Genomic DNA, 230686 nt, shown 5'->3' on the forward strand with positions numbered 1-230686 from the left:
TAACCGGTCTTTTGGTAAGGACGCAATGTTCCTTCGAAATGTAATGGTGGCTCAACTGCCTCAATTTGATTGAAATCCCGCAGATTTTCAAGTTTCCGGCTGATCGTGGCAGTGGCAAGGTTCTCTTCTTTTAACTCCTGTACCAATGCCAGATGGTGCATACGCAGCCGCAAAGGATCGTCATCGCCATCATGCTCGGTGAAAGAGAAAAATTCAGAATATTTGGTAAACCACCATTCGGGGATAACCGCTATTTCACCATTAGGAAGCAAAAATTCCTTCTTACGGTTGAGTATATAGCTTCTTAGCTGAATAAAAGGAATTTCAAACTCACCGAATTTCACTTTTGCATTGATATCAAACCAATCCCGGCCTTCCTGAATGGAAATATCAATGGAGGAATAGCCCAGAAAATAGCGCTTAGCGTCACTCGTATTCTGACGGACGGAAATGCCATTTTCAGCCAGTGTATTTGCATTGCTTTGCAGCCAGCCAAAAGCCTGTGACTTTGGCATCTGGATATTGCCATTCCGAATATTAAGGCCCCAGTCTTTCAGCAGGGCCACATGCTGGCTTTCTGCTTCAATGCTGCGTTTAACCTTATTAAAAACATAATCATTATCCTTCTTCTCCATATGCACGCTCGACGCATGCGCAAAACTGTCGTAGTGAAAGGAGAAATTCGCATATTGAAACGACAGATCGAATGCAACATCATTGTCCTCTTCTTCTTCCATCACATCCACACCCCCGTCCTGGAAAATGGCCGGAGCCTTCTTATTCGAGCTATATTCCGAGATTGTCAGCACAGTTTTAGGCGTTGATGAGACATTTCTGATCTCGAAACCTCTGGCCACCACATCATAGGACGCTATCAGCGGAGCCACAAACCTGCCATAATATTGTTCTTCCACCTGTCCGGGAATGGCGATGAATTTTTTGGCGAGGAATGGTTTGATCTTTTTGCCATCCACGTGTCCTTCAAAATGCAGCAAATGCCCGGCTACAACGAGCCAGGCGGGTTCTTCGCAAATCAGGAAGGCATTTTTATATTGAAAATCAACCTTTTGATATTTGTGACGGATTGTAGGGAAATAATGTGTGTTATCCTCGTTTCGGATAAAGTGAAAGCGGATCGTAGCTTTTTCCGGTTCCCAGAAAACCGGTTTCCACAACGGGTTTCCATCGCTACCCATAATAAAAATCTCTTTGCCGCTAAGCCTTTCGAGGATCTTGGCTTTACAATTTTCAAGATAAGCCGCAATGGTTTCCTGAGTCGCCTTATCACCTTTTTGCGCGTCATAAACTTTCAGGAAAAAGTCTACGGCATTTAATTTTTTGGGGTTAAATTTCCGAAGAATAGCATCTTGCTGAATGTCGTCGATCAGCCCTACAAGTTCCACATCACGCTGGTCAATACCGGTGCGGAACTCTTTGATATTCTTGGATGAAATATTCTGGATCTGGAATGAAAAATCGCCCTGATTGTTCAGTTGGACCACAAAGGATTCAAAAATGTATCCCAAAAATTCATGATTGAGAATGGAATAAACAATTTTAAACGGCTCGGTGGGAGAAACTTTCATTCTGTTATGGTTGGGTAGGCGTGAAGTGCTGGTAAAGAGCCGCTAATTCGATTTAACAGGCTTTTAACAATTTGGAAAACTTCAAATATAAGCGAAAAGGGATCAATAAAAAAGACTTCCAGGCGGAAGTCTTTTTTAAAGTCATAGAACAAGTTCCTAGTTAATTATCAAATAATTTAAGGCAAAAATAGAGGGCTTCCTTAATGATTAAAGGACATAAAAATGCGATGGCTGGTGAACTGCTACCGGCATTTGCTTATCACGCATCATTTGTTTCAGATCGCGCTCAATGTTCCTTGAAATAGTCAGCATTGGCGTATCTGTCGGCTTGTTTTCGAACGGATCTTGTAAATGAATGGCCATTTTTTCAATCAGGAAAAAGCAGCCTGTAATGACGATCAGCACAGGAACCATCAGGAAACCAAAGAGTTCAACAAGTCCGAACGGGAGCAACAGTATGAAGAAGTGCAATGCCAGATGAATGTACAAACTATATGTAGATGGAAAAACGGTGTTTTTGATACGTTCACATTTTCCCATTGAATCTACAAGTCGCGTCAATGTAGCGTCCATCTCAATTTGCTGGTAAGGATTCACCCAGCCTTGCTTCAATGCATTGTTATAATCACGGGCATGCAACTGGATAAGGCCAACGTGCTTATTATCATAATCTTGCAGGGATTCGCTTTCTTCCGGCGACACATATTTTTCAATGTCCGGCATAGGATCCTCTTTCCGCAAGCCATGCGCTAATGCATAACACCAGGCTATTTGTCGTTTGATAATGCGGTTTTTAAAACCTTCTATCTGATCCGGATCGTAAGGATCGTCTATCAAAAACATGACCTGACGTGCTAATGTCCTCGAATCGTTAACGATCGCGCCCCAGATCTGGCGCGCTTCCCACCAGCGGTCATAAGCCTGGTTGGACCGGAATGCAAGCAGCAGTGAGATGATTGTTCCGAGTACCGTTGGGACGGTCATTGGAATTGAAATGTCTGTAATGTTGAAGTTTTTGTAAATCACTTCAATTGCAAATCCATAAATGGCCACAAACAGTATTTCGTATTTGATCTTGCCAAAGATGTATCTGATGGGGATGTTTTTTTTCAGAAGCATATTTCCTGTGTGTTAGCTGGTTCCTCAATCTTGTCCACATTAATCAATTCTACACCTGCTTTTTTGATGATCGGCAATGCGTCCAGGCTGCTCCTGGATAGCCTTGGAATGCCATTGCTTTCCGAAAATGCAATGAAGTCCGCGTTATTGGCGTCCAGGAAGTTCTTGAATGCAGCAAGCTTGTTGCCGTAAAAGAATTCCACTTTGATACTGTGCACCTTGTTGCTGTATACATCTTTAATAGCATGACATTCGTTCCAGAAATCCTCTGAAACGAAGTCGTATTCTTTCTTTCTATAAGTTGAAAAAAGAAGGTCCTGAATGTCGTCTGCAACGTGGAAAAGATGTGTAAATACGATGGAGAACTTCTGTTGGGCGTTTCGCGCCAGAATGTGTGCAACTTGCAGGCTGTCAGCAGTAAAGTCGGCCGGGATAATTACAGTCTTCATATTTTCTCGCTTGTTTTGTTGATTGATCCATTGAATTAAATTGATAATGCAATGTTACGGCGAGGTTGTTAGCACCACTTAAAAGCGGTGTTATAATACAATGTGAGACTTATTAAAAGGGGATTAGATTATTAAAATGAAATTAGAAGGGTGCTTTTGAGCAGGGCAAGTGAATTTTGAAGCTCGTTCCCGCACCAACCTGACTATCAACGGCAATGGTTCCATTATGCTTCTTGATAATGTTATTAGCCAAAGGAAGCCCGATCCCGAAGCCTTTGTAACGCTCCGTATTAGAGGCCCGGAAGAATGGGACATAGATCTGAGCAATCTCCCGATCAGGAATGCCGATCCCGATATCCTGAATTTCTACAATGGAATGGGTTCCATCGGAAGAAATGATAATGGTAACCGGTTTATTATCAGAATACTTGCAACTATTTAGGACAATGTTCGACAATGCTGCCGTAAGGAGCGTCTGATTCCCGTTAATAGTCAGCTTGGCTTCGTCCTCTGGTAGATGATTAAAGTCGATGTCCACCTGATTATCGGGAATAATCTTGTCTACCGCTTCTTTGACAGACAAAACTAACTCGTCCACCCTTATGGGCGACCATTGCTCCTTTGTGCCATCGAAACCGGTTTGCGCCAGCTTTAACATGCTGTTGGCCAGATGCTCCAGCTTTCCAGCCTCCTCATAAATCACCTCAAACGAGGATTTAGCAGCAGGAGGAATTTCTTGTAGGGAGAGGCCCAGTTGCGCTTCGCCGCTGATCACGGTAAGGGGCGTTCTGAACTCGTGGGAGGCATTGCTGACAAAGTTGTTTTGTATTTCAAATGTAATTTCGAGGCGATTCAGCATATCATTGAAAGTATGCGTGAGATCATCGATCTCGTCCTTACTGCCGGCAACTTCGAGGCGCTGGTGCAGGTTATGCGCACTAATCCCTTTTACATTGCGAATAATGCGTCGGATGGGATTGAAAATTTGTGTAGAAAATAGTTTTCCAAATGTAAAAACAAAGATCATGGAGATGAAAAAGCCTACAATCAGTAGTTTTTTGAGGTTTTCAATTTCTTCCAGACCGTAAAGATCCACCGCGGATGACAATATGATTATGGTTTTACCGGACTGGTTAATGTTCAATCCAACGTAGGAAGTATCATTCTTGAAAAAGCGGGCAGGTTCTTTTCTAACAATATTGTCGTAAAAAGCAGAAGGCATCGGCAGCCGTTCTTTCAGTTTTCTTGCCTTTTCAATTTCACCGTTCTTGATAATATGGTGTTGCTCAAAAGGCAGGTCGCCCAGGTGCCGCTCCTTAATGTCGTAGTAAATAGAAGTGGTCGATTTACTTTCCTGCAATGCTGCGTGCCCAACAATGTCTGCCCGGACTTCCAGCCGGTGGTAAAAGCTGTTTGAAACGCTTTCCGACCCGAATGTGTAAATAAATACGCTCAACGCCACGATAATACCCGACGTCAGAATCGTGAAGAGAAGGGCAATTTTAGTTTGTATCTTCATAAGACTGTCGCATCACGTATCCCATGCCGAAAACAGTGTGTATCAGCTTATTTTTTTGATTTTTATCGACTTTTTTGCGGAGATAATTAATGTAAACGTCCACGACATTGGTGCCGAGGTTAAAGTTGATGTCCCATACATTTTCGAGGATCTCCATTCGGTTGAGCACTTTGTTCCGATTATGGATCAGAAATTCCAGCAGGCGGAATTCCGTAGCGGTGAGGTCAATGGTGTGGCCGTTTCTTTGCACGATCTTCGTTTCTGTATTCAGCACCAGATCTGCAATTTCAAGTTTCGTCCCGTTTTTCTCTTTTTCAACTTCCTTTCCTCTCCGGGTGAGCGTGCGAATACGGGCTTCGAGCTCTGCCAGTTTAAAAGGCTTGGTCATATAATCGTCCGCTCCGGCATCTAATCCGGAAACGATATTTTCAGTTGTGCCCAATGCTGTCAGCATGAGAATAGGCGTTGCATGGCCAGCGCTGCGGATTTTCCTGCATACTTCCATGCCATTGATGACCGGAAGCATCAGGTCCAGGATGATCATATCAAAGGTGTGGTTTGTAGCCATTTCCAAGCCCGATTTGCCGTCCATAGCCACCGTTATTTCGTGCCCGGAAGCGGAAAGGCTTCTTTGAATGAGGGAAATTACGCTGGGTTCGTCTTCGATAAGCAAAAGCTTCATGCGGGCAGATATTGAAAAATCGTCAGGAAGATAAATGTAGAAAAGTATTGCTTAAATAAAGCATGCCTGAAAAGAAAAAAGCCTCTGGTGGGGTTCCAGAGGCTTTGTACCGGGGACGGGAATCGAACCCGTACGAGCGTTTCGGCTCACAGGATTTTAAGTCCTGCGTGTCTACCAGTTCCACCACCCCGGCATCATCCATGTGATTAGGATGGCATATAGAGAAAAAAAGCACCGTTTCCGGTGCTTTAACCTCTGAGCGAAAGACGGGGTTCGAACCCGCGACCTCGACCTTGGCAAGGTCGCGCTCTACCAGCTGAGCTACTTTCGCATAACCGTTTTTGATTATGGTGGTGCAAATGTAGGCACGGGGAGTATGTGACGCAAGTTTTTGTAAAAAATATTTAGGAAAAAAATCTCAACATTTTATTAACAAATTGTTACTCAATTGATACTGGACGCATTTTTTTTCAAAAAATATTAAAATGAACATGGGTTGCTTGTATAATGTGCAGTTTCTGCTTCTTGCTTGGGCTAGCCTCGCATAATTTTAATACCGTCCGTCCTATTTAATTTTAGCACTTTATATTTTAATTACCTTTGCCTCCTTTGACAGGATTGCATAGATTGATGTTTTATTGCATTATCCTGTCTGTGGGTCGATTTTAAATATTAAATATATTTATTCATGTTTTCCAACGAAGTTCTGTTTTTTGGCGGGTTTATATTGGTAATCAGCGTCATGCTGCTTTTAGACCTCGGCGTTTTTAATAAAAAAGACCATGTTGTAAAATTCGGTGAAGCCGCTGCGTGGACTGTTGCCTGGATCTTTCTTGCGCTCATTTTCTACGTCATCATTAACACGCATGGCGATCTGGTGCATGGCATGGAGAACTATGCTGATTTGGCAGCAGTCAAAGACAAGTATGCCCCGCATTTGAAGCTCATTCCCGGAAATTTTGAGGGTAGCCTCGAAATTTACCGGAAGAATATGTCCCTTGAGTTTATCACGGGCTATCTGCTTGAGTATGCGCTCTCGGTTGACAATATTTTCGTTATTATCCTGATATTTTCCTCATTCGGCGTTCGTCCGCAGTATTACAAAAAGGTGCTTTTCTGGGGCGTTTTGGGCGCAATTATCATGCGTTTCATCTTTATCTTCCTGGGTTCGGCATTGATGCAGCGTTTCGAATGGATCATTTATATCTTCGGTTTGCTACTGGTTTACCAAGGCGGTAAGATCTTCTTTGAAGCGGGCGAAGATGAAAAAATTGATCCGGCCAAGCATCCGGTTGTGAAATTTGCATCCAAGTATTTACCCGTTTTTCCTAGATATGTCCGTGAGCATTTCTTTGTCTTGAAAAAAGGAAAATGGCTGGTAACACCGCTTTTTGTGGTTGTTTTGATCGTCGAATTCACCGATTTGATTTTCGCCGTTGACTCGGTGCCGGCGGTATTCTCTGTTACGAAAGATCCATATGTTGTCTTCTTTTCTAATATTTTCGCCATCATGGGGCTCCGTTCCATGTTCTTTTTCCTGAGCAACATTATGGGCCTGTTCCGTTTCCTGAAATATGGGCTAGGGGTTCTGCTTGTATTTATTGGTGGAAAAATGCTGTTCCATTCAAAACTGGAAGAACTTGGGTTTGAGACGGTTTATTCACTTTACGTAATCCTCGGCATTTTGGCGATAAGCGTGCTCGCCTCTGTTGTTTTCCCGGAGAAAAAGGTGGAAACACGCCAAATCCAATAGTTAAGCAATCAGGATCGTTTGAGTATCTATGGATCGCATTCTTAAAGCTTACTTAAAACGACTTACCAACCTTAGTACGCGTAATAAATCGTTATTGTTGCCAGGGCTGCCTTCGGAGCAGTTCCTGGATCTTCATGAAACTGATTTTTTGCTGGAAAAGCCTGCAATAGAACTTATCAGGCAGCTCGTTTCCGGGAAATCACGCATTGCGCTTTGTGATGTTGCAGATTCTCGTTTTGAAAAGGTTAACGAAGTCAGCAAAAAGCTCCGTAAGATTGCTCGTACAGAACGATTTATAGAAGAAGAGAGAGGCTCACGGGATTTGTATGTAGGGTATCCGTTTGTAAAAGGAAAGCTTTCCGATGGGACGCCTATTCATGCGCCGCTTTTGTTTTTTCCGGTCACTTTAAAAATGGACCGGGAGCAATGGTGCCTGTTCGAAGTTCCTGAAAGCAATGTGATCCTTAATTCCAGTTTTGCGCTGGCTTATGCACATTTCAATGAGTCGGTTATAACGGACGACATTCTTGAAAAGTCGTTTGAAGATTTTCCAAAGGATTTCCTGCAATTCCGGACGCATTTATATGAATGGTTAAAGACCACGCCGCTCAAAATTAATTTCAATCAGGATCTTTTTGAAGACAAGCTCATTGCATTTAATGCGCTGAAAAGTTCAGAACTGGCTGCTAGTGAGCGAAACGGAGCGCTGAAACTTTTCGCTGAGGCCGTTCTCGGCATTTTTCCTCAAGCCGGTTCTTATCTTGTTCCGGACTATAATTTGCTGCTCGAAAACGCCCGGGATGCATATTTTTCCATTCCATTGCTCGAAGGAGAACCTTCGGAATCAGAAGCGCCAAAAGATATCCCCGATGCAATTATTAAGGCTAAAACAGTCAGAGAAGAGGAGATTTTGACGCCGTTTCCAGTGGATCAGTCACAGGAGGAGATCATTTTGGCTGTAAAATCCGGGAAATCGGTGGTGGTGCAGGGCCCGCCGGGGAGCGGGAAATCCCAGCTTATTTGTAATCTGATGGCCGATTTTGCATCCAGAGGAAAGCGCGTTTTGCTGGTATGCCAGAAACGTGTGGCACTGGATGTTGTGTATCAAAGGCTGCAAACCATTGGAATGGCCGATTTTGTGGGTCTGATCCATGATTTCAAGAACGATCGCTCCGCATTATACAGACAAGTCGCATCCCAGATTGACAAGGTTGAATCGTACAAACAGCAAAATTACAGCCTGGATGCAGTATTTCTGGAAAGGCAGTTTACCCAGCAAAGTCGGGCCATCGACCGTACAGTCCAAGATTTAAATGCGTTTCGGGAAGCATTGTTTGATGAAACGGAATGTGGAGTGAGTATCAAAGAGCTTTACCTGAAAAGCGACCAAACGGCTCCGAAAGTGGAGATGAAAGATTATTACAGGTCTTTTCGTATGGACAATCTGGATCATTTAAGGAGGAAGTTGAAAACGTATAGCGCATATGTTGTGCATTTTCCTGCCGATTATGCCTGGGCAAAGCGCAAAAGCTTCGCAAAGTTTGGTATGAGCGAATTGAGAAACATGGAAGAACTGCTCGCAGAATGGCCGAAAGTGTTTTCCAGGCAAAAACAAGAATTTGAGCATCTAACCAGCCAACCCTTTTCGGTTGACTATCTGGAAAAGAAAGCTGAGATCATTGAACGGCTCACCGACATTACCGAGCTGATAACGGAAACCACAACATTTACGCTATTTAAAAAATATATCGCTACTGCAAGCGGCCATGAACGGCTTGCATTCATCAGGCAAACTACCGATGTGCTGGAAGGTTTTCTGACCGAGGATGGCATTGAATTTTCCTTACCGACGTCAAAAGTGCCTTCCTTCCTTCAATCACTGAGAAAAGCCATTGAAGCAAATAGCTCAACGGTTTCGGGTCTTTGGTGGAACATGTTTGGGAAGGAAAAGAAGGAGGTGGAAGAGGTTGCGAAGGCAAATGGGCTTTCAACTGCACTGGACAATCTTTCAAAGCTTGAAATTAAACTCAAAAACAGGATCGAGCTGGAAGGCTGGCTTACGAGTAAGCATTTGAATTTCGACGTTTCCTACATTGATCCGAATGAGTTAAATGCAGGTGCGGAATATATTTCTTTTTTCCAAAAATCAGAATCAGCCGCCGATGCGGCGGTTAGGGCAGCATTGGATCCCTGGTTGTTGACTTTGAGGCACATTGCTTCCGAAAGTGGTAACTATGAGACATTCAATCAGCGTATCCATGAGCTGAAAGCCTGGATCATAGTTTGGAGCAAATTGGAGGCTGCTATGTTACCTTATTTGCTCCCTCAGCAAATCCGGAAATTGCTTGAAGATCCGGACCTTTTCAGCCAGCAGTTGTCAGCAGCATTAGCCAGGGATTTTGATTCAATGGTTGATATGGACAACCTCACGGAAAGCATGACTGTGCCGGAACAAGCGGTTACCAAAATCATCGTTGAAAAAAGCAAAAATCTTGGACATACCAGTTCGGAAGAGTTTGTGAATCTTTTTGAGAATAGCATCCGGCTAGCCTGGATTGAGCATATAGAGAGCAAATTTCCGGATTTGAGAGCGGTTACCTCATTGAAGATGAAACAATGGGAGACCAATTTACAGGAAAGTATTACGGAAAAACAGCAGTTAAGCACGGACATTACCGGGATCAAACTCAGGGAGGCGACTTATAAGGATATTGAGAAAAACCGCCTTGGTAACCGCGTCACTTATCGCGAGCTCGGGCACCAGGTGACTAAGAAAAGAATGATCTGGCCGATCAGGAAATTGCTTGAAAATTACACAGATGAGGTTTTCTCTTTAATTCCGTGCTGGATGGCTTCACCAGAAGCCGTTTCTGCGGTGTTTCCTATGCAACGTGCATTGTTTGACCTGGTGATCTTTGATGAAGCTTCGCAATGTTATGCTGAATATGGCTTGCCCGCGGCATTTCGGGGAGCGCAGGTTGTAGTAACAGGGGATAGCAAGCAGCTGTCTCCGAGTGATTTATATAAAATACGATATGAAGAAAAGGCAGACGAGGAAGAATATACAGCTGCCATAGAAATCGAATCATTACTGGACTTGGCAGCACAATCTCTTGATCAATACCAGCTTACTGGACATTATCGCAGCCTATCGCTTGATTTGATTGATTTTTCCAACAGGAACTTTTATAAAGACACATTAAGATTGCTTCCTGATTTCTTGCGAATCAATAGTGATGAGCCTGGCATTCAATATATTAAGACGGATGGGGTTTGGAAGAACAACATTAACCTCGTTGAAATTGAGCAGGTTGTTTCATTGATCAAAGAGCTTGGAGAAACCGGCAGGAGCATTGGTGTAGTGACATTTAACTTTTACCAGCAAAATGCGATTCAGGACGCGCTTGAAAGGGAAAATGTGTTCTTCAAGGACCTATTCGTTAAAAACATTGAGAACGTGCAGGGCGACGAGCGAGACATTATTATCTTTTCAATGGGATATGCGCCGGATGAGAAGGGGAGAGTTTCCATGCAATTTGGCAGCTTGAATATGCAGGGTGGCGAAAACAGGCTTAATGTAGCCGTGACACGCGCAAGAGAGCGGGTTTATTTCGTAACAAGCTTATGGCCTTCGCAACTTCAAACGGATCAGACAGCAAATGCAGGTCCGAAAATCTTAAAAGCTTATCTTGAATATGCCCTGAATGTGTCGGAAGGGAAATTTGTGCCGGTACCGATGGCAACCGGCAAATTCAGGTCAGATTGGTTGCTGAAAGACCAGTTAGTGAAGCACCATCCGGATTTTGAGAAAGAGTTGCCGTTTGGCGACATTACCATAAAAAAAGAAGGGGTTTACAAGGGTTTGATCCTCACCGACGATGATCTGTATCATTACAGCAAATCGTCAAAAGAACCGCACGCTTATTTACCCCTTCTTTTGCAGCAGAAAAATTGGCCTTACAGGCGTATTTACAGCCGCGAATACTGGACTAAGACTGTGGATTACCAGCAGTTACTATAACTCTTTAATTCGGATATTTCTGAAAGAGACCTTATTTCCATGATCTTGCAAAGCAATTTTGCCTTTGGAAGAGGCACCAAAGCCTTCCCAGGTTTTGAATTTGCTGTCGGAAACCAATTTATCCCATTCGCCGCCTTGTGCAGGGAAGTCAACTACTTTTTTGCCGTTCAACCAGCTTTCGCCGCGACCGCCTTTGATCACAACTTTTGCCTTATTCCACTGGCCGGCTGGTTTCACAGCAGCAAAGTCAGTTGGGGGAAGCATGTCATAAAGTGATCCTGATTTGTGGTTTCCAGCCTTTCCCGCTTTTGCATCCGGGTGCTTTTCATCATCCAGGATCTGGATTTCAGGGCCGGTCGAGTAGGGGCAGCAGTATTTTTTGTCTTCAATGACGTGGTAAATGATACCGCTATTTCCTGCTTCAGAAATTTTCCATTCTAATTCTAATTCGAAATCGCCGTACTCTTTGTCGGTAACAAGGTCCTTGCCGCCTTTTTCCGCAAGAACAATAGCGCCATCTTCCACTTTCCATTGTGGTAACACATTATCCGACTGCCAGCTGTGCCAGCCGTTCAAACTTTTGCCGTCGAATAGTTTCACCCATTTCCCTTTTTCCTGCGCTTCTGCGGTGTTTGAAATAAGAGCGAGTGAAAATAATGCAACCACGCCTGCCTTAGTGAAAGCACGCCAATTCGTAAAATTCATATTCTTAATGTTAAAGTTTTGGAACACAATATTAAGTACTTTTCAGTTTTTAATTACTTATTTGGGTAAAGATATGGCGCGATTGGTCGCGCTGATCTTCAACTAAACGATATTTAATTGATAATTTGATGGCGTCTATATTTTCAAAAATTGTAAGGGGTGAAATTCCTAGTCATAAAATCGCAGAAACAGATCATTTCCTTGCCTTCCTGGACGCTTTTCCGATCGCCGCGGGGCATACATTAGTGATCCCGAAAAGAGAAGTGGATTATTTGTTTGATCTGGATGATCAGGAATATTCTGAGCTGTTTCTTTTTGCAAAAAGCATTGTTCCTGCGCTCCAAAAAGCAGTTCCTTGCCTTCGTATAGGCTTGACAGTCATCGGTTTGGAGGTGCCGCATACACACATTCACCTGCTTCCCTTAAATAGCATGGCGGACGCGGACTTCGCGAAAAAAATACAGACTACGCAAGAAGAATTGGCAGCGCTGGCAGCGAAGATTCGTGCAGAAATCGGATAGGTTTTTAGAAAATGGATTGTCCTCAGTTAAAAGAAAAATCTTTTCTGATTCCCAACATAAATCCGTGTGTCTTGCGATATAGATCGCCAATATCGCTGGCATAAGAACCTTTAATGGTCATTCCACCAAGCACATTCACATTTGTTTGCGCGCCGATCAGGCCGGAGAATTGTTTGGGAGAGCCTTCAAATCGTGAATTGTAAGCTCCTGAATTACTTGAGAAAGATAATTTCGTATGCCACTGCACCTGTCTGAAAAGTGTTCCTCTTAACCCTACATGCCATACTAACACGCGATTGTTGCTGGTAAAGTTATCTGCGTAGCCGGGCCATTTCCAATTTGTCTGGGACGTCGGCGGAATAAAAGGTGTTCCGATGCCACGCCCGTAATAGGACCATCCGTCGCGGATCTGCTGGTTGTTGAAATAATTATCAATGCCCCGTTTTTTACCGGTGCTGATATCAAACTGGTTTCCGCCCTGGTCTTTTGTAAAGAGCATTTCTACTACACCTTCCGTTATTTCGAAATTCGCGCCGTAGGAATTCTTGCGTTTGATCCGTAAGCCGGTCAGTCCGTCTTTGATGCCTTCCATATAAAACAAGGAACCATCCTCGTAAATAAATTGACGATATAGGTAAATAGTGCTCCCATATGTCTCAACCTCAATAGCCAGATCCAATGATCCTAAATGGTTTCCTACCCGGTTGGTGCTGTCAAAGTGAGTAACATCGTCACCGCTTCCACCGATTGTTCCAAAAACAGCATAGACGTAGTTTGAAAAACCATCTGGTAACCTCTTAGTTTCATTTTCTTGATATTTTGAAGTGCCGCCCCACTGCACCTGATGATTGAATCCACCGTATAATTTTAACCTCGACTGCGCTTTTCCCAGACGTGCGTAAAATGCTTTCTGGTGAAATTTGAGACCACTCGTAGCCGGTCTGCCCTTTTCGAAAAGCCCGTCGGAATAGAATGCATTAAATGATATCCAGCCTTTTGTAAATGGCACAGCCACAAAGCCACTGGTTCCGATGTATATTTTTGGAATCGGGAGCGCATTTCCGGACCAGGCGTAGGAACCAGTTCCGAGCGTTGAGTCGGCAAGGCCCACATTTTGCTTCTTTCTTCCTACAAAGAGCTCCCAATTTTTAAACTTCAATGTTGCATGTAACTGGGGCAGAAGCATTTTTTTGTTTTCATTCAAAATCCCAACGGCCTCCACGCCAAATCCGGCACGCCAGGACGAAGTAAGCGCCCAGTAATTTTCAAGGGAAATACGCGCACTTCCGGCGGGAACGTCCAAAGGAACGGTGCCGAATTGATTAGCCTGAATCCAAAACGGTGTATGCGTATTGTTGCTGCCAAAACCGGCAATCTCAATAAAATTATTTGTAGAATCCCGGAATTCAGTAGTCTCGGCAGGCTCGGATTGGGAAAAGCCCGCTATGGAAATGCATAACAGTAATGTCAGTATGGGAAAGATTTTCATAGGCGTGCCCTCAAGCTTTTTCTTCAATGTGTATAATGTGACATTTTGACAAAAATAAGTATAACTTTTTGCTATTCATATTGGACATATCAGGCAACGTCAAAAAGCAACGTTAATCCAGGAATCCACTTTTCCTAAGTCCTATGATCAGGCCATGGGAAGTAGGATAAAGTTGTCCGAAATCAGTTGTAAGGTTGGAAAAGACACTGCAACCGTTTAATAACTTTATATTCTTTTCAGCTGTAAGCGACAAGGATACCTGCTCTTTCAGTGATTCGAAAGGGCTTAATAAAGACCCTGAATTTCTTGAATATGTGCCTCTCAGCCCAAAATAGGTCTTTTGCCAAGTGGCAGTAACACCTGTATGAAACGCCCAGAACCGGTTATTATTAGTAAACTCTGATCCAGTAACCGGTAAAGACGGCCTGGTCATGCCCGAAGATGGTGCCAGTGGCGTGCCTATGCCCCGGTTGAAATAAGACCAGCCACGTTGATAAATGTAACTGTTGTAATAATTTCCTTTTTCATAAATAGCTAGACCGGACAAGGGAGATTTATTTGTCTGATTATTTGTCCCAACTGCTTCGAGCAGGAAGCTTTGAAACGCAAAAGCGGTTGATCCGGATGGTAAAGGCTTGATCCGCTTCATTCTTATTCCATTCAGCCCATCTTGAAAATTGATAATGTGAAACAGGGAGCCAGTCTCGTAGATATTTTGTCTGTACGCAAAGTAGGACCACGTTCTACCTCGCCATTCCGCACCGATATCAACGGTTCCAAAGTGGTAACCAACTTTGTTATAATTTAATGTCTTACCAGAGATTGTATGCCAGTAAGCATTCAATGGTTCCAATTCGTACAGCGGCGTGATCTTATCCTCGCCGCCCCACATAGCCTGATGGTTAGCACCAACATGGATTTTTAATCGGCCACGCTCGGGTCCAAACCTGAAATACAGCGATTTCTGGTGAAAATAGGTGTATGAAATGTTCCGCTCCACGCCGTAATTCAGCCTGCTGCTTCCCAGATAACCTTCGGAATAGGAAAATTTGAGAGCCACAAAATTTTTTGTGAAATACAGTGGCAGATATTCAGGAAGCGAAATCTGCAGCCGGGGAAAGGGTCTCGAATTGCCGGAAACGGACAAGGAGCCCGACGTCATAGTCGTGTCCATTAACCCGACTACATTGTTTTTTTGTCCGGCCAGGATTTCCAGCTTTCCTATCCTTGCAGCAATGTACGCATCTGAAAGAAATGCATTACCCGATTTGCCATAGCTGGCAATTCCTTGAAGACCAGCGCTCCACTGGAATGTTCTGGGGTTGTGTGGATTATAAACTTTGTAAACGCCGACATTGGCCAGACCAAAATTTCCATCCATCGGCACATTGCCGTTCTGGTTCGCGTGGGCCCAAAAAGGAGTATTATCAGTAGCACCAGACAACATTAGGCTGGCTCGGTAATAAATCGTTGAGTCTTGGGCGTTAGAATGTATCGCGAGACATGTCAAGACGGCAAAAAGGCAGACTCGTATCTGAGAGATTGGGACCGGCATTTAAATGTAAAAATTACTCATTAAGGGGTTGAGTTGACTTCCCAAAGTTATCTGATAAAACCGGATTTTCTCCATCCAATTAAAATAGCAGTGTTGTCTGGGTAAAATTGTCCAAAATCCGTGCCAAGAGAAGCGCTCAAATGGCTTTCTTTCATAAGTTTCAGGGGCATTTCCACGCGCGCTAGGAGCGAGGTCTGGTTAACGGGAGATTTGAAAGCCTTATTATATGTTCCTGAGTTGATTGAATAACTCGCTTTCAACAATAGCCGCATATGATTGATGGAAGCTTCCAAACCGCCATGAAAGGCAACAAGCCGGTTGTTTGCAGTGAAAAGCCTTGGCGAGGTTCGCAATTCTTCGCGCATTAAATGCTGGGGAGCGATCACTGGGGTTCCGAGCGTCCGGCCTTTGTAAGACCAACCCTGGCTATAAACGTAGTGATTAAAATAATTATCACGTCCAAATGTGCCATTCGCAAAGTCGAAAACGTCTCCGCCCTGTTTCTTCGTGTAAAGATATTCAAGCAAGATCGTGTTGAGCTGAAATCCTTTGTTTTCAAGTTTGTTCCTTTTGATTCTGAGGCCATTAAGTCCGTCGGAAGCATTCGCAGTGTTGGCAATTGAGCCATCTTCGTAAATGCTCTGGCGGTACAAAAGCGTTGTCCATCTCTTTCCGTTTATTTCCAGTCCAGCATCAATCGTACCAAAATGATTCCCAACCCGGCTGGCCGCCCATGGCTTGCCCAAAACAACGTAGCGATAGGCTTCCGGGAATTTGAGTCCGCGTGAGAATATTTTATCTTCCCCGCCCCACATAGCCTGATGGTTAAACCCTGCATATAAATTCAGCAAATGCTTTCTCTTGCCAAGCTTGATGTATACGGACTTGTGGTGAAAATAGATTTCTGGCACGGCTCTCACATTGCCATAAATCGATTGTGCAGGGCCTAAAAGACCATCTGAATACGAGAACTTAAATGAAAAGATGTCATTGCGCGGAATCAGATTGACGAAGTGAGGGGTGGAAATTTGGATTTTTGGGAACGGCCTTGCATTGGAAGATATGGCTACCGAGCCACTCGTTAATAGGCTATCACCCAAGCCGTACAATTCTTTCCGCTGCCCAATGCTAACTTCGACCGGGCCAACTTTGCCTGCTACAAATAAGTCGGTAAGGAATGCAGCCGACGAATGGTTTGTGCTTGCCACAACCTCAAATCCGCCTGACCATTGAAAAAACCGTGGGTTATTCTGGTTATAAATTTTATGAAGACCAGCTTGGGCCAGCAAAAACGATCCGTTTGTAGGAGTGACACCATACGTATTTGCATAAATTAAATATGGTGTTTGACTCGACGACAGTGCGCCTTTGATTTCCGCAGAATAGTGCCATGTTGAATCCTGAGAAAAACTGCCTGTTTGCGATGCTATCATTAATAGCAGCATTAAGAATGAATTTCTCATGCATGATAAGTTGACCGCGAAAGAATGTTCCAGAAGTTGTTACCGCCCTCTTTTGCCAAAAATGACAACAGCCGTAAGAAGAATAATCTTCAATTCAAGAAACAATGACCAGTTTTTGATGTAGTAGAGATCGTACATCAGCTTGTGCCGCGCATCGAAGACCCCTGCGCCGTAGGAATACATTACCTGAGCATATCCAGTGATTCCGGGCTTGATGCTATGCCTGGAATTGTAGTAGGGAATAAGCTCATCAAAGGTTTCTGTAAAAACCTGTCTTTCCGGCCGTGGACCGATCAGTGACAAATCTCTTCTAAAAATATTGATGATTTGTGGCAATTCATCAATCCGGCTTAACCGCATGAAAGATCCGTATGAAAAAGTCCTCGAATCGTTCTTTTTGGAGAAAGTCGCCCCATTAGATTCTGCATCTAATGACATGGAGCGGAACTTAATACACTTGAAAGCGATGTTGTCCATCCCAACCCTTTCCTGATAATAAAATACGGGACCGGGAGACTCAAGCTTAATGCGGAAATAGCTTAAAATCCAGAGCGGAAAAGTCAGCAGGAATAAAACAATGGAAACGGCAACGTCGATAATCTTCTTTGGATATCTTACCCTTTTACCGAATGCGGGCATATCAGATAAATTAGGATTGATTTCCGATATGTCTTCGGGTATATAAACTTTCTTTAAGCTCTTCTCGCAGAAGTCATAAACGGTAGTGATGCGAATGGATTTGTTTTTACGAATAACCAATTCGTAAATGACCTTGTTACGCTTGTCGTAGTGAGGATTAGTGACAAGGTGGACTTTCTCAAATTTGTCCAGTAAAGGTCTTACCGTGTAGTTAATCAGGTAATCATCGTCTTCTGTATGAGGGACCAGAATAATTTCCCTGTACGTCTGACGCAGATGTTTTAAATCGTATTTCTGTAAAAAATAGTCATAACTCGTGATAATCAAGATTTCATCGGTAGAAGCATTTTTGCTCAACAATCGATGTACGTACTTTCGATTAGAAACAGAAGTTTGATCCATATGTGTGCGGCAATAGTAAAAGTTAAAGCGTGTGCAAAAAGAATGCAATTATAATGTAAAAATTCCTATTTTGAAACAGCTAGCCAGGCATACTGAACCATCGGCGGCTTTCAGTTAATTAAAGGTTTATAGGTTTGAACAAACGTTAGATACGATTGTCTGTTCATATATCGAGGAGAGGGCATTGAGCAAGTATTTCACAAAGATAAGTATGGTATATTTATACTCCGCTTTTTAGAGAGAATATTTTGAACATATTATTTTCTTGCCGCCAGGTTTGAGCTATAAAATGCATGAATGGCTCGCCAAAGTTGCTGCTGTTCGAAATTCCTGAGGACAAATTGTTGCGCCAGTTTGCCCATTTTTCTACTGTCCTGCGGATTGTTTATCAGCTTCTCACAGGCATTTACTATGGCGTTGATACTTTTTGGCTGGATCAATATTCCCGTATTTCCATCATCGATCATTTCATTGCAGCCGTTAATGTTGGTTGCAATGCATGGAATGCCCATGGCGCTGGCCTGCAACAGCGCTTGCGGAAAGCCCTCCCGGTAACTAGGAAACACAAATATGTCAGAAGCAGCCAAGAACTTTCGCACGTCATGCTGATGCCCCACCGCAATAATGGACTTATTATTTGTGATTTCCGCATAGGTGTGTTGTTCCAGCGGATTCAGGTCTTCTGGCGCTCCTATCAGTACAAGTTTGAGGTTTTCGTGGCGTTTCTGGAGCACTAAAAATGCGGCTACCAATTCATTAACACCCTTATAATTAGCAAGCCGGCCCATGAAGGATAGTACAATATCGCTGTGGCCAATGTTATGTGCTTTTCTGAATTCATTGCTTTCTGCCAGCAATTTCGGCGTAACTGAAAAATATTCCAGATCGATTCCGTTGCTGCTACCGTTGCCGATAACCTGCACTTTCGATTTGTCAGGACTGAGGTCGTTATCTAAAATAAATTTTTTGAGCTCCTGTGAGTTCGGTAAAACCCAGTGCGCACACTTATAGGTCAACGTTTCGACGAAGTCAAGAAGCTTTCTTTTCGGGCCGGTGACTTCCATGAGCGGCAGCCCGGCTACTGTGTGCATTCTAAGTGGAACCCTGCAAATGTAAGCCGCAAGCATTCCGATGATTCCAGCCTTAGGCGAATGGGTATGAACAACTTGTGGTTTGATTTTCCTGATGAGCCGGATGGTTGCAAAAAGAGCAAAAAGGTCTTTGAAAGGTGTTAATTCCCGCGAAAGATTAAGAGGGTAAAACGGGGCTCTCTGATTAAGCACCAAGTCACCAACATGTTTATCCGGAGAGCTGGCCATCGATACTTCCACACCCTGTTCAGACATGAATTTCAGTTGGCCCTTTAATAATATACGTAGCGAATAAGTTTCGGTTGTTATCCTAAGTAATTTGATTTTCTCCATTCAAGTGTGCTGTATTTTGTTTTAATCGGTGGAAGTTTGATTGATCCGAACATGCCGGGCCAATCAGGAAGCGCTTGTCAATTCCTGGAAATAAAGAATAGTTTCTTTAAGTCCGTTTTTGAAAAGTACTTCCGGTTGATATTGTAATTGTGCTTTTGCTTTTGAAATATCCGCGAGGCTATGCTTCACGTCACCCCTTCTTTCTGGTACATAAGTTGGTTCGAGTGGGCTGCCTAATTCCTCAGTAATAGCCGAAACGAGTTCGGTAAGGGAAGTCTGCTCATTGCAGGCAACATTGAAAACCTCGTGCTTCGTCAGATTGTCGGCAAGTAACGCCTTAATATTCGCCTGAACAACATTGGATACGAAAGTGAAATCGCGAGAGGTTAAGCCATCGCCGTTAATCACCGGTGCCTGACCATTCAAAACCTGGGTTATAAACAGTGGAATTACAGCAGCATAAGGACCATTGACATTCTGTTTTGGCCCGAATACATTAAAATACCGTAATCCAACGCTGTGAAACTGATAGGTCCTTGAAAACACATCCGCATAAAGCTCATTGACATATTTTGTAACTGCGTATGGTGAAAGCGGGTTTCCAATGATCGCTTCCTGTTTTGGCAGCGATGGACTGTCCCCATACGTTGACGACGATGCTGCATAGACCATACGCTTCACGCCAGCCTCCTTGGCGGCCTGGAGAATATTCAAAAAGCCGCTGATATTTACTTCATTAGTTGTAATTGGGTCATTAATGCTTCGTGGGACCGAACCAAGCGCAGCCTCATGCAGCACGTAGTCAACATCCTGCATCGCCTTTACGCAGGTTTGATAATCCCTGATGTCGCCTTCGATAAACTCGACTTGTCCTTTATCAATGTACGCTGCAATGTTTTCCAGGTAACCCGTTGATAAGTTATCAAGTACTACGATCTTAGCAGCTTGATATTGAACAAGATATGCTACCAAGTTGGAACCGATGAATCCGGCTCCCCCGGTGATGAGGAACTTTGAGGAAGTAATATCCTGCTGATGATATTGGTTAAAAGTCATTGAGTTATGCGACTAAGATATAATTTGAATAGCTAAATTTCGGGAGCGTGATGCAACCCTTATAGCCTGGTGTAGCCTTTATCTTTTGGAAAAATTCCCTTCACGTCGTAGACAATCGGGGCACTTTCTCCTGATGGAATTTCCAGATCAAGTAATTGAGCGTGACCCACGGCCGCAATGATGCCCTGGTATCCGTTGAGTCCGTCCAGGTTGTCGATCAGGCGAATGCCGTATTCGTGCTCAACTTCATTTTTATCTGCCCAAGGGTCATATACATGCACATTCATGTCATATGATTCCAGCTCCCTGATAATGTCAATAACCCGGCTATTGCGAATATCCGGGCAGTTTTCTTTGAAAGTTATTCCTAAAATCAGCACATCCTGCCCCTTTATTTTGCGCTCGCTTTGGATTAGTAATTTCACAAATTGGGTAGCCACGTAAGGACCCATAGAGTCATTCAGTCTTCGGCCAGCGAGGATGATTTCGGGATGGTAACCTACTTCCTTTGCCTTTTGTGCCAGGTAAAAAGGATCAACGCCGATGCAATGTCCTCCTACCAATCCAGGCTTAAATGGAAGGAAATTCCATTTCGTTCCGGCTGCTTCGAGCACTTCACTGGTGTCAATTTTTAGCAGATTGAAGATTTTCGCCAGCTCATTGACAAATGCAATGTTAATGTCGCGTTGAGCATTCTCAATTACTTTCGCAGACTCCGCAACTTTGATGCTTGATGCTTTAAAAGTGCCTGCTGTAATAATAGACGCATATAAATTATTGACTTCTTCTGCAATTTCGGGTGTAGAACCGGACGTGACCTTCCTTATTTTGGTCAGTGTATGGTGTTTGTCGCCCGGATTGATCCGTTCGGGAGAATATCCGCAGAAAAAATCCTGATTAAACATTAAACCGGAAATTTTCTCCAAAATAGGAACGCAATAATCTTCCGTCACTCCGGGATAAACCGTTGATTCATAGATGACAATGTCACCGGCTTTCAGATTACGGGCAACAGTTTCAGTTGCTTTTCGGACGGGTGTAAGATCAGGATTATTGAATTGGTCGACGGGCGTCGGAACGGTAATAATGAAGATGGAGGCTTGTTTAATATTTGCCGGATCGAAAGTGAAGCTTAATTTGGAAGCTTTTTTCAAACCTTCCTCATCGACTTCTAATGTTCGATCGAAATGGTTTTTTAACTCTGTAATCCGTTGCTGGTCAATGTCAAGACCGATTGTATCAAAAATTTTCCCAAACTCAACTGCGAGTGGCAGTCCCACGTAACCCAAGCCGATTACACAAATTGTTTTGTTTTCTAGGTGCATATAGTCTGTTAGTATTGCCAATAAATGACAAAAATAGTCGATGTGCTGAAAAAATGATTGCCATTAAAGGAAAATGTTATCAAAATTGTTTCATAGGAATCAATTTTGATAACATTTTATAATATACAATCACCGTGCTGCACTATGACAAATGCATCTGTGATGATTTGGTGTGCAATTACGGCTGGACAGTCCAGGTTCCGATCATATCCTTAACTTGCCATGTATTCGTACTGGTTTTGCGAAGTGTGATTTTGCTGCCAACCGTTCCGCTTTGGATATATTTGCCTTTTGTAGGAGCCAAGGGGACTATGTTATCGTTGACAGTTGGTATAAGCCTTAGGATTTGCGCATTCCTCACTTCAAATGTTATTTCTGGATAATTCGCAGGCAAACCATTTAGTGAGATTGTTCTCAATCCGGTAGACGTTGTATTGTGAAACACCTTTTTGAAGAAGCCATAGGTGAGCGTTCTGTTTGTTTGTGCTACATCAAAAGTCAACTTTTCGTGTTCATCTGACAATGCGAGGTTTTCAAGCACTGCAAAATGTACATATTTAAGGGGATCAAGACCATCGAGTACAACAGGATTGATCAGACTGCAATTTTTGACACTTCCTTTTTTTGATACATCTTCAAACGCAAAGGCTGAAATGATCTTTTTTACACTTCTCGTATCATACACTTTGGGACGGCTGATATGCACATTTCCAACGTTTGCATCGCCAATAGCGCTAGCCTCTCTGTACACCAACATTGCAGATCCGAAAAGTGCGTGAGTCATGCCGTTTCCATTGCAATCGATAACGGTTGGGTCGTTGACCTGAACCGTACAAGCATTAGCACTGTAGTTACTGGCACAAAAGCCGTTTGCCTTGTTATTCTTCCAAACGGGGTTTTGAAATACGATGGAACCCGCAATTGCTCCGGTTGCCCGGGATACGTATGCTCCATACATGCTCCCGTCATCATTGTGATTGGTAATAGTAATATCAACTACACGGTTGGTTCCTTTGAAATCGTCGATAAGTATTACAATGCCAGACCCAACGTTGTTTCTAGTGGTAGGATTCGAGATGCGTATGCCTTCAAGGAATTCATCGGCAGTGTTAGGTTCAATGTCAATGCCTGCGCTAGGGGCTGTACCATTAGAATTCGTTAAAACCGGACTAATCACTTCAATATTTTTGCCGGAGACAATGGAGAGGCCCTGTCTTCTGTTATTATCTGCACTTATATTTATCAGTTTAACGTTCTGAGAAAATTTCTGCGTAGTGCTTGATCCGATATAGTAACCGTCGCCACCGCTGTTGTTGGCAGCAATCCCTTCAATTGTTACATTCGTTACGCCTAGCATCGCGAAAATATGCCGCTGTTCTCCGCTGGTATATTGCGCTTTCTGATCTTTAAATACAACATTATAACCCTTTATTGAAATATTCTGAACGCCATTCATCATTACCATCCTTTCCTCGGCACCAAGCGTACCAAGTCCTTCCACCACTGTGCCGTCCTGAAAAACAATATTTTTATTGGAACGCAGAGACATTTTCTTCAAACGATAAGAAATCGCAGGTTTAGGAAAGTAAATGTTTCCCAGATCCTGCCTGTCCAAAATTAATTGGATCATAGCGGTGTTATCAGTGGCTCCATCGCCGTTAACCCCAAACCACTCCACATTTACAGCACCTTCGTAAACGCGCTCAAATCGTTTCCCGGATGAAACAACCGTCAATGCTCCGTCATCTGCACGGGTTGAAGTAGGGTTGTACTTGAATATGCCAGCCCGTCCCGGATCTGTGATAAATACTGTGGAAGCTGTGTCAGGTAGCTGACGAAGGCTTGCCATCGTAAGGTAAGGGACATAGGATACTGTGCCTACAAGTGCGATCCTGGCATTGGATGGGTTCTCTGATGCGGTTTCGGCCATGCCAAAAGGCAGTCTGCCTACCTCGATGAAGTCACTGCTATTATTCGCATTTTCATGACTTCTGAGTAACTGAAATACGCCTGCCTGTTCCGAACTTACGAATTTTCCTTTCAGATGAAATACGGCGGATGGTCTGCTCGCAGTCAGTTCCAAGCCGATGAAATCATGAAATGAACCGCCGGTTTGCTGGAAACCCTGTGGCAAGATCACTTTTAATTTAAATGAACGCGAACTCTTGAATACGTAGACCGTATTCATTGGAATGTCAATTAGATCCGCTTTAATTTCAATATCAAACTCCTCATTCACCGAAACTTCCGTCGTTCGGGTGCTTATTGAAAAACGAATCGGATCAATAAATGCTACTGCTTGTGTCAGATTGTGGACTGCGGCGTTCATCACAAAAAAGCAGAATAGCGCTACAGTACGAATAACCATTGGTTTGTAAGTTTTCATGTATAAATTTTACTATGTTAATAGAACTCCGTCTACAAATTTATAGAGTAAATTTACACTATGATTTTTAATATCTACAATCATATAGAATATTTTTCTTTTGTTGCTGTATTGATTTTTCTCAAATTAACTCTCTGATTTGCAGTTATCTGTCTTTAAACCGCCTTTTGGGGGGCATACAAATTAAAAAGGCACAGGCATATAATGCCTGTGCCTTTTTAATTTGTCGTAGAAGTTCTATTTCTGTTGCAGCTCGTAGTATAGTTTGATATACTTATCAACCATCAAATCCATGTTGAAGTTTTTGACAAAGTGCATACCTTCCGCTGCTCTATCCGATGCCAGGCTGTTGTCATCTACAATCATTCTCACTTTTTGTGCCAGTTCCTGATGATCCGCAGGAGCAAACAGAAAGTCGTCATTGGGTACGATTTCGCGTATACCAGCTACATTAGATCCTAAAAAAGGAACGTCCGCTGCCAGGGATTCCAGTGTAACGCCCGACATTCCTTCATAAGCGGAGGAAAGGACATTCAAATCAACGGATTTCATTAGAGAGGATATATCCGTCCGAAATCCCAGGTAGTGAATTCTATTTGATACGCCACATTCAGCAGCTATTTTCATAGTGTCTTCTTTTGCCTCACCTTCGCCTGCTAAAAGAACATGATAACTTTCGCCTAGCAGTGCACAGGCTCGGATAAGTGTCGCCTGATCCTTTGGATATCTGAAACTGGCGGCCATGAGCATTAGTCTTGAATCTTTGGGAATATTGAGTTCTGAACAAAGACGTTGTCTCTCTATCCTGGTGGCTTTTGCAATGTTTGTGAGGTCAACGCCATTGTTAATCACCCGTATTTTGTCGCCCTGACCAATCCACTCGGACAATTTATCCTTTACGCTATCGGTGATTGCTATTATGGCCGAGTAGGGGCGATAAACTGCCCTTTCCAGCGGCCGCAGATATTTCTTATCCCGTCTCTTATTGTGATTACTGTGCTCGGTGAATATGAGGACAGGTTTGATCCGTAACAGGGAAATGGCCAGGCTAGACCAGTATGAAGCTGGAAACAAATGAACATGGACGACATCAAACGGGTTAGCTTTCAAAAATTTCCATATCGCAATCGCGCACATGGGATTATAGAAGGTTGACATTCGAAGGTCATGAATGGCAATTCCCGCACTTTCAATGTTTTTTAAAAAGGCTGGAACCGACTTTTCCGCATTGAGCAGCAAGAGACTAATGTCGATATTTTTCCCTTTAAATATGGGCAGAGAAGATGCCAGAAGTTTCTCCCCGCCGCCCTGCGAAATGTCATTGGTAATTACGAGTACTTTCATTAAACTGCTTTATGCCTGTTGCTGCTCATTTATTCTCCGTTTACTCTACCAAAACATTGTTTTGAAAGATATTGGCTGAACCTGATGTTCTTGAAGACGCTGTACTCTTTGCACTGATGGTTTTTTTCGCCTGGGCCTCATCCCTGATGTCTACTTTTTGGTCTTCCAGAAGTACGACTTTCGTGCCGCTGATCCTGTTATTAACAAATCTGTAACCCGTATTTTTCCTTCCAAGATTAATCGCGCGACTGGAACTTCTAATGTTGCATCCGTCAAAAGTAATGTTAGACGAGCCAAGCCCGAATTTTGCCAATATTTCACCAGAGCTGTTATTGCTGAATTTGCATTTCAGAAATTTAACATTCGTCACCAGCTTTTCCTGCCTTTTCGCATCTATCTGGGCCTCAATGTCTACACCGGTTCCTGTCGCTGCATACAGGCAACGTCCTGTATTGGTTAATGAAGTATTAATGATGTCGATTTTATCGCCGCCGGTTAATGCTAATCCAGTTCTGGCATTAAAATCCAGGTCACAATCGATGACTTTTATATTCTTTTGGGTCGCTGCTGTATGAGAATTGGCTATCTGCATGCCATCAAGGCCAAAACGTTTTGCAGTCACCTTTTCAACCACAATATTACCGGAATGCGAAATGAATACGCCATAATGTGCCAGCTGAATGCCACAGTCGCCGTATCCGCCACCAATGTTAATTTTTGTCGGATCAAAGGACGTGCTCTGTTTATCAGTGCACTTCACTTTGAAGGTGTTCATATTGTTAAGATTTTCCGAGTAGAAATTCCCGTCCAGGATTAAGTTTTCAATTCTGACATTGCTGCTGCTGGCTATTACAACGCACCTTCCAAGATCAGCCCTTTTATCCGAAGTTGTCTTAGTTTTGGGTGTACAGTCTAATGTAATGTCTGAACTGGAACCATCTTCGGGATTAAAAGAGCCAAATCGAAAGCCTGTATCATATATCAGTTTGCTGCCGGGTTGCCCTTTTACTACAACATTTTTGGAATTGATTATTTGAATAACATCAGCTCCGCGATAATAATAATCGCGGTTTTTGAGCTTCACCTGCTTGCCTACAATGTAAGTGCCAGTGGGTATAAGCAGTTCGCAGTTACCTTTCCGACTGTTAATAAACTGAGACGCAGCTTCAAATGCAGCCTGGTCATTTATGGTGTCATTGGGAACCGCACCAAAGTCTTTTTGAATGTTAAGCTTGATGACGGATTTATTAGCCCTGCTTGAATGCTTTGTTGAATCGTAGGATAATACTTTTCGTTGTGAATAGGCTTGGGAACAAAAGAAATGGAGGCAGATAACAGTTGCCCAAAGTGCTATTAGTTTCATAAGCGGAGTATTTGTTTGCAGCTGAAAGGATAACAATCATGCCTGATTGATCCGATTTTCCAAAAAGCCGGGTCAATTTGACATCATTCTTAGCTTATACAATTCATGGTATTTCCTTGCGGTTGAGCGGATATGGTAGTTCTGAGCAAATGTCTTAATGCCGTTTTCTGCTATATCCGCCTTGTTTTCGGACAAGTGAAAAGCCATAATAGCATCCAGATAAGCTTTTTCAGTAACCTCGTTGCTAAGGAATCCATTTACCCCATCGGTAATCATTTCAGGAATTCCGCCAACAGCAGTGCATATCGGGATACAACCAAGGGACAATGCTTCAATCAGTGAAATCGGCATACCTTCGTAATGACTTGACAGGCAGAAAGTGTCAGCAATGGAGAGATAATCTACAATGTTGTCCCTGGCTCCGATCAATTCTATGTAAGGATCATTTTGGACAAGCTCCCGCAGATTTCCTGCAACTTGCTCTTCTCTCACATCACCAATGATCAGCAATCGGCACTTCTTTTCAGTAACCTGCGTGTTAAATGCCTGAACAGATCTTATTAACATGGCCTGGTTCTTCGCTTCTACCACACGGCCGACATTCAGAAACAGATACTCGTCTCCCTTAGGCGCAAATCTCTCTTTGAGCGCAGGCAATTCCGGAGTCGGATGCAATTCAGGGCGGCCATTTACAATTGTTACATCGTTGTCCAGGTTATAATATGTTTTGAATGTCGCTTTCCCGTCCTGTGAAATCGTAATGGGAACTACACGGTTATTTTGATAATAATGTTTACGAATGCTTTTTAACACCGGGTTAGGACATTCCCGAGCGGCCTGATTATGAACAGTTTGGAAATACTTTGTATTGGAAGGAAGTCTCAGAGATAAATTTAAATTGACATATTCGAATGAGCTGGTATGTGTGTTTACAATATCTGGTTTAATCTTATTGATCCAGCCAGCGACTTTTAACAAGAGTTTCGGGTCAAATCCTGCCTTTTTCCCGAATGAGATGTAATTAACCTGCTTATCCAATTCTGAAACAAAGGACTCTGAATCTTGATTATCCCTCAATGAAACCAGGTATACATCGGTTTCTTCAATTTTGGCAAGCGCATTGCATAAATCAACAACAAACCTTTCTGCACCGCCTCTACTCAGCGATGGAATAATGTGTACTATCCTCATTGTTGGTTTCAATTTGTTCAGATTTGTGTGGTATTTGCATTCTAAATAATGTGAGTCCGCTATAAACGAGCAGGAAGTAGTTCAGGGAATACAACGTGGGTCTTTGAAAGAAAACCATAGCCAGGATCGCCATTGAAATACAGCTGAATATCAGATACTTGCGCCACGGATGGAAATATGCAAACAGGAAAACAAGGTATATTAGGATCAATATTCCTCGTTCAAGTACAAAAACCCGGTAAGACAGCGTAGATCCCCCATACGCTTTCAACATATAGTCCTTTCCCTTACCAGTGTAGAAATCTGCGTCACTCTCTTGCACAAAGCCCTGATACATAGATTCAAAACCTCTGATCCGGGTGTCCCTGTTATTAACGACACCGACGATCCAGTCACCCTCCCATTCAAACCGGTGATAGACTCTCAACGATAAAATGGGATCATCCTTCGTACTTCTAGCGATGAAGACAAATGCGACATACGAAATGCAAATGAAAACGGCGGAAAATGCCAATCGAAAAAGCAGTTCTTTTGTTTTGAGCAGCCTTGTGTTTGAAAAGTAAAGTACGGGCAAAAAAACAATCAGGAAGAACAACGAGAAAGACAGAACGCCGGAAATAATCAATACCCAAAACTCAAATCGCGTTAACATACGCCGGTAATAGAAGAGGATAAGTGGAATGATGGTGCCTACAACACCCGGCTCATCAAATACTGAGCTAAAACGATTTTCCACCCCGGCACGCGACCAATAGAACAACAAGTAATTATCGTAAATTCTTCCTTTGCCTACTTCACCACGCTGGATAGAAAACAAAGGTGGAATATCAAAAATGTTAATCAGCAGATAAATAGGAAGCCCAATCACCATCAGCCACAAAAACAGCTTAATGTACCAACGGGCGACTTTGTATTTTTCCTCATCATTAAGCAATATGAAGGTAAGCACAGGGAATATTCCGGAGTACAACAATTGAAACGAGATCAGGAGCGAATCTTCATTATAATAAGCCCACCATACCGGAAAAAAAAGTGCAAGCAATATGTAGTTCTTGTACGAGTTTTTGAATATCAAAAACAACAGCGCGTACATATTCAGGAATTTCAGTCCGTATACACCTACACGGATCGGAAGGATTGTACTATATACCGGGTACGAATCAAAGAATGCTATCAACATTACATTGATACATATCAAGCTGCGGACATCAATTTTGAGGTCCTTTTTGATAGCGATACTCGGTGTCAGGATTTTCATAGGTTATACATCAGCACGGAATTTATGCTAAAAGTACGGCTTTCATTTCTTCCGGAGTTTTAACACAATCGAACCCCCAAATGTAATTAGTCAATTCATATTGGGCATCAGTTATCCGTTCCTCAAAAGTGTTAAAGGCATCGTATAGCATTTGGTTATCCCTGTTTTTTGTGGTGGTCACGCCTGGTTCGTAATGATTTTTCAGAAGTGTGTCTCCACTTTTTGATTTTGATACCATGGACACGTCTTGCTTATACAGATAATTGGGTTTGCCCAGGAATAGACTGTAACCAACGTGTGTGCCGGTGCTGTTGGATATCACCATGTCGGCAAGCATAATGATCGATTTTAACCTGTTTAAGAAATAAAGATCGTCCCGGTGTCCTGCGGTGGTGAGTTTATAGCCCATATTTTCATACGCAGCATGGTCACCGTTTTGGGCGTCTTTCCAATACATGCACACCAGCACGGTGTCAAATCCCGCTTTTCTACGTTCAATTTCGTTGCAAAATTCCTGTTGATCGTATTCAGACGAAACTGCCGCGATGGAATGGGTAGGAAAAACCAACAACACACGCCCCAGTTCCTTTTTTATATTGTTAAGAGCGCTTTCACTAAGAAGGCTTTCCGCATAATGAATATACGGTCCAATCGTAACGGAAGTTTTTTTAGCTTTCTCAGCGATATATTGCGCTCGGTAATTGCTGTATGTAAGGGTCTTTTTTGCCAGTGTCACCGAATCCGTCCTCACGAGGTTTCCGATTACGATTCCATGCTCAATGTATATTTGATGCAGGGGAAGTTTTGCATTGGCGATATTTACCTGACAATAAGTGAGCAGGCAATTTAGAATGCCATAATAATTACAATCATCAAAATAGAATACCGGATAATATGGCAAAGGGGCACTCAATGTTTCCAGGTCGAAAATACTTGTGGAACGCCGGGATTCTACCATTGCCGGGAAATCCAAAGACTTAGACCGCTTCATCCGGCAATAAATCTTACGAAATAATTTGCTCCCCTCAGCCAGCTTTACAACTTCTCTTTTTAAAGTACCAATCATAGTATGTTTTATTTGACTTGCTGTGCCTACCTCGCGAAAACCAAGCGAAAGTTGAGCCAAGGCATAGGATAAACCTTTGCGCTTAGTACCATTACGATTAAGCTATTGAGTACACTAATGGCAAAGTTTGAGTAAGCTGCGCCGATGGGTCCCAGGTTTTTAACGAAAAAGTAAGATAATGCAACCTGTAATGATGAACACAAAAATGTTACTATCGCAAGGGATGCCGACCTTTTTACAAAAAAGATAAAACTGGCATACATTAGATAAACGCCTTGAAATGCCTGTGAAAAAAGTGCCCAGCCTACATATATTTTCGCATCAGCATATTTGGCCGATAAAAAATGGTCTATTACATAATCGGATGCAAGGGAAGCAAGAAATGTCAAGCCAAGCAATGCCACAATATACATATAGGTAAATTTGACCAGCTTTTGCTTCTTGGATTCCAAGATGTGCTCGTCCTGGATAGACAAACTTTTATAGACAAACGGAGCATAGGCATTGTTAAAGGCAAGCGTCAGAAATGATATTAGCAGCCCAAACTGGAATCCCGCAGCGTAAATACCACTTGCAGATACACCTGCCAAATTCGACACGATAAGGCGGTCGGATCCCGCCCTTGCCCAGATACTTAATGCGTGAGGCACTAGCGGAAGGCAAAAGCCAAAAACTTCTTTTATATAATTTTTATTAAAAAACGCATTTAGATAGCCGCGCTTCCATAATAAAAAAATACTGATGAACCCGTATATAATTGAACTCGTACCAATACCAATGAGTCGCCCGCGCCACCCCATGTCAAAAACAGTAATAAGAACCAGTGATAAACCAACATCACAAACTGTCTGGGAGATCTGGTAGCTTCCAAAAAGCAGCGGGCGTTCCTCTAATCTCCATATTATGAGGTTTATAGAGCTCAATACCTGAGAAAGTCCTATCGCCAGTCCACTCACAACGAAGATGGTGCCTACGGAAAGGAAATCTTCTATTTGCTTATTAAATAAAAATATAACTAACCCGCAGGTGCTGAGTGTTATCGCTATGACAAAAAATATGTTAAAAATATATTTCCCAATTTCTGACTTATCAAGTTTATAGAAATTGACCGAAATGATACTCTGAACGCTAATGCCGATGAATATGACCAGAAAATTGACATAAACATTATAATTGGCAACTATTCCGTAATCGGCAGGAAGTAAATAATAGGTCAGTAATGGAAGAATTAAAAATGGAACTGCTTTATTGATAGCATCGGTAATTACATAAAGCAGGCTATTCCTGAAAAGCGGATGATCCTTTAATGCACCAATCCTTTTCTTAAAGCCAATAGTGCTCGTCCGGTGATTCAGCATGACCGTTATTTAGGCAATTATATTTTTACTTAAAATTTCAGAACATTAATCTATATGTTCCATTTCGAGCCTGCTGCCACGCTTCAATTCTTTGTTGACAGTCTTCCCCAAGATTTCGTGGTAATGTTTGGGATGTAAACCAAATCCGGGACGAATGGAACGTACATTTTTTTCTGAAATTTGTTCACCGGCGGCGATGTCTTCCACTACATATAGAGACCGTGAAAAATCCTTTCCTTTTGCCTGCTTCTCAGTCAATTGATAATCTACTTTGCCAATGGCCTGTTCGGCTTCACGGACAGATTTTACCATTTCCGAAAATTCAGATTCATTCATCGAAAAGGAAGCATCGGGGCCACCGACGGATCTATCCAGAATGAAATGCTTTTCAATGATTTTGGCACCCAGAACTGTTGCAACAACAGGAACTGTGCTGCCGATGGTGTGGTCAGAAAGTCCGCTAATGACATTGAAACGTTCGCGGAAGTCCTTGACCATTGTCATATTTGCTTCCGCAATTGGCGCGGGATAACTGGATGTGCATTTCAATAAGGCGATCTGATCATTACCTTGTCTTTTGCAAGCATCCAGTGCAAGCTCGATATCCTCCTCCGTAGCAATCCCTGTAGAAATAATCACAGGCTTGCCCTTGGAAGCAACCAACTCAATAAGTGGAATATCTGTGATTTCGAATGAAGCGATTTTGTAAGCCGGAACATTGAGATTTTCCAGAAATTCGACAGCCGTTGGATCGAAAGGGGAGGAAAAACAAATCAGACCTTCTTCTTCCGCAACCCGGAATAATTCTGCGTGCCATTCCCAGGGCGTGTAAGCTTCCTGGTATAAATCATAAAGATACTGTCCGTCCCAGATCGTTCCGCCAATCCGGAAGTCGTCCATGCGCGAATCGATCGTAATGGTATCCGCCGTGTAAGTTTGAAGCTTGATGCAATCCGCTCCCGCGCGTTTCGCAGCCCGGATCGTTGCTATGGCTGTTTCCAAGCTGCCGTTATGGTTTGCCGAAAGTTCAGCAATAATAAATACGGGGCTGTCCTGATTTATTTCAAATGTTCCTATTTTCATCACCGATATACATAGTGTATTTATAATTTTCGCCGTCTGTTTGTTTTACAAATCCGAAGCGTTCAAATGTTTTGCAAGATGAGATGTTTTCTCTCATAACTATCCCCGAGATCAAGTTCACCGAATGCGGGGCATTAATGAAAGACAAAATTCCTTGCTTAAGTAACGTTGCGCCAAGCCCTTTTCCATGATATGCCGGATCCAACAAGTAACTGATGACAGCTTCTTGCCCATCTATATCAAACCTGATGGATCCAACAGGTGCTCCTGATAATGACGCAATGTAAAATTCACACTTCTGATCATCCAGTTTGCGCGTCAGCCAGGCGATATGTTCTTCAAATTTAATTTTACCCTTACTCAGGGAATATCTTCGGACGCTTTCATCAATTGCCCATTTGTAAGTCAATTCAGCATCATTGCTGGTCAGTTCCCTGAGCGAAAAGTTTTTCTCGTCCAATAATTGCCTGAAAAGGTTTTGAATCCGGTTTCCCGACAACCCATCAACTAGCTGCGGGTTCATGTCAGGAGGCTGTCTAAAATATGTTTCAACCGCCTTAGTCAGATTCTCTTTGGAAAAATCCGCTGCGCTGATGAAAGCATTTGCGTCCTTATAGTTTTCAAAAACAAAGCGTTGATTTGAAACATACATTCCGGATATGATACTGGCTCCCGAGGTAAGCGCCTCCGTTAGAATCCCACTCGAGGGAACAATGCAGAGGTCAACTTCTGACATGAGTTGTGCCATGTCCTCTGCACTGATATTCGAATAATGCAGCACACTTTCCTGCTCGCTCAGAATCTCATCGATTGTATTGTGATGAGCGTAAGCCGCACCGGTAACTACAATTATTTCTTTGAAGCGCCTTGTGTCAAGCACTACTTCAGTTGCAAGTTTTGTTAAATTTCTGCTGTCCGATCCTCCGAAGCATATCAAAACAGAATCGCTCTTACCAGGCTGCCTGCCTTTTTTTGCCAGATTCAAAAACGCCGGTCTGATCAGGGCATATTTAGGGCCCAGTGCATATTGCGTATAAGGCTGTGCCGGATATTCATTCGGAGAAACGCAGGGCGTATGATTTAGCACAAGGTCCGCATAAGTCGTTTTCTCATGCAGATCATCAATGCAGATCAAGCCGCAGCCGATCAGTTTAATAGATTTCTGATAGTCACTTTCCAATTCATAACTATCCAGCACAACCAGGTTGTTTGGTGACAAAATGGATATCAGATTGTCATCATTTTCCAACCGAAGCAGCTGAAAACCGTCTGTTTCTATTTCTTCAATAATGCTTTCGGGAACTTGCTTGCAGGCGAAAATAACGTCGAAGTCGTCGCCGAGCATCTTTGCCAAAGCTATACATCTAACGAGATGACCTAGGCCAATGCTGGGGCTTCCATCCGTTCTGATGTATAGTTTACTTTTCATATAGCAATCGAAATTTCATCTCTGCCATCAACCAATCCGAATGTGTATCAATGTCTTGCACTTCTTCTTCGGAAAGAATTACAGGAGCGCTGTTTGAAGTAAAAAGCGAGTCGGTAATGTGCAATGGATTGTACCAATACCATTGACCGGCATCATGATAAACCGTTTTTAAATCCTGAGACCGGACATTTTTATTTTCCGGCCACACCATTTCTATCTTCCCATCATTCAATTGCAATCCACGCCAAACGGGATATGAGAATGGTACAACCGGGAATACAGAATCGTAACTAAATGTATTGAGTAATGTTAGCCCTTCTGCCAGATGTTCTTTTCTGATCAGCGGTGCAGTAGGGTATATACAGCAAATGCTATCGAATGCCTTGGATAACCGAGATAAATATTCTCGCTCAACTTCTTTGATCACGTCAACAGTGGAGGCGAAATCGTCCGAGTTCTTTTCAGTCCTTAAAAATGGAACCGCAGCGCCGAATTGTTTTGCAATCGCGGCAATCTCCTGGTCATCCGTAGACACCATCACCTCATCGAACAGGCCGGAAGCCAGCGCAGTCTCGATGGCATAAGCGATAATTGGTTTACCGAGAAAATCCTTGATATTTTTCTTCGGAATGCGCTTACTGCCGCCCCTTGCCGGAATGATTGCCAGGGATTTACTCATTGTAAAATTCATTAACAGACTGTATCACAAATAATTGCTCTTCATCCGTCAGCGTAGGATACATTGGCAAGCTGATACATTTCCGATAATAGCTTTCAGCTTTTGGCATGTCACCAACTTTCCAGCCTAAGCCCTGATAATAAGGCATCAAATGGCATGGGATGTAATGGATCTGTGCGAAAATTTTCTGCTCCCGCAAATGGTTGTAAAGACCTAGACGATCGTCTGCTTCTATAATGTAAAGGTGATAAGCATGACCGGCATCCACGCCACTTTGTCCTGAAATGAAGGATTTTCCTGAAAATGCATCGTTGTATTTTTGAGCAATCAGCCTGCGTCTCGCAATTCCTTCGCCTGCCCTTTTCAATTGGCTTGTTCCAAGGGCAGCCTGGAAATCGGTCAGGCGGTAATTGTAACCCAACGTCTGCATTTCCATATACCAGCCTGGGTAACTTTCATCTCCACCAGCTAGTTCTATGCTGTTCACATACAAGTCATTGGATTTTACGATGCCGTGGGTACGGAGTGCAAGAAGCTTTTGGTACAGCTCTATACTATTTGTTGTGACCATTCCGCCTTCCCCGCAAGCGATATGCTTAACAGGGTGGAAGCTGAATATAGCAAGATCTGCAAATTTGCTGTTTCCACAAAGCTGCTCGTTGCCCTCAGAGTCTGTAAAAAAGCCTCCCGGCGCGTGGCATGCATCTTCAATAATCCACAAACCGTATTCATCGGCAAGATTTTTTATTTCCTCCAGATTAACGGCTCTGCCAGCGAAGTCGACAGGAACTATGCCCTTGTAAGTCCCTTTTGGCGATGCTTCCAAAAGGCTTCTTACAGCACTGACATCAATTAAATAACTGAAAGGATCAATGTCTGCGAACACAATTTCACCTCCGCAATAGCGGATACAGTTTGCAGAAGCTGCGAATGTAATCGGCGTTGTTATCACCTTGTCCCCCGGACTTACATTCAGTGCGAGAGCGCATAAATGCAGTGCAGCAGTTCCATTTGCAACCGCAACAGCATATTTTGCTCCTACATACTTTGCAAATGCTGTCTCAAACTCCTGGATATTCGGACCCTGGGTCAGGTAATCGGATTTCAAAACATCCGTAACAGCCCTTAGATCTTCCTCAGTGATGTTTTGCCTTCCGTATGGTATCATACCCGAAAAAATTAAACTGTAAAATCTGAATCTACGTGCTCCTTAATCAACGCGCGCAGACTGTCAACTGTTTCCCACTCCGTGTTATTTCCGGAATTATATGAAAACCCGTCGGGCACTTTCTTCGCATTGAAATGTGCGATGAAATCTGCTAAATTCCAATGGGGAGTCTGAGGGACAATGGCATAGTACTTACCTAAATCGTAAGTAAAGAACGAGTCTGAGGTTGTAATCATTTCCTCATGGATCTTCTCGCCAGGGCGTATCCCAATAACGCGATGCTCGCATTCAGGGCCAATGGCCTGTGCAATGTCCAGAATATTATAAGATGGGATTTTAGGAACAAAAAGTTCGCCTCCCCATGCAGTTTCCAATGCATGCAAAACCATGTCAACTCCGCCTTGCAGGGAAATGTTGAAGCGGGTCATCGTTTCAACTGTTATCGGCAATACACCGGTTTTCTTCTTATTAATGAAAAAAGGAATAACGGAACCGTTAGAGCCCATTACGTTCCCGTAACGCACCACCGAGAATTTGATAGGATTGCGTCCGCGAATGTTATTGGCAGCGATAAAGAGCTTGTCAGACGTCAGTTTTGTGGCGCCATAAAGATTGATCGGAGCGGCAGCTTTATCTGTTGACAGCGCAACAACGTGGCTTACCTCGGTGTCTAAGGCTGCATTAATTACATTTTGCGCTCCGTTAATGTTAGTCTTAACACATTCCGAAGGATTGTATTCTGCAATAGGCACATGCTTCATAGCAGCAGCATGTATAACGAAGTCGATCCCTTTGAAAGCTCTTCTTAACCGTTCTTCATCTCTTACATCACCAATGAAAAAACGGATTTGTGGGTATTTTTCTGGTGTGTATTCCTGCGCCATCTGGAATTGCTTCTGCTCATCCCTTGAAAAGATTACTAACCTTTTCACATCCGGCCATCTTTTGAAAATCGTTTCGGTCAATGCTTTACCTAAAGAACCAGTTCCTCCTGTTATTAGTATTGATTTACCGGTCAAATCTAGCATGTTAGTTGTGTTTAGTTTGAAACTTTATTCTTATTGATTATATGTTAAACAAATTGCCTGTGCAGCTTTTCCTTGAAGAATATGATGTACGAGAGCGTAACGAATATGCCAAGAACAGAGAAAATAATGCCTATGAACAAACGTTTCGGACTGCTTTTCGACAAAGGGACCCGCACAGGTTCGAGCACTTTAAATACTGGTTTTTCTTCCTTTTCGCGAATCTTGAACTGTTCCAGCTTATTAGATAAGTCGGAATAAATGGCTTGTGACAGCACATATTCCGCTTGCAGCCTTTGCTCTTCAATTCTGGCCACGTTCAGGAAAGTATTTCTGTGTGAATCTCTGTAAGCTTGCAGTGCATACTCGGCGCCTTGCTGACGTTTCTTAGCCTCTTCTACGCGTTTTTGTAAAAATTCAACTTGCTGCGTTGTCTTGGAAACAGTATAGTTCGTCACATACTCGATGAGATATTTCTCGCTTGCTGAAACTAACATCGCGGCGACTACCGGGTCCGTCATCTCACTTTCAATGGTGATGATTCCGTCGGTTGCGCCAACCGTAGCTTGAACCAAGCCTTTGGCAGCATTAACAAGCCGTTCTTGTTCCATTGTGAATGACAGAATTCCGGTGTCTGTTTTCGGCTTTAGTGCGGGTTTTTCTGATTTTTTACTTCCAAACGATAGCAGGCGGGACAGGAAGCTTTGAGAACTATCCCTTTTCATGAAGCTCTCAAGCGAGGCATATGAAACATTATCCTGATCAACAACCGGAACTTTCAACAAATACTGTCCGAAAGGGACGGTTGATAAAATGTTTGGATATAGCTCGGGAACAAGTTTTCCACTCGGATCAGCTCCTGCGCCAAGCGCCATACTAAAAAAGGAGCTGTTCCTGCTAGAACCCAATTCCGGTAATAATATGGTTTGAGCTGTATACCTTTTTTTAAGTAAGAAGCTTATTGCCACCCCAAGGATCCCAAAGGCAATGGCAGCAACGACCAAAACTAAGAAATACCGCTTGAAGAATCCAAGTACCTCGAGAAAGCTGATTTCGACTGTATCGGTTGTCTTTACTGACTGAATATCGGGCATACTATCTTAAAGAATACGGATTAAAGCAATCGCCAGAGTGGTAAATAAGGATATAATTGCGAGTCTTTCTCCTCTCGACATAGGCTGTTCCAACTTCGGTTCCTTCAACGGAACTGTCACAGTAGATCCTGGCTGAAGTTTCGGGTAGGACCGGAAAAATAAGAACTTACTTGTGCGATGCGTCCTACCATTGGGGTAGGATACGTAAACCCTGTTTTTGCGCGCTCTTTCAGCAAATCCACCAGCCTGGGAAATATATTCGTGGAAGTTAAATCCTGGATCATAGTTTACCAGTGAAGGATTATAAACTCCTCCCTGGATCCTCACCATTTCCGATTTTTTAGGAATATAAATGGTATCTCCATCCGCCAACAGCAGGTTAGCAGGAATAGAAGGCTTCTCAATGATCGCTTTCAGGTCGAGCGCGACTAACTCCTGGTTTCGGTAAAATCTGGCTCCTTCTATGTAAGCTTCTTTCCGCATGCCGCCCGCCTTAGGAAACAAGTCTGATATTTTCTCGAAGTTGTTCAGAATGGTGTAAGTTCCGGGATAATTGACCTGACCAAAAATCGTGACCGTTTTCTGTGACTCATATCGCGGGGACTTACGCACCAGGACAATGTCGTAAGGATTAAGTGTAAACTTCTGGTCCTGCTCATTCAATGTCAGGTTATCCGCAACGTCCAGTGTGAAAATGCGAACATTCTGGTCAGAAGGAAGCCCGGTCGTATCATTTTTAACCCTACGGGAAACTTCGATGCGGTAGGGGATACCGCCTTCCGTATAGCCACCTGCCTGGAATATCAAATCCGCGATGGTGATATCTTTGTAATAATAATATTCACCAGGATTAATAACCGATCCTTTTACGGACAAGTAGGTGAATTCCTTTAAATCATCAACTGCCTTAATGGTCAGAATGTCGCCTGGCAGCAATGTAATGTCAGGGATCTCATTGTTAAGTAGTTTTCTCAGATCAATCGCAACAAGTCCCGTTTGTGAATCACCGCTTGATCTTTCCAGCAGTGCGCGGTTAAGAAATGCTCTTGGACTGATCCCTTGCGAAATCGTAATCAGGTCTTTCACCGTTTTGGTGCGTTCGTCCAGTGGATATATGCCTGGCCTGGTCACTGCCCCGCGGATTTCAATCTGGTTAGCAACAACTTCCAGGATTCTTTTAACATTATATATATCCCCGTTTTTTGGGATGAATGTGTTCACCTGAGCAGAGTCAATGCTTCCGATTACGAAGTTATTACCTGTATTTCTTTGATATTGAATCAGCTGCGTGAATGCGTCCGGTGTAAAACCGCCTGCATATTTCAAAATGTCTTTTAAAGTTTCGCCTGCTTTGGCCTCGAAAATTCCGCTCTTCTTAACCTCACCGGTCAGTTCCAGCCGTGTTTCATAAGGACGGATCAAAATAATGTCCTGATCCTGCAACGCAATGTTGTCCCTTAGATCAGCGTCTATCAGGAACCGGTATAAGTCTATCTGACGGATTATTTTATTATTTCTGATGATGTCAATATTCCGGTAAGAACCGTTTCTGCCTGGTCCTCCTGACACATAAAGTGCATTGAAAGCGGTAGATAGGGAAGAGACCGTGTAGGTGCCGGGACGTACAACCTCACCTGCAATCATTACCCTGATACTGCGAACATTACCAAGCGTAATGGTGGAATAGGTGCCGGATCCGGGGCGGTTTAATGTTGAATAAGCCTGTCGCAGTCTGTTGACAATTCTTTCGCTAGCCTGTTCAATGGTTAGTCCATTCACGTAAACGGGCGCCAGATTAAGCATTTTAACCGTTCCTTCCGGGCTGATCTTCATTCGGAAATTATCAACTGAATTTCCGTAAATATCTACAATCAATTCATCGTCAGGACCTAAAATGTAATTTCGTGGGGTTGGAATGCGCAGGTTCGGCTCGAACGTCGTTGAACTTCTTCTGAAAAATGCAGAGCCGAACGTTCTGTTCAATCTTCTTGCCCGCGCTCTGCCAGCAGCAGTCGTATCTCTTTCGTTGTTTGTTTCTTCTTCCAACTCGTCCAGATCATCCTGCTCCCGGGTTTCGTCCAGCTGGTCTCTGTTAGGGTCGTTTTTTGTGTTGTCTTTGGAAGTCTGTTCCAGGCGTTTCCGCATTGCAGAGATATCGTCCAGCGTGTAACCTCTTTGTAATGCTGCCTTTTCAATGTCCATATCAGACATGCCCGACTGCTTGGCCTGGTTATAGAATTCAACAGCCTGGGAGTTGGAAACGGGCGCTCCGGTTGATGGTGTCGGCGTGGTTTGCCCCGGTACAGTGGTCGGGGTCTGTGGTACAGGATTCTGGGCTTGAGTGACTGTGCTTATCAGTAGGATAAAAAACGCTATCCGGATGGCGTTAACTGTTTTAGATAAATAATGCATGCAGTGTTAATTATATTAAATCGCGTCGGTACGCATGTCCTAATTTGATCCGGGGTGCTTGACCAAGCAAGCAGTAAAACTACGAAATCTTACAATATCTAAATTCCCCGGTAAAATATATTAATCCGATAAATATTTTCACTATTCTACTTTAATCGCTAATTCCTTCAATTGTGCGTCGGATATAACAGAGGGAGAATCAATCATCACATCACGCCCTGAATTATTCTTTGGAAACGCGATGAAGTCCCTGATAGAGTCCGCTCCGCCAAAGATGGAACACAGACGGTCGAATCCAAACGCAATCCCTGCGTGGGGAGGAGCCCCGAATTCGAAGGCGTTCATCAAAAATCCAAACTGCTCCTGAGCCTCTTCCTCGGTAAAGCCAAGGATTCCGAACATTTGCTTTTGAAGATCTTTTTCAAAAATCCTTACAGAACCTCCGCCAACTTCAACGCCATTGATAACCATATCGTATGCATTGGCCCGAACTGCTCCTAAATTACCGTCCAGTAACGCAATATCCTCGGGCTTCGGACTGGTAAAGGGATGGTGCATGGCAAACCAGCGATTTTCAGCTTCTCCATATTCCAAAAGAGGGAAATCCAGCACCCATAATGCTCTGTATTCATCCGGTTTTCTCAATCCCAGCCTCGTTCCCATTTCAAGGCGAAGCTCATTCAATTGCTTACGTGCTTTGTCTGCTGCGCCTGAAAGGATCAAAATTAAGTCTCCTGGCTTAGCATTAAACGCCTCAGCCCATTTCTTAATATCCTCTTCGGCGTAGAATTTGTCAACGGACGATTTCAGTGAACCATCGGTATTATAACGGACATAAATCAAGCCTTTGGCTCCGATTTGCGGACGCTTCAACCAGTCCGTTAGTTCGTCCATCTGCTTGCGGGTATATACGGCACTATCGGGTGCGCAGATGCCCACCACCAGTTCGGCATCATCAAATACACTGAAACCTTTGCCCGAAGTAAGATCCTGCGAAGCTCCTTTTAATTCAACAAACTGCATATCAAACCGGATATCCGGCTTGTCTGAACCGTAAAGACGCATTGCATCCGCATAAGTCATGCGCGGAACCTCCGGCAAGTCCATTCCTTTTACTTTTGCAAACAGGTTACGGATAAGTCCTTCAAATGTATTCAAAATGTCTTCCTGCGTCACAAACGACATTTCACAGTCGATCTGCGTAAATTCTGGCTGACGATCAGCGCGTAAATCCTCATCCCGGAAACATTTAACGATCTGATAGTAACGGTCGAAACCTGCTACCATGAGCAATTGCTTGAATGTTTGCGGAGATTGTGGCAGTGCGTAAAATTCACCCGGGTTCATGCGGCTCGGCACAACGAAATCACGCGCGCCTTCCGGTGTGGATTTTATTAATACGGGTGTTTCAACTTCTATAAAGTCCAGGTCATCCAGATATGCACGTGTATGACGCGCTACCTGATGCCTTAATTGTAGATTTTTACGAACGTTATTTCTTCTCAAATCCAGATATCGGTATTTCATCCGGATGTCGTCGCCGCCATCCGTTTCATCTTCAATAAGGAAAGGAGGCAACTTGGCAGGATTCAGAATATTAAGCTCAGAAACGCGGATTTCAATAGCGCCTGTGGCAATTTTATCGTTTTTAGAAAGCCTTTCTATTACCTGGCCTTTTGCTGAAATAACGAATTCGCGGCCTAATGAGCGCGCGATTTCAAGCACATCAGCCTGTGTTTTTCCCTCTTCAAAAAGAAGCTGAGTTAGCCCGTAGCGGTCACGCAAATCAAGCCAGATCATGCCGCCCTTATCGCGGACACGCTGAACCCAGCCACACAATACAACTTCTTGATTTACATGTTCTAAGCTTAACTCTCCACAGGTATGGGTACGTAACATATAACTTTTTTAATACTGATATAGTAAAACTGCCTGATAATAAATGCCGCAAAAGTACGTATTTTTAGCAAATCTAACATGAAGTGTTTTTTATGAAATTATATAAAAGGCTGAGCAGACAAGCAGGAGTGGTTTTGTCATCCATTATTTTTTGTGTGAACTGTTCCTGCGATACAGACCCCACTACAAATCCTACGACCGCTGCCGATTTCGATATGACGCCTCAGAAAGTGGCAATTACCCCCGGCATTATTGACGAAGCATCGGGCATTGTCCCGAGTTACAGCATGCCAGGAAATTTTTGGATCAACCAGGATTCAGGCCAGCCAAGCTCGTTGTATCTGTTAAGTGCAGACGGGAAAAATATAAAGGAAATGAAGGTTCCCGGTGCTGCTAACCGGGATTGGGAGGATGTCGAGATAGGCCCCGGTCCGAATGCAGGTGTTAATTATCTTTACATCGGTGATATTGGAAACAATAATGAGCCCAAAAGCCAGGTCGGTGTGATTTACAGGGTTCCGGAAGTAAGTGATGCAAATGCAAATTTTGACGAAACAAAATTGGAAAAGATCACATTCAGTTATCCTGATGGAACCAGAGATGCAGAGGCATTAATGCTGGACCCGACCACCAAAGATCTTTTTGTTATATCAAAAGAAGGGCAGAACACCGGAATTTATAAGCTTGCTTTTCCCCAGTCTACAACGCAAACCATTGTTGCCGAAAAAGTGGGAACGGTGCCTGGCGTAGGGTTAGCTACGGCTGGAAATATTTCCAAAGATGGCAGCGAAATCCTCATCAGAACTTATCTTGCTGTATATTATTGGAAAATAAAGGCAGGCGAATCTGTGGGGCAAACATTGACTCAATCTGCTACAAGGCAATTATTAGTCGCGCTGGAACCGCAAGGAGAGGCCGTTTGTCTGGATGCCGATGGAAAAGGATTTTATACGATCAGTGAAAAATCCAATGCTGCCAGCGTCACTTTGAATTTTTACAAAAGAAAATAAACCAAAGCCATGTTTAAAACTTTACTAAGCGTCGTTCTGATGCTCGTTATTACTGTTGCAAATGCGCAGAATGGGGATGAGAAATTCATCCGGGACAACTACACCAAAGCCGAATATGACATCGCGGTTCGGGATGGTGTGAAATTGCACACGATCGTTTACAGCCCGAAGGACGCCTCTGCTGAAAAGAAATATCCGTTCTTAATGCAGCGGACCTGTTATAGCGTTGCGCCTTACGGGCCGGACAATTATCCGCCGAGGATTGGGCCGAGTCCTGCATTAATGCGCGATAAATTTATTTTTGTATACCAGGATGTGCGCGGCCGCTACATGAGTGAAGGCGAGTGGACCAACATGACGCCACACATTGCACAGAAGAAAGGAAAAACAGATGTGGACGAAGCCTCAGACACTTATGACACGATCGAATGGCTGCTCAAAAATATTCCTAATAACAACGGCAAGGTAGGCCAGTGGGGAATTTCCTATCCCGGATTTTACACCACGGCGAGTGCACTTTCTGAGCACCCGGCATTGAAGGCATCCTCGCCGCAAGCACCCATCGCCGACTTCTTTTTTGATGATTTTCACCATAATGGTGCATTCACACAAGGTTATTACCTCACATTTCCTGTTTTTGGAATTAAACCGCCCAAGCCAACGACATCTTCCTGGTTTGCGGGAGACATGTTCGAAGCCAAGCCTGATGGTTACACATTCAACCTGAATATGGGCCCTCTCAAAAATTTTGATAAATATTATTCAAAAAATTTCTATTGGCAGGAAACAGTTAATCACCCTAACAAGGATGAGTTCTGGCAAAAAAGAGACATTCTGCCGCATCTGAAAAACATCAAGCATGCTTTCATGACGGTTGGCGGCTGGTTTGATGCAGAAGATCTTTATGGTCCTTTGAACACTTACAAAACCATTGAGAAAAACAATCCTTCTACCTATAATACGATCGTTGTCGGACCATTCGGACATGGAAGATGGAGCAGGGAAACCGGCCATACATTGCACAATGACATTTATTTCGGAGATAGCATTGCCACTTTTTATCAAAACAACATTGAGGCGAAATTTTTCAAACATTTCCTGAAAGAATCGGGCGATGGGAAAACGGGCTTGCCGGAGGCTTATATGTTCAATACAGGTAAAAAAGCCTGGCAAACATTCGACAAGTGGCCCGTGGCTGCTGTCGAAAAACGCAAACTATATTTCCATGAAAGTGGAAAACTGGATTTTAAGGAGCCCGCACAAGCCAAGTCGGTGAGTGAATATGTGAGCGATCCGGCCAAACCGGTTCCTTATACGGCCAATTACAAGCAAATGTCGGGTTTCACGCCATTTGAATATATGTCGGAAGATCAGCGTTTCGCTTCCACACGACCGGATGTGCTTGTTTTTCAAACAGATGTGCTGGAAAATGACATTACATTAGGAGGTGAGATTACAGCATTATTGAAGATCAGCACCACCGGTACCGACGCAGATTTTTTTGTAAAACTCATCGACGTCTATCCTGGTGACGAGAAAAATCATGCATATATGCCCAATCCTACAACCGTTCTTGCAGGTTACCAGCAAATGGTGCGCAGCGAAATCATGAGATCGAGATTCCGGAACAGTTTTGAAAAACCGGAAGCACTGGTGGCCGGTAAAATGACGGACATTAAATTCCGCTTGCAGGATGTTTTGCATACATTCAAAAAAGGCCACCGCATTATGGTCCAGGTTCAAAGCACAGCATTCCCGCTTTTCGACCGCAATCCTCAGAAATACGTTGAGAACATTTACAAGGCTGAGGCATCCGATTTTATCAGCGCAAAACAAACGGTTTATCATCAGGCCGGCGCAGCCAGTTCACTTGAAGTAGACGTTATCAAGTAATGCGACATTTTTTTAATCTTAAAAACATTGCAATGAGTACGATTGCCGCTTCCATGCTGACCAATGGTTTGGCTCAAAAGCTAGATTATCCATCTACAAACCGCGTTGATCACATTGATGAATATCACGGAATCAAAGTTTCTGATCCTTATCGCTGGCTGGAAAATGACCGGTCAAAGGAAACCGGCGAGTGGGTTAAGGCACAGAATGATGTCACGTTCAAGTATTTAGATAAAATCCCTTTCAAGAATAAGATCTTTCTTGATCTGGAAAAGGCTTATAATTATCCCAAATATTCTGCTCCGAGAAAAAAGGGAGACTATTATTATTTCTATAAAAATGATGGTCTGCAAAATCAGGCAGTGCTGTATCGCCAAAAAGGAGAAAACGGAACGCCGGAAACGGTAATCGATCCCAACAAGCTTTCGGCGGACGGAACCACCCGACTTACGGTTTTCAGCCTTTCGAAAGACGGGAACCATGCTGTTCTGGGCTTTTCGCAGGGCGGCTCCGACTGGCAGGAATATCAGGTGATGGATATGAAAAGCCTTTCCATGCTTGCCGATAAGGTAGAATGGGTGAAGATCTCCGGCGCGGCGTGGCAAGGCGATGGCTTTTATTACAGCCGCTATCCGAAGCCCGAAGGCAGTGCATTAGCAGCCAAAAATGAGAACCACCAGGTTTATTTCCACAAAATTGGCACCACACAAAGCGAAGACAAGCTCATATTCGAAGATGCGGCAAACCCGCAACGTTTTCACACCATCGGAACCACTGAGGATGAGCAATTTGCCGTGCTAAGTGTAAGTGATCGTGGAAAAGGAAAGGATGGAAATGGTTTGTGGATTTTGAAAAAGGGAGAAACGAAATTTACTCCTATCAAAGAAGAGATCACCGATTTTCAATATGGTGTGATTGAGAACATTGGCGACGACTTTTTAATTGAAACCAATGAAAACGCGCCAAACAGCAAGGTTATGCGCTACGTTGCGGCATCCAAATCCTGGAAAACGGTTCTTCCCGAAAAGCCCGAGCCTCTGTTAGGCGCAGGACTTGCCGGTAATAAGCTATTTGCATCTTATTCCAAAGATGTAAGCAGCCGGGCATATGTTTACAGCGTTGACGGCACATTGGAAAATGAGGTGAAGCTGCCTGGCTTGGGAACAGCCAGCGGATTTGGCGGTGAACGTGGGGACAGCTTTGTTTTTTACACCTATACATCATTCAATTACCCGCCCACAATCTTCAAATACAACATTGCCAGCAAGAAGAGCGCTGTTTTTCGTGAGCCCGAAGTGTCATTCAAGCCGGAAGATTATGAGACTGAACAGGTTTTCTATCCTAGCAAAGACGGCACAAAGATCCCCGCATTCATCACCTATAAAAAAGGAATGAAACGCGACGGCTCCAATCCGACGATCTTGTACGGATATGGCGGTTTTAACATTAGCCTAACCCCGGCTTTTAGTCCAACGCGCATTCCTTTTCTGGATCAGGGCGGCATTTATGTGCAGGCCAATTTGCGTGGAGGGAGTGAATATGGCGAGAAATGGCATGAGCAGGGAATGAAACTCAAAAAGCAGAATGTGTTTGATGATTTCATTGCCGCAGCTGAGTTTTTAATCAAAGAAAAATATACGTCTGCTTCAAAATTAGCCATTCAGGGCGGTTCTAATGGCGGATTGCTGGTAGGGGCCGTGATGAACCAGCGGCCAGAGCTGTTCAAAGTTGCGTTTCCGGCAGTAGGAGTGATGGACATGCTCCGTTTCCACAAATTCACCATTGGCTGGAATTGGATCGCCGACTACGGCAGCAGCGATAACGCCGAGGAATTCAAAGTCCTTTACGCTTATTCTCCGTTGCACAACATTAAGGAAGGCGGCAAATATCCGGCAACAATGATCACAACAGCTGATCACGACGACCGCGTGGTGCCCGCACATTCGTTCAAATACGCGGCTGAACTCCAAGCCAAAGCCGGTAAATCATCCGATAACCCGTTACTGATCCGCATCGACACCAACTCCGGCCACGGCGCCAGCAACACAAAAAAAGCACTAGAAACGCAGGCAGATATTTACGCTTTTATGTTTGCGAATATGGGATTGGTTTGGAAGTGATGCATTAGCGTGATTCAATGCATCTATACTAATTCACATATTAAGTAAGGTAAAAAGCTCTTAAAATGGTCTGAACTATGAAAGCATGGTTCAGACCATTCTTGTTTTTGGTTAACTTCTTAATTTCCCATTATTTCTCAATTTATTTCTACGTGCAGGATACAACAGGACGGTGGGAATTGGTAAGTTTTCTAATCTTGTGACAGTTACAGAGTAGTATTCATGAAGTGATGCCCTTTCAGAAATTGGAATCACTTACCTCAAAAATGATAATTAATCAACTAAGAATATATGAGCAGTTCTAATGTAAGCCAGTACAGGTATGTTAGCTATTTATGGGATGAAAGCAAAGCGGCCTCGCTTGGTGATGATCAGGTAGCACTTCTTTTATACCGTTCCAATTTGTTGGGTGCGGACCTCCGTCTTACTAACTACGCGGGTGGTAACACAAGTTGTAAAACCATTGAAAAAGATCCACTAACCGGCAATCCGGTGGAGGTAATGTGGATCAAAGGTTCTGGTGGCGACATTGGCACTTTAACAAGAAGCGGCCTGGCTGGACTTTATCAGGACCGCCTGCACAATCTGAAAAACATTTACCGCGGACTGGAATTTGAGGATGAAATGGTGGAGCTTTTCAACCATTGCATTTACGATCTTAAATCCAAAGCACCGTCCATAGATACGCCTTTGCACGGCTTATTGCCCTTTAAGCACATTGATCACTTGCACCCGGATGCATTAATTGCCATTGCAGCGTCCAAAGAAGGAGAGGCCATTACCAAAGAACTTTTTAGCGGAGAACTGGCGTGGGTGCCCTGGCAACGTCCCGGTTTTGATCTTGGATTAAAACTGGAACAAGCACTGGCAGAAAATCCGGGCATACGCGGAATCGTATTGGGCGGTCACGGCCTGTTTACCTGGGGCGACACGGCTTACGAATCTTACATTAATACGCTGGATACAATTGAAAAAGCTTCGGAATATCTGAATGAGCATTATGGCAAAAGCCGTCCGGTTTTCGGAGGTCAGCGCCTGGAAAGTGAGCCGGAAGCACGCCGTTCGGAAATTGCCGGCAAGCTGGCCCCTTACCTGCGCGGATTAGCTTCTGAGCAGCAAGCCATGATCGGTCATTTTACGGATGATGCACGCGTGCTTGAATTCATCGGCAGCCATGATCTGGATAAACTGGCACCATTGGGCACCAGCTGCCCCGACCACTTCCTTCGCACGAAAATACGTCCGTTGGTTCTGGATTTTCCATTTGAAAAGCTCGGTGCGACAGATCAGGAAATCCTGGATCAAATCCGTCCGCAGTTTGAAGCTTACCGTGTTGATTACCAGGCATACTACGATCGTTGTAAGCATGACAACAGCCCTGCTGTCCGCGATCCAAACCCAGTCATTATCTTGTTGCCGGGCGTCGGTATGTTCTCTTTTGCGAAGGACAAACAAACTGCACGTGTTGCGGCTGAGTTCTATATCAATGCAATCAATGTAATGAAAGGTGCGGAAGCGATCTCATCGTATGTTTCATTGCCGGAACAAGAAGCATTTGACATTGAATACTGGCTTCTGGAAGAGGCTAAATTGCAGCGTATGCCGAAAGAAAAGTCCGTATCACGCAAGATTGCGGTTGTTACAGGCGGTTCGGGCGGGATTGGAAAAGCTATTGCATTAAAATTACTGCAAGAAGGTGCCTGCGTTGTGATTTCAGATATTGATGAAAAAGCATTGGCAGAAACCAAAGCGGAATTTGACGCGAAATTTGGCAAAGACTTTTCTGCAACTACCCTAGCCAATGTGCTTGAAGTGGATCAGATCAAAGCTGCGCTCCATACTACGAAGTTGAAATACGGCGGCGTGGATATTATTGTAAACTGTGCTGGTTTATCTATTTCGAAACCTCTGGCAGAAACGACCATTAAAGATTGGGATATTTTGCAGGATGTTTTGGTAAAAGGCCAGTTTCTGGTTTCTCAGGAAGCGGTTGCTATCATGCGTCAGCAGGGATTAGGCGGTGATATCATTAACATTGCCAGCAAAAACGGAATTGTTTCTGGGCCTAACAATGTGGCTTATGGAACGGCAAAAGCGGCTCAGCAGCATATGTCACGCCTTTTGGCAGCGGAATTAGGACCTGATAAAATCCGTGTTAACGTTGTGAATCCCGATGCTGTAATTGCTGGAAGCAAAATATGGGAAAGCGGCTGGGCAGCAGGACGTGCGAAAGCTTATGGCATCAGCGTAGCCGAATTGCCTGCCTATTACGCAAAAAGAACAGTTTTGAACGCTGAAATTCACACAGAAGACATCGCTAACGGCGTTTACATTTTCGTGAGCGGCTTATTAAACAAAAGCACCGGAAACGTAATCAACGTGGACGGCGGTGTCCCCGCAGCATTCCTAAGATAGCAAAGGACAAACTATTCCCGCGACTTTAAAGTCGCGGAAATGTTTACAATAATCTTACATTTCAAGAATTTTAAATCAGACTTTCTAAGTTGTTACAACTTGGAAAGTCTTTTAAATTTTGACAAAAATGAAAATCGACCAATATCAGATAGACCAGCATAACGACAGCATATTGTCGCGCCATAACAACCAGTTTAACTTCCTGAATGAGCAGCTGGGCGAGCAGGACATTAATTCAAACGAGATTATCAACGCTCTGAAAGCATTTCAGGTTGCTATTCCAAGCTGGGCGTTAGGCACTGGCGGGACGCGTTTTGGTCGTTTTTCGGGTGGCGGAGAGCCGCGTTCTCTGGAAGAAAAAGTGGAGGACGTAGGTCTGTTACATGCATTGAACCGTTCGAGCGGATCCATTTCGCTGCACATTCCCTGGGACATTCCCCAGCAGGCAGAGTCCATCATCAGCCTTGCAAATTCACTCGATCTGAAATTCGACGCTGTTAATTCCAATACATTCCAGGATCAGAAGGATCAGGCGCATTCCTACAAGTTTGGGTCACTTTCTCATGTGGATCCTGCGGTTAGGAAACAGGCTGTTGAGCACAACATTGAAGTGATCAGATATGGCAAAGACCTGGGATCAAAAGCGCTATCAATCTGGCTTTCAGACGGATCATGTTTTCCGGGACAATCCAATTTTGTAAAAGCATTTCAAAACACGCTGAAATCTTTACAGGAAATTTACGCAGAATTGCCCGCCGACTGGAAAGTTTACGTGGAATATAAAGCTTACGAGCCAAATTTCTATTCGACCGTAATCCAGGATTGGGGCAGTTCATTGTTATTCTGCCAAAAATTAGGGCCAAAAGCCGATGTCCTGGTTGACTTAGGACACCATTTGCCTAATGCAAACATTGAGCAGATTGTGGCCACACTAATGATGGAAGGCCGTCTGGCAGGTTTCCATTTCAACGATTCCAAATATGGCGACGACGACCTGACCGTAGGCAGCATTCGTCCATATATGCTGTTCCTGATTTTTGTAGAACTGGTAGAAGGCATGAAACGCGCCAACCGCGCAGCAGACACATACGCCTGGATGATCGATGCAAGCCATAATATAAAGGATCCGTTGGAAGATCTGCTGCAATCGGTTGAAGCCATTTTGATATCCTACGCACAGGCATTGCTCGTGGACCGCAACAAACTGGAACAAGCCCGAATGCAAAACGACGTCGTCCTCGCCCAGCAAATCCTGCAAAACGCTTTCCGAACAGACGTCCGTCCATTGGTCCGCGAATCTATGCGAATGAACTGCGGCTCACTGGATCCGATTGGGTTGTTCAGGAATCTGAAAGTTAGGAATGAGCTGATGAATGAGCGGGGGAGAGTGACGGTGGCGACTGGGCTTTAGGAAAGCTTGGTGCGCTTCACTTCGGCCGCCCGGCGGCCCGGTCCGCTTAGTGTGACAGAGCTGGGTTTATGCCGTGTCACACTGAGCGTACCGAGCGCCGGGCGGGCGAAGTGAGGACCGCAACGCCCTGTCAGCCTGAGCGGAGTCGAAGGCACGTCCACAACGCCTCCCACAATCCAACCGTTTTCAAAGCGACTTCCTCCTAATCAACGTAAACGGGTTCTTCACAACTGCCCTTCTATTCTCCGTAATCAGCTCTGCCGCGGTCTTTCCCATTTGTTCATGGTCCGTGGAGATGGTTGTAATCCCGTCCAGGAGGATTTCTTTTAATGGGGTTTCGTTGTAGGAAATGATGCCGATGTCTTTGCCGATTGTTAGTTGCTGTTCACGGCATTTTTTGATCAGATTAACGAGGTCATTTTCTTCAATGACCACGTAGGCCGTATCTTTTACTGCCGTGCTGTTTTCATGGAAATCGTACATGATCTCGTGTTCAAACTCGTGTTGGATGCAGAAGATCCGGAAACCTTTGATGATTTCTTTGGGATAACGGATAATGGTGGGAAAGATGAGAATCAATTTTTTGTAGACTTTCAGCAGGTCAACGGCCTCATTTAAAGCAGAAACGATATCTTTTTCGAAGTTTTGGAAGACAGAAGAATGCTTTTTACTGTTCAGTTCAATGTCTTTATCCAATAAAATCAGCTTCTCTGGCGGAATCATTTTCAAGACTTCAATAGCCTCCTCCGCTCTTTCGTAGAAGTGCGGCATGATCACATAGTAATCGTATTCGCCGAGGCTGTTCTTAATCAGATTTTTAAAAATGTTGGCATTAGAGTGATGGATATGCAGGTCAACATTCACATTGCGACCGACATTCTCCACAAAAGCATTGTAAATCTGCTTCTTATAGTTGCTTATTTTATTGAAAACCAGCAGAATCCGCACCGATGTCTCGATGTCGACGCGGTTGATAAAGTAACCTTTGCCCCGAACGGAAATCAGTACACCGTCTTTGATCAAATGTTTGTAAGCCTTTTCAACAGTGTCCCGGGAAAGCAAATACTCTTCACTTAACTGATTGATCGAAGGAATTTTATCGCCGCGTTTTAATTTGCCCTTACTAATCGCCTGCAACAGCGACTTGATGATCTGCATGTATTTTGGCGCGCTTTCCTTAAACTCAATGTCAAACTGTATTTCCATTAAAACGGTATTTAAATGCCCGGTGACTATAAATTAAAAACAGCCGGGCAAGAAAACTACTTTCTTACCCGGCTGTTTTATTGGGCTTTTAAAATTTATCTCGGCCCTCTGCTGCTTCTTTCGGAAGCGCCGCCGCCACCGCTGCGTGAGCCTCTTTCAGAACTTCCTTGTGAAGAACGCGCATCAGGCGCGCTGCCTCTGGACTCGTAAGAACCTCTATCCGCTGAACTACGCTCCGAACGGCTTTCACGTTGGACAGGCGCTTCATAAGAACCCCGGTTGGAACGGCTCTCGCGCTGTGCAGGCGCTTCATAGGAACCTCTATTGGAACGGCTTTCACGTTGAACAGGAGCCTCATAGGAGCCTCTTTCCTGGCGACTTTCTCGTTGAGCCGGTGCTTCATACGATCCTCTTTCCGAACGGCTTGGTCTTGTTGCAGGCACTTCATAAGATTCTCTGTTTCCGCCGGAATTCACCGGCTCATTACCACGTTCCGACCGACTGCTTCTTTCCGAGCCGTAGTCCGGCACGTCACGGTTGGGAGCTCGCTGCGCACGGGTTGGCGCTTCGTACTCGCGATTGCTGCGGCTATTGTTATCACTGCGGTTGGCCTCATATCCGGGGTTTCTGCCATTGCCTCTGCTGCTTCGGTCCGATGAACCTGCGTCGATGGTTGATCCGCGGCGATTCGCATCGTTATATCTGCTGCTGCGGTCGTCATAACCGCGGCTGTTGTCGTATCTGTCATTGCCACGGCTATTGCCCGCAACAACTACCCGTCCCCTATTCCGCATATCAATTTCACGAACGGAAACACTTCTTCTTGTTACACGCTCAATTTCATCGCGTCTCGGGCCGTAAGCGTAGGTTCTGTTGTTATTGTAATAGTAGTTGTTGATAATGGTCGTTCTGCCATAATAATGCGAAACGCGATTGCGCGGAGCGCAGTAGGAATGCCAGCGCGGGCTGGTAATGTAACGTTGCGGCACGAAAACCCACCAGAAAGAAGGCAGATTTACCGAAATGTTCACTTGCATACCAGGACCCAACGGTGCCCAGCCATAATATCCGCCACCCGAACGCCAGTTAACCCATGCCGGGCCCCATTCATAACCCGGAATCCAGAACCAGCCATTGTAATCATCAAAAGACCAGCGGCCGTAGTGAAATGGCGCCCAGCCCCAGTCGTATTCCGAAACCCAGGTGTTACCATATTCGGTCACTTCCCAGTATCCCGCAGTGGAGTAGGGCTGGAAGCCGGATGGCGCATCTGGCACCCAAACGGAGCCATATTGCGGCGTCCGGACCCATCGTCCGTAAGGAGATAGCTCTTCATAGAATGTTTGAAAAGAAATGTTAACTCCGGGCTGGGCCTGTGTCTTATTAGATATGGAAACACCGCCGAGCAAAAGCAAGATCAGGCCCATTATCCGAAGTTTTCGCATGATTTTCATGGCTATATGGATTAGTTGTTTTTCTTTATTTAAATCGTAGGTAAGACACACTTTTTTGGTTTTGGTTTAAACGCTGTGAAACGCTGCAATTGGTATAAACAATCCACGTTTCAACAGAGTAACATTCGGATTCCCGCTTTGTTGTTAAATGATGACATTAAGTAATTGATTATTAATGCTTTATTTATCTATTGTAAAAGATATCAATCGCTGCTTGCTGACTGTAAGACAATTGTAAACTAATTTAGCCCTATCCGCCATCATCAACATTAACAACACATTAACAATATTTTCAGTCAGCCAATGGTCAACCCTGAAATTTTACACAACGAACTGGTCTTTCAAACTGCGCGCAGCGGCGGAAAAGGAGGGCAGAATGTGAATAAAGTCGAAACAAAAGTGGAGCTGAGATTTGATATCAAAAATTCACAGCAACTTACCGAAGAGCAAAAACAGACATTGATCGAAAAGCTCGCCAACAAGCTTACCAACGAGCAGGTTCTCATCCTGTATCATCAGACCGAGCGTTCGCAGCTGGCCAATAAGGATAAAATTATAGCCAAGTTTAATGATCTGATCAAAAAAGCATTCACCGTACAAAAAAGCCGCCGTGCTACACGGCCTACGCTTGCTTCGAAACTGGACAGGCTCCAAACGAAGCAGCGGAATTCCAGCATTAAATCATTACGTAAAAAGTCATTCGAAGAATAGATCCCCGGCGTTGCCATTTCCTCATTTATCCAAATGAATGCCATCACTCCTGCTCAGCCTAAATTAAGTGCCGTTCTGACCATTCCCGTTATCGTTGCCTCGCTGGGTTACTTTGTGGATGTGTATGACCTGCTGTTGTTTAACATTGTCCGTGTGCCCAGCCTGAAAGATCTTGGGTTGTCCGAAGAGGAGATTTCCCACATCGGTGCCAATATTTACAACTGGCAGCAGGCGGGCTTGCTCATTGGCGGCTTTATGTGGGGCATATTGGGCGATAAGCTGGGCCGGAGGTCGGTTTTGTTTGGATCTATTTTTACTTATTCGCTGGCGAACATTGCCTGTGGTTTTGCCAATAATGTTGAGTTGTATTCATTTTTGAGATTTATTGCAGGATTAGGACTGGCCGGAGAGCTCGGCGCAGGCATTACGCTCATTGCCGAAATCTTACCAAAAGAGCTGCGTGGCTACGGCGCATCTGTGGTTGCCAGCGTAGGCCTGGCCGGTGCTATCGCGGCATTTTTTGCGGTAAAACTGACAGATTGGCGCATCGCTTATTTCATAGGAGGAGGAATGGGGCTGATACTCCTGGGTTTACGGATTAATGTGCTGGAATCAGTCATTTTTAATAAAAGCATAGAAAACCGGGGGAGCAAGTCCGTTCCCTGGTGGACGATTTTTACGAGCTGGTCGCGGTTTGTGCGCTATATCCGCTGCATGGGCATCGGGTTACCTACTTATATGGTCATTGGAATTTACTCCACTTTTGGAAACGAATTTGCGAAAGCGCTGGGCATTACCGCCGACGTACAAGCAGCATCGTGCGTGCTTTACACCTACATTGGCGTTGTAACTGGTGATTTTTTTAGTGGGATTTTAAGTCAATGGCTGCAATCCAGGAGAAAGGCAATCCTTTTAATGATGTCAATGACGCTAGCCGGGGTAGTGTGGCTGCTTTACGGCGGGATTGAGTCGACTACAATGCTTTATGCTTGTTATGTATGGCTCGGATTCTCAATCGGCTACATTGCCATGTTCCTGACCACAACTGCAGAACAGTTCGGGACCAATCTTCGGGCGACCGTAACAACCTCTGTTGCTAATAATGTAAGGGCAACTGTCCTGATCACATTGCCTGTTTTCCAGCTTTTGAAGCCGGGTTGGGGCGTTTTGAGTTCGGGTGCAATCGTTGGTGCCGTTTGCTTCGGGCTGGCATTGCTTTCGCTCTGGAAGATGGAAGAGACGTACGGAAAGGAACTGGATTATGAAGAAGCCTGAAAGCGAAAGTTCTTATTCTGCTTTTTGTGAAAATATCAGCTGATCCGGCCGCGGGTAGTCGATGAGTTTTGAAAAATCTACTTTCCAGAAGTCGAGGTCTAGGAGGTGATTTTGAGTGTCTTTCGTAAGTGTGATAACAACCGGTGTGCCATCGCTGTCGACATATTCCGCCTGAATTAAGTCGCCCTCATACGCGTCAACATTGCCTCCCAAACTAATGCTGCCCATTTTTCCGCCCTCATATTCATCCACGTCGTTGTTGATAGGATAGTCGCCAGGATTGAGATTTAATGTTTGGAGCAGAAAATGAATGAGGTCAATTTCGTTTTGTTTGATGGGCCTTATGCTGCTCATGAATCGGCTTTTGATATGCTGTTCTTGTTTCTCAACTGCTCGGCTTTTTTTCCTACAAACCAGAATGACAGCGCGAGAACGGCAAAGAAAATTCCTTTATTGGTCCTGTCCCAGAAATATTCAAAATATCTCGTATAAATATTAACCAGGAAAAACACCAGTCCCAGGTCCCGCAATGTTTCCAACTTGTTCTGAAACGCGTAAACAAGCAATAGGGCAAGCATAATACTGAAACCCAGTGCCCAATACCAGAAGTAACTCTGCTTAATCGCCGTCCAGCCACTCAGGTCATCGTAATTTCCAAAAATGGATAATGTCCATGCAGCGAGGAGAAACAGGAAAAGGCCGATGGAGTACGTTGTTTCCTGGAAAAACGGCAGGAGTTTAAGCCTTTGCAAAGCAATAGAAAATAGCCAGATAGCCAGCCCGAAAATGGTCATCCGCAACGGATAATTCATTCCCAGGAACCGATAACTGCCACCGGACCAAAAATGCGTCTGAGCGCCCCACCAGCCTGCCAGCGAAATGATCATTACCGTCCATAGCAATGTAGAACGGAGGAAAACCGCCACGCCACCGTAAACAACGGTCGCTATGAGCAGTGGAATGGCATAATTTCCTTCGAAATTGGTAAAACTGCGTGTCCAGTAAGTGATCGCGACGCCAATAGTGAGGATAATGGTAATGTTGTAGGTTTCATTGCTGGCTTTTGAAGCAGGATATTTGGTTTGTCTTCTTTTGGCCAGAAAAATAAATAGGGCAGCCAATGCAGTGAAGCCGATCCCAAAAATGGTTTCCGAAAAGCCCCATTTGTTACGCAATTGTTCCAGCCACTTTTCATCCAGAACCAATGCGCCAAATGCAAGCAATCCACAGGAAACAGCCGAAATCAGCGCGTAAATAGCAATCGCATCCACATTAGCATTCCGCAACTGATAACTGTTCCGCAATTCCTCCGCCAATTCCCCGGAAATTTTATTGCTCTCCCGCCAATGCTGAATAGCCTTACTAACCGCCTCCGCCTCCTTCTTATCTAATTCCATTAATGTTCATTGTTGATGAATTGAAATTGCGCAATACATCATCCATAAAAAGTCCGGGCCAATTTCATAACCCGGACCTTCTTAACACTATCTCGCACTTTTCAATCCCGACAGAAACTCGACCATATCCCTGATTTCTCTTTTGGACATGATTGTGCCCATGGGGGGCATGCTGGATGGGACGTTGTCGCGTTTGGCGATCCTGGCGGTTGCGATTTTTAATGGTTCGGCTTCTGATGTTTTCAGGACCAGTTCGTGGTCACTTTCCTGGGTAAGGATTCCTGCGGCGGATGTGCCGTCTTTCAATGTTAGCATAACCATTCCGAACCCAGGCGAAAGCCGTGCGCTTGGCTCGATCAGCGCCTGTAATATTTGCTCTCTTGAAAGCACATTGCCAATGTTGGAAAGGTTAGGCCCAACTTCACCACCCTGACCGCCGATTGAATGGCAGCGCACGCATTCCGCAGCAGAATTGGTCATAAAATATCTTCTGCCCAACTGTGCATTTCCGCCAAAAAGCGCATCCTGGTAATCAGCAACGGTCATACCGGTCGCGCGCAGCGGAGCCAGTTTCGCAATCAGCGCGTCGGACTTGGTAGAGTCAACTGCCTCCGAAAGATCCAATGCAAGGCTCTGTGGCAATTTCTTATCTGACATCTTACCGATCAGATCTTCAAAAATACCTTGTGTTTTTGTCACAGGGATCGTGCCTAAAACACGCAGCATTTGCTGTTGTTCTTTTACACTTCCTTTTTCAAAAATGCTTTTTGAGATGTCGGTCAATGCTTCTTTTGACATGTTTACGCTTCCAGCCATTCCCAATGCTGCTGTGCGGACATCCGCATCTGTATCGGTCATGCCGAGCTTCATTGCCGTTTCCATGTCTGAATATTTCAGTTCGTTCAGCGCGACAAGCATGGCAGTTCTTACTTTCGGATCCTTATGCGTGCTCAGGATTTTTGCCAAAGCAGCATTGTTTTCAGACATCCCAAGGTTGGTCACCATTTGCGCAGCTGCGATCAATGTGCCCGCGTCGTTGTCATTCAGTAACCCTGCAATAACCGGCTGAACTTTCGATTTCACAAGCGCTGGATCACGTTCCACAACGCCTCTGTAACGACCATCCACGCGGTCCATAACGGATGGGCTGGCCCAGGTTCCCAATGCTGCCAATGCCTCTGTCCGAACATCTTTGTCTACATCTGTTCTTTGTGCAAATGCAATCAGATTATCCAGCTGGTCGTTCGTGCCTACACGTAGGGAAGCATTGATAGCCCTTCTCAGCAACGGCTCGGAAGTGAATCTTTTCTCTTTCAAAAGTGCCGCTAATGCAGGTAGAGAAGCAGGAATTGACAGATCATCATTAATCGCACGAGCTGCTTCTGTAACAATGTATTCGTCTTTATCCTGCAAAAACACGCTAACCTTCTCACTGCGCAATCTTCTCAAAACAAGCACCGCAGCAGTCCTGAGCGACTTTTCAGGGCTGGATGATAATGCAACGATCGGTTCAACTTCGCCAATCCGTGATAAGGCAAGCACAGCGGCATGTCTTAAATAAACATCCTGATCGTTATTTGTTTTAATCATGGCCAAAAGTGGCGCAACGGCTTGTTTGTCAGCAATGCGTCCAAGCGCCTGCGCTCCGAAGAACTGCATTCTTGGGTTCTTGGAAGAAAGCATAGGGATCAGCATTGGGCCAGCTTCGGCAATTTTCGCGTCGCCGAGCACTTTCGCAGCTTGAACCGAAATTTCTTCATCCGAATCTTTCAGCAATGTCATCAGCACATTCGCATAGGATTTGTCCTGACGCGCCAATTGGCCCATTCCCCAAATGCCATGAATTCTTTCCAGCTGATTGCCTGTTTGCGCAATGGCTTTGTTCAAAATAGCGGCACCTTTTGCGCCGCGCGTGGCCAGTTCAAATTGCGCTTTCTGACGGATACGCATATCCTGGTTGCCCAATAAGGTCAACAGCATATCATCCGTTTGCTTGGTATAGTCCAGCTGCATCAGACGTTTCGTAACTGTGCGCAGCTCTTTCAGGTCATTTTTGTCATCCGAGACATCCAGTTTCCAAACCCTTCCGTAATTTTTTGTATCCCAACCATTGATCCAGTCAGCCACATACAATGCACCATCCGGCCCGAATCGAATGCCCGTTGGCAGGATTCCGTTCAGAATATTTTTCTCTCCATCCAGCACGAATGACGCACCTTTTGGCTTCAAGCCAAATGCCCAAATCGGTGAACGGGCAGGGTTACCCACGAACTCAACGAGGAAGAATTTGTTTTTCCAAGCCGATCCCAATGCCGTTCCCGGGTTGTACTGCATACCCGTCGGACCGTTGTGGAAATTTTGAATGGGCGGGATAATGTATGCTGCCTGGCCATCCCAACGCGGTTTATACAATTGTTCATCCATCCAAACTTTATAACTATTGTTTTTAGGATCCGTATATTTTCCGTATTGCCAGTTGGATCTCCAACCTGCGTCAGAGCCTTCCACAACATGGACTAACCGCTCACTTTCGCCGGGATGGTCACCATCGTTATCCGAGCTGATCAGGTTTCCGTATTCGTCAAAAACAAATTCATGCGTGTTTCTCAAACCATGTGCAAAAACTTCAAAATCACTTCCATCAGGGTTGGAACGGGCGATAATTCCTGAGTTGGGGTGCTCATGTTTTATGCCTTCTGCTGTGGTAATGTTGGCACCGATATCCCCGATGTTCCAGTAAATCTTACCATCCGGTCCTTCGGTCGGGTTCGACATTCCGTGGCCGCCAAAGCCGATGTGGACGCCGTAACCATGGCTAATGGAGGTTTTTTGATCCAAAACCCCGTCACCATTTGTATCTGTCAGTCTCCAAAGATCCGGAGCAATTGCAACGAATGCATCTTTCGCGCGGATGAGCACACCGCCTGCAACGTCAGAAATTTCTTCAAAGAAATCGTCCAGAATCCGCATGGAAACATCTGCAATGCCATCATTATCAGTGTCTTCTATGCGCCAAACTTCATCTTTTTCTACGGCTAGATCTTTCCAGTCATGGCTTCCGTCGCCATTCAGGTCTTTCAGCCAGCTGTTTTCCTTGCTTTTCTCAGGCGCAAAGGTGCTGCGAAGGAAAGCGCGGCGCTCTTCCACGGTCTGCAAGGCGATAGAGGCGGTCATCCAGTTGCGATGTCCGCGAATGTCGAATTCTGAATTTTTCTGACGGTTCGTTCTGTTCAAGTAAACCCTTCCCTGATCGTCAACAGATATAGCAACCGGGTCCGGTGCCAGGGAATCTGATGCCCAAAGGTCGAGTTTGAGGCCGTCAGCAAGCTTAGCGACCGTTTTGTCACGGATTTCTTTGGCGCGTGCTTTGCCCGTCGCTGCATCCTCTTTAATGACAACCGCCGTGCTGTTCGTCTTAGACGTAGCGCCCGTTTTACCACCAGTCGGCGACATTTTCATACAAGAGACCACCACAACACCTGTGGCAGCAAGAAGAAATAATGGTTTTCGTAAATGTTTCTTGGAAATCATTGAGTTAAGGCTTAATCATTTAATTGTAGCTAGCTGCATCTCTACGCAGATTGCAGTCCCTGTTTGCGACTAGGCAGAAAGTGCCTGATATCAGATCTGTTTATTTTCTTTTCGGCATGCCAAAGCTCGTAATCACGTTGGAGTTTTAGCCAAAATTCAGGACTTGATCCGAATGCTTCCGACAATCGGACGGCTATCTCTGATGTGATACCCTGATGCTCGTTCAAGATATTTGAAAGTGTCTTCGGTGCGATACCCATGCCCTCGGCTACCTGCCGAATGGTCAAATCTTGTCCTGTTTCATTTTTTATCCCCTCAATAACATCACGGATCATTGAACCCGGATGCGGAGGCATCATTCCCCTCTTTGCCATAATATTACTTAATGATAGTCTACATAATCAACGTCTAACCGAAATGTGATCCTGTAGTTTCCATTGACTTTAATCGACCAATGGTTTTTCCGATCGCCTTTCAATTGGTGAAGACCCCAACCTATAATATTTACTTCCTCTACGGAACTAGCTTCGTCCAATCGATAAAGAATTCTTCTGATTTTTTCAATGTGGTGTGGTTGCAACCTGGACGAATCATTGCTTTCGAAAAACAACTTTAATCCTTTATGCTTAAAGTTAATAATCATCGTATTTCAAATGTAATACATATCGGTCTATGCGTTTCTGTTATTATTTGGAATAATTTTTTCATAACATGCGTTTCATTACCCTTTTTTTTAAAATACATCTTGAATGGCTATCCAGGTTTTAATAACATTAGTACTCGTCTTGTTGAATGGTTTTTTTGTGGCTGCGGAGTTTGCGATTGTGAAAATCCGAGCCTCGCAGTTGGAGCAAAAAGCGCAGGAGGGGAATCCAATGGCCGTTTTATCAAAAAAAATCGTTGCTAATCTGGATGGATATCTGGCTGCTACTCAATTTGGGATAACACTTGCAAGCCTTGGCTTGGGTTGGATAGGGGAGCCGGTCGTTTCCAAAATACTGATCGGGGGAATGGAGCTGGTGGGTATTTCACTGGAACCTGAGCTGGCGCATCAGATCGCTTTGCCGGCCGCTTTCGCCATTATAACGGTACTGCACATTGTTTTTGGTGAGCTGGCGCCTAAATCCATTGCGATACAACGCCCCGAAGCGACGACTTTATTCCTTTCGTATCCGCTGCATGGCTTCTATCTCGTTTGCAGGCCGGTTGTATGGATGCTGAATGGCATTGCTAACTTTATTCTTAAAGGAGTAGGCATCACGCCTTCGCACGGGAGCGAAGTGCATAGCAGCGATGAGTTGCGATATCTAGTTCAGCAGCAGAAAGATAGCGGCATGATTGAAGCGGCAGACTATGATCTGATCAAAAATGCATTCAATTTTTCCGAACGGATCGCCAAGCAGATCATGATTCCAAGGCCGCAGGTTTTCGGCATTGATATCAACGATTTTGATGAGGCAAAGCTTGAAAAAGTCATTGAGGAAGGCTATTCCAGAATTCCGGTTTATGAAGATACACTAGACCAGATTGTGGGCGTGCTGCACTTGAAAGATCTGCTTTTAAGAATGAGGCAGGGAAAAGAAATCGTGCTTACTGAGCTTGTCAGGCCCATCTCTACGGTTCACGAATCCAAACCGATCGGTGCATTGTTGCGGGATTTTCAGCTTAGCAGGCAACAAATGGCTGTTATTATCGACGAATACGGCGGTGTTGATGGCATTGTGACGATGGAAGATATCCTGGAAGAGCTGGTTGGGGAAATTCAGGATGAGTACGACAACGAGATTCCCATAGTGAAGAACGAAAGCGACAATACATATACAGTCTTAGGTTCAGCATCGATCACGGATATTAATGACAAACTGCCACACGATATTTCGAAAGAAAGTGACTACGAAACGCTGGCCGGTTATCTGATCTATAAATTCGGCAGAATTCCGGCTATCGGTGAAAAGCTCAAAACGAAACATTTCGAATTCACCATTCTCAAAAAGCAGCGCGCAACTATATCGCAGGTAAAAATCACTGTGTTTGATGATTGATGTTTGTTGATTAAATTCAATTGTATTTTAATCTTAGAAGTTATGAGACAAGCCCGTATTTGTTTGATTGTATCCTTCTTTGCAGCGCTTACTTCTGTTTCCGCTCAGACAAAAAAGAAAGATCCTTTCCCTACCTACGAACAAATCCGGGGCAATAAATCAGAAATATACGACTTCGTAGCGCCTCAAAGCGTTCGCATAAACCCCGTGTCCGCTGTTCCCGAAACCGGAAAATACAATTACATTAAGCGCAGCATTCTCACCGAGCACGGGTTTGACGTTTTCGGTTATCACAAAGACAGCGTTACCTATATCCTGAACGGTAAGAAGGTAAAAGACGCCAAACGCGCAGAAACGGAGATCAGGACAAACAGCAGAAACATTACCGACATTTCAATCGGCGCAGTGGATGGGAGAGGAAAGCGGGTGGTTAGGATTAATTACGAGGTGGAGTAGTTACTGGCTTGTCAGCCTGAGCGGACCGGGCCGCGGTCGGTCGAAGGCCCTGTCAGCCTGAGCGGAGTCGAAGGCGCGCTACTCCTTGGTAACGCGCCTTCGGCTCCGCTCAGGCTGACAGGCTAGTAAATAACTCCCTACTTATTCAAGATATCAATCAAAAACTGCCTGAACGGTTCGGCGAACTCTTTCCTTTTCAATGCAAACTCAACCGTTGTTTTCAGGTAATCCAGTTTATCACCTATGTCGTGGCGTTTGCCTTCTATGCGGTGTGCGTAGATGTTTTCGCGTTTGAGAAGGAGTAACAATGAATCTGTTAGCTGGATTTCGTTGTTTTTGCCCTTTGGTGTTTGCTCGATTGTATTGAAAATTTCCGGCGTCAGAATGTAGCGGCCTGCTATGGCGAGGTTGGATGGTGCGACTTCGATGGCCGGCTTTTCAACCAGGGCGCTCAATTCCATGATGGTGTCGCTTAATGATGTTCCGCCTACGATTCCGTAACGGTTCACTTTCTTGGGATCTACTTCTTCTACTGCAATTACGGAACCGCCAAACTGCTCGTAAGTGTCCATTAACTGCTGGGTCACCGGGATTACAGAATCCATGATCGTATCACCCAAAAGCACGGCAAATGGCTCATTACCAACGTGGTGTCTTGCATAATAAATCGCATCGCCAAGTCCGTTGGCTTCTTTCTGGCGGACAAAATGCACATTGGCCATGTCCGCAAGGCGGCGCATTTCATTGAACCACATCAAATCTTCCTTCTCTTCCAGACGGCTTTCAAGTTCCACATTGCGGTCGAAATGGTCTTCTATGGCCCGTTTTCCCTTTCCTGAAATAATCAGAATGTCCTCAATGCCTGAATCAACTGCCTCCTGAACCACATACTGGATCGTAGGAATGTCAATAATAGGAAGCATTTCTTTGGGCATCGATTTGGTTGCAGGTAGAAAACGGGTTCCAAGTCCGGCAGCAGGAATTACAGCTTTACGAATCATATGATGTTGGCTTTCGGCCGTTAGCATTCAGCCTTCGGCATCGTTGGTGTTAATTGGTAAATATATCTTTTTAACTAAGTCTTTTGAAGGTAACGGCGGATTACCGATGGCCTAAACCACGAACGGCTTAATCACCCGAGCGTTATGTTTTTTAAGCTCTACAAAAAGCTGGTTCAGCATATCGTCATCATGATAAATGCCGATGATCGTTCCGCCGGACCCCGCGAATTTCGCAGATGCGCCGCAGGAACGGGCCGCATTGATCAGCCTTTTGTTGGACTCGGGCACATTGTAAATTTTGCAGCGCAAATCGAAATTCTCATTCATTAACTGATGCAAATCATGCGCACGGCCTTCGATGAGTGCTTCGCGACCGTCCGCTGCTTTTTTCGCAATCTGTCCCAGGACGTCAATTACGTCGGTCTCACCCCGGTCAAAACGTGTCCTGACATCGCTATGCACCTTGCCTGAAACTTTGCTGAGGTTGGTGTTATACGCTACATATAATTTGGGAAGCAAAGCCGGATCTATCCGCTCATAATGTCCATAACCCTGCCGGTCAATGAGCTCTTTGTCAAAATCCATATAAACACAGCCTTCATAACATTGGATCACGCGGTCCTGTAACCCGGCTGTAATGCCAAGTTCTTCGGTTTCGGTCACCATGATGAGCTGCGGAAGGATTTCCTTGGGGATTTCAACTTTGTAAAACTGCATCAGCGCGCGGAACAACGCAACCACGATCGCGCTTGAACCTGACATGCCAACCTGACGCGGAATGGAAGACCGGTAACGAACAGTGAAATTCCGGTTAGGAAGCCGGATGCCGTTATCTTCGCAATAGTCACCAAATTTTTTGATGCCGGCCTTGATCAGCGGGATCCCACCATTGTAACCCAGCATGCTAACCGTGTCGCGCAAGTGAAAAATGCTGCGAAACGTGCTCTCATCCTGCGGCTCCGATTCAATATGGAGTTCGGGGGATTCATACAGTGAAATGGAAGCGCCAAAATTTCTGACAGAAATGGATATCGTTTTTCCAAAAAAACCATCAGAAGGATTGCCTAGCAGCCCGGCGCGGGCATAAGCACGAGTTTCAATTATCAAGGTAGAATTCTTTTTTTAGCCAAAAGTAATAACTTAATGACGATACAATGCGATTTTGCCCTTATTATGCCTGCAATTATTCAGAAATAGGAAGGCATAAAAAAAACGGGACGATTGCTCGCCCACGCTTTAACAGGAATGGTTTACTATAATATCTTATTGCTTTACAACCTGGATGTTAGCGATCAGTTTCACATCGTCACCTACGACCACGCCACCTGCTTCTGTCACTGCGCTCCATTCAAGACCGAATTCTTTACGGTTGATTTTACCAGTGATTTCAAATCCTGATTTATTGTTTCCGTAAAAGTCGGTCATGTTACCACCGTATTCAACAGCAAATTCAACTGGCTTAGTTACGTCTTTCACGGTCAGATCGCCTTTCAAAGTATAGCTTTCATCACCTTTTTTAACCAATGTTCCTTTGATAGTCAGTTTAGGGTGGTTCGCTGCATCAAAGAAATCTGCTGATTTCAAATGCTCATCACGTTGCGCCTGATTTGTATCAATGCTGTTGATATCTGCCGAAAACAGAATGGTTGCACCTTCAAAATCCTCTGTTTCTGTTTCTACCGAACCTTCGAATGTTTTAAATGCGCCGGTTACAGTTGAGATAACCAAGTGTTTAACTTTAAACTGAACTTCTGAATGCGTTGGATCAATTACCCATGTTGTAGTAGCCATATCTATATCGTATTTAATGTTTTTACATTTAATGTATATACACGTATATTTAAAGATTAGTTCATGAGCACAAAAAAAATCCCGAACAATTTTTATCCGGGATTTGATTAAAGGTGAAAACAGGCCTATTGCTTGGGCATTTCGAAAATCGCAGGATCTATTTTAGGATTCACTTCCAGAGAACTGATCTTCAAAACCATCGCCGTTCCTGGCATAGCCGAAGTTTTGACTTCGGAAGTGAAAGGATACGTGACGCCGTCAATTTGTCGGAAATCAGATTGTGTGTTTTCCGAGGTAACTTCCTGTCCGTTGATCGTTGTGGCAACGATCATTTTAAGAATGTAGAAGGTGTCTTTGGAGATAAAGTTTGTACGCTTGGTTCCATTTTTCAGCGCCATGGAAACTTTGTAAACTTTTGCCCCTGCCAGATCTTCCTCCCCATCGAGCGTAAGCGTGTAACCTTTTTGCTTGTAATTATATAAGCCGGTCAGGTCCGTTTCGGTTGACATCGCTTTCACCGATTCTTCCGGCAATGCAGTTGCAGTCGTTTGTCCGGCCATCGGGTTTATTGTCCAGCCCGTGTTACCGTTGACTGCCTGCACAACGGTCATTCCCTGCACAGTTGTTTCACTCCGGAAGCCTTTATCCTGGACAATGATGGTGCTGATCGGCACTTTCATATTCATAACGTCCATCTCCGCTGTAATTTTTACACTTTGCAGTTTAGCAAGTTTGTCTGCGCCACCCATTGCTTTTATATGTTTGTCGATCACCTCATCAACGGTCTGGGCAAAGGTTATATGCGTTGCTCCCAGCAGCAGGATGGCAATTAGCGATTTGGAAAATGTTGATCTTAACATGAAATGTTCGTTTGTTTTAATTGGAACTCCTAATAAGCCGCTATATTGTAAGTTTGGCGAGATTTGAAAAAGAAAACGGACGGATTTCCAAAATCCGTCCGTTTGTATAATTATATTTCTAAGTCCTCTTAGTTCTTCAAAGCTTCTGCTCCGCCGACAATTTCAAGGATCTCAGTTGTAATCGCCGCCTGACGCGTACGGTTATAAACCAATTTCAGTTCTTTCAAAAGCTCCTGAGCATTCTCAGTCGCCTTATCCATTGCTGTCATACGAGCGCCTTGTTCCGACGCATTTGATTCCAGAACAGAACGGTAAAGTTGGATTTTCAAAGACTTCGGGATCAATTCTGCAAGAATCTCTTCCTCAGTTGGTTCAAAAATGTAGTTAACCTCGGCTGTTTTCGTTCTTGTTGTTTTATCTTCTGTTGCGATCGGCAGGTAACGGTCTGTGTGGATGATTTGGGTTGCAACGTTTTTAAATTCGTTATAAACCAGATCCACCGCATCGTATTGACCGTCAGAAAACGCTTTCATGATTTCTTCTGCGGCTTGTTTAACAGCCACAAAGTTCAATCTGCCGAAAAGGTCCATGTAAGTTTTATTCACTACAAAACCTCTTTTAGCAAGGGATTCGGCGCCTTTTTTACCAATGGCAAAAATTTCAACGTTTCCTCTTGCCGCCTGCGCAGCATATTTTGTCTCGATCAACAGCAATGTTGCTTTCACAATATTCGTATTGAAAGCACCACACAATCCACGGTCAGAAGTAACAACCACGATAAGCACCTTTTCAACCGGACGAACCGTTTTCAAAGGACTATCCACCGCACTTTCTGCACCGGAAGACACTGTTGTAAGCATATCACCCAGCTTCTGAGCATAAGGACGCATCTGCATGATGTTGTCCTGAGCCCTGCGCAACTTTGCAGCTGCAACCATTTTCATGGCCTTAGTGATTTGCTGCGTTGAATTAACGGATACGATCCGGTTACGGACTTCTTTTAAGCTCGCCATATTTTATTAACGATATTTTACAGCAACTTCACGCGCAACTTTGTCAACTACGTCTGTTACGCTGTTGTCCAGTTTACCAGCACGCAATGCCGATAAAGTGTCTTTATGCTGAGTAGTCAGAACGGTAAGGAAATCTTTTTCAAACTCCTTCACACGGTTCACGTCGACCAAGTCAAGCAGACCTTTTGTAGAAGCATAAACGGTTGCTACTTGCTGCTCAACAGGAACCGGAGAATATTGAGGTTGTTTCAAAACTTCCTGATTCCGGCGACCTCTGTCAATAGCCAGTTTTGTAGCCGCATCAAGATCCGAACCGAATTTTGCAAACGCTTCCAATTCACGGAATTGCGCCTGATCCAGTTTCAATGTTCCTGAAACCTTCTTCATCGACTTGATCTGCGCATTACCACCCACACGTGATACCGAAATACCTACGTTGATAGCAGGACGGATACCTGAGTTAAATAAGTTGGATTCAAGGAAGATCTGTCCGTCCGTAATCGAAATTACGTTCGTTGGAATATATGCAGAAACGTCACCCGCTTGTGTTTCGATAATCGGAAGAGCGGTTAATGAACCACCACCTTTAACGATTCCCTTCAATGAAGGAGGAAGGTCGTTCATGTTTCTTGCGATTGTATCATCCGCGATGATCTTAGCGGCACGTTCCAAAAGGCGGCTGTGCAGATAAAATACGTCACCAGGATAAGCCTCACGTCCCGGAGGGCGGCGAAGCAGCAGGGAAACTTCACGATATGAAACCGCTTGCTTCGAAAGGTCATCATAGATAACCAAAGCAGGACGGCCTGTATCCCGGAAGAATTCTCCAATCGCTGCACCTGTAAATGGCGCGTAGAATTGCATTGGAGAAGGATCTGATGCACCGGCAGCAACGATTACCGTATAATCCATAGCTCCGTAGCGGCGAAGTGTGGCCTCAATCCCTTTGATGGTTGAAGCTTTTTGTCCGCAGGCAACGTAGATACAGAATACAGGTTCGCCTTTGTCGAAATATTCTTTTTGATTGATGATTGTATCGATGGCAACAGCTGTCTTACCAGTCTGGCGGTCACCGATGATTAATTCCCGCTGGCCACGGCCGATGGGGATCATTGCGTCGATTGCCTTGATACCAGTCTGAAGAGGTTCAGTTACAGGTTGACGGAAAATAACCCCAGGAGCTTTACGCTCAAGTGGCATTTCATAAAGGTCACCTGTCAACGGACCATTTCCGTCGATTGGTTCAGCGAGTGTATTTACAACGCGGCCTATAATTCCGTCTCCAACCTTTACAGAAGCGATTTCTTTGGTTCGCTTCACGGTGGCTCCTTCCTTGATGTCGCTAAAATCACCCAGCAACACGGCTCCGACGTTGTCTTCCTCGAGGTTAAGCGCGAGGGCTTTAAGGCCGTTCTCGAAAACAAGCAGCTCACCTGCCTGCACCTGGGAAAGGCCATAAATGCGGGCAACACCGTCGCCAACCTGAAGGACTGTTCCTACTTCTTCGAGTTCTGCTTCTGATCTAGCTCCTGCAAGTTGTTCGCGCAGGATGGCCGAAACTTCATCCGGTCTAACAGATACCATAGTATAATTGACTTATTAAAAGTATAGTAGTAAGTTTTTGAAAACTGCCGCAAAGGTAGCGTTTTATTTTAGTATAAAAAGAATGTTTCGGGTAAAACCTATCACTAAAAATTAGATTTTTCCAAGGCTCGCGACGCAACAGCCCAGCCGATCCTGATTTCGCCGTTTATCCTTCATAATGAACATTTTTAAAACTTTTTTAGGTACTATTTGTGTTTTTGTTGTAATTGAGTTCGTTAATAGCACTTACAAATCCATTTATATAACTAATCGACCATCCTTACAGCGTAATGTACAAATTAGAAAAAACCATTTTAGCGGCCTTAGTTGCAGGAGTTTTGGTAACAACAGGAAGCGAAGCACAGACTATCAAAAAGACAACAAAACCGGCAGCAACAGTGAAGAAGGCTCCGGGCACACCAGTAAAAGCAGCAGCGACGCCTGCCGTACTCAAAAATAAGATGGATTCTTTGTCAGCTGCCATTGGCGTAAGCTTCTCAAATTCATTAAATTCTCAGGGAATTTCGGACATTAATACGGAGGTTTTAACAAAAACCATCAATGCTTCGCTCAAAGGCGGTAAAACAGCATTCACGCCAGAAGATGCCAATAAGTTTATCGGTGAATATTTTCAAAAATTAACTGAGGAAAAAGGAGCTGTGTTCAGAGTAGAAGGAGAGAAATTCCTGGAAGAAAATAAGAAGAAAGAAGGGGTTGTTACAACAGAAAGTGGTCTTCAATATCAGATCATCAAGGCGGGCGAAGGCCCTAAGCCTGCGGCAACTGATAAAGTGAAAACCCATTATCATGGCACGTTAACCAATGGAACGGTTTTTGACAGTTCGGTGGAAAGAGGCGAGCCCGTGGAGTTTCCGGTTAATGGTGTGATCAAAGGGTGGACAGAAGCGTTACAGCTTATGCCGGTTGGTTCAAAATGGAAGTTATTTATTCCTTATCAACTTGCTTATGGTGAACGTGCAGCAGGCCCTCAGATCCCGGCTTATTCAGCGCTGGTGTTTGAGGTTGAATTATTAGAGATTGTTAAATAGCAAACGTTCAACAATGAAAAAGTACTTAATCACGCTTATTCCGGTAGTATTACTGGGCTGGCAGAAGGGGCCTGTTCAGGAAAAAGCGGCACTTATACCAGCCGCAGAGGTGTCAATGGACGAGGATATCAAGCCTATTCCTGCTCAGTTTAAAGCTGAGGAGCTGACAACCAGGATTCTTTCCAGTTATCATTACAGAAAGACCAGGCTCAGCGATTCGCTTTCACAAGCGATTTTTGATAAGTACATTGATGGCATTGATCATGGCAAGCTATATTATCTGGCCAGCGATTTAGCCGATTTTGACAAATACAAAAATTCGTTTGACGATTATCTTCAAAAGAGGGAGTTGGATGTGCCATTTGCGATGTATAATGTTTTCAGAAAACGTTATAAAGAAAGAAGTGACTACATTCAGGGACTTTTGAAAGAGGAGAAACCATTTGATTTTACGGCAGACGAGTCTATGAACACCGACCGTGAAAAAGCGACGTGGGCTAAGAGTACGGACGAACTAAACGACACATGGCGCAAGTATCTGAAAAGTGAAGCGCTGGATTTGAAGTTGTCGGGCAAGGCGGATACGGCCGTTATTTCAACATTGAAGGACCGTTATAAAAACCGTGACCGTGCATTGGGACGCATTCGTACTGAGCAGGTTTTTCAAATGTTCATGAATGCTTATGCTGAGTCTATGGACCCGCATACGAGCTATATGGCACCAACTTCGGCGGACCGTTTCAAACAGGAAATGAGCCAGTCGCTGGAAGGAATCGGCGCATTGCTTCGTGAGGAAGATAATTATATCAAAATCGTAGAAGTAATCCCTGGCGGTCCTGCATTCAAAGGAAAGCAGCTTAAAAAGGAAGATAAGATCATTGCAGTTGCCCAGGGAGACGAAGGTAAAATGGTGGATATTGTCGGCTGGTTTGTAGATGACGCAGTGAAACTGATCAAAGGGCCGAAATCAACTGTGGTAAGGCTTCAGGTAATCTCCGCGGATGCGATTTCAGGAACACCTCCAAAAGAATACAGATTGGTACGTGAGAAGATCAAATTGGAAGAGCAGCGTGCAAAAAGTGAGATCGTTTCAGTTAATAATGCCAACAAAGAATACAAAATCGGCGTAATCGACATTCCGCTTTTCTACCGTGACTTTGAAGGCGCGCAACATAAAGAGAAGGAGTTTTCAAGCACAACACGCGATGTACAAAAGCTGATTACTGAGCTGCAAGCGTCTAATGTTGACGGAATTGTAATTGACCTGAGAAACAACGGTGGTGGTTCATTGACAGAGGCGGTTTCACTGACAGGTTTGTTTATCAACAGAGGTCCGGTGGTTCAGGTTAAAGAAGGACAGGGAGAAGTTGAAGTTCAGTCTGACAATGATCCTACCATTGCTTATGAGGGCCCTATGGCCGTGATGGTGAACCGTTTTAGTGCTTCTGCATCAGAAATTTTCGCGGCAGCCATTCAGGATTACAAACGCGGAATCATTGTTGGAGAGCAAACTTACGGTAAAGGAACCGTTCAAACATTGATCGACCTGAACCAGTGGGTTCCGAAAGAAACAGACCAGTTGGGACAGGTGAAGCTTACAGTTGCTAAATTTTACAGAATCAACGGAAGCAGCACGCAGCTTAAAGGTGTAATGCCTGATCTGGAATTGCCAACCGCATTTAAAGTAAATGAATTCGGTGAAGGTTCTCAGCCAAGCGCATTGCCTTGGGATCAAATTGCATCTTCGCGCTACGAGCCAACCAACAACATTAATGCCAAAGTGGTTGACCAGCTCAAAGGCAAATACAATCAGCGTTTGAAAACGGACGAAGAGTTAAAAACTTTGGTTAAAACGCTTAACGATTTTAAAGAAGCACGCGAAAACAAGATCGTTTCCTTGCAAGAATCAAAACGTAAAGTAGAACGTGCCGAAGCGGAGAAAAAAAGGCTTGCTATGAAGCAACTTGGCGAGGACAATGCTGATGGCGAAGAGGAGGAAGAAGACGGCAAAGCCGTTGAAGCTCCAAAAGAGGTTAAGAAAAAGAAAGACATTTATCTAACCGAAACCAGCCGGATGCTAGCTGATTTGATCGTGATATCGAAAGAGCCGAGTTTGGCGGGGACTAAGAAGAAGTAATTGTTTTAATAGAATATGAGAGCCTGAACCAGTAATGGTTCGGGCTCTTTTAGTTTATCAAGTTCGACCAATTCTGAATCTAAAATTTGATGTCATTCATATATACCATGATTTGCCTCTGCATTCTTCTGACGGTGTTTGAGAATGTGCTTTTCGTAGAAGAGCTCCATTTCTTCCTTACTGCGAAAGCCTAAATAGTTCGCAACCTTTTCAGCTAGCTCGCCACTGATGTTGGTTTTATCGTTTTCCAATTTGCTGATAGATTGCTGTCGGACATTCAAAAAAGAAGCAAGCTCCGATTGTTTAATCCCTTTCATCATTCTGACAGCACGAATTTTCTCACTGAAGGCGGGCATATTATTAAATTTTAGTGTGTTAAGGTGAGCGCAAAATATGATTAATTCTCCCGACTGCCAAGTTGTAAAATACAACCAACTGAGGCGTACTATACAACCAGATATTTTTGCTCGATGGGAATTAGATGTCTCTCTTTGTAGAGTTATTTAAAACTAAACGTCGCGGCCTATGCTATCAAACATTTTCAGAAATTGGGTATTCCTATTTTCCTTTCTGTTCACCCTTTTGCTCTTGCAAGCATGTCAAGACGAAATTACTCCTAACTCCGACCTTGAAGCCACAAATGCCTCGGGAACGGATGAAGCCTCCATCACGAGGGTCATAGAAAAGATAGAAACAGCTTATACTGAGGGAGAGCTAAAAATAGAAACTGGCGGGCCGAAAGAACTAGAAACTCAGGCTTCGCCATTAATTATGGCATCTGTTAAATCAAGACTTCTGGCTTATCAAAAACAGTTTGAATCCAGGTACAACGAGTCTAGTGATTTTTCAGAAGCCTACCCCGTGGGAGTGATACCAATGAATGAAGCATGCCCTGCAGGTACAACGAAAATCAAGTTCATGATGGACAATCAAGACAACGGCAATTCAGCAAAGTCTGGCTGGACCGGATCCTGGTATGTGAATGGGAATGGCAACGGCATACATACTTTATGTTCCGTTTGGGGTGGTGCTTTCACCTTCATGACTTTAAATAAGTCAACACAGTATTTGCTGGTACGATTAGGCAATAGCAAGACGATGTTTATGGAACCTCGAGTTTGGAATGTGTATTTTGACAATGAGGACAATAATAATGCAAACACACTGTACGATGGTAACCTGGGGCCTGGCACGATAAATAGTCAGGGAATTAACCTACAATTCTGGGCCATTGCAGGAAAAGATACGCCTGGTGTAAATCAATCTGCAGAATTTCCTGATCTGGGTTTTTCTTATGGAGTGTTCGGCACATTTACTTCCCCAGTTGTAGGAGGAGCCGCGGGTATGGGAACATTCAAAACAGACGATGAGAATAAGAACAATGCTAACCAGCTTTATTCAGTTGACTGGACCACCAATGTCATTACCCACGGTTCATATGTGCATGGGTATGGCGTAGACCGCACCAACGATCCTGGAAATACTTTGTTTAATATTCGTCGAGTAAGGTGATCATGCAGATGACAAGCTTGCTGAAGATTCTTGGCTTGTTCTGCATCGGTTTAGTAGCCATCTGTTCGTGCGAGAAACGGGCTGAAAAAAGGATAGTAGCAGTAGTGGAGGGTGAGGCAATAAGCTTGGAGGAAGTGGATAACTTGATTAAAAACTCGCTCTATGAGTATCTCTTCGCCATTTATGATGTTCGGAGAATTGCACTGAATGAGCTAATTAATAGCAGGATGATTTCCAAAGAGGCAAAGGCACTGCATGTTAGTGTTGATTCAGTCACCTCTCTGAGAATTGCGGAAATGAAGCAAAAATTGACAAAGGATGAATATGTCTCGGATAATGCTTTGCAGCATGGGGTCGTGGATGAAGAGAATCCATTTAAATTGATCCCACTTCATACTGACGAAGGGCAAAGAATACTGGAAAAGAGCTATGTTAAATTTTTGAATCATATGCTCAACAAAGAACTGAGTGCTAAATACAAAGTCAAGATTTCGCTTGAACCGCCGGAAACGCCTAAATTGGACTTACGGGGAACCGTTACCTACGCCCGACGAAACATGCAATCATTGAACGTTGTCACCATCGTCTCTGACTTTGATTGCCCGGTTTGTCAGAGTAAAGTGCCTGTTTTTAAGCAGTTGTTCAAGAAATATGGCGATAGGGTTCGCTTTGAATATGTTCATCTTTCCCCGTCGATTAGTAAGTCAATCTTATTTTCTGCGTGTGCCGCGAAACAGGGTAAATTTTGGGAAGCCCATGATTTGCTGTTTCGAATGGGTCAGAATGGATCTCAGGAAATAGAAAGTTTAATGACGAGCTTAAATCTGGACCCCAAGGCTTGTAAAACCTGTATGGAATCTGACAAAGTTGCTGATGAAATTAATGCAAGTATGGAGCAGTTGAGGGCGTTAGGCATTAAGGTTACGCCTACCATAATCATTAATAACAGAATTTATTATGGTGAGATTTCCGAAGAAGTTATGGGTCAGTTTATCGAGAAGTCCCTTAAATGATTTGTGGTTAGCATTCATTAGTGCATTCCTCCTGATGCTGATTCCTCTTTCATGTGTACAGAATGTCGAGTTGGACTTAATCAAGGGCAATGACAAAGTTCTGGTGGTCGAGAGTGAATTCAATAACGTGAACACTGGGAACTTCGTAAGGTTGACTTGGATGCGAAACGTTCAGGAAAAGGAAGTGCTGCCGGTTGTTAATGCTTTGATTGTAGTCAGTTCTGACAGCGGAGAAACTGATACTTTGAAGAAGGAAAACGATGATAATAATAATTTTGATGGATATTATTTTTCAGATAGATTAAAATGTGAGCCAAACAGAACGTACACCCTGAAAATTGACGTTGATGGCATCATGTACGAGGCAACTGCAACAATGCCCCGTCGTCCTAAAATTGATTCTTTACGCTTGGGTTTTGTCAAGTATGAAATTGGAAAATCTGATGGAGTTATGCCCTTTATTTATTTTAAAGAGCCACCAGCGGAAAAAAATTACTACATGGGAAAATTGTGCCCGGATGGGTACGGTCCCCGTCGCAATCCTTGTCCAGTAATGACTTGGTATGCCAACCGGGCGGTACTGCTTTTGGACGATAAATATCTAGCTGGATATGTCAATGGTATTAACATTAATTTACCCGATGACCCTAAAAGAAATTACATCCCAAGTCTTTCCGGCGACTACCTCGCAATTCTTTATTCTATAACCCCAGAAAGCTTTGCCTATTTTCAATCATTAATGGAAGCCCTTAAAAGCGATGGAGGAGTGTATTCGCCATCCCCGGCAAATCATCCAACCAATATTAAAAGCAAGCATAAAGTCGTCGGATTCTTTCATGTAGCAAGTCTTGATTCATACCCATTTTTAGCACCACGCCGCTAACCAAACGCATTTAAATTCATGACTAAAATGCTCTTAATATCGGCGTTTTTCATCTCAATTAACACTTACGCTCAAAGGCATAACCTAAGCGGTATAGTGACGGATGCTGTTTCCGGAGAAAGCTTGCCCAATGCGAGTGTTAAGGTTGCCGGAATGGATGCGGGAATACAGAGTAATGCATACGGTTATTATTCGCTGAGCCTTAAAAAGGGGATTTGTCTGATAGAAATTTCCTATCTGGGTTATCTGAAAAAATCGGTTCGCGTTAATTTGCAGCGGAATTTGAAACTGGACATTCAGCTGACACCTGCCAATCAACAGCTGAAAGAAGTGCAGGTTAAGGAGCGAGATCAGGTGGATTTAGGTAACACTATTCCGGGCAAGTCCACCATTCAGATGAGTCGGGTAAAAAACATGGGTACAATGGCAGGTGAAGCGGATATATTTCAGGCGTTGCAATATCTTCCCGGCATTAAGGCGGCAGTTGAGGGAAATACGGGTCTCTCTGTTCGCGGAGGATCATTTGATCAAACATTGATTCTGCTGGATGATGCTCCTGTTTATAATCCTTCACATGCATTAGGCTTTTTTTCTGCGTTTAACAGCGATGCCATCAAGTCAGTGGACATTTATAAGGGAACCGTTCCAGCCCAGTTTGGCGGAAGACTTTCCTCGGTGGTCGACTTGAAAATGAAAGAAGGTAATGTTAACCACTTGAATGTCTCTGGTGGATTAGGGGCGATTGCAAGTCGGTTGACCGTGGAGGGGCCGATCAAGAAGGAACGATCGTCGTTTATTGTCTCCGGAAGATATAGTTATGCAGGCAGCACGGCAAATCTGGTAGGAAAGTTGGCGCAGGGAATGAATGTTTATCCATTCCGGAATTTCACTGGCGGAAATGATATTCGCTTTTATGACCTGAATGCGAAGATCAATTGGAAGTCGAGCGATAGCCAGGACCAGTTTTTCATCTCCGCCTATGCGGGAAAGGATTGGTTCAAATATTACCTTTTTCAACAAGGCTCTTTCATGAAATGGCAAAATAACACAGTGTCGTTCAGATGGAACCGCATTGAGCGTAGCAACTTGTTTTCCAACACAACGGCTTATTACAGCAACTATGGTTATAATTACAGTCTGCTGATGGACCGGCGTGATTTTGAGTGGAAAGCCGGTTTACAGGAAGTGGGCCTGAAAAACGAGTGGGACTATTTCATCGATCCTACTGCCTCCCTCAAAGCGGGTGCAATGCTAACGTATACACATTATAGTCCGGGAGCAATCAAGCCAAAATCTGATAGTTCAATCACAGTTCCTTTTACATTAAGGGAACAAAGTACTTTGCAAAACGTCGTTTTTGCCGGTTATACAAAACAGCTGTCCAGAAGATTTTCTATGTATCTCGGGCTCCGCATATCCACCTATTCGTTGGTAGGGCCGGGTACGGCGTATGAATATTCGCAAAACCTCGACAGTGTGCAGGATTCAACCCATTATAAAGTTGGAGGACTCATGAATTTCAGAGCGGGGGCTGAGCCGCGATGGTCTTTAAATTACATGCCAGACAGCATTTCCTTGCTTTCAATCGCAGCGAATCGTTCCAAGCAATATTCCCATTTGCTGAATTCCTCAGCTGTTGGTTTGCCCACGGATGTATGGCTTCCTTCCAACAGCAATGTCGCGCCGCAATCTGCAACCCTGGTCTCTTTCGGCTACAAGCGGATTATTAAAAATGTTACGCTTTCCGTTGAAGCTTATCAGAAGTGGATGAAAGGAGTTATTGACCTTGTCGACAATGCCGAACTGTTTGTAAATCAATATGCTGATTCGCAGGTTCGCTCGGGAAAAGGGAATGCTTGGGGACTTGAAACAATGCTGGAAAAGAAAACAGGCAGATTGACCGGATGGATCACCTACACATTATCGAAGACAGATAGGACCATTCCGGGCGTTAACAATGATTTGGCTTATCCAACCCGGTATGACCGCCGACATAGCATTTCGTTTGTAACGACTTTTCATGCGACAAAAAGAACGGCGCTTTCAATGGATTTTCAGTTTAACTCGGGCGGGGCGGCGTCATTTCCTGTGGGCGCATATGAATACATGGGAGCGTCTTTCAATTATTACACCAGCCGAAACGGATACAGGTTACCGGCCTATCACCGGCTCGACGTGCAAGCTATGTTTACCAGGAAGCGAAAAAAATGGGAACGGCAATTTGTTGTAGGCATTTTTAATGTATATGATCAGCGTAACCTTTTTTCTGTGCAAGTTGAGCCGGATACATTCAGCCAGCCTTTTACGCTTTCACGTATATCAGCCATTTCTTTATATGGTGTTATGCCATTATTCAGCTACGGATTCAAAATCTGATCCCATACCAGGCATGTTGAAAAAGGGAAAAATAGAAAAAAACGGGCCATCATGATATAGATGACCCGTAATAACAAGAATAGGAATGGTTTGCTTGTAATCCTTTTATTCCCAACCACCCCCCAGCGAGCGATACAATTCAATCAATGCTAAATACTGATTCTTTTGAACCTCGGTTAATGACAATTCAGCTTCCAGAACGGTTCTTTGCGCGGTGATCACTTCCAGGTAGGAAGCGTACCCTGTCAGGAAAAGGTCTTTTGACGTGACAACGGCTTGTTGCAGCACGTCCACTTCCTGGGTTTTGAATTCGTTTATTTTTCGGTTGTTTTCAAGTTTTTTCAGGCTTGTGCTTACTTCCTGGAAACCGGTCAAAACAGCTTTGTTGTAAGTGAACAATGCTTCCAGGCTTGCTGCTTCGGCTCTTTTTTGTCCTGCTTTCAGCGCTTTTCTGTTAATAAGCGGCCCGGCCAGACCACCGATTGCATTATAAGCGATGGAACCGGGATTGAAGAGTAAATTGCTTTTAAATGAATTAAAACCCAGAAAAGCAGTAATGTTCAGCGATGGCAAAAATGCAAGTTGCGCGGCTTGCTGTTCCGAATAATTGGCTAACAGGTCGAATTGCGCTTGCGCAATATCTGGTCTTCGTCTCAGCATGTTGGCAGGAATTCCGGTTGCGGTGGTTTGAGGCAATGTCTGTTCCAACCTGTCACTGCGCGTTATGTGCTGAGGAAAGCGGCCTAGTAGCAGATTGAGTTTGTTTTCGGCTTCAATGATCTGCTGTTGTTTTTCAACTTCAAGGCTTTGTGTATTAAACAATTGCGCGCTGAATTGCTGCACGCCCAATTCATTTGCACGGCCGCCTTCTTTCTGAATCTTGATAGTTTCTACAGCAGACTGCTGCAAAGCAATGTTCTTTTGAATGATCGCCATCTCCGTATCCAACGCTATAAGCTCGTAGTAAGCACTTGCAATTTCAGCGATCAGGCCGGTAATGATGGCGTGACGAGCCTTTTCGGTGGCCAGAAGACGGTTATATGCTGCTTTTTTCTGGGTTTTTAATTTCCCCCAAATATCGATTTCCCAGGCACTCCTGAGTCCGACAAAGTAATCGGGTAAAAAAGGAGCAGGAAGTCTTCTGTCCGCATCAATGTTTTCGGAAAAATTTGTGTCGTAATTTCCAACGCCATCCATGGTATAATCCCCGAATTTCCGGCCGCCGCCAGTCACTTCGGCCGAAATGGATGGAAGCAATGCCCCCTGTGCAGCCAGAATGTTGGATCGCACCATTTCAATTCTTTGCGCTGCGATTTTCAGGTCCAGGTTGTTCTGAAGCGCTGTATCGATCAATGCCGTTAAATAGGCGTCTTTGAAAAACGTTTTCCACTCCATAGCCGCAATTCCTGTAGAATCGGTTTGGCCGGCGAATGTTTGCGGCGTGCTGATGCGCGACTTCTGCGCAATGGGCTGGGTGAGCTTGCAACCTGCCAGGGTTACTAATGTGCTCATCAGCAGTATGCTATATAAATTTTTATATGTTTTCATGAATGCAGGATCTTAGAGGAAGCAGCCGGACGAACGCCCGGCTGCCGAAAGTGTCATTCGAGAATGAGCTCTTCTTTCTGGTTTACAATTTTAGATTTTTTGGGCCTTACCATGCTGGCGAACAGCACGTATAATCCCGGGATAATAATCACCCCGAAAACGGTTCCGATCAGCATCCCGCCAGCAGCCGCGGTCCCGATAGACCGGTTTCCGATCGCACCTGCACCTGAGGCCATCACCAACGGGATAAGTCCGGCTATAAATGCCAGCGATGTCATCAGGATCGGTCGAAGCCTTTCTGTGGCGCCTTCCAGTGCTGCCTCAATGACGGATCGTCCTTCTTTTTGCCTGATAATCGCGTATTCTACAATCAGAATTGCATTTTTACCTAACAGACCTATGAGCATGACGAGCGAAACTTGCGCGTAAATGTTATTTTCGAGCCCCATTAATTTCAATGCGACGAATGCGCCGAAAATACCGGTCGGTAAGGAAAGTATAACAGGTAATGGAAGCAGGAAACTCTCATATTGAGCGGCTAGGAGCAGATAAACGAAGATCAGACAGACGCCAAAAATGTAAATGGCCTGATCGCCCGACAGGATTTCCTCCCGCGTCATTCCGGACCATTCATAGGTAAAACCACGGGGCAGACTGGCGGCAGCAACACGTTCTACGGCCTTGATAGCGTCGCCGCTACTGTAACCCGGCGCTGCATCCCCATTGATCATCGCCGAGGTGTACATGTTATACCGCGTCAGCAATTCAGGTCCGTAAACTCTTTCCAGTCGGATGAATGTGGAGAACGGGACCATTTCACCACGGTTGTTTTTTACATATAGTTTTAAAATGTCCTCAGGATTCTTCCGGAAATCCGGATCAGCCTGGACCATTACCTTATACATCTGGCCAAAACGAATGAAATTGGAAGCATAAAAACTCCCTACCAATGTCTGTAATGTGCTCATCGCTACGTCTACCGAAACGCCTTTTTTGGCGGCGATATCTGCGTCAACATGAATCATATACTGCGGAAAACTTGCGTCAAAGCTGCTGAATGCGGTTGCTATCTCCGGCGAATCCATCAGATCCTTCACAAATTTGTTTGTAATCTCGGCAGTCTTCTGCAAGTCATCGCTTCCGGTCCGGTCTTGCACGCGGAGCTCAAAACCACTCGAGTTACCAAATCCTGGAACAGTAGGAGGTGGGAAAAACTGAATTTCAGCATCTGTAATGTGCTTTGTTTTGGCTTCCATCTCGGAAATAATATCCTGCACGGAAACCGTCCGTTCATCCCAAGGTTTAAGGTTGATCATGGCCATACCATAGGAAGATCCCGCGGATTCGGTGATCAAGCTGTAACCTGACAGCGACGAAACGGATTCTACTGCTTCCAGTCCTTTTGCCACTTTTTGAATTTCATCCAAAACAGCCTCGGTCCTTTCCACGGTGGCTGCTACGGGAGTTGTCACATTTACATTAATAACACCCTGATCTTCTGTGGGAATGAAACCCGTAGGCAGAACCGTGTTGACTCCATAAGTCGCTACGCAGAACGCAATGAGAAGTCCGATTGTGACTACCCTCCGGTTGATGATCAAGCCCAGCAATTTTCTGTATTTTGCCGAAATGCCATCATAACCTTTGTTGAAACCTGCAAAAAATCTATCAAGAAGCGTATTTTTCGAAGGCTGACCGTGGGTATTTTTCAACATTAAAGCACAGAGCGCAGGTGTTAATGTCAATGCATTAATCCCGGAAATGACAATGGAAATAGCGAGGGTGATGGAGAACTGGCGATAGAAAATCCCGACTGGACCAGACATAAATGCCACCGGAACGAAAACCGCCGACATTACCAGCGTAATAGCGATAATGGCACCGCTCATTTCTTTCATAGATTCAATGGTCGCTTCGCGCGCATCCAAATGTTTTTCGGCCATCTTCGCGTGGACGGCCTCGACGACGACAATGGCATTATCCACCACAATCCCGATGGCCAGAACCAATGCAAACAATGTTAAAAGGTTAATTGAGAAACCGAATAACTGCATGAAAGCGAATGTTCCGATCAAGGCGACGGGAACGGCCAGGGCAGGGATAAGCGTCGAACGGAAATCTTGCAAAAACAGGTAAACAATAATGATTACCAATATAAATGCTTCAATCAATGTGCGTACAACCTCGTGTATGGACGCATCCAGGAAGCGGGAAACGTCATACGAAACCATGTAATCCATGCCGGGAGGGAATGTAGTCTCCTTCAATTCGGCTACTTTCTTTTTCACATTAGCAATCACCTCCTGCGCATTGGAGCCGGGGCGCTGTTTCAGCATGATCGATGCCGAGGGCTTGCCATTGGACTTGGAAGCCATATCATATTCCAGCGTACCAAACTCAATATCAGCCACATCCTTTAATTTCAACATGGAGCCGTCGGGGTTTGAGCGCAGGACGATATTTTCATATTGAGCCGGCTCAAACAATTTTCCCGTGTATTTCAGCACATATTGCAGGGCTTGCACTTCGCGTCCTGAGCTAACCCCGGTTTTACCCGGCGCAGCCACGACGTTCTGTTCGCGGATCGCTTTTACAACATCATCTGCGGAAATGTTGTAACCATTCATCCGGTCGGGTTTTAGCCAGACACGCATCGAATAGTCACGGCTTCCCATGATCACGGCCCGGCCTACGCCGTCAATCCGTTTGAGTTCTTTAAGCAGGTTAATGTCAGCAAAATTGTATACAAAGTCCTCAGCAACAGACGTATCCGAACTCATGATGTCCAGATACATAAGCATACTGTTTACTTCTTTTTCGGTGGTTACACCGGCTTTAATTACTTCTTCCGGAAGTTCATCAATGACAGTTTGAACGCGGTTCTGCACGTTCACCGCCGCCAGGTCGGGGTCAATTCCTACGTTGAAGGAAATTGTAATGGTCGTTACGCCATCATTACCCGATACGCTGGTCATGTAAGTCATTCCGGGAACACCATTAATGGCGCGTTCGAGCGGAACGGCAACGGCGTCCACGCCAACCTCGGAATTAGCTCCGGTATAGGTTGCCGTTACGACAACAGAAGGCGGCACAATGTCCGGAAACTGTGAAACTGGTAGGTCTGAGAGGGCGAAAAGCCCAAGTAAGGTTATGAAGATTGAGATGACCAGTGATAGCACCGGCCTCTCTATAAATTTTTGAAACATGATTTAAAATTCAGGTGAAAGGATCTTACCGTGCGGTCAGTTCTATTTTGGTGGCTTTTACATTCAGACTGTCAAGCGGGATATTTTTAGGCGTAATGGTTGCGCCGTCCTTCAATCCCTGAAGTCCTTCGTACACAATAGTTTCTCCTGATTTTAAACCTGATTTTACGACGTAATATCCTGCTAACCTCGATTTTGGTACAAAGCTGCGGGTCTTGATCTTGTTGTCTTTCCCAAGCACATATACAAAATTCTTATCCTGTATTTCAAAGGCAGCTTTTTGTGGAACCAGAATGGCATTTTCGACTGTGTTAGTAAGTCTGATAGTTCCTGTGGAGCCATGTTTCAATAGTTTCTCCGGATTCTGAAAACGCGCTCTGAATGCAATAGAGCCGGTTCCTTCGTCAAATGCGCCCTCCATTGTTTCCACAGTTCCTTTTTGTTTGAAATAAGAACCGTCGGCAAGTTCAAGCTCAACGACTGTCGCACTTTGTCCCTGGCCGCGCGCTTTCACGTATTCCAGATACTCATTTTCGGAAACATTGAAATAAGCAAAAACACTTTTGGTGTCTGAAAGCGTCGTAAGCAATGTTCCTTCGTCGATGAGGCTTCCCATTTTATGTGGGATCCGGTCTATAATGCCGTCGAAAGGTGCTTTAATTTCGGTTTGGGCCAGATGGATAGACGCCTTCGATTTCTGCGAACGGGCTTCTTCGATCCGCGCATTTACAGCAGCCAGTTTCGCTTCCGCAACCTCGACTTCCGTTTTGGAAATTACATTTTTCTCCACCAGCAGCTTTACTCTTTTCAGTTCAAGTTCGGCTCCCTTCGCCTCCGCAATGGCACTATGCAAATTGGCTTTCGCCGATGCCAGCTGCGCCTCATATTCTTCGTTGTTGATCCGGAACAATGTTTGGCCTTTTCTTACTTCTTTACCTTCGTCTACGTAAACTTCTTCCAGGTAACCTTTTACGCGGGCATATATTTCAACATTGCGGACTGCGTGAATGTCGCCCACATATTCCCGGTGCACTTCGGTTTTTTGAGGGACTAATTCCGTCACCGGAATGGTAGGAATGGCCGTTTCTTTCTTAGATTCGCTTGCACCTTCGCTTGTGCAGCCGTAAGCAAACAGACTTGGAATGGCAAGTAAAAGCCATTTGAAATTCTTCATAATAAGTTGATTGTTAATGTAATATTGAGTTTTTCGGGAATAAGAATAGTCGCAATGCTGACTGATTAGCCAGCAAAAACATATGTACCGATCCGGGGCAGATGAACGGTGCTTTTTAAAGCACAGCAATCTGTCCGTCAGTTAGCATAACGGGGCATTTAAATTGAAAAACTCAGAATGGACAAAGCCGGTGCAGGAAGCCGTAATAGCCGGGAAGCGCAATATTTTGTTGGCTGACATTAACCGTAAGTAATTTTTCACGGATTAATTTAGGCGTGCGCAGGAAGTAATAATTTGAAAAAACAACGGTTTCGAAGGATACGAACCGGTAAGTAGAGTGGCGGTGGCGAAGCAGCTTGGATAAATTCTCACGCCATTTGCAGCCGTCTGCTTTTACGATGGTGCGGTTGGGATCGATTGTATCATCCACAATAACCACATCCTTCGACTCAACGCTTGTTTCAATTGAAAAAGGGGAGAACCCCGTTCCGTAATCAAGCTTGCATAACTGTCCCGGCTGCTTTGCGGACAGTGATAAAGCCAGGAAGTGAACAAGGCAGAAAAACAATACAAAAGTTCTTTTTGTCATGATGCTGATCTGATCAGTACATTAAAAAATCCATACTTTTATAATGAATTCAAGAATGATTGGGAATATTGGAAAGGAATCTCAATAAAAACATGCAATTGTTCAAATATAATAATTCAAATGTATACAACAAATTTTAAGGGTTGTTAATGACTGTTAATTAGGAATAAAATCAAGAATCTCATTCAAATTGACGTGTTTTAATCCTACCTGTTTGAAATTCACTAAGGCTATAATGTGACTTATTTGAGAAACAGCGTATATTTAAGTGTAACACTTATGCTCGATGCAGGTTAAATCGATAAAGACGGAACACTTTGTGCTGACCAAGATGAGCGCGGCCGATGGGGACAAATATTTCAGGTTGAGTAATAATGACAATGTGATGAAATATGTGACGGGACACGCGCTGGACCGTCAGGAGTCGGACAAAATGCTGGCTACTTTTCTGGCAGAATACGGAACCGATACTTTTCTGGGGCGATATTTGATCGAGGGCATTTCCGGCGATCTGATAGGCGTTGCCAAACTGGATATGGATGGAAGTGACGTGGAAATCGGTTACCGGATCATGGAAGAACATTGGGGAAAAGGGATTGCAACAGAGATCGCAACGGGCTTAATCCGCTTTGCAAAACGGGAGCTGAACGCCAGGCAGGTTATCGCTTATGTTAACGTAAGTAATGCGGCATCGATCCGGGTGCTTGAAAAAGCCGGCATGGTGAACATGGAGCGGATTGAAGATCCGGATGAAGTCAAGTATAAATTTGTTTACTCACCTCAAAATCCTATGCCCATTAAGAAAGTGTTTAGCCGAATTCTCAGATTAATTGGAAAATGACATGCAAACATTGAAATACGCTGCGAAATAAAATAGGCCTGGAAAATTTCACTTTCCAGGCCCAGCACATTGATCAACTAATTAAAACTTCCCGTTTTCATCTGCTAAAACATAGCGGAATGTAAAGTAACTGGATTCTTCGGTTGGCAATTCTTCCGGCGCACCTTTGTAATAACTGATGATCTGCACCTTGGCATACTTCCCGTCGGCGGTTTTTACCAGCAACGTTCTTCCCGGAATGGTCCTGATCGCGTGCACGCTCATATCATATTTATACCAGGAATTTCCGCTGCCGCCCGGAATCGCGAATGTATCGTCGTGATCCGACCTATATCCGTCTTTCGGCGCTTCGGGAATTGCTTCGAATGGCTGTTCGAGCACTAATGCGCCTGCTTGCCCCGGCCCGCTGCTGCCGCTGTTTACGGCAATAGTCGTTTTACTGAATGCAATGTCCCAATTTGCGGTTTGCGCTTCGTCCGTAGAAACGGCTTTGCCAGTTGCGAGGCTGAAATAAGCGTACGGCTTGGCATTTGCGTCCAGATCTTTGATGACAATTATTTCAGATTTCATGTTATCAGGTTCCTTATGGTCTTTTGTGTTGAAAAATAGATAAGTCGGCTTGACTTTTACTTGATAATGGCCTTCAAATCAACGGTAACGAAATCTTTGAGCTTCCAATCTTTCGTTCCGATCTTGTAGTCCAGCCGGTTGATTTCAAATTTGCTGGCAAGGGCATAGGTGCCATCCGCATTCTTTTTTGCTTCAAAAGGAAGCGTTACGCTCTTGGTTACGTCGCGTATGGTAAGTTTGCCTGCTGCCTCATATTGACCATTCTTTTTCTCCACTTTTGAAGATTTGAAGTGAATGTTCGGGTATTTTTCAACGGCAAAATATTTGTCGCTTTTCATGTCCTTATCCCGTGAATCGTTCCCGGTTTCAAATGTGCTGGCAGCAATCTTAATATCGAAAGAAGCATTCTCCGGCGATTTTTCATTGAAAACAGCTTCCCCTTTCGGAGCTGCGAAAGTCCCTTCACAGGTTCCTAAGATATATTTTACCTTAAAATCAGTAGAACCGGAAACGATTTTTGAGGTTTGCCCAAAAGCAATGGTTGATCCTAAGAATGCAAGAAAGAAGCCGATAACTTGAAAGCGGTTACGCATATAAACAGGGTGACGTGATAAAATCTATATTTCTTCCAGCAGCGACTCGCCCCGGGACTGGTCCCCGGAAGTCCATTGCCATTGCTCATGCATACGGATTTTTCCGTTCGGGAGTTGCTCAGGTGTCGATTTACAAATGCCTGTCGTGATCTCGCCCTTGTCATTCACCTGGTGGTAACGCATGTCCAGATTCCCATTTTCATCCACCAGCGCAATCAAATGCCCCAGCTGAATGCGGCCGCCTGAATAAGTGGAAGTTACAATGTTACCATTTTGATGATAAACAAATTGCATCGAAAGGTCAACCTCGCCATTTTCAGAATTAGAAAGCGGGACAAAAATCTTGTTGTTGTAATTAATCATTTTAAAGAACAGAAGTGATCCACCAAACATTACCGCAAGGGTCTTCAACGCCGCAACTGCGCCCATAATCCTGGTCCGCCGGCTCCATAATGGAGTTGCCGCCTTCTGCCAATGCTTTTTGATAAGTGTCGTCGGCATTTTCAACATATACAAACATACTTGCAGGCTTCGCTGGCCACTCCGCACGTCTATCGCAAAACATGATCGTGCTCTCGTTAATGCTTACTTCGCTGTGCTTGATCAGGTTAGGATCGTCTTCCTGAAAATGCGTTTGCGTGACAACGCCGTTGAAGACTTTGGTCGTAAAATCTAGGAATTTCGACGCCCCGTTTAACATTAAATAAGGCATAACTGCCTGGTGGCCATTTGGAATTTTTACAGTGCTCATAGTATTTGTTTTTTTGTTTACGCAAATGTAGCCGCAGCGCCATCGCTCAAAATTGGAAAAACACGACATTATACATCCCGGTAGGCTTGCCCTTCGGACCTGCCGGAAAAATAAAAGCGCGGATGCTGGCCAGAGAATGTCTTAAAGTCATGAATAAAATGCGACTGATCATAATAGCCGCATTCATAAGCAATCTCCGTCAGCGACTTGTCTTTGTCGCCATAGGCATCTAATGCAGCATGGAAGCGAGCAATCCGTAAATACAATTTTGGACTGAAACCGGAGAACTCCTTGAATTTCCTTTCAAACTGGCGGGTCGACAGGAAATTTTGGGCTGCAAGGTCCTGCACATTGGTCAGTCCGTTATGTTTGATAATCTGGTTAATGACCGAAAAGATGGCCGGTTCGTATTCTTTTGTTTTGGAAAGAAGCGATTCCAGAAAGGTCGAGATAATGGCAACTCGCTCGTTGTGATCAGCCGCCAGCATCATACTTTCTTCCAGGCCATTTGCTTTTTGACCTAAAAATGTATGTAAATCGGGCATTTGCCCCGTCAGTTCCGTAGAAGGCATTCCAAACAAAACCGGAATGGCAAAAGGATAAAGGTAAACCCCGAAAATCCCGAAATCTTCATGAATCACAAACCGCCGAAATGTTTGCGACTGCCCGTGAATTCCTGAATAAAAAGAAGGCTCCGTTTTATCAGCAGTCACAAATTCATCAAAACGCCCCTTATAATGAAATATCATTTCCGCGCAGCCATCGGCCATAGTCCGGTGAATGTAAGGCTGTCCTGATCCGATCTCATGTTCGAGGACCCAAAAAAACCGCACATATTTTGCTAGCGCAGGAGAGGGTGGAATGGTAAAATATTTCATTACAACGGGTTAAATGAACATTCTACTAATGGTTTACAGCGGATCACACATTCAAGGAATAATTCAGAAATTTATATTTTTGAAATCTCTTTAATACATTTGATCTAACTAAGATTCGAATAAATTCAGAATTATTCACTTTCAAAGGTTGTTAGAAAATAATTCTGTCATTAGTTTTTTCAATAGTCGCTTACCATTTACTCAGTTTCTGTCATGAAATTAGTGCCCATAGAGAAACGCAGCGGACTTACCCGCGAAGAATTCATTGAAAATTATCTGAAACCAAGTCGCCCGGTCGTGTTCACAGACCTGGCAAAAGATTGGCCGGCAGTGCAAAAGTGGACGTTTGAGTGGCTTCGTGAAACGCACGGAAATATAGATGTTCCCCTGGTTGACAACCACATGCACGACGCAGACAAATACTTTCAGATCGCAAAGACGATGAAATTCGGCGATTACCTGAAACTTATTGAAGCCGGCCCTACTGATCTCCGGATTTTCCTTTTTGATATTTTTAAGAAAGCGCCGGAACTGGCTAATGATATCCGTTTTCCAACCATTATGGACGGGTTCTTGAAGTCATACAAATTTGTATTTTTCGGTGGACAGGGTTCTATTACCAGCCTGCATTATGACATGGACTGCTCCAATGTGTTTTTAACGCAGTTCCAGACGCGTAAGCAAGTCATTTTGTTCTCGCCGGAAGAAAGCAGAAGGTTGTATCACCACCCATTTACAGTAATGAGCAAAGTGGACCCGATCAACCCGGATTACGAAAGATTTCCTGCATTAAAAGGCGCTGTGGGCCATGAAACAACATTGCTTCACGGCGAAACGATCTTTATCCCTTCACTTTGGTGGCATTACATCCGCTATGTGGATGGCGGTTTCAGTCTGGCGCTCAGGGCTAATAACTCTATTTTTACGGCAGTACGCGGCGGTATGAACCTTGTAAGACATACATTCGTCGATAAAAGCATGACCAAGTTGCTTGGCTTGGGCTGGCAGCATTGGAAAGAGAAAAAAGCGGTCGAAAATGCACAGGAAGTGCTGACAGAACACGCGTAGAAGTATCCGGGACGCATTTCAAAGAAACTAATCTATCTTTGAAATGCGTTATCTCTGGAATGCTTACAATACGCTATGGACTTCGAAATAACCTCAGAATACCAGCCAACGGGTGACCAGCCGGCGGCCATTGAACAACTTGTGCAAGGCATTCAGGCCGGCGAGCCTGCCCAGACGCTTTTGGGTGTAACGGGTTCAGGTAAGACATTCACCATCGCCAACGTGGTGAAGCAGGTCAATAAGCCTACACTCGTTTTAAGTCATAACAAAACACTTGCTGCACAGCTTTACGGGGAATTCAAGCAATTCTTCCCGAATAATGCAGTGGAGTATTTCATCAGCTACTACGACTATTACCAGCCGGAAGCGTTCATTTCCAGCACCAATACTTACATTGAAAAAGACCTGCAAATCAACCAGGAGATTGAAAAGTTGCGGCTTCATACTGTATCGTCGCTCATGAGCGGCCGTCGGGACGTGATCGTTGTGGCTTCCGTATCCTGCATTTACGGTGCCGGTAATCCTAATGAATACAAGAAAAGCATTGTCAGCGCCAAGCTAGGCGACATTGTGAGCCGCAACCAGTTTCTGTTCCGTTTGGTTGAAATCCTTTACAGCCGCACAGAGCTTGAATTCAACCGCGGCACATTCCGCGTGAAAGGCGACACGGTCGACGTTTTTCCAGGTTATGCGGATTTTGCTTACAGGATCATTTTCTTCGGAGACGAAATAGAAGAAATCCAGCGTATAGAGCCGGAAACAGGCAAAAAAATATCCTCGGAACGTGCCATTGCAATCTTCCCGGCAAACCTTTTTGTGACGGGAAGAGATGTTCTGGTGCAATCGATCAAGGAAATTCAGGATGATCTTATTCAGCAAATTAATTTCTTTACCAAAGAAGGCAGGTTGGCAGAAGCCGAGCGCGTTAAGGAGCGCACCGAATTCGATATGGAAATGATGCGGGAGCTGGGTTACTGCTCTGGGATTGAGAACTATTCGCGTTATTTTGACCGCCGCTTACCAGGTCAGCGACCATTCTGTTTGCTCGACTACTTTCCCGATGATTTCTTAATGGTGGTGGACGAAAGTCACGTTACTATGCCGCAGATCCGCGCCATGTGGGGAGGTGACCGTTCGCGTAAGGAGCAGCTCGTGGAATATGGTTTCCGGCTACCATCTGCTATGGATAACAGGCCGTTAACATTCCAGGAATTTGAAGATATGACGCCGCAAACCATCTTCGTAAGCGCAACACCTGCGGATTACGAGTTACGTAAATCCGAAGGCGTTGTGGTAGAACAAATTATCCGACCAACCGGCTTGCTGGACCCTGAAATTGAAGTAAGGCCAAGCCTGAACCAGATAGACGATCTGCTGGAAGAAGTCCATAAGCGCATCAACATGGGCGACCGCGTGCTGATCACGACCCTGACAAAAAGAATGGCAGAGGAGCTCAGCAAATATCTGGATAGGGTAGGGGTCAAATGCCGCTATATTCACTCGGAAGTGAAGACGCTCGACCGCGTGGAGATTTTGCGCGAATTAAGGTTAGGTATTTTTGATGTGCTGGTAGGGGTTAACCTGCTGCGCGAAGGATTGGATTTACCAGAAGTTTCCCTGGTAGCGATTATGGATGCGGATAAGGAAGGGTTTCTGCGCGATACACGCTCCATGATCCAGACTATCGGCCGCGCCGCGCGTAATGACCGTGGAAAAGTGATTATGTATGCGGATGTCATGACTGGGTCCATGCAACTCGCTATTGATGAAACCAATAGGAGAAGGAGCATTCAGCTTGAATACAATGCTGAAAATGGGATCACGCCAAAAACCATTCTCAAATCGAAAGAAGCGATCATGGAACAAACATCCGTGGCCGATTCGAAAGTCCGCAAAGTTTACGTGGAGCCAACCGAAGTCCGCGTCGCTGCCGATCCGATTGTTCAGTACATGGGCAAAAACGACCTGCAAAAGCTAATTTCTGAAACCCAACGCAAAATGGAAACAGCCGCCAAGGATCTGGACTTTCTGGAAGCTGCGAGGTTACGGGATGAGTTGTTGCAATTGAAAGAACGGGCGAAGCAGGCGGCTTGATCTAATAATTTTCTATATTTAATGCGTTTAAAATATACATGCTATGGTTAGAACATTGTTAGTTCCGGATAATCAAGACGTTTCAATTCAGCTGCCTAAATCTTTCGTTGGCAAGCAGGTGGAAGTGATTGCATTTACCATTAATGAAGCAATTGACGGTTCTCTGGCTCAGGATAAGCCGTTAACACATTATGCCAGCCAGAATACTTTGGCAAAAGAGTGGCTTACCGCTGATGAAGACGAGGCATGGAAAAATATTTGAAATGAGAGGTTGTAGTCATTCCATTTCCTTTCTCAGACCTGTCTGGCTCCAAGCGGAGACCAGCAGTTGTGATTGCTGATTTGGACGGTGACGACATTATATTATGCCAGATAACATCCCACATTCAAGAGATAATCATGCTATCCCACTGAATTTGACAGATTTTACAAACGGCTCGCTGCCGATTGACAGCTACATCAGGCCAGCCCGCATTTTCACTGCTGACAAAAACATCATTGTGCGCAAAGCGGGAATGATAAATTCCGTCCTTATCAACAAGCTCACTCAAAGCATTATAGATATTATTAAGTGAGTTGCTTTGTCCTCAATGTAATCCCAGCAATTTCAGCGCTTCATTCCAGTTGTTGACACGCTTGTGCTTCGTCACATTTATATTATGGCTTGCGGTGAAGAGGATTGGGGTTCCTTTGCAGAAATCCAGGTTTTTTAGGTGGTCGTCGATGAGATAATCGGTGTCGATGATTCGTTTGTCGCCGCAGAAAACGATGTTTTTCCAGGAGATGAAGGGGAAGTGTTCGTTTAGCCAATCATATTTTTCGGGGAGGGAATTCGGGAATTCCATGGCGGCTGATACGATGAAAATGTCGTAATGTTCCTGCAATTTGAGAAGCGCTTCCTGTGCTCCCTCAATGATCGGTGCATTTCGAAAAAAGCCGGTTTTATAGATTAAGCTTAGCGCAGCAGCTGGGTCCGGAAAAGCTTCGTCTTCGGGCTTTCCAAGCAATTCCTTCCTTTCGATTTTTACACCAAATTCCTTTTCGTACCAATTGATCCAGTTTGTTTCAATATCAACGATGACATTATCCATGTCAATGGCAATCGACTTTCTCATAATAAGCAGTGCTTTATAGTTGCAATTTTGTGCAACAAATGTAAATTTTATCTGCAATATCTTGCAATTTAATTTCTTTAAATTTTATATTTTTGCATAAAACAGAAACAATAATGTTAAAAGAGGAACGGTTTCATGTGATATTAAATCAGCTTAACAGCGAGCAGAAAGTATATTTGCCAGGGCTGAGTGCGCTGCTGAATGTTTCGGAAGATACGGTTCGGAGAGATATCAAAGAACTTGCAGATCAAGGGCTTCTGAAATCGGTAAGAGGCGGGGCTGTGCCGCATTCACCCGGGCCTCATCATTTTAAAGACAGGGTTTTGTATGACAACGAGCAAAAGCAGATCATCGCGAAAAAGGCTTTGAATTTTCTGAAAGATGGTCAGCTTGTCATTTTCGATGGCGGGACGTCGGCGCTGCTGATCGCCAAGTCGTTGCCCAAAGACCTTCGTTTAACGGTTGTTACCAACAGCTTCCCGATTGCTTCCATTCTCGAAGAACACGAGCATGTTGAAGTGCTGTTTGCCGGTGGGCGGCTGTTGAAAAATTCCTTTGTGACCATTGGCAGCGACACCATTCAGTTTATAAAAAAGTTTCGCGCGGACATTTGCCTGCTGGGGATATGCAGCATTCACTCCCATCTGGGCGTTACCGGGCCGGATTATGAGGAAAGTGAAGTAAAAAGGGCAATGATTGAATGTTCAAAAGAAGTAATTGCGCTCGCATCCGTGGAGAAACTCGCCACCGCTGAAGCACATTATGTCTGTCCGGCTGAACAATTATCCATGATCGTAACCGATCAGCCGGCAGACAAAGAGGAATTTAAAATTTACACTGATATCGGGATTCGGATGGTTTAAGTTAGTGCTTATCCTTTCTTGTCCTTCTGAACTTCTTCGGTTTTAAAGAAAGTGTCGTCCACAGTTTTGACTTCTTGATTTATTGCATTGGCAAAGCCAAGCATATAGGCCATAGCAAGCCTCTTGAGCCACTTTTTGATGGCTTGTAATACATTTTCCATTCCATTGTCTGATTAAATGAAAAGCAGCTCAGTCCTTTGAGGAAAGAGCACATTTGCTACTGATGAAAAATCAGTTGTGTTTCAGGAATGGAAAGGGAATGGTTCTTCGGAAGATTGGGATTTGCGATTAAGCTGCTGACCGGTCGCATTCATCAGGATTGGCAGCAAGTCGGGCGCATTGAAAACTGCTAATGCTGTATGTATTTGTAGTGATTGGGAAAGAAAGCGAAGGCGTCCGAATTGTAATGAAAGGCTTTTTGGAGAACACTTCCGCTTGTCAGTGCTTTTAAAAGCATACGAGAATGTTCCGGTTTTGCGAAGATGGCTTTCTTTGGATCCATTGGAAATGACTTCCTCAATCCTGTAAATGGATTTCGGCTCAGCGAAATGATGTGAGACAATGCTGGTCAGCAGCAGTGCCAAAAGCAACCAGCGCCACATTGATTTTCCTTCAAGAAATGTCAGTTTCTCTCTCATTTCGGGCTCATCCTAATTGCCCCATCCAAGCGGATTACTTCTCCGTTCAGCATCGGGTTTTCAACAATAGATTTTGCAAGCAATGCGTATTCAGATGGTCGTCCTAAGCGGGAAGGAAATGGGATTTGTTGCCCTAGTGAAACGCGCGCCTCTTCGGGCAGGCCTAGCATTAATGGCGTTTCAAAAAGCCCCGGCGCAATGGCCATAACCCGGATGCCTGACTTTGCAAGATCGCGGGCAACAGGCAAAGTCATACTCACAATGCCGCCTTTGCTGGCAGCGTAGGCGACCTGCCCCATTTGCCCGTCATAGGCAGCAACAGATGCTGTGTTAATGATCACGCCGCGCTCACCTTCGTCATTAGGCGCATTCTTTTCCATCGCAAACGCTGCCAATCGCATTACATTGAATGTGCCGATCAGATTTGTTTTGATGGTTTTCTCAAAAAGGTCAAACGAATGCGGCCCATAAATGCCATCGGTCTTCCCTACAATCTTTCGGGCAGGAGCAACACCAGCACAATTAATGACAATGCTTATAAAACGAAACGTTTCCAGCGCAAGATCAACGGCTTTTTGCACATCGTTCTCACTGGAAACGTCAGTTTTTACAAATTTTATTTTTTCCGGAAATTCGGATTGAAGTTTTTCTCCGGCAGTAACATTCAGATCAAGAATAACAACATTAGCACCCGATGCAACAAACAAACGCGCCGTTGCTTCCCCAAGTCCGGAAGCGCCGCCTGTTATTAGTGCTGTTGCGATGGCTAGCTGCATAACGATATTTATTTCCCCAGCAAATGTTTAGGAAAGGGATTTTTCTCCAATGTCTTGCGAGCTTGCTCTGTTTTGTCCAATACAATTTGGGGTATTGGAAGATTATCCAATGCAGGATTATAACGGACGTTGTCAATTTTGCCTGCCTTTTTATCTAGAACTCTCATATTCAGGAAGACTGTTTTTATAAAGTTAAAACTTTTTTTCTGCTAAAAAACTTTCAAAATTAATATTCGGTTCAAATGAAAACCATTGTCCGTCTCGAAGGCCGCTGATGCATAGGTCCGACTGTTCAGGGTAATAAATTTTAGAAATAGCAATTTGATAGAGTCGTGTTCTAGCAGGTGTGCTGCCTTTGAAAAAGATTCTCTTGCTAGGGTTGTACTCCATGAATTTATGAATAGTTGAAATTACAGTTACAAGAATTTCTTTCATATCTCCATTGTCGGTAACAGATAAGTCATTGTAATTTCCTGTTTCTGTATCGTAATCGACAAGCGACAGGTTAAAAGTGTCACATGTCAATGGCGTAAAAAATACAACTTTCTCAAATACACCCCGCTTCCCTACACTTTGAAACTGGAAGCGGGTGTTTTCTTCATTGCCTTCGGTCAAATATGCTTGATATTGCTGCATCTATACCACCTCAATCTTCACTTTCAACAAAAACTCATCCATTTCAATCTCATTGGCCTCACCATTAAGGTCGCCGATTAGGTTCAGCTCCAGGGCTTGCACTTCCTGGCAGATATAATCTTTGTTGGCGGTTACGGCGCTGGCCAGCAGGCGGTCGTTGTCTTGTAATGTGATTTTTATTTTGTCTGTTACATCGAAACCACTGTCTTTACGCAGGTTTTGAACGCGGTTGACGAAGTCACGTGCTATGCCTTCGAGACGCAGTTCGTCTGTGATCGTGACGTCCAGCGCCACTGTCAGGCCGCCTTCGCTGGCTACTAACCAGCCTGGGACGTCCTCAGCGTGGATTTCCACGTCGGTAAGGGCAATTTCGATGGGTGATGATGCGCCATTTAAGGTTATCGAGCCATTTTTCTCGATTTCCTTGATAGCTGCTTCGTCCATTGCGGAGATCACTGCTGCTACTTCTTTCATTTTCGGGCCGAATTTCGGTCCTAATGTCTTGAAGTTTGGTTTGATTTTCTTGATCAATATCCCGCTGTCATCATGCACGAATTCAATGTTCTTGACATTAACCTCCGACAAAATAATGGCCTTAACCTGCTCAATCTGACGTTTTGTAGTATCATTCAGCACAGGGATCAAAATCTTGGAAAGCGGCTGGCGTACTTTGATCTTATGCCCTTTACGGATGGAGTGGACCAGTGAACTGATCGTTTGTGCTTGTTCCATGGCCGCTTCCAGGTCCAGATCAACATATTCTGCTTCGATTTTAGGCCAGTAAGTCAAGTGCACCGATTCATATTGATGGCCGGTGTTATTAGCAATCGAAGCGGCGCGGTCGCCGTCTGTCAGATTTTTATATAACCATTCTCCAAAAAACGGAGCAATCGGCGACATGAGCTGCGAAACGATAACCAGGCAATGCTGCAAAGTCTCGTAGGCGGCTTGTTTATCTTCCGTAAGACCTTCACCGGAATCCTGCGACGGGTTCCAGAAACGGCGGCGGTTGAGGCGGATATACCAGTTTGAAAGCTGGTCAGTTACAAAATCCTGAACAAGTCTTCCGGCCTTGGTCGGGTTGTAATCATCAAATTGCTCGCCAACTTCCTTCACCAATGTATTCAGCTTTGATAAGATCCAGCGATCCAGTTCCGTGCGTTTTTCAATGGGCACAGAAACAGTCTCATGGAATTCATAACCGTCCAGATTGGCATATAATGCGAAGAAATTGTAAGTGTTTACAAGCGTTCCGAAAAACTTCCGCTGCACTTCGCCGATGCCTTCAATGTTGAATTTAAGGTTATCCCAAGGTTCCGCGTTGGTGATCATATACCAGCGCGTAGCATCAGGGCCGAATTTGGACAGGGTAGCAAATGGGTCAACCGCATTGCCAAGGCGCTTGGACATTTTGTTGCCATTTTTATCCAAAACCAAACCGGTAGAAACCACATTCTTGAATGCAACAGAATCAAACAACATGCAGGCGATGGCGTGCAAAGTGAAGAACCAGCCGCGCGTTTGATCCACGCCTTCGGAGATGAAATCTGCCGGATAACTTTGTTCAAAAATCTCTTTATTTTCAAATGGATAATGCCATTGCGCGTAAGGCATTGCGCCCGAATCGAACCAGACGTCGATCAAATCCGGCTCGCGGTGCATGATATGGCCCTTTTTCGACACCAAAACAATGTTATCTACATACGGCCTGTGCAGGTCGTATTCACCATTTTCCAGCTTTAATAAGTATTCCGAATTTTTAGCAGCCTGCTCTCTTGTCAGGTTTTCCGAAAGCAATGCTTCTTCCAGCTGATCTTTCAGTTCTTCAATCGAGCCGATGCAGATTTCTTCACCATGCTCGTTGCGCCAGATCGGCAGGGGCGTTCCCCAGTAACGGGAGCGGGACAGGTTCCAGTCGACCAGGTTTTCCAGCCAATTGCCAAAACGGCCCGTTCCGGTGCTTTCCGGCTTCCAGTTGATGGTTTTGTTTAGCTCCACCAGCCGGTCTTTCATCGCTGTGGTTTTGATAAACCAGCTGTCCAGCGGATAATATAAAACCGGCTTATCCGTACGCCAGCAATGCGGGTAGGGGTGTTCGTATTTTTCTACTTTAAATGCCTTGCCTTCCTCTTTCAGCTTGATCGCGATCAGGACATCCGTTGCCCTGAATTCCGGATCATTTTGTTCTTCTTCGGAATAATATTCAGGCTTGACGAAACGGCCTGCGTAATCTGTGATTTCTTTTACAAAACGCCCCTGACGATCCACAATGGGCACATCTTTGCCTGTTTCGTCTTTCACCATAATGGCCGGAATGCCATTGGCTTGCGACACCCGGAAGTCATCTGCACCGAATGTCGGAGATGTATGCACTACCCCGGTTCCGTCCTCGGTCGTAACGAAGTCGCCAAGAATGACGCGGAATGCGGGTTTCGCAGACGGCTCAATCTTAGGCTGCACATAGGGCATTAGTTGCTCGTATTCAATGCCTTCCAGATCTTTTCCTTTTAATTCTGTCAGGATAGTCCAGGGTAGAAGCTTTTTGTCACTGGCTTCATAACCAGCAAAGTCGCCGTCACGGCCTTTATCAGAAAAATATTTTGAGATCAGGTCCTTTGCCAAAACCACTGCGACGGGCGCATGCGTATAAGGGTTAAAGGTTTTTACCAACACATAATTAATGTTGGCACCCACCGTCAGCGCTGAGTTCGCAGGAAGCGTCCAGGGCGTCGTGGTCCAGGCTAAGATGCGGATATCGGACTCAGGAAAGTCTGCAAAGACTTCCTCGGCTTTTGCGCCCTTTGTCTTAAACATGGCCACAATGGTCGTGTCCTTCACATCTTTGTAAGTCCCGGGCATGTTGAGCTCGTGGGATGAAAGTCCGGTTCCTGCGGCTGGTGAATAAGGTTGGATCGTGTAACCTTTGTATAGCAAACCTTTGTCGTACAGCTTTTTAAGCAGGTTCCAAAGGCTTTCGATGTATTCGCTTTTGTAAGTAATATAAGGATCTTCCAGATCAACCCAGTAACCCATTTTTTCGGTCAGGTCATTCCATTGATCCGTAAATTTCATGACCGTCTGGCGGCATTTTTCATTATAATCTTCAACGGAAATAGTTTTTCCAATGTCATCTTTGATAATGCCCAGCTCTTTCTCAACCTGCAATTCCACAGGCAGTCCGTGAGTATCCCAGCCTCCTTTTCTTTTGACCTGGAAGCCTTGCAATGTCTTATAACGGCAAAAAATATCCTTGATCGAACGCGCCATAACGTGGTGAATACCAGGCGTTCCATTAGCGGAAGGCGGGCCTTCGAAGAATGTAAATGAAGGTGCACCTTCACGGGTTTCAACCGACGCTTCAAATATGTTTTTTTCTTTCCAGAATTTCAGGACTTCGTCTCCAATCTGCGGATAACTCAGGTTTTTATACTCGTTGTATTTCATATGTGCTGTTAGCTGTTAGCGCTCGACTATTAGCTTTCTAGTTTAAAAACAATGTATTAATAACACCAATCGGGATTTTAAGAGCGCAAAATTACAATTTTTTTTCTGCTAAAAGGATGCTTGGATTTCAATGAATGTGAAAGCATATTCTTATTTTGCAGCGCTTTCACAAGCTGTAACACTACTCAAAATATATATGGAACAATATCAAAGGCTGCTGGACTTCAATAAGACCTGGGCTGCCGAGCAATTAGGCGTGGATGAATCGTATTTCGAGATTCTTGCCAAAGATCAAAAACCCGATTTCTTATGGATCGGGTGTGCCGACAGCCGCGTTCCGGCGGAAGACCTTACGGGCTCGCGGCCCGGTGAAATGTTTGTGCACCGCAATGTGGCCAACCTGGTCGTGCATACGGATATGAATATGCTGAGCGTGCTGCAATATGCGGTGGAAGTTCTGCATGTCAAGCACATTCTGGTCGTTGGACATTACCAATGTGGCGGCGTGAGAGCTGCTATGACAAACAATGATTTTGGGTTGATCAATAAATGGTTGTGCAACATTAAAGATGTGTACGACAAACATGAAACTGAATTGGAAGCCATCGACGACCAAGGCAAGCGTTTTGACAGGCTCGTTGAGCTGAATGTGATCCAGCAGGTGAAAAATCTTGCCAAAACCGACATTGTACAACGGGCGTGGAAGAAAAACCAGTCTTTGCATTTACATGGTTGGGTTTACGGAATGCACGACGGCATCTTAAAGCCAATCATCGACATGCCGCCAGGCACAGAGGTTACCGGCATTTACAAGTATCAATTTGACTGAAAACAAGAAATCCTGGTCCTGATCGACCGGGATTTCTTGTTTTTTAAAATGTTCGCACTACATTAGTAATTTGATTGAGTCTAAATAGTGATTAGGAACATTGCGTCAATGAAGAAACTGACCGGGAAATTACATCTTTACCTTGGCCTGACGTCCGGCATTATCGTGTTTGTAGTGGCCATAACGGGTTGTATCCTGGCTTTTGAGCACGAAATAAAAAGCTTTACACAACCTTACATGTTTGTAGAGCCGCCAGTAAATGCCAAAGTGCTGCCTCCATCGGTTTTACAAGCAAGCGCTGAAAAAATGCTTCCCGGCAAAAAAGCGAATGGCGTGCTATATGGTGTCCCGACGCGCAGTGCAGAAGTGGGCTTTTACAATGCGAATCCTGAATATTATTATGTCGTCTACGTGAATCCTTACACGGCCGAAGTGCAGCACGTTTGGAATGAAGAGGGCGATTTTTTCCACTTTATCTTACACGGACATTATTATTTGTGGCTGCCGCCGACCATCGGCCAGCCCGTTGTGGCGTCGGCAACATTGGTTTTCCTTGTGATGTTGATCAGCGGACTTGTGCTTTGGTGGCCCAAAAATAAATCGGCTGCAAAACAGCGCTTCTCGATCAAATGGAATGCGGCGTGGAGGCGGAAAAATTACGATCTGCACAACGTTTTCGGTTTTTATGTTTTGTCAATCGGCTTCCTATTGGGTTTTACGGGCCTGGTATGGGGTTTCAAATGGTTTTCCCAGGGGCTTTATACGGTGACCGGTGGCAAAGGCTCGGACGAATATTACCTTCCAGCTTCGGATTCAACATTGCTAACCGGTGCGTTTACGCCTATTACAGCCGTCGACAAAGCCTGGCTTGCATTGAAAAAGGAATATCCGGTTAATGAGGGGATCAATGTTTCGATTCCGCATACCAAATCAGAATCGATCTTCTCTTTCGTGAATTTCAGGGCTGGGACTTACTATAATGTTGATTACAATTATTTTGATCAATATTCCCTCAAAAAAATCAAAATTACCGGCCCATATTCAGGGCGTTTTAAAGATGCTGACTTTGCGAATACATTGCGGAGAATGAATTACGACATTCATGTTGGGGCAATTTTAGGGCTCCCGGGCAAGATCATCGTTTTCCTGGCCAGCCTTATCTGTGCCAGCCTGCCCGTAACCGGCACGATTATCTGGTGGGGCAGACGGAAAAAGCAGTCCAGGAAACCTAAGAAAAACCTGCGCGCATTACAGCCGGACCTCGTCGCCAGATAACCTGCTTCGTCTAATCTGGCCGCCTTCGATCTGCTTTTAAGGTAAAATATTTCGTCCTGAAAGGAATTTTAGATTAAACTTTTCGCCTTCTATAGGAAACGACCTATATTGGGAACCGATGAGTAAAATATTTGATACAGCCAAAAAAGCAGGTTTGGACGGCTTTATGCTTGCCTTGCTAAGCATGATCCTGCTGGCCTGGCTCTGGCCATATCCCGGCATGAAGGACAGTCCACTGCCGCTTTCAGAGATATCTACCATTGCCGTTTCAATCATTTTCTTCTTTTACGGGTTAAGGTTAAGCCCTGAAAAACTGCGTGCGGGCCTGGTCAACTGGAAGTTGCATGTGATGGTGCATTTATCCACGTTCGTCCTTTTTCCATTGCTCGCCCTGGCTTTCCGGCCCCTTTTCCAATCAGATGCCAGCCAGACATTATGGCTGGCAATATTCTTCCTGACTGCGCTTCCCTCCACGGTGTCATCGTCCGTTGTCATGGTTTCCATCGCAAAAGGCAACATTCCCGCAGCCATCTTCAACGCAAGCATTTCAAGCCTGATCGGCGTTTTTCTGACACCATTATGGATGGGGTTGGTGATGGATGCGGGCACAGGGCACGCCGGCCCCGGCCATTTTGATCTGCTTTCAGTAGTCGGAAAGCTGTCCTTACAAGTATTATTACCAGTTTGTGCAGGCATTGCATTGAACAAAAAGTGGGGACATCTGGCCGAGCGGCACAAAAAATACATTCGCTATTTCGATCAGTCTTCGATTCTTCTTATCGTTTACACGTCTTTCTGCGAATCATTCGGAGAGCATTTGTTTAGTTCGCTGGGATTAAAAGAAATTGTATTTTTAGGGATAGGAATGCTGTCGCTGTTTTTCGGGATTTATTTCCTGCTCACATTCATCAGCAACCTGTTACATTTCAACCATGAGGATAGGATCACGGCTGTATTCTGCGGTTCCAAAAAATCCCTGGTGCAGGGCGCAGTAATGTCAAAAGTGCTTTTTCCAGGCGCTCAGGCAGGGTTAATGCTGCTTCCAATCATGATTTATCATGCTTTACAACTGATTGCGGCGAGTATCATTGCACAGCGGATGGCGCGTTTGAACGAGGAAGAGCGGATTATTAATTAAAACAGAATGATATGCGTTGGATAGTGCGTTTGCTTGTGTTGATCCTTTTGCTGGCCGGGCTTCAATCGATATGGAGCAATTTCAGGGCGGGTAACTGGGTGCCGGATTGGCTGAGCAGCCAGGACAAATCCGAGACGACGCACGCGCTGGTTTTGCAGGAAATAACGGCAATGGGTAAATTGGAATTGGTAAAATATAACTTCAAAGATGTTGTAGAACAGCAGATTACAAAAATGTGGCTGCCGAATGCAAAGGCCATACTGATCGTCCAGGGCGAGGCGATCGGCTGTATTGATCTGACCAAAGTTGAAATTGCCGACATTACATCCGAAGCGGAAACACTGGTTGTGAATATGCCTGAGCCGGAACTTTGTGTTTTTAAGATAGATCATAGTAAATCAAGGGTTTACAATACGGAATATGCTTTCAATGAAGAAGCCAAGCTCGTTCAGGAAGCATACAAACAGGCGGAAAAGCAAATCCAGCGATCGGCTCTTGATATGGGAATTTTGGAACAGACCCAGGTCAATGCCCGCAAAATACTGACCCCGGTTTTGGAAAAAGCATCGGGAAAAAAAGTGGTTTTGAAGTTTCCGCTTAATACCAAAATAGACAAGTTGCGTTGATATCAATTTCAAAAATTAACCCTTTCCAATGAGTATAAGAGGATTCCTTACGCAAGAAGAACTTACAGCTAAGATCGGGGAAGGGTTGATAGAAACCATCGTTGTTGCTTTCACAGACCATTATGGCCGCCTTATGGGTAAGCGTGTGGACGCTGATTATTTCCTCGATTCGGTGATTAAATCAGGCACCCACGGATGCAATTATCTGCTCACAACAGACATGGCTATGGACCCCGTTCCGGGTTATAAATATGCCAATTGGGAGCTTGGTTATGGTGATTTTCACCTCGTGCCCGATCTCGCAACATTGCGGATCGCGGATTGGCTGGACAAGACGGCATTGGTCATTTGTGACCTGCATAATGAGAAATTGCATGCATTGGAGTCAATCGGTCCAAGATCGATTTTGAAAAAACAGCTGGAAATATTGCAAGCAGATGGTTTACAATGCTTTGCAGCCTCTGAACTTGAATATTATCTGTTGGAAAACAGCTATAAACAAGCATTCCAGCAAAATTATCAAAACCTGACACCGGCAGGCTATTATCTTGAAGACTACCACATTATGCAAGGAACGCGTAATGAAAAATATACTTCTGCGGTGAGGCGGCATTTGAAAAATTCGGGCATTGAAATTGAAACTTCAAAAGGGGAATGGGGGCTGGGGCAGCATGAATTGAATGTAAAGTTCGCAGAAGTGCTTCCTATGGCCGATAACCATGTGGTTTTCAAGCAATGTCTAAAAGAAGTGGCGGATGCAATGGGCCTGTCTGTCACATTCATGGCCAAGTTTCAAGCCGACCAGGCCGGTTCCAGCAGCCACATTCACATGAGTTTATGGAAAGATGGCCAAAATGCTTTCGTAGGCGATCAGGAATTCGGGCCGGTGAAAGGTTCGGATGTATTTCGATGGTTTTTGGGGGGCTGGATTCAGCATGTGCCGGATGTGATGCCGTTTTATGCGCCTACGGTCAATTCATACAAGCGTTTTGTAGATGGTTCCTGGGCACCCACGCGCCTTGCATGGAGTTACGACAACCGCACGGCAGGCTTCCGTGTAGTAGGAAGCGGCGCAAGCTTGCGGATTGAATGTCGCATCCCGGGAGCGGATTGCAATCCGTATCTGGCGTTTGCAGCGTCATTAGCCTCGGGCCTGGATGGGATCAAAAACAAAATAGAGCCACCGGAATGTTTCATTGGGGACATTTATGCCGCCGCCCATTTGCCGCGCGTTCCTTACACGCTCGCAGAAGCCACAACATTATTTGAAAACAGTGAATTTGCTAAAAATGCATTTGGCAAAGAAGTCGTCGAACATTACAGCCATTTTTTCAGATCCGAGCAAAGGGCGTACGACACATCCGTGACGGACTGGGAAAGAAAGCGGTATTTTGAACAGATATAACTCAATTACTATCCATATTAACCCCCATAAAATCCATGCGTTTAGAAAATAAAGTTGCGCTGATAACCGGCGGAAGTGGCGGAATCGGACGTGAAACTGCACTTTTGTTTGCCAAAGAAGGAGCAAAAGTTGTTGTTACCGATGTCAATGATGCGGCCGGACAGGAAACTGCCGGTGAGATCGTTGCTAACGGAGGCGAGGCGTTCTTCCTGCATTCTGACGTTTCCAAAGCTGCTGATAATGAAGCGGCTGTTGCATTCGCGGAAGAAAAATTTGGCAAGCTCAACATCATTTTCAACAACGCCGGCATTATGCACAGCGACGATGACAATGCAATGACAACCGACGAATCCATCTGGGACCTGACGATGAATATCAATGCAAAAGGTGTATTCCTGGGCTGTAAATATGGCATCCCCGCATTACAGCGTGCAGGTGGCGGCTCCATAATTAACACTGCTTCTTTCGTCGCGATATTAGGTGCTGCTACACCGCAGGTTGCTTATACGGCTAGTAAAGGAGCTGTTTTGGCGTTGACGCGCGAGCTGGCCATTATTCATGCGCGCGAAAATATCCGCGTCAATGCATTGTGCCCGGGCCCGTTGCGTACAGAGTTACTGATGAAATTTTTAAATACAGAAGAGAAAAAACAACGCAGACTGGTCCACATTCCCATGGGCCGTTTCGGCGAGGCGAAAGAAATGGCTTATGCCGCCTTGTTCCTCGCTTCCGATGAATCTTCATTTGTGACAGGAACTGATTTTCTGGTTGACGGCGGGATCACTTCTGCCTATGTAACGCCACTCTGATTATGGCAACTCAAAAAACGATAAGCCCGATTGACGGCTCCGTATATGTGGAACGCACCCTAGCAGAGCCGCAGCAAGTGGAAACAGCATTGGCCAAGGCCGTTGCTGCACAAAAAGAATGGCGAAAAACTTCGCTGGATGAACGGGAAGCGATCTGCCGGAAAGCAGTTGACTATTTTCTCAACAATGCAGACGAGATCGGCCTGGAACTGACCTGGCAAATGGGCCGGCCCATCCGGTATACGGCCAATGAGATCAGAAAAGGATTTCAGGAACGCGCCAAATATATGATTTCGATCGCACCAAAAGCCTTGGCCGATGTGGAAGTGGAGGAGATTTCCGGGTTTAAAAGGTTTATCCGGAGGGATCCGTTGGGAGTTGTTTTTGTGGTTGCGCCGTGGAATTATCCTTATCTGACTTCCGTAAATTCCGTAATTCCGGCTATTATGGCAGGTAATGCGGTGATTTTGAAGCATGCGCAGCAAACACCACTGTGTGCCGAGCGCTATGCCGCCGCATTTGAATATGCCGGTTTGCCTGAGGGTGTTTTTCAATATCTGCATTTAAATCACGAGCAGGTTGCCCAGGTGATTATGGACAAACGGATTGATTACGTGGCATTTACTGGCTCCGTAGAAGGAGGACATGCCGTGCAGAAGGCTATTAATGAGCGATTTATTATTGGCGGACTGGAACTGGGCGGTAAAGATCCTGCTTATGTCCGTGCAGATGCTGATCTGGCGGACGCAGTTGAAAATCTTGTAGACGGTTCCTTCTTCAATTCCGGGCAGTCTTGCTGCGGAATCGAGCGGATTTATGTGCATAAGGACGTTTACGATCAGTTTGTTACGGACTTTGCAGCATTGACCAAAACTTACACTTTGGGAGATCCTACAAACACCGAAACAACGCTCGGCCCGATGGTCCGCACCTCGGCAGCTGAATTTGCGCAAAAGCAGATAAATGAAGCCATTTCGCAAGGTGCTACGGCATTGATCGATCCGGAACTCTTCCCTGCACACCAGTCCGGGACGCCTTATTTTGCACCGCAAGTGCTTGTAAATGTGAGCCATAACATGAATGTGATGACCGAAGAAACATTCGCGCCGGTGGTGGGCATTATGCCTGTAGAAAGTGATGAGGAGGCTATTAAGTTGATGAACGACAGCCAATACGGGCTTACTGCTTCTATCTGGACATCGGATATGGACGCTGCGCTGGCAATAGGCGAGCAAGTGGAAACCGGAACCTGGTTCATGAACCGCTGCGATTATTTGGATCCTGCCCTCGCATGGACAGGTGTAAAGAACTCTGGCAGAGGCTGCACGCTTTCGACGGTCGGTTATGAAGCATTGACCCGCCCCAAATCATTTCATTTGAAAATTAACGGATAATGGCGGTGAAAGTTGGCTTACTCGAATGCGACCACGTGCGGGACGAGCTGCGGCATATAGCGGGCGATTACCGGGACATGTTTCCGGCCCTGTTTTCAAATGTGGCGCCGGAGTGGGATTTTCATTTCTATGATGTCTGCAATGGTCACTTTCCCGTGTCCGTTGAGGAATGTGACATTTACATTTGCACCGGTTCCAAAAGTTCGGTTTATGATCAGGAAGATTGGATTATCCGGTTAAAAGACTTTGTGGTGGACATTTATCAGTCTCAAAAAACATTTATCGGCGTCTGTTTCGGGCACCAGATGTTGGGAGAAGCATTAGGCGGCAAAGTGGAAAAATCGTCGGTTGGCTGGTGTGTGGGTGTGCATCGTTTCCAGCTGACCGCCCGCGAAAGCTGGATGCAGCCATTTACAGATGCATTTAATTTGCTGATGATGTGCCAGGATCAGGTGGTGCAATTACCACCTGACGCCACATTACTGGCCGAAACGCCCGACTGCCCACATGCCATGTTCCGTGTGGGCGAGCGCATGTTGGGAATACAGGCGCATCCCGAGTTTTCTAAAAAATATGATCAGGCATTAATGGAGCTCCGGGTGGAGCGCATTGGCCAAAAAAAGGTTGAACTGGGCATCGCCAGTCTGGAATTGCCGACGCAGGAAATCATGTTTGCGCATTGGATAAAGAACTTCTCTTCTTAATTTTATCCCAACAAGCATTAAGCTCACCCAATGACCGACAGTACAATTTCAAAGAAACGCCAGATATTAAGTCCGCTTCAAACGAGCCAGAAGATCCGCAGGATCGCGTTTGAAATATATGAGCATAATTTTGAAGAAACGAGCATTATCATCGCCGGAATAGCCGGGGAAGGTTATGCTTTTGCAAAAAGGCTCGTTGCCGAGCTCACGGACATTTCCCCGCTGCATGTCGAGCTGGTTGAGCTGCGTTTTGACAAACACATTCATTTTCAGAGCCCTGTGATTTTTGACAAGGATGTTCAGATCGAAAATCAGGTCATTGTTATTGCGGACGACGTGCTGAACACCGGACGCACATTGGCTTTTGCTTTGGAACCCTTTTTGAAAGTGAGTATGAAAAAAGTGCAGGTGGCCGTTGTCGTGGACAGGAGCCATCACAAATTCCCTATCCACGCGGATTACGTGGGTTATGCGCTGAGTACCACGCTTACTGAGCACGTGGAAGTGGTTTTAAGCCGTGCGGATGAAGAAGGTGTTTATTTGAAATAATCAGTTAAAAACGCGCCGCAGCTTCACATTTTCAACCGGCCTGATGATTAAAGGCACTTTCTCGATTTTCACCGAACTGCTGTCCAGCCCAAACCACTTGTCCTCAGACGTAGTGAAGTCTTTAACAAAGAAATAAGTCTTCATCACGAGCTGTTCAAACAGCGGCAGGTCATTCTCAAATGACAGGAACCTTTCCAGTACAACAAAGCGGAAATCGCCCGTAATGTTCTGTCTGCTAAGGGATTCGTATCGGCTGGTGATGTCCACTTCTTTGTTCATCACCATATCCTCCACCACTTTCCGAAAGAACATATTGATCCGCTGATCCACCCGGAACCCAAGCCGGAAATTGATCTTGATCACATTATCATTATTGTCGTCATCCGACAGCACTTTGTACTCCATTGTGTACGGATCATCCGTAATGTCAACGTGGATAAACCAGTAAACGTCAGCGCGTTTCGGCCGTTTTTGGAATATGGAATAAATCACTTTAGTCTCGATCTCGGTAGCGCGTGAAGCATTGGTCATGAATACCAGGTGCGTCGTATATTTTGGGATACTAATGTCGCGGCTGAGCTCGTGCAGGGCCGGTAAATATTTTTCCAGTTTCGTGTATTCCGTCAAGCGCAGCTTAATGTAGAACGCTTTGAGCCAAATCGTCATCAAACCAGCAACGACTGTTCCCACCAGAATCGTAAACCAGCCTCCGTGCGTGAATTTCAGGAGGTTAGCGCCCAAGAACATGCCTTCAATAAATAAGTAGAAAAGCATGAAGGCGATCACGATCCAGAGATTTACCCGTTTGATATACAGATAGTAAGAGAAAAGAATGGTCGTCATGATCATCGTCAGTGTAATGGCCAGACCGTAAGCGGCCTCCATATTGGACGATTTTCCAAAATATAAAACCACACCGCAGCAACCCAGCCAAAGCAGCCAGTTGATACTTGGTACGTAGAGTTGTCCTTTTTGATCGCTTGGATAAATCAAGCGCACTTTCGGCCAGAAATTAAGGCGTATGGCTTCGGAGATTAATGTAAATGAGCCAGTTATAACAGCCTGGCTGGCGATAATCGCTGCCAATGTTGCTATTACAACGCCGGGCAGCAACCACCATTCGGGCATGATTTCATAGAATGGCTTGCGTGCTTCCAAAAGGTTGCCCATTTCGGTAAGAAGCCACGCTCCCTGTCCAAAATAATTGAGTAACAAGCATATTTTTACAAAAATCCAGCTCACCCGAATGTTCTCCCGGCCGCAATGTCCAAGATCTGAATACAATGCTTCCGCTCCTGTTGTACAAAGAAAAACAGCCCCCAGGATCCAGAAACCGCCTGGATGTTTGGTTATCAGGTCGTAGCCGTAGGCAGGATTTAGCGCTTTTAATATTTCCGGATGCTCCATGATCTGATGGAGACCCAGCACGCCCAGCATCACAAACCAGGTAACCATGATTGGGCCAAAAGCACGCCCCACAACCTTTGTTCCAAATGCCTGAATGACAAAAATCAGCGTCAGGATACTGATTACAATGGGTATCGTCTGAATGTTTGGATAAATAAGCTGCAAACCTTCAATGGCAGACGATACGGAAATGGGTGGGGTAATGATCCCGTCTGCAAGCAGCGTACTGCCGCCGATGACGGCCGGGACGGTGAGCCATTTGGCATGCTTTCGGACAAGTGCATAGAGGGCGAAAATCCCCCCTTCACCCTTATTATCGGCCCGAAGGATGAGGATTACATATTTGACGGTTGTCTGTAAAGTAAGTGTCCAGAAAATACAGGAAATGGCGCCATAAATGATCTCTTCGGTGATGACCTCATTCAGGATGATCGCCTGCATTACATACAGGGGCGAAGTGCCTATATCGCCATAAATAATCCCGAATGCAACCAGTACACCGGCCGCCGTAATCTTGTTCAATTTATGCTTTGATTCCATTCACTTTAGGTCGAAAAAACGGCGAAAGTTAGGAAACCGCATGCAAAAAGGTTCTTACATGGATAAAATTAATTTTCAATCAGACACTTCTTTCCGAACGTATGCGAGAAGAAATGTGTTTTGAGCGGCAAGTTGTGGCGGGGAGCAGGCAAGACTTTGTTAAACTAAGTTAAAGTTTGTTGTTCAAAAGAAGGTTTTCCAAAGCAAAAAGAGGTTCAAACTTATAATAATCAGGGTGATTACACAGGCCAAAACGGTCAGAAATCGCGAATTGGCGAAGCGTCCCATGATGTTGCTGTTGGACGTGAAGAACACCAGCGGCACCACTGCAAAGCTCAGTTGCAACGACAAAATTACCTGACTGAAAACCAGCAGGTCTGCCGTTCCTTTCTCGCCATATAATGATGAAACGATCAGTGCCGGAATGATGGCAATGCCCCGGGTTATGAGCCTGCGCAGCCATGGTTTGAGACGAATATTTAAGAATCCCTCCATAACGATCTGCCCGGCCAAGGTGCCTGTTAATGTAGAACTTTGCCCGGAAGCAAGTAAAGCCAGCGCGAAAAATATCCCGGCCAGACCTACGCCCAAAACCGGATCCAGCAGGTGATATGCGTCCGTAATGTCTGCAATTTTAAAGTGTCCGTTTGCGTGAAAAGCGGTTGCGGCGAGGATCAGGATGGAGGCATTAATGAAGAATGCAAGCGCCAGAGAAACCGTAGAATCGATGGTTGCGAAGCGTATGGCTGATTTTTTGCCTTCGTCATTCCTGTTATACGCCCTGGTCTGGACAATGCTGGAATGCAGGTAAAGGTTATGCGGCATCACGGTAGCGCCTAAAATCCCGATCGCAATGTACAGCATTCCCGAGTCGGTCACGATTTGTGTTTTTGGGATCAAACCGTCGACAATGCCGGCTACAGAAGGCTGGGAAACAATCATTTCATAGATAAAGCTCAGCAGAATGATGCCCATTAAACCGGCAACAATGCTTTCAATAATCCGGAAACCTTTTTGTTGAAAATAAAGAACCAGCAGCACATCAAGCGCCGTAAAAACCACGCCCACAGGCAATGGAAGCCCAAAAAGCAGGTTTAGTGCAATGGCTGAACCGATGACTTCGGCAAGGTCAGTGGCGGCAATGGCGATTTCAGAAAGTATCCAGAGCACAAATGAAACCGGCCTGGAATAGTAATCGCGGCAGGCTTGTGCGAGGTCACGCCCCGACGCAATGCCCAATTTGAGTGAAAGATGCTGCAAAAGCATCGCGAAAAGGTTGGAAATAAGGATCACAGATAGCAATGTGTAGCCAAACCGCGAGCCGCCTTCAATATCCGTTGCCCAGTTTCCCGGATCAATATATCCCACGGCGACCATCAGTCCGGGCCCCGTAAAGGCCATTAGTTTCCTCCAGAATCCTGCGCCTTCCGGAACTGTTATGGACGAATGCACCTCCGATAAAGAAGCAAGCCTTCCACCTTCCCCGGGTGTTACATTATGCGAGGGTTCTTTGATTTTCAAGCTATCAATCATTTTTTAAAGCCGTTGTAATAAACAATTTAGTTTACTAAAAACAAAGATAAATGTTTTTACAAATATATTTTTAGGGTAGTCTAAATTTTTTACTTTCCGATTAGTAAGTTGTACTTTTGTTCATATCAAGATTAATGCCTTGGTGATGACTTCAATGCAAAACTCCTTCACAGAAGAAAATTATTTAAAGATCATTCACTCACTTTCCGGCCGGGAGGGCGTGGAGGTGAGTACGAATGCGCTGGCAGAAAGCACATCCACCCGCGCCGCTTCCGTGACAGATATGTTACGTAAACTGGCGGAAAAAGGATTAATCCACTACAAAAAATACCAGGGTGTAAGGCTTACGGACAGCGGCGAAAAGGTTGCGATCAAGGTGATCCGTAAGCATCGGCTATGGGAAGTTTTTTTGGTTGAGAAATTAGGTTTTGGCTGGGATGAGGTGCACGACATTGCGGAAGAATTGGAACATATCCCATCTGAGATCCTGGTCGAGAAACTGGACACATTCCTCGGTCATCCCAGATTTGATCCTCATGGCGACCCTATTCCCGACGCCAAAGGCAACCTGACCGAACCTGATTATACCATATTGACGGACATTCAGGTGGGTGAAAAAGTGTTGATGATGGGAGTGCTGGACCACGCGCCGTCTTTTTTACAGCATCTCGACCGGTCGGGCATTACTTTGGGTGCCGTAATCGAAGTGAAGGAAATTAATGAATATGATAAATCAGCTTCTGTACAAATAAACGGCGGTCAGACGTTGTTTATCAGTCTCGAGGTGTCCAAAAATTTACTGGTTCAGCGCCGATGAGACTTCCCTTGCCATGAGATTGAAAATACTGGATCGTTACCTGATCAAAAATTTTCTGATTACCTATGTTTTCGTTGCATTCGTGATCGTGCTTATCATTTGCATGATCGATTACACGGAAAAGGTGGATGACTTTCTGGAAAAAAAGGCGCCCCTCGACGAGATCATCGTTGATTATTACTTCAACCTCATTCCTTATTGGATCAATTACATCAGTCCGCTGATGGTTTTTATTGCTACGGTTTTCTTCACGTCCCGCATTGCGGCCCGCACAGAGATCATTGCCATGCTCAGCAGCGGGATCAGCTTTGGGCGGATGCTTTTGCCTTACATGATCGGCGCAACGGTTTTAGGATGTCTCACATTTGTTCAGGTAGGCTGGATTTTGCCCAAAGCGAATAAGGTCCGTAACAGTTTTGAGAAGACTTATGTAAAGCAGGAATTCTATTTCAGCGGTCATAATGTGCACATTACCATCGCCCCGGACGTGTATGCGTATCTGGAAAGCTATAATACGATGACCAAGACCGGGAATAAATTCACGATGGAAACGATCAAAGGCAATAAGCTTTTGCAGAAATTCTACGCGGATAAAATCGTTTGGCAGCCCAAAAAAGGCAAATGGACCTTGCAAAATTACCAGGTCCGGACATTGGACAGCCTGGGTGAAAAGCTTCGTGCGGGTGCAGAAATCGACACCACGATCAATTTATCCCCCAAGGATTTTGAAAGTGATTACAACCTTTTTGAAACATTCACCTTACCCGAGCTGAATGCTTACATTGACCTGCTCAAAAGCCGCGGCGCAGATGGTCTGGAAGTTTATTTAATTGAAAAATACATTCGTTTTACCCAGCCTTTCGCGATCCTGATTCTCACTGCGATCGGTGTCATTGTTTCCGCCAGGAAAAGCCGCCGCGGTGTAGGCTGGCAGATTGCGCTCGGGTTCATGCTGGCGTTTATTTACATTTTATTTTTCCTTTTGTCAAAAGGCGTGGCCGAGGCAGGCACGATCAACACATTGTTTGCGGTTTGGCTGCCCAACATTGTTTTTTCATGCATAGGGCTGATTTTGTATAAAACATTGCCCCGTTAACCATGTTTTCACCCACGGCGCTGCGTTCGTATCTGCATCTTCATTTTCTGGTCCTGATCTGGGGTTTCACGGCCATCGTGGGCCTTATGGTCACCATTTCACCCGTTTCCCTGGTTTTCTACCGGACCTTATTTGCGGCGGTTGGGCTGGGGATTATCATTTTCTTTAAGCAGAAGCAATTCAAAGCCGACAGCAGGGACGTAATCCGGATGTTGTTGGTTGGTTTCATTTTATCCGCGCATTGGATGCTGTTTTTCGCCTCGGCGCGTGTTTCCACGGCTTCGGTTTGTCTGGCAGGAATGGCCACCACATCATTATGGACGAGCTTAATTGAGCCTCTGGTTAATAGAAGAAGCGTTCGGCCGCTCGAAGTTGGGCTGGGGATTCTGGCGTTTGCGGGTTTATATGTCGTTTTCAAATTTGAGTTTGACCATGCGCTGGGCTTAATGCTCGCGCTGGCTTCCGCATTACTGGCAGCAATGTTCACGGTGGCCAACAGCAGACTGGTGCAACGCATTGATGCTTATATCATTACATTTTACGAGATGATCGGCGCGACGGTTTTCTCCCTGCTTTTTGTAGGAATCTTCGAATGGCAGGGCTGGTCCAATGGTGAACCTTACATTCCGGTTGCGAAAGATTGGATCTGGATCTTGTTCCTTGCATTCATATGCACGGTTTACGCGAGCACGATGGCTACGCAGCTGATGAAACAATTTTCAGCTTATCTGATCAATCTGACCATTAATCTTGAACCGGTTTACGGCATTGCACTGGCTTTTTTCTTTTTTGGAGAGAAAGAGCGGATGACTTCCGAATTTTACATGGGCACATTGCTCATATTACTCGCCGTGTTGCTTTACCCGCTGCTGATTAATACGGTTTTAGGTAAAAAAGGGGGAAGTCAGGAAATAATCTGAGCAGCCGAATGCGAAGACTCAACCGATAAAAAGAGCATATTAACTTATTACTGCTATTTTTGTCGACTTAATTAAAAGGTGTTCTATGAATCCAGCGCGTTTACTTCTGGTAATTCCATGCTACAACGAAGAGGCGATATTGCATCTGACCTATTCCAAACTGAGCGTTTACTACAACTCGCTCAAACAGCAAGGCCTTATCACAGAAGACAGCCGCATTTGTTTTGTCAATGACGGAAGCCGCGACAAAACCTGGAACATTATAGAAACCCTTTGCCAGCAGGATCCCAACATTATCGGCGTAGGACTATCCCGGAATTTCGGCCACCAGAGCGCGATTATGGCCGGGTTGGAAAAAAACATCGATAATTTCGATTGCTTTATCACCATCGATGCCGACTTGCAGGATGATATGAATGCCATTGCAGCTATGGTCGAAAAGCACCGCGACGGCGCCATGGTGGTTTACGGGGTAAGAGGGGACAGGAGTTCAGACAGCTGGTTCAAGCGTGTTACTGCGGAAAGTTTTTATGTGTTAATGCAAAAAATGGGTGTTCCGGTTGTGTTTAACCACGCCGATTTCCGGTTAATGGACCGCCGGGTTTTGCAGGAGTTGGGCAATTTCAAAGAGATCAATATGTTTCTGCGCGGCATTGTGCCGCTGGTGGGTTTCCGGAATGATAAGGTTTACTATAACCGACTGGAACGTGAAGCCGGAGAAACGAAATACCCGCTGAGCAAAATGTTGCTTTTTGCGTGGAACGGTATTACGTCCTTTTCTACATTCCCGATGCGCCTGGTTTTGTATTTTGGCGTTTTCAATTTTATGGTCGCAATGATTATTGTGGCTTATATCCTTTTCTCTTATCTGGTCGGCTACACCGTTCCCGGCTGGACTTCCACCATGTTGCCGCTTACGTTTTTCAGTGGTTCCAACATGATGGCGCTGGGGTTGATCGGAGAATACATTGGCAAGATTTACGAAGAAGTAAAAGGCCGTCCTCGTTACATCATTGAAAAAACTTTAAATGAATAGATTTTATCGAAAATATCGGATCGTAGGCAACTGGATCAACATTTTATTGATGGTCACAGTCCTGGCTCCTTTATTCGCGCTCTCTTATTTTAATCACCCTTCCCCGGCGGACGATTATTGTTACATTGATACGGTGTTCAAGTTCGGCTGGTTCGAAGCCATGAATTATTACTATTCGGGCTGGACGGGCCGTTATTTCGGGATTTTTCTTAACCATTCCAATCCGCTTCTTTTTCACTGGATCAATGGTTTCAAGATTTTGCCGGTTATCCTGCTTTCGGGAGTTGTTTTCGCCCTTTACAGTCTTTTCAGGCATCTTACACCCACATTATCGCGTATGGCGCATTTGGGATTTGCCGGGGTTGTTTTCTTCCTTTATATCCTTAAAATCGCCAGCATGTCCGAGGCATTCTACTGGATGGCGGCGTTTGTGACTTATACAATTCCAAACATTTTTACACTGCTATGGATCGTGCTCGTGCTGCGCTGGTATCGCCAGGACACGCAAACGGCAAAGGTTATTTTAAGCAGTCTGGCCGGATTTCTGGTTTTTGCCATCATTGGAAGCAGCGAAACCAACCTGCTCATCATTGTGCTGCTCATTGGCGCGTGGTGGGTATACCGTATTCTTTTCCACAGGAAAGTGGATGGTTTTATGATCGCAATGCTGGCTGTCTGTGCGGTTTCCTGTTACTTGTATTTTAGTTCACCGGGCAACCAGGCGCGTATCGGCGGCAATCCATTGGGCGGGAATATTCCGTTTTCGGTTATTTCATCATTCAAAAAGCTTGCGGTGCTGAGCTTCGACTGGATTTTCCGTACACCGCTCATTTTCTTCTCATTGGCCTGGCTGGTTGTGCTTTCCAGGCTTTCGGCCGGAGCCAGGAATTATTTTTCAATTCCAGTCTGGTATGCAGTGCTTTTGTTCATTGGAGTCCTTTCAGCCCAACTTTTCCCTTCTTATTATGGGGTAGGAATTGAGCCGACGCCGCGTGTCATTAATTGCGTTTATTTCTTTTTCCTGATCGGCTGGTTTTATGTGATCGGGGTGGTCTTTCATTATTTCAAAAAAAGCACTACCAGTCCCTTTCAGTTCTCAATGGTTCGATACGGCATACTTTACGCAGTTTTGACGCTTTCTATAAGCTTGTCATTTTATCGCAGCGCCAATGTTCGCTTAATGTATTCAGATCTGATTCACGGGAAAGCAGCAGCATTTGATAAAGAAATGTATGCGCGCTATGATATGTTGCGCAGCTCCAAGGAAAGCACCGTTTATCTGCCGCCGATCCATTCCAAGCCATTCTCGATATTTGTAGACGACGACATCAAGGACAATCCCGACCATTGGTGGAACAAATGCATGGCCGGATATTTCGGCAGGAAAGTTATTATCATGAAAGATTCGCAAGGTGAACAGCAGTAAAAAGTTAGCCATAAATGCCGCCATGACACTGCCCGTGCTGCTTTGGGTGTTTGTCATTTTATATTTTTCCGTCAACCTGCCCTGGTACGACGATTTTGACCCGTTTCCGGATTTCCTGCGAAAGTGGATCACCGATCCTTCCGTTTCCGACCGGTTAACATTGCTTTTTCAACCCAATAACGAACACCGTATGGTGATCGGGAAGCTCGTAACGCTTGCTTACTATTGGGTTACCGGGCACTTGAATTTCACTTTCCTGCACATTGCAGGTGCTTGTTTTACGCTGGGCACATTAAGGATTTTCTGGCTTTCTTTTGCCAAGACGAAGATCAACTGGTGGTATTTTTTGCCGGTTCCTTTTTTGCTGTTCCAATTACAATATCACCTTGTTTTCCTCTGGGCGATATGCAGCTTGCAACATCAGCCGGTGGTGTTTTTTATAAGCCTTTCCATGTTTCTTTTGTCCAGGAAAAGGTTTGGCTGGGCCGTTTTGGCTGCTGTATGCGCCACGTATGCCATGAGCAACGGGATTTTCGTTTGGCCGGCGGGTGTGATGATACTCCTTTTAAGATCCAATTACAGACAGCTTACCGTCTGGCTCATAGCGGGCGCGGTTGCCGTAGGGCTTTATTTTTACGGAATGTCGGCCCAGGGTAACGAATCCAGCATGGAGTTCTTTGCAAAATATCCACATCTATCCGTTTTGGGCTTCTTTGCATTTTTGGGAGGTCTGTTTGATTTTTTTCCGGAGAAAACCATTGTCGTCCGCTCCGCATTGCCCGTTTTGATGGGCTTTTTGGTGACGATCTGGGTTGCTATTTGGTTGTATAAACAACTCCTTCCCTGGCTTACACGCACATTCAACCGGCCTAAAAACACCCCTTACACAGGTCAGGAAAGTTCAATCGACAAGAAGAACCAGGATATGTTCTTGCTGGGTATTCTGACATTTTTGGTAGTCAATGCATTGATTATCGGTTTGTTAAGACCACGTTTCGGCTTCTTTGTAATGATCGTCAGCAATTACAAAATGTATCCTGCGCTGTTTCTAACCGTGGCTTATCTTACATTCATTAATACTGTAAAAGGAAAGCAAGTCCAGGAATGGATATTCCAGTTTGCTTTAACCACGAGTGTGATCATTTGGGGATTTTCTATTTACGGTTACCTGCCGGTTATTGCGGAAAGGAATAAATATTTGACAGTCAATGGTTATAACCAGGAACACAACGGATTTGGACTAGGGCACGTGCCGTTTTCCGCAAGCGCAGCTTATGTGGACACCATGATGAAGCAGATGGTAAGCTGGGATGTTTATAAATATCCGGATGCGCCCGAAAAGCTTGCAACGGAAATTAGCAAGATACAAAATCCACTGCCGGCAGAAGAAGGCATTTTGATCTCCACACACGGCAACATTTTACATATTCATGATCCGCAAAGCAGCATGTGGCTCAATCGTAACAATGGTCATTATGCCTTTGTCAGAGACGCCAGGCAGCTATATTTCTACAAAATGACTCCTCAGGCATACTCAGGCAGGAACATTTTCAAGCAATATGACAAAGGGGCCGACACCGAAATCCCACTCACTGCTCTCAAACCCGGATCATATGATTTAGGCATCATTCACGTGGAAAACGGAAAGTCCCAAGGCGGTATTCTTAGAAAAATTACAATCCCATAAATCATTCGGGCACTTGATAATGCGCTGAAAGGTGTATTTTTGCCGCCATAGGTCAAATAGCCAAACAGAAGAATGTCTCAAATCCCTCAGATATCCATTGTCGCGCCGCTTTATAATGAGTCAGAGTCATTTCCCATGCTCATTCAGCGAATCAATGCATTGATGGATTCCAGTCCGTTGTCTATTGAAGTTGTGCTGATCGATGATGGAAGTAAAGACGATACAGCATTAAAAATCAGGCAGCTGGCACTTACGGACGAACGTTATCACGGTGTATTTTTATCGCGAAACCATGGTCACCAGCTCGCATTAACCGCGGGAATTGCAGCCGCGCGAGGAAGTGAGGCGCTTTTCGTGATCGATGGCGATTTACAGGATCCACCCGAATTGCTTCCTGATTTTTATAAACTATTAAAAGAGGGAAATGATGTAGTTTACGCGGTTAGGAAGAAGCGTAAGGAGGGTTTTGTGAAGAAAATGGGCTATCATTTGTTCTACCGCATTCTCCGTTCCATTTCTTATGTGGAAATCCCGCTGGACAGTGGCGATTTTGCATTGATCAGCCGCCGGGTTGTCGATGTTCTGAATAAAATGCCCGAAGAAAGCCGTTATTTGAGGGGAATGCGCTCCTGGATCGGTTTCAAACAGGTTGGTTTTGAGTATGAAAGAGATGCAAGGGCTGCGGGAGAATCCAAATATTCGTTCAAGCAATTATTCCAGCTTGCTTACAACGGGATTTTCAATTTTAGTGAATTCCCGATCAAATTTATGAGTCGGGTAGGGTTGATTGCCATCCTGATTTCTTTGTTTTATTTCATTGTTGTTGTGGTTAAAAAGATGTTTTTTGCCCAGGTTATCGAGGGTTTTACGTCTTTGTTGTTTGTGATTATCCTGTTCAGCGGCGTGCAGTTACTGGCCCTGGGCATCATTGGGGAATACGTTCTCCGCATATTTTTTCAGTCCAAAAATCGCCCTTTGTTTATTATTAAAGAGGAGATAGTCAACCGAGAGTACATTTGAGCTGATGCTGTTTACCGATATACAATTTATCATTTTCTTTATTGTTGTTACGCTGGCTTATTTCAGCTTGTCGTGGCGTGGGCGGTGGATGCTTTTGCTGGCAGCCAGTTGCTACTTTTACATGGTTTTCAAGCCGATCTTTATCCTGATCCTGTTTGGAACCATCGTCATCGACTATTACGCAGGTATTTGGATTGAACAATCGAATGACCAGAAACGAAAAAAGCTGCTGTTGATCATTAGCTTGATTTCCAACATCGGCATTCTCGCATTCTTCAAATACTACGATTTTTTACAGGATTCCATCAACAGCGTGCTCGCAAGTTTTGATCTGCGACCCGCCGTTCCGGCATTAACGAGGCTCGTTCCCAGCCGCATAGCCGAATGGATGACCACTGGCGACGGCAAAATTCTGCTGCCGATCGGCTTGTCGTTTCACACTTTCCAGGCCATGAGTTATACCATTGAAGTCTACCGGGGCCATCAGACCGCCGAGCGACATTTTGGTATTTATGCATTGTATGTCATGTTTTACCCGCAGCTGGTCGCCGGTCCTATCGAGCGTCCGCAAAACATGCTTTTCCAATTTCATTCGTATTTCAAATATGATTTTGAGCTCGTCAAGTCAGGATTGATGCAAATGGCCTTCGGGTTTTTCAAGAAAATGGTGATCGCAGACCGGCTTTCCGTCTTCGTGGATTACGCTTATGATCCGGCCTCAGACCATAATGGACTCACACTACTTACTGCCACCGCATTTTATTCATTTCAGATTTACTGCGATTTTTCCGGTTATTCCGACATTGCCATTGGTGCTGCAAGGGTAATGGGTTTCACATTGATGGACAATTTCCGGTCTCCATATGAGTCTAAGTCCATCCCCGAATTTTGGGGAAGATGGCACATTTCGCTTTCCACGTGGTTCAGGGATTATTTATACATTCCATTAGGAGGCAACCGGCGCGGGGAGTTTATCAAATTCCGCAACCTGATGATTGTGTTTATGGTCAGCGGATTATGGCACGGAACAAGTTGGAGCTTTGTCATATGGGGCGCTTTGCACGGGCTTTACCAGATTACGGCACTGCTGCGCGACAAATATTTGAAGCGGGCGAATATTCAGATACCCGATAACTTCTTTGTACGGACCGTTAATGTGCTGCTAACCTTTGCTTTGGTAACATTGGCCTGGATATTTTTCAGGAACTCACTCAGCCGTTCGATGGTGATCTTTGAAAAAATTGGAAACCTTTCCTTATCAGATCAGATTTTAAGCCCATTCAATCACGTAGAAATGTGGTTCTGCATTTTCCTGATCGGATTTTTACTTTGGAAAGAACATTACTTCGAGAAAATTCCAACCCGCAGCACGGCCGTATTTTTCATATTATTTCCCATCATTGCCTTCCTGACTTACTTTTTAGGTGTTATTACTGAAAATCAGTTCATTTATTTTCAGTTTTAGGAAGAGAAAAGGAAAAACATTTGCGTTGGAATTTTTGTTACCAGATGTGGGATGGATGATTAATGTCTTTTAGATTAACGTTTTAAAAAATGTACGAAGTAACAGCCGATAATAAATTAAGAAGCCTTATAGTTGTGGGTGATCGCGTTTTGATCCGCCCGAAAAGCCCGAGTGACCGCACAAACAGTGGCCTTTATCTGCCACCAACCGTAACGGAAAGGGAACAGGTGCAAAGTGGTTATGTGATCAAAGTTGGGCCGGGTTATCCGATTCCGGTTGCTGCCGAAGACGAGCCCTGGAAAGAGACCGAGGAAAAAGTTAAATACATGCCTTTGCAATCCAAGGAAGGCGACTTAGCCATATATCTGCAACGGAACGCCATTGATCTGGAATACGACGGCCAAAAATACGTCATCGTTCCGCAGGCCTCAATTCTGATGTTGGAACGCTCCGAAGATTTGTACGACTAAACAACCACTCGCCCCGGATTTAATCCGGGGCTAAATTTTATCTTTGACTATGACAAATCCGGAAAATACGACATTAAATCTTGCTGGCCTGGGCATTACAGCGCTGAACGAAATGCAGCAACAGGCCAATGAGGCGATTCAGCAAAGCAGCGAAGTGGTGCTGCTGGCGCCCACAGGCTCAGGTAAGACGCTCGCATTTTTATTTCCGGTTGCGTCCCTGTTAAAGCCAGAATCGGATCATGTGCAATGCATGGTCATCGTTCCCACACGGGAACTCGCCCTCCAGATCGAGCAGGTCTGGAAGAAAATGTCGACCGGATTTAAAGTTACATGCTGCTATGGCGGTCATGATATGCAGACTGAAATCAGAAGTCTGGTGGAAGCGCCCGCATTGATTGTAGGAACGCCAGGCCGCATTCTGGATCATATTCGCAGGAATTCCTTTACCGGCAGACACATTGCCACGCTTATTTTGGATGAATTCGATAAATCTCTTGAATTAGGGTTTCAGGAAGAAATGTCAGAGATCGTCCGGAATTTGAGGAATGTTAAAAAGAAGGTTTTAGTCTCTGCTACAACTACTAAAATCCCCTCGTTTACAAGCATTAAGGCACCTGTTACCGTTGACTTTGTAACAAATAAAAACAATAACGCAGGACTTACAGTGGTTCAGGTTTTGGCTGAAAAAGACAAAATGACCACACTGGTAAAGTTACTGAGCTATTTAGGAGCCGAATCAACATTGATCTTCTGCAATCAACGGGATTCGGTAGAACGGATCAGCGCAGTTTTGAAAGAAGAAGGCATAGACTGCGCATTTTTCCATGGCAAATTGGAGCAGGAAGAGCGCGAACGGACATTAATCCGCTTCCGCAATGGTTCCGTGCTTTTCCTGGCTGCAACGGATCTGGCAGCCCGCGGGCTCGACATTCCGGATATGAAGCACGTGATCCACTTCGAATTGCCGATGAAAGGCGACGAATTCACGCATAGGAACGGCCGCACTGCACGAATGCTAGCAGAGGGGACGGCTTATATTTTAATGGATAGGGAAGACAAGTTGCCCGATTACATCATTAGCAAGCCCAAGGTTTTGGATTTTCCTGCAAAACTAGCCGTGCCACCGGTTTCGGATTGGGTAACGATTTACATTAGCGGCGGCAAGAAAAGCAAGCTCAATAAAATGGATATCGTAGGTTTTCTTTTGCAAAAGGGCAAACTGGAAAAGCAGGATCTCGGCCTGATCGAAGTAAAGGATAACATTTCGTTTGCGGCCGTGAAGCGCGGAAAAGCCAAAGCTATGCTGCAATTGATTTCGGCAGAAAAGATGAAAGGGAAGAAATATAAAATAGAAATCGCGAGATAACTATCTGTTGATATGAAAAAATATATGCTCCTGGCCGCATTCACTTTGATTTGCGGCCTTTCTCGTGCCCAGCAGCGCAGCGTGTCCATCACAATTGACGATGTTCCTAATGTACATCTTGCCAAAGCGAATGGCACATCCAGCCTGCTTCAAAAGCTGGATTCGCTGAAATTACCCATTGCCATTTTTATCAATGAAGCCAATCTGAAACAAACTCCGGCGGCTGAAAAAAACAAGGCATTGCTTAAATCCTGGGTTTTGCGGGACTATGTCACGGTTGGTAACCACAGCTATTCGCATCCAAATTATGCAGAAGTCGGCTATGAGGCATTCAAGCAGGAAGTCATCAAAGGGGAGGTTTTAACCAGGCAACTTCTCAAAGGCTCAGGTAAATCACTCAATTACTTCCGGTTTCCGTTCAACAGCATGGGCAAGGACAGCGTTGCTTTTGATCGCATGCAAGCGTTTTTGAAAGAAAGAAAATACATCAACACGCCTTACACAGTCGAAAGCGAAGATTGGCTTTATGCACAATTGTATGATAAGGCCTTGAAGGAAGGGGACGTGCAGGTAGCGAAATCAATTGGCAGCCAGTATGTCGAAACCAGTGTAGAGATCTTTGTTTTTTTTGACAGCCTGTCCGTCGCAACGTATGGAAGGCCCATTAAGCAGATTTACCTGTGCCACGATAGTCAGTTAAACACCGATTATCTCCCGCAGCTGGTCCAGAAACTGAAAGATCAGCAATACAATTTTATCAGCCTGGGAGACGCAATGACTGATCCTGTGTATCAATCAAAAGAATACTACAAAGGGCCTTTCGGCTTTTCATGGGTTTACCGATGGATCGAAGATCCGGCGAGAAGGCGCACAATGATGCGGTTGGAGCCGCAAAATGTTGAGATCCACAAAGCGTACGAAGCAATGAATGCAAAGAAGTGAGCGGAAAGGGCATAAAAAAAGCATGCAGTACAGCATGCTTTCGAAATGTCTTATTATGACTAAACTTAGATAACGCGAACGTTAACAGCGTTTAGACCTTTTTTTCCATTTTCTACGTCGTAAGACACTTTGTCATTCTCACGGATGTCGTCTTGAAGACCTGAAACGTGAACGAAAATGTCCTTCTCACCAGTTGATGGTTGGATGAATCCAAATCCTTTGGAGTCATTGAAAAACTTTACTGTACCTTCTGCCATTAGTATTGATCTTATATTTTTAAAAACCAAATGTATACAGAAAAAGTATAAATGCAATATTAAAATTAAAAAACGCTTAGAATTATTCTAGTTTATTCAATAATCTTTGTCGCATGCCATTGATTGAGACAAAAAGCACTATATCGCCATACTGGCTCCCAAACGGACATTTTCAGAGCATTTACCCTGCGATTTTTCGTAAGGTGAAAGGCGTTAATTATCATCGGGAAAGAATTGTAACCCCGGACGAAGATTTCCTGGATCTGGACTGGTCTTACGCAAAAATTCAAAAATCAGGCAAGCTGGTGATCCTTTCCCATGGCCTGGAAGGCAACAGTACAAGGCAGTATATTCTGGGCATGGTGAGGTTGCTGAACCAGCATGGCTTTGATTGCCTTGCCTGGAATTTTCGGGGGTGCGGCGGTGAAATGAATAAGACGGTCCGTTTCTATCATAGTGGCGCAACAGATGACCTTGATCTTGTGATTCAAAATGCATTAAGCAAGGATTACGAGCAGATCCACTTACTCGGATTTAGTTTAGGAGGAAATCTTACGCTTAAATATCTTGGGGAATCAGGTGTTCATTTAAATCCGAAAATAAAAAACGCATTGGTTTTCAGCGTTCCTATGGACCTTCGCGCGTGCAGCCTGTCCATCATACAGCCTGAAAACAGTGTTTACATGCACCGCTTTTTGAATACACTAAAACCAAAAGTGAATGCGAAGGCGGCAATCTTTCCGGATAGCATTAATATCAGTAATCAAAAGCACGTGCGGACACTCTACGATTTCGATCACATTTTCACTGCTCCCTTACACGGATTCGACGGCGCCGACCATTATTATGAACAATGCAGTTCTAAGTTCTTTATCAAGGATATAGCCATTCCGACAATGGTTATCAATGCAAAAAACGATCCGATCGTGCCTTTTGAAAGCCTGCCGATAGAAAAACTGAGAGCTCATGCAAATGTTTGCCTTGTTGCGACACAGGACGGCGGGCATTGCGGATTCAGGCCTGCCCGGGTGAAAAACGGCGTCTACTGGTCGGAGGAGCGTGCATTGGAGTTTCTTTCACGATAAAACTGATTCAGATATTATTTTGTTAGTGTGATATGTTTGAGATTCGTAATTTTGCGGCTGGTAACGCCAATTCTATTTAACCGATTAATATTCAGTTATTTTCCCTTTTCATGTCCACATTAACACTCAATCCATCACCGTACATTATCATTGATTTTGACAGCACTTTTACAAAAGTGGAAGGGCTAGACGAATTGGCAGCGATCGCCTTAAATGGCCATCCAGAGCGTGATCAGGTTGTTCAGAAAATAGCTGACCTTACGAATAAGGGCATGAATGGCGAAATGTCGTTTGCTGACGGGCTTCGTCAGCGGATCGGGCTTTTGAAGGCAAACCGTTCCCATATTCAGGAACTGGTAGCTTTTTTAAGGACAAAGGTTTCGGATTCGTTTCAGCGTAACAGGCAGTTTTTGACTGAGCATGCAGATCAGATATTTATCGTTTCGAGCGGTTTTAAGGAGTTTATTGTGCCCGTAGCGACAGAATTGGGCATCCATGCAGATCATGTGTACGCCAATGAGTTCCTGTTTGATGAAGACGGCAACATAACCGGAGTGGATGAAGAAAATGTCCTTTCAAAAGACGGTGGAAAAATAAAATTGCTTTCTTCTCTTAATCTGACGGGTGACGTTTACGCCATCGGGGACGGTTATACAGACTATGAATTAAAAGCATCAGGATTAGCGAGTCGTTTTTACGCTTTTACAGAAAACGTTGAACGTCCGCGCGTTGTGGCTGTTGCGGATCACATTGCAACGTCATTCGATGATTTTTTATATGATAACAAAATGAGCAGAAGCCAGTCTTATCCGAAAAGCCGGATCAAAGTGCTTTTGCTTGAAAATGTGCACCCTGCGGCGCTTCGCGCTTTCGAAGAGCAAGGATTTAATGTTGAATTCGTCAAAGGTGCATTAGACGAAGATGAGCTTTGCGAGCGTATAAAAGATGTTTCGATCATCGGGATCCGCTCTAAAACCAACATTACCAAGCGTGTTTTGGACAATGCGAACCGTTTGATGGCGATTGGTGCATTTTGTATTGGAACCAACCAAATTGATCTGGAAGAAGCTGCGAAAAAAGGAATAGCCGTTTTCAATGCTCCGTATAGCAATACGCGTTCTGTTGTTGAACTTGCTGTGGGTGAAATGATTATGCTCATCCGTAACATCGTTGGCAAAAGCAATCAGCTGCACCAGGGAATCTGGGATAAGTCAGCAAACGGAAGTTTCGAAGTTCGTGGCAAGAAACTGGGAATGGTGGGTTACGGAAGCATTGGGACCCAGCTTTCTGTTGTTGCGGAAGCGCTTGGTATGGAAGTCTATTTTTATGATTCGGTAGAGAAATTATCTCTGGGTAACGCACGGAAGGTGAGCACATTGGAGGAGCTTTTAGCGATTTCTGACGTGATCAGCATGCACGTGGATGGCCGCAAAGAAAATACGAATTTGATTGGAAAGCGTGAATTTGCCTTGATGAAAAACGGCGTCATATTCCTGAATCTGTCACGCGGTCACGTGGTGGACATTGAGGCGCTGGCGGATGCGGTGAAGAGTGGAAAAGTGGCAGGAGCCGGTGTAGACGTGTTTCCAAAGGAGCCGAAAACCAATGACGAGATATTTGAAAGTGAACTGAGAGGATTGCCTAATGTAATTCTGACGCCGCACATTGGTGGAAGCACCGAGGAAGCGCAGGAAAACATCGGCCATTTCGTTCCTTCCAAATTACTGGAATTCATGAACAACGGGAGTTCTTATGGAAGTGTAAATTTCCCCGAAGTCCAGTTGCCGAAGCTGAAAGATTCCCACAGGTTATTGCACATTCACGCAAACGTTCCTGGGATTTTGGCGAAGCTGAACCATATTTTTGGTAAAAATAATATCAACATTACGGGCCAATATCTCAAAACCAACGAGCACATTGGTTACGTGATTGTTGACATTGCGAAAGACTATACCGAAGAATTCATTCAGGAAGTAAAAGATATAGAAGGGACGATCAGGTTCCGGATGCTGTATTGAGATTGAACAAACAAGATTCAACGGTGCCGGCCAGTTGATCGGCACGGCCAACTCATTCAGCCTTCCTTCCATCAAAACTCAGTCATTAATCGATGTCTTTAACCTATTTTACCCCAGGCCCGGCTCAGTTGTATCCTACATTTGAGCAGCATTTACAAAGCTTTGTCAGCGGTCAGCTGGGATCTGTTTCGCACCGCAGTCAGCAATATCGTGACTTGCATAAGTTTACCGTAGACCAGCTCCGTATTCTCTTGAATGTGCCTGATACACATGCTATCATGTTCCTGGGCTCTGCGTCGGAAGCGTGGGAGCGTATTTTGTTCAGCTGTGTGGAGCTGGAAAGTTTCCACCTGGTTAACGGATCCTTCTCGAAGAAGTTTTGTGAATATTCGAGTGCATTGAATAAGTATGCACACAAATTCGAAAAGCCGATGGGCGAAGGTTTCACAGCTGACGAAATCGAAGTGCCTGAATATGCCGAATTGATCTGTGTAACGCATAACGAAACGAGCTCGGGCGTGCAAATGCCTGTAAGCGAAATCCATAAGCTTAAACAAAAGAACCCGGACAAGTTCATTGCCGTAGACATCGTGTCTTCCGCTCCATATCCTGATCTCGACTACAATTTGATCGATACTGCCTTTTTTTCTGTCCAAAAAGCATTCGGACTTCCGGCTGGTCTGGGGGTTTGGATTGTGAGCGAGAAATGTTTGGAAAAGGCAAAGCAAATCAAAAACCAATATTCTATCGGCGCCCATAACGATCTGCCGACGCTTTGGAAAAACGCCTTGAACAATGAAACACCAGCTACACCTAATGTGATGGGGATTTATTTGTTGGGTAAAATCGCAGAGGACTTTAATAAGATCGGCGTTGGCGAACTCAGGAAAGCAACAGAGCAAAAGGCAGCACTCATTTATGATTTCATTGAGAAGACCAATGGCTTTTCTTCCTTCGTAAAAGAAGTACAAAACCGCTCTCAGACAGTGGTTGTCGCCAATGTAGAAACTCCTTCCGCGGACATTATCAAGAAGATAAAAGAAAAAGGAATGGTGATCGGAAGCGGTTATGGAGAATTCAAAAGTTCCCAGCTCCGAATTGCCAATTTCCCTGCAACTTCCTATGATGCCGTTGAAAAGCTGGTGTATGAATTAGGGGACATCTAAAAATAAAATCAAGAATAAAAGTGACCATAGGGATGACGGGACGTATCAATGTCCTAATCATCCCTATTTCTGTGAAAAGGAACGACATTCTCTGGAAATCCATTCTCGAAGACACCTTCGAAGACTTTTTACGGTTCTTCTTCCCAGAAGCCGACGACATATTTGATTTCTCCAAAGATTTTGAATATCTGGACAAAGAGCTCGAACAGCTCTTCCCGCCCGATAATAATCATTATTCCAGCAAATTTGTAGATAAGCTTGTTAAAGTCTTCACCAGAGAGGGTCAGGACGAATGGAGATAGGTTCACATTGAAGTGCAAGGCTACACCGACCCACACTTTTTGGATCAATGCGACAGGAAGTTGGCTGAGAGCAACAATGTGTTTGCGCACATTATTATGACGGTCAAAATTGCACTCAAAAGTAAAAAGTTAGATGACAAAGATTTGTTTGACTTAAAAATGCAGTTAGCCAGAAGGCCTCTTAAAGAGAAAATATCAAAGGCTAAAATTGCAAAGCTGATGAAATTTTTGAAATTTTATGTTGTACTTAATGACCCCTTTCTTACGGCATCATTCAGCGAGCAGGTTTTCAATTTAACACATAAAACATACACGACTATGGGCATTGATGAAGCAGTAATTTACATTACCAGAGAAGAAGCAAAAGAGGAAGCTTTCTTGGAAAAGGATATTACATTCACTAAAAGCTTGCTGAATGCAAATCGGTTCAGCCTGGAAGAAGTCGCGGAACTAGTAGGCGTTCCTGTGGCTTTCGTTCAGGAAGTGAAAGCAGAGATGTCATTATAAATCGAAACAGCACAGATATGAAGCGCAGGCCAACCCGGTCCTGCGCTTTTTTATTCTCTCCGGTTGTACACAACCCAAGCCCGAAAAATCTTTCAAATAGTATTTTAGAGATAATTATTTAGCTTTATGCCTTGTTAGTAAAAACGGACTTGGCGGTGATCAATTTTGATACCTTAATAGGGGAAAAAACGGACCAGCAATTGTGGCAACGGATTCGCGAAGGAGACGAGCAGGCGTTTACAATCATTTTTGAGAAATACCACCGCACGCTCTATAATTACGGAAGCAAGCTCTCACAAAACTCAGCCATTGTCGAAGATGCAGTTCAGGATGTTTTTATCGACATCTGGCGACTGCGGAATAACCTTACAGACAACGTAACTTCCGTTAAGTTTTACCTTTACCGGTCGCTTCGCAGGCGCATTCACCTGGCCAAGGACAAGTTTCCTGTTACGGAGGAAATTACACTGCTGAATGACACAGAAACGCCAGCGAATGGCGGAAACTCCGAAACATTGCTGATCGACATTGAGTCTGCCTCCTTACGCGCGAAACAAGTGCAAAATCTGATGTCCCAGCTTCCGGAGCGACAAGTTGAAGCGCTGACATTGCGCTATTTTGATGATTTCAGCATTGAAGAAATAGCCGGGATTATGGGCGTCAGTGAAAAGTCAGTTCGCAATTTTATTTACAAAGCACTTACTTCCCTCCGCCATAACCGGGAGATTTTGCTGATATCCAGCCTGATCTTCTGCCTGTTAGGTATTTTTTAGAATTTTTCTTCAAAAAAGTTTGATTTTCGAGGGGTCATTTCGTGAATTCTCTGCTCTTTCCTTATGAAAGACGAATTTCCCCCGATATGACGCATGACCCTTACTCCTTAACGGAACTGATCCGAAGCGATGAATTTATCGCGTGGGTGATGCGCCCGGACGCACATAGCAATGAAAAATGGCGACTTTTCCTGGAAAATCACCCGGAAAAGCAACGCACAATAGAAGCCGCCCGCGAATATGTGATCCTGCTTGCCAAAGACACTGGCAGAGACCAGCCTACCGAGAAGCAAAGCGTAAGAATGTGGAGCGCGGTGGAAAGTCAGATGCATAATCAGGAAACGGGACCTTCAAAAGTGGAAGAGGCTGCCGAGCCTAAACGGATCCTATCAGGATGGCGCTGGATAAGGGTCGCTGCATCTGCAGCTTTGATCCTGAGCATAGGTTCGGTGAGTTACTGGTTTTATTATAAGCAGGGCAACGGACGGGTGAGTGGAAATTTGGGTACTGAGCAAGTTGCTGCTGACAAAGTCGTGCAAAAGTATAATGATACGCAAAAGCCGCTGACGATCCTGCTAGCAGATGGCAGTTCGGTGGTTTTGCAGCCTGGCGGACATCTGAGCTATTCTGAAGTTGCCAATGCAAAGCGTCGTGAAGTGACTTTAACAGGAAAAGCTTTTTTTGAAATCGTCAAAAACAAGGAAAAGCCTTTCCTTGTTTACAGTTACGGTTTGGCAACGAAAGTGTTGGGAACCAGTTTCATGATTGATGCTTCGGAAGCAAATAAGGAAATCCGGGTGGAAGTGAAAACAGGGACGGTGTCGGTTTTTTCAATCAATAATTTAGACAAAAAAGAAATCGACGAAGAATCAGACAAACCGGAGCTGACGGGAATCACGCTCAGTCAGGATCAGAGAATTGCATTTTCAAAAGAAAGCGGCAGGATCGTCAAGCTGGATAGCCAGGAAAAGGGACCGGTTTCGGATATGGATATTTCGAAACAAGGGTTTGTCTTCGACGAGACGCCTGTTCATGAAGTGTTTGAAACTTTGGAGAATGTATATAATGTGCAGATCAGCTATGATAGGGTAAAAATGGGCAATTGCACATTAAATGCCACGCTGATAGGGCAGCCGTTCAGAGAAAAACTGGATGCGATTTGCAATGCATTGGATGCCCAGTATGAGATCAATGATAACCAGGTTTCCATTGTCGGAAATTGGTGCAAGTAAAAAGAATCGAATCTTAACCAAAATGCCGCCGCGTATGACATAACCTATCCGCTTTGACACAAAAAAAGACCAGCCATGTTCCAGCATGACTGATCTCAAGATTCCCCGAAGTAACTGACATTACTTTACATCCGCTTTTGCAGGGGATGCAAGGGAAGATTTCGTTGAATAAATCTCCTTAACCAACAAATTCATTCAAAAATATGAAAAAAGTTCGACGACTTGAAGACTTTCTCATTACACTCATGCGAATAACAGTCATTCAATGTATCCTGGCGGGTATATTCGTAGGGATTTCATGGGCACATGATGGAAGAGCTCAATCTGCATTGAGCCAGAAGGTTACGGTTGACATCCAGAATGAGGACATTAAAAAGATCCTTGGACAACTGGAGAAGCAAACCAATGTAAAGTTCGTGTTCAGTTCCAAACTGATCCAGTCAGAAAGAAGGGCATCTATAAGGGTGCAAAACGGGGCACTAGCTGATGTTTTGGACGCGCTTTTGAAACCTATGGAATTGCATTACAAAGCAAAGAATAACCTGATTGTCATCAGGCCGGATAGTCAACCAGACAAGGCGGGCGAGGTTGCGGCTGAGCCAGCCGCTGCGCAATCAGCCGAAGCTGCCATTGAGAAAACGATAACAGGAACGGTTAAGGAAGACGGGGGAGCCGGCTTACCAGGCGTAAGCGTGGTCCTTAAAGGCACACAAACCGGAACATTGACCGACGAAAAAGGAAAATACTCGATTACCGTTCCCGATGGAGAAACAACATTGATTTTCTCATTTGTGGGTTTTATATCGCAAGAGGTGCTGGTTACTGGTGCTCAGAGCACATTTGACGTTGCGCTTAAAGTGGATGACAAATCGCTGGAAGAAGTGGTGGTTGTTGGTTACGGAACGCAAAAGAAAGAGTCGCTTACAGGCGCAATCGCTACGGTTACCAGCAAAGATCTTGATCGCGTGCATGGCGGCTCAACTGTAAGTTCCGGACTGGCCGGAAAAATACCGGGCGTAACATTCAGGATGCCGGACGGACGCCCGGGAGCAGCTGCAACGGTGCAGATCAGGAACATGGGCAATCCGCTTTTTGTCATCGACGGGATTCAGCAGGACGACAAGCAGTTCAACAACATTTCCCCGAACGATGTTGAAAGCATTACCGTGCTAAAAGACGCTTCTGCCGCTATTTACGGGGTTCGGGCGGCGAATGGTGTTGTGGTGGTTACAACCAAAAGAGGAAAAAACGGAACAAAGAATACAATCAACTTAGATGCTTACACCGGCTGGCAAAACTGGTCGAGATTTCCTAATGTAGTCAATGATTCGTATCAATGGATGCACGGAAAAGCGGAGGCGGAAATGAACCAGTATGGCAAGACTTCCATCACCCAGGCTGAACTTGATAAGTATAAAGCAGGCACTGAAATGGGCTATAAGAGCTTCAACTGGAAAGATTTTATCGTTAAGAAAAATTCGCCGCTAACCTCGGTTAACCTGAACATGACGGGCGGTTCAGACAAAATCTCCTACTACATATCCGCAACGCGGTTAAGCCAGAATTCGGTCCTCGGACGTGAGTTTACATTTACAAGGAATAACCTGCAAAGCAATGTTGACGCCAAGATCACGGACAATTTGAAAGTGGGCATTCAGATCAACGGCAGGATCGAAACCCGCGATCAGCCAGGTATTCCGGGCGGTGATGATTACTGGCTGCCTCGTTTTGCAATTCTGCGGAACCGTCCGTTTGAACGCCCTTATGCCAATGATAACCCATTGTATCTCAATGATATCAAACACAATGAAACCAACTGGGCCTATAACAACAAGCGTCTGGGTGGTTACCAGACAGACATTTGGCGCGTATTGCAGACGAACATGACAGCAGAATACAAAATCCCGGGGATCAAAGGCTTGGTTGCCAAGGGAATGTATTCCTATTACATTGGAGACCGGGTTTTGAATGGCCACGAATACACTTATGAAGCCTATACCTACAACCCGACTGACGACACTTACAAGGTAACCGGCGGAAGCACGAACCCCTGGCGCGAAAGACGCACGCAAAAGATCATGCGCAATGTGTATCAGGGCCAGCTGAACTACAACAACACATTTGGCAAAAATACAATCGGCGCCACATTTGTTGCAGAACGCCAGGAAGAGCGTGATCAGGAACAATGGGTACACTCGGTTCCCAAAACCAATGTGCTTCCCCTGGTCTATTTTGCAACGATGGACACTTACGACGATAAGGACAATCAGCTTGCGCGTATAGGGTATATCGGTAGGGTTAATTATGACTATGCAGGCAAATATTATGTAGAAGTTTCGGCTCGACGCGATGCTTCCTGGAAGTTCGCTCCGGATCGCCGGGTGGGTTATTTCCCATCAGCTTCTGCGGGATGGAGGATTACAGAAGAGCAATTCTTCAAAAATATCATTGGCACGAGAAGCATTCTGGACGATCTTAAACTGCGGGCTTCCTATGGGATTTTGGGAGATGATAACATTCTTTTCAATAATGATGTCAACCGTCCTTTGGATCCTTATGCATACTTGCCAGGCTATAATTACAACCAGGGCAACGCGATTTTAAGTGGAACAGCAGTGGTAACTTCCCGCGATAAAGGCCAGATTATTAATAATATATCCTGGTTTAAAAGTAAAATCACGGACGTAGGTGCAGACTTTTCCTTGCTAGGAACCAAACTGACTGGTTCGGTTGACTATTTCTACCGTTTGAGAACAGGACTTCTGGGGCGCAAATACGACCTGCTTGTGCCAAGTGAGTTGGGTTACAGCCTGCCGGATGAGAATGTTAACAGCGATTCACAAGCCGGATGGGAACTTGCCCTGGCTTATAATGGAAAAGCTGGCGACATTGGCTATTCGGTTGGTGGTAACGTGTCCTTCTCACGCACCAAGTTTGTCTCTTCTTATAAGCCCGTTTTCAACAATTCCTGGGACCAGTACAGGAATTCTGAGGAAGGCCGTTACAGGAATGTTTACTGGGGATATGAGACAATCGGACAGTTTCAGTCGCAGCAGGAGATCAATGAATATCCTGTTAACATCGATGAACAGGGCAACCGCACATTGTTGCCGGGCGACCTGATTTACAAGGATATCAATGGCGATAATGTGATCAATAACCTGGACGAGAGGCCAATCGGTTACACAACAAATGGGCAGCCCAACATTAACTTCGGTTTGAACTTCGCGGTTACCTGGAAAGGCATTTCATTTAACGCAGACTTCTCAGGCGGGGCAATGTATTCCTGGAACCAAAACTGGGAACAGCGCTGGGCTTATCAGAACGACGGCGCTTTGAACAAAATATTCCTCGACAGATGGCACCGCGCAGATCCCTTTGACCTGAACAGCGAGTGGATCCCGGGCAAATATCCGGCATTGCGCTACAATGACGGCGGACACAGCAACTACAAGCGAAACTCCACTTTCTGGATCCATAATGTGAAGTATATCCGTGCAAGGACCATTGAACTGGGTTATTCTCTGCCAAAAACATTGCTGGAAAAAGTGAAGCTGCAACGCGCCAGGATTTACATCAATGGTTACAATTTGTTCTCGATTGACAATCTGAAAGAATTTGGCATTGATCCTGAGATCTCGGAAGAAAACGGTCTGCAATATCCGCAGAACAAGTTTGTCAACGTAGGGATCAATCTTTCAATTTAATAAAACCGTATTTCGCGATGAAAAAGATATTTTATATACCAGTATTTGTATTGCTTTTGCTTAGCTGGGGCTGTAATGATGATGAATTCCTGAATCGGCCGCCAACAAACATCCTGACAGAAGAACAGGTCTGGGGCGATGAAGGCCAGGTTCTTTCGTTACTGGGAAATTTATACAACCGCTACGTCGATCTGGGCAACTTCCGTGATTTTGAGCGCCAATGGGACCTGGATCCCCTTACCGGCTGGACGCGGTTAGCGGATTTCAATGAAGCATTCTGGTCGGAATCAGGCCGTTATAAGGAATTTCAAAACAGTGGCTGGGATCTAAACACCTGGTCGATCTGGGATTACGGTTACATTCGGGAGATGAATTTATTCATCCAAAAGTGCGAAGCGGCCGAAAAGCTTTCACCAGCTGTCAAAGATCGCTTTCTGGCAGAAGCACGATTTCTGCGTGCTTCCTACTATTTCGAGCTGGTAAAACGCATGGGCGGCGTTCCATTGATTCTGGAACCGATGACTTATGATTTTAGCGGAGATCCTACTTACCTGCAACATGCGAGGGCCAAGGAGTCAGAGATTTATGATTTTGTAATTAAAGAGGCGGAGGAAATTAAAGCCAAGCTTCCTGCTAATGCCGGGGAAAAATCAAGGGCCACACAGGCAGCCGCACTGGCAATGCAGGCCCGTGCAGCATTGTACGCCGGTTCGCTGGCAAGATATGGTGTGAATACGCCTTCGGTTTCTTTGCCTGGCGGTGAAGTGGGAATTCCTGCAAATCTGGCCACAGGTTATTATACCAAAGCATTGGCAGCGGCGAAAGAGATCATCAGCGGCAGCGTGGGCGCTTATGCACTCTACAACAAAAAGCCCGATCTCTCGGAAAACTTTTCAAGTATATTTTATGATAAAGCAAACAATTCGGAAGCCATTTTTGTAGACGATTACAAACTGCAAAGTGGCAAGGTGCATTACTTCACCGGCTCTAACCAGCCTCGCTATGGTGCTGAGGAAGAGGAGGGTGGAAGAATTAACCCATCATTGAATTTTGTGGAGTCATTTGAAAAGCTGGACAACACATTTGCCCGCATTCCAACCACCAATGCAGCCGGCGCGCCTATTTATTATGCCAATCAAACCGACATTTTCGAGGGCCGTGACGCAAGGCTTGCCGGAACGGTTATGCTGCCCGGAACCACATTCAAAGGTCGCACCGTAGACATTTGGGCTGGCTTCCAGCTAGGAAACGGCTCCATCGTCAGCGGCGACGACCGCGGTGCACAAAAGACATTGCCAGGCAAATCGGTCCCTGAACAAGTTGTAGGTTTCGATGGTCCGATCGATGGTTTTGAATTCACTGCGCAAACAGGATTTTATCTGCGTAAATATCTGGATCCGGTTGTAGGATCAGGGCAGCGCGGGGTTAACAGTGAAGTTTGGTTTATCCGTTACAGATATGCCGAAGTGCTTTTAAACGCAGCTGAGGCCGCATTTGAACTAAAACAACCCGCCGTAGCAGCCGGTTATATGAACCAGGTGCGTGCCCGTGCCGGATTGTTGAAACCACTCGTGGCCGAAGACATTACATTCGACCGCATCGCGCATGAACGCCGCGTGGAGCTGGCTTTTGAAGGACATTATCATTTCGATATCCAGCGCTGGAGGATTGCCCACATTGTTATGGATGGCAACGCGATCAGCGCGGCAGACCTTTCCAAAGACCTGGGAAAAGCGACAAAAAGAAACACGCAGCCCTGGGCATTGTGGCCTTACAAAGTGTATGAGCCAGGATCGCCTAATAATGGTAAATGGATTTATAAGCCTGTGAAATTGAGCCGTGTAACCGGTGCTGACCGCTTCCAGTTAGGGAATTATTATTCGCTGATTACAGACGAGGTTGTCAACAACAATCCGAAGATCATACGGAATCCAAATCACTAGGCCATCATATTCAAAAAGATCAGCTATTATGAAAATCAGATCTCAATTTATACCATACCTGGCATTGCTTTTCCTTATTTCAGCATGCGCAAAGGACAATTTTACCGAACCGAAATCAACATTATCCGGCCGGATCGTCTACAATGGCGAGCCCATTGGCGTAGAGTATAACCAGGTAAGGCTGCAACTCTGGCAGCCGGGCTTCGGTAAGCTTGCGGCGATCGATACGCAGGTCGATCAGAACGGTTCCTTCTCTGCTCTGCTTTTTAATGGTCAATATAAATTGGTTGTACCAAAGGGGAGAGGGCCTTTCAAGACGCTGGAAAAAGATGCTGCCGCAAAAGACACATTGTTTGTGACACTGGAAGGCAATCAGCAGCTGGACCTGGAAGTGATGCCTTACTATATGATCCGTACGCCTCAGTTTGCAGGGGCTGAAAACAAGGTCACAGCCACATTAAAGCTGGAAAAGATCATTAATGGCGCCGACGCTAAGGCCATTGAACAGGTTTCGCTCTTTATTAATAAAACAGAATTCGTGTCGCGGTCAACCAATGTGGGCGTAACGGATATAGCAGGGGCAGAAATCAAAAATTTGAATGCGATTACCATAGCCACAGAAATTCCTGCCCTTGTGCCGACGCAGAAATATGTTTTTGCAAGAGTCGGTGTGAAGATCAAGGATGTAGAAGACATGATTTTTTCACCGGTTCAAAAGGTGGAATTTTAATAACAGACTCCAAGTGAATTTAAATAGCGTATTAATGAGGAAGTACAGTTTAGTGTTGCTGATCGGGTTATTTGTGTTAGGGTGCGCCAAGAGCAAAATGGGTTCTTCCGGTACAAAAACGAGTGTTTTGCAAGGCCGCAGGGCAGAAGTGCTGTTTCTTGGTCATAATAGCAAGCACCACGATTCGGGAAAATATGCGCCCTGGCTCTCCGTGAAATTGTTCAAAAGCGGGATCAATATGACGTACACCGCGGACTTGAACGACATCAACGCCGACAACCTGAAAAAATACGATGGACTGATCATTTACGCCAACCACGATTCACTGTCATCGTCACAGGAAAGCGCAATGAAGGCCTTTGTCGAAGGCGGCAAGGGCCTGATTCCGCTGCATTCGGCTTCCGGCTGTTTCAAGAATTCGAGCTGGTATATCAAAACGATCGGCGGCCAGTTTGCTTCTCATAAGGTAGGCAGTTTTAAAAATACGATTTTAAAACCCGACCATCCAGTGATGCAGGGCATTACGGATTTTGAGACCTGGGATGAAACTTACGTGCACAAAAACCTGAATTCAGACAAAACCGTCCTGGGCGAGCGCGTCGAAGGCGATGTGCATGAGCCTTATACATGGGTGCGCAACGAAGGGAAAGGCCGCGTTTTTTACACCGCTTATGGCCATGAAGATAGCACCTGGACAAACCGAGGATTTTTGGATTTAGTAAGAAATGGCGTCATGTGGGCAGTTGGCGATAAAGTGAAGGCGGAAATTGCTGCCTTGAAATTGCCGGATGTAGACATTTACCAGTCGGATACGATTTCTCATTATACCAAGAGGCATGTCGTTCCGAAAATGCAGGAATCACTGTCGCCATCGGAATCAAATAAACTGACACAGATCCCGGCTGATTTTGAAATACAACTTTTCGCGGCCGAACCCGATATTACCAACCCCATTGCCATGGCCTGGGATGAGCGAGGCAGGTTGTGGGTCGTAGAATCGGTGGATTATCCCAATACATTCAAAGAAACAGACGGCGCGGCCAATGACCGCATCAAGATCTGTGAAGACACCAACGGCGATGGCAAAGCCGATAAATTCACCGTCTTCGCAGACAAGCTGAACATTCCGACCAGCATGGTTTTCTCCAATGGCGGGATCATTGTTTCTATGGCACCGGATTTTGTTTTCATGAAAGACACCAATGGCGATGACGTTGCTGACGTGCGGGACGTGATCATGACAGGCTGGGGCAAAAATGATACGCACGCAGGACCTTCCAATCTGCAATATGGGTTTGACAACAAAATCTGGGGGGTGCTGGGTTATTCGGGTTTCAAAGGCACCATCGATGGCAAGAAAATGAATTTTTCACAAGGCGTTTACCATTTCAAACCGGATGGAAAAGAGTTTGCCTACCTCGGAAGCAGCAGCAACAACACCTGGGGCCTCGGCATGACGGAAGATAACAATGTATTTCTTTCGACAGCCAACAACACGCATAGCGCCTATTATTCCATTCCCGGCCAGTATATGCAGCGCACCATTGGCGACGATCAGCCTGCTCTCTTGTCCGTGCAAAAAATCGACGGACATTATGACGCGCATTCGCTAACGCCGAATTTACGTCAGGTGGATGTGGTAGGAGGGTTTACTTCCGCTGCCGGTCACCGCTTTTACACGGCCAGAAATTTCCCCAAAGAATACTGGAACCGCATTGCATTTGTATCCGAACCTACCATTCGCATCGTGCACAACGCCATTGTGGAACCGGATGGAGCGGGTTTTAAGGAAAAAGACGGATGGAATTTTATGGCGAGTTCGGACGAATGGTTTGGTCCCGTGCAGGCAGAAACCGGTCCGGATGGAGCGGTTTGGATTGCCGACTGGTACAACTTCATTATTCAGCACAATGTGTTCGTGCCTGCGCAGTCACCCGCGGAATTTATTATGCCCTCCAAGGAACAGCCCCCAGGCCCCGGAAATGCATTCAGCAGCCCTATGCGCGACTTGAATCACGGTCGGATTTACCGGGTTGTTTATAAAAACGGAAAGAAAACGCCTCCTATGAAGTTGTCAAAGGATGACCTGCCTGGCCTTGTAGCAGCGTTGGAAAACGACAACATGTTCTGGCGCATGACGGCTCAGCGGCTTTTGGTAGAATCGAAAAAACTGTCTGTCGTTCCCGATTTGTATAAAATCATTAACAACCCGAAAGTAGACGAGATTGGACTATACAGCCCGGCCGTCCATGCATTATGGACATTACATGGCCTGGGTGTCTTGGACGGTTCCAATGTGGAAGCATTGCAGGTTGTAAATAGAGCATTGACGCACCCGGCTGCGGGCGTTCGCAAGGCAGCGGCGAGTGTTTTACCAAAAAATGATCAGAGTTTTGAAATGCTTCAAAAAGGCATGAAAGATGCCAATCTGAATACGCGTTTAAGTGTTTTTGTTGCTTTGATAACATTGCCGGCTTCGGAAAAAGTAGGGGAAGCAATTTATCAGGCGGCATTGGACGAACAAAACGCAAAAGACCCATGGCTGTCCAAAGCATTATTGGCAGCCGCTATTAGCCATGAAAAAGGATTTTTAGCTGCTTCGGAAAAACAATCCGGGAAATCGGCTTTTGCCGAGCAGGTTACAAAAGCGCTTGCAAAGGAAGTATATCCGTTGGGCCGTCGCAATACGTTGCAATATCCGCCTGATGTATCCGGAAAGGAAATCACCATTAAAGCCAGTGTAACCAAGGCAAAAGACAAAGCATTGCAAGGTTTTATCGCCGGACAAGGTGGAAAAGATGGTGGTTATGCATTGTACATTCAGCGTGGGAACTTGATTATGGCGGTCAAACAGCATGGTATGGTGAGTCAGGCAGCAACCACAGAGCCGCTTCCTGAAAAATTCGATGTCGTAGCCAGTTTGACCAAAACGGGAGACATTATCATTGCTATCGACGGAAAAGAAGCTGCAAAAGGGAAAGCGCATATGCTTTTTGCTACGCCGCTCAGCAACTCCGTCCGCACCGGCGAGGATATGGAAGGCGAAGACAAGATCGGTTCGTATGAAGGTAAATTTGGCTTTGTGGGCAATTTCCAAAAGGCATCTCTGGAACTGAATCGTCCGTCGGAAGAAAATGCAGCAGCCATGGAGCGTCAAAAAACGACAACTAACAGCAATGCAAAATCGTCGAATGCGACAGTCATCGAGCTGAAAGTTGAAAAGGAAATCATGCAGTTCGACAAAAAGCAGCTTACGGTGAAAGCAGGGCAAAAGGTAGTGATCAATCTGGAAAATCCGGATGGAATGCAGCATAATCTGGTCATTATTAAGCCTGGGACATTGCAAAAAGTCGGTCAGGCCGCAGATGAAATGCTTCGCGACCCGAAAGCTGCTGAGAAGCAGTATGTTCCGAAAGTTCCGGAGGTTTTATATGCAACCAGACTCGTCAACTCAGGCGAAACGGTCACATTGGAATTTACAGTCCCTAATGAGCCCGGCGACTACACTTACGTATGCACATTCCCGGGTCACTGGCGCGGAATGAACGGAATTTTGCAGGTAGTTAAATAATTTAAAATGCCTTTTAAGTCCAGAAGCTAAACTTTTAATTTTCTTCAAATGACAAATTCAATTTTCAAAACTGCATTAACATGGATCCTGCTGCTGGCTTTTTCAGTGGCATATGCAGGCAATAGCATTGATAAAACCGCTAAAAAGGCCATCCGCGTTTTAATGGTCGGCGGCGGCTCGTCTCACGATTTTGATAAATGGTATAAGGGCACAGATGTAGAAACGCTGCAAAAGGATGGGTTGGCAACTGTCGAATATACCAGTGACCCGAGCACAATTTTACCAAAACTAAAAGACATTGACGTGCTTCTTTTGGCCAATAACCAGCCCATCGCTGATGAGGCAACGAGGAAAGCCATTTTTGCATTTGTAGATGCGGGCAAAGGCTTGGTCCTTGCGCATCCTGCGCTCTGGTACAACTGGAAAGACTGGCCTGAATACAATCAAAAGCTGGTAGGCGGTGGTTCGAAGGGGCATGATAAATATGGCCCGTTTGATGTGACAATAACTAAAAAGCACCCGGTGACGAAGAATGTGCCCGAAACATTTCATCTGGACGACGAGCTATATTATCAAATTCCGGATGAATCAGGATCGCCGATCGAAGTTCTGGCAACTGCGAAAGCAGCCGGTTCGGAGAAAGTTTTTCCAAGCATATTCATTGTAAAATATCCAAAGGGCAAGATTGTCGGCATTGCATTGGGCCATGATGCCGCGTCGCACACCATTGGTCCTTACCAGACTATTTTGCGGAATGCTGTTCAGTGGGCATCCGGCCAATAATCCTGTTGATTTGGATCCCCGGGTTGAAACCCGGGGCCATGATATGGATCGTCCCGATGGGACTTGCTAACTAGTTTTCTCAGGGTTGAAGCCCGGAGCAAAAATATAGATAGTACCGGTGGGACTGCTTATTTCTCCTCAAATGCAAATCCAAAGGCACTTATTTAACAGTCCCATCGGGACTACTGAAATATTGCCCCAGGTTTCAACCTGGGGATAGAGAGATAGGGACAGAGAGAGGCATAGTAAAATACAGACAACTAAACAAAACAAAAATGAGTCAGAAGCAAATCACAGTCGTTATCGTTGGAATGGGTTTTGGAAAAGAATTTATACCCATTTACCAAAGTCACCCGGACATTAAAGCCGTAGGAATTTGTACGCGCAGCAAAGAAACCCGTGACGAACTGACTGCCAAATTCAATCTCGACCCAAATCTGGTTTTCGAACATTTTGAAGATGTTCCTAAGCGAGAAGATGTAGATGCCATCCACGTCGTAACACCTGTTCCCGAGCATGCGAAAATGACATTGGCATCGCTAAATGCAGGAAAACACACCGCTTGCACCATCCCTATGGCTATGACCGTGGAAGATTGCACAGCGATTGTAGAAGCCAAACGCCGCTCCGGAAAAGTATATATGATGATGGAAACCGCGCTTTACACGCGTGAATTTCTATATGGTTTGAAGCTGGCTGAAATGGGTGAATTAGGCCGCATTCAGTTTGTCCGCGGATCCCACATTCAGGATATGAGCATGGAAGGCTGGGGCGAATACTGGAAGGGTTACCCACCGATGCTGAACGGCACCCACGCCATTTCCCCACTCTTAAAAATCAACAACACCATTGCCGAAACCGTTGTATGCCACGGATCAGGCCGGTTAAGCGAAGATCTGGCAAGTCGTTACGGGTCGCCGTTTGCAGTGGAAACAGCAACATTTACATTAAAAAATTCCGACGTGGTTGCCGAGGCAACACGCTCATTATTTGACGTTGTACGTCAGTATCGCGAGAGCTATGACGTTTACGGGACCAAAATGTCCTTCGAATGGGAACAGTTGCAAGATGAAAGCCACATCATTTTTGATGGTGGCGAAAATGCAAAACGCATTGATGTGCCCGATACAGACGAACTTTTGATCGAACCAATCAAACATTTCACAAAACGAGAAAAAATAGACGATCCAAACCACGTTTCCTTCCTCCAAGGCGCAGGCCACGGCGGATCACACCCGCATTTGGTGCAGGAATTCGTAGCCGCCATCGTCGAAGGGCGCGATTCAGCGGTTGACGCAGCATTGGCAGCAAATTACACCTGCGCAGGCATATGCGCCCACGAGTCAGCCATGAACGGCGGCGTGCGGGTGAATGTGCCGAGCTTCGAGGCTTAATGCATGGCCCTGTCAGCCTGAGCGTAGTCGAAGGCGCGCTACTCCTGGGTAACGCGCCTTCGACTACGCTCAGGCTGACGCAGCGGCTAAACGACTCACATCTAATACTCACCACTAACACTCCTCCAATGCTATTCGGAGCAAGCACATTCATATGGGTTTCCCCATTCTCCACGCAGAACATTGACCTCCTTGCTAAGGTTAAAAACATGGGCTATGACATTATTGAAATAGCCGTGGAAGCAACAGACATTATCGATTGGGAATTAATAAAAACCGTCGCCCGCGACCTGGATTTGAAGATCACCATTAGCGGCGCGTTCGGGCCGGAGCGGGACATTTCAAGCACCGAACCATTGCATCGACAGCTCGGGAAACAATACATTATCGACTGCATTAAAATTGCAAAAAATGTAGGCAGCCCCATCTTCGGTGGGCCGGTTTATTCGGCCGTTGGAAAGACGAGGATCGTTTCGGATGAGCAGAAAAAGCAAGAACGTGCCTGGTGCATTGAAACACTCATGGAAACTGGACAAATTGCTGCTGATCATGGTGTTGTCGTTGGTTTAGAGCCGCTTAACCGTTTTGAGACAGATATGGTTAACACTGTTGATCAGGCACTTTCAATCGTTCAAGAAGTTTCAAGCCCAAGTCTGAAAATAGTCCTTGATACATTCCATTCCAACATTGAGGAAAAAGACATTCCTGCTTCTGTAAGGAAGATTGGGAAGGACTTGCTATGCCATGTCCAGGGTAATGAAAGTGACCGTGGGACTCCCGGAACGGGACATTTGGAATGGGAGGGGATCCGGGATGCATTGGTCGAGATTGGCTATGACGGTGCGGTTGTGATCGAAACGTTTGGTCAGCCTTCCAAGGAGCTTGCGCGTGCCGCTTGCATCTGGCGTCCGCTTGCTAATAGTGCCGATGAACTGGCCGAGGAAGGTTTGGCCTTTTATAAAAAAATGTTCTCTTAAAATTCTGTCTTATGCGTAAAGTCCTGTTGTTCCTTTTTGTCTTTTCCAGCCTATGTGCTCATGCTCAAATCCCTGTTGATTTGGCTGGTTTTGATAAAAAGAAAGGAGTTAAAGTAACGAATGAGGGCAATTTGCTGCACATAGAATGGCCCGCAGGCAATGCAGAATCCGGGAAAATTATCATCGATCTGAGCAAAGGACAGCCGATCATCAATGGTCTGCTGATGGGCAAAAACAATGCTTACAAAACCATTGTTAAAAACCTGGATCCGGCTATCATCCTGACGGTCGGGAAACGTGATCTTGTTTCGCAGAATGGCTGGAATATTTTCTTTGACAAAACGGCTTATCTGCCTTACAAAACTTATCCCGTTAAGCTGGATAAAACGGGTGTTAAGGTTGTGAGCTCCGGTTCTCAGACCGAAATAATTGTCTCCGGCGCCACGGGTGGGCCGTTTTCGGGCTCGTATAATTTTACGCTCTATAATGGCAGCCCGTTAATGAATGTTGCTGCTGTAATGTCCACAGAAGTTGATTCGCTCGCGGTGGTTTACGATGCGGGATTAGTGAGCCAGCAGACGCCCTGGGAAAAGTTGTTCTGGTCTGATACTGAGAATAATGTTCGGAGCAAAGAGCTCATCAAAATGGACACGGTTAATATGATGGCCGTGAAATATCGCACCATTATTGGGGAAGGAAAAGAAGGCAGTCTGGCCGTTTTTCCAGCGCCTCACCAGTTTTTTTATCCGCTGGACAATGCTTATAACCTCGAACACATTTGGTATGGAAATAATTATCGGAACCAGTTTCCTGGTTTTGGCATAGGCCTGCGGCATGACTTGCTGGGCGACCGCCGCTGGGTTCCATGGTTCAATGCACCGCCGAAAACGCAGCAGCGATATAATTTCTTCTGCTTACTAAGTGCTGAAAAGGATGGAAAAGTGCTCGAAAAGGTCAAAGCTTTCACGCATAATGATACTTACGAACCATTGCCTGGCTATTACACGATGTCCAGCCACTTCCATCAGGAGCATGTGGATGAGGTGCTTACGCGGAGGCCCATGCCGGAAATGCCCGGTTTCGTAAAAGCTTTCCGCAACACAGGCGTTAACATTGTCCATCTAGGAGAATTTCACGGGCCGGGAAGTCCACGCGGACCCGAAGCGAAGCGCTGGCCGGAATTGAAAATGATGTTTGAAGAATGCAAGCGGCTTTCGGATGGTAATTTCCTGCTTTTGCCCGGTGAGGAGCCGAACAATTTCTTTGGCGGACATTGGATGAATATTTTCCCAAAACCTGTTTACTGGCTCATGTCGCGGGAAAAGAACCAGCCGTTTGTTGAAGAAAATGCGGAGTATGGAAAGCTTTACCGCATTGGCAGTAAGGAAGAAATGTTAAAGCTGCTGGAACTGGAAAAAGGCCTCGCCTGGACAGCCCATGCAAGGACAAAAGGCTCAACCGGTTTTCCTGACAAATATAAAGATGAAGCATTCTATAAGTCAGACCGCTTTTTGGGTGCCGCCTGGAAGGCAATGCCGGCGGATTTATCCCAGCCCAAACTGGGGAAGCGCGTCCTGGACCTGATGGACGATATGGCCAATTGGGGACAGAAAAAATATGTAATAGCAGAGGCAGATTTGTTCCGAATTGAGCCAAATTATGAATTGTATGGCCATTTGAATGTGAATTACATGCAGCTGGATCACATGCCGCAATTTGAAGATGGCTGGCAATCTTTACTGGACGCGATGGAAAAAGGCAAGTTCTTTGTCTCGACAGGAGAAGTGCTTTTGCCGGCATTTACAGTGAACAATGTTACATCCGGAGAAACCACAAAAGTCGATGCGAAAGGGAATGTTGAGATTAAGTTAAATGCCAAATGGACATTTCCATTGAACCGGGCGGAAGTGATTTCAGGGGATGGAAAAGAGGTTTTTCACGATGTGATCAATTTGAATGATACGGAAGCATTTGGAGAGAAGTCATTTACATTTACCAAAAATTTGAAAAACAGGAAATGGGTGCGCGTGGAAGTTTGGGATGTGGCTGCTAATGGCGCATTTACCCAAATAGTATGGCTTGAATAGCATACGTTTTCGTTAAACAGTAAAAGTAGAAAAGATAGCAGGTCCGAAATTCTTCATGCGCAGCGAAGTGTAGAAAAGGCTGCTGCGCGTCTTTTAAATAATTATAAACAAAATCCTTAACTGAATGAAATTTTTAAAAACGACAGTCTGGGCGATCATCATTTGCCTTTCATTTCAAAACTGTGCGAAAAAAGAGCAGAAAGATGAAGGCGCCGCAACGGAGCAAAAGGATACACGAGAGATTTGGACCAAGGAGCAGGCAAATGAATGGTATGCTAAACAAGGCTGGCTGGTCGGCGCCGATTTCCTGCCAAGTACTGCCATTAACCAGCTCGAAATGTTCCAGGCGGCCGATTTCGACACAGCCACCATCAATAAGGAACTTGGCTGGGCAGCTAATATCGGGATGAATACGATGCGGGTTTATCTGCACGATTTGTTGTTCCAGGAAGATTCTGCTGGTTTTGTACAGCGGTTGGACGTGTTTTTGGATATCGCCGAAAAGCACAAGATCAAACCTTTGTTCGTATTATTTGATTCCTGCTGGGACCCGTTTCCTAAGTTGGGAAAACAACGTGCACCAAAACCTGGCGTCCATAATTCTGGCTGGGTGCAGAGCCCGGGGCTCAACGCATTGAAAGACAGTACGCAATATCCGCGTTTGGAAAGATATGTAAAAGGAACAGTCGCTGCTTTTGCCAACGATAGCAGGGTGCTTGCCTGGGACATCTGGAACGAGCCGGATAACCCAAATACAAGCTCTTACGGCAAAGTTGAATTGCCTAACAAAGTAGATTATGTGATCCCATTGCTGTCAAAAGCATTCGTTTGGGCACGATCCGTGAATCCTTCGCAACCATTAACAGCGGGAGTCTGGAATGGTGACTGGACTTCTCATGAAACTTTAAAGCCAATTGAAAAAGTAATGATCGACCAATCGGACATTGTTACTTTCCATAATTACGAAGACGCAGCCGATTTTGAGAAGCGCATTAAGCAGTTACAGCAATACGGCCGCCCGATGATCTGCACAGAATATATGTCTCGTGGAAATGGCAGTTTCTTCAAAGGTTCACTGCCTATCGCCAAGAAATACAATGTTGGCGCCATCAACTGGGGACTTGTAGACGGCAAATCGCAAACGATCTACCCATGGGACAGCTGGAAAAAAACCTACACGAAAGAACCCGACCTCTGGTTCCACGACATCTTCCGCAAAGACGGAACGCCTTATAAAAAAGATGAAGTTGAGTTGATAAAGAGTTTGACTGCGGCGAAGTAAGGGATTAAATAAAAAGTCCTGTTAATGTCATGACATTAACAGGACTTTTTGCATTTCGATACATTCTTACTTTTTCAACTTGGCCCAAAAAGCGTCATCCACTTTACCCAGACTCTTCATCAGCAAATCCGTTTTATACTTGCTTGCCTCTTCGATAGTCGCGAACCTGCCTGCTTTCAATTGCTTGCGTGTCGGCTGCTCAAATTTTATTGTAAATTCCATTTTTAAAAAGGATCATTCATTGACTTATCATAGTATGTGTATTGCCAATATTACAAAAAAGCATTTGTTCCGGACCCCAAGTATTCTTACCATTTTTCTAACGGTAACCCTGCTTAGCCAAGGGCTTGTGTCCGCTCAGAAAAAACAACAAAGACCCAACGTTATCTTCATCTATGCGGATGACGTCGGCTATGGTGATTTGAGCAGTTATGGTGCAACAAAAATCGCAACGCCTAACATTGACCGGATCGGGAAAGAGGGAGTCCGTTTTACGAATGCGCATACGACTTCTGCGACTTGTACACCTTCCAGGTTTGGATTATTGACAGGTAAATATCCCTGGCGGCAGAAAGGAACCGGCGTCTTGCCGGGCGATGCGTCTCTGATCATTCCTACTGACCGGCTCACTTTGGCGAAGGTTTTTCAAAATGCAGGATATAAAACGGCATCGGTCGGCAAGTGGCATTTGGGACTAGGTGAAAAAAACAAGCAGATCAATTGGAATGAACCCATTACCAAAGGCCCCAATGAAACCGGCTTTGACTACGCTTACTTTTTCCCCGCAACCTCCGACCGAGTCCCCACCGTTTTTATCGAAAATCATGATGTGCAGGGACTTGATAAATCGGATCCCATAACAGTGGATTATTCCAAAAAAATAGGCAGTGAGCCCACGGGATTGGAGAATCCTGAACTTTTAAAGTTACCCGCCTCGCCGAATCACGGGCATAATAACACCATTGTGAATGGAATTGGTCGCATTGGATGGATGACGGGCGGGAAGCAGACTCGCTGGGCGGATGAGGAAATTGCGCATGTGTTTTTGAGCAAAGCGGAGCAGTTTATGGAGGAAAATCAAAAGAACCCGTTTTTCCTTTATTTCTCATTGAATGACATCCACGTTCCGAGAATGCCGAGCAGCCAGTTCAAAGGAAAAAGCCAGATGGGCTTGCGCGGCGATGTAATCCTGCAAATGGACTGGACCGTTGGCGAAATCCTCAAAAAGCTCGAAGAATTGAAGTTGACTGAAAATACGCTGATTATCTTTTCAAGTGACAATGGTCCCGTTCTGGACGATGGTTATGCAGATAAAGCGGTTGAACTGGCCCGGGGGCACAAGCCTGCGGGCGTATTAAGAGGTGGGAAGTATAGCGCTTTTGAAGGTGGAAGCCGCGTGCCATGGCTCGCGCGCTGGCCGCAGGCGATCAAACCAGGCACCGTTTCGGACGCATTGATCTGCCAGATCGATCTGCTCGCATCATTCGCTCATTATTTCCAGCAAAAAATGGAGGTAGATGATGCACCGGACAGCTTCTACACCATGGATGCCATCCTGGGAAAATCAAAAATCGGCAGGCCGTATCTCATCAAACAAGGCGGAGCATTGTCCATCACCAAGGAAAACTGGAAATACATCGAGCCAAGAGAAGGCAAAGCGATCCAGGAACTGACAAACACAGAAACCGGAAATAACCCATCCCCTCAACTTTACGATTTAAGCAAAGATCTGGGAGAAAAAACAAATCTGGGCACCAAATATCCCGCGAAAGTGAAGGCTATGGCAGCGGAACTGGCAAAGATTAAAGAGACTGAAAGGAGCCGATAAAAAATTTCCCAAAAATACTTTGTGACCATTACTAAGACCTGACGTCTAAACACATAAAACCCATGTTTTATGACGTCACATTTTAATTCTTTTTTGAGCGTTTTGGCAGCTGTTTTGTGGTCGGTACTGTTTCAATGTGCTTTGGCGCAGACTATTTATTTTCACCAGGATTTTTCGAAATCGGGGCCTTATGTGCGTGCTGATCCGGATTCCGGGCAGTTTAGCCATATTGTTGAGACAGTTCCTGAGCTTTCTTTTTCTAAGTTTTCCAAAAACTACATGGATCTCGTGCGGACGCAGGAGGATTCTGCGACAGGTGGGATCATAAGGGTTTTGCGGGCAACTCCATTTAAGCCGAACCCCGAAACATTATTTATCCAGATCACCCTCAGCGCTGAATCTGTGCAGTCGGCGGCGCTGAATGCGATGTATTTTTATGTGGGTGAAAATTTTAATCCGGATAACCATTCCTTTCCGGGCAATGCATTGATGTTCGGCAAGTTTTCGCTCAATTTTCAGGATAGCGGTTTTAGTATCAAGGACTTCGCTACGCAAAATACCAGCAAGATAATCCCTAAAAAGAAGCTGGTTACATTGACCTGGGTCCTGAATAATTCGAAAAAATTACTGGGTTACAAACTGTCATCGACTCATGCCGTCACCTACAACGCCCTGCCCGGGAGTTACGATTTATGGGTTGATAATGAGCCAGTAAGCCTCAATAGTCCCGCATATCCAGGTAATTCGCTCTATTCTGCTACCAAACTTTCCAACTTCGAAATGCGGTTCCGGAACGGGCAGGGCAAGGTGCGCATTCACGAAATAATGGCCCGTGATGGTGTATCTGAACTGAAAACGGGGGAGGTTTTAGTCGCGCCCAATCCGGCAACTCGGAAATTGATCACATTACGTGCTGAAAACGTGGATAAGTCGTCGCTCCGGCTATTCAATATGTGGGGACGAGATGTGAACATTTCGGCGGAGATAGTGGCTTCGGATAAAATTGTCCTCCATCCTGCCGAGGAGCTGGCATCGGGAATGTATATCGTGCATTTCCAAAATAAGGAGCGTAAGAAGAAATCTGTCAGGGTGATGGTGGAGTAATGTTCAGGGTGCAAGATTTTTTGGTATAGGATGAAAATTGGATTAAGTTTGACTAATCGTTGTAATCAAGCAGGCTTGCATTTATAACCTTGTGACAACTTTTACAATGTTATGAAACCACATTCTCAGCCTCCTCAATCTTCTGATGATAATGCGCTCTGGCAACAGTTTTTGTCGGGGAATGTGTCTGCGTTTGAGCAATTGATGTCGTCTCATTTCCGCGTGCTTTTCCGTTATGGCTGTAAATTTTCGAAGGACCAGGAGTTTGTCAAGGACTCGGTGCAGGATCTGTTTTTGCATTTGTGGGAAAAGCGGGAGAACCTGAGTACGGAAGTTGCTGTCAAACCTTATCTGATGGCTTCACTGCGCCGGCTTATGCACAGAAACGTGTCGTCCAGGTCGTGGGTGGGAGAGGGGAATGCTGAGCAGGCGGATGAAGCATTTGATCTTGAATTTTCTGTTGAGCAGCAATACATTATCAACGAATCGACGCTCGTGCGCACGCGCCAGCTCGAAAAACTGTTGAGGGAACTTCCTAAGCGGCAAAAGGAAGTAATCTATCTGAAATTTTTCCAGGAGCTGAGCCGCGAGCAGATTTCCGAGATCATGTCCGTTTCGCCGCAAACCGTTTCCAACCTCCTCCAAATCGCCATCAAGCAACTCAAAAAACATTGGAAAGCCGAATTCCTCACCTTCTTTTTGATTCATTTATTTATATAAAAAAGAGTCATAATGCCACTGAAAATGCGGTTTTGTTGATTTTTCTAGAAATAATTTAAAATTTATTGGTATCCCGATCCGCTGTGTGTCTATCGTATGTTAGAAGCAAGCCTCATATGGATCACTACATAGATTTTACCGTTGAAGATTTTGTCTGGGATAACTTTTTTCGGCAATGGGTCCTGTCACCTACGCGCGAAACAGACGAGCTTTGGGAAGCGTGGATTGAAAAAAATGCAGATGCCCATGACAAAATTCAGCAGGCTAAAAGCATAGTGCTGTCATTGCGATTGCACGAACCCGAAATAAGCGATCCCGAGATTACAGAAATCGTAAAGAACACCATTGGCCGCATAGACAGTTTTGAAAAATATCCCACGTTTGCCGAGCCTGTAAAACAGCTTAAAACTTACCGTTTTCCCTGGTTTCGCATGGCAGCATCGGTTGCCTTGCTGCTTGTTTCAGGTTGGATCATTTACTCACTTTCTACCAAAAAAGAGTCTCGGCAGATCACATTCGAAAAGCCCATTCAGGAGCATAAGGATAGCATTACCGAGAAGTGGAACGCTTCAACGAAGCCTATGACGGTGGTTTTGGACGATGGGAGTAAGGTGACATTGTCTGCCAAGGCCCGCATCCGTTACGCCAACAGGTTCGTGGCTGCCAAGCGTGAAGTTTACCTGGAAGGTGAGGCTTTTTTTGATATTACAAAAGATGCGGACCGCCCGTTTTTTGTGTATTCCAATGGCTTGGTCACCAAGGTTTTGGGTACGAGTTTTACCGTTAAGGCATACGGGAATTCGAATGAAGTTACGGTGGAGGTGAAAACCGGACGCGTTTCCGTTTTTGCGCAGTCGGATTCCGATTTTGAGCAAAAAACCTCGGGTAGGGAATTGCAAGGCATTGTGCTGAGCCCGAATCAGAAGATCATTTATTCGAGGGAAGAAGTGAGAATGGTGAAGACGCTGGTCGAGAAACCCGAAATAGTAGTTCCTAAGGCTGAAATTCCACAATTTGAATTTGAGGACACGCCTGCGAGCGATGTTTTTGCAACCGTCGGCAAGGCCTATGGCATTGAAATCCTGTACGATGCAGAAATTCTTAAAGACTGCCCGCTAACGGCAACACTGGATAACCAGACACTTCACGAAAAGCTTTTTATTATCTGTCAGGCTGTTGAAGCCAGTTATGAAATCATCGACGGGCAGGTTGTGATCCACAGCAGAGGTTGTAAAAATTGATATTAATATGTTGTAAATCAATGTTCTACTTTAACCCAACACCTTAACGATCCGATAAAAAACAGAAAGAATAATCCATAAAAAAGAGCCGGCAATGTTCCCGCATCACCGGCTCCGAATAATCCCTTTTGGTTGTCGCCATTTTTTCCTCCTATGCGGAGGCAGGGACCGTTTTGCCAGCTTTTGAATCATAACAAAACAATCAAATCTATGAAAAAACCCTTTAAATACCGCCAGGTATTACTTTGGACGATGCGAATAACAGCTACACAATTGATATTTGCCATATGGTTCATTGGAACCGGCCAAGCCCACGACAGCAACGCGCAGTCGCTTCTATCTCAGAAAATTACGATTAAGGCCAGCGGCAGTGAAGTCAAGAAAGTGCTGGGCCAGGTGGAAAAGCAGGCTGATGTCCGGTTTGTGTTCAGCTCCAAACTGATCAAATCGGCCAGAAAAGTGACAGTTAATGCGACCGAAAAACCTTTATACGAAGTCCTTGACCAGATACTGACGCCCTTGGAGCTTGAATACGAAGTTTCAGGGAAAATAATAATCCTTAAAAGACAGGACGCTCTTCCGCCGACTGAAATCCCTTCCAAAAGCATTTCGCCCAAGCGTAACCTTACGGGCAAAGTGGTGGATGAAATGAACGCGCCACTTCCAGGAGTGAGCATTGTGGTGAAGGGAACGCAAACCGGCACAGCAACCGACGCCGATGGCGGTTTTACGCTGGATGTGCCTGATAATGGAGTCCTTGTGCTCAGTTTTGTAGGTTATATAACCAAGGAAATTCCGGTCGAAAATCAGAGCACGATCAACATTACGCTTGAAGCCGATGTGAAATCACTGAGCGAACTAGTGGTGGTGGGTTATGGAGTTGTTAAAAAGTCTGATTTGACCGGATCGGTTGCTTCAATCAAATCCACAGAATTGAATGCTTACCCGGCAACAAACCTCATGCAATCACTGGCCGGACGCGCGACAGGTGTGCAGATTTCGCAAAACACAGGCGCGCCGGGAAGTCCTATCAGCGTACGGATCCGGGGAACAAACTCGGTTCAGGGTGGTAACGAGCCGCTTTACGTGGTGGATGGCTTTCCTTATTCCACCAGCCCGACATTGCTGAACAATGCCGATGTTGAATCCATTGAAATCCTGAAAGACGCTTCTGCAACAGCTATTTATGGTTCAAGAGGGGCGAATGGCGTGGTCTTGATCACAACCAAAAAGGGAAAATCAGGCAGGATCAGCGTGGACCTGGACAGTTACGTGGGTTTTCAAAAGCCGAGGAAGAAAATTGAAATGATGAATGCCAATGAATATGCACAATTCTACAACGAACAAGCTGCTAATGACGGACTTGCGCCGCATTTTACACAAGATGAAATCAATGGTTTCGGCACAGGAACCGACTGGCAGGATCTGACACTTCGAACAGCTGCCATTCAAAACCACTCGGTTTCAGTAAACGGTGGAAATGAGAAAACACGCTTTTCGGTTTCAGGAAGCAACTTCAATCAGGGTGGTATCATTGTTGGAAGCGATTATGTGCGTAACTCCATCCGCGCTAATCTGAGCACCGATTTTACCAAAAAGATTAAGTTCGATATCAATACGATTTTAACCCGCATCGACACGGAGCGCAAAAATTCAAGCGGTGGAAACAGGGGTAACTCATTGATTTCGGCTATGCTTTCGGGCTATCCGACTGTTAGTGCACGTTTGCCCGAAGGTGGTTATTCCAATTTGGCCACGGTTTATTCCTGGGGTTCCAATGTGATCACCAATCCGCTGAACTTCATCGAGCAGCAAACGGATCATCTTCGTTCTAATAAAGTGCTTGCCAACGGAGCGCTTACTTACACGCCGCTGGAAGGGCTTTCTATCAAAATTTCGGGTGGGATCGAAAATACAGATGACCGCGGAGACTTTTATACAACTAAAAAATTCGTGAATTCCCTGGGGTCTGCGGCAATCAATACCATGCAGACAACCAGCTTGCTGAATGAGAATACGGTGAGTTATGTGAAGGAAATCGGCAAACATAATATTTCCGCCGTTGGTGGTTTCACTTACCAGGAGCTAACACAAACAGAGCTTAACACAACTGCAAGCGGTTTCGTGAGCGATATCCAGGAATCATTTGACGTAGGAGCCGGCGCAACGCAGGGTGTGCCAAGATCGAGTTATTTTAAATGGTCTCTTTTGTCTTATCTGGGCCGGTTAAATTATTCTTTTAACGATAAATTCCTGGCAACGGTCAGTTTCCGTGCGGATGGTTCCTCACGTTATACCGAAGGCCAGAAATGGGGTTACTTTCCTTCGGGATCCATTGCGTATCGTTTGTCGGAGGAGAAATTTATCCAAAATATACCCTTCATTTCGGACCTGAAAATCCGTGTGGGTTATGGCGAAACGGGAAGCACGGCCATTGATCCGTACTACACATTAAACCAGCTGTCGTCCAACAAAGTGGTTTTTGGAGACGCCTTAACAACTTCCTATGCACCGGGCTTACGCCTTGCCGGACCTTTGAAATGGGAAACCACATCGCAGTCCGACATTGGATTGGATATTGGTTTTTTCCAAAACCGCTTCTCGCTGACATTGGATTATTATATCAAAAATACGCGTGACCTGCTCAACAACGTGCCTCTGCCTTCATCACTGGGCTATGCTTACACCATTGATAATGTAGGAAAAGTGCAGAATAAAGGTTTTGAGGTCTCGGCCAATGCCAACGTGCTTACCGGCGCTTTCAAGTGGAATGTGTCTGCCAATGCATCTATCAATAAGAACAAAGTCTTGAAATTATATGGCGGCAATGATGTTCTGGGCCAGGCAATAGACATTTCGGTGATTAATGACAATGTGAATGTGCTGCGCGAAGGCGAATCCATCGGGACTTTTTACGGATACATTGAAAAAGGCTATGATGAAACCGGCAAGATCGTTTACGAAGATTTTAACGGAAACGGCGCGCGTGACATTGGCGATAAGCGCATCATCGGAAACCCGAACCCGAAACTGATTTACGGTTTCAATTCGAGCATGAATTACAAAAATTTCGAGTTGAATGTGTTTATTCAAGGCACGCAGGGGAATGATATCTTCAACCTGAGCTCTGTAAATCAAACCATGGATTACGGTCAGGCGCTGAATATGCCGCGTGAAGTTTTTGAAAATCACTGGACGCCTACCAATACCAATGCCAAATATCCTTTGATAACAGGCAAAGTGTCGCAAGCGCAGGTTTCGAACCGGTTCGTAGAAGACGGCTCTTACCTGCGTTTCAAGAACATTCAACTGAGCTACAATGTGCCGGTGAAAAACATCAAATGGCTTACCAGTGCGCAGGTTTATGTAAGCGCACAAAACCTGATCACATTCACCAAATATTCCTGGTTTGATCCTGAAATCAGTTCCTATGGCAGCTCCAACTCGATCCGCATGGGTATTGACCATTACAGCTATCCTACTGCAAAAACAACGACCATCGGCTTGCGCGTAGGTTTCTGATCAATCAAAAATTAAAATTTAACTGTAATGAAAAATATAGCTATCTGTTTAATACTCGCCCTTTCCCTGATGGCGTGTGAAGACGTTCTGAAAGAAGAGCCAAAATCACTGGCTGCCGAAGTTTTTTATAACACCCCGGACGAAGCACGTGCGGCGGTGAATGCTATTTACGGTCCTATGCGCGGGCCTAATGGTTTGAGTGTCAATTATCCAGCACAGCAGGAGGGCTTGCCGGATTACGGCAATTCGCGGGGCAGCCAGACGCCCGTGAGTTTATATCAAGGGTTAGATAATACGAACATTACCCGTGTCGGGGCGATCTGGGATGCCTTTTACCAGTCTATCCGGAATGCCAACATTGTGATCGAAAATGTGCCGAAAGCGAAAGAAATTTCCGAAGGTGACATTGCCAAGTTTGTGGCAGAAGCCAAATATCTGCGTTCGCTGATCTATTTCGCAATGGTCCGCAACTGGGGTGGCGTTCCTTTACGGACGGAAGCAAATATGACGGTTACAGACCTTAAACGCGCCAGTGTTGAGGAAGTTTATGATCTGATTTTGAGTGATGCATTGAATGCGGAGCAGTTTCTGCCCGATGCTCCGCCGGAAGTAGGACGTCCTACGAAATGGGCTGCGAAAACATTGCTTTCGGAGATCTACATGTATCAGGAAAAATGGAAAGAATCCAGCGAACGCGCCAAAGAGGTGATCGCGTCGGGAAAATATTCATTGGTGCCTGTGAGTGTTTCGGAAGATTTTCAGAAAATCTATGGTCCGGAAGTCGTATCCACTCCCGAAGAGATCTTTTATTTCAAATTCTCGCGTCAGCAGGGTTTTGGACTGGTTGGCTACGCGCACCGTGCCATTGGTCCGTATCGCTATTATGGCCCGGGCGGTGTATATGCACAGTATACAGATTCGACTTCCAATTCTTTTATCAAAACCTGGGATATGAAAGATTTGCGTAAAGCCCACATCTTGTATAATGTGGATGTAGGACTTGGCCCCAACACCTGCCTGTACCGGAAATTCCGCGACCCTGTGGCGACAGACGGCGGTGGAAATGACTATCCCTGGTATCGTTATGCCGATTTGTTGCTATTCCACGCCGAAACCGCAGCCAGGGCCAATGGCGCGCCAACGGCCGAAGCATTGGAGAGTTTGAACAAAGTCCACCGCAGGGCTTACGGCTATAATGCAGAAACTGTGTCACCAGTGGATTTCAAGCTCACAGGACAAACATTAACCTCATTTATCGACCTCGTGGTGCGTGAGCGCGGCTACGAAACCATGTACGAAAGCAAGCGCTGGCTCGACCTGAAACGCCTGGGCATTGCCAAAAAGCGTATTAAGGAAGTGAAGAACATCGACATTGCCGACAAGCACATGATGTGGCCGATCCCAAATTCAGAATTGCTTTATAACAAGGCACTTGACCCTGCCAAAGATCAAAATCCAGGTTACTGATTATTCCTATTCCCAACCAACAATTAATGACAATGAATAAGTATTTGATTTATCTGATTGCATTTTTTTTAGTAGCAGCCAGCCCTTCATGCTCGGAAAAGAAGAAGGAAGAAGCAAAAGACGCCCTAACCGCCGACGTGATCATTTACGGAGGAACTTCCGCGGCGGTTACAGCTGCTGTTCAAGTGATTAAGTCTGGTAAAACAGTGCTCGTAGTTTCGCCGGATAAGCATTTGGGCGGGCTTTCTTCGGGAGGTCTCGGATTCACGGATACGGGCAACAAATCCGTGATCGGCGGACTTGCAAGAGAATTTTATCATCGGTTATACCAGCATTACGACAAGCCCGAAGCCTGGAAATGGCAGAAAAAGGATGAATATGGCAACAAAGGCCAGGGGACTCCTGCGATGGACGGAGCTGAGCGCACCATGTGGATTTTCGAGCCGCACGCAGCTGAGCAGGTTTTTGAGGATTTTGTAAAAGAAAACAACATTAAGATCTACCGCGACGAGTGGCTCGATAGAGATAAAGGTGTTGAGAAAAAAGACGGCAAAATTGTTTCTATCAAAACACTTTCAGGCAAAAAATTTGCTGGTAAAATGTTCATTGATGCAACTTACGAAGGCGATCTGATGGCTTCGGCGGGCGTAAAATACCATGTAGGACGTGAGGCAAATAGCGTTTACAATGAAAAATGGAATGGTGTGCAGGCCGGTGTTTTCCAGCACGGACATTATTTCAAGAAAAACATCAGCCCGTACAAAGTAGAAGGCGACCCGAAAAGCGGCCTGTTGCCATATATCAGCGACGAGCCTATTGCAGAAAATGGCTCGGGCGACAACAAGATCCAGGCTTACTGCTTCCGTATGTGCCTTTCGTCAAATCCTGATAACCGCATTCCGTTCGAAAAACCGGAAGGCTATGACGTTGCCAACTACGAATTGCTGGCCAGGGTTTACAAAGCAGGCTGGGGCGAAACATTTGATAAATACGACCCGATTCCTAACAAAAAGACCGATACGAACAACCACGGCCCGTTCAGCACCGATTTCATTGGTGAAAATTATGATTATCCGGAGGCAACTTACGAGCGCAGAAAAGAGATCATTAAAGCCCACGAGTTGTATCAGAAAGGCTTGATGTATTTCCTAACCAATGATCCCCGCGTACCCGCGGACGTGCGTAAAGAAATGAGCAAGTGGGGTCTGCCAAAAGATGAATTCAAAGACAACGGCGGCTGGCCGCACCAAATTTACGTGCGTGAAGCGCGCCGCATGATCTCGGCCACGGTGATGAACGAAAATCATACGATGGGCATCACGCCGGTAGAGCAGCCAATCGGAATGGGTTCGTATGCACTGGATTCGCACAATGCGCAGCGTTATGTGAAAAAAGATGGCTATGTGCAAAACGAAGGGGACATTGGTGTGCACCCAAAATCGCCTTATAGCATTTCCTATGCCTCTATTGTGCCTAAAAAAGAGGAGTGTGAAAACTTGTTCGTTCCGGTGTGCCTTTCCAGCTCACACATTGCCTACGGATCAATCCGTATGGAGCCTGTTTTCATGATTTTAGGACAAAGCGCAGCAGCGGCCGCCGTGCAGGCGATTGACACAAAAGTGGCCGTTCAGGACGTGGATTATGCGAAATTGAAAGAGCAGCTTTTAAAAGACAAACAAAAATTAGAATTGTAATATATTATTTTGTCAATTACATTTGCAGCCTAATTTTTGATGTATAAATGGTCAATAGCCGGGTGAAAATCCGGCTATTTATTTGAAACGATCACAACTCCTTAACCCCATAATAATCACAATGGCCACCATTACTGCTGAGCGATCAGACTTTTCCCATCTTTTTAGTGCCCCCGTCATTGTCGCTGCCCTTGGATATTTTGTTGATATATATGACCTGCTGCTTTTCGGGATTGTACGCTTGCCCAGCCTTGCCTCACTCGGTCTTTCGGAAACAGAAATTTCACTGACTGGTGCCAGCATCCTGAACTGGCAAATGACAGGCTTGCTGCTGGGCGGAATTCTCTGGGGTGTTTTGGGGGACAAAAAAGGGCGCTTATCCGTGCTTTTTGGCTCTATTATTACTTATTCCCTTGCCAACATTGCCTGCGGTTTTGTGCAGGATCCCACAACTTACAAGCTTTTGCGATTCATAGCAGGCATCGGGCTCGCCGGTGAACTGGGTGCCGGAATTACATTGGTTTCCGAAATTTTACCAAAACATTTACGCGCCATAGGCACATCATTGGTTGCCGGAATTGGCCTTTTGGGCGCAGTAGTCGCCTATTTTACCGTGGAATACTTCGATTGGCGTTATGCATATTTCATTGGCGGCGGATTGGGAATTTCGTTGCTGCTGCTGCGAATCGGCGTTTTTGAATCAGGGATATTTAAAGATATCAAGAATCAAAAGCATGTTGAAAAAGGAAACTTCTTCGCGCTTTTTACCAATAAAGACCGGCTGATCCGTTATCTCAAATGCATCGGGATCGGGCTTCCGACCTGGTTTGTGATCGGGATCCTGGCCACATTCAGCAACGAATTCGGGAAAGCGCTGGGCATTTCGGAGGCCGTAAAACCCGGGTTATCCATCATGTGGTGTTACGTTGGGTTGTCTATGGGTGACTTATGCAGTGGTTTTTTAAGTCATTGGCTGGAATCGCGCAAGAAGGCTGTATTTTATCTGATGATATTTACGTTAATATGGAGCGTCGTTTATTTGTATGCCGGAATTAAATCTGTGTCAACATTTTACGGCGTAGCAGCATTGCTGGGGTTTGGTATTGGTTACTGGGCCATGTTTGTCACCATTGGTGCTGAGCAGTTTGGGACCAATTTGAGAGCAACAGCAGCCACAACCGTGCCCAATATGGTGCGCGGGACCGTAGTGGTTATGACAACATTATTTGCTACTTTTAAAGACTCGTTTTCAGTCATTAATTCAGGAGCGCTGGTCGGAATCATTTGCTTTGCGATAGGCCTTTTCTGCATTCTGACAATTCCCGAAACCCACGGCAGAGACCTTGACTTTCTGGAAGAATAAGCTTTCAACAGCGTAACAACAACATTCAAAACATAAAAACAATGGAGAGACGCGTGGCGCTTAAAAGCATGGCACTGGCCATGGGCGCAATGGCGGGACTGCCTGCATGGGCATCCGGATGGAGCAAAAGCGCTTTGGAAAAAGGCACATTGCTTTCAGCCGACCAGTCTAACATACTGACCGGAATGGTGGAAACCATTATTCCAAAAACAGACACGCCCGGCGCAGGCGAACTGGGCGTAGGTGGTTTTGTTCAAAAAATGGTGACGGATTGCTACGACAGCAAAGCGCAGGCAAGCCTGAAAAGCGGTCTTTCTAACCTGGACGAACAAAGCATTCAACGTTTTGGTAAATCATTTGCGGATGCGGGCAAAGACCAGCGAATGCAGCTTTTGCAGGACATTGACAAAGGCAGTGACGCGAGCCAGAAAGCGTTTTTAGGAATGGTTAAAAACCTGACCATCCAGGGTTATATGTCGTCCGAATACGTGATGACGAACCTGACCCATTACGAAATGATCCCGGCACGTTACCACGGCTGCGTTCCGGTTGCTAAAGGCTAGGAGATCCCTTCCTATCTCACAAAAAAACTATGGCGAATTTTAATATTGACAGTAAAAAAGCCCGCACTTATGATGCCATCGTAATTGGCTCAGGAATCAGTGGCGGCTGGTCGGCGAAAGAGTTGACTGAAAAAGGTTTGAAAACATTGGTTCTGGAACGTGGCCGCGATGTGCAGCACATTAAGGATTACCCTACAACCAACATGATGCCCTGGGAATTCGAACACCGCGAAAGACTTCCGAAAGAAATTACCGACGCTAATCCGATCGCCAGCAGATGCTATAATTTCAAGGAGTCCTCTGCGCACTTTTTTGCAAAAGATAACGAGCATCCATACATTCAGGAAAAACCGTTTGACTGGATCCGCGGCTATCAGGTGGGTGGAAAATCGTTGCTATGGGCACGCCAAACGCAGCGCTGGAGTAAATATGACTTCGAAGGCCCGGCACGCGATAAGTTTGCCGTTGAATGGCCGATCGGCTATGACGATATTGCGCCCTGGTACAGCCATGTGGAAAAATTTGCAGGCATTACGGGAAACAAAGACGGCCTCGATACATTGCCGGATGGTGAATTCCTGACGCCACACGAGCTGAACTGTGTCGAAAAATATTTCAAGGAATCTGTTTCAAAACAGTATAAAGACCGGCACATTATCATCGGCCGCGCCGCACATATCACCGACCCACAACAAATTCATTTGGACCAGGGCCGTGCGAAATGTCAGCATCGCACCATGTGTGAGCGGGGGTGTCCTTTTGGTGGATATTTCAGCAGCAACTCGTCCACAATTCCCTGGGCAATGAAGACGGGCAACATGACATTGCGCCCACATTCTGTGGTGCATTCGATTATTTACGATGACAAGAAGCAAAAAGCAAGCGGTGTCCGGGTAATTGATTCCAACACGAAGGAAATGATGGAATTCTATGCCGACATTATTTTCCTGAATGCAGCCGCATTAAACAGCAATTTGGTTCTATTAAACTCCACATCATCCCGCTTCCCGGATGGCTTAGGGAATGACAGCGGTGTGCTGGGAAAATATATAGCATTCCACAACTACCGCGCCACGGTTTCCGGCGAGTACGAAGGTTTTCTGGACTCTACCGAAGAAGGACGTCGTCCAAATGGCGGTTACATTCCCCGGTTTCGCAATGTTTACAAGCAGGAAACGGACTTTTTGAGAGGTTACGCAGCCGGTTTCGGATCAGGTCGTGAGACTTACAACGATCGCAGCGGCTTAGGTGAATCATTAAAATCAGGCCTTTTGAAAACACAATATGGCAATTGGAGCGTAGGGTCACATATGATGGGGGAAACCATTCCAAAAGAAAGCAACTACGTGGCGCTGGACAAAACGCAGAAGGATCCTTTCGGCATGCCGATGTTAAAAATCAATGTGGACTATGACGACAACGATGAGAAAATGATCAAGGATTATATTGAGCAGGTTAGTGAAATGTTTGCCAAGGCCGGCTTCAAAAATATCAGGTCCAATGACAATCACCGCAATCCAGGCAACGACATTCACGAAATGGGCGGCGTACGAATGGGTAAGGACCCTAAGACTTCCATGTTGAATAAATTCAACCAGTTGCACGCCTGCAAAAATGTGTTCGTGACCGATGGCGCTTGTATGACTTCCACGTCTACACAAAACCCCTCGCTTACTTATATGGCCTTGTCCGCACGTGCCGTTGACCACGCAGTGAAGGAAATGAAAGCCAAGAATTTATAGGCTGACAAAAGTATATTGCAAACCGCCACTTCACCGTGGCGGTTTTTTTATTGCTTTGAGACTGCAAACGATATAAATAAAAAAAGTTTTAGTTTTTTCTAATTGAGACTAAGGGGATTCGAGTGCAATAAAGTCTTTTAATTATTACATAAAATAAAGACTCAATGCACGATCCTTTGCTTAACCAGGAATCAAAGCGCACAAGTACATTTGTGTCTCCTTTACAAGAAGGGAAGAGTAATGTCAATGAAATCGATTCTGCCGTTTTTTTAAAGGCAACATTTGAACAGGATCCTGGGAAAGGGCTTGAACTATTATTCAGGCGCTATTATAACCCGCTTTGCAGTCACGCGGTGCGGTTTGTCTACTCCAAACAAATCGCGGAAGACCTGGTAAGTGAAGTATTTTTCCAGTTTTACCGCACCCGGGCTTACGAGAACATTACATCTTCCTATACAAGCTATCTTTTCCGGTCCGTGCGGAATGAATGCTATACGTATATGCGTAGAGAGTTCGGGAAAATGGCCTCCCTGGAAGCGAGTGAAGAAAACACCATTTCAACTTACCATCAGCAGCCCGACGCTGAAATCCATTATAATAATCTTTTTCTGAAAGTGAATGAAGTAATTGCGCGCCTGCCGATGCAATGTCAGAAAGTGTTCTTACTGAGTCGCTTTGAGAATAAAAAATACCACGAGATCGCTGCCGAGCTTCATATTTCGCCCAAAACGGTGGAAGTGCACATTTCAAAAGCTTTGAAACACCTTCGGCTGGCCCTGCGCGGCGAATGGATGATTTCTGCGGGATTAACGCTGGTAAGCTTCATTTAAACCTGAATGTCATGTGTCAAAAGGACCGTGACAACTACTTCGAAACTAAAAACATGATGAAAAAAATTATATCAAAATACACACTGTTCGAGTATTTGGCGGGTCGCGCCAATCCGCTGGAACGTCAGCTTGTAGAAGATTGGATCCGTGAAAAAGATAATGAGGAGACATTCAGTCAATGGCTGATGGAATATGAAACAAAAAGCCCGCAATTTGTTCCGGATCAGGATGCAGCAATCAAATCCCTGCTGCATCGCCTGGAAACGGAGCCAGTTGAAGAATCTTCCAAAACATCCGTAGGCAATGTTCGTCCGAACTTCTTCTCGGCAAGGTCCAACACTTTCTGGTTAATGGCAGCTTCGGTAACATTCGTTGTGGGATTTGGCTGGTGGTTTCGCGAGCCGCTGCAATATAAAACCTACCAAACCGCTTACGGCCAAACGACTGACGTATACCTGGAAGACGGCAGCCGAGTTGCCCTTAACTCAAACTCGAAGCTGAAAATCCCGCGGCTGGGATTTGACGACGACGTAAGGAATGTGATTCTGGAAGGTGAAGCTGAATTTTCGGTAAGCCATACCATTGATCATAAGCGGTTTGTGGTAAAGACATCTGACGATTTCCAAGTGGAAGTGCTTGGGACAACATTCTCGGTGTTTGCCCGTCCGCGGGGAACCAAAGTAGCTTTAAAAAGTGGCAGCGTCCGCATTGACTATTCTCAGGACAATGAGCGCAAGGAAGTCATGATGGAACCTGGCGACATGGCAGTAGTGGATTCAGCCGGGGCTGTTCAGCTGGCCAAAAAACAGGATACCAACACATTTGCGACCTGGAAAGAGCAGCGCTATGTTTTTAATTCCACATCTGTAAAGGACATCCTGGCCATGATCGATGAAAATTTCGGTCAGAAAGTAAAGCTTTCCAATGCAGAGATCGCGGAGCGGACCATTACAGGAAATTTCAAAACGAAGAATGCCGACGAGCTGTTGAAAACGGTTTCAGAGGTTCTCGACATGAAAATAGAGCAGAACGGCGATACCATCATTTTAAAAAACCAATAAATACCTAAATCAATTAACTATGAATATAACGCTATCAGCTAAGCAATGGGTAGCAATCGGGATTGTGCTGATGACGCAATCTTCTCTGGTTGCCCACTCCCAGATTATCGCTTACGCTTCCATTCCCACGCGCCAGCACACCAGTTTCGGCCAGGAAATGAAGTTGAAGAATGTGCTGCTTGATTTGCAGAAACATTATGGAGTTGAGATTATTTTCGAGGACCGCCTGGTAAGATCCGTCAATGTCGCCGTGGGCACACTGGATTTCAATCAGTCACTCGAAAAAAATCTGGGCTTATTGTTACAACAGAACGGTTTGACCTACAAAAGGACGCGGAAAAATACTTTTGTTATTACCGAAATCAGGACAAAAGACGCTGCTCCCGGCAAGCCAACATCCACAGACCAGGCTTTGCTGAACCAGCAGGCGCTGTTGACTTCATCAGGCACGCAAGCGGTGGCAGACAGGACGGTTAAAGGAAAAGTTTCGGACGAATCAGGCAGCGGACTGCCGGGCGTAAGCGTGGTTTTAAAAGGAACCCAACGCGGGACTTCAACCGGCGCCAATGGAGAATTTACATTGGATATTCCGGATGGCGGATCTCAGAATGTGCTGGTAATGAGCTTTGTAGGATATAAATCTCAGGAAGTAACAGTCGGAAGCCAGTCGGCCATTGACGTGACAATGTTACCTGACGAAAATGCACTTGACGAGATCGTTGTTGTAGGTTATGGAACAGTGAAGAAATCTGACCTTACCGGCGCTGTTGGAACAATAAAAGGGGAAGTTTTACAGGAACGCCCTGCATCCTCCCTTAACCAGGGACTTTCAGGCCGCATTGCCGGTGTGAATGTGTCGTCCAACTCGGGTCGGCCGGGTGGGCGCGCGAACATTCGTATCCGTGGAGCGAGCTCGATTTCTGTTTCCAATAATCCGCTGTATGTGATCGACGGAGTGATATTGAATGCAGTGGACCTTGCCAACGGAAGTACACCCATTGATTACATTAACCCGAACGACATTGCTTCCATTGAAGTTTTAAAAGATGCCTCCTCCACGGCCATTTATGGTGCCAGAGGTGCGAATGGGGTAATCCTTGTAACCACGAAGCGCGGAACTTCCGGCGGCGGGAAAGTTACTTACGATACCGACTTTTCCATTGGTATAGCACCTAAAAAACTGCCGGTTTTGAATTCAAGAGAGTTTTTGGCAGTGGAAGAACAGGCTTATGCCAATGCAGCAAAATTCGATCCGGTAGGCTGGGCGACGGGAACCAAATACACCGATCCTAAGCTGAAACGGACTAATCCGTTGCTATTCGATGCCAGTGGTAACCCGCTTTATGACACAGATTGGCAGGATGAAACATTCCAGAAAGCATTTACACAAAATCACCAGCTTGGCTTAACGGGCGGAAGTGAAAAAGGAAGCTACGGCGCATTCCTGAACTACCGGAACGAAAACGGGATCGTGCGCGAATCGTGGCAAAAACGGTTTGCAGGAAGATTTGTATTCGATAGCCAGATCAAAAGCTGGCTAAAAGTAGGAGGAACCCTGGGGTATACCGACCAAAACGAAAAGCAAATTGACCAGTTAGGCGGTGGAGGTATCACGGCCATGCGCCAGGTGCTGGAAGCTTTGCCGATTATCCCGGTTAAATATCCTGACGGAAGATGGGCGAGCAACAGGGATTATCCCGGAATGGAAGGCGGTGACAGCCCATTGCGCGTAGGAGCAGAGCGGTTGTCCTACCTGAGAACCCAAACAATGCTTGGAAACATGTACGCGACAATCAGCCTGGCGCCAGGCCTGGATTTCCGCTCGACAATAGGAACCAACGTGATCAATCAGCGCGAGGACTATTTTGCTGCGGCCGGCTTGCAGTACATTTCAAATAATGGTGATGCCTCTGTCCAGAACAGACGTTTCAATTCATGGCAATTTGAAAACTACTTGACGTATGTCCGGGATTTTGGGAAAATCCATTCCATCAATGCAATGCTGGGTTTGTCGTGGCAGCACGTGGACCGGTTTGAAAATCTTGCCAGAAGCCAGAATTTTACGGATACTTATTTTCAGTTCAATAACCTTGGAGCAGGAGCAACCGCGCTGGCCCCAACTTCCAATGCGCAGGCTTACGGGCTCAACTCTTACTTTGCAAGGCTTAATTATAGCTTGATGGATAAATATCTGGTCACCTTCACGGGCCGGATCGATGGTTCTTCCAAATTTGGGGATGCCAACAGATATGCGTTCTTCCCCTCGGCGGCACTTGCATGGCGCGTGTCAGAAGAAGAATTTCTGAAATCTAGCGCAGCGATCTCCAACCTGAAAATCAGAGCGAGCTATGGCGCTACGGGTAACTCTGAAATTCCAGCTTACCGCGCATTGGCTGGTATGACCAACAATATCGCAAATGTGATCGATTATAGTGTGATTTTTGGTGGTAACCGCGCCATTGGCACGGGCATCAGCCGGATGTCCAACTCGAACCTGCAATGGGAAAAAACGCAGCAGGTTGATTTGGGAATAGAATTGGGCTTGTTTTCAAACAGGCTGAGCTTTGAACTGGACCTTTATCGCAGAAAAGTGAATGAAATGCTGCTTGATGCGCCACTTCCTTTAAGCAGCGGTTACAGCAGCATTTTTACCAATGTCGGAAGCATGGAAAACAAGGGGGTTGAGTTTGCAGTGAATTCTACCAACATTAAAGCGGGTGATTTCTCGTGGAATACGACTTTCAACATTTCTGTAAATAAAAACAAAGTGCTGGCATTGTCCGGCGGCAGTGACATTTTCTCGGGAGCCACGGTAATCCGGGTTGGCGAGCCGGTGGGTTCGTTTTTCGGAAGGGTAAACCAGGGAACATGGTCAACAGCGGAGGCAGATCTGGCAAAGAGTTACGGCGAGCTGCCGGGTGACGTGAAATACGCGGACCTGAACGAAGACGGAGCAATTAATGACCTGGACCGGGCGATCATCGGAAAAGGTATTCCCGACGGTTTCGGAACATTTCTGAACACATTCCAGTACAAAGCCTGGTCGCTGACAGTGGATTTACAATATATGTACGGAAACGACGTGCTTGACCGGAGTATCCACTCGGCAGAAGACAGACAAGGCATTGCCAACAGTTATAAGACAGTGCTGAACGCCTGGACAGAGACAAATCAGAATACGCCGATCGCACAAGTGCGGCCGATCAATGCGGGTTACGACACCAACAACGACAGCCATAAAGTTACCGATGGTTCATTCATCCGCGGACGCAACTTGTTGCTGGCCTACTCGTTCCCGGCGTCGACGGTCTCAAAGCTCAAACTGGACCGCCTGAGAATCTATGGCTCAATCCAGAACTTCTTCGTGACCACCAAATACAAAGGTTATGACCCGGAAGTTTCCAATTCAGGCTCACCATTCGACCAGGGATTTGGATTGTACGATTATCCGAAGCCAAGGGTATTTATGCTCGGACTCAACATTGGTTTGTAAATCTTGACCTTTATTCGAATCATTATATGAATAGTATATCAAAAAAAATCGGACTGTTCACCACCGTGGTGAGTATGTTTTGGGCCACAGGTTGCAAGGATTTCCTGGATGAATCGGATCCCAGCAACTTCACAACTGACAGCTATTTTACTACCCCTGCACAAGGCCGGAGTGCAGTCAATTCTATCTACGCTAGTTTGCGAGAGCCGCTTACAAGCGGATTTGGCGGAGGTGCGTGGATGATGACCGAATTTGCAACCGGACTGGCCGGGACGGATCTGGGGCAAGCTGTCAACAGCTATTTTGTCAAAGATCTGAGGAATACTTCTGATAACGGGTACAGTCAGACTTATTGGGCTGCCTATTACAGGGGCATAGCCAACGCCAATCTTTCCATCGAGAAAATACCCAATATCCCCGCTATTGACCCTGCTGAGGCTAAAATGCTCGTTGGTGAAGCAAGTTTTCTGAGAGCTTTTTATTATTTCAACCTGGTGCGCATGTTTGGCAACATTCCGCTGGTAACCAAGCCGGTGGATCTTACATCCGAGCAATTAAAGCCGACCGCCGCGGCTGCGGAGGATGTGTATAACCTGATTGTGGAGGATTTAAAGGTGGCCGAAGCGTCCGGTTTGCCCTGGACTGATGTGTCAGGAAAAGTGAGCATGGGTGCTGTGAAATCGCTGATGTCTCAGGTTTACCTTACTATGGCTGGTTTTCCCTTGCAAAAAGGTGCTACTCATTATGCACTGGCAGCTGAGAAAGCTGGGGAAGTGATTGACTCGAAGCAATTTAAACTTTTTGCTTCCTATGATGATCTTCACAACCCGGCTAAGAAAAATGTGGAGGAAAATATTTTCATGATCCAGTTCAGGACGCAGATCCTTCCGTCCAACTGGCAGGTGTCGATCATCCCTTACAACAAAAATATCTCGCAATACTCGGACGAAACAGGTGGAATTTACTCAACAGCGGATTTTGTAAAATCGTACGATGCCGCTGATTTGAGGATCAAGGAAAAGCAATTTTTTTACACCAAATTTACCAATGAAACAGACCGTACCAAAGAAGTAGATCTCGGTGGATATTTTATTTACAAACATTTCGATAACGTAGCCCAAACCAGCACCGCCAACAGCGACCTGAACTGGCCTGTGATCCGCTACGCCGATGTTTTACTAACTTACGCCGAAGCTGCCAACGAAGCAACCGGGCCATCGGCTAAAGTTTTGGAAGCGGTTAATGCCATCAGAACACGCGCACAATTGCCCGCACTGACCGGTTTGGCAAAGGATAAATTGCGTGAAGCGATCTGGAAAGAGCGCTGGCATGAGCTGTGTTTCGAGAACATTACGTGGTTTGACATGGTAAGATTGCGGAAAGCATTCAACGTTAAAACCAAGACGTTTGAAAATTACGTAGGCCACAAATTTACTTATGGACCCACGGTAACAGAACGCGAACTGCTGTTCCCGATCCCCACTGCCGAAATCCGTAACAACACGAATCTGCGCCAGAACAACGGATATTAAGCAGTCAGAAACCTTGCAATTGGTGTATTTAGGTTAATAGTTAAGCATATTAAACGTGTAAGCCGCTGGAAATTTTTCAGCGGCTTCTTTGTTGCTGGCATTGTATTTTATCCGTTTGGACTATCATCACCAAATTTGATCTGATATGAAGAAGTTAACAAGAATCGTTTTCGCAAATTTTGCAATAGCGGCAGGCGCTTTGCTGGTAGGTTGCAACTCAGGAGCTGATAAAGACAGAAAAGAATTGGCAAATGCCGAAGAAAAAGCCCTGGAAACCGCCGATGAAGCCAGTCAGGAAATAGCCAACACTTCGGATACAACCGACATGGCCGATGCGAAGGAAGATCTGCTTGAAGCGAATGATAAATTAAACGAGAAGCAGCGCGATTACATGGCATCGCTCAAAAAAGAAGAATCCAGTTTACAGGAGCGCATTGCCAAGCTCAATGATAAGATCAAGTCCGCCGATGGAGACGCCAAAAAACGCCTCACGGCGAAAATGGACAAAGCCGTAAAAGAGCGGGATCTGTTACAGGCTAATATCCTGGAAATGGCCAAGCCAATGGAAGATAAAAGACTGGAGACAGTCCAGAAAGAAGTGCAGCAACGGATTGTTGCTATTAATAAGGAGCTGAGTGAGGAGTAAGAGGAGTAGGTAAGACAGCCCGTCAGCCTGTCATATAGCCTGTCAGCCTGAGCGGAGACGAAGGCGCGCTACTCCTTGGTAACGCGCCTTCGTCTCCGCTCAGGCTGACAGGGCATATACAGTTTAGGCTGACGGGCTTGTGATTCCTAGATAAACCGATTAATCAAGTTCTCCAAATACTCCTGCTTGCCAGAAATAGTTGCAGGCTCGCCTTTGCCAGCAGCAAGATCGAACAGATCTTCCAGTTTCAATTGGCCTTTTTCGAAATCTGCGCCTTTGCCGTCGTCGAAGCTTGCATAACGGTTCGTGCGTATTTTGTCGTATTCTCCGTTTTGGATGATTTTGTCGGCAACGATCAATGCTCTTGCAACTGTGTCGATACCACCGATGTGTGCGTGGAAAACGTCTTCAACGTCAGTTGAGTTACGACGGCGTTTTGCGTCGAAGTTAATTCCTCCACCTTGCAAGCCACCAGCTTTCAGGATCACCAGCAATGCTTTTGTCCACTCGGCAAGGTCATTAGGGAATTGGTCTGTATCCCATCCGTTTTGGTAATCACCACGGTTTGCATCGATAGAACCCAGGATGCCTGCATCCGCAGCCACTTGCAATTCATGCTCGAATGTATGTCCAGCCAATGTAGCGTGGTTTACTTCCAAGTTCAATGAGAAATCACCTAATAGATCATGCTGACGTAGGAAACCTACAACGGTTGCTGCATCGTAGTCATACTGGTGCTTGGTAGGCTCGCAAGGTTTTGGTTCAATGAAGAACTTACCTTTGAAACCATTTGCACGTGCATAAGCCACAGACATTTTAAGCATCTGCGCAAAGTGCTCCTGCTCGCGTTTCATATCCGTGTTCAGCAAAGTCATATAACCTTCACGACCGCCCCAGAATACATAATTTTCTCCACCTAGTGCGATTGTTGCGTCCAAAGCCATTTTCACTTGCGCGCCTGCGTGTGTAACCACATCGAAATCAGGGTTGGTAGAAGCGCCGTTCATGTAACGGTGATGGCTGAAAAGGTTGGCAGTTCCCCAGAGCAATTTTACACCGGATTCTTTTTGTTTTTGACCCAAATAGGCTGTCAATGCTTGCAAACGCTGTTCGTTTGTCTTTACATCGTCCTCATAATCAACAACGTCCAGATCGTGGAAGCAATAGTAAGGAACACCTAATTTGGTAATGAATTCAAATGCAGCATCTGCTTTGTCCTTCGCGCGGTCAACGGCATCTACTTTTTTGTCCCATGGGTAAAAAAGGGTCGGTCCGCCAAATGGGTCAAGGCCTGAACCGCAGAATGTATGCCAGTAAGCAACGGCAAAGCGAAGGTGATCTTTCATGCTTTTGCCTGCTATGATCCGGTTTTCGTCGTAAAAACGATAAGCCAGTGGATTGTCTGATTCAGGACCTTCAAATGCGATTTTCCCGATTCCTTTGAAATACTCCTGTTCTCCGAGTAAGATGCTCATTGTGATTTGTTCTTTATTAATAAGTGTAACATTGACATTTCATGCTGCAATACTATCACTTTTTTCTGAATTTTTTGCAGTGAAAATAAAAAGAGGAGCAGAAATGATTTCTGCTCCTCTTTTTTGAGAATATTTTGAATCTAATCAAAAGAATTTCGCGCGGCGATCTTCGATTTTAGCATTCTCGCGGATCGCTTCGTTTACAAGATAAGACATGCGGCTTTCCAGTGATTGCGTCAGCTGCGTTTTGTATTGCGTGTAATCCGCAACCTTAGGCGCCTCTGTTTTGCTAACTAGTTCCATAATGAAAACACCATTCTCACCCGTGAACACACCCGATTTTTGACCTGGTTTCAAACCAAATGCTTTACCCAATGCGATTGGATCAAATCCTGCGCTGGTTAAGAATCCTGTTGCAAGCGAAATGTCCGTTGCATTTTCAACCAATGCGCCTGCGCCATATTTGGCAGCGATTGCGGGAAGATCGCCTGTTGCACCTTTCAGCTTTGCAGTGATTTGTTCTGCTTTGATCTGGTTACGAACCTTAGTAGTCAACTCATCGCGGAAGTCGGCAACCTTTACATCCTTCGCGTCAGACTTGCCAACAAGCACAGCTACGATATACTGTTCCTCAGTTTCAAAAACAGGTGAAACCTCGTTAATGTCTGAATCATCTTTAAATGCCCATCTTACGATATCACGGCCGTTTTGAATGGCATTAATATTTGTTGCAGATTCAGGGATGCGGTTTGCGTTGGCTACAACCAGTGCTTTGTTTTTCTTAACCGCTTCGTCGAATTCCGTTTTGGTTTTCACGGTGTTAGCAAACTCATCCGCTTTTCTGTAAGCCTCGTCACGTGTTGCCTGGCTTGGGGCAATCGTTTTTCCGATGGCTGCAATGCGGTATAATGTGTTTGATTTTGGATCCGTAACCTTGATAATGTGGAAACCGAACTGGCTTTCAACCAATCTTGGGATCAGGCCCGGAGCAGTTGCAGAGAATACAGCTTCTTCGAAAGGCTTCACCATTTGACCATTGTTCTGGAAATAGCTCAGGTCACCACCACGCTGTGCAGACTGCGGGTCTGCGCTGGTTGTTGCTGCCAATGCTTCGAAATTAGCACCAGCACGGATCTGAGCAAGAATGCCTTCCGCCTTTGTACGAGCCGCAGCTTTTGCAGAGTCAGATTGGTTTTCAGCACGGATCAGGATGTGGCTGGCTCTTGCGGAAGCAACCGTATCCACGCGCGTTCCGCCGTATTTGTATATATAATAAGTGTTGCCTTCGCGGTAAGGACCATAAACACCACCCGGAACGAATGTTTTTACGGCTTCTTTCAACTGATCGGACATGGTTCCCAATGACATATTGATTGGCAAAGGAATGTCTGAGTTCATAGCTGCGAAAGATGAATCGTTCTGCGCAGTGGCCAGCCCACGGGCAAGTTCTTTAATTTCGCTATATAATGCAGCGCTGTCGTCTTTGGCAGGCTGGATCGGGAAGGTAACGTATTCGATTGAACGCGTATCCGTTCCTTTGTATTCCGAGCGGTGCGCGCTCAGATAATCTTCAAGCTGCTTGTCGGTAACTTTAATTGTGGTGTCCACAACCGAGAAATAAGGCACATACAGGTAACGCAATGTTGCTTTGCTGTTTTGCGCCACATATTCTTTTTCAGCCAGTGCTTTCGGAATGTAAGTTGAAAGTCTGAGCATGTTTTCATATTTGGCACGTGTACGCTCTTCACGAAGGCTTTTCTCAAAATTCTCCCAGGATTTTTGTTGTTCAACAGGGAGTGTTTTAAGATTTTTCAGATAGTTAACAACGGCGTTTTTATCAAATTTACCAGTGGTAGGATCAGAAAAAGCTTGTAGAATCGATGGGCTGATGTGGTTACCCTGAACCATTTCGACCAATTCCTGGTCAGTAACAGTGAGTCCAAGATCTTCAAATTCTTTTTTGTAGGCAATGTCGACTACGAACTGGTTCCAGGCCTGATCTCTCAGCGACGCCAGCTCATTTTCGTTCAGGCTGCGTCCCGACTGTGCTTCGTAATTCTGACGAAAGCCGTCCACGCGTGACTGGAAGTCTTTAATGTTGATTTCTTTGCCGGCGATTTCACCAACAGTCTGATCATTTCCCCCTCCAAGCATGGAATTTGGGCCCATTAAGTCGCCCCCCACCATAAAAAGAATTAAACTGATCGCGATAACCGTCACAGCGATCCCGGATTTTTCTCTGATTTTTGTAATTAAAGCCATTTTCTCGATTCAAATTAGTCCGCAAAATAAAATCTTTTCTTCGTGGAATGCAAGAGGTTATGCCGAATGCATGTGTTTCAAATTGAAAGCATACATAATTAGCATAAAAATACTGAAGAAGACCCCAGCCATGGATGTAATAGCCCCTAACCACCCACCGATCAGAAACAGCGGCAAAAGAAAAGCAACGGCGATTCCGCCCATATATAAGTAGAAGCCTCTTTTATCGAGGTTCCACATTAAATAAGCCGCAAATAAGGACAGCGATTCAAAAATCAGCATAATGATCGCTCCCGTTTTGATGGATCCGGCGGTAGTTTGCTCGATCACCGCCTCGAACATTTTGTCCATGGTTTCCGTATCCGCAGTCGTTGCCTGATTTTCAAGGTTTTCACGCACGCCTTCAAATGTTTCACGTGTCTTGTCGGCCATGATTTCAGGGTTCCATAACCTTTCGGATTGTGTCCAGAGGCCGGACACGGAGCTCATAAAAGTCAGGATACATAATATGGTAAGAAATGTAGGACGGATTACTGGTTCACTCATTGGGTAGTAAATAATATCAGCAGGATTTTCTGATGATGCGTGTAAAATTTGTGGTTTTAGCTGAAAACACCAAAGCCATTTGAATATTCTTATAAGGGAACATACATTTGTCATTTTTAGTCCGAAAATAATTCAACAACCGAAAGACCAGCTTTTATGAGCCTACAAATTCTGACCGAACGTGTTAAAAATATCCTGGGAACCGACAGCGGCCTCCATGCAACTGTTAAGTTTAAAACCGAAGAAGGAAACGTATTTATAGACAGCAAATCAGTGCCAAACACGGTTTCCAATGATGACCTGGAAGCAGATTGCATATTTGAAGTTTCTACCAAGAATGCGCTCAAACTCATCGACGGCGACCTGAATGCCATGATGGCGTACATGACCGGCAAGCTTAAAATAGACGGTGATATGGGCGTAGCGATGCGCATCGCCGAAACTTTCGGGGGACGTTAGTAGTCTTTCACAGCCGATTCCTTTTCATTTTTGACGGTTAATATTTATTCAAAACCTAAATCATGACGTGTTATGGAACAGCAAAATGAGTCCGGGAAAAATGAGATCAGGCGCAGGGATTTCTTAAAAGCCGGCGCGCTGACGGCCGGGACTTTCATGATCGTTCCGCGGCATGTTTTGGGTAAAGGTTTCATCCCGCCCAGCGATAAGCTGAACATTGCAGCCGTGGGCTGCGGCGGGAAAGCGGATGTTAATATAAGGCTGGCTTATAATAATGGTGCGGATAACATTGTTGCGTTATGCGACGTCGATGACCGTCAGTCTGAGAAATACCGCAAGCAATTTCCGAATGCACCTTATTATAAGGATTACCGGAAGATGTTCGAAAAGGAAGCCAAAAACATGGATGCCGTGATCGTTACCACGCCTGATCACATGCATTTCCCGATTGCCATGGCCGCAATGGAGCTTGGAAAACATGTGTATGTGGAAAAACCACTGACCAAGGACATTTGGGAAGCGCGTAACCTCACCATTGCCGCAAAAAAATATAAAGTGGTAACCCAAATGGGCAACCAGGGAAGCAGCAGCGATGGGACCCGGCAAACGGAAGCATTGGTCCAGTCCGGCATTATCGGGGACGTGCATAAAATTGAAGTCTGGACAGACCGGCCCGTGTGGCCGCAAGGCGTGCAATCGCCTAAAGACAAAGGAGAATCACAACCCATTCCGCAAGGTGTGGACTGGGATCTCTGGCTGGGCACCGCTCCGAAACGCGACTACCACGAAGCCTATATGCCGTTCAGATGGCGCGGTTACTGGGATTTCGGAACGGGCGCATTAGGAGATATGGGCTGCCATTTCATCGACGTGCCGTTCCGGGCATTGAAACTGGGCTATCCCACATCGGTGGAATGCAGCGTAGGATCCGTGTATGCTGATTTTTTTAAGCAGGCATTTTTCGATGACGTAGCCCCGCCATCGGCCTCAATCCACATGAAATTTGCTTCTAAAACACCCGGTAAGGACATTAATTTCTCCTGGTACGACGGCGGAATGCGCCCGCAGCTTCAGGAAGGCTGTGATTACAAAACCGTTTTCGGAAGTGTTGATGGCGGCATGCTCTTCACCGGCACCAAGGGAATCCTGAGCGCCGAAATGTTCGGTAACAATCCTCGCTTATGGCCCGAAAAGAAATTTGAAACAGTAAGACCAAACATTAAACCCCGTGCATTAGTCCCGGGCGGCTCGGAAGGGCACCAGCATCAATTCGTTCAAGCTTGCAAAAAAGGCCACGGCACATACACAAGTTCCGCATTCGAAGAATCCGGACCATTAACCGAAATCGTCTTAATGGGAAACCTGGCCGTTCGTTCCTACCTCCACCGCGAACCCAAAGCAGACGGAAAAGGCGGCTTCAACTTCCCAGGCAGGCAGAAGCTAATCTGGGATGGTGCTAATATGAAGATAACAAACTTTGATGTGGCTAACCGGTTTGTGAAGAGGGAGTATCGGACGGGGTGGTAGCACTTCGGCGTTACGGTCCTCACCTCGGCTCCGCTCAGTGTGACAGGCAATAAGTCTGTCACACTGAGCGGAGCCGAAGTGAACGACCGTGACGTCTAGCCTGTCACACTGAGCGGACCGGGCCGCCAGGCGGCCGAAGTGAGGACCGCAACGCCGAAGTGAGGACCGTTATGTTACACTACAACTCCAACTCCCGCAAATACATCTGAATCGTATTTTCCAATCCAAGATATAACGCATCCGAGATCAAAGCGTGACCAATGGAAACTTCGTCCATCCATGGAATGCTTTGTTTCAAAAAGTGGAGGTTATCAAGACTGAGATCATGTCCTGCATTCAATCCTAATCCAACTTCCCGTGCTTTTTCCGCAGCAAGCACGAAGGGTAACACCGCTTTTTGCCGGTTTTCGAAATACTGTGCGGCATAGGGCTCTGTGTAAAGCTCCACACGGTCGGCGCCGCAGATTTTTGCGCCTTCGACCATTCTTTCGTCCGGATCTACAAAAACCGAAACACGGATTCCCGCGGATTTGAATGTCTGGATCAGATCAGTCAGCTCGCTTTTGTTGGTAACCGTATCCCAGCCCGCATTAGAAGTGATAGCATGCAATGCATCCGGCACCAATGTTACCTGATCCGGTTTGTTCGCCAGCACCAGCTCCACGAATTTTTTTTCAGAAGGATTTCCCTCAATGTTGAATTCCGTAGTCACAACTTCTTTTAGGTCGTATACGTCCTGGTAACGGATATGACGTTCGTCGGGGCGGGGATGGACCGTAATGCCTTGTGCCCCAAACCGCTCACAATCCAGCGCCACTTTAAGCACATTGGGATTATCGCCCCCGCGTGAATTACGCAGGGTTGCTATCTTGTTGATGTTAACGCTTAGACGTGTCATAGGTTCAATTTTGACCGGGTCGCCGGTGCGATGAGTGAATGTGTGAATGTGCGGGCACCGCTGCGCTGAATGATTGAATGAGTGGTTACGCAGGATAGGGCAATTTATAAGCTTTCCTTTAACTTTGCAGCCCGATCAGCGAATTTACCAATTCTGTCTGTCAGTCATTCAATCATTCAAAATTAAAAATACATTCACTCATTCAGTCATTCACTCATTCAAAATTTTAATATCATGTCACTAAAAACCCAAGTTGAATCAGGCATAAAGGATGCCATGCGGGCGAAAGATCAGGATACATTGCGGGCTTTGCGCGCGATTAAGTCACTTATCCTTTTGGAAGAAACAAAAGGCGGCGCAACGGGCGAACTGACTGCGGATGACGAACTTAAATTGCTTACCAAGGCAGCAAAACAACGTCGCGAATCTGCTGATATTTACAAAACCCAAAACCGTCCTGACCTTCTGGAAAAAGAAGAAGCGGAACTAGCCATTATTGAGCAATTCCTCCCAAAACAACTGACGGAAGAAGAGGTTAGGGCCAAATTACAGGACATAATCACCCGGATAGGCGCTTCGTCACCTGCGGATATGGGTAAAGTGATGGGCGTGGCAACCAAAGAATTGGCTGGGCAGGCAGACGGACGTGTGGTTTCTACTTTGGTAAAGAGCTTGTTGGCATGAAATTATTGGATGTTCTCATCCTCCTTCCCCTCCTTTGGGGGGCATTGCATGGTTATCGCAAAGGACTTTTAATCGAAATTATCGGCATTGCCGGACTTGTGATAGCCATGGTATTGGGTTTCAAATTTTTAGGGCTGGGAATGGAAATTCTCACACCTTACTTCAGTGATAGTGTGGCCAAGAAAATCCTTCCTTATGTTGGGTTTTCGGCCATTTTCTTTCCTACTATTTTTCTTTTAAACCAATTCGGCTATTCTATCCGCAGATCGCTCCGCTTTTCCATGCTGGGAACATTTGATAGCCTCGCCGGCGGCATGGTGGGCGTACTGACCTGGGTCTTCGGGATCAGCGTTTTCTTCTGGCTTGTGGATGCGATTGGTGTAAAAATCCCTGCGCACAGGACGGACGATACTTATCTTTATCCAATCGTGGTGCCGGTGGCGCCAAACCTCATTACCAAAGCACTCACCTGGATGCCGTCTGGAACCGAGCTCATTAAAGAATGGAAACGGGAATATCTGGATGATGAAAAAGAGGAAGTTTCGCAGGAGGATCTGTGATTTGTACAAAAAAGACCATGATTTGAACTTTCAAAATTCCGCAAAGGTTACGTTCCCTGACTGAGTTTCAGTAACTTTGCGAACAAATCGTCCGGATGCTTCGGGCACCGGGCTAATAGAAAGAAAATAATGATTGAAATTAATAAGCGGCAGGATATCCGGAAAATGGACGTTGAACAGCTCAAAAGCTGGCTGGCCACGCATGGAGAGAAGGGTTTTCGTGCCAAACAAGTTTTTGAATGGATCTGGAAAAAATCGACACATTCATTTGATGAAATGACCAATTTGTCGCTCGCAATGCGCCAGTTGCTCAACGAGCACTTCCTGATCCACTCGCTCGACATCGCCAAGCAGCAGCAAAGCAATGACGGGACTATAAAATCTGCATTCAAACTGTTTGACGGCAACCTGGTTGAAGGCGTTCTGATTCCCGCCGCCGACCGCATGACGGCTTGCGTAAGCAGCCAGGTAGGTTGTTCATTAACCTGCAAGTTCTGCGCAACAGGTTATATGGACCGCAAACGTAACCTGGAAGCAGGAGAGATTTACGATCAGGTTGTAGCGATCGCAAGACAGGCGGAAGGAAGTTTCAAGGCACCATTGACCAACATTGTATACATGGGCATGGGCGAACCTTTGCTGAATTATGCCAATGTGCTGGAATCCATCGCACACATCACTTCTCCCGAAGGCCTCAATATGTCGCCACGGCGCATTACGGTTTCCACAGCTGGCATTGCCAAAATGATCAAAAAGCTTGGGGATGATGAAGTAAAGTTCAGGCTTGCATTATCATTGCATGCTGCCAATGACGAGAAGCGCAATCAGATCATGCCTATCAATGAGTCCAATTCACTGGATAATCTGGCGGAGGCACTGAACTACTTTTATAAGAAAACAGGTAACCGCATTACATTCGAATACATTGTTTTTAATAACTTCAATGATACTTTACAGGACGCGAAGGAATTGTGGGAGTTTACAAAACGTGTTCCGGCGCGGGTAAACATTATAGAATATAATCCGATTGCTGAGGCCGATTTCAAGAACACCGAAGCAGACAGACTGGACAAATTTGCCGCGTATCTCGAATACAGGGGCGTTTCTGTGCATGTTCGCAGGAGTCGCGGCAAGGACATTGACGCAGCTTGCGGCCAGTTGGCCAATAAAGAAGCAGCATAATCTCCGATACTTATTCTGAAACCTGAATTAACAATTTGGTAATATTGCAACGGTAAGGAATAAGTAGTTTTGTCTCCTATTAAATAAACCTATATTCTTCTTTTATGTTTGGTCTTGAAACCGACATTTTTATTCTCCTCGCTCTCAGTATTTTAGCGGCTTGTGCATTTGAGTTTGTAAATGGTTTCCACGATACAGCCAACGCAGTTGCGACAGTTATTTATACCAATTCATTAAAGCCCAATGTGGCCGTAATCTGGTCAGGTTTTATGAATTTTTGTGGTGTGTTCCTGGGTGGGATTGCCGTTGCGATGGGGATTGTCAACCTGCTTCCCGTTGAATTATTGATTGATCAGAATGTCTACCATAGCGCCGCTATGGTTTTTTCATTGCTGATCAGCGCCATTATCTGGAACCTTGGAACCTGGTATTTCGGACTTCCCAGTTCAAGCTCACATACATTGATCGGCTCCATTCTGGGTGTTGGTCTGGCATTTACATTCATGCCTGAAAATTCAGAAGGCGCGGGTGTGAACTGGACAAAAGCACAGGAGCTTTTCACTTCATTGCTTACATCGCCGATCTTCGGTTTTGCCCTGGCGATCATCATTATGTTCATTTTGCGTAGAATGCTTTCCAAGCCGCTTCGCGAAATTGTTTTTAGTGAACCAAAGAAAAATCAGCCGCCTCCGCTCTGGATACGCGCTATTTTGATCACAACTTGTACATTGGTAAGCTTTTTTCACGGATCGAATGACGGACAAAAAGGCGTTGGTCTTGTCATGCTGATCCTGATCGGCATTGTTCCTGCACATTTTGCCCTTGACAACAGCATTGATCCTGTTGGCATGAAAGCGGACCTGGCCGGCATTGAACGTGCGGTTAGCACTATTGATTCTTCCAGACTCTCTGTTTCTGACCGTCACCATCTTTTCACCATCCAGTCGGAAATTGATACACTCAATGCGCAGATCCAGAAGCCGCTGGTAGATCACAAGCTGCCTTTGGAAGACCGCATGAACGCCCGTCGCTCATTGCTGCTGATCAGCCGTAACCTGAAAACGATTCTGGACAACGGCCATGCTAACCTGAATACGGACGATAAGGCATTCCTTAAAATGCAGTCAGGGAGCGAAGGCGGGATCAGAAGATATACAGATTATGCGCCGGATTGGGTGATTTTGATGATTTCACTTTCTTTGGGACTTGGCACGATGGTGGGTTGGAAACGGATTGTGGTTACCATTGGTGAAAAAATCGGTAAGCAACATTTAACCTACGCGCAAGGGGCTTCCGCCGAACTTGTGGCAGCCAGCACCATCGGCGTTTCTTCATACTTAGGACTTCCTGTAAGCACGACACACGTGCTTTCTTCCGGGATTGCAGGTTCCATGGTGGCGAGTAAGGGCGTTAAGAACTTGCAGGGCGGTACGATCCGGAATATCGTGATCGCATGGGTGCTGACATTGCCTGTTACCATGCTTTTGTCCGGGACACTTTACGTTTTCTTCCGCTGGATATTATAATTGCAGACATAAAAACAAACGCATAAAAAGGCCGCTGGAAACATTTCCGGCGGCCTTTCATTTTTATGCCGATGCACTTTCTTTGCTTTTCATTGGTTTATTAGTGTAAATTCGGGTTGGATTTTTATGATCAACTAAAAGCCAATTATTCACCATAATGACAACTATTGAAGAGCAGGTCAACCGTTACGGTTATGTTACCGAGGCTGTTGCTGATGATATTGATTTAATTGCTGAAATCAATCGATTGAAAAAAGAAAAGAATGCCGTGATCCTGGCGCACTATTATGTAGACGCCGAAATCCAGGATCTTGCAGACTATATCGGTGATAGTCTGGGCCTTTCGCAGCAAGCCGCGGCCACAGAAGCTGATATGATCGTATTCTGCGGCGTGCATTTCATGGGCGAAACGGCAAAGGTTTTAAGCCCCGGTAAAAAGGTTGTCATTCCCGATTTGAATGCAGGCTGCTCACTGGCGGATTCTGCTCCGGCTGACAAATTCGCTGCATTCAAGGCACAATATCCTGATCATATCGTGATCAGCTACATTAATTGTTCGGCTGAAATTAAAGCTTTGACGGACATTGTCTGCACATCTTCAAACGCATTGCAGATTGTTAACAGTTTGCCGCCTGATCAGAAAATTATTTTCGCTCCCGATGCTAATCTGGGAAGATACGTGGCGCAAAAAACAGGGCGTGAAATGGTTCTTTGGGATGGCGCCTGCATCGTTCACATTGATATATCAAGAGAAAAATTAAAACAACTCCGAGAGGAACATCCGGATGCATTGCTTATTGCACATCCCGAATGCAAGGAAGACATATTAATGCAAGCCGATTTTGTGAGCTCAACTACCGGCTTGCTGACTTTTGTAAAAGCATCGCCGCATCAGAAATTCATCGTTGCGACAGAAGCGGGAATTTTGCATAAAATGAAACAATCGGTTCCGGACAAGAAATTGATCCCTGCCCCCGGCTCAGACAATAACACCTGCGCCTGCTCCGAATGTCCTTATATGAAAATGAATACATTAGAGAAAGTATACAATGCCCTTTTGTACGAGCAACCGGAAATTTTCGTTCCCGAAGATATCCGCCTGAAAGCATACAAATCCGTTGCCCGGATGCTGGAACTAAGCAGAGGAATTTAGAGCAGCTGTCGGCAGTCGGTTGTCAGCCGACAGCTGACAACCGACTGCCGAAAACCGGACACATTGCCCAAACATTAACCTGAAACAAATGCCCCAATTCGATTTCCTGATTATCGGTTCCGGGATTGCCGGATTAAGTTATGCAGCCAAACTGGCGAGACATTTTGACGAATTAAAACAGGAAATTTCCATTGCGGTCATTACCAAAGTTCAGGCAGATGAAACCAACACCAAATACGCGCAAGGCGGAATAGCGGTGGTTTGGGCCGAGTCGGATTCGTTCGAAAAGCACATCCAGGACACCATGGATGCGGGTGATGAGGTTAACAAGCGTAACATTGTCGAAATTGTGGTGCGGGAAGCGCCCCAGCGCATACAGGAACTGATCGATTACGGAACACGATTTGACAGGGAAAAGGGCGGGGAATACGATTTAGCCAAAGAAGGCGGACATTCGGACCACCGGATCCTGCATTTTAAAGACATTACCGGCGCGGAGATCGAGCGCGCGTTACTGGAAGAGGTCAACCGGCACAAGAGCATTCAGGTTTTTACACATTACTATGCCGTCGAGCTCATTACGCAGCATCATTTGGGTGAAACCGTTTATCGTTACCGGGAAGATATCCAGTGTTACGGCGCTTACGTGCTGAACCGCCAGACCGGCGAAGTGGAGAAGTTCGTGGCGAAAACAACTATGTTAGCCACCGGCGGGATCGGCAACATTTATCAAAGCACAACCAATCCTACCATTGCAACCGGCGACGGGATCGCTATGGCATATCGCGCCAAAGGTCTTTGCGATAATATGGAGTTTATCCAGTTTCACCCCACCAGTTTTTATCAGCCAGGACAAAAACCCTCATTTCTGATATCGGAAGCGGTGAGAGGATTTGGAGGGATTTTAAAACGCGCCGATGGCAGCACCTTCATGGAGCTTTACGACGACCGGCTTTCGCTCGCCCCGCGCGACATTGTAGCCAGGGCTATTGACTCCGAAATGAAAAAGAATGGTGTCGACCACGTGTATCTGGATGTGCGCCACCTGGATTATGAGAAATTTTTAGAGCATTTCCCCAACATTACCGAATACTGCCTTAAATCAGGCATTGACGTCAGGAAAGACATGATCCCGGTTGTTCCTGCGCAGCATTATATGTGCGGGGGGATCAAGGTTAATGAATGGGGCAAAACCAACATTAACTTCCTTTACGCAGTGGGGGAATGTTCCTGCACGGGCTTGCATGGCTCCAATCGCCTGGCTTCCAACTCATTGCTTGAAGCCGTTGTGTTCGGGCACAGGGCTTATGAAAGTACGGTAGAAAGTTTCAATGATGCAGTCACGCCCGACAACATTCCGGAATGGGACGATTCTGGCACTACTCATCCCGAAGAGCAGGTTTTGGTAACAGAAATGACGCGGGAATTGAATAGTATTATGTCCAATTACGTAGGCATTGTACGCACAAACCGTCGTATGAAGCGGGCCTATGACCGTTTGGAATTGCTTCACGAAGAGCACGAACAGCTTTACAGGGAATCCAAAGTTTCCGTAGCCATTTGCGAGCTACGGAACATGATTTCGGTTTCTTATCTGATCATTAAAATGGCTATGGCCCGACGCGAGAACATCGGGCTGCACTATAATTCAGATCACGTTAATTAGCAAAGAGTCAGTTTACATTGGATTGACTTTGAATGCTCAATCCATACCAGAATCAGTTATCCAGCATTATTTCGCAGCGATTTCGTGCCGGCCTTTTTTGGTAACGGCACGTTTCCAAACATTTTCGCCAACTTTTTGACCCAGATATGTTCCTTGCTCGACACCGTCGCGGTAATGTATCCCGCCGTAAACGCGGCTTATAGAAGCATCCCAATACGCCTCTTCAAATGATTTAAATGATTTGATTCCATGGCCGTACTTCTTTTCGGTCGTGTCGGTGAAGGCGACATTGTCACCTATCAGATGCGTGAGTACAGTTCCGCAGGCGGCTGAAATAGCGCTGTGGCCGCTCACATATTCCGGGAATGCGGGGGTTTCCAGGAATGGTCTCCAGTTAGGGTCCCAGTTGTTATTGATCACAGTTTCCGGACGGATCCGCACTGTCCTGTATTTCTCATCCCAGCAAGCCGAAAATGCATCGAAAAGGGACAGTGCCCCCAGTGTATAAGCTTCCGTTGAACGCATCAGATCAAGTTTCTTGTCTGTGGCTACGGTCCTGATGATCGCCAGCCAGTGTCCGGCCGGGGTCATTTTCTTGTTTGCAAACATGGCATGGCCCACCACATTGGTTACAAACGCATTATCATCCCAAAAATAAGCCGTGGCTTTCTGTTCCTCGGTAATTGTTTTGCCTATATTGTAAACTTCCATCGCCAGTTCCATGAACTTGCTTTTCTTGTCAAGATCATATTTGGCAGGCGGCGGGCAGCGGAATTGCGTCACCGAATCCAGCGCAAAAGTCCTAACGGTGTTCCACATAGGCTCGCAGGCATCCGCATATGCAGGAGGCGTAGGCACCCAGGTTCCGGGCGCATTTGTAACCGTATAGCGATAACCGCGAATCTCTTTGTAATGATCTTTTGCAGAATATGCGAGCACATGCTTGGCCACAGAGTCACCGTATGCAGTGGAGCGTTCAAAAACATCGTCCGGAATGCCCATATCGCGATATTTCTGAAATAGATCCTTTTCATAATCGTCCCACATATTCCCGGAAAACGTAAGCGTGCGGCCCACTGTTGCAAATGCCTTTATACTGGCAAGCGGATAGCAATATGCAAGGGAAGAATCTGGTTTTTGCGGCGATGTAAATTTGACAAGTTGTCCGCCAAGTGACTGGTATTCAGGATATCCGGGCACGAGCGCTTCGTAGGCAGCAAGGAAAGAATAGCTGTAAATACGGCTGGCAACCGGTGGTTTGAAAATGTCATGAATGATCACATCCGTCAGATGCGTAGCTGTTTCATGGAAGATTTTCGGGTCAGCTGCTTTGGCATTGTATTCGTCCGGTGACGCATTTTTGGTGCAGCCGAATGCAAACGACATACATATCAGGGAGAGTAAACGGAATTTCATTATGTAGACAATGGTAACAAATACAAGATTACTATAAGGCGAAGTTAGTGAACATCCGTCACATTTTGGAAGCAAAGTATGTAACTTTTAGTATACAATTCTATAATTATTCGAATTTGAAGTGAATAAAATTGTTATTTTCATAGAATGCATATGTTAAAAGTTAGAATGTTTTCTTTTGTAAAATATTTAATATCTTTTTGCACAAACGAACGAGTAAAACAAAAAGCCAGAAGCTTATCCAATGAGTTTTCCCAGGATCATGCGTCGAATTGTGTACTAAGTACACGCTGGATAAAACTGATGTATAACTACTCTAACTCACCAAAACAATCAACGCTAACCTATGTAAATACTTTCCGATCTGATTTTTATTACTTCTGATGTCCGGTTTCTCTTTGGAAACCGGTGGCTGTCTCTACGTTCCGTGCTTATACGGTTAAGCAACTTTTTAAATTCTACTATTATTCAAAATTTCAATCTATGAGAATTTCTACTGGATGGACATTTCGTGGTGCATCGCGATGTGTTTCTTCTCTTTTACTGGCTCTGATCGCAGTAGTAGGGGCTTACGCCCAGAATGTGGTGAAGGGAACAGTCAAAGATGATCAAGGAGTGGCCTTGCCGGGCGTGAGCGTGGTGGTGAAAGGGACCACGGCCGGAACGGTCACTGACAATGAGGGCGTTTACTCCGTGGCAGCCGACAGGCAAGGCACATTGGTCTTCTCTTTCATCGGCTATCTGACGCAGGAAATACCGGTCGGCAGCAAATCAAATATCGACATCAAACTTGTTTCTGACACCAAGGCACTAACCGAGGTCGTGGTTGTAGGTTATGGTACTGCCAAAAAAGCAACGCTAACCGGTTCCGTAACAGCAGTGAAGGGAGCAGAGCTTGAAAAAGCGCCTGCTGCAAACTTATCCAACACACTGGGTGGTCGTCTGCCTGGTATTTCTGCCGTACAAGCAAGCGGTGAGCCCGGAAATGATGGTTCCGCCATCCGTATCCGCGGTACAAACTCGCTGGGTAACAGCAATGCATTGATCGTTGTGGACGGCGTTCCTAACCGGAGTGGTGGTTTGGACCGTATCAACCCTGCGGACATTGAAAGCATTTCGGTTTTGAAAGATGCTGCGGCTGCGATTTACGGTTCGCGCGCAGGTAACGGTGTAATCCTGATCACGACGAAACGTGGAAAAACAGGCAAGCCACAGTTGTCCTATGACATGAACTTTGGTGCTTCACAGCCAACAAGAACACCTGAAATGTCAAATGCTTCGGAATACGCAACAATCCGTAACGAGTTGCAGATCTATGATAACCTGCCGGTAGGAGAGTGGGGAAATGCCTTAACAGGCTTTAACACAACGGGTTCTTACAAAAGACAGGACAACGGAAACGTCATCAACGCGGTTTTTAGCCCGGATGACATGAAGAAATTCAATGACGGAAGTGATCCCTTGCTTCATCCTAACACAGACTGGTATGGGTCGGTAATCCGCAAATGGGCACCGCAGCAACGCCACAATCTGCAATTGACAGGTGGCAGCGAGAACATTAGATACCTGGCTTCTTTGGGTTATATCAACCAGGAAGGTTACTACAAAAACACAGCGACCGCTTACAAGCAGTATGATATGCGTATCAATTTGGATACAAAAATCAATAAATACATTACTGCAAACTTGGGCCTTACATTGCGTGAAGAAGATCGTAATTACCCAAGTGGTGGAAACGATGCAGGCCCGATTTTCCGGATGCTGATGCGCGGTAAGCCAACTGAAATCGCGATCTGGCCTAACGGAAAAGCGGGTCCTGACATTGAAAACGGTCAAAACCCAGCAGTTATCACCACGAATACAACCGGTTACGAGCGCGAGAGAAGGGATTATATCCAAACAAACGGAGGTCTTGAAATTCAGATTCCTGGTGTTCCGGGGTTGAAAATCAATACAATGGCTGCATTGGATAAGCAAATCCGCCGTCAGAAAAACTTTGAAACGCCCTGGACATTGTATTTCTGGGACAAAAAAACCTTCGAAGCGGACGGTACATCGCCACTATTGACAGGAACAGTTCGTTCGACGTTCAAAGATCCGCGTTTAACGGAAGCTTCTTTCCAGGAATTGTCCATTCAGCTAACAGGACAAATTTCGTACGAGAAATCGATCGGTTCCCACAACTTCAATGTAATGGCCGGTGTGCAGCGTGAAAAAGTGGATGGGGATGGTTTCTTTGCATTCCGTCGTTACTACATTTCACCGGTTGTAGATCAGCTTTTTGCGGGGGGAACGCCTGAGCAGAACATTGGAAACTCGGGTTCTGTTACTGTGAATGGTGTAACAAACAACAACACGGATCTGTTTAGCCGGGCTCGTTTGAGTTATTTCGGTAGGGCAGGTTACAACTTCAAAGAAAAATATCTGGCCGAATTCCTTTGGCGTGTGGATGGATCTTATGTGTTTCCAAAAGAAGGCCGTTTCGGTTTCTTCCCGGGAGTTTCGGCGGGGTGGCGTATTTCGGAAGAGGCGTTCTGGAAAAACAGCGTGTCGCGCTTTGTTGATAACGTGAAGCTTCGCGGTTCATGGGGACAAATGGGTGCTGAACCTTATTTCCTTGGAACAGAAACACTTGCGGAATATCAATATCTGTCCACGATGGGCTTTGGAAGCTATATTATCAACGATCAGGTGGCTAAAACTTTGCTGGAAGCACGTGTGGCCAATAAAAACTTCACTTGGGAAGTTGCGAACAACTCCAACTTCGGTATTGAAGGAACATTGCTGAACGACAAACTCGCATTTGAATTTGATTATTTCGTAAACAACCGTTCTAACATCCTGATCCCAAAAGCGGGTTCTACGCCTTCTTCTGCGGGTATCGACGGAAAACTGCCTCCTCAAAACCTGGGTAAACTGCAAAACAAAGGATGGGAGTTCAAGCTGAGCTATGATGGCAATGCGGGAGACGATTTTAGATACTCAGTAAGTGTTAATGGTGGTTATGCCAAAAACAAGATCAAATACTGGGATGAAACACCGGGCGCCCCTTCGTACCAGCGCTCAACCGGAATGCCTTACAACTCATTCCTGGTGTATCAGTTCGACGGAGCATTCAAAGATCAGGGTGAAATTGATGCCAACAAACTGGATTACACGCCAATTACGGGCAACCTGAGACCTGGCGACATGAAGTTCAAAGACGTGAACGGTGATGGAAAAATCAGCGCTGATGACCGTTTGAGAACCGAAAAAGTACAGCGTCCATATTTCACAGGTGGTGCTTCTATCAACCTTGGTTACAAAGCATTTGATCTTTCGGTATTGTTCCAGGGAACATTAGGCGGTCTGCAAATCGTGGGTCTGACTGAATCCGGTGACATTGGTAACTATCTGAAATACGACTTTGACCACCGCTGGACCATTGACAACCCGACCAATGAATATCCACGCTTGACTAACCGTAATAATAGATATTACACCAATACGGGACAGGCTGGGATTAACAACTACTTCCTGAAAAGCAATAATTACCTGCGTGTGAAGAACGTTGAGATCGGATACAACCTGCCATCAGAATTGGGAGGCAAAATCGGTCTGAGCAAATTCCGCATTTACGTAAACGGATTGAACCTGTTCACTTTTGACAAGATCAAGGTTTGGGATCCTGAATCCACTACCAACAGCGGCCAATACTATCCACAGGCAAGAATTATCAACGCCGGTCTACGTGTAGCATTTTAAAGACAACTAATATGAAATTGAAATATAAAAGTATATTCTTAATTGCGCTGCTGGCCTCGGCTGGGTTATGGTCCTGCGACACCGACTTCCTGGATGTAACGCCGCCAACCGAGATTCCAAGTGAAGAAGCATGGAAAGAAGGACCGCTGGCGGAAGGTTTTGTGACGGGAATTTATGCAGGGCTTCAACAAGGCGGCTTCAGTGAGCAAATGCTCGCTTCGCTGACGGATGAAGCTGTGTTTACTCACACAGGCCGTAACATTAACACGGTGAACGAAGGAAGTTTGAGCCCTTCTAACCTGGGCTGGGTGGATGCAACTTACGGCTGGGGACAGATGTACACCTACATCCGCGCTTCCAACCTCGCTATCCAGCAACTGGCAACAGCGAGCTTTACGGATGAAACGCTTAAAGCACGTCTGAAAGGCGAATCGTACTTTCTGAGAGCTTATTATTATCACCAATTGGTTCGCTACTATGGTGCTGTGCCCATTATCAAGAAAGTGTATGCCCTGAACGAAGACTACACTGTTCCCCGGAACACCTGGGATGAATGTGTCCAGCTGATCGTGAGTGACCTGGATAGCGCCGCTTTGCTGCTGGACGGCAAGACATTGGTAAAAGGTCGTGCTACCAAACTGGCGGCACAAGCGCTGAAATCGAGAGTATTGCTTTATGCAGCAAGTGACCTGCACGATGTGCCAACCATGAAAGCGAAGTCAACGGTGCTGGCTGCTTATCCAAATCCGGAGTTTCTGGGATACGTTTCGGGCGACCGCAAGGCACGCTGGACAGCTGCCCAGGCTGCTGCGAAAGTGGTGCTGGATGGTAACAATGGTGCTTATAAACTCAATCTGACCGCTCCGGCTACTGCTAACGAAGGAAGATTGAACTACATATCCATCGCCATGGCAGGTGCAAGCGCGGATAAAACACTGGATCCTTCCGCGGCTAGTGAAATCCTTTTCGGACGCTATTTTACGCCAAGTTTGGGCGAAGGTGCGCGCCAGACAGGTTTGAACAATGGGCCGAACGGTTACCACAACTGGGCTGGAAACACGCCGATAGGAACATTGGTGGACGATTACGAATTGATGGACGGAACGCCATTTAAATGGACAAACCCTGCCAATGCTGCCGCTCCCTACAAAAATCGTGACCCACGTTTCTATGCCACTGTAATGTATGATGGCGCAGACTGGAAACCACGTCCATCGGATGCGAAAGACCCTGCTAACCAGATCCAGACCGGAGCATATGACCTTCTGGACGACAAAGGAGCATTGGTCAACCGCAAAGGATTGGATACACGCAGCAGCTCTATCGAAGACTGGAACGGAAGCCGCACAGGTTACTACATGCGTAAATTCATTGATCCAAACCCTGCATTGTACGACAACACCGACCGTCAGAACATTCCATGGCCGTTCCTGCGCTCAACCGAAGTTGTTTTCAACTACATTGAGGCAAGCATTGAACTGGGTCAGGATGCAGAAGCATTGGCTTGGCTTAACAAGATCCGTTTCCGTGCCGGTATGCCAGCATTAAAAGTGACTGGCGCGGCTTTGAAAGAAGCCTATCGCCACGAAAGAAGGATCGAAATGGCTTATGAAGAGCAGCGTTACCATGACGCCCGCCGCTGGATGATCGCCAAGGAAACATTGGGCCGCCCATTGGAATACATCAACGTCTTAGGCAAATTCAAGGCTGGAAAGTCAATGAAAGAGCCATATCATTATGATACAGACGTTTATACTTACACCTACACGCCTGTTGTTGAGAAATCGCACGAAAACCGGACTTGGGTTGATAAAATGTATTTCCGTCCGTTCAGCCGCGATGAGATCAACAGAAATTCCAAACTGGTCCAGAATCCCGGTTATGATAAATAGTTAGTCCTCGCTTTATTAGTAAATTTGTGGAACTATGTCTTCGTTATGAAGGCATAGTTTCTTTTTTCTATACAGTTCAACCTTCGTGGCCCTATTATGAAGCGAATAAAATCCTGGATCCCAGGAATTATCGTGCTGGCAATCAGTCTTGGTTTTGTAGGATGCGACAAATCTGCCGATTCCGAACATTCCAAAGACGGAAAAAGCCAGACGCCTTTGTTCACACTCTTACCCGCCGAAAAAACTAGAATCGACTTTTCAAATACATTAACAGAAGGCCTGAATACCAATGTGTTGATGTACGAATACTTTTATAACGGCGGCGGTGTGGCGGCAGGCGACCTCAATGGTGACGGGCTCGATGACATTTATTTCACCGGAAACATGGTGCCTAACAAGCTGTATCTCAACAAAGGCCAGATGGTTTTTGAGGACATTACAGCAACTGCCGGCGTTGGCGGACGGGATAGGCCCTGGAAAACGGGCGTTACGATGGCCGACGTAAACGGCGATGGTAAGCTGGATATTTATGTTTGTTATTCAGGAAATGTTTCGCCGGAAAGCCTTAAAGGACAGCTTTTTATAAATAAAGGAAATAACACAAACGGCATTCCGCAGTTTGAAGAATCGGCTGAGAAATACGGTCTGGGTGCGCCTAGTAACAGCACACAAGCTGCATTTTTTGATTTTGATAAAGATGGTGATATGGATCTGTTTTTATTAAATCACAATCCCAAATCACTCCCGATCCTGGATGAAGCCAGCACAGCCGATTTACTAAAAAAGGACGATCCGATCACAGGCGTGCGGTTTTTCAGAAATGATCCCAAAGCCGATGGCACTCCTTATTTTATGGACATTACCCAAAAAGCAGGCATCCAAAGTTCGCCGCTGACTTACGGTTTGGGCATAGGCATTGCCGATGTTAACCAGGACGGCTGGCAGGATATGTATGTTTCAAATGACTATTCTGTTCCCGACTTTTTATATATCAACAACAAAAACGGCACATTCACCGACGCGCTTAAAACATCGATCGGCCACACGTCCCATTCTTCCATGGGTAACGACATTGCAGATTTTAATAATGATGGGTTGCCCGACATTTTTACGCTCGATATGTTGCCTGAGGACAACCGCAGACAAAAATTACTAGCCGGTCTGGATAACTATGAGCTTTTTGATTTCAATGTTAAAATGGGTTTTAACCATCAGTATATGCGGAATATGCTGCAACTGAATCAAGGGCAGGGTGGAAAAAGTAAATTGCCCGTTTTCTCGGAAGTAGGGCAATTGTCCGGGGTTTCCAACACCGATTGGAGCTGGGCTTCGCTGTTTGCAGATTATGATAATGATGGCTGGAAGGACATTTTTATCACCAATGGTAACCTTCGTGATTTCACGAATATGGACTTTGTAAAGTTCATGGGCGATCATTTGAAGCGCATAGAGGGGCAGGTAAAGCGCGAAGACGTGCTCAATATGGTGTATCAAATGCCGTCCTCCAACATGAAAAATTATCTTTTTCAAAACAAAAAAGACCTGACATTTACCAATGTAGCCGACAACTGGGGATTAGGAGAGATCTCCAACAGCGGTGGCGCAGCTTATGCAGATCTGGACAATGACGGCGACCTGGACCTGATCGTCAATAACATTAACAAGCCCGCATTCATCTATCAGAATGATGGTGATAAGCTTTTGAAAAACAATTATTTGAAGATCAAACTGGAAGGTGAGAAGGCTAATAAGCTAGGCGTAGGAGCGAAAGTGACCATTTACAACAAAGGGCAAAAGCAATATCTGGAACAAATGCCTACGCGCGGTTACCAGTCGAGCGTTTCGCCGGTTTTGCATTTTGGTTTGGGCAAAGAAAGCATTGATTCCCTGCAAATTGTATGGCTCAGCGGCAAGCGCGAAAGTGTGCTTAAACCAAAGGTGAATGCGCTTTTAACATTAACTGAAACAAATGCAAAAGTGGCCAAACCCAATGCGGAATCTGCCAGCCCGCTCTACAATGTTGTTCAGTCACCGATCGCATATAGTGGAAAGGCCAGTAATACAAATGATTTTAAACGACAGCCGTTGCTGATTAACCCGATTTCTTTTTCGGGCCCTTGCTTAGTCAAGGGTGACGTGAATGGTGATGGTTTGGACGATGTTTACGCAGGAGGAGGTTCGGGAGAAGCTGGAAAGCTCTATTTGCAGCAAAAGGGTGGTTCTTTTACCAGTAAGCCAGTTCCGGTCTTTGAAGCAGACAAGCAAAGTGACGACACGGATGCGGCGTTCCTTGATGCGAATGGTGATGGTTTTCAGGATCTGTTCGTTTGTAGCGGAGGTTATGCCACATTCATGCCCGAAGATCCGTTGCTGCAAAGCCGTTTATATTTAAATGATGGCAAAGGTAATTTTACCAAAAGCGCAGGCGCATTGCCCAAAATGATCACCAGTACAAGCTGTGTGCGCGTTGCAGACATTAACGGTGACGGTAAACCCGATCTTTTTGTGGGCGGTCGCGTAATCCCCGGCCGTTATCCCGAAACGCCAAAAAGTTACGTGCTGATCAATGACGGCTCAGGGAAATTTTCCGAGCAGACAGCCAGGGTGTCTGCTGAACTGGCAAACATTGGCCTGGTAACCGATGCGGCGTGGACGGATTTGAATGCTGACAAAAAACCGGATCTGATCGTGGTGGGAGAATGGATGCCAATCACAGTCTATATCAATGTCAATGGGAAATTGGAAAACAAAACCACCACATATTTTGACAAACAATACAGCGGCTGGTGGAACAAAATATTGCTCACTGACTTAAATGGCGATGGTAAGGAAGACCTGGTTATCGGAAATTTAGGTCTGAACAGCCAATGTAAAGCCAGTGACAAAGAGCCCGTTGAAATGATTTACAAAGATTTTGACGACAACGGTTCCGTAGATCCGATCATGAGTTTTTACATTCAGGGCAAAAGCTATCCTTATGTGACGCGTGATGAAATGCTGGATCAAATGAGTATTATGCGGACGCGTTTTCAGGATTACAAAGGCTATGCCGATGCCACAACGAAGGAAATATTTACAGCGGACGAACTTGCGGGAGCGAAGGAATTGAAAGCCAATTACCTGAAAACCGCTTATTTTGAACAAGGTGCGAACGGCAAGTTCACCGAAAAGCAGCTTCCCTTCCAATCCCAGATTTCCCCCGTGTACACCATTACGGCTGTTGATTTCGACAAAGACGGAAATAAGGATTTGCTTCTTTGCGGCAATGTGAGCAAGGCTAGATTGCGGTTTGGTAAGTATGACGCGAATTTTGGTGTTTTGTTAAAAGGAAATGGCAAAGGCCAGTTTGCTTACATTAAACAAGATAAGTCTGGGTTCAATTTAAAAGGAGATGTAAGAAGCGTGCTGCCGATTGGTGACAAGCTGTTGTTTGGAATAAATCAACAAGAAATTAAAGCATATCAAATTGGTAAAGCTAATTAAGGGCTGGCTGATCATTGTCGTTATCTGCTTTTTTGCTAGCTGCAAGAAGGATGCGCCGACCAACATTAGTCCGGATGAGATCGGGAATATGACCTTGCAAATGACGGACGTCATGATCCATGATGTGACCAATCCGCCGCTTAGCGCCCGGTTTTTCGCTTATGCGTGCCTTGCAGGATACGAAGTCGTTTCACAAAATGACACGACTTACAAAAGCATGCACGGTGTTTTGAATGATTACCCGAAAATGGAAAAGCCTGCGGTAGCGGCGTTTTCTTACCAGCTCAGCGCCATCCTGGCCATGCTCGAAACAGCGAAAAAAATGCAGCCTTCCGGTTCACTTTTGCAGACATATCAAGCCCGGCTGCTCGATTCATGCAGGAATGAAGGCGTTAGTGAGGAAATGATTGCCGGCTCAAAGGACTATGCATTGGCGATCAGCAAGCAAATTTTAAAATATGCCAAAGCAGACAAGTACAATCTGATCAGCAATTTTCCCCGATACGAACCAAGCCAAACACCCGGAGCCTGGTATCCAACGCCTCCTGGATATTTTCCGCCTGTTGAGCCTTATTTTGAGACCGTAAGGCCATTTACGCTTGATTCTGCCGCCCAGTTCCGTCCTGAGCCGCCCGTTGCTTTTTCAGAGGATAAGAATTCTGCTTTTTTCAAGCTGATGAAGCTCAATTACGACGATAAAAAGGAGCCTGAGCACAGGGTTAAGGCGGCGTTTTGGGATTGTAACCCATTTGCTTTGGAGAATAAGGGGCATTTGCTGGTGGGGATGAAGAAAATATCACCCGGGGCGCATTGGATGGGGATTACCAACATTGCCTGCAAACAGGCAAAGGCCGATTTTTCAAAAACAATGCTGGTAAACACTTCTGTCGCGATTGCGTTAATGGACGGTTTTATGACCTGTTGGGAAGAAAAATTCCGCAGCAACCGCATTCGTCCCGAAACAGCCATCAGAAAATACATCGACCCAACCTGGACACCATTTTTACAAACACCACCTTTCCCGGAATATCTCAGTGGCCATTCCGTCATCTCATCCGCCTCGGCCATTGTCCTGACCCATTATTTTGGCAACCAATTTGAATACACCGACACCGTCGAAGAACGTTTCGGCCTGAAAGCCCGCAAATTCCCCTCATTCATAGCCGCTGCCGAAGAATCCGGCATGTCACGCTTCTACGGGGGAATCCACTTCATGGACGCCATCGAAAACGGACAAAAGCAAGGCGTTCAGGTTGGCGAATGGGTTGTTAGTAAGCTTGGGGATTAGATTTTTATTCAAAAAAAGAACTTCCAACCTCGTAAATCCAACGTTCAACTTTGGATTTGCGAGGTTACGCGTTAAAATCAACCTCGGTTTCCTCTAATAACCGCTTCGTATAACCATAACCAACATCAAACAACTGCCCGGCTTTTCGGAAGTCGAAAATGCTGAACTTGCTTAGTTCTGGTGGTTCGATGAGGAGGTTGCATTTTTTGAAACGTTCCTTGGTTTTGCTGTGCATGGCCAGGATAAGGCTGCGGTAGACTAGTTCTGTGGTTCTTTTGAGAGGTTTATCCAGCGTGAATGGGTTGCAGTGAATGCCTATGATGAAGTCGGTTTCTTCTATGATTGGCTCGACGGGCAGGTTGTTGAGTACACCACCGTCTACCAGTTCGCGGCCTTGAAAGCGGATAGGGCTGAATAAGCCCGGAATGCAGCAGGAGGCGAGCACCGGAATGGCTAGTTCGCCGTTTCGGAACTGCAATTCTTCTCCGGAAACAATGTCGGTTGCTGTTACAACGAGCGGGGTTTTCAGGGATTCGAATGTGTTTTCGGGAATGTATCTGCGAAGCACGGCTTCCAACTTGTTCATATGTAGAAGCCCGTTTGCACCAAACCCGAACCTGATATAGGGATAAAAGCTGGTTTGAATGATCATTTCAATGATCTCGTCGGGCGTGTAATCATGTGCTAGCATAGCGCCAATAAATGCGCCGGAGCTTGTCCCGCTGATCACGTCGGGCTTAATTCCATGCTCCATTAATGCTTTTATTGCACCAATGTGGGCAATACCACGTGCCCCGCCGCCAGATAAAACCAAACCGATTTTCATAACATTAACTTATAAATGTGCTCAACGCACCGCGCTCACGGATCGCAATTCCTTTATCTGTCTGCTCCACAACGGCTGCTTCAAAAACGGGATCATGCTCAAATAGTATAATGTGCTTTTCTGCCGCTGCATTTTGCAGCACTCCCTGCTTTTCCTGCATCGTAACAAGTGGCCGCATGTCATAACTCATGATCCAGGCAAGCGGAATGTGGTAAGAAGATGGCAACAGATCCGCAGCGTAAATGATCTTTTGATCCTTATATTGAATAACCGGCAGCATCATTTGCTCGGTGTGACCATCCACGTGTATAAATGCAATGTTGGGAAAAGGGGATTGGTTTTTCTCAATGAACTTCAACTGACCGGATTCCTGCAAAGGAAGAATGTTCTCATTCAAAAAAGAAGCTTTCTCGCGCGGATTAGGGTTGATAGCCCATTGCCAATGTGCTTCATTGGACCAATAAACGGCATTTGGAAATGTGGGAAGCAATTGCGACCGGTCGGGGTTGTATTGCACGGCACCGCCTACATGATCGAAATGCAAATGCGTCAGGACAACGTCCGTAATGTCAGTAACGTCATAGCCGCAGTTTTTGATGGAGCCAATAAGGCTGGCGTCTCCGTGAAGGTCGTAATGTCCGAAAAACTTTTGATCTTGTTTGTTCCCGAGTCCGGTATCGATCAAAATCAGTTTCCCGCCGTCTTCAATGAGCAGGCAGCGCATGGCCCAGGTGCAAAGATTTTTTTCATCAGCCGGATTATGCCTGTTCCAGAGCGATTTGGGAACCACACCGAACATTGCGCCGCCGTCTAGTTTAAAGAATCCAGTGTCTATAATGTGAATGTTCATATCGGAAAGTTACCTAAATCGAACGCACTTCAAAATTTTCAAGGACTTAATCCGCGTTCGAAATGGCATGTTGCGTATGACAATGGTGCGTTATAATTGCATTAATCTGTAATAACTGCAATAATGTTTGGGTTAACGTAAATGGTTCAATAGAATATTTGTAAAAACTAATGTTCCTCGCTATTTTTCAAGTGTATCACCTTCTATTCCAACCTTAATGAACCGCAGAAATTTTTTCGAGAAAGCTATTCCAGCCAGTTTTGCATTAGGCACCATTGCCTCATCCTGTGCACCTAAAACCCAGTTATATTACCCAGACAAGCATTTCCACATTGGCCGCGGTTACCATCAGATTCCTAAATTACGGCTTTCAATGGACCGCATTGTAAAGGAAACGGTTGGTTTGCGGCCGTTCCGGGCGTCGGGGCCGCGATTGGACGTGGAAAAATTGGGCAGTAAAACCATTGTCCATAATTACGGACATGGCGGCAGCGGCTGGTCACTTTCGTGGGGAACGGGGAACATTGCCCGTAATAATGTGCTGGCGACCAACGAAAAAAAAGTGGCCGTCATAGGCTGCGGAACAGTGGGCATTGCAACGGCGCGTCTCTTGCAGGAAAGTGGTTGCGAAGTAACCATTTATACCAAGGACGTTCCTCCCAACATTACGAGTAACCTGGCAACCGGAACATGGTCGCCTGCTTCACGGGTTTGCGATGTGAAGGTCGCCAAGCCTGAGTTTAAGGCGATTTGGGAAGAGGCGACACGCTTTTCGTTCCGCCGGTTTCAGTTCTTTCTGGGACTGAATGACATTGCTTGCTGGGCTGAGGAATACGGGGTTTTTAAACAAATGCCCGTCTACACACCAGGCGCGGGGGGAGAGGATTTTGAAATACATGGCCTGATCCCTGAGCGTGTAAAGCTCGAAGCAAATGAACATCCGTTCAAAGCGGATCACGTTACCCGACGGACGAATTTAATGTTTAACATTCCGAGTTATCTGCGGCATCAGCTGGAAGACTTTGTCATGTTCGGCGGCAAAGTGAAAATCCACGAGATCAAAAAACTGGAAGATATTGATGCATTACCCGAGAAAGTGGTGGTGAACTGCATGGGGCTGGGTGCAAAACCCGTATTCAATGATCAGGAACTGACGCCGGTTTCTGGCCAGCTTTCCTGCTTAATCCCGCAAAGTGACGCGAATTACAAATTATATACACAAGGCGCAAACTTCATTTCCCGGAAAGACGGCATCTACATTGGCAGCAATGGGATCGTCGGGAATTGGGATACGACGCCGAGTAAGGAACAGACCGAAAAAACAGTCGGGATACTAATGAAGCTGATGGAAGATATGAAAGGCTAAATTATTGCGGCTTCGAAACGTCTTCTTTCAAATGATAGCGTCTCCGGATTTCGTTGACCAGGAATTTTTTCTGGGCGGTAAAACTTTCGGGATGCATGGTGACGAACAGCGCTTTCCATTCCGCATACCGGTCGGGGTCTACCATGCTGAATGTTTGCGGATCAATTTTTTTTAACCTTAAATAAGCTTCAAATTCCATTATCCCGATTTTTTCGCAATATATGCGCATACTTTTGCATATCATTTAAAATCTGAGTTCGAATATGAAAATTGACCTGCGCAGCGATACAGTCACGAAGCCAACGAAGGAAATGCAGCAAGCCATGTGGGCGGCCGAAGTGGGTGACGATGTTTTGGGCGACGATCCGACGGTGAATGCCTTGCAGGAAAAGGCAGCTAATCTTTTTGGCATGGAAGAAGCACTTTTTTGTCCTTCCGGAACAATGACCAACCAGCTGGCGATCCGCGTGCATACGCAACCGGGCAGTGATGTGATCTGTGATAGATATTCACACATTTACTTATATGAAGGCGGCGGCATCATGCTTAATGCGCTGTCGTCCGTGAAACTGCTGGACGGCGATCGTGGCAGGCTCACAGCCCGGCAAGTTGCAGGAGCGATAAGCCCCGAGCACGATATTCATTCAACAGTAACCCGCCTCGTTTCCCTGGAAAATACAATGAACAAAGGCGGCGGCTGTTATTATGATTTAGCTGAAATAGAAGCCATTAAGATGGTTTGCCAGGATAGAAACATTCCTCTGCATCTCGACGGAGCACGGCTTTTCAATGCATTGGTTGAAACGGGTGAAAGCCCTTTGCAATATGGTCATGCCTTTGATAGTATTAGTATCTGTCTTTCAAAAGGATTGGGCTGCCCGGTTGGATCTCTGCTTTTGGGGACACATGAAGTGATCAAAAAGGCAAGACGTTTCCGTAAAGTAATGGGCGGAGGCTGGCGTCAGGCGGGATTCCTGGCAGCGGCAGGGATTTACGCGCTGGATCATCATATCGAGAGGCTCAAAGAAGATCATGCGCGGGCCAGGGCCATCGGTGAAATGTTCCGGCATTTGCCCGAAGTGGAAGAGATTTTTCCTGTTGACACCAATATTGTCATTATCCGGCTCGGCGGAAGTGTATCAGAAATTGACTACGTAAATAAATTGGCGCAGCAGGGGATCCTGGCTGTGACTTTTGGAAAAAACCTCGTCCGCTTTGTTACCCATCTGGATTTCACGGACGATCATTTACACGAAATGAACAAGCGTATCAAATCCGTTTAAACTTCCGGAATCGCTTCTTCATACTCATATTCGGAATTGGGTCCCTGATAAATAACCTTCATACCTGCCAGATCGGCCACATATGTGTGTATGCCTGCAGCGCCTATTTCGCGCAGGAATGTAGGATAGTCGGTAACGCCTTCCTGGTTGCGTTTGATCGCTGCTTTGACAGCTTCCAGCTCAAATGTTTCGGCACATTCAAACTCCGGAATGTCACCGGGTATCACCAGCTTGTCACCAATAACGGATGTATAAGTACGTTTGTGATTGCCTACCTTGATCTCATAATTGTCAACACCAATCGCTTTCAGGTTCTTGACAAAATAAGGATAGGCCTGCCCGGCAGATCGCTCCTCAGCAGATTTTATTAGGTCGTCGGTTAGTTCTACCATATGCATAATAATATGCGTTTAAATTTTTTGTTAAAAACTTATTAAATACCCGTGCCAGCTCACAGAGGCATTTTCGTTAACTTAATCTGGGAGTCTTGATGGCGAAAACCCATTCTTCCCGCTCACAGACCGGGCAAACAACTGCGCCCGCCGACACATTTTCAACATTTCCACAAAAAGCACAGGCATGAAATCCGTCTTTGAAGATCTTCTTACTCTTTGCATTATACAGGTCCGGCAGCAGCGGCAAGCCGTATTTGACCTCATTATCAGGATAAAAAAAGACGCTGACTTCTCCCGAGGGTTCGAGATAAGCGCTGCAAACCTGTCCTAAATGGGAGATGCTTTTCACGCGTAATTCGGAGAAAAATTCATCTTGCGCTAATGTTTCTTTCTTAAATGCGCTGATCGAAAACTGGCCTTCGTGAATCAGGCAAACGGTTTTTCCTTCAATCAGCTTTTCAAACCAAACACTTTTTCCTGTAAGCCAGGTTACAAACCTGTAAAGCAGAATAATGGTTGTAAATACAACAAGGGCAGGAATCACACCCACATCTTCATAAAACATCGGGTCTCCGGCTGCGGAACCCAACGCAATGATAATTACGGTTTCAAAGACCGAAAGCTGCCTTACGCCCCGCTTTCCGGTGACCCGAAGCGCGGTCAGGAGAATCACGAACATGATCGTTGAACGCACAACCACCTCTGCCAGGAACTTGTAAGGCAGGTCGTTCATCAGAAACCTTTCCAATTCGAAAATCTCTTTCATGCAATGCTGGTCTACAAAAAAAGATGCTACCCGGCCATCTCTATGGCAAAGTAACATCTTAATCTGAACTAATGGTCTATACGGCCGAAAATGGGCTTAATGCGCCATGTCATCTTCCTCCGGATGATGCACGATCAAGGAGCTGCGTGTATCAAGTTTCTTGATCATCTCATTAGACATTGCATCTGCATAAACACCATAACTGCTTACCAATGTGCCTTTTAGCCCGTCTTTCGATTCAATGGCATAGAGGATCGACATATCGGATGGATTGGTCATTCCCTCAAAACGGTAAACTTTGATAATGTCGAAGTCCTCCGGCGAAAGGGTCAGGCAAATGCCGTCCTCTTTGTGCAATTCCAATGCGTGTGCAGTCATATTGAAATCATATGTATAACCCTCTGCCTGTAAATCTTCGAGCGTTTCAATAAGCGTATCCGGTTCGTCCATGTTTTTATTGGACGGCTGTCTTTTTTGTTCTTTATCCTGATCTGAGCCTTGCAAGTCCATAACAAAGTGATTTAAGGTTAGTATTTCTTTCGAATGCCAACAATTGACATCGATAATTTTATTGTTTGAAAGCCGGAAATGACTGCCCGAAAGGCAGCTGTTTCAAAACGGCAGAAACGCATAGTGGTGCTTTTTGAATTAGACGCACGAAAAAAGTATGCCTTGCAGCGTCACTGCCGGTAAATTGCGCCTGCTTCAATTAATGCACAGATTTCCTATAATTGTTGTAAAAAAGAGATGACCATTTTGAGGTGCTTTGACCTCAATTTGCCAGAGATGTAGAATGCAGCGCATTTTCCGGATCAAGGACGATAAGTAACCTGCCCGGAATTGTAGGCCGCAAAGCAACCAAGGCCGCCGCTGATATTGCTGTAAATCAAAGATGGCTCAATAAACGGATTATCGGAGGTGCCGCGCATTTCCAGCGACCGGTGATATTTGAAATAGTGGACGTCGGTGTTGTAAATTTCGAGCATTACCATCGCAATCTTCGCCTTAGGATACAACGTGAATTTATTGCCGTTTCCATAATCGTAAACGATCACATTCGGCAAGACAGTGCGGCCTAAGGGCGAGGTGAATTCGGCCCCATCCAGGTTCGCATCGCTTTGGTAATCATTACGGCCAATGGTTTCATCCCAATTAAAATTGAAGCGATTTTTCACCCGCCTTTCGTTAAATGTCTCCGCACTTGTGCCTTCAACAACACTATATTCCAGGTCAACTGAGCTTCTTACCCGATAATAATTGGTATCCCGGGGAGCGTCTGTCCAGCTCATTTGAACGGTCAATACGGTGTCCTGTTCAAAAATGTTGCTCGAAAAGGAAGTGTCCAGCTTATAAGAAGTGGCCAGCACCTGCCCCGCAGGAACCGTACAGACGCCGGTAGCTACGCGGTTGCCGTCAGAAACAAAAAGTGAATAAGTTTTCCCTGCTATAATGGGAAAAACGGATGTATCAATGCTGTATAATGTGCTGGCGGAGTCAAAAGGAATGGCCACTTCTTTGGTCCCGTCTGAAATTTTCACCAAAGCATTTCGCACAACGCCTCCCTTATTCCCTGAATCCGTAAAGAGCGGAACCGATTCCGTAACCACCACATTAATGCGCGGCGATTGTGGAGAAATGAATGATTGTACAACAAGCTCGGATTCTGTTCTCGGCAGCTTATCCGCAGGAATGTCCGTAATCAGCGATTCGCAGGCTGAGAAGCAAATTGAAATAAGTATAATAATGATAGAATGCAGTCTCATGTCGGCGCAATTAGAACTTGAAAGTATAGCTGAAATAGGGAAGGACCGGAAACAGGGAATAGCGTTTGAGCGTGTTTTTGTTGTTGGTGCTGGTTCCAGTATCTGTGTCGTCGGTGTCTATATCATAGAAAAAGGGGTTTCTGCGATTGTAAACATTGTACACACCAAACTCCCACGTCCGTTCATGCCGCTTTTTCTGTTTGCGGAATTGAATGGCAAAATCCATCCGGTGAAAGGGCTCTGCACGGAAACTGTTTTTTGCGCCGTATTCGCTTACCATAGGGCCGTTCCAGCCGATGGCCGGTTTGCCGTTCGGATTTATTCGGGTGATGAAATTGTCACTCACGCCCGTGTAAGTTGCAGTAGGCAATGTTAAAGCATTTCCTGTTCCGTAAACCCATGTGGAAGAGATGGTTATGCGCTTGGTCAGCTCGTAGATCCCGACCACCGAAAGGTCGTGACGGCGGTCGTAACGTGGGAAAAATGTTTTGCCAAAATTCAGTTCAGGGAATTTCCAGTAGGTCCACGACAATGTATATCCTACCCAGCCTGAAAGTCTCCCTGTTTTTTTCTGAATTAAAAATTCACCTCCGTATGACCAGCCCTTTCCCGCAGTAACATTGTCTTCCCAGCTCAGCTCATTGGCATTTTCACCATTAATGCTCAAGAACGAAGATCCTTCCTTGTAATTAAGAATGTGGTTCATGTCTTTATAATAGCCTTCCAATGTCAAAGTAAGCGCGGGCCGTTCCAGATCTTTGGCAAAACCAAACGCGACCTGCTGCGACTGCTGTGGGGCAACGCGGTCTGTTGTGGGCACCCAAAGGTCTGTCGGCAGGCCCAATCCGGTGTTGGAAAGCAAATGCACATATTGGTTCATCTGGGCATAAGAGGCCTTTACGGAAAAGTCCTTTGCAAGCCTTAATGCTGCCGAAAACCGTGGTTCGGGGCGGATGTAAGTTTTTGTTTGGGTTTGAAATGCGCTTAACCGGAAGCCGGCGTTCATTTTCAGTGATTCAAACGGTTGCCAGGTGTCTTCCACGTAAGCACCGGCCTCAAATGTATTGATCGGTTTTGCAGATCTTTCGATCGGATTATCGATAAAAGAACCCTCAATCGCTAATGCCGAAGGGATAAATTTATGCTGCGTAACCTGCGCTCCAAACTTGATCGCGTGCTTGGCAGATGGATAAAAATCAAAATCGGTTTTTAAGCCGAAATCCCTGATCCGGGAATCGTATTCAAGGCTAAACTCATCCTGCACCGTTCCGTCGCCATTAATGTCCTTGGAATAACTGGAAACGCCGAAATTGAAATTGCTGAAAATGAATGATGTGTTAACGAAGAGTTTCTGGCTCAGCAAATGGTTCCAGCGCATGGTTGCCGTAGCATTACCCCAGTCCAGGCCAGCCTTGGTCTCGGAATCAGGGCTTTTTTCTTCTACATAAAATTTATCCCTGCCAAAATAACCGCTTACATAAAGCTTGTCTTTAGGGCCGAGATCATAGTTCATTTTTGCATTCAGATCATAAAAATAATAACCCGGCCTTACCTGACTTTCGTCTCCTTTTTGAGACTGCTTAATAAATGGAGAAGCCAGCAAATCAATGTAAGTCCTGCGTCCCGAGATCAGGAATGAAGATTTGCCTTTTGAAATAGGTCCTTCCAGTGTAAGTCTGGACGATATGAGCCCGATTCCGCCCTCGCCGTGCAGCTTATCCTTGCTTCCTTCTTTCATATTCATTTCCAAAACCGAGGAAAGCCTGCCGCCATAGCGCGCAGGAAATCCGCCTTTGGTAAGCTCCACACTCTTTAATGCATCACTATTGAAGATGGAAAAAAAGCCGAAAAGGTGATTGGCATTGTAGACAACCGCATCGTCGAGAATGATGAGGTTTTGGTCGGGCCCGCCGCCGCGGACATACAGGCCGGTCTGTCCTTCGGTCCCTTTTTGCACGCCAGGCATGAGTTGGAGCACGCGCAACACGTCCTTTTCACCAAAAAAGGCAGGGACTTTCTTCAATTGTGCAATTGGAATCTCAATCTGGCTCATCTGCACCGACCGGCTCACATAATCCTCCTGCCGGCGCGCCGAAACGACCACTTCTTCCAATTGGTTAATGGTCGCCAGGAAAATACTCAATTCCTGATTTTTAGTCAGACTGACGCGTAAATCCGTCTTTTCGTAACCTACAAATGAAAAGGAAAGCATTGCGCTGTCGCCTGCCGGCACGGTCAAGGAATAGAAGCCATAAGTGTTGGTAACTGCTCCGTAGGGTGTGCCTTCAATGTACACATTAACCCCCGGCAACTGCTCCTGGCTGCCTTTTTCCTTTACAAAACCGCTGATCGTTACGCGTTCCTGAGCGGAAACGGCCATAGAAAACAGCAGTAATGAGATGACAAAAATGAAGCGCATAGCAAGCGGGCTGGTTGATTTTTGTAACAACTCTTCCGAAAATAAAGTATGGATCATAGTAAAGGGTAAAATGGCCTGAGCAAACCTCCGCTTAGCCGTATATACTCCTTTTTGTGTACGTTGGATCAATGTGCGCTTATGCTTTTACCAGTCCCCTGTTTTCGAGCAGATATTTTTCGTCAGCCATTTTTCCCCGGAAGGATTTATATAGCGTCGCAGGCTCTTCCGTCCCGCCTTTTTCAAGAATATTTTTTCGGAATGAAAGCGCCGTAGCCGGATCAAAAATGTTGCCTGTTTCCTTGAAAGCTGCAAACGCATCGCTGTCCAGCACTTCCGACCAGATGTAGCTGTAATAGCCCGCAGAGTAGCCGCCTGCAAAAATGTGCTGGAAATATGTGCTCCGGTAACGCGGTGCAACCTGCCTGATCAGACCTAGGTCTTTCATCTGTTGTTGTTCAAATGTGTCAGGATCTATGGGCACGTCGGGGCTGATACTGTGATAAGAAAGGTCCAGCATGGAAGCCGCAAGATATTCTACCGTAGCAAAGCCCTGGTTAAATTTCGAAGCATTTTTCATTTTTTCTACTGCTTCGTCGGGGATTGTTTCGCCGGTTTGGTAATGTTTTGCGTAAAATTTCAGGACTTCCGGTTCGAAGGCCCAATGTTCCATGATCTGGGAGGGCAATTCCACAAAGTCACGGGGGACCGAAGTGCCGGATAATGATTCAAATTCAACATTGGAAAGCAGACCATGCAGCGCATGGCCAAATTCGTGGAAGAAAGTTTCTACTTCCTCTGCGGTCAACAAAACGGGATTTTTACCGGTTGGCTTGGCATAGTTGCAAACAATGGACACAATAGGAGCAACGCGCTGGCCGTCTTTCATTCTTTGCTTGCGATAAGAAGTCATCCAGGCACCGCCTCTTTTAGAATTTCGTGTAAAGAAATCCATGTAAAAAATACCCGTAAGATCGCCATTTGCCTCTCTTACTTCGTAGGCAGTAACATCTTCGTGATATTTCGGAATGTCGGTGATCGCAGTGAATGTAAGCCCGTACAAGTTTTTCACACCCTCAAAAATGCCGTTACGGACGTTAGCGAGCTGGAAGTAAGGTTTCAGGGTTTCGGCGTCGTAATTGTACTTTTCCTTCCGGACCTTATCTGCATAGTAGGCCCAGTCCCAGGCTTCCAGTTCATCGGCGTTTCCTTCCTTATTCATTAATGCTTGCATTTGCAATGCTTCGGATTTGGCCACCGGCAATGCAGCTTTCCATAATCCGTCCAGCAGATCGAACACATTAGAGGTCATTTTGGCCATGCTTTCTTCCAGAATATAGGCTGCGTGATTCGGGTAGCCGAGTAAGTTCGCCCTTTTGGCACGCAGGGATGTGATTTGTACAATGATATCCTTATTATCAAGGTCGTCGTCGTGGTTGCAGCGACTTGTATATGCTTTGTACATTTCCTCCCGAAGTGCCCGGTTATCAGCATATTGCAAGAAAGGCATCACGCTGGGTTGGTGCAGTGTAAATTTCCAGCTTCCTTCCTTGCCCGCTTCCTTAGCCAGTTGTGCAGCATTCACTTTGAGAGATTCCGGCAAACCAGAAAGCTGCGTCTCATCCTGAATGATCAGTTCAAATTTGTTGGTTTCAGCCAGCAAATTCTGGGCAAAACGGACTGTTAGTACCGATAATTGCTTGTTAATGTCCCGCATTTCGGCCTGATCAAAATCGCTCAGATCTGCGCCGCTCCGCACAAAAGCTTTGTAGGTTTTCTCCAACAAGCGCTTACCGACTGCATCCAAGTTAAGCGTATCCTGAGTGTCGTTGATTTTTTTAACACGCTGAAAAAGCGCGGCATTCAGGAAAATATCGTCGCTATGCTTAGATAATTTCGGCGCAATGTCTTTCGAAAGCGCTTCGATCTCAGGATTTGTATGGGCGGATGCCAGATTGAAAAAAACCGAACTGACCTTGTTGAGCAGGTCGCCGGTGCTTTCCAATGCGATAATGGTGTTTTCAAAAGTCGGTTCCGCTTCATTGGAATGGATGGCCGCAATGCTATTTTGCTGCTCGGCCATGCCTTGCTCGAAAGCCGGTAAAAAATGTTCAGGTTCCACCTTATCAAAAGGCGGAACCTGAAATGGGGTGTTATATGGTGTTAAAAACGGATTATTGGCTTCCTGATGCATACTGAAATTGATTTCGGACAAGATTCTGAATCGTCACGGGTGTTTATCAAACTTATTCCAGCATGCAATTTAGGATTTCAAAGAAGAGTTGCAAGCTACGATTTTCAGTTTGCGGCAACCACACTCTCTTCTACATGGTTGCGCAGCATTAATCCCGACGAAACGCTGGCCAAAATTAGCTTTATGTCATCACCAAGGCCTTTTTTGAACCAAACCTTTCCATTATTAACTGTAGAAACCGCCCCGATTATCTTTCCGTCCAGCTGGAATTCATAACCGTAAACATCATTTTGCGTCAAAAAGCCGGACGAACCTTCCAACTCACGAATCCCCGCAATGTCAATCTGCATACGTCGCGAACGTACAAACCCTACGGTGCGGTTTTTGTTCAGGCTCCGGCTCGAACCGTCGACATTGTGCACGATAAAATCCTAGGCTTCATCGCTGTTTACAGGTTTTACTGAACCGGCAAAGTAGTTTTTGAATTTCAGGGAAACAGAAAAATGATCTTGCAAGGGCTGATATTCTGTCTCCCGGAACCGGCTCACCAATGCAACTTCTGCTGCATTCCCATTTGTTCCAAACTGCTGGAAGCTCAATTTTTCCTTCGCACCGTTAAAACTGACAATGAAGGGAATGGAATAACCGGAAGTCCAGCCGCGCTTCACTTTGCTGGTTTTGAAATCTCCAAATGAAATCACCTGCCCGATTTGCGAACCCTGACGACCTTTCACCGCATAGGTTTCAGTTTCGTTTTTAAGATCATCATCGACCGCCAACTCAGCCGTGCGGCAGGAAAGCGCAAAGAAAGAAATGATGCCGGCAAAAAGAATTGCCTTGGTAAGTTGCAAAGAGGATTTGAAAATCTGATTCATGGCTAATAAATTATTTTTATTAGCCAGAAACCAGAAAAGCCGCGAAGGTTGTAATGTCAGCGTCAAGAATTCGTGAACAGCGATGTATGGATTGGCTTACTTTACGCCCTTAACCTTCATTTTCAATCCGTAAACTGCTGTTTCGGCCGTTACAAAAAGCAGATCATTGTCTTTTCCCCCAAAACACAAATTTGCGGTCCAACCATTGTGAATCGGAAAGTGAGCGATTTGTTCTCCTGTTTTGTCAAACACCGTAACGCCTTTGCCCGTAATGTAAAGGTTTCCTTCTGCGTCGAGGATCATTCCATCAGATCCTTTTGGCACAAAAAGCGTCCGGTTGGTTAATGTTCCGTCTTTTTGAATGTCGTATTTGTAGGTCTTATTGTCGCCAATGTCCGCCACATACAATGTCTTGCCATCTTTCGTGCCGATGATCCCATTGGGTTTTTTAATGTTTGCATCAACTTTAATCAGATTTTTTCCTTTTGGGTCGAGATAGTACACGTGTTCGCCATCCTGCTGCATTTTTGGATCGCGCTTCCAGTAGTCTCTTTTATACAAAGGGTCCGTCAGATAAATACCACCCTGCGGATCAATCCAAAGGTCATTTGGGCCGTTCAAGAGTTTGCCTTCGAAATCTTTTACCAAAACCGTAGGCTTGCCATTTTTATCGAATGACCACACCTGATTGTCTTCATCTGAACATGCGACCAGGTTTCCTTTTTTATCAAAATGCATGCCGTTCGCACGACCAGCATTGTCGGAGAACACGGAGAATTTATTTGTTTCTGCGTCCCAGCGAATGATTTTATTGTTGGGCTGATCTGTGAAAAACACATTACCATCCTGATCGGCAACCGGGCCTTCTGTAAATTTGTAACCGTCGCCGAGTTTCTCAACCTGTGCGCCGGGCGCTACTATCGATTTTGAATCCATTATCTGTGCTGAAAGTAATGCCGGGAACAGCAGTGCCGCTACCCCGGAAAAGATTGAATAAATACCTGCTGACTTTTTCATATCAAAATAATGCCGGGCTGAAGTTTGCCCGGGTTGCGTTAAAAGTCTTTTGGTAATCTTTCCTTACTTATGCAGCCTGCGCTGGAGCAACGGCTTTTGGCTTTATTGGGCTATGCAACCTGATTGCTGTTAATGGTAATTACATAACCTCGCTCAATTTGTTGTCCGGAGAATTCTTCATCCTCAAAACGTGCATACCCGTGCTGCACATGGACATCTTCCAAAAATTCAGGAACTTCAAAGAGATCGTTGTCAAGGATAGCGATATGCGAAATTTTTACAATTTCCGTATCGTCCAGTGCATCGTTCAACTTCTTTGCGAGATAGTTAAGTGCTGCATCTTTGTCTGTATTTATCCATTTAGAGGCGACTAGAACGTCCCAGCGATTTGCAGCATTCTCCCTCAGGAACAGTGCAAAGAATGTGTATTCGCCCATTTCCTGCGCACTTTCTTTCTCAATCTGGATCAGCTTTTTGACGATTTCCTTCATAGGATTTCAAGCATTGTTTTAACACTCCTAATCATTTTTGTAGCCTGCCATGCAATAGCCGCTTAGGTACACCGCGCAATCGAATCGTTTTGCTTGCAGTAAAATCTCTGCATCGGTCAGCCGCTCCAACGCGATGCGTCTCAAATCTTTGGCAGGTATCATTTATAGTGTGTTCGTTTGGAAAACAGCAAAATCTCAAAAATAGCGTCTTATGCGCAACTTGCCAGGTTATCCCTTGCACCTTTTATCCTTTGGCCGGTACGATTTACCTAAGTGGTCATATTTATTTTCTAACGGTCACTTCCTCTTCACCACCCCATCAATCTCCCCCAACAGCGACTTCACCCCTGTACTATCCTGCAACAACTGCCAGATCATCACCCCGCTAACCTTCTGCTTCGCCAGCTCCGTCTTCTTCCGAATTGTAGGTAGCCCATTATAATAAACCATCCCACCATTCAAATGCATCTGATCCTGATTAACTGAATCCGGAAATTGGCGGAGGATGTTTTTGTAGGACATACTTTCAGGAGCGGTGCCGCCGAAGCCGTAGCCGTAGAAGGGAACGCCGAGCGTGAGTTTTTCTTTGGGGATCTTGCGTGTTTCGAGCCAGTATTGAAGGTCTTCCTCGGCCATGGAATAGGGAGCGTGGGGGCCGGGTTTATCGGGGCGCCATGGACCAGTGCGGTCATAGGACATAATGTTGACAAAATCGAACTGGGCCAATGCTTTGTCCGTAAACTGGCTTTTGTAGACGGTGGCGATTGCCGCTGTGATCAGTTTATTTTTCTGTTTTAACGGCCCTGCAAGGTCGGTTACGAAGCTTTCGTAGTTGGCGTCAATTAATGCTCCTTCCAGATCTACGTCAATGCCGTCGAGGTTATTGTTAACTGCCAGGTTTACAAGGTCATTGATGAGTTTAGTTTTCTTTTCTCCTGTTAAAAAGGAAGGATAATATTCCGGAGCGCCGCCGCCACCGATAGATGCCATGATCCTGACATTTCTGGAATGGGCCAGGGCGCCAACTTCTTTAAGATTTTCAGTTCCTGTGAGGTTCCCGAGGGAGTCGGGATTGATGAAGGCAATGTATAAATGGGTGATTTTGCCAAAATCAATTTGTTTGGCAGATGCCAGAAGATCGGTTCGGTTTGGCAGATAGCCGATAACTTTGAACCGATTATCCGTATCACCGCTGCCGGAAGCGGTGATGCTTTTTTTACTACAACTGGTATTTAATGCAAGAATCACCATGAGAACGGAGACGCATTGCTTTAACAACTTCGAAACGATCATGGTGATCCTGATTATGAATGTTTATTTGCCTGCTAACATGATTTTTGCACCGCCTTTGCGGATGGACTCGTAAACGGCGTCGACTACGATCATATCCTTTAATCCTTCGGCTCCGCTTACATTAGGATCAGGCTTGTTGTTGAGGATAATGTCGGCAATGCCATCCATTTGCAATGTCTGGTGCGTGACTATGGGCTGATTCATCGGGCCATTGTGCGTCCGTCCTTTGATCGGGCCGTAGCTGAATGCGGGGCTTAGTTCCACAAAGCCTTTTTCGCCAATTACATAAAGTCTTTCGTAATTATTGAAGTTGTAGGTCGTGCCGCAACTCGCCACCACGCCGCTGGGGAAGCCAAGCTGGAACATGATCGTTTCGTCCACTTCCTTGAATTTCACCGGATCGGTTTTCGTTTCCTGCGCCGTCACCCAGATTGGCTCTTCGCCTGTGGCGTAACGTGCTCCGTTCAATGCGTAAATACCAACATCCATCATGGCGCCACCGCCAGCCAGGGCTTTTTTTAGCCTCCATTGATTCGGATCGCCGGATTTGAAACCCATGTAATTGTTTACATGCATAATCTTGCCCAGCTCGCCCGCCTCGCGCATGCGGATCAGCTCGCGGGTGTGCGGTTCAAAATGCATGCGGTAACCAATGTAAAATTTCACCCCGGCCTTTTCGCAGGCCGCGATCATTTCGCGGGTTTGCTTGGCATTATCAGCCACAGGCTTTTCACAAAGAACGTGTTTGCCGGCAGCAGCTATTTGCAGCACGTGCTTATGGTGCAAGGAGTTAGGCGTCGTAATGTACACGAGATCAATATCCGGATTGTCCTTGACCTTGCTTACCGTGTCGTAGTTATAGGTGTTCTTTTCCGGAATGTTGTATTTCTTTTTCCAGTCTTCAAGCTTGGCAGGTGTGCCTGAAACGGCTCCCACGAGTGTCGCCATTTTACAGTCTTTCATGGCATCCGCAACGCGCGTTCCATAACTGCCAAGGCCCATAATGGCGACGCGTAATTGTTTGTCTGCTTTTGGGCCGGCATAAAGCTCCCGGGCAGCTGCGGGCAGATCGGTCAGCGCGGTTGCACCAATTCCGAGAGTTAATTTTTGAAGAAAATCGCGACGTGAGTCCATAGCCAGTTGTTACAGTGTTAAAACAACTGAAAAAGGGAACGAGTAAGAATATCTCCTTATTCCAATGAATGCTTGTGCATGAGGGGCAGAAAACAAAAAAAGCCTCCGGGTTTCCGGAGGCCTAGTGATTTAAGGTTTACGCTTTAATTATTTGACGGTTAAAGAGCGTTCCAATTTTTGTTCCGAGAGTTCGAAAGATTTGGATTGGATTTCTTTGCCGCTGATGACGTCCAGTTCGTATTTCCCAGCGTCCATTTGGTCCATGTTCAATGTACGACCGAATTTTTGGTTGTCTTTGCTGACAGTTTCGCGGTAAACAACGTTTCCAGCTTCGTTTTTAAGTAAAATCACTGTGTTGGCGTCGCTGTTTGCTTTTGAAACCAGGACATTGATCTTGCCGCTTTTAGTTGGGTAAATCCCTGTTCCGAATGTTGAAGCTTTCTTGGTTTCTTTGTCTTCTGCGTTGGCAGCAAATGAAGATGCGATTAATGCTAAGGCAAATGCGAAGGTTTTGATTGTAGTTTTCATGGCTTATTTTATTTTTATGGCTAATGTTTTATTTACTTTTTGTCTCTGAGGACATAACAAAGGTGGCGCAAATTCCGGTACTATGTAATACAAAGTACAGGAGTGGAAACTTTACGTGAATGAGTGGTTTATATCTTTCATGAGTAATTAAAAGGTTTTTGAAATTCGGTTCAATGATGATTTGTAAGAGGCATATGTTGCTTCTGAATCTGTTAATAAGTGTTAAAAAAAACGGCTCGCTGCAATGCAGGAGCCGTTTTAGCAAAATTTCAATTAAGAATATGAACTATTCCTTTTCTACGTAATCCATATCCTTTGTAAATGTTTCTTCTAAAAAATATAAGGCTAGCAATGCAACCAGCGACGTGGCCACACCAATGAGCAGAGCACTCTGAATGACGCCGAGGTCCGGTTTGAAGCTGACAAACAATGCAGCCAGCGGGATCGTAGCGCCTCTTACAAAATTAGGAACAGTTGTCGCCACAGTGGCGCGCAGGTTGGTTCCGAAAAGCTCCGCGGCGATGGTGATAAACAAGGTCCAGTAACCGTTGCAAAATCCTAACAATGCGCACATCAGATAGAATGTAAACAGGTCGAGCGACGGGATCATCAGATAGCCAATCATCATGGTTAGTGAAAGAATGATGAACAAGCCGATTACGCGCTTTCTGCTTTTCAGATATTGGCTTAACAAACCACTGAAAATGTCCCCGAAAACTTGTCCGGAAAACGCCAGCATAACCGCCTTTCCTGCATTGATTCCTTCAATTCCCTTTGCAGCGCCAAATTCGGGAGAGAATGTGATCAGGATACCGACCACAAACCAGATGGGCAGCCCCATCAGGATGGCCATCATATATTTAGCAAAACGCTTCCCATTCGTCAGGATCATCATGACGTTGCCGCGGTCCACAGTTCGCTCCTTAACCTGCTTGAACATGCCCGATTCAAATACATTGAACCTCAAAACAAGCAATAGCAAGCCCATTCCACCGCCAACAAAATAGGAAATCCGCCATGCGAACATATCCGCCACGAAATACGCGAGGATGGCTCCAAGAACGCCTAATGTTGCCACCAATGTGGTTCCATAACCGCGTATTTCTTTGGGCAAAACTTCAGTAACCAATGTAATCCCGGCTCCCAGTTCCCCCGCAAGTCCTACACCTGCAATGAAGCGGAGCAGTGCATATTGATCCAGCGAGGTGACAAAACCGTTCCCGATATTGGCAAGCGAATACATGATAATGGATCCGAAAAGCACTGAAAGTCGTCCTTTTTTATCAGCAATGACGCCCCATAGAACGCCACCGATGAGCATTCCGGCCATTTGATAATTAAGCAGCCGGATGCCTTCGCCGAGTAACTGATCTGCCGGCACATTCAGCGCTTTCAAACTTGGAACGCGCACTACACTGAACAAAAAGAGGTCGTACATATCGACCAGATAGCCCAATGCAGCCACAATAACCGGCACTTGAAGCAATTGTGAGAGTAAGGTAGGGCGAGGGGTGGAATGTTCGGACATAAGTGATTTGGTTTACTTTGAAAGCTATAATCTATCAATCAACATTCCGCCATCCACACCAATCACCTGGCCGGTGGAGTAGGGGAAATCACCTCTTGTTAATGATGCCACGGCTTTTCCAACATCATCGGGAGTGCCCCAGCGCGGCTGCAATGCAATGCCGCTTTGAAACAGGTTATCGTATTTTTCCTGCACTTTGGAAGTCATATCCGTGGCGATAATGCCGGGCCGGATCTCAAAAACGGGAATGTTAAACTCAGCCATACGAACAGCAAAAAGCAGATTCGTCATCGCCAGCCCTGATTTTGAAATACAATATTCACCCCTGTTCGTAGACGCAACCGTCGCCGAAATGGAAGTCACGAAAATGATCGTCGCTTCAAACGCATGGTTGTTTTGCTTTGCATGTGCCATTCGTTTTGCAATGGCCTGCGTCAGGAAAAATGGTCCTTCAAGGTTGGTTTGCATAACCTCCTGAAAATTTTCGGGAGTCGTTTCCAGGATATCCAGTCGTTCCCGCGGAGCAATTCCTGCATTATTTACCAGAATATTAATTTGTCCAAAAACAGAATATGTTTTTTCGATAATAGCTTCGCGATCAGCTGGGTTGGCGATATTTCCCTGGCAGTAAGCCACTTCCGCACCCAGTTCTCTTAACTCATTCAGGGCTTCTGCTGCGCCCGCTTCGTCACGCACGCCGTTAATGGCGAGGTTATAGCCTTCGTTGGCAAGGGCTTTGGCGATCCCAAAGCCAATGCCGCGACTTCCGCCAGTGATTAACGCCGTGTTTTTCATAATTCCTCAATGTTAACCCACTGACGTTTTTCCCAGCTTTCAATTCCTTTTTCAGCCAGTTGCACACCGCGTGCCCCTGCTTTCAAATCCCATGGGAATGGCGTGTCTTTTACAATGTGTTTCAAAAAAAGCTCCCACTGCGCTTTGAATGCATTGTCGAAAATTTCCTGCTCAGGCACTTTTGCCCAACCTTCAAAAAACGGGATTGGTTGGGGGATATCCGGGTTCCAGACTGGCTTTGGCGTGTTTCCGTAATGTTGCGTGTAGCAATCGCGTAGGCCAGCGACTGCGGAACCATGTGTGCCGTCCACTTGCAATGTCAGAAGATCGTCGCGGCGGACGCGGACGGTCCAGGATGAGTTGAATTGTGCAATGACGTCATCTTCAAGCTCGAATGTGGCGTAGCAGGCGTCGTCTGCTGTTGCTTTATAAGGATTGCCGTTTTCATCAATGCGCTCTGGAATGTGCGTGGCGCCGAGGCAGGAAACAGCTTTTACTTTGCCAAAAAGATTATCCAAAACATAGCGCCAATGGCAAAGCATATCTACAATAATGCCGCCGTCGTCTTCTTTCCGGTAATTCCAGGAAGGACGCTGAGCTGGAATGCTGTGGCCTTCGAAAACCCAGTAACCAAATTCTCCGCGCACGGAAAGGATTTTTCCAAAGAAACCATTTTCCATTAAGCGCTTCAATTTCAGCATTCCCGGAAGCCAGAGCTTGTCCTGCACAACGCCGTTTTTCAAGCCGGCTGCCGTGGCAAGTTCATATAATTCAAGCGCTTCTTCGGTCGTTGTGCCTGTTGGTTTTTCACAATAAATGTGTTTTCCGGCCAGAATAGCTTTTTTAACAGCAGCGGCCCGGCGGCCAGTAACCTGCGCGTCAAAATAAATCTGATACTGCGGATCGGACATGACAGAATCAAGATCCGTTGTGTATTTCGCTATTCCCGACTGTTTGCAAAGCGATTGCAGCTTGCTTTCATTGCGGCCTACCAGGATCGGGTCAGGCATAATCACCTCATCGGCAGAAAGTTTAACGCCGCCTTGCTCGATAATGGCTTTGATAGACCTTAATAAATGCTGATTCGTTCCCATACGGCCCGTCACGCCGTTCATGATAATACCAATGTTATGTGTAGTCATGTTTTTATTTTAAACAGTTTTTAAAAATGCCTCTGTAATTTCTCCCAAAAACAAATGCTGATCCTTGGCCCAGTGAATGTTGGAGAAAATTTCTACCTCACAAAAGCCTTTGAAACCAGTCGCTTCCACCCATCCGCGGATCTTTTTCAGATCAATGCAGCCTTCGCCCATTAACCCGCGATCGTTGAGCAGATCAATGGTGTTGACCTTCCAGTCGCAAACGTGGTAAGCCAGCAAGTTTCTGTTTGCACCGCAGCGTGCGATTTCCTTTTCCAGGTCGCCGTCCCACCACAAATGATACACATCCACCGCCACGCCCACGTAAGGAGAGTTGAAATATTCGGCCATATCATTAGCCTGCGCCAACGTGTTAATCGCTGATCGGTCAGCGGCATACATCGGATGTAAGGGTTCGATGGCCAGCTTTACTTTCAGTTTTTCGGCCAATGGCAAAATGGCTGCAATGCCTTCCTTGATCTGTTCCCTGGACTTTTCCATGGACTGATCGGGCGATGCGCCGCAAACCAGCACGATCATGGGAGCACCCAAAGCTGCGGCTTCTTCGAGTAACTTCCGGTTGTGATCAATGGCCTGTGCACGTCCTGCGCTGCTCGTATGAGGGAAAAATCCGCCACGAACGTAAGAGACGATTTCAAGCCCGGCAGACCGGATCAGCTCTCCGGCACGGTGAGGGCCGATCCGTTCGGTTGCATTCTGCCAGACACTTATTCCTTTGACACCCGCAGCCGCATAATTTTCCACCGCCTCCGAAAGCTCCCAGGGCTTCGTCGTGATGGTGTGGATGCAGCAACGGTTTAATGTTATATTTTCCATTTTTGATTACTTAACAGCGCCCAGATAAGTGTAGTAAGGCAAGTTTTTATTAATGCGGTCTACATACAGCGCCACTTCGCGGGCATGGTAATCGCCCCACATACTGGATTCGCCGCAAGGGATTTTCTGTCCAGCCGGAATGTTGTCCCATCCATTCGGACGGTGGTAGATCGAATGCAGGATCAAGCCCTGATGCGTTGGGTCGGTTGATAAATAAGGTTCTGCAAACAGCGAATCCAATGCCGTTAAGCCTGCCTGCCAGTATTTGTTTCCCTGTTCCGTTTCGCCCTTATCATTCAGATATTTTCCCAAACGAAGCAAACCTTGCGCGCCTATGGCAGCCGCGGAGCTGTCTATAGGCTCAAATTCATTGTAAGGATCGGAAGTTCTGGACGTGTAATCGCCTAATTTATAAAGATGCGGCGCGCCGGTGTCCCAGTAAGGAATGCCGTCGGAAGCAGTATTGTCAATGTAGAAGTCGCAGGTGGCTTGGGCACCCTTTAAATATATTTTCTCGATTTCTGCTCTGCCGCCCAGTTGCGCCAGTTCGTCGTCAGAAAAGCTGGAAAGCGATTCCAATTGTTCTGCAAAACCCGCCATGGCCCACGCAAGTCCGCGTGTCCAGGTGGTGAAACCAGAGAAACCTTGCTGGGAATTGGGGCAGCGGTAATTGCCGTCGTTGGTGTTAAAAACGCTTTCATGTGCCGTGCGGCCCCAAATGTCATAACTATCACGGCCTTCACCATAGTAAACGGCATATTTGGCAGTGGCGATAGAATGCAATGTGCCGCGTTCGAGCAGGCTTGTTTTAACATCATTTTCACCCATTAAGCTATGCCCTAGTAAGTGCGAAACCATCAGCGCACGCACCGAACGTATCGTATCTACAAATAGAGAGTGCGGGCCATTAAAGGAATGGATAAAACCTTGTCCGTCTTTTGTCGTCGTCCATCTTTTGGCTTGGACTGCGCCGGATATTTTCAGGGCGATCTCGTAAAAGTTGCGTTCCCACTCGTTTTCTTCAATGCGGCCTTCGTTCATCAATCTTAATAAGTTGCCGTAGGTGCTCACATTATTGAAACCATGGTCATGCACCCCGAAATGGCCAACATGCGAAGCCATGCTGCTTACCGTGTTTTTACGGGCACTTTCTAAAAACTGCGTTTCGCCCGTTGCATCGAACTGCAAAACCTCCGCGCCATATTGGAAACCTTGTGTCCATTCCGTCCAGCCGCGCAATGTGTATTTGCCATTGACTGTGAAAACGGGCGTTCCTTTTGAATTGTCGTATTCCCGGGAAATAAGGTTGATTTTCTCGGCGGAAAGCTGCCAGAGCTTGTCTATTTTAGGCTGAAGCGAAGCGGCGGTAAGATCGTTGCGAATCTGCATAGTGGATATCGATAGTATTATTTAGCCATTTTATTTTTGGATAATACAAAGATATCCGCCCATTCAGGTGGGGGCAAGGTACATTTTTGCTATTAAATGGTACTTTTCCGAACATGGTCGCGATACTCGTTGGGCGTGAGTCCGGTTTTCTTTTTAAAGATCCGGCTGAAATAGGAAGGATCGTCCATGTGAATGTGGTAACCTATTTCCTTGCTGCTCAGGTTGGTAAATACAAGCAGCCTTTTGGCTTCCAATAGCAGTTTGTCCAGAATGTATTCCTGTGAAGGCGTACCGAGATATTTTTTAATGATCTTGCTTAAATAGTCCGGCGAAACAGAAAGTTCCAGCGCATACTGCTGAACCTCATGCATTTGGCGGAAATTTTTCTCAACCAACTCCTGAAACCTTCCCACCAGCTCCGGAACCGTTTGCACGGCTGATTCGGCGGGTTGAATGTTCTTAGGAGCCAGGAAAGCGCATTTCTGTAACATCAGGCCCAGGTATTTCCCAATCATCGTCTGATCCGTTTCGGAGGTCAGGTGATCCGAAACCATGTTTTCCAGAATGTTATGAAAATAGCGTTTCTCAGTTTCCGAGAGTGTAATGATGGGCTGACGGCGCGCGGGCTGGAAAAACGGGAGCTGTGAAAGCGATGGGCTTACGGGGTTATAAAAAGTGTAAAAATCTTCCGAAAAGGCAACAATGTAACCTTGGAATGAGGTTGAGAATGTGAGCAAATGCACTTGTCCGGGCGTTAAAAAATGCAATCCGGCTCCCTGAATGTTGTAAGAATGGAAGTCGATTTCGTGAAAGCCAGCGCCTTCTTCAATAAAAAGGATCTCATAGTAAGTGTGACGATGCGGTGTGTCGGTAGGTAAGGGCGTAATGGGCAGGGAAACAGGTGATTCCTTAAATTTTCCTTCGCTGTTTTTGAAACGAAAAATCTTTAATGCAGGAACCTGGCTGGGCGTTTTGGGTAAAGAATGTACAGGAATTGCATCGGGAACGAAAGCCATGGACTATGATTTTGCTGACTTAATAACCTTCACAAAAGCCGGAAAACCAAGAGAACTACCACCTTACCGACAATAATGCCAAAATTTTTAATCCCCGGGTGACATTTTTTACTTTTACATTGTTGGTCAATAACACAGTCAGAAACTTTGTCAATTTAATTTCAGCAGGTGAATCAGGAAACTAAAAGCGGCCAGATATTCGATCTTCCTACATTACGGCGCTTATATACATTTGTACGTCCGTATGAAAAGCAGTTCTATCTGCTGATTGTCATCATCTTACTCAATGCATTACTTGCACCGCTGACGCCACTGCTGATCAAATATACCATTGACACGCCTATTGCGAACGGAGATTATGCGCAATTGACTGTCATGCTGGGCATTATGATCGTCGTAACCATTCTGCAAGGTTTCGCGCAGTTCTGGAACACTTACATGTCGGGGTGGCTGGGGCAGTATATTATTAAGGATATCAGGGTTCAGCTGTATCAGAAAATTATCGGTTTAAGGCTTAAATTTTTTGATAACACGCCCATCGGAAGGCTCGTAACCCGCACCATTTCGGATGTTGAAACGCTTTCCAACGTTTTCAGTGATGGTATGGCGGCTATTGCCGGGGACATTTTGCAGTTGGTCCTTATCATTGCGGTTATGTTTTATACCGATTGGAAATTGTCGATCATCAGCTTATCGACCATTCCATTGATGCTGATTTGTACTTACATTTTCAAGGAGAAGATCAAAGATTCTTTTAACGAGGTGCGTGCGGCTGTTTCCAACCTCAATTCCTTTGTCCAGGAACATTTGACGGGCATTGGTATCGTGCAGATTTTTAGCAGCGAAGACATTGAGTTTAAAAAGTTCAGGGAAATCAACAAGGTCCACCGCGACGCGAACATTCGGTCTATTCTTTACTATTCCATCTATTTCCCTGTTGCGGACGTTATAGCGGCTGCGGGAACGGGTCTGGTGGTTTGGTATGGCTCGAAACAGATTTTAAATGCAGAAGTAACCTTCGGGACGGTAACGGCATTCGTCATGTTTATCAACTTGTTTTTCAGACCTATTCGCCAGCTTGCCGACCGTTTTAATACACTTCAAATGGGTATTGTGAGCACCGACAGGATCCTAAAAGTGCTTGATAGTGACGAATATACTTCCAACGAAGGCACATTTGCACCGGAATCCATCAAGGGAAATGTGACTTTCAAGGATGTCTGGTTTGCCTATAATGAAGAAGAATATGTGTTGAAAAATATCAATTTCAGCGTCAATTCGGGGCAGACCATTGCCTTCGTGGGCGCAACTGGTGCAGGTAAGTCATCCGTTATCAACCTCTTAACGCGATTTTACGACATTAATAAAGGGAACATTTATGTGGACGGCGTGGAAGTTCATGACTATGACCTCAATGCGCTCCGGAGGCATATTGGCGTTGTTTTGCAGGATGTTTTCTTGTTTTCGGATACGATCGAAAATAACATCAGGCTGGGCGACAGCAGCATTACCCACGAAAAGATCGTTGAGGCAGCTAAACTGGTTGGCGTTCATGATTTTATTGAAAGATTACCAGGTGGTTACAGTTATAATGTAATGGAGCGCGGCGCCACGCTTTCGGTAGGGCAGCGGCAGCTGATTTCGTTTGTGCGCGCCATGGTGCATGAGCCGGAAATCATCGTGCTGGATGAGGCAACATCGTCCGTTGACAGTGAAACGGAGGAATTGATTCAAAAGGCAATTGAAAAATTAATGAAAGGCCGCACGGCTGTTGTGATTGCGCACAGGTTGTCCACAATCCAGGAAGCGGATAAGATCATTGTTGTGGATAAAGGGGAGATTGTGGAAGAAGGGAACCACGAGCAATTGCTTGAAAAAGAAGGAGTCTATGCTAACCTTTATCGCATGCAATATAAGGAAGTGTTGAAGATCGGAACGGACTTATAAAAAGAAAAGCCATTCCGGGTTAAACCAGAATGTCTTTTGAATTCAATTATTTTTCTTCCCTAATTTCTTCCTCCCGAATCCAGCGGAATCGGTGGCGGGCCGATCAGGAAGTCATCTTCATCATTCCGTTTGGCTGGTGTGCTGTCACCGCCAATGCCCAGCGAATCATTCGCAGCTGGCGCCCATTGCGTCGGGCAGTTGTAATTTTTAGAGATTTTGAATGTGGGCTTAGGGAATGGTCCAGGTTCCAATGCCAGCGATTTGTCCCTGTATATTTTTTCCAAAAAGCTTCCTACGATCGGTAAGGCTGTTTTAGCGCCTTCCCCCAGATCGGTGGATCGAAAGTGGATGCTCCGGTCGTCGCCGCCAACCCAGGCGCCTACAACCAGGTCGCGCGTGATGCACATAAACCAGCCGTCTGAGTTATTGGAAGTCGTTCCGGTTTTACCGCCCAGCTCGTTACCATTACGGGTCACATCAAACTTCCAGCGAATGCTTCCCGAAGTTCCTCCTGGCTCTTCCACGCCGCCTTTCAGCATTTGAACCATTAAAAACGCAGATTCTTCGCTAATGGCCTGACGGTGTTCCGGCTGAAATTCTTCGATCACTTTTCCGTTGCTATCCTCAATTTTGGTTACCAGGATCGGCTGCGTGTAAGTTCCGTTATTGACAAAAACGCCATAAGCGGCCACCATATCATAAAGCGAAACGTCAAATGGCCCCAGCCCGATGGAAGGCAATGGTTTCAAAGGTGTGGTAATCCCCATTTTCTTGGCATAGCGGGCTACATTTGCAGGTCCGACCTGGTCTGTCAGTTCAGCGGTAACAGAGTTGATGGATTGTGCCAATGCCCTGCGCAATGTCATGTTCGAATAGGAGAATGTGCCCGTTGCATTCCGCGGCCTCCATTCCTTTTGCTCGCCGTCTTCCATGTATATTTTTTCAAATGGCTTGTCCACGATCTGATCACACGGTGACATATTGAATGTCGAATCGTCAATCGCCGTCGTGTACACAAATGGCTTGAATGTGGATCCGGGCTGTCTTTTGCCTTGCTTTACTGCATCGTATTTGAAATAATTGTAATCCAAACCGCCTACCCAGGCCTTAATCTGGCCTGATTGCGGGTGCATGGCCATCATTCCCGCGCGCAAAATCCGCTTATAGTATTCCAAAGAGTCCATTGAACTCCAATACTGCTTCATTTCACCGCTGTTTTTCCAGTCATACACAGTCATAGTATCCTTTTTGTTCAGATAATATTTGATACTGTCCGGCTGGTTTGGAAAGTTGGCGGCGAGTGATTTGTATTTGCTGGTGCGTTTTACAACATTGTCCAGGAAGTCCGTAATCTCTTTTCCCTGCTCATCGCGCCATGGATTCTGGTTGCGCCAGTGATCTTCGAAAACGCGCTGCAATTGCTTCATTTTCTGCACCATAGCCTCTTCGGCTGCTTCCTGCATGCGGGAATCGATGGTGGTGTAAATCTTCAATCCATCCGTATAAAGGTCATAACCGTTTTCCTCACCCCATTTTCTCACAAAATCAACTACTGCATTCTTGAAATAATTGGCATTTCCATCGTATGGCGTCTCGAATTTCGTCTTTAACACAATCGGCAAAGCGCTGATGGAATCCGCCTGCTTGGCCGAGATATAGCCATATTTCTGCATTTGATTAATCACCACATTACGCCTTTCCAGCGACCGTTTCATGTTGCGGATCGGGTTATAGGTTGTCGTAGCTTTTTGTAAACCAACCAAAACGGCCGATTCCTGAATGTTAAGGCTGTCGGGTGATTTGCTGAAATAAGATTGTGCTGCTGTGTTGATGCCGTACGTATTGTTACCATAATCCACCGTGTTGAAATACATGGTGAGGATCTCTTCTTTGGTAAAATTCCTTTCGAGCTTAATGGCCGTGAGCCATTCTTTGGTCTTATAAATTAATGTACTGAAACCGGGAACTGAACCGAGCAAGCCGCGAGCGCCGGTTTTACGGGTTTTAAAAAGTTTTTTGGCTAATTGCTGTGTGATCGTGCTGCCACCTCCGCGATCTGTTGCGCCAGTAATGATGCCCACGGCCACGCTCGCCATGGCTTTGTAGTCAATCCCTGAATGTTTGTAAAAACGTACATCCTCCGTCGCAATCAATGCTTTCACAAGGTTAGGGGAGATCATTTTGGCTGTTACCGGCGTCCTGTTTTCTGTATAAAACTTGCCGATCATGACACCGTCCGAGGTGTAAATTTCGGAGGATTGAGCCACTTTCGGATTTTGAAGGTCTTCTACACTCGGCATACTTCCCATGAGCCACAGGAAGTTCGTTTCCACGCAAAAGATGTAAAGGGCAAATGTAACGAAGCCGTATACGAATGTTTTCCAGAGGATCATTACCGGCCTGTAATAAGGCGCATTCACGTCTATGGTGTCATGCCACCATTCCCGGATTGATCTTTTCTTGTTTCGGTAGGATTGAAAATAAGCATCGGCGCGGTTCTTACCCGTAACTAGCGAAGTTAGCTTGTATGCAACACGGTTGATGAATGTTGAAAGCTGTGCCCCAATGAATTGGAACATTGCCCTTATTTTATTAAAAAACGATCTGATAACTTCCATCAAACGGTAAGGTTCGTAAGAATTCAAAGATAAGAAAAGCCGGACATTTTTGAGTTCGTCCGGCTTTTTATGAACTATTTGATCAGGCTTTGTTGAACTTCAACGCCGCACCATTCATGCAATATCTGAGACCTGTTGGTTTGGGTCCGTCATTAAAAACGTGACCAAGATGCCCGCCGCAGGTCCTGCAAACGACTTCTGTGCGGATCATGCCGTGACCCCGGTCCACTATTTCTTCCACATTGCCCGATGAGATCGGCTGGAAGAAACTCGGCCATCCCGAACCGGATTCATATTTCGTCTCCGAGCTGAACAACGGTGTGCCGCAGGCAGCGCATACATAGGTGCCTTCTTCTTTATTGTCATTATATGGGTGTGAAAAAGGCCTTTCTGTTCCTTTTTCAAAGAGCACGAAGCATTGTTGTCCGGTCAGCTCTTTTTGCCATTCTTCTTTTGTTTTTTCTACTTCTCTCATTTCAATTTGTGTTTTAAAGATCATAGCATCAATAGAAATTGGGCCATATCAATATTAAACGCGCAAGGCGTATTTATCGTTTGCTAAAAATGCGTCTTATCCACGAATCTTCTGGTGGCCAGCATTGATTTTGTGATTCGGGCGGGCGGCGGAAAAGTCCTGCCGAAATCCCAAAATACAAGTTAAAGGATTTTGGATTGCCAATATTCAGTAATCCCGTTAAATGATCCGTTCCTAGCCACAAAGGACCGATGCGGCCGGCGAGGCCGATTGCTGGCGATCTGTAACGGTTCATCAATGTTAAAGGAACGGAAATTTCATACCATTTATGCTCATAGCGCGGTGTTACCGAAATAGCAGATTCGGCTTTCATGCCAAATGCACTTTGAGGAATCAGATTTTGAACCCATAACCCGCTTACGTAAACCCGCGGCTGCACATGATAATCAACACTTGCCTGAAAAGCCGTTGGCAACACCGACTTAAAATTAGGTGCCAGCGGCGCTCCACCGTCCAGAGAACTGTTGATCGCATTGAAAATCCCCTCGGAACCTTCCAGCTTCTGGAACGAATTGTAACGAAGTTCCTTGTTGGTTGTATGAATTTCCTGCTGCAGAACATAAGCTGGATTTTTGAAATGAACCCGGCCAATGTCTGTTAGCGAAACGGCTACGCGATACAGATATTTGTTTTTGGATGCGTCACGCTTTCTTTCGCCTTTTTCCGTGTATGAAAATTTGTTGATATCCGGCCTGTATTCATAAACGGCACCGAGGTCAAAACCCCAGCCGCTTCCCGGAGGCGCGCCGCCTATCAGCCATGCTGGTGAAGGTTTTATATTTTGAAAACCCTCATCACGGGTTATCCCGTAACGCATATTAATTTCTTCCACGCGAATAAACTGGCGTTTGTTCTCCCAGGTTTCGTCCGGCTGAATGTCATATGAAGAATTGTCAATGATCGCATGCGCATTATAAAGCCCGATCAGCCTTTTCACTGTAAATCCGACTTTCAAAAAATCCGTTTCATTATCAAACACCGTCCCGCCAAGCGTGAACGCAACTTCCCCCATCCCATTCAAATGCAGCCTGCCCGATTGGTTGTCGAAGAAAGGGCCTTGCAATTCTTCCAGCTGGGTGGTTTTAGTGATCAGTCTGGCAAGCGGCTCCGTCACGCCGGATGTGTTCAGCATGTATCTTACCCGCGTTGAAATGCCTACGCCGATCTTTCCTTTGAACAAATTAAACATTACAGAAGGCAGTCGGGTATCTCCACCGGCGTTCAGATATTTCTGATTTCCATTCAATTTTTCCCCCAGATAGGAACGCGGAAACTGTAAAACACCTCTTTCGTTACGGTATTCGTCGGAGACAGTGTTGGTAACCAGGTTCAAAAACGAGTAGGGCGCTTCGTATCTGACGTGATTGTTGGCCGTGTAAAACTGAGTGCCGACTACATTGACATGGAAGCTGTAACGACTGTCTGCAACAAAGGCCGGATTGTGATATAATGCATTGGTTCCAGCATAGTTACCCATTGCAACACCTGGCAAATGCTGGGCTTTGGCAGCCTGCGCCAATCCCAGAATAAGTGCAATTGCAGGTAAACTATATTTAAACATATTATTAAGAAGACGTTGATGCGGGGCCAATTCGCTTGCAAAGAAAGGCCTAACTGCACGGACTTGCAACCAATGTTTATTGATTGGAAAAATAATGTTTGCATTAAACGAAAGGCATGAATTTAATATTTAGCATAACCTCGTATTTATCAGTTTATTTGTTTGTTAGTTGAAAGATTGACCATATATTGTTTTGTAAACAACTGATATATACTTATTCAAATTTTGTATTGTATGAATTTTTCATTTTCTAATTATCAAAGCGAAAATTTCTTCGATGAAATGTTCACAGCTGATGGGGAGATAAGGCCGGGTTACGAACATTTAAAGAACAAATTTGAAAACCTCACACACGACGACCTTACCAACCGCCAGCTGGCTACCGAACGTGCATTGCTTTCGATGGGAATAACTTTCAATGTCTATTCCGAAGGTGAAGGAACTGAGCGGATCATGCCCATAGATATTATCCCGCGCGTGCTTTCGAATGCAGAATGGGAATGGCTCGAAACCGGTCTGAAACAGCGCATTAAGGCATTGAACATGTTCATTGACGATGTTTATAATGAACAGAATATCCTGAACGACGGCGTTGTGCCGAGAGAGCTTATCGAATCCAGTAAATGCTTTTTGAAACCTTGTATCGGCCTGAAACCGCCAAAAGGAATCTGGTGCCACATTACCGGCACCGATCTCATCAAAGGCGATGACGGGACATTTATGGTTTTGGAAGATAACTTGCGTTGTCCTTCCGGTGTTTCTTATATGCTGGAAAACAGGGAGTTGTCTAAGCAAATTTTCCCGGACGTGCTGGCCAGGACTGGCGTAAGGCCGGTTTCGGATTATCCTACCCGGTTGCTGCAAATGTTACAGCATCTGGCCGACCGTCCTAATCCGACAGTAGCTGTGCTTACGCCCGGAATCTATAACTCAGCTTATTTCGAACATTCTTATCTGGCGCAGCAAATGGGCGTCGAGCTGGTGGATGCGCGTGACCTGGTGGTTTCGGATGGATATGTAAAGATGCGGACGACCAACGGACTGCAAATCGTAGACGTAATTTACCGCCGGATTGACGACACTTTCCTGGATCCCGAATCATTTTATGCCGATTCTCTGATTGGAATTCCTGGGATTTTTGAGGTTTATAAAAAAGGCCGTGTAGCATTAGCGAACGCGCCGGGAACTGGTGTGGCCGATGATAAGGTTGTGTATGCGTACGTTCCGCGTATCATCAAGTATTATTTGGGAGAAGAGGCTATCATTCCTAATGTGAAAACCTACATCTGCGGGGAGCAGGAAGATTTCGATTATGTGCTCGAAAATATTTCTCAGCTCGTGGTGAAGGAAGCTAATGAAGCAGGAGGTTATGGTATGCTCATCGGCCCCAAAGCAACGGAAGAAGAACACGAGCTGTTCAGGCAAAAAATACGTGATAACCCGAGGAACTACATTGCGCAGCCCACGATTTCATTATCTCGTGTGCCTTGCATGGTAGACGGACATGCGGAAGGCCGGCACGTGGATCTGCGCCCATACATATTATATGGTGACGATATCAGTGTTATCCCGGGTGGTTTGACGCGGGTAGCCTTGCGTAAAGGTTCTTTGGTCGTAAATTCGTCACAAGGCGGAGGAGGCAAGGATACTTGGGTGTTGTATTAATTTATCATTAACAGTTGCTGGCAGGCTGTTAATGATGCTGGTTTATTTATTCTTTAAACCAAAATTGTTGACTGCCTGATTTTATCAATATATAAAGCAACTTAAATGATAGAACAATGCAACGTGAAGTAACCGGTTGGTATAGTCCGGCGCTGAATGAGAATATGGATATTGCAGTCTACGGACATTATGGAATAGCCTTGTTGATGATTCCCACGGCAGCTTCGGATTATTTGGAATATGAACAAAATGGACTGATAGAGAGCATTGCACCTTTTATTGATGCAGGAAAAGTAAAAGTTTATTGCATTAACAGTATCAATTCGGAAAGCTGGATGAACCCCTATATGCATGGCTACGATAAGGCCGTGCGGCACCAGCTGTTTAATGATTATGTAATCAAAGAAGTGATCCCTTTTATCAAGGATACTTCGAGCCAGGACAACGAAATCATAACAGTAGGCGCGTCTTTTGGTGCAATGCATGCCGCTAACCTGTTTTTCAAGCATCCGGATTACATCCACGGCATCATAGCCATGAGCGGATGTTACGATCTGAGCCAGTATACAGACGGTTATTACGATGATAATGTGTATTTCAATTCTCCAGTGCATTATCTGCCGCAATTGAAAGCCGAGTGGCATCTTTCGATGTATCGCGATAGCCGCCACATCCACTTCGTCACAGGTTCAGGTGCATATGAGGTTCCCGAATATTCCAGGGCCATCTCATCGATCCTGACTTCAAAGAATGTTCCGCACGAGCTGGACATCTGGGGACCCGATATGCCGCATGAATGGTGGGTCTGGAAAAGAATGCTTCCTTACTATTTGGAAACGAGATTTTGAGATATAAAAAAAGGAAATGCTGAATCCGGCATTTCCTTTTTTTGTCTGCTATATCCTAAGTCTTATGGCCATTACGCGCCTTCAAACTGCCTCAAAAAGCGCACATCGTTTTCTGTAAACAAACGCAGGTCATTGATTCCGTAACGGAGCATTGTGATCCGCTCAATTCCCATCCCGAATGCAAAACCAGTGTATTCCTCGCTGTCGATTCCGCAGTTTGTAAGCACATTAGGATCGACCATTCCCGAGCCTGCGATTTCTACCCAGCCGGAATATTTACAAATGTTGCAGCCTTTTCCTTTACATATAAAACACGTCACATCGATTTCGGCGCTTGGTTCCGTGAACGGGAAGTAGGAGGGACGCAGGCGAATTTTTGATTCCTTACCAAACATTTCTTTTGCAAAATGATATAATGTGTCTTTCAGATCCTTGAAACTCACATTTCGGTCCACATATAACCCTTCCACCTGGTGAAAAACACAATGTGCACGGGCCGAAATAGCCTCATTCCTGAAAACACGCCCAGGCATGATAGACCGGATCGGCGGTTTTTGTCTTTCCATTAATCTCACCTGCACATTGGAAGTGTGCGTGCGCAACAGCACGTCGTCCTTAACTTCTCCCTGGCTTTTTGAAATGAAAAACGTATCCTGCATTTCGCGCGCAGGGTGGTTATCTGCAAAGTTCAAAGCGCTGAAATTATACCAATCCTTCTCAATTTCAGGTCCATAGGAAACATTGAAACCCATTCTTTCGAAAATCTCAATAATCCGCCTTCTTACAATGGTCAATGGGTGCAAGCTTCCCTGCTGGTTAGGAACGACTGGTAAAGTCAGGTCAAAAACCATTTCCGGATTCGCATCGACAGCGTTTTCAATGGCTGCATTGAATTCCTGAAACCGGTCTTGTGCAAGATTTTTAAGCGTGTTCAGTTCCTGACCAACCGCGCGACGGTCTTCCTGAGGAATGTTTTTCAACCCGTCGAACAATTCTGATACGACACCTTTTTTACTGATATATCTAAGGCGGAAAGCTTCCAACTGGTCTTTGCTGTTGACTGCAGTTTGTTCTATTTCCGAAATTAACTCTTTAACGCGTTCGGTAACCATAAACTATTGTTGTTATCAAATGATTGGAGGCTGGTATGTATCAGGATTCACACCAAAAAGCGGTGCAAAGATAATTAAAGTTCGGCCTAGTGATGTGAATCTATTGCGGCTAAGATTTTGGGAGTAGGTAAAATTACGCATTTAACCAAGTTTAGTTACGTCTTTTCCGTTTTCTGCAAATGTTAAAATACTGTAAATGAATTAGTTGCAAACACATGCGTACTTCTACGTATTTTCTGAATATACGCTATGTACTAATTTTGAATACAAGAAAACA

Annotated in this window: 184 protein-coding genes, 2 tRNA genes and 1 pseudogene (1 of these 187 only partly in view); 92 read left to right on the forward strand and 95 right to left on the reverse strand. The window is 45.4% G+C overall.

Annotation, left to right across the window (positions count from 1 at the left end; translation table 11 throughout):
• From G395_RS0113780 to G395_RS0113810, 7 genes are all read right to left on the reverse strand, one after another.
• On the reverse strand, positions 1–1586 hold the 5' portion of the coding sequence (locus tag G395_RS0113780) for a DEAD/DEAH box helicase (protein ID WP_026630578.1). Its footprint begins 1354 nt before the window's first position; the window shows 1586 of its 2940 coding nt (coding positions 1–1586); its start codon is at positions 1584–1586; its stop codon lies off the left edge, out of view.
• A 207-nt stretch (positions 1587–1793) separates the two neighbouring features.
• On the reverse strand, positions 1794–2705 hold the full coding sequence (locus G395_RS0113785) for a bestrophin family protein (protein WP_026630579.1): 912 nt from the start codon (positions 2703–2705) through the stop codon (positions 1794–1796).
• Positions 2696–3154, reverse strand: coding sequence for a hypothetical protein (locus tag G395_RS29400; protein ID WP_051350160.1), 459 nt, complete (start codon positions 3152–3154; stop codon positions 2696–2698). Before G395_RS29400 ends, G395_RS0113785 begins: the two co-directional genes overlap by 10 nt.
• Before the next feature lie 142 nt (positions 3155–3296).
• Positions 3297–4673, reverse strand: coding sequence for a HAMP domain-containing sensor histidine kinase (locus G395_RS0113795; RefSeq protein ID WP_026630580.1), 1377 nt, complete (start codon positions 4671–4673; stop codon positions 3297–3299).
• A complete protein-coding gene (locus G395_RS0113800) occupies positions 4657–5355 on the reverse strand; it encodes a response regulator transcription factor (protein ID WP_026630581.1) in 699 nt (232 codons plus the stop codon). Before G395_RS0113800 ends, G395_RS0113795 begins: the two co-directional genes overlap by 17 nt.
• 107 nt (positions 5356–5462) lie before the next feature.
• Positions 5463–5548: transfer RNA gene (locus tag G395_RS0113805), tRNA-Leu, on the reverse strand.
• A gap of 65 nt (positions 5549–5613) precedes the next feature.
• Positions 5614–5686 (reverse strand) — tRNA-Gly (locus G395_RS0113810).
• A gap of 357 nt (positions 5687–6043) precedes the next feature.
• On the opposite strand from G395_RS0113810, the gene G395_RS0113815 reads away from it, so the two are divergent.
• Both G395_RS0113815 and G395_RS0113820 read left to right on the forward strand, forming a co-directional pair.
• Positions 6044–7108 carry a TerC/Alx family metal homeostasis membrane protein gene (locus G395_RS0113815; protein WP_026630582.1) on the forward strand — a complete coding sequence of 355 codons (1065 nt, stop codon included), beginning with the start codon at positions 6044–6046 and terminating at the stop codon, positions 7106–7108.
• Positions 7109–7136: 28 nt separating this feature from the next.
• Positions 7137–11129, forward strand: coding sequence for an AAA domain-containing protein (locus G395_RS0113820; protein ID WP_026630583.1), 3993 nt, complete (start codon positions 7137–7139; stop codon positions 11127–11129).
• Here the strand turns inward: G395_RS0113820 and G395_RS0113825 are convergent.
• On the reverse strand, positions 11124–11834 hold the full coding sequence (locus tag G395_RS0113825; protein WP_026630584.1) for a 3-keto-disaccharide hydrolase: 711 nt from the start codon (positions 11832–11834) through the stop codon (positions 11124–11126). The two genes, G395_RS0113820 and G395_RS0113825, sit on opposite strands and share 6 nt — an antisense overlap.
• Positions 11835–11962: 128 nt before the next feature.
• Here G395_RS0113825 and G395_RS0113830 point away from each other — a divergent pair, with 128 nt between their 5' ends.
• Positions 11963–12355, forward strand: coding sequence for an HIT family protein (locus G395_RS0113830; protein WP_026630585.1), 393 nt, complete (start codon positions 11963–11965; stop codon positions 12353–12355).
• 22 nt (positions 12356–12377) lie between these two features.
• On the opposite strand, the gene G395_RS0113835 is transcribed toward G395_RS0113830, so the two are convergent.
• From G395_RS0113835 to aspS, 23 genes and pseudogenes are all read right to left on the reverse strand, one after another.
• Positions 12378–13844, reverse strand: a complete 1467-nt coding sequence (locus tag G395_RS0113835; RefSeq protein ID WP_035361328.1) for a capsule assembly Wzi family protein — start codon at positions 13842–13844, stop codon at positions 12378–12380.
• A 112-nt stretch (positions 13845–13956) separates the two neighbouring features.
• The gene (locus G395_RS0113840) at positions 13957–15291 is read right to left on the reverse strand and encodes a capsule assembly Wzi family protein (protein ID WP_051350161.1); all 1335 of its coding nucleotides are present in this window, start codon (positions 15289–15291) and stop codon (positions 13957–13959) included.
• Between the two features lie 155 nt (positions 15292–15446).
• Positions 15447–16862, reverse strand: coding sequence for a capsule assembly Wzi family protein (locus G395_RS0113845; protein ID WP_026630588.1), 1416 nt, complete (start codon positions 16860–16862; stop codon positions 15447–15449).
• Between the two features lie 39 nt (positions 16863–16901).
• Positions 16902–17903 (reverse strand): sugar transferase, encoded by a 1002-nt coding sequence (locus tag G395_RS0113850; protein ID WP_026630589.1) that lies wholly within the window; start codon positions 17901–17903, stop codon positions 16902–16904.
• Positions 17904–18160: 257 nt separating this feature from the next.
• On the reverse strand, positions 18161–19327 hold the full coding sequence (locus G395_RS0113855; protein ID WP_026630590.1) for a glycosyltransferase family 4 protein: 1167 nt from the start codon (positions 19325–19327) through the stop codon (positions 18161–18163).
• A 63-nt stretch (positions 19328–19390) separates the two neighbouring features.
• Positions 19391–20383 carry an SDR family oxidoreductase gene (locus G395_RS0113860; protein WP_026630591.1) on the reverse strand — a complete coding sequence of 331 codons (993 nt, stop codon included), beginning with the start codon at positions 20381–20383 and terminating at the stop codon, positions 19391–19393.
• A gap of 59 nt (positions 20384–20442) precedes the next feature.
• A complete protein-coding gene (locus G395_RS0113865) occupies positions 20443–21708 on the reverse strand; it encodes a nucleotide sugar dehydrogenase (RefSeq protein ID WP_026630592.1) in 1266 nt (421 codons plus the stop codon).
• A 178-nt stretch (positions 21709–21886) separates the two neighbouring features.
• Positions 21887–24076 carry a pectate lyase family protein gene (locus G395_RS0113870; protein ID WP_157486699.1) on the reverse strand — a complete coding sequence of 730 codons (2190 nt, stop codon included), beginning with the start codon at positions 24074–24076 and terminating at the stop codon, positions 21887–21889.
• 255 nt (positions 24077–24331) lie between these two features.
• Positions 24332–25438, reverse strand: a complete 1107-nt coding sequence (locus G395_RS0113875) for a glycosyltransferase (protein WP_026630594.1) — start codon at positions 25436–25438, stop codon at positions 24332–24334.
• Positions 25439–25478: 40 nt separating this feature from the next.
• The gene (locus G395_RS0113880) at positions 25479–26801 is read right to left on the reverse strand and encodes a right-handed parallel beta-helix repeat-containing protein (protein ID WP_026630595.1); all 1323 of its coding nucleotides are present in this window, start codon (positions 26799–26801) and stop codon (positions 25479–25481) included.
• 72 nt (positions 26802–26873) lie between these two features.
• Complete coding sequence (locus G395_RS0113885; protein WP_026630596.1) at positions 26874–27992, reverse strand: glycosyltransferase; 1119 nt, start codon at positions 27990–27992, stop codon at positions 26874–26876.
• Positions 27958–29250, reverse strand: coding sequence for a hypothetical protein (locus G395_RS0113890; protein WP_026630597.1), 1293 nt, complete (start codon positions 29248–29250; stop codon positions 27958–27960). Before G395_RS0113890 ends, G395_RS0113885 begins: the two co-directional genes overlap by 35 nt.
• 22 nt (positions 29251–29272) lie before the next feature.
• Complete coding sequence (locus tag G395_RS31150; RefSeq protein ID WP_157486700.1) at positions 29273–30376, reverse strand: hypothetical protein; 1104 nt, start codon at positions 30374–30376, stop codon at positions 29273–29275.
• Positions 30343–31674 (reverse strand): lipopolysaccharide biosynthesis protein, encoded by a 1332-nt coding sequence (locus G395_RS0113900; protein ID WP_026630598.1) that lies wholly within the window; start codon positions 31672–31674, stop codon positions 30343–30345. Before G395_RS0113900 ends, G395_RS31150 begins: the two co-directional genes overlap by 34 nt.
• Before the next feature lie 45 nt (positions 31675–31719).
• Positions 31720–32757 carry a pseudaminic acid synthase gene (gene pseI, locus G395_RS0113905; RefSeq protein ID WP_026630599.1) on the reverse strand — a complete coding sequence of 346 codons (1038 nt, stop codon included), beginning with the start codon at positions 32755–32757 and terminating at the stop codon, positions 31720–31722.
• Positions 32738–34186 (reverse strand): UDP-2,4-diacetamido-2,4,6-trideoxy-beta-L-altropyranose hydrolase, encoded by a 1449-nt coding sequence (pseG, locus tag G395_RS0113910; protein ID WP_026630600.1) that lies wholly within the window; start codon positions 34184–34186, stop codon positions 32738–32740. The genes pseI and pseG overlap by 20 nt, the downstream gene beginning before the upstream one ends.
• Positions 34176–34865, reverse strand: a complete 690-nt coding sequence (gene pseF / locus G395_RS0113915) for a pseudaminic acid cytidylyltransferase (RefSeq protein ID WP_026630601.1) — start codon at positions 34863–34865, stop codon at positions 34176–34178. The genes pseG and pseF overlap by 11 nt, the downstream gene beginning before the upstream one ends.
• Positions 34858–36033 (reverse strand): UDP-4-amino-4,6-dideoxy-N-acetyl-beta-L-altrosamine transaminase, encoded by a 1176-nt coding sequence (gene pseC, locus G395_RS0113920; RefSeq protein ID WP_211237776.1) that lies wholly within the window; start codon positions 36031–36033, stop codon positions 34858–34860. Before pseC ends, pseF begins: the two co-directional genes overlap by 8 nt.
• 11 nt (positions 36034–36044) lie before the next feature.
• The gene (gene pseB / locus G395_RS0113925; protein WP_026630603.1) at positions 36045–37061 is read right to left on the reverse strand and encodes a UDP-N-acetylglucosamine 4,6-dehydratase (inverting); all 1017 of its coding nucleotides are present in this window, start codon (positions 37059–37061) and stop codon (positions 36045–36047) included.
• Positions 37062–37105: 44 nt separating this feature from the next.
• On the reverse strand, positions 37106–37933 hold the full coding sequence (locus G395_RS29410; RefSeq protein WP_229204168.1) for a GumC domain-containing protein: 828 nt from the start codon (positions 37931–37933) through the stop codon (positions 37106–37108).
• Between the two features lie 18 nt (positions 37934–37951).
• Positions 37952–38152 (reverse strand): annotated as a pseudogene (locus G395_RS33090) (Wzz/FepE/Etk N-terminal domain-containing protein); the annotation flags it as partial.
• A gap of 6 nt (positions 38153–38158) precedes the next feature.
• On the reverse strand, positions 38159–40564 hold the full coding sequence (locus G395_RS0113935; protein ID WP_026630604.1) for an SLBB domain-containing protein: 2406 nt from the start codon (positions 40562–40564) through the stop codon (positions 38159–38161).
• A 141-nt stretch (positions 40565–40705) separates the two neighbouring features.
• Positions 40706–42463, reverse strand: coding sequence for an aspartate--tRNA ligase (gene aspS / locus G395_RS0113940; protein ID WP_026630605.1), 1758 nt, complete (start codon positions 42461–42463; stop codon positions 40706–40708).
• Positions 42464–42555: 92 nt separating this feature from the next.
• Between aspS and G395_RS0113945 the strand changes: the two genes are divergently transcribed.
• The 5 genes from G395_RS0113945 to G395_RS0113965 all read left to right on the forward strand — a co-directional run bounded on the left by G395_RS0113945 (position 42556) and on the right by G395_RS0113965 (position 51312).
• The gene (locus G395_RS0113945; protein WP_026630606.1) at positions 42556–43473 is read left to right on the forward strand and encodes a hypothetical protein; all 918 of its coding nucleotides are present in this window, start codon (positions 42556–42558) and stop codon (positions 43471–43473) included.
• A 9-nt stretch (positions 43474–43482) separates the two neighbouring features.
• The gene (locus G395_RS0113950; protein ID WP_026630607.1) at positions 43483–45366 is read left to right on the forward strand and encodes a CocE/NonD family hydrolase; all 1884 of its coding nucleotides are present in this window, start codon (positions 43483–43485) and stop codon (positions 45364–45366) included.
• Between the two features lie 32 nt (positions 45367–45398).
• Positions 45399–47486 (forward strand): prolyl oligopeptidase family serine peptidase, encoded by a 2088-nt coding sequence (locus G395_RS0113955; protein ID WP_026630608.1) that lies wholly within the window; start codon positions 45399–45401, stop codon positions 47484–47486.
• Between the two features lie 291 nt (positions 47487–47777).
• Complete coding sequence (locus tag G395_RS0113960; RefSeq protein WP_026630609.1) at positions 47778–49901, forward strand: bifunctional rhamnulose-1-phosphate aldolase/short-chain dehydrogenase; 2124 nt, start codon at positions 47778–47780, stop codon at positions 49899–49901.
• Between the two features lie 127 nt (positions 49902–50028).
• Positions 50029–51312: a sugar isomerase gene (locus G395_RS0113965; RefSeq protein WP_026630610.1), complete on the forward strand. Its 1284-nt coding sequence runs from the start codon at positions 50029–50031 to the stop codon at positions 51310–51312.
• 186 nt (positions 51313–51498) lie between these two features.
• Here G395_RS0113965 and G395_RS0113970 read toward each other — a convergent pair whose 3' ends face one another.
• Positions 51499–52518 carry a GntR family transcriptional regulator gene (locus tag G395_RS0113970; RefSeq protein ID WP_026630611.1) on the reverse strand — a complete coding sequence of 340 codons (1020 nt, stop codon included), beginning with the start codon at positions 52516–52518 and terminating at the stop codon, positions 51499–51501.
• A gap of 95 nt (positions 52519–52613) precedes the next feature.
• Positions 52614–53963, reverse strand: a complete 1350-nt coding sequence (locus G395_RS0113975) for a DUF6600 domain-containing protein (protein WP_229204169.1) — start codon at positions 53961–53963, stop codon at positions 52614–52616.
• 312 nt (positions 53964–54275) lie between these two features.
• Here G395_RS0113975 and arfB point away from each other — a divergent pair, with 312 nt between their 5' ends.
• Both arfB and G395_RS0113985 read left to right on the forward strand, forming a co-directional pair.
• Positions 54276–54683: an alternative ribosome rescue aminoacyl-tRNA hydrolase ArfB gene (gene arfB, locus G395_RS0113980; RefSeq protein ID WP_026630613.1), complete on the forward strand. Its 408-nt coding sequence runs from the start codon at positions 54276–54278 to the stop codon at positions 54681–54683.
• Between the two features lie 33 nt (positions 54684–54716).
• Positions 54717–55958, forward strand: a complete 1242-nt coding sequence (locus G395_RS0113985) for an MFS transporter (RefSeq protein WP_026630614.1) — start codon at positions 54717–54719, stop codon at positions 55956–55958.
• Between the two features lie 12 nt (positions 55959–55970).
• Here G395_RS0113985 and G395_RS0113990 read toward each other — a convergent pair whose 3' ends face one another.
• The 5 genes from G395_RS0113990 to G395_RS0114010 all read right to left on the reverse strand — a co-directional run bounded on the left by G395_RS0113990 (position 55971) and on the right by G395_RS0114010 (position 61529).
• Complete coding sequence (locus G395_RS0113990) at positions 55971–56312, reverse strand: DUF6984 family protein (protein ID WP_026630615.1); 342 nt, start codon at positions 56310–56312, stop codon at positions 55971–55973.
• Positions 56309–57355, reverse strand: a complete 1047-nt coding sequence (locus G395_RS0113995; protein WP_026630616.1) for a hypothetical protein — start codon at positions 57353–57355, stop codon at positions 56309–56311. Before G395_RS0113995 ends, G395_RS0113990 begins: the two co-directional genes overlap by 4 nt.
• Before the next feature lie 87 nt (positions 57356–57442).
• Positions 57443–60886, reverse strand: coding sequence for a DUF7133 domain-containing protein (locus G395_RS0114000; protein WP_026630617.1), 3444 nt, complete (start codon positions 60884–60886; stop codon positions 57443–57445).
• A 41-nt stretch (positions 60887–60927) separates the two neighbouring features.
• Positions 60928–61260 carry a HigA family addiction module antitoxin gene (locus tag G395_RS0114005; RefSeq protein ID WP_026630618.1) on the reverse strand — a complete coding sequence of 111 codons (333 nt, stop codon included), beginning with the start codon at positions 61258–61260 and terminating at the stop codon, positions 60928–60930.
• A gap of 8 nt (positions 61261–61268) precedes the next feature.
• Entirely contained in the window at positions 61269–61529 is a 261-nt protein-coding gene (locus G395_RS0114010; RefSeq protein WP_026630619.1) for a type II toxin-antitoxin system RelE/ParE family toxin, read from the reverse strand.
• Positions 61530–61635: 106 nt separating this feature from the next.
• Here G395_RS0114010 and G395_RS0114015 point away from each other — a divergent pair, with 106 nt between their 5' ends.
• Complete coding sequence (locus tag G395_RS0114015; protein ID WP_026630620.1) at positions 61636–62928, forward strand: hemolysin family protein; 1293 nt, start codon at positions 61636–61638, stop codon at positions 62926–62928.
• 42 nt (positions 62929–62970) lie between these two features.
• Entirely contained in the window at positions 62971–63384 is a 414-nt protein-coding gene (locus G395_RS0114020; RefSeq protein ID WP_026630621.1) for a hypothetical protein, read from the forward strand.
• A gap of 137 nt (positions 63385–63521) precedes the next feature.
• Here the strand turns inward: G395_RS0114020 and galU are convergent, their stop codons facing one another.
• The 6 genes from galU to atpA all read right to left on the reverse strand — a co-directional run bounded on the left by galU (position 63522) and on the right by atpA (position 69633).
• Positions 63522–64385 carry a UTP--glucose-1-phosphate uridylyltransferase GalU gene (gene galU / locus G395_RS0114025; RefSeq protein WP_026630622.1) on the reverse strand — a complete coding sequence of 288 codons (864 nt, stop codon included), beginning with the start codon at positions 64383–64385 and terminating at the stop codon, positions 63522–63524.
• Between the two features lie 111 nt (positions 64386–64496).
• The gene (locus tag G395_RS0114030; RefSeq protein ID WP_026630623.1) at positions 64497–65492 is read right to left on the reverse strand and encodes a mevalonate kinase family protein; all 996 of its coding nucleotides are present in this window, start codon (positions 65490–65492) and stop codon (positions 64497–64499) included.
• Positions 65493–65648: 156 nt separating this feature from the next.
• On the reverse strand, positions 65649–66176 hold the full coding sequence (locus G395_RS0114035) for a YceI family protein (protein ID WP_026630624.1): 528 nt from the start codon (positions 66174–66176) through the stop codon (positions 65649–65651).
• 125 nt (positions 66177–66301) lie between these two features.
• Positions 66302–67036, reverse strand: a complete 735-nt coding sequence (locus G395_RS0114040; RefSeq protein ID WP_026630625.1) for an outer membrane lipoprotein-sorting protein — start codon at positions 67034–67036, stop codon at positions 66302–66304.
• Between the two features lie 128 nt (positions 67037–67164).
• A complete protein-coding gene (gene atpG / locus G395_RS0114045) occupies positions 67165–68049 on the reverse strand; it encodes an ATP synthase F1 subunit gamma (protein ID WP_026630626.1) in 885 nt (294 codons plus the stop codon).
• Positions 68050–68055: 6 nt separating this feature from the next.
• Positions 68056–69633, reverse strand: coding sequence for a F0F1 ATP synthase subunit alpha (atpA, locus tag G395_RS0114050; protein ID WP_026630627.1), 1578 nt, complete (start codon positions 69631–69633; stop codon positions 68056–68058).
• 290 nt (positions 69634–69923) lie between these two features.
• Between atpA and bamJ the strand changes: the two genes are divergently transcribed.
• Entirely contained in the window at positions 69924–70682 is a 759-nt protein-coding gene (gene bamJ / locus G395_RS0114055; RefSeq protein WP_026630628.1) for a BamJ family beta-barrel-assembly machinery protein, read from the forward strand.
• Between the two features lie 13 nt (positions 70683–70695).
• Entirely contained in the window at positions 70696–72819 is a 2124-nt protein-coding gene (locus G395_RS0114060; protein ID WP_026630629.1) for a carboxy terminal-processing peptidase, read from the forward strand.
• 92 nt (positions 72820–72911) lie between these two features.
• Here G395_RS0114060 and G395_RS29415 read toward each other — a convergent pair whose 3' ends face one another.
• Positions 72912–73175, reverse strand: coding sequence for a helix-turn-helix domain-containing protein (locus G395_RS29415; protein ID WP_035361335.1), 264 nt, complete (start codon positions 73173–73175; stop codon positions 72912–72914).
• Positions 73176–73344: 169 nt separating this feature from the next.
• Between G395_RS29415 and G395_RS0114070 the strand changes: the two genes are divergently transcribed.
• Genes G395_RS0114070 through G395_RS0114085 form a run of 4 tightly spaced genes read left to right on the forward strand, consistent with a single transcriptional unit; the run spans position 73345 to position 78603 of the window.
• Positions 73345–74331: a hypothetical protein gene (locus tag G395_RS0114070; RefSeq protein WP_026630630.1), complete on the forward strand. Its 987-nt coding sequence runs from the start codon at positions 73345–73347 to the stop codon at positions 74329–74331.
• Positions 74332–74333: 2 nt separating this feature from the next.
• Positions 74334–75344: a thioredoxin domain-containing protein gene (locus G395_RS0114075; protein ID WP_026630631.1), complete on the forward strand. Its 1011-nt coding sequence runs from the start codon at positions 74334–74336 to the stop codon at positions 75342–75344.
• Positions 75345–75378: 34 nt separating this feature from the next.
• A complete protein-coding gene (locus G395_RS0114080) occupies positions 75379–76227 on the forward strand; it encodes a DUF4249 domain-containing protein (RefSeq protein ID WP_026630632.1) in 849 nt (282 codons plus the stop codon).
• A 27-nt stretch (positions 76228–76254) separates the two neighbouring features.
• A complete protein-coding gene (locus G395_RS0114085; RefSeq protein ID WP_169720039.1) occupies positions 76255–78603 on the forward strand; it encodes a TonB-dependent receptor in 2349 nt (782 codons plus the stop codon).
• A gap of 105 nt (positions 78604–78708) precedes the next feature.
• Here G395_RS0114085 and G395_RS0114090 read toward each other — a convergent pair whose 3' ends face one another.
• The 4 genes from G395_RS0114090 to G395_RS0114105 all read right to left on the reverse strand — a co-directional run bounded on the left by G395_RS0114090 (position 78709) and on the right by G395_RS0114105 (position 85120).
• Positions 78709–80151 (reverse strand): efflux transporter outer membrane subunit, encoded by a 1443-nt coding sequence (locus G395_RS0114090; RefSeq protein ID WP_026630634.1) that lies wholly within the window; start codon positions 80149–80151, stop codon positions 78709–78711.
• A 53-nt stretch (positions 80152–80204) separates the two neighbouring features.
• Positions 80205–83357: an efflux RND transporter permease subunit gene (locus G395_RS0114095; RefSeq protein WP_026630635.1), complete on the reverse strand. Its 3153-nt coding sequence runs from the start codon at positions 83355–83357 to the stop codon at positions 80205–80207.
• A gap of 25 nt (positions 83358–83382) precedes the next feature.
• Positions 83383–84531 (reverse strand): efflux RND transporter periplasmic adaptor subunit, encoded by a 1149-nt coding sequence (locus tag G395_RS0114100; protein ID WP_026630636.1) that lies wholly within the window; start codon positions 84529–84531, stop codon positions 83383–83385.
• Positions 84532–84703: 172 nt separating this feature from the next.
• Positions 84704–85120, reverse strand: a complete 417-nt coding sequence (locus tag G395_RS0114105; RefSeq protein WP_026630637.1) for a hypothetical protein — start codon at positions 85118–85120, stop codon at positions 84704–84706.
• Between the two features lie 286 nt (positions 85121–85406).
• Here G395_RS0114105 and G395_RS29420 point away from each other — a divergent pair, with 286 nt between their 5' ends.
• Positions 85407–85961: a GNAT family N-acetyltransferase gene (locus tag G395_RS29420; RefSeq protein ID WP_051350164.1), complete on the forward strand. Its 555-nt coding sequence runs from the start codon at positions 85407–85409 to the stop codon at positions 85959–85961.
• An 81-nt stretch (positions 85962–86042) separates the two neighbouring features.
• Here the strand turns inward: G395_RS29420 and G395_RS29425 are convergent, their stop codons facing one another.
• From G395_RS29425 to G395_RS0114135, 5 genes are all read right to left on the reverse strand, one after another.
• Complete coding sequence (locus G395_RS29425; protein ID WP_051350165.1) at positions 86043–86531, reverse strand: HmuY family protein; 489 nt, start codon at positions 86529–86531, stop codon at positions 86043–86045.
• A 56-nt stretch (positions 86532–86587) separates the two neighbouring features.
• On the reverse strand, positions 86588–87124 hold the full coding sequence (locus G395_RS0114120; RefSeq protein ID WP_026630638.1) for a YceI family protein: 537 nt from the start codon (positions 87122–87124) through the stop codon (positions 86588–86590).
• Between the two features lie 24 nt (positions 87125–87148).
• A complete protein-coding gene (locus G395_RS0114125) occupies positions 87149–87487 on the reverse strand; it encodes an avidin-fold protein (RefSeq protein ID WP_026630639.1) in 339 nt (112 codons plus the stop codon).
• 1 nt (position 87488) lies between these two features.
• Entirely contained in the window at positions 87489–87875 is a 387-nt protein-coding gene (locus G395_RS0114130) for a VOC family protein (RefSeq protein ID WP_026630640.1), read from the reverse strand.
• Between the two features lie 68 nt (positions 87876–87943).
• Positions 87944–88753 (reverse strand): helix-turn-helix domain-containing protein, encoded by an 810-nt coding sequence (locus G395_RS0114135; RefSeq protein ID WP_026630641.1) that lies wholly within the window; start codon positions 88751–88753, stop codon positions 87944–87946.
• 213 nt (positions 88754–88966) lie between these two features.
• Between G395_RS0114135 and G395_RS0114140 the strand changes: the two genes are divergently transcribed.
• From G395_RS0114140 to G395_RS32540, 4 genes are all read left to right on the forward strand, one after another.
• The gene (locus tag G395_RS0114140; protein ID WP_026630642.1) at positions 88967–89821 is read left to right on the forward strand and encodes a cupin-like domain-containing protein; all 855 of its coding nucleotides are present in this window, start codon (positions 88967–88969) and stop codon (positions 89819–89821) included.
• Positions 89822–89896: 75 nt separating this feature from the next.
• Entirely contained in the window at positions 89897–91915 is a 2019-nt protein-coding gene (gene uvrB, locus G395_RS0114145) for an excinuclease ABC subunit UvrB (RefSeq protein WP_026630643.1), read from the forward strand.
• Between the two features lie 43 nt (positions 91916–91958).
• A complete protein-coding gene (locus tag G395_RS29430; protein WP_035361340.1) occupies positions 91959–92177 on the forward strand; it encodes a hypothetical protein in 219 nt (72 codons plus the stop codon).
• A 103-nt stretch (positions 92178–92280) separates the two neighbouring features.
• Positions 92281–92490 (forward strand): hypothetical protein, encoded by a 210-nt coding sequence (locus G395_RS32540; RefSeq protein ID WP_211237777.1) that lies wholly within the window; start codon positions 92281–92283, stop codon positions 92488–92490.
• A gap of 12 nt (positions 92491–92502) precedes the next feature.
• Here the strand turns inward: G395_RS32540 and G395_RS0114160 are convergent, their stop codons facing one another.
• Positions 92503–93030 (reverse strand): 5' nucleotidase, NT5C type, encoded by a 528-nt coding sequence (locus G395_RS0114160; protein ID WP_026630644.1) that lies wholly within the window; start codon positions 93028–93030, stop codon positions 92503–92505.
• 113 nt (positions 93031–93143) lie between these two features.
• Between G395_RS0114160 and G395_RS0114165 the strand changes: the two genes are divergently transcribed.
• Positions 93144–93893 carry a DeoR/GlpR family DNA-binding transcription regulator gene (locus G395_RS0114165; protein ID WP_035361343.1) on the forward strand — a complete coding sequence of 250 codons (750 nt, stop codon included), beginning with the start codon at positions 93144–93146 and terminating at the stop codon, positions 93891–93893.
• A gap of 8 nt (positions 93894–93901) precedes the next feature.
• Here the strand turns inward: G395_RS0114165 and G395_RS32105 are convergent, their stop codons facing one another.
• The 5 genes from G395_RS32105 to ileS form a co-directional block, all read right to left on the reverse strand.
• Positions 93902–94054 carry a hypothetical protein gene (locus tag G395_RS32105; RefSeq protein ID WP_157486701.1) on the reverse strand — a complete coding sequence of 51 codons (153 nt, stop codon included), beginning with the start codon at positions 94052–94054 and terminating at the stop codon, positions 93902–93904.
• An 81-nt stretch (positions 94055–94135) separates the two neighbouring features.
• Positions 94136–94531, reverse strand: coding sequence for a hypothetical protein (locus tag G395_RS0114175; protein ID WP_026630646.1), 396 nt, complete (start codon positions 94529–94531; stop codon positions 94136–94138).
• Entirely contained in the window at positions 94528–95307 is a 780-nt protein-coding gene (locus G395_RS0114180) for a 3-hydroxyacyl-CoA dehydrogenase (protein WP_026630647.1), read from the reverse strand. Before G395_RS0114180 ends, G395_RS0114175 begins: the two co-directional genes overlap by 4 nt.
• A gap of 192 nt (positions 95308–95499) precedes the next feature.
• Positions 95500–95943 carry a DUF6934 family protein gene (locus tag G395_RS0114190; RefSeq protein WP_051350166.1) on the reverse strand — a complete coding sequence of 148 codons (444 nt, stop codon included), beginning with the start codon at positions 95941–95943 and terminating at the stop codon, positions 95500–95502.
• The gene (gene ileS, locus G395_RS0114195) at positions 95944–99387 is read right to left on the reverse strand and encodes an isoleucine--tRNA ligase (RefSeq protein WP_026630649.1); all 3444 of its coding nucleotides are present in this window, start codon (positions 99385–99387) and stop codon (positions 95944–95946) included.
• Between the two features lie 196 nt (positions 99388–99583).
• Here ileS and can point away from each other — a divergent pair, with 196 nt between their 5' ends.
• The 9 genes from can to G395_RS0114240 all read left to right on the forward strand — a co-directional run bounded on the left by can (position 99584) and on the right by G395_RS0114240 (position 108116).
• The gene (gene can, locus G395_RS0114200) at positions 99584–100216 is read left to right on the forward strand and encodes a carbonate dehydratase (RefSeq protein ID WP_026630650.1); all 633 of its coding nucleotides are present in this window, start codon (positions 99584–99586) and stop codon (positions 100214–100216) included.
• 108 nt (positions 100217–100324) lie between these two features.
• Positions 100325–101491, forward strand: a complete 1167-nt coding sequence (locus G395_RS0114205; protein ID WP_026630651.1) for a PepSY-associated TM helix domain-containing protein — start codon at positions 100325–100327, stop codon at positions 101489–101491.
• A gap of 118 nt (positions 101492–101609) precedes the next feature.
• On the forward strand, positions 101610–102629 hold the full coding sequence (locus G395_RS0114210; protein WP_026630652.1) for a bile acid:sodium symporter family protein: 1020 nt from the start codon (positions 101610–101612) through the stop codon (positions 102627–102629).
• Between the two features lie 11 nt (positions 102630–102640).
• A complete protein-coding gene (locus G395_RS0114215) occupies positions 102641–103255 on the forward strand; it encodes a DUF4230 domain-containing protein (protein ID WP_026630653.1) in 615 nt (204 codons plus the stop codon).
• Positions 103256–103283: 28 nt separating this feature from the next.
• Positions 103284–104660: a glutamine synthetase family protein gene (locus tag G395_RS0114220; RefSeq protein ID WP_026630654.1), complete on the forward strand. Its 1377-nt coding sequence runs from the start codon at positions 103284–103286 to the stop codon at positions 104658–104660.
• Positions 104661–104695: 35 nt separating this feature from the next.
• Positions 104696–105469: a glucose 1-dehydrogenase gene (locus G395_RS0114225; RefSeq protein WP_026630655.1), complete on the forward strand. Its 774-nt coding sequence runs from the start codon at positions 104696–104698 to the stop codon at positions 105467–105469.
• 2 nt (positions 105470–105471) lie between these two features.
• Positions 105472–106863, forward strand: coding sequence for an aldehyde dehydrogenase family protein (locus G395_RS0114230; protein ID WP_026630656.1), 1392 nt, complete (start codon positions 105472–105474; stop codon positions 106861–106863).
• The gene (locus G395_RS0114235) at positions 106863–107567 is read left to right on the forward strand and encodes a glutamine amidotransferase-related protein (RefSeq protein WP_051350167.1); all 705 of its coding nucleotides are present in this window, start codon (positions 106863–106865) and stop codon (positions 107565–107567) included. Before G395_RS0114230 ends, G395_RS0114235 begins: the two co-directional genes overlap by 1 nt.
• Positions 107568–107597: 30 nt before the next feature.
• Complete coding sequence (locus G395_RS0114240; RefSeq protein WP_026630658.1) at positions 107598–108116, forward strand: phosphoribosyltransferase family protein; 519 nt, start codon at positions 107598–107600, stop codon at positions 108114–108116.
• Here the strand turns inward: G395_RS0114240 and G395_RS0114245 are convergent, their stop codons facing one another.
• Both G395_RS0114245 and G395_RS0114250 read right to left on the reverse strand, forming a co-directional pair.
• Entirely contained in the window at positions 108117–110063 is a 1947-nt protein-coding gene (locus G395_RS0114245) for a KUP/HAK/KT family potassium transporter (RefSeq protein ID WP_026630659.1), read from the reverse strand.
• A gap of 183 nt (positions 110064–110246) precedes the next feature.
• Positions 110247–111596 carry an Nramp family divalent metal transporter gene (locus G395_RS0114250; protein WP_026630660.1) on the reverse strand — a complete coding sequence of 450 codons (1350 nt, stop codon included), beginning with the start codon at positions 111594–111596 and terminating at the stop codon, positions 110247–110249.
• A 154-nt stretch (positions 111597–111750) separates the two neighbouring features.
• On the opposite strand from G395_RS0114250, the gene G395_RS0114255 reads away from it, so the two are divergent.
• The 11 genes from G395_RS0114255 to G395_RS0114305 all read left to right on the forward strand — a co-directional run bounded on the left by G395_RS0114255 (position 111751) and on the right by G395_RS0114305 (position 123841).
• A complete protein-coding gene (locus G395_RS0114255) occupies positions 111751–112413 on the forward strand; it encodes a metal-dependent transcriptional regulator (RefSeq protein WP_026630661.1) in 663 nt (220 codons plus the stop codon).
• Between the two features lie 19 nt (positions 112414–112432).
• Positions 112433–113509 carry an LptF/LptG family permease gene (locus tag G395_RS0114260; RefSeq protein ID WP_026630662.1) on the forward strand — a complete coding sequence of 359 codons (1077 nt, stop codon included), beginning with the start codon at positions 112433–112435 and terminating at the stop codon, positions 113507–113509.
• 2 nt (positions 113510–113511) lie between these two features.
• A complete protein-coding gene (locus G395_RS0114265) occupies positions 113512–114429 on the forward strand; it encodes a DMT family transporter (protein WP_026630663.1) in 918 nt (305 codons plus the stop codon).
• 85 nt (positions 114430–114514) lie between these two features.
• Positions 114515–115465: a glycosyltransferase family 2 protein gene (locus G395_RS0114270; protein WP_026630664.1), complete on the forward strand. Its 951-nt coding sequence runs from the start codon at positions 114515–114517 to the stop codon at positions 115463–115465.
• Positions 115458–116891, forward strand: a complete 1434-nt coding sequence (locus G395_RS0114275) for a DUF6056 family protein (protein WP_026630665.1) — start codon at positions 115458–115460, stop codon at positions 116889–116891. The genes G395_RS0114270 and G395_RS0114275 overlap by 8 nt, the downstream gene beginning before the upstream one ends.
• Positions 116892–116913: 22 nt before the next feature.
• The gene (locus tag G395_RS0114280; RefSeq protein ID WP_051350179.1) at positions 116914–118578 is read left to right on the forward strand and encodes a hypothetical protein; all 1665 of its coding nucleotides are present in this window, start codon (positions 116914–116916) and stop codon (positions 118576–118578) included.
• A gap of 72 nt (positions 118579–118650) precedes the next feature.
• Positions 118651–119598 (forward strand): glycosyltransferase family 2 protein, encoded by a 948-nt coding sequence (locus G395_RS0114285; RefSeq protein ID WP_035361349.1) that lies wholly within the window; start codon positions 118651–118653, stop codon positions 119596–119598.
• 4 nt (positions 119599–119602) lie between these two features.
• A complete protein-coding gene (locus tag G395_RS0114290; RefSeq protein WP_026630668.1) occupies positions 119603–121063 on the forward strand; it encodes an MBOAT family O-acyltransferase in 1461 nt (486 codons plus the stop codon).
• Between the two features lie 89 nt (positions 121064–121152).
• Entirely contained in the window at positions 121153–121533 is a 381-nt protein-coding gene (locus tag G395_RS0114295; RefSeq protein WP_026630669.1) for a co-chaperone GroES, read from the forward strand.
• Between the two features lie 49 nt (positions 121534–121582).
• A complete protein-coding gene (locus G395_RS0114300) occupies positions 121583–122899 on the forward strand; it encodes a DEAD/DEAH box helicase (RefSeq protein WP_026630670.1) in 1317 nt (438 codons plus the stop codon).
• Positions 122900–122911: 12 nt separating this feature from the next.
• Positions 122912–123841, forward strand: coding sequence for a polysaccharide deacetylase family protein (locus G395_RS0114305; RefSeq protein ID WP_026630671.1), 930 nt, complete (start codon positions 122912–122914; stop codon positions 123839–123841).
• 65 nt (positions 123842–123906) lie between these two features.
• Here G395_RS0114305 and G395_RS0114310 read toward each other — a convergent pair whose 3' ends face one another.
• The gene (locus tag G395_RS0114310) at positions 123907–124098 is read right to left on the reverse strand and encodes a cold-shock protein (RefSeq protein ID WP_026630672.1); all 192 of its coding nucleotides are present in this window, start codon (positions 124096–124098) and stop codon (positions 123907–123909) included.
• Between the two features lie 113 nt (positions 124099–124211).
• Between G395_RS0114310 and G395_RS0114315 the strand changes: the two genes are divergently transcribed.
• The 16 genes from G395_RS0114315 to G395_RS0114390 all read left to right on the forward strand — a co-directional run bounded on the left by G395_RS0114315 (position 124212) and on the right by G395_RS0114390 (position 147655).
• Positions 124212–125183 (forward strand): YheT family hydrolase, encoded by a 972-nt coding sequence (locus tag G395_RS0114315; RefSeq protein ID WP_026630673.1) that lies wholly within the window; start codon positions 124212–124214, stop codon positions 125181–125183.
• Between the two features lie 110 nt (positions 125184–125293).
• Positions 125294–127201 (forward strand): phosphoglycerate dehydrogenase, encoded by a 1908-nt coding sequence (gene serA / locus G395_RS0114320; protein ID WP_026630674.1) that lies wholly within the window; start codon positions 125294–125296, stop codon positions 127199–127201.
• 92 nt (positions 127202–127293) lie between these two features.
• Positions 127294–128367: an aminotransferase class V-fold PLP-dependent enzyme gene (locus G395_RS0114325; protein ID WP_026630675.1), complete on the forward strand. Its 1074-nt coding sequence runs from the start codon at positions 127294–127296 to the stop codon at positions 128365–128367.
• Between the two features lie 32 nt (positions 128368–128399).
• Positions 128400–128669 carry a hypothetical protein gene (locus tag G395_RS32115; RefSeq protein ID WP_157486703.1) on the forward strand — a complete coding sequence of 90 codons (270 nt, stop codon included), beginning with the start codon at positions 128400–128402 and terminating at the stop codon, positions 128667–128669.
• Between the two features lie 219 nt (positions 128670–128888).
• On the forward strand, positions 128889–129176 hold the full coding sequence (locus G395_RS32415; RefSeq protein WP_169720040.1) for a hypothetical protein: 288 nt from the start codon (positions 128889–128891) through the stop codon (positions 129174–129176).
• A 200-nt stretch (positions 129177–129376) separates the two neighbouring features.
• A complete protein-coding gene (locus tag G395_RS0114340; RefSeq protein ID WP_229204170.1) occupies positions 129377–129949 on the forward strand; it encodes an RNA polymerase sigma factor in 573 nt (190 codons plus the stop codon).
• Positions 129950–129990: 41 nt separating this feature from the next.
• Positions 129991–131181, forward strand: a complete 1191-nt coding sequence (locus G395_RS0114345; RefSeq protein WP_229204171.1) for a FecR family protein — start codon at positions 129991–129993, stop codon at positions 131179–131181.
• A gap of 203 nt (positions 131182–131384) precedes the next feature.
• Positions 131385–134888: a TonB-dependent receptor gene (locus tag G395_RS0114350; RefSeq protein ID WP_229204172.1), complete on the forward strand. Its 3504-nt coding sequence runs from the start codon at positions 131385–131387 to the stop codon at positions 134886–134888.
• A gap of 17 nt (positions 134889–134905) precedes the next feature.
• Entirely contained in the window at positions 134906–136831 is a 1926-nt protein-coding gene (locus G395_RS0114355) for a RagB/SusD family nutrient uptake outer membrane protein (RefSeq protein WP_026630681.1), read from the forward strand.
• Between the two features lie 28 nt (positions 136832–136859).
• Positions 136860–137561 carry a DUF3823 domain-containing protein gene (locus G395_RS0114360; RefSeq protein ID WP_026630682.1) on the forward strand — a complete coding sequence of 234 codons (702 nt, stop codon included), beginning with the start codon at positions 136860–136862 and terminating at the stop codon, positions 137559–137561.
• 34 nt (positions 137562–137595) lie between these two features.
• The gene (locus tag G395_RS0114365; RefSeq protein ID WP_026630683.1) at positions 137596–141132 is read left to right on the forward strand and encodes a PVC-type heme-binding CxxCH protein; all 3537 of its coding nucleotides are present in this window, start codon (positions 137596–137598) and stop codon (positions 141130–141132) included.
• A 48-nt stretch (positions 141133–141180) separates the two neighbouring features.
• Positions 141181–141915 (forward strand): ThuA domain-containing protein, encoded by a 735-nt coding sequence (locus G395_RS0114370; RefSeq protein WP_026630684.1) that lies wholly within the window; start codon positions 141181–141183, stop codon positions 141913–141915.
• Positions 141916–142190: 275 nt separating this feature from the next.
• The gene (locus G395_RS0114375) at positions 142191–143309 is read left to right on the forward strand and encodes a Gfo/Idh/MocA family protein (protein ID WP_026630685.1); all 1119 of its coding nucleotides are present in this window, start codon (positions 142191–142193) and stop codon (positions 143307–143309) included.
• Positions 143246–144286 (forward strand): sugar phosphate isomerase/epimerase family protein, encoded by a 1041-nt coding sequence (locus G395_RS0114380; protein ID WP_229204173.1) that lies wholly within the window; start codon positions 143246–143248, stop codon positions 144284–144286. The genes G395_RS0114375 and G395_RS0114380 overlap by 64 nt, the downstream gene beginning before the upstream one ends.
• Positions 144287–144297: 11 nt before the next feature.
• A complete protein-coding gene (locus tag G395_RS0114385; RefSeq protein ID WP_026630687.1) occupies positions 144298–146373 on the forward strand; it encodes a CehA/McbA family metallohydrolase domain-containing protein in 2076 nt (691 codons plus the stop codon).
• 124 nt (positions 146374–146497) lie between these two features.
• Positions 146498–147655: a cellulase family glycosylhydrolase gene (locus tag G395_RS0114390; RefSeq protein ID WP_026630688.1), complete on the forward strand. Its 1158-nt coding sequence runs from the start codon at positions 146498–146500 to the stop codon at positions 147653–147655.
• A 66-nt stretch (positions 147656–147721) separates the two neighbouring features.
• On the opposite strand, the gene G395_RS32120 is transcribed toward G395_RS0114390, so the two are convergent.
• The gene (locus G395_RS32120; protein WP_157486705.1) at positions 147722–147877 is read right to left on the reverse strand and encodes a hypothetical protein; all 156 of its coding nucleotides are present in this window, start codon (positions 147875–147877) and stop codon (positions 147722–147724) included.
• 127 nt (positions 147878–148004) lie between these two features.
• Here G395_RS32120 and G395_RS0114400 point away from each other — a divergent pair, with 127 nt between their 5' ends.
• The 15 genes from G395_RS0114400 to G395_RS0114470 all read left to right on the forward strand — a co-directional run bounded on the left by G395_RS0114400 (position 148005) and on the right by G395_RS0114470 (position 170461).
• Positions 148005–149483: a sulfatase family protein gene (locus G395_RS0114400; protein ID WP_229204174.1), complete on the forward strand. Its 1479-nt coding sequence runs from the start codon at positions 148005–148007 to the stop codon at positions 149481–149483.
• A 69-nt stretch (positions 149484–149552) separates the two neighbouring features.
• A complete protein-coding gene (locus tag G395_RS0114405) occupies positions 149553–150587 on the forward strand; it encodes a T9SS type A sorting domain-containing protein (RefSeq protein ID WP_051350169.1) in 1035 nt (344 codons plus the stop codon).
• A gap of 111 nt (positions 150588–150698) precedes the next feature.
• The gene (locus tag G395_RS0114410) at positions 150699–151307 is read left to right on the forward strand and encodes an RNA polymerase sigma factor (RefSeq protein ID WP_026630691.1); all 609 of its coding nucleotides are present in this window, start codon (positions 150699–150701) and stop codon (positions 151305–151307) included.
• A gap of 116 nt (positions 151308–151423) precedes the next feature.
• Positions 151424–152548, forward strand: coding sequence for a FecR family protein (locus G395_RS0114415; RefSeq protein ID WP_026630692.1), 1125 nt, complete (start codon positions 151424–151426; stop codon positions 152546–152548).
• Positions 152549–152758: 210 nt separating this feature from the next.
• Complete coding sequence (locus G395_RS0114420; protein WP_229204175.1) at positions 152759–156070, forward strand: TonB-dependent receptor; 3312 nt, start codon at positions 152759–152761, stop codon at positions 156068–156070.
• 27 nt (positions 156071–156097) lie between these two features.
• Positions 156098–157537 carry a RagB/SusD family nutrient uptake outer membrane protein gene (locus tag G395_RS0114425; RefSeq protein WP_026630694.1) on the forward strand — a complete coding sequence of 480 codons (1440 nt, stop codon included), beginning with the start codon at positions 156098–156100 and terminating at the stop codon, positions 157535–157537.
• Positions 157538–157569: 32 nt separating this feature from the next.
• Positions 157570–159231: an FAD-dependent oxidoreductase gene (locus tag G395_RS0114430; RefSeq protein WP_026630695.1), complete on the forward strand. Its 1662-nt coding sequence runs from the start codon at positions 157570–157572 to the stop codon at positions 159229–159231.
• Between the two features lie 121 nt (positions 159232–159352).
• Positions 159353–160594: an MFS transporter gene (locus G395_RS0114435; protein WP_211237778.1), complete on the forward strand. Its 1242-nt coding sequence runs from the start codon at positions 159353–159355 to the stop codon at positions 160592–160594.
• Positions 160595–160635: 41 nt separating this feature from the next.
• Positions 160636–161157, forward strand: a complete 522-nt coding sequence (locus tag G395_RS0114440) for a gluconate 2-dehydrogenase subunit 3 family protein (RefSeq protein ID WP_229204176.1) — start codon at positions 160636–160638, stop codon at positions 161155–161157.
• Positions 161158–161186: 29 nt separating this feature from the next.
• Complete coding sequence (locus tag G395_RS0114445; RefSeq protein WP_026630698.1) at positions 161187–162899, forward strand: GMC oxidoreductase; 1713 nt, start codon at positions 161187–161189, stop codon at positions 162897–162899.
• A 164-nt stretch (positions 162900–163063) separates the two neighbouring features.
• Positions 163064–163729 (forward strand): RNA polymerase sigma-70 factor, encoded by a 666-nt coding sequence (locus tag G395_RS0114450; RefSeq protein WP_026630699.1) that lies wholly within the window; start codon positions 163064–163066, stop codon positions 163727–163729.
• 53 nt (positions 163730–163782) lie between these two features.
• Positions 163783–164790 (forward strand): FecR family protein, encoded by a 1008-nt coding sequence (locus G395_RS0114455; protein ID WP_229204177.1) that lies wholly within the window; start codon positions 163783–163785, stop codon positions 164788–164790.
• A 19-nt stretch (positions 164791–164809) separates the two neighbouring features.
• On the forward strand, positions 164810–168283 hold the full coding sequence (locus G395_RS0114460; protein ID WP_026630701.1) for a SusC/RagA family TonB-linked outer membrane protein: 3474 nt from the start codon (positions 164810–164812) through the stop codon (positions 168281–168283).
• A 26-nt stretch (positions 168284–168309) separates the two neighbouring features.
• The gene (locus tag G395_RS0114465) at positions 168310–169815 is read left to right on the forward strand and encodes a RagB/SusD family nutrient uptake outer membrane protein (protein ID WP_026630702.1); all 1506 of its coding nucleotides are present in this window, start codon (positions 168310–168312) and stop codon (positions 169813–169815) included.
• 145 nt (positions 169816–169960) lie between these two features.
• The gene (locus G395_RS0114470; protein ID WP_026630703.1) at positions 169961–170461 is read left to right on the forward strand and encodes a hypothetical protein; all 501 of its coding nucleotides are present in this window, start codon (positions 169961–169963) and stop codon (positions 170459–170461) included.
• Between the two features lie 146 nt (positions 170462–170607).
• Here G395_RS0114470 and xylA read toward each other — a convergent pair whose 3' ends face one another.
• The 3 genes from xylA to G395_RS0114485 form a co-directional block, all read right to left on the reverse strand.
• Complete coding sequence (xylA, locus tag G395_RS0114475; RefSeq protein WP_026630704.1) at positions 170608–171936, reverse strand: xylose isomerase; 1329 nt, start codon at positions 171934–171936, stop codon at positions 170608–170610.
• A 144-nt stretch (positions 171937–172080) separates the two neighbouring features.
• A complete protein-coding gene (locus G395_RS0114480) occupies positions 172081–174198 on the reverse strand; it encodes a peptidylprolyl isomerase (protein ID WP_026630705.1) in 2118 nt (705 codons plus the stop codon).
• Positions 174199–174255: 57 nt separating this feature from the next.
• The gene (locus G395_RS0114485; protein WP_229204178.1) at positions 174256–174744 is read right to left on the reverse strand and encodes a hypothetical protein; all 489 of its coding nucleotides are present in this window, start codon (positions 174742–174744) and stop codon (positions 174256–174258) included.
• A 156-nt stretch (positions 174745–174900) separates the two neighbouring features.
• On the opposite strand from G395_RS0114485, the gene G395_RS0114490 reads away from it, so the two are divergent.
• Positions 174901–175203, forward strand: coding sequence for an SCP2 sterol-binding domain-containing protein (locus G395_RS0114490; RefSeq protein ID WP_026630707.1), 303 nt, complete (start codon positions 174901–174903; stop codon positions 175201–175203).
• 72 nt (positions 175204–175275) lie between these two features.
• Positions 175276–176730 (forward strand): Gfo/Idh/MocA family protein, encoded by a 1455-nt coding sequence (locus G395_RS0114495; protein ID WP_035361355.1) that lies wholly within the window; start codon positions 175276–175278, stop codon positions 176728–176730.
• Between the two features lie 178 nt (positions 176731–176908).
• Here the strand turns inward: G395_RS0114495 and G395_RS0114500 are convergent, their stop codons facing one another.
• On the reverse strand, positions 176909–177628 hold the full coding sequence (locus G395_RS0114500) for a pyridoxine 5'-phosphate synthase (RefSeq protein WP_026630709.1): 720 nt from the start codon (positions 177626–177628) through the stop codon (positions 176909–176911).
• 234 nt (positions 177629–177862) lie between these two features.
• On the opposite strand from G395_RS0114500, the gene G395_RS0114505 reads away from it, so the two are divergent.
• The 6 genes from G395_RS0114505 (at position 177863) to nadB (ending at position 184399) form a co-directional block, all read left to right on the forward strand.
• Positions 177863–178312 carry a GatB/YqeY domain-containing protein gene (locus tag G395_RS0114505; RefSeq protein ID WP_026630710.1) on the forward strand — a complete coding sequence of 150 codons (450 nt, stop codon included), beginning with the start codon at positions 177863–177865 and terminating at the stop codon, positions 178310–178312.
• Positions 178309–178872 carry a CvpA family protein gene (locus G395_RS0114510; RefSeq protein ID WP_026630711.1) on the forward strand — a complete coding sequence of 188 codons (564 nt, stop codon included), beginning with the start codon at positions 178309–178311 and terminating at the stop codon, positions 178870–178872. Before G395_RS0114505 ends, G395_RS0114510 begins: the two co-directional genes overlap by 4 nt.
• Positions 178873–179001: 129 nt before the next feature.
• Positions 179002–180054, forward strand: a complete 1053-nt coding sequence (gene rlmN / locus G395_RS0114515; RefSeq protein ID WP_026630712.1) for a dual-specificity RNA methyltransferase RlmN — start codon at positions 179002–179004, stop codon at positions 180052–180054.
• Between the two features lie 104 nt (positions 180055–180158).
• Entirely contained in the window at positions 180159–181580 is a 1422-nt protein-coding gene (locus G395_RS0114520; protein WP_026630713.1) for an inorganic phosphate transporter, read from the forward strand.
• A gap of 157 nt (positions 181581–181737) precedes the next feature.
• Positions 181738–182733, forward strand: coding sequence for a quinolinate synthase NadA (gene nadA / locus G395_RS0114525; protein ID WP_026630714.1), 996 nt, complete (start codon positions 181738–181740; stop codon positions 182731–182733).
• Positions 182734–182821: 88 nt separating this feature from the next.
• Positions 182822–184399 (forward strand): L-aspartate oxidase, encoded by a 1578-nt coding sequence (nadB, locus tag G395_RS0114530; RefSeq protein ID WP_026630715.1) that lies wholly within the window; start codon positions 182822–182824, stop codon positions 184397–184399.
• 66 nt (positions 184400–184465) lie between these two features.
• On the opposite strand, the gene G395_RS0114535 is transcribed toward nadB, so the two are convergent.
• On the reverse strand, positions 184466–185815 hold the full coding sequence (locus G395_RS0114535) for a vanadium-dependent haloperoxidase (protein ID WP_026630716.1): 1350 nt from the start codon (positions 185813–185815) through the stop codon (positions 184466–184468).
• A 483-nt stretch (positions 185816–186298) separates the two neighbouring features.
• Between G395_RS0114535 and G395_RS0114540 the strand changes: the two genes are divergently transcribed.
• From G395_RS0114540 to G395_RS0114555, 4 genes are all read left to right on the forward strand, one after another.
• Positions 186299–189559, forward strand: a complete 3261-nt coding sequence (locus tag G395_RS0114540; protein WP_084439626.1) for a SusC/RagA family TonB-linked outer membrane protein — start codon at positions 186299–186301, stop codon at positions 189557–189559.
• Positions 189560–189570: 11 nt separating this feature from the next.
• Positions 189571–191451: a RagB/SusD family nutrient uptake outer membrane protein gene (locus tag G395_RS0114545; protein WP_026630718.1), complete on the forward strand. Its 1881-nt coding sequence runs from the start codon at positions 189571–189573 to the stop codon at positions 191449–191451.
• Positions 191452–191547: 96 nt separating this feature from the next.
• A complete protein-coding gene (locus tag G395_RS0114550) occupies positions 191548–194934 on the forward strand; it encodes a VCBS repeat-containing protein (protein ID WP_026630719.1) in 3387 nt (1128 codons plus the stop codon).
• On the forward strand, positions 194918–196222 hold the full coding sequence (locus tag G395_RS0114555; RefSeq protein ID WP_229204179.1) for a vanadium-dependent haloperoxidase: 1305 nt from the start codon (positions 194918–194920) through the stop codon (positions 196220–196222). The genes G395_RS0114550 and G395_RS0114555 overlap by 17 nt, the downstream gene beginning before the upstream one ends.
• A 64-nt stretch (positions 196223–196286) precedes the next feature.
• Here G395_RS0114555 and G395_RS0114560 read toward each other — a convergent pair whose 3' ends face one another.
• Together G395_RS0114560 and G395_RS0114565 are read right to left on the reverse strand one after the other, a co-directional pair.
• The gene (locus G395_RS0114560; protein ID WP_026630721.1) at positions 196287–197048 is read right to left on the reverse strand and encodes a patatin-like phospholipase family protein; all 762 of its coding nucleotides are present in this window, start codon (positions 197046–197048) and stop codon (positions 196287–196289) included.
• 4 nt (positions 197049–197052) lie between these two features.
• On the reverse strand, positions 197053–197898 hold the full coding sequence (locus G395_RS0114565; RefSeq protein WP_026630722.1) for an MBL fold metallo-hydrolase: 846 nt from the start codon (positions 197896–197898) through the stop codon (positions 197053–197055).
• Positions 197899–198115: 217 nt separating this feature from the next.
• Between G395_RS0114565 and G395_RS0114570 the strand changes: the two genes are divergently transcribed.
• Positions 198116–199264, forward strand: coding sequence for an FAD-dependent oxidoreductase (locus tag G395_RS0114570; RefSeq protein ID WP_026630723.1), 1149 nt, complete (start codon positions 198116–198118; stop codon positions 199262–199264).
• Position 199265: 1 nt separating this feature from the next.
• On the opposite strand, the gene G395_RS0114575 is transcribed toward G395_RS0114570, so the two are convergent.
• Positions 199266–199463 (reverse strand): hypothetical protein, encoded by a 198-nt coding sequence (locus G395_RS0114575; RefSeq protein ID WP_026630724.1) that lies wholly within the window; start codon positions 199461–199463, stop codon positions 199266–199268.
• Between the two features lie 64 nt (positions 199464–199527).
• On the opposite strand from G395_RS0114575, the gene G395_RS0114580 reads away from it, so the two are divergent.
• Positions 199528–200547 carry a threonine aldolase family protein gene (locus G395_RS0114580; RefSeq protein WP_026630725.1) on the forward strand — a complete coding sequence of 340 codons (1020 nt, stop codon included), beginning with the start codon at positions 199528–199530 and terminating at the stop codon, positions 200545–200547.
• Here G395_RS0114580 and G395_RS0114585 read toward each other — a convergent pair.
• The 19 genes from G395_RS0114585 to G395_RS0114685 all read right to left on the reverse strand — a co-directional run bounded on the left by G395_RS0114585 (position 200544) and on the right by G395_RS0114685 (position 220123).
• Complete coding sequence (locus tag G395_RS0114585; RefSeq protein WP_035361359.1) at positions 200544–200945, reverse strand: DUF1398 domain-containing protein; 402 nt, start codon at positions 200943–200945, stop codon at positions 200544–200546. The genes G395_RS0114580 and G395_RS0114585 overlap by 4 nt on opposite strands.
• Before the next feature lie 70 nt (positions 200946–201015).
• On the reverse strand, positions 201016–201708 hold the full coding sequence (locus G395_RS0114590) for a DUF421 domain-containing protein (protein ID WP_026630727.1): 693 nt from the start codon (positions 201706–201708) through the stop codon (positions 201016–201018).
• Positions 201709–201804: 96 nt separating this feature from the next.
• Positions 201805–202218: a hypothetical protein gene (locus tag G395_RS29440; RefSeq protein ID WP_035361362.1), complete on the reverse strand. Its 414-nt coding sequence runs from the start codon at positions 202216–202218 to the stop codon at positions 201805–201807.
• Positions 202219–202520: 302 nt separating this feature from the next.
• Positions 202521–203471 carry a DUF4249 domain-containing protein gene (locus tag G395_RS0114605; RefSeq protein WP_026630728.1) on the reverse strand — a complete coding sequence of 317 codons (951 nt, stop codon included), beginning with the start codon at positions 203469–203471 and terminating at the stop codon, positions 202521–202523.
• A 10-nt stretch (positions 203472–203481) separates the two neighbouring features.
• On the reverse strand, positions 203482–205890 hold the full coding sequence (locus G395_RS0114610) for a TonB-dependent receptor (protein ID WP_026630729.1): 2409 nt from the start codon (positions 205888–205890) through the stop codon (positions 203482–203484).
• Positions 205891–206026: 136 nt separating this feature from the next.
• Entirely contained in the window at positions 206027–208081 is a 2055-nt protein-coding gene (locus G395_RS0114615; protein WP_051350170.1) for a M3 family metallopeptidase, read from the reverse strand.
• 104 nt (positions 208082–208185) lie between these two features.
• Entirely contained in the window at positions 208186–208503 is a 318-nt protein-coding gene (locus G395_RS0114620; protein WP_157486706.1) for a hypothetical protein, read from the reverse strand.
• 9 nt (positions 208504–208512) lie between these two features.
• Positions 208513–208956, reverse strand: a complete 444-nt coding sequence (locus G395_RS0114625) for a hypothetical protein (RefSeq protein WP_026630732.1) — start codon at positions 208954–208956, stop codon at positions 208513–208515.
• Between the two features lie 96 nt (positions 208957–209052).
• Positions 209053–209973, reverse strand: a complete 921-nt coding sequence (locus tag G395_RS0114630) for an SMP-30/gluconolactonase/LRE family protein (protein ID WP_026630733.1) — start codon at positions 209971–209973, stop codon at positions 209053–209055.
• Between the two features lie 110 nt (positions 209974–210083).
• A complete protein-coding gene (locus G395_RS0114635; protein ID WP_026630734.1) occupies positions 210084–210464 on the reverse strand; it encodes a hypothetical protein in 381 nt (126 codons plus the stop codon).
• Positions 210465–210761: 297 nt separating this feature from the next.
• Positions 210762–211757 (reverse strand): glycosyl hydrolase family 18 protein, encoded by a 996-nt coding sequence (locus G395_RS29445; RefSeq protein WP_084439628.1) that lies wholly within the window; start codon positions 211755–211757, stop codon positions 210762–210764.
• A 21-nt stretch (positions 211758–211778) separates the two neighbouring features.
• Positions 211779–212891 (reverse strand): Gfo/Idh/MocA family protein, encoded by a 1113-nt coding sequence (locus G395_RS0114650; protein ID WP_026630735.1) that lies wholly within the window; start codon positions 212889–212891, stop codon positions 211779–211781.
• Positions 212892–213038: 147 nt separating this feature from the next.
• Complete coding sequence (locus tag G395_RS0114655) at positions 213039–213419, reverse strand: hypothetical protein (RefSeq protein WP_026630736.1); 381 nt, start codon at positions 213417–213419, stop codon at positions 213039–213041.
• Between the two features lie 286 nt (positions 213420–213705).
• Positions 213706–214947, reverse strand: coding sequence for an MFS transporter (locus G395_RS0114660; protein WP_026630737.1), 1242 nt, complete (start codon positions 214945–214947; stop codon positions 213706–213708).
• Positions 214948–214971: 24 nt separating this feature from the next.
• Complete coding sequence (locus tag G395_RS0114665) at positions 214972–215742, reverse strand: 3-ketoacyl-ACP reductase (protein ID WP_026630738.1); 771 nt, start codon at positions 215740–215742, stop codon at positions 214972–214974.
• On the reverse strand, positions 215739–216884 hold the full coding sequence (locus tag G395_RS0114670) for a Gfo/Idh/MocA family protein (protein ID WP_026630739.1): 1146 nt from the start codon (positions 216882–216884) through the stop codon (positions 215739–215741). The genes G395_RS0114665 and G395_RS0114670 overlap by 4 nt, the downstream gene beginning before the upstream one ends.
• Before the next feature lie 9 nt (positions 216885–216893).
• A complete protein-coding gene (locus G395_RS0114675; protein ID WP_026630740.1) occupies positions 216894–217718 on the reverse strand; it encodes a sugar phosphate isomerase/epimerase family protein in 825 nt (274 codons plus the stop codon).
• Between the two features lie 6 nt (positions 217719–217724).
• Entirely contained in the window at positions 217725–219107 is a 1383-nt protein-coding gene (locus G395_RS0114680) for a glycoside hydrolase family 88 protein (RefSeq protein ID WP_026630741.1), read from the reverse strand.
• A gap of 92 nt (positions 219108–219199) precedes the next feature.
• Positions 219200–220123: a helix-turn-helix domain-containing protein gene (locus G395_RS0114685; RefSeq protein ID WP_026630742.1), complete on the reverse strand. Its 924-nt coding sequence runs from the start codon at positions 220121–220123 to the stop codon at positions 219200–219202.
• A 168-nt stretch (positions 220124–220291) separates the two neighbouring features.
• Between G395_RS0114685 and G395_RS0114690 the strand changes: the two genes are divergently transcribed.
• A complete protein-coding gene (locus tag G395_RS0114690; protein ID WP_026630743.1) occupies positions 220292–222070 on the forward strand; it encodes an ABC transporter ATP-binding protein in 1779 nt (592 codons plus the stop codon).
• A 59-nt stretch (positions 222071–222129) separates the two neighbouring features.
• Here G395_RS0114690 and G395_RS0114695 read toward each other — a convergent pair whose 3' ends face one another.
• The 3 genes from G395_RS0114695 to G395_RS0114705 form a co-directional block, all read right to left on the reverse strand.
• Positions 222130–224688 (reverse strand): penicillin-binding protein 1A, encoded by a 2559-nt coding sequence (locus G395_RS0114695; RefSeq protein WP_026630744.1) that lies wholly within the window; start codon positions 224686–224688, stop codon positions 222130–222132.
• An 82-nt stretch (positions 224689–224770) separates the two neighbouring features.
• Entirely contained in the window at positions 224771–225163 is a 393-nt protein-coding gene (msrB, locus tag G395_RS0114700; protein ID WP_026630745.1) for a peptide-methionine (R)-S-oxide reductase MsrB, read from the reverse strand.
• 73 nt (positions 225164–225236) lie between these two features.
• The gene (locus tag G395_RS0114705) at positions 225237–226784 is read right to left on the reverse strand and encodes a DUF5723 family protein (RefSeq protein ID WP_026630746.1); all 1548 of its coding nucleotides are present in this window, start codon (positions 226782–226784) and stop codon (positions 225237–225239) included.
• 234 nt (positions 226785–227018) lie between these two features.
• On the opposite strand from G395_RS0114705, the gene G395_RS0114710 reads away from it, so the two are divergent.
• Both G395_RS0114710 and G395_RS0114715 read left to right on the forward strand, forming a co-directional pair.
• A complete protein-coding gene (locus tag G395_RS0114710; RefSeq protein WP_026630747.1) occupies positions 227019–228449 on the forward strand; it encodes a circularly permuted type 2 ATP-grasp protein in 1431 nt (476 codons plus the stop codon).
• A gap of 116 nt (positions 228450–228565) precedes the next feature.
• Positions 228566–229297, forward strand: a complete 732-nt coding sequence (locus tag G395_RS0114715; protein WP_026630748.1) for an esterase family protein — start codon at positions 228566–228568, stop codon at positions 229295–229297.
• 71 nt (positions 229298–229368) lie between these two features.
• Here G395_RS0114715 and pheS read toward each other — a convergent pair whose 3' ends face one another.
• Positions 229369–230409, reverse strand: coding sequence for a phenylalanine--tRNA ligase subunit alpha (gene pheS / locus G395_RS0114720; protein WP_026630749.1), 1041 nt, complete (start codon positions 230407–230409; stop codon positions 229369–229371).
• Positions 230410–230686 lie beyond the last annotated feature (277 nt).

Source organism: Dyadobacter alkalitolerans DSM 23607 (genome assembly GCF_000428845.1).
Classification (GTDB): Bacteria; Bacteroidota; Bacteroidia; order Cytophagales; family Spirosomataceae; genus Dyadobacter; species Dyadobacter alkalitolerans.

Bases quoted from the DNA above. Each gene is read 5' to 3' on its own strand.
- G395_RS0114295 (WP_026630669.1), top strand. From the start codon at position 121,153: ATGTACGAAGTAACAGCCGATAATAAATTAAGAAGCCTTATAGTTGTG.
- G395_RS0114100 (WP_026630636.1), bottom strand. From the start codon at position 84,531: ATGAAGAATTTCAAATGGCTTTTACTTGCCATTCCAAGTCTGTTTGCT.
- G395_RS0114440 (WP_229204176.1), top strand. From the start codon at position 160,636: ATGGAGAGACGCGTGGCGCTTAAAAGCATGGCACTGGCCATGGGCGCA.
- G395_RS0113860 (WP_026630591.1), bottom strand. From the start codon at position 20,383: ATGACTTTTAACCAATATCATCAGCAGGATATTACTTCCTCAAAGTTC.
- G395_RS0114300 (WP_026630670.1), top strand. From the start codon at position 121,583: ATGACAAATCCGGAAAATACGACATTAAATCTTGCTGGCCTGGGCATT.
- G395_RS0114610 (WP_026630729.1), bottom strand. From the start codon at position 205,890: ATGCGCTTCATTTTTGTCATCTCATTACTGCTGTTTTCTATGGCCGTT.
- G395_RS0114280 (WP_051350179.1), top strand. From the start codon at position 116,914: ATGACACTGCCCGTGCTGCTTTGGGTGTTTGTCATTTTATATTTTTCC.
- G395_RS0114265 (WP_026630663.1), top strand. From the start codon at position 113,512: ATGTTTTCACCCACGGCGCTGCGTTCGTATCTGCATCTTCATTTTCTG.
- G395_RS0114215 (WP_026630653.1), top strand. From the start codon at position 102,641: ATGCGTTGGATAGTGCGTTTGCTTGTGTTGATCCTTTTGCTGGCCGGG.
- xylA (WP_026630704.1), bottom strand. From the start codon at position 171,936: ATGAGCATCTTACTCGGAGAACAGGAGTATTTCAAAGGAATCGGGAAA.
- G395_RS0114580 (WP_026630725.1), top strand. From the start codon at position 199,528: ATGAAAATTGACCTGCGCAGCGATACAGTCACGAAGCCAACGAAGGAA.
- G395_RS0113855 (WP_026630590.1), bottom strand. From the start codon at position 19,327: ATGGAGAAAATCAAATTACTTAGGATAACAACCGAAACTTATTCGCTA.
- G395_RS32540 (WP_211237777.1), top strand. From the start codon at position 92,281: ATGCCAGATAACATCCCACATTCAAGAGATAATCATGCTATCCCACTG.
- G395_RS0113965 (WP_026630610.1), top strand. From the start codon at position 50,029: ATGAAAATCGACCAATATCAGATAGACCAGCATAACGACAGCATATTG.
- G395_RS0114205 (WP_026630651.1), top strand. From the start codon at position 100,325: ATGAAGAAACTGACCGGGAAATTACATCTTTACCTTGGCCTGACGTCC.
- G395_RS0114035 (WP_026630624.1), bottom strand. From the start codon at position 66,176: ATGGCTACTACAACATGGGTAATTGATCCAACGCATTCAGAAGTTCAG.
- G395_RS32105 (WP_157486701.1), bottom strand. From the start codon at position 94,054: ATGGAAAATGTATTACAAGCCATCAAAAAGTGGCTCAAGAGGCTTGCT.
- G395_RS29440 (WP_035361362.1), bottom strand. From the start codon at position 202,218: ATGGACTTGCAAGGCTCAGATCAGGATAAAGAACAAAAAAGACAGCCG.
- G395_RS0114180 (WP_026630647.1), bottom strand. From the start codon at position 95,307: ATGCAGCTAGCCATCGCAACAGCACTAATAACAGGCGGCGCTTCCGGA.
- G395_RS0113845 (WP_026630588.1), bottom strand. From the start codon at position 16,862: ATGAGAAATTCATTCTTAATGCTGCTATTAATGATAGCATCGCAAACA.
- nadB (WP_026630715.1), top strand. From the start codon at position 182,822: ATGCCCCAATTCGATTTCCTGATTATCGGTTCCGGGATTGCCGGATTA.
- G395_RS0114570 (WP_026630723.1), top strand. From the start codon at position 198,116: ATGAACCGCAGAAATTTTTTCGAGAAAGCTATTCCAGCCAGTTTTGCA.
- G395_RS0114450 (WP_026630699.1), top strand. From the start codon at position 163,064: ATGCACGATCCTTTGCTTAACCAGGAATCAAAGCGCACAAGTACATTT.
- G395_RS0114285 (WP_035361349.1), top strand. From the start codon at position 118,651: ATGTCTCAAATCCCTCAGATATCCATTGTCGCGCCGCTTTATAATGAG.
- G395_RS0114370 (WP_026630684.1), top strand. From the start codon at position 141,181: ATGACAAATTCAATTTTCAAAACTGCATTAACATGGATCCTGCTGCTG.
- G395_RS0113835 (WP_035361328.1), bottom strand. From the start codon at position 13,844: ATGAAAATCTTTCCCATACTGACATTACTGTTATGCATTTCCATAGCG.
- G395_RS0114310 (WP_026630672.1), bottom strand. From the start codon at position 124,098: ATGGCAGAAGGTACAGTAAAGTTTTTCAATGACTCCAAAGGATTTGGA.
- G395_RS0114405 (WP_051350169.1), top strand. From the start codon at position 149,553: ATGACGTCACATTTTAATTCTTTTTTGAGCGTTTTGGCAGCTGTTTTG.
- G395_RS0114500 (WP_026630709.1), bottom strand. From the start codon at position 177,628: ATGACACGTCTAAGCGTTAACATCAACAAGATAGCAACCCTGCGTAAT.
- G395_RS29400 (WP_051350160.1), bottom strand. From the start codon at position 3,154: ATGAAGACTGTAATTATCCCGGCCGACTTTACTGCTGACAGCCTGCAA.
- atpG (WP_026630626.1), bottom strand. From the start codon at position 68,049: ATGGCGAGCTTAAAAGAAGTCCGTAACCGGATCGTATCCGTTAATTCA.
- G395_RS0113865 (WP_026630592.1), bottom strand. From the start codon at position 21,708: ATGCACCTAGAAAACAAAACAATTTGTGTAATCGGCTTGGGTTACGTG.
- G395_RS0114075 (WP_026630631.1), top strand. From the start codon at position 74,334: ATGCAGATGACAAGCTTGCTGAAGATTCTTGGCTTGTTCTGCATCGGT.
- G395_RS0113890 (WP_026630597.1), bottom strand. From the start codon at position 29,250: ATGAAAATCCTGACACCGAGTATCGCTATCAAAAAGGACCTCAAAATT.
- G395_RS0114630 (WP_026630733.1), bottom strand. From the start codon at position 209,973: ATGAAAAAGTCAGCAGGTATTTATTCAATCTTTTCCGGGGTAGCGGCA.
- G395_RS0114350 (WP_229204172.1), top strand. From the start codon at position 131,385: ATGAAAAAAGTTCGACGACTTGAAGACTTTCTCATTACACTCATGCGA.
- G395_RS0114550 (WP_026630719.1), top strand. From the start codon at position 191,548: ATGAAGCGAATAAAATCCTGGATCCCAGGAATTATCGTGCTGGCAATC.
- G395_RS0114120 (WP_026630638.1), bottom strand. From the start codon at position 87,124: ATGCGTAACCGCTTTCAAGTTATCGGCTTCTTTCTTGCATTCTTAGGA.
- G395_RS0113785 (WP_026630579.1), bottom strand. From the start codon at position 2,705: ATGCTTCTGAAAAAAAACATCCCCATCAGATACATCTTTGGCAAGATC.
- G395_RS0114325 (WP_026630675.1), top strand. From the start codon at position 127,294: ATGTCTTTAACCTATTTTACCCCAGGCCCGGCTCAGTTGTATCCTACA.
- G395_RS0114495 (WP_035361355.1), top strand. From the start codon at position 175,276: ATGGAACAGCAAAATGAGTCCGGGAAAAATGAGATCAGGCGCAGGGAT.
- G395_RS0114095 (WP_026630635.1), bottom strand. From the start codon at position 83,357: ATGTTTCAAAAATTTATAGAGAGGCCGGTGCTATCACTGGTCATCTCA.
- G395_RS0113825 (WP_026630584.1), bottom strand. From the start codon at position 11,834: ATGAATTTTACGAATTGGCGTGCTTTCACTAAGGCAGGCGTGGTTGCA.
- pseB (WP_026630603.1), bottom strand. From the start codon at position 37,061: ATGCTAGATTTGACCGGTAAATCAATACTAATAACAGGAGGAACTGGT.
- G395_RS0114380 (WP_229204173.1), top strand. From the start codon at position 143,246: ATGCGCCCACGAGTCAGCCATGAACGGCGGCGTGCGGGTGAATGTGCC.
- G395_RS0114695 (WP_026630744.1), bottom strand. From the start codon at position 224,688: ATGGAAGTTATCAGATCGTTTTTTAATAAAATAAGGGCAATGTTCCAA.
- G395_RS32115 (WP_157486703.1), top strand. From the start codon at position 128,400: ATGACGGGACGTATCAATGTCCTAATCATCCCTATTTCTGTGAAAAGG.
- G395_RS0114435 (WP_211237778.1), top strand. From the start codon at position 159,353: ATGGCCACCATTACTGCTGAGCGATCAGACTTTTCCCATCTTTTTAGT.
- G395_RS0114415 (WP_026630692.1), top strand. From the start codon at position 151,424: ATGGATCACTACATAGATTTTACCGTTGAAGATTTTGTCTGGGATAAC.
- G395_RS0114070 (WP_026630630.1), top strand. From the start codon at position 73,345: ATGCTATCAAACATTTTCAGAAATTGGGTATTCCTATTTTCCTTTCTG.
- G395_RS0113955 (WP_026630608.1), top strand. From the start codon at position 45,399: ATGAGTACGATTGCCGCTTCCATGCTGACCAATGGTTTGGCTCAAAAG.
- G395_RS0114430 (WP_026630695.1), top strand. From the start codon at position 157,570: ATGAATAAGTATTTGATTTATCTGATTGCATTTTTTTTAGTAGCAGCC.
- G395_RS0114615 (WP_051350170.1), bottom strand. From the start codon at position 208,081: ATGCATCAGGAAGCCAATAATCCGTTTTTAACACCATATAACACCCCA.
- G395_RS0114390 (WP_026630688.1), top strand. From the start codon at position 146,498: ATGAAATTTTTAAAAACGACAGTCTGGGCGATCATCATTTGCCTTTCA.
- G395_RS0114575 (WP_026630724.1), bottom strand. From the start codon at position 199,463: ATGGAATTTGAAGCTTATTTAAGGTTAAAAAAAATTGATCCGCAAACA.
- G395_RS0113840 (WP_051350161.1), bottom strand. From the start codon at position 15,291: ATGTTGTCTGGTGCTACTGATAATACTCCTTTTTGGGCCCACGCGAAC.
- G395_RS0114290 (WP_026630668.1), top strand. From the start codon at position 119,603: ATGCTGTTTACCGATATACAATTTATCATTTTCTTTATTGTTGTTACG.
- G395_RS0114485 (WP_229204178.1), bottom strand. From the start codon at position 174,744: ATGAGTGAACCAGTAATCCGTCCTACATTTCTTACCATATTATGTATC.
- G395_RS0114015 (WP_026630620.1), top strand. From the start codon at position 61,636: ATGGCTATCCAGGTTTTAATAACATTAGTACTCGTCTTGTTGAATGGT.
- G395_RS0114140 (WP_026630642.1), top strand. From the start codon at position 88,967: ATGAAATTAGTGCCCATAGAGAAACGCAGCGGACTTACCCGCGAAGAA.
- G395_RS0114010 (WP_026630619.1), bottom strand. From the start codon at position 61,529: ATGATTATTAACTTTAAGCATAAAGGATTAAAGTTGTTTTTCGAAAGC.
- G395_RS0114510 (WP_026630711.1), top strand. From the start codon at position 178,309: ATGAAATTATTGGATGTTCTCATCCTCCTTCCCCTCCTTTGGGGGGCA.
- G395_RS0114455 (WP_229204177.1), top strand. From the start codon at position 163,783: ATGATGAAAAAAATTATATCAAAATACACACTGTTCGAGTATTTGGCG.
- G395_RS0114135 (WP_026630641.1), bottom strand. From the start codon at position 88,753: ATGAAATATTTTACCATTCCACCCTCTCCTGCGCTAGCAAAATATGTG.
- G395_RS0114425 (WP_026630694.1), top strand. From the start codon at position 156,098: ATGAAAAATATAGCTATCTGTTTAATACTCGCCCTTTCCCTGATGGCG.
- pseC (WP_211237776.1), bottom strand. From the start codon at position 36,033: ATGATACCATACGGAAGGCAAAACATCACTGAGGAAGATCTAAGGGCT.
- G395_RS0113995 (WP_026630616.1), bottom strand. From the start codon at position 57,355: ATGGAATTAGATAAGAAGGAGGCGGAGGCGGTTAGTAAGGCTATTCAG.
- G395_RS0114355 (WP_026630681.1), top strand. From the start codon at position 134,906: ATGAAAAAGATATTTTATATACCAGTATTTGTATTGCTTTTGCTTAGC.
- G395_RS0114190 (WP_051350166.1), bottom strand. From the start codon at position 95,943: ATGCAGCAATATCAAGCATATTTGACCGAAGGCAATGAAGAAAACACC.
- G395_RS0114305 (WP_026630671.1), top strand. From the start codon at position 122,912: ATGAAAAAATATATGCTCCTGGCCGCATTCACTTTGATTTGCGGCCTT.
- G395_RS0114655 (WP_026630736.1), bottom strand. From the start codon at position 213,419: ATGAAAACTACAATCAAAACCTTCGCATTTGCCTTAGCATTAATCGCA.
- G395_RS0113880 (WP_026630595.1), bottom strand. From the start codon at position 26,801: ATGAAACTAATAGCACTTTGGGCAACTGTTATCTGCCTCCATTTCTTT.
- G395_RS32415 (WP_169720040.1), top strand. From the start codon at position 128,889: ATGAAATTTTTGAAATTTTATGTTGTACTTAATGACCCCTTTCTTACG.
- aspS (WP_026630605.1), bottom strand. From the start codon at position 42,463: ATGTTACGTACCCATACCTGTGGAGAGTTAAGCTTAGAACATGTAAAT.
- G395_RS0113960 (WP_026630609.1), top strand. From the start codon at position 47,778: ATGAGCAGTTCTAATGTAAGCCAGTACAGGTATGTTAGCTATTTATGG.
- G395_RS29430 (WP_035361340.1), top strand. From the start codon at position 91,959: ATGGTTAGAACATTGTTAGTTCCGGATAATCAAGACGTTTCAATTCAG.
- G395_RS0113800 (WP_026630581.1), bottom strand. From the start codon at position 5,355: ATGAAGCTTTTGCTTATCGAAGACGAACCCAGCGTAATTTCCCTCATT.
- pseF (WP_026630601.1), bottom strand. From the start codon at position 34,865: ATGAGTAAATCCCTGGCAATCATTCCGGCAAGGGGCGGCAGTAAGCGC.
- G395_RS0114225 (WP_026630655.1), top strand. From the start codon at position 104,696: ATGCGTTTAGAAAATAAAGTTGCGCTGATAACCGGCGGAAGTGGCGGA.
- G395_RS0114375 (WP_026630685.1), top strand. From the start codon at position 142,191: ATGAGTCAGAAGCAAATCACAGTCGTTATCGTTGGAATGGGTTTTGGA.
- G395_RS0114705 (WP_026630746.1), bottom strand. From the start codon at position 226,784: ATGTTTAAATATAGTTTACCTGCAATTGCACTTATTCTGGGATTGGCG.
- G395_RS0114710 (WP_026630747.1), top strand. From the start codon at position 227,019: ATGAATTTTTCATTTTCTAATTATCAAAGCGAAAATTTCTTCGATGAA.
- G395_RS0114270 (WP_026630664.1), top strand. From the start codon at position 114,515: ATGAATCCAGCGCGTTTACTTCTGGTAATTCCATGCTACAACGAAGAG.
- arfB (WP_026630613.1), top strand. From the start codon at position 54,276: ATGGTCAACCCTGAAATTTTACACAACGAACTGGTCTTTCAAACTGCG.
- G395_RS0114235 (WP_051350167.1), top strand. From the start codon at position 106,863: ATGGCGGTGAAAGTTGGCTTACTCGAATGCGACCACGTGCGGGACGAG.
- G395_RS0113795 (WP_026630580.1), bottom strand. From the start codon at position 4,673: ATGAAGATACAAACTAAAATTGCCCTTCTCTTCACGATTCTGACGTCG.
- G395_RS0114465 (WP_026630702.1), top strand. From the start codon at position 168,310: ATGAATAGTATATCAAAAAAAATCGGACTGTTCACCACCGTGGTGAGT.
- G395_RS29420 (WP_051350164.1), top strand. From the start codon at position 85,407: ATGCAGGTTAAATCGATAAAGACGGAACACTTTGTGCTGACCAAGATG.
- G395_RS0114460 (WP_026630701.1), top strand. From the start codon at position 164,810: ATGAATATAACGCTATCAGCTAAGCAATGGGTAGCAATCGGGATTGTG.
- G395_RS0113935 (WP_026630604.1), bottom strand. From the start codon at position 40,564: ATGCATTATTTATCTAAAACAGTTAACGCCATCCGGATAGCGTTTTTT.
- G395_RS0114545 (WP_026630718.1), top strand. From the start codon at position 189,571: ATGAAATTGAAATATAAAAGTATATTCTTAATTGCGCTGCTGGCCTCG.
- G395_RS0114360 (WP_026630682.1), top strand. From the start codon at position 136,860: ATGAAAATCAGATCTCAATTTATACCATACCTGGCATTGCTTTTCCTT.
- G395_RS0114365 (WP_026630683.1), top strand. From the start codon at position 137,596: ATGAGGAAGTACAGTTTAGTGTTGCTGATCGGGTTATTTGTGTTAGGG.
- G395_RS0114535 (WP_026630716.1), bottom strand. From the start codon at position 185,815: ATGAAATTCCGTTTACTCTCCCTGATATGTATGTCGTTTGCATTCGGC.
- G395_RS0114000 (WP_026630617.1), bottom strand. From the start codon at position 60,886: ATGATTTCCAAGAAACATTTACGAAAACCATTATTTCTTCTTGCTGCC.
- G395_RS0114490 (WP_026630707.1), top strand. From the start codon at position 174,901: ATGAGCCTACAAATTCTGACCGAACGTGTTAAAAATATCCTGGGAACC.
- can (WP_026630650.1), top strand. From the start codon at position 99,584: ATGGAACAATATCAAAGGCTGCTGGACTTCAATAAGACCTGGGCTGCC.
- serA (WP_026630674.1), top strand. From the start codon at position 125,294: ATGTCCACATTAACACTCAATCCATCACCGTACATTATCATTGATTTT.
- G395_RS0114540 (WP_084439626.1), top strand. From the start codon at position 186,299: ATGAGAATTTCTACTGGATGGACATTTCGTGGTGCATCGCGATGTGTT.
- G395_RS29425 (WP_051350165.1), bottom strand. From the start codon at position 86,531: ATGAAATCTGAAATAATTGTCATCAAAGATCTGGACGCAAATGCCAAG.
- galU (WP_026630622.1), bottom strand. From the start codon at position 64,385: ATGATTCGTAAAGCTGTAATTCCTGCTGCCGGACTTGGAACCCGTTTT.
- G395_RS0113970 (WP_026630611.1), bottom strand. From the start codon at position 52,518: ATGGAAATACAGTTTGACATTGAGTTTAAGGAAAGCGCGCCAAAATAC.
- G395_RS0113985 (WP_026630614.1), top strand. From the start codon at position 54,717: ATGAATGCCATCACTCCTGCTCAGCCTAAATTAAGTGCCGTTCTGACC.
- atpA (WP_026630627.1), bottom strand. From the start codon at position 69,633: ATGGTATCTGTTAGACCGGATGAAGTTTCGGCCATCCTGCGCGAACAA.
- G395_RS0114410 (WP_026630691.1), top strand. From the start codon at position 150,699: ATGAAACCACATTCTCAGCCTCCTCAATCTTCTGATGATAATGCGCTC.
- G395_RS0113815 (WP_026630582.1), top strand. From the start codon at position 6,044: ATGTTTTCCAACGAAGTTCTGTTTTTTGGCGGGTTTATATTGGTAATC.
- G395_RS0114665 (WP_026630738.1), bottom strand. From the start codon at position 215,742: ATGAAAAACACGGCGTTAATCACTGGCGGAAGTCGCGGCATTGGCTTT.
- G395_RS0114085 (WP_169720039.1), top strand. From the start codon at position 76,255: ATGCTCTTAATATCGGCGTTTTTCATCTCAATTAACACTTACGCTCAA.
- G395_RS0114255 (WP_026630661.1), top strand. From the start codon at position 111,751: ATGCAAAACTCCTTCACAGAAGAAAATTATTTAAAGATCATTCACTCA.
- G395_RS0114605 (WP_026630728.1), bottom strand. From the start codon at position 203,471: ATGAGACTGCATTCTATCATTATTATACTTATTTCAATTTGCTTCTCA.
- G395_RS0114080 (WP_026630632.1), top strand. From the start codon at position 75,379: ATGCTGATTCCTCTTTCATGTGTACAGAATGTCGAGTTGGACTTAATC.
- G395_RS0114020 (WP_026630621.1), top strand. From the start codon at position 62,971: ATGAGACAAGCCCGTATTTGTTTGATTGTATCCTTCTTTGCAGCGCTT.
- G395_RS29445 (WP_084439628.1), bottom strand. From the start codon at position 211,757: ATGATCGTTTCGAAGTTGTTAAAGCAATGCGTCTCCGTTCTCATGGTG.
- G395_RS0114505 (WP_026630710.1), top strand. From the start codon at position 177,863: ATGTCACTAAAAACCCAAGTTGAATCAGGCATAAAGGATGCCATGCGG.
- G395_RS0114175 (WP_026630646.1), bottom strand. From the start codon at position 94,531: ATGAGAGAGAAACTGACATTTCTTGAAGGAAAATCAATGTGGCGCTGG.
- G395_RS0114210 (WP_026630652.1), top strand. From the start codon at position 101,610: ATGAGTAAAATATTTGATACAGCCAAAAAAGCAGGTTTGGACGGCTTT.
- rlmN (WP_026630712.1), top strand. From the start codon at position 179,002: ATGATTGAAATTAATAAGCGGCAGGATATCCGGAAAATGGACGTTGAA.
- G395_RS0114680 (WP_026630741.1), bottom strand. From the start codon at position 219,107: ATGCAGATTCGCAACGATCTTACCGCCGCTTCGCTTCAGCCTAAAATA.
- G395_RS0114590 (WP_026630727.1), bottom strand. From the start codon at position 201,708: ATGAAAGAGATTTTCGAATTGGAAAGGTTTCTGATGAACGACCTGCCT.
- G395_RS0114420 (WP_229204175.1), top strand. From the start codon at position 152,759: ATGAAAAAACCCTTTAAATACCGCCAGGTATTACTTTGGACGATGCGA.
- G395_RS0114480 (WP_026630705.1), bottom strand. From the start codon at position 174,198: ATGGCTTTAATTACAAAAATCAGAGAAAAATCCGGGATCGCTGTGACG.
- G395_RS0114060 (WP_026630629.1), top strand. From the start codon at position 70,696: ATGAAAAAGTACTTAATCACGCTTATTCCGGTAGTATTACTGGGCTGG.
- G395_RS0114005 (WP_026630618.1), bottom strand. From the start codon at position 61,260: ATGGCAAAGAGGGGAATGATGCCTCCGCATCCGGGTTCAATGATCCGT.
- G395_RS0113870 (WP_157486699.1), bottom strand. From the start codon at position 24,076: ATGGTTATTCGTACTGTAGCGCTATTCTGCTTTTTTGTGATGAACGCC.
- G395_RS0113975 (WP_229204169.1), bottom strand. From the start codon at position 53,963: ATGCGAAAACTTCGGATAATGGGCCTGATCTTGCTTTTGCTCGGCGGT.
- G395_RS0113900 (WP_026630598.1), bottom strand. From the start codon at position 31,674: ATGCTGAATCACCGGACGAGCACTATTGGCTTTAAGAAAAGGATTGGT.
- G395_RS0114445 (WP_026630698.1), top strand. From the start codon at position 161,187: ATGGCGAATTTTAATATTGACAGTAAAAAAGCCCGCACTTATGATGCC.
- G395_RS0114090 (WP_026630634.1), bottom strand. From the start codon at position 80,151: ATGAAAACATATAAAAATTTATATAGCATACTGCTGATGAGCACATTA.
- G395_RS29410 (WP_229204168.1), bottom strand. From the start codon at position 37,933: ATGGCGCTTGGCGCAGGAGCTGATCCGAGTGGAAAACTTGTTCCCGAG.
- uvrB (WP_026630643.1), top strand. From the start codon at position 89,897: ATGGACTTCGAAATAACCTCAGAATACCAGCCAACGGGTGACCAGCCG.
- nadA (WP_026630714.1), top strand. From the start codon at position 181,738: ATGACAACTATTGAAGAGCAGGTCAACCGTTACGGTTATGTTACCGAG.
- G395_RS0114560 (WP_026630721.1), bottom strand. From the start codon at position 197,048: ATGAAAATCGGTTTGGTTTTATCTGGCGGCGGGGCACGTGGTATTGCC.
- pheS (WP_026630749.1), bottom strand. From the start codon at position 230,409: ATGGTTACCGAACGCGTTAAAGAGTTAATTTCGGAAATAGAACAAACT.
- G395_RS0113830 (WP_026630585.1), top strand. From the start codon at position 11,963: ATGGCGTCTATATTTTCAAAAATTGTAAGGGGTGAAATTCCTAGTCAT.
- G395_RS0113875 (WP_026630594.1), bottom strand. From the start codon at position 25,438: ATGAAAGTACTCGTAATTACCAATGACATTTCGCAGGGCGGCGGGGAG.
- msrB (WP_026630745.1), bottom strand. From the start codon at position 225,163: ATGAGAGAAGTAGAAAAAACAAAAGAAGAATGGCAAAAAGAGCTGACC.
- G395_RS0114715 (WP_026630748.1), top strand. From the start codon at position 228,566: ATGCAACGTGAAGTAACCGGTTGGTATAGTCCGGCGCTGAATGAGAAT.
- G395_RS0114315 (WP_026630673.1), top strand. From the start codon at position 124,212: ATGCCATTGATTGAGACAAAAAGCACTATATCGCCATACTGGCTCCCA.
- G395_RS0113820 (WP_026630583.1), top strand. From the start codon at position 7,137: ATGGATCGCATTCTTAAAGCTTACTTAAAACGACTTACCAACCTTAGT.
- G395_RS0114160 (WP_026630644.1), bottom strand. From the start codon at position 93,030: ATGAGAAAGTCGATTGCCATTGACATGGATAATGTCATCGTTGATATT.
- G395_RS32120 (WP_157486705.1), bottom strand. From the start codon at position 147,877: ATGGAATTTACAATAAAATTTGAGCAGCCGACACGCAAGCAATTGAAA.
- G395_RS0113850 (WP_026630589.1), bottom strand. From the start codon at position 17,903: ATGGATCAAACTTCTGTTTCTAATCGAAAGTACGTACATCGATTGTTG.
- ileS (WP_026630649.1), bottom strand. From the start codon at position 99,387: ATGAAATACAACGAGTATAAAAACCTGAGTTATCCGCAGATTGGAGAC.
- G395_RS0114130 (WP_026630640.1), bottom strand. From the start codon at position 87,875: ATGAGCACTGTAAAAATTCCAAATGGCCACCAGGCAGTTATGCCTTAT.
- G395_RS0114250 (WP_026630660.1), bottom strand. From the start codon at position 111,596: ATGATTGATAGCTTGAAAATCAAAGAACCCTCGCATAATGTAACACCC.
- G395_RS0114470 (WP_026630703.1), top strand. From the start codon at position 169,961: ATGAAGAAGTTAACAAGAATCGTTTTCGCAAATTTTGCAATAGCGGCA.
- G395_RS0114685 (WP_026630742.1), bottom strand. From the start codon at position 220,123: ATGGCTTTCGTTCCCGATGCAATTCCTGTACATTCTTTACCCAAAACG.
- G395_RS29415 (WP_035361335.1), bottom strand. From the start codon at position 73,175: ATGCCCGCCTTCAGTGAGAAAATTCGTGCTGTCAGAATGATGAAAGGG.
- G395_RS0114625 (WP_026630732.1), bottom strand. From the start codon at position 208,956: ATGAATCAGATTTTCAAATCCTCTTTGCAACTTACCAAGGCAATTCTT.
- G395_RS0114275 (WP_026630665.1), top strand. From the start codon at position 115,458: ATGAATAGATTTTATCGAAAATATCGGATCGTAGGCAACTGGATCAAC.
- G395_RS0114165 (WP_035361343.1), top strand. From the start codon at position 93,144: ATGTTAAAAGAGGAACGGTTTCATGTGATATTAAATCAGCTTAACAGC.
- bamJ (WP_026630628.1), top strand. From the start codon at position 69,924: ATGTACAAATTAGAAAAAACCATTTTAGCGGCCTTAGTTGCAGGAGTT.
- G395_RS0114125 (WP_026630639.1), bottom strand. From the start codon at position 87,487: ATGATTAATTACAACAACAAGATTTTTGTCCCGCTTTCTAATTCTGAA.
- G395_RS0113885 (WP_026630596.1), bottom strand. From the start codon at position 27,992: ATGAGGATAGTACACATTATTCCATCGCTGAGTAGAGGCGGTGCAGAA.
- G395_RS0114040 (WP_026630625.1), bottom strand. From the start codon at position 67,036: ATGTTAAGATCAACATTTTCCAAATCGCTAATTGCCATCCTGCTGCTG.
- G395_RS0114245 (WP_026630659.1), bottom strand. From the start codon at position 110,063: ATGGAATCAAAGCATAAATTGAACAAGATTACGGCGGCCGGTGTACTG.
- G395_RS0114220 (WP_026630654.1), top strand. From the start codon at position 103,284: ATGAGTATAAGAGGATTCCTTACGCAAGAAGAACTTACAGCTAAGATC.
- pseG (WP_026630600.1), bottom strand. From the start codon at position 34,186: ATGAAAAGTAAACTATACATCAGAACGGATGGAAGCCCCAGCATTGGC.
- G395_RS0114520 (WP_026630713.1), top strand. From the start codon at position 180,159: ATGTTTGGTCTTGAAACCGACATTTTTATTCTCCTCGCTCTCAGTATT.
- G395_RS0114385 (WP_026630687.1), top strand. From the start codon at position 144,298: ATGCGTAAAGTCCTGTTGTTCCTTTTTGTCTTTTCCAGCCTATGTGCT.
- G395_RS0114105 (WP_026630637.1), bottom strand. From the start codon at position 85,120: ATGACAAAAAGAACTTTTGTATTGTTTTTCTGCCTTGTTCACTTCCTG.
- pseI (WP_026630599.1), bottom strand. From the start codon at position 32,757: ATGAAAATAGGAACATTTGAAATAAATCAGGACAGCCCCGTATTTATT.
- G395_RS0114650 (WP_026630735.1), bottom strand. From the start codon at position 212,891: ATGGACTCACGTCGCGATTTTCTTCAAAAATTAACTCTCGGAATTGGT.
- G395_RS0114565 (WP_026630722.1), bottom strand. From the start codon at position 197,898: ATGAACATTCACATTATAGACACTGGATTCTTTAAACTAGACGGCGGC.
- G395_RS0113950 (WP_026630607.1), top strand. From the start codon at position 43,483: ATGTTTAAAACTTTACTAAGCGTCGTTCTGATGCTCGTTATTACTGTT.
- G395_RS0114670 (WP_026630739.1), bottom strand. From the start codon at position 216,884: ATGACTACACATAACATTGGTATTATCATGAACGGCGTGACGGGCCGT.
- G395_RS0113990 (WP_026630615.1), bottom strand. From the start codon at position 56,312: ATGAGCAGCATAAGGCCCATCAAACAAAACGAAATTGACCTCATTCAT.
- G395_RS0114675 (WP_026630740.1), bottom strand. From the start codon at position 217,718: ATGGAAAATATAACATTAAACCGTTGCTGCATCCACACCATCACGACG.
- G395_RS0114585 (WP_035361359.1), bottom strand. From the start codon at position 200,945: ATGCATATGGTAGAACTAACCGACGACCTAATAAAATCTGCTGAGGAG.
- G395_RS0114660 (WP_026630737.1), bottom strand. From the start codon at position 214,947: ATGTCCGAACATTCCACCCCTCGCCCTACCTTACTCTCACAATTGCTT.
- G395_RS0114230 (WP_026630656.1), top strand. From the start codon at position 105,472: ATGGCAACTCAAAAAACGATAAGCCCGATTGACGGCTCCGTATATGTG.
- G395_RS0114240 (WP_026630658.1), top strand. From the start codon at position 107,598: ATGACCGACAGTACAATTTCAAAGAAACGCCAGATATTAAGTCCGCTT.
- G395_RS0113945 (WP_026630606.1), top strand. From the start codon at position 42,556: ATGAAATTATATAAAAGGCTGAGCAGACAAGCAGGAGTGGTTTTGTCA.
- G395_RS0114635 (WP_026630734.1), bottom strand. From the start codon at position 210,464: ATGAAGGAAATCGTCAAAAAGCTGATCCAGATTGAGAAAGAAAGTGCG.